This is a genomic window from Brevibacillus fluminis (genome assembly GCF_003710825.1).
Taxonomy (GTDB): Bacteria; Bacillota; Bacilli; order Brevibacillales; family Brevibacillaceae; genus Brevibacillus_D; species Brevibacillus_D fluminis.
Window position 1 is genome coordinate 1 of the sequence record NZ_RHHQ01000025.1, and the last position, 218,405, is coordinate 218,405.

Consider the following 218,405-nt stretch of genomic DNA (forward strand, 5'->3'; position numbering starts at 1 on the left):
ACTCTATTGGCTGGAGAAAGATATTTCGAATAGGGGATGAAACCTTCTCATACAACTGGTTGAGTTGGTTTACACAAAATTCTTGACAGACCCGCGCAAGCGATCACAACCACCTTGTAGGATGTGCCCTCTTTTCTTATCGTAGTAATGCTTTATTCTGCTATTTATTCCGCGTCGTAGTCCACATTGAACGGCTAAATATAGAGCTCTTCGAAGTCTTTTTGATCCTCGTTTTGTTATCCGGTTACTAGTAGCTGTAAACTTACCCGAACTGTAGACACCAGGATCAAGACCTACGTAGGCAACAAGCTGCTTAGCACTCGTAAATTGACGAGCATCTCCGATCCCCGCCGCAAGTTGGTCACCTATTCCTGGAATTTTCCTCAGTAGTTCCACTTCCGCTAATGTCGCCGAGACTTCCTCCAGATGTTTTTCCAATCTACTTAATTGGCTTTGAAACTCAAGTCAGAGGGATACCATCCCTGCCAGGGCTATGCGTTGCGATATGCTCCTTTTTTGGTTGGACCATTCAAGCAAAAACTTGTCTCAATTGATCGGTCTTCTCTTCGATCCATTATTTCGAATGAGATTTCCCGGCTTGTTCCTGAATGATCGTTTCTATCTCTTCTGTCTTGGCGCCCAGACAACACTTCAGTACTTTAAGCGCCGTAGTGGAAAAAAGGTTGCTAAATACCTTCTCAAACGCGGGAAAGACCTGATCCAGTAGGGCTCTCGTGTTTAACTTTGCCTGAACGTACATCGCGGTTACAAACTCATGTTTCCTTGTGATATGCTGCAGCTCGGTATACAACTCATCCCATGTACGATGTGGCGTAACATCACCACGAAATATTAAACTTGCCATATCAGAAGGCTTTGCAGAGCACATCCCTAATGCCAAAGTTTGCAAAACGATTAATAATCTATTATTTAAAGAAAAATCACGGGAGACTTTAGCTCAATACACAAATTAGATGAAGCTGCCGCGGCGATCGGCAGCTTCATTGCGTTAACGGGCAGCATTCAATAGCTCTTGTTTTTATGCTCGAGATAGTGGTAACATTTTACAAGAACATGTGTTTGTTTTTTGCGTTTTTAATCGGATAAGGGGGAATAGGCGTGGTTGAAATCATTGAAAAGGAGCAATTTTCGGTTGTTGGAAAATTAGGAAAGGGGGGTGCTAATGAAGCTCCCAAATGGATACCATCATTAAGAAAAGAAATAAACAGTAACTTTATTGAGATAAGCAATCTCGCCATCCATCATCACGTGCAAACGGCTCCCGTCTGTTTCGTTAAGGAGCCGATGTGTACATGATGCAATTGACGAACCGCCAGGCACGGCAATTTCTGCTATTGAAGCACGGGTTGCTGGGCGAATATCATTTTACCGGAAAGCAGGGAGTAATGGATTTTGTGCGGCAGGTCGGCTGTATTCAATACGATCCCATCGATGTCTGCGGAAAAAATGCTGAACTGGTGTTGCAGTCGCGAATCAAAGGATTTAGCAAGAACATGCTCGCCGAGTTGCTGTATCAAGATAGAATCCTTGTCGATTATCCTGACAAGAATCTGGCCATTATCCCCGTCGAGGACTGGCCTTATTTTGAGCGGTACAGGCAGGCCGCCCGACAACATGCCAAGCGCTATCCCGAAATGGAAGCGTTGATAGAACAAGTACGAGCTCACATCCAAAATTACGGTGCGCTAAGTTCGGATGATCTAAAATTGGATGGAAATTTCGTTTGGCGATCGGCCATCCACTGGAGCAGCGGAAACAATTCATCCCGGTCGGTGCTGGAGCAGATGTATTCGACAGGCGAGTTGATTATACATCACAAAAAAGGAACGCGTAAATATTACGATATCGCGGGGAAGTACATACAGCCAGATCTGCTGAATGCGCCGGAGCCGCTGGAGTGCGAACTGGAGCATCACAAGTGGCGGGTACTGCGTCGAATCGGCGCTGTTGGCCTTTTATGGAATCGCGCATCCGACGCCTGGCTGAACATATGGGGATTGAAAGCGGAGCAGCGCAACGAGGTTTTCCGCCAACTGTTGCACGAAGCTCGCATTGTTGCAATTGCCGTGGAACAAATGAAGGAGTTACTTTATTGCCGCGCGGAGGACTTGCCGCTTATTGAAGCCGTTCTGCAAAATCCAGAGCCGAAATGGCGCTGCGAGCTGATTGCCCCACTAGATAATTTCATATGGGACAGAAAACTGATCTACGAATTGTTTGGATTCGATTACACCTGGGAGATTTACACGCCTGCAATCAAACGGAAATTTGGCTATTATGTTTTGCCTCTACTATACGGAGAAAGCCTCATCGGACGAGCCGAGGTAATCGCGGAGCGAAAATCCGGGACGCTGGTTGTTAAAAACATCTGGTACGAGAACGACATAAAGCCAACAAAGCAATTGCGAACAGCCTTGAACAATTGTTTTCAAAATTTTGCATTATTCAACGGATGCGAGACGATTTCGACAGAGTCTATGAACTGATATTTCCAGTTCCCCGGTAACATTATTAAAGCTTTGCGGAAACGGCCAGATTTTCTTGGGGAGGCTTTAAAAAAGATAAGACAGAAGTACGAATCGCAAGGCTACATTCGATTGCCGCTGTACGTAAGTGTACTTTTCCTTCATCCGATGCGTCTTATCGAGAGTAAGCAAGCGTTCGTTGCGAAAATAATCAACGAATTGTTGGGGGAGACGAAAGATCATGTCTAAAATCATTGAAGGTTTCAGTCCTTTTCAAGGGGAACATTGCGAGACGACAGCAATGGGCAATTTACTTCAATTTGCGGGAGTCCGACTATCGGAGCCGATGTTATTCGGTCTTGGGCAAGGGTTGGGATTCATTTATTGGGATTCAAAGGGGATGGACTTTCCTTTTATTGGGGGAAGAGTGAAGCCGGATGAATTAGCTGCTTGCATAGCATCCCGGCTCAACTTAATCATCAAGGCGCAAGAAACCTCGTCCATTGAAAAAGCGTGGCAGAACGTACGGAGCTTCATCGAATGCGGAATTCCGGTGGGGCTTAAGTTGGATTCCTATTATTTGGATTATTTCACGAACAAAGTGCACTTTGCCGCCCACTATGCTGTAATATATGGCATGGATGACGAATACGCCTACATGGCGGATACTAGACAACAGGGAGGACTTGTGAAGACGAGTTTGGCCCATTTGGCTATGGCTAGAAACGCAAAGGGGCCTATGAGCTCTAGGAATCGTTCCTTTACGATCGAGCCGATCGGCACCCATCCGCCGCTTATGCCCGCTGTACGATCATCCTTAACCAAGAATGCACATGACTATTTGAATCCACCCATTCGCAATATGGGGAATAAAGGCATTATGAAAATGAGCAATGAGATCCTGAAGTGGCCTTCTCGCAGCAAGAATTTTGAGCATGATCTATGCTTGACTGCGTTATTAATGGAAAGAGCGGGAACCGGTGGCGCATTGTTTCGAAATCTATATCGAGATTTTCTAAAAGAATGTGTGGATCTGTTTGGAGACCCAAAAGTAGAACAGGCATACTTGGGGTTTACTGAAATCGCTCCAATGTGGGTTAACGTTTCTTCTTTGATCGACCTTGCAGGAAGAACGGGAAACCAGCAGGAGTTAAACCAGGTTTCCAAGCTTTTGCTCGAGATTGCGGATAAAGAACGCGTAGCCATGGAATTTTTGTGTAATGAATAGGCTGAGTTCCTATTTTTAACAATCTGGTATGAAAGCAAGCGGAAACCTATATAAGAATTCCTCTGGATTTCTTGGAAATGCTCCATTTTCCAATTAACCCTCATAAGCTGCGCAATGCTTGAAGGGACGATGACGATCGTGGTAGAATTTGTCATGCGATCGTCTTTTTTGTGAATAAGGTTGATGGTTCAATCGTGTTTCGTAACGATAACGAATTGTATTGGAGTTGAGATAAGACGATGAAAACGGAGATCATGAATAGATTCATCTCTTACGCAAAAGTTGATACACAGTCCGATGAAGGCAGCGAAACCTGCCCCTCAACACCAGGGCAGCTCGTGCTGGCCAAAATGCTCGTAAACGAGCTTACAGCCATAGGGATGCAGGAAGTTACGATGGATTCGAACGGTTATGTAATGGCATCCCTTCCTGCCAATACAGACAAAGAGATTCCAACAATTGGTTTTCTTGCCCATATGGATACGGCCACCGATTTTACCGGGGCTGGCGTGAAGCCACAAATCGTAGAAAATTATAACGGACAAGACATTATCTTGAATGAAGCACAGAATGTTGTCCTTTCACCGACCGATTTTCCAGAGTTGGCTGGCTACAAAGGCCACACGTTACTAACGACAGACGGTACCACATTACTTGGCGCTGACGATAAAGCTGGTATTGCCGAAATTATGACTGCTATGGCTTATCTGATTCAACATCCAGAACTGAAGCACGGGAAAGTAAGAGTGGCATTCACCCCGGATGAAGAAATCGGAAGAGGTCCGCATAAGTTTGATGTATCCGCTTTCGGCGCAGTATATGCTTATACGATGGACGGCGGTCCTCTTGGCCAGCTCGAGTATGAGAGCTTTAACGCTGCAACAGCTATCATTACTTGCAAAGGGAAGAACGTTCATCCCGGATCGGCCAAAGGTAAAATGGTCAACTCAGTAAAAATAGCCATGGAGCTGCAGGGAAGGCTGCCAGCTGATGAAACACCTGAGAAGACGGAAGGCTATGAAGGCTTCTATCATTTGTCTTCCATTCAGGGTGACGTCGAGCAAACACAGCTTCGTTATTTGATCCGGGATCACGATAAGAATCGGTTTCAGGAGAGAAAGTCCGAGCTGGCTCGCATCGTAAAAGAATTACAGAAAAAATACGGAGAGAAGCGAATTGAGCTCGAAATCAAAGACGAATACTTCAACATGAGGGAAAAGATTGAGCCTGTAATGGAAGTAGTCGACATCGCTAGACAAGCACTAGAAAACCTCGGAATCGTGCCGATTATTCAGCCGATTCGCGGTGGAACGGATGGCTCCCAGCTTTCCTACATGGGGTTGCCAACGCCGAATATATTTACGGGCGGGGAAAATTACCACGGACGGTTCGAGTATGTTTCCGTAGACAACATGGAGAAGGCAGTGAACACGATCATCGAAATCGTGAAGCTGTATGAACAAAGAAACTAAATTTGCTTGCTTATCCGCTTTTCAAGGAATAAAACAAACCCAGTCCGAATAAGACTGGGTATTTATTTTTGCGAAATAAACCCGCGCTTATGTGACCAGCTGTTTGTCAGCATCAATCAATTTGCGTAACGCAGGGATAATTCGTTCCTTTTCTTGATTGCTAACCCATTCCTCTTCAATAGCGCTATAAAGCCGTTTATACTCTTCATCGGTAATAACGTTTTTCTCCAACAACTGATCAAAACAAACCAGTTTGTCCTGCGTCCGCTTTACAATCTCCTCATAGGACAACCCGTTCCACATCATGCGCTGATTATAGATAACATGGCCAACCTCATGCGCTAGAATGTCAGAGAACGTATCGAGGCTGATGTCCTCTTTGTCCGCCAATATGTATATAATGTTTTTTCCGTTTCGATATTCAACAAAGCCATTCGTTTGCTTGGAATTCTCTACAAAATAAACTTCACAATCATAACGGGCTTCAACCCAGGACATCATTCTCGCAAACGCTTCGTCGATTCTCGATTGGTGTGAACTGTTCATCATTTCATCTCCTCTTCCTTCAAAAAGAGTGTACGGGCTGGTAGCGTGGAAAATGATAATCGCATTACTAACATCAGATATTGAGCGAATTCTTATGCGGGTGATAGAAAGGGAAGGGGAAGATTATAGTTTACATAACATATATTATGACAACTTTCAGGCCGTTCATTCAAAAGTTTTTTGCCGCTCGTTGAAATTGAATCACGGCAATAGTATAATTGAAACGGTTTCATTGTCATGGTAAATGGAGGGAAATTGTTGATGTTAACAACAATCGCTCGAATCGGGCAGCATGTAGGACAAGAAGTAAAACTGGGCTGCTGGCTGTACAACAAACGCAGCAGCGGTAAAATTCAATTCCTCCAGCTCCGCGATGGTTCTGGCTTCATTCAAGGTGTTGTCGTCAAAGCGGAAGTTAGTGAAGATGTGTGGGAAGCTGCGAAGCAGCTGACCCAAGAAAGCTCCCTGTACATAACCGGTGTGGTGCGCGAAGAAGAGCGCTCGCAAAGCGGCTATGAATTGACCGTTACTGGTGTTGAAATTATTCAATTGGTGGAAAATTACCCGATCTCGCTGAAAGAGCACGGTGTCGACTTTTTGATGGACCACCGCCATCTCTGGCTCCGTTCGCCACGTCAGCGCGCTGCAATGGCGATCCGTTCCGAGATCATTCGGGCCGTATACGAATTTTTCCAAGAAAACGGGTTTTACAAAGTCGATCCGCCGATTTTGACACCTACGTCTGCGGAAGGAACGACCAACTTGTTCCACACCAAATATTTTGAAGAAGACGCTTATCTTTCCCAAAGCGGTCAGCTGTATATGGAAGCTGCTGCGATGGCATTGGGCCGCGTTTATTCGTTTGGACCAACGTTCCGTGCGGAGAAATCGAAGACACGCCGCCACTTGATCGAGTTTTGGATGATCGAGCCGGAGATGGCGTTTGTGGATCACGAAGAAAACCTGCGTGTTCAGGAAAACTTCGTCAGCCATATCGTGCAATCCGTACTGAAAAATTGCCAACGCGAATTGAAAGCGCTGGAGCGCGACGTGACCAAGCTGCAGAACGTGCAAGGGCCGTTCCCACGCATCACGTATGATGATGCGATCAAGCTTTTGCAAGAAAAAGGCAGCGAAATCAAATGGGGCGACGATTTCGGAGCGCCGGATGAGACGATGATTGCCGAGCATTATGACAAGCCGGTATTCATTACACACTATCCAACCGAAATCAAGGCGTTCTACATGAAACCGCATCCAGATCGTCCTGAAGTCGTGCTGTGTGCCGATTTGATCGCACCGGAAGGCTACGGCGAAATCATCGGCGGTTCGCAGCGGATTGATGATCCAGAACTGCTGGAAGCTCGCTTCAAAGAGCACGAGCTTTCCGAGGATGCATACAAATGGTACCTGGACCTGCGCAAATATGGCACAGTGCCTCACTCCGGCTTTGGCCTGGGCTTGGAGCGCACCGTCGCTTGGATTTGCGGATTGGATCACGTACGCGAAACCATTCCATTCCCACGTTTGCTGTATCGCCTCTATCCATAAGAAGAGCAACGACAAGCGCATTCCCGGTTTGCAAGGGGGATGCGTTTTTTTATCGGAAAAACCATGCCTTCTCAATCGACAGGGGACTGCCAACCCGGTTGGCGAAAACCTGCAAAATGTGGGCACATTAGCATCTAGGCGTGGACATGCACGATTGGTATAATGAAGGATGAGGTGAAAAAACGACATGGATCGACAAATATTACAGTTATTGCAGGAAGGGGCCACCACCATAACCAACCTGCTCTTGAAACGATACAAGCGCTTGTCTCTTTCTGACGAGGAAATGATGCTGATCATTCATCTGCTTTCCTTTCAACAGGAAGGAAATCGGTTTCCAACCCTTTCCCAGTTAGAGGAGCGGCTGTCGATGCCGGGTATTCGCCTTATTCAATCCTTACAAAAGTTGACCAAGGAAGATTGGATTGCGATCGATGAAATCGTTGACCCTGAAAATGGAAAACGATACGAGCAATATAATTTGCAGCCCTTGTATTACAAGCTGAATCGCTTGCTGTTGGAAGAGCAATCATTCGTGGTGCCGGTTTCTGAATCATTTCCGTCTCCGCGATTGGATACAGACGGAGGCGAACATCCAGAGAGCCTCTATTCACAGTTCGAGCAATCGTTCGGTCGGCCACTCTCTTCGATTGAGATCGAGACGATGCAATGCTGGGTGGAGCAGGACCGGTATTCGGAAGAGCTGATCATGACGGCCCTGCGTGAAGCTCAGTCGGTCGGGAAGCTGTACATCCGCTATATCGACCGGATTTTGCTGGAATGGACAAGGCAAAAAATCACGACTGTGGAGGAAGCACGCAACTACAGTTTGCGGTTTCGTCGTCCCTCCATGCAGCGATAATCATAGTAAAAAACCGTTATGCACATGCATAACGGTTTTTCTTACGTGCACATGTACCCATTAAAACCTCCCTACATACGATATAGAAGAATCTGAAGGCTGTAGGCCTGAGGTTTGTAAGGAGGGATTCGCATGGAAAAGAAAAGAAAACAGGAAAGCTCACAATGGACGATCCCCGGTGTCTTTTACGGCGAGGTGGAGGCAATGGATGCCGTCCAGCGCGTACCAGCCGTCGTACAGCAGCAGGAAGAGTGGACGGGACGTGCCGCTCATCCCGTCATGGAACCGGAAAAATCAGAGGAAATGACTGCGCTTGTGGAAGAGGTCGCGCTATTGAAAGGCACGCTGAAGCAGTTGGAGGATCGTTTGAAAGTGGTGCAGCTGGAGCATAAACGCGAGCGGGAGCGTCTCTACCAAATGGTGCTGTTGTTGAAGCAGGAATGGGAGCGAGCGCGAGATGAACATCGCTATCGTTAGCCCTGGCCCTTTTACCGTACCTCCGGTGAAAGGAAGCTCGGTCGAGCATGACATCGATGAAGTGACGAAAGCGATGCCCAGTCAGCACAACATTACCATTTACACACGCAAATGCTCCGCATATCCGAAATCCGAGCGTAAAAACAACATCTTTTACCGTCGGCTGCGATACGAAGGACAACAAGATTACATCAAGAGCGTCATCAAGCAATTAAAAAAAGAGGCGCCGCCCGACATCATCATGGTCGAGAACCGGCCACACTTTGTGCTAGCGCTGCGCAAAGTGTTTCACCGCACCCTGATCGTGCTGAATATGCATTCGCATGTGTATGCTACAACGCCGTTGATCAGTAAAGCGAAGATGAAAAAAGTTGTGAAGCAGATGGATGGCCTTATTACGAATAGCAACTTTTTACGACTGCGCTTGATAAAAGAGCACCGCATTCCCGAACATAAGGCGCATGCGGTGCATCTTGGCGTTGATATGGAACCGTATCTGAAGCAGGCGGATTCACCTGAACTAAATAAGCTGCGCAAAAAGCTCGGCATCACCGCCAATCACCGCGTTTTGTTTTTCGCGGGCAGGTTGATACCGGCAAAAGGCGTACACGTTTTGCTTGAATCGTTCCAAAAAATTGCCCGCGAGGACCCAAAAGCGATTCTTTTAATCGTGGGGGGAACCGGCTATGGCAGCAACCGCCTCAACGATTATGTGAAGAAGCTGCATGCGCTGGCGAAGCCGATCGCAAAGCAGGTGATCTTTCAAAATTTCGTACCGTCGCACGACATGCCGCTCTATTTCCAACTCGGACATGTCGTCGCGACACCGTCCACCTGGGAGGAGCCGTTCTGCCGCGTCAATCTGGAAGCGATGGCGGCGGGGAAGCCTGTCATCACGACGACAAATGGCGGCGTCAGCGAGGTGGTGAAGGAAGGGCATTCCGGGTTTCTGATTGCGCCGAGCGATTGGAAGCGAGATTTACCGTCGATCTGGGAACAGATGTGGAAATCGACGCTCCTACGCACACAAATGTCCAAACAGGCCCTCCACCGTGCTGCGGAATTCAGTTGGCAGGCGACCGCCTACGGATACCTGAATGTGTTCCACCAGGTCATGCAGCAGGAAAAACCGGCCATTGATAGGCAAAAGCATTTTCTTATCGGGTAATAGTCAAGCGTACAGTCTCTAACAGGATGAAAGCATATCTTGTAGATATCGCAGCAGTATTAGGAGTGATAGAACATGAAAGGGTTAATTTTATGTGCTGGTCGCGGCACTCGATTGTACCCCCTCTCCTATTCCCAACCCAAAACACTCCTCCCCGTAGCAAATCATCCTGTTTTATATTATTGCATCCAAAAGCTGGTTGAGAGCGGCATTCACGAGATCGGTATCGTGATACATCCCTCCCAATCGCAAATCAAAGAATTTGTTGGGGACGGCAGCCGCTTTTCTGCGAAACTGCACTTTTTCGAGCAGGCGCAGCCATTGGGAATCGCCCACGCGGTAAAGCAAGCACGGGACTTTTTACAAGACAGCCCGTTTTTCCTTTTGTTGGGTGATAATTTGCTCATGGACTCGTTAGCGCAGCTGCGCGCCACGTTTGAAGCGGCGCAGGCAGATTGCTCGATCCTTCTGCGTCAAGTGGACCGGCCGCAGGATTACGGAATTGCCGAACTGAAAGATGGGCAGATCATATCGATTACGGAGAAGCCCAAGCAGCCGAAGAGCAATTTGGCTGTAATCGGCGCTTATTTGTTTACACCCGACATATTCACGATCATCGATACCTTGCAGCCGTCCGCGCGTGGCGAATACGAAATCACCGACGCGATCCAAGGGCTGCTTCTACAAAATCGCAAAATCACCTATGCCATTACGCAAGGCGATTATTCCGACGTAGGGACGATTGAACGGTGGCTGTCCGCCAATCGCTGGATGCTAGATAAGCGCTTCGGTAAGGAAATCAGCGTGGGAGACACCAGCATCGTGGAAAACTGCGAGTTGATTGGGCCGGTTGTCATCGGAGAGGGATGTGTGATCCGGAATAGCAAAATCGGACCCTATGTGTCCATTCAGGACGGAGCGGAACTGATCAATTGCTATGAGATACGCGACAGCATTTTATTGGAGAAAACATCCATGGTCGACATTGATTGGGAGGTGCAGCGGAGCGTATTCGGACGCTCATCTCAAATGGTAGGCAAGCCACAGGAGCAAAACGGTATTTTCATCGTCAGCGACCGTTCGTACATTTTGTTTCCGCAAACCAAAAAGAGGTCGGAGCCATGAATACACCTTTGTTTACCGTTGTCATCCCTACCTACAATCGGGCCAATATGGTGAAAAAAGCGATCGATAGCGTGATGAACCAAACATACAAAGGCTGGAAGCTGCTGATCATCGACGATGTCTCGACGGACAAAACCAAAAAGGTCGTCTCACCATATTTAATGATCCCGCATGTTCACTATCATTGTATGGAGAAAAACGGCGGTATTTCGCGCGTCATGAATACTGCGTTGATGATGGTCGACACGCCGTATTTAGTACAGTTAGATTCCGATGATTGGCTGCCCCGTACGGCGTTGTCTGCCATCGCCCGCCGAATATACAGGGACAGCGGGAATACAGCCATGTTTTACGGCAATCTGCGGGTTTGGCGGATCGGCAAGCAGAAAAAAAGCAGTAAGCCAGGAGCGAAGACGTATTTCCATGTGCGACACAAAAGCTTCCCCAACAAGTATAGCTTTTTGAAATACAATCGTTGGATGGTGGCGCCGCGATGCTATCGGGTGGATGCTCTGCGGGAGGTTGGAGGGTGGGATACTTCTGACAAGTACCATGGGCGGATTATGGAGGATCGACGGATCATTTTGCGCTTGATCGAACGTTATCCGATCAAATGGATCGACCGTACCCTCTATAATCGGACGAAGCATATCGGGCAGCTGACGGACAGGAAGACCATCCGCAAACGAAATTATTTGCGACGTAAAACGTTCAACTTTTATCTCGAAAAGTGGGGCAATAAATACAAAGCAAAATTCGGCTATAACAATGGCTATTTGGTCATCCGCAAACTGAAGAGGAGGAGGAAGCGGTGATGAAAACTGCGCTTGTTACGGGATGCGCCGGGTTCATTGGGTCCCACCTAGTAGGGCGGCTGCTCACGCTGGGCTATCGGGTCATCGGCATTGACTGCTTTTATACGAACTATGATGCTGCTTTAAAGGAGCGGAACCTCAAGTCGCTACTGGCGCATCCAGCATTCACCTTCCTCCCTGTTTCTCTTCAGCAGGTGGATTGGCCGGCCATTCTCGTAGGTGTCGAGGAACTGTACCATCAAGCGGCGCTTCCCGGTGTTCGCAACAGCTGGGGCAACTCGTTTGCCTCCTATGCGGAACAAAACATCACGGCGACACAACAGCTTCTTGAAGCGTGCCTTGCACATGGTCAAGTAAAAAAAGTCGTTGTCGCTTCCTCTTCTTCTGTATACGGAACCATGCAGCAAGGATTGACGAACGAATCGGCGGATATCAACCCGACCTCTCCCTATGGCGTGACGAAAGCGGCGATGGAACAAATTTGCAAAGTGTATGTCAAAGCGCATCAACTGCCCATCGTGATGCTGCGCTACTTCACGGTCTACGGACCCCGGCAGCGCCCGGATATGGCCTTTCATCGGTTCATCCACAAGCTGGCAGCGGGCGAGCCCATCCAGCTCTACGGCGATGGACAACAAACGCGGGATTTTACGTATGTCAGTGACATCGTAGAGGCCAATATTTTGGCGGCGACACACGGCGGAGCGGGGGATATTTTCAATATTGGCGGCGATCAGGAAATTAGCTTGCTGGAAGTGGTTCGCATCATCGGGCAACTGCTTCGCGTGAAGCCGCAGCTGCAATTTTTGCCCGAGCAGCTCGGCGATTCGAGGCGTACTTGTGCAGATATTACGTTTGCCCGCCAGAAGCTAGGCTATCAGCCTGCCGTGCCGCTCAAGACGGGGTTGACCGAGCAGATTCGCCATGCCTTTTCACAAAGCACATTTTCGTAGAAGGGATTGAGCTCTATGGATCGTGTCTTGGTTTATCGCCGGAAGTATCTGCAGCGGAGCGAGACGTTCATCTACGAGCAGCTCATCGGTCACAAGCGCGTCCAGCCGGTCGTGCTGACGCGCTCCCGTCCGGTGAATGTCAGGCAATTCCCGTACTCGCCGATCCATGTGAAGAAGCGTCTTGGCGGCATGAAGCACTGGCTCAAGAAAAAGCACATCAAGCTGATCCACGCACGCTTCGGTACCGCGGGGGTCGAAATGATCGGAATCGCCCGAAAGTCCAAGGTGCCGCTGCTCACGTCATTCCACGGCTTCGACGCGACAAAACAGGTGAAGGCGAGCAAAGCATATCGTAGCAAACTGGGTTTCCTTTTCAAAAAGGGCAGCGCATTTACGGCTGTGAGCGACCATATGAAACGACGTCTGATCAAGCTGGGCTGCCCAGCGAAAAAAATCACCCTGGTCCGTTCCGGGATCGATTTGCAAAAATTCCCGTTCGCACCGCCACATTTGATTTATAACGACCAAATCCGTATCCTGTCAGTAGGACGCCTGACGGAGAAAAAAGGTATGGATACGTTGATTCGCGCGTTTGCCTATGTGCGGAAGAAATACCCGAATGCACGGCTCTTGATCGTCGGCGAGGGAGAGGAAAAAGCCAAGCTGAAGCGGATTATCCGGAAAGAGAAATTGAAAGGATTTGTGAAGCTAGCGGGAGCACTTCCACACGCGCAAGTCCAACAAGAGCTGAGACACTGCCACTTGTTCGTCATCGGCTGTAAGACGGCAAAAAATGGCGACCAGGAGGGCATTCCGAATGTGCTGATGGAGGCGATGGCCACGGGTCGGCCTGTCATTTCCACCCGTCACGCCGGAATTCCAGAGCTGATAAAGCATTCGCGAACCGGCTTTCTCGTGCCGGAGAAGTCACCCGCCAAGCTGGGTCGAATGATTACGCGTGTACTGGCGGAAAGGGAAACATGGCCAGCGATCGTCGCACAGGCGAGACTTAAAGTGGCGGAACAGCACGATATTACGAAACAACGACGCAAGCTGGAAGATTTGTACGTCAGTTTGATAGAGAAACATCGAGCTGGAGGGGGGAAACGATGAAAATTTCCGTTATCGGAACCGGCTATGTCGGCTTGACCACAGCCGTATCATTTGCATTAATGGGCCACGATGTGATCGGCATCGATATCGACCAGACCAAAGTGGCGCGCCTGCAAAAGGGTGAGGCCGGAATCTACGAACCAAATCTGGAGAAAGAATTGCAAAACATGCTGGCATTGGGCAAGGTTTCGTTCTCTTCTTCTTTGGAAGCGGGGATCCTTTCGTCCAGGGCTATTTTTGTATGCGTAGGAACACCGCCGCTACCGGATGGCTCTGCGGATTTGAGCGCCTTGAACCAGGTGCTGTCGTCCATCAAGGAGCGGGTGAAGGCTACCGCAGGTGCGTCCAATGTCACCCGCGTAGTCGTCATCAAAAGCACCGTGCCCGTCGGTACAAACGACCACATCGCGCGCCAGTTCGCTGACGTACCCGAGCTGCTCGTGGCATCGAATCCCGAATTTTTGCGGGAAGGGTCGGCACTTCATGATTCCCTACACCCGTCAAGGATTGTGCTCGGAACGGAAGAGCCGCAGGCGCTCGCGATTTTGGAAGAGCTGTATGCTTCGCTTGTTTGCGAGCGGGTGAGGACTACACGAGCCAATGCCGAGATGATCAAATACGGGTCGAATGCGTTTTTAGCTACCAAAATTTCGTTTATGAACGAACTGGCGCGCTTGAGTGCAGAGCTTGGAGCAGATATCACTGAGGTTGCGCGCGGCATGGGCTTGGACTCACGAATCGGGCCTTACTTTTTAGGAGCAGGATTAGGTTATGGCGGTTCGTGTTTTCCGAAAGATACGTCTGCATTGTCCGAGCTAGGTGCGCAGCATGGTGTCGATATGCCGTTGCTGAAGCAAGTGCAGCAGGTCAATGAGCTGCAGCCTGTCTGGTTTGTCGAGCAGTTGAAAAAGCTGCTGCCTACGCTCGCTGGGCTCAAAATCGCGTTACTGGGGCTTTCGTTCAAACCGCAAACCGACGATATGCGCGAAGCCGCTTCCTTGCGCCTGATTCCGCTTCTACTGCGGGAAGGGGCGGTTTTGAGTGCTTATGACCCGCTTTGCAACGAGAAGGTCCGAAAACTATATCCGGACTTGGATTTTGCCGACAATCCGTACCAAGCTCTTGCCGGCGCAGATGCTGGCGTGCTCGTGACGGAATGGGAGCAGTGCGTAAAGCTTGATTTTACCCGTGTGAAAAGCACCTTGCGGCAGCCGTTCCTGTTCGACGGGCGGAATGCCTGGGACAAACGGGCTGCCATAGACGCAGGGTTGACCTACATGGGTGTGGGGCGCTCATGACCGATGTGCACCTCATGGCGAGGAGCCGTCTCTTTCTTTTGTGAAAGGGACGGCTTTTTCGATTCCATTACGTTTTGTAGGGAACACTTCTATTTGAAGTGAAGCTATGTTTTAGGGTACCATGGAAGATATGGGAAATTGAAAGGAGTGATCGTTGTGAACAAGTCGAAAACATTGCCGAAGCGCCATGAAATTCCTGCAGAGCAGAAATGGAAGCTGGAGGACATTTACGCGTCGAACGACCTTTGGGAGCAAGATGCGGTCAAAGTGAAGGAAATGGCGGCGAAAATCAGCTCCTATCAAGGAACGCTCGGTGAAAACGGGGCCCGTTTGCTCGAAGCGCTCACGCTTCAAGATGAGCTAACCCGTACGATGGATCAGCTGTACGTCTATGCGCGGATGCGCCGTGACGAGGATAATGCGAATGCCACGTACCAAGCGCTCACAGACCGTGCGACTACCCTGTCTGTGCAAGTTTACAGTTCGCTTTCTTACATAGAGCCGGAAATTTTGGCAATCCCGGACGATCGCCTGCGCGCATTCCTGCAGGAAGAGACGGGGTTAGCGCATTACCGGCAGCATATTGATGAGATCGTGCGGTTTAAGCCGCATACCTTGTCGGCAGCGGAGGAAGCGCTGCTGGCGGAGATGGGCGAGCTTTCCGGAGCGCCTTCCAAAATTTTCGGAATGCTGAACAATGCTGATTTGCGCTTCCCGATGATCAAGGATGAGCAGGGCGAAGAGGTCGAGCTGACGAAAGGGCGTTATACGCAATTTATGGAAAGCAAAGACCGCGAAGTGCGCAAAGAAGCGTTTGATGCGCTGTACGCGACCTATGGCAAGCACCGCAATACGATTGCTGCCACACTCACCTCTGCCGTCAAGCGGGACGTCATTTACGCAAAAGTGCGCAAGTATGAGTCCGCGCTGAAAGCATCGCTTTTCTCGGACAACATCGATCAGTCCGTTTACGATAATCTGATCGCGACCGTCCATGAGAATTTGCCGTTGATGCATCGCTATGTAGAGCTGCGCAAGCGTATGCTCGGCCTCGAGGAGCTACATATGTATGATCTGTATGTGCCGATCGTCCCAGAAGTTAAGATGGACATTCCGTACGACCAAGCTGTCGAGACCATCCAAGTCGCTTTGAAGCCACTTGGTGAGGATTACGGCAAAGTCTTGCGCGAAGGCTTCACATCCGGCTGGATTGATGTGCATGAGAATGAGGGCAAGACGAGCGGCGCGTATTCATGGGGCTCCTATACGACGCATCCGTACGTCCTGATGAATTATCAGGATAACGTCAATAACATGTTCACGCTGGCCCATGAAATGGGGCATGCCCTTCACAGCTACTATTCCAACAGCAATCAGCCGTACACGTATGCAGGCTACCGGATTTTTGTTGCTGAGGTGGCATCGACGCTGAACGAAGCGCTTCTGATGCAGCATCTGCTGGCGACGACAACCGATAAGGCAGAGCGCATGTATTTGCTCAATTATTACATGGAGCAATTCCGCGGTACGCTGTTCCGGCAAACCATGTTTGCGGAATTCGAGAAGATGATCCATGCCAAAACAGAGGCGGAGGAAGCGTTGACCGCCGATAGCCTTTCTGCCATGTACCGTGAGCTTAACGAGCAATATCACGGTCAGCAAATGGTGGTCGACAGCCAGATCGACTTGGAGTGGGCGCGCATTCCTCACTTCTACAACAATTTTTATGTGTATAAATATGCGACAGGCTTCTCGGCGGCGATTTCACTCGCCAAGCAAATTTTGAGCGAAGGAGCGCCTGCGGTTGATCGCTACCTCACCTTCCTCAAGAGCGGAGGCTCCGATTATCCTCTTGAGCTGCTGAAAAAAGCGGGCGTGGATATGACATCACCAGAACCGATCAAAGAAGCGCTGACGGTGTTCAAAGAGCTGCTGGATGAGATGGAAGCGTTGAGCAAGGACATGTAAGAGAAAAAGGGCTGGGTGCTCCTGTATCAAAGGGGCGCCTTTGTTTTTGTCACAGGAATGACCCGCGCGGATGGGAATACCACTCGCAGCGGGAACAGAAAGGATGATTCAGATGATACTAGTCAGCTCCTGTTTAGCTGGGGTGGAATGCCGGTACAACGGCTCACACAGCCTGCAAGAAAAAATAGAGGCGCTCGTCGCTGCCAAACAAGCGGTGATGGCCTGTCCCGAATTGCTCGGAGGCTTTTCTACACCGCGGGAGCCAGCCGAGATCCAGGGAGGAAACGGAGAAGACGTCTTGGATGGTAAAGCGCGTATCCTTGAGCGATCAGGCAGAGATGTAACCGAGCTGTACCTCGAAGGAGCATACAAAACATTGGAAATGGCGCGGCAAATCGGTGCCAGCAGTGTGGTGCTAAAAGAAAACAGCCCATCGTGCGGCAGCAGCTTCATTTATGACGGGCAATTTGCCAATCGGAGAAAAAGCGGTGAGGGCGTAACCGCTGCTCTTCTGCGTCGCGAAGGCTTTCGTGTGCTAAACGAGCAAGAGCTTGCGTTGCTGTCAAAGACGATCATGCCATAAGCTCTTCCAAAAATGAGTAACAGCTAGCCAGGCAGCAAATACTAAGAGGACTATTTGCGGCAAATAAGGAGCGGTTGGGATGCAAACTTCCGCGAACAAGCAACAGTCTCTCCTTCTTTTTACGTTGTCTGGCTTAATTGCAATCAGCTTGCTGACGATATTCATTGCAACGCGCGAGCTTCCTGGATATCCGTTTTTAAAACGGCAAGCAGCGTGGGTTGTAGTAGGCGCGGGCATGCTTTTCTTTTTGCAGCGGCAAAATTACCGGATTTTTGTTAAAAACGCAGCCTGGCTCTATGGGTTCGGGCTCCTCTTTTTGCTGTCCGTCTTTGTCCTCGGTCGAAAAGTGAATGGAGCCATCAGCTGGATTGACCTCGGCTTTTTTCGCATGCAGCCGTCGGAAATCACCCGGTTGACCACGTTGCTTTTGCTCGCCAAAGTCTATGAAACGTGCAAGGGTGAATGCAGACAGGCACGACAAGTGCTGCTCTGTTTGACAGTTCTGGCTGTACCAACCTTTTTCGTCTTGCTTCAGCCCGATTTGGGCATGGCCATCATCTATTTTTCGATGTGCGGCTGTTTTGTGTTGCTGACGAGATTTTCTGGGGATCTAATCAGGCTGTTGCTATTTTTCGGCTGTGTTGTGGGCATCCTCTTTACAGCTATCGTGCAGGTGGTGCCGGAATTGCCTGATCAGCTTCTGCGACCACATCAGCTCGAACGATTGACGTCATTTTTGCATCCCGAAACCGATCCGCTCGGAACCGGCTATCAATACATTCAGGCCCGGTCTGTTGTGGGGAGCGGACAATTGGGGGGTACAGGCTTGCTGTATGTCGTGACGTCGAACGGGGGGAAGCTGCCGGAGCAGCATACCGATTTCATCTTTGCGGTGATTGCGCAGCAATGGGGCTTTATTGGCGCGAGCGTGCTTCTGCTGCTCTATTTTTTGCTGTTTTACATCATGGTGCAATGGGCGATGGGAACGCCCGATCCGTTCGCGTCGTTTTTTATTAGCGGGATGGTGATCATGTGGTTTTTCCAAATATTCGTCAACATCGGGATGAACATTGGCTTATCGCCGATTACCGGGTTGACGCTACCGTTCATCAGCTATGGCGGCAGTTCGTTCATCACGAACATGATGGCCCTTGGCTTGGTGCTCAGTATGAAAACACCACCGCTGCTGTGGGAGTTCGAATAAAAAAAAAGGCCGGTTCGATACAGGAAAGCCTGATCGGACCGGCTTTTTTTCTGTGATTCAAAAGTCAAAAGCCTGTCCAAGGCTCATGAAGGCAGAAGATGCGTACGGCTAACTGGAGCTGGAACTGCGTCTCTGCATCGGTCAAGTCGAATTCGCCCAATGATATGGCGCGGTCCAGCCGATAGCGCAACGTTTTCGGGTGGATGTTTAGCTCCTCGGCTGTATTTTTTAAGTGAAAGCCCAAGCGAGCGTACGTAAGCAGCGACTGAATCAGCACATCCCCGTTTTTGACCGTGGACAATGGTCCGAACAGCTTGTGCAAAAAAGTGGCGCGTGCATTTGCGTCGCCCTGAAGCACCCGTGGCACCAGTAGATCCTGGAACCGGTGAAAATGACCGAACGTCATATTCGGCAAAATCGAGCAAACTTCCTTGTAGCCTTGTTGGATGTCCGCAAAGCCCTGTTGTGGCAAACTGACGGCGAAAGAGAGGTCCGGTCCTTTCATCGCTTGCCAAAAATGCTGGGGATTGACCTCGCTTGGGATCAGCAGGAAGATTTGATTTTGCATGAAGGACAGCACGGTTGGCATTTTCAAATCCTGCAGCCTTCGCTTTGTTTTTTCGATAAGACGATCCCGCTTCACGATACCTTCGTGGGAGAGCGGAATGGGCGAATCGAACACAAGCATGCCGACCGCATACATCCCTTCCGGATCAAAGCCGAGTAAACGGGCGCGCCTGTGTACTTGATCGGTCAAGATGAATTGACCTTCCAAGAGCGAATCGAGAAACGAGTGCCCGAGCTGTGCCTCAAGCGATGCGAGCTCGCGCTGGTGGGAGATGTGCATAGCCATCAAAATGGCGGCGTATTGCGCGGCATGCTGGTCGAGATCGCTAAGTGGTTCCTGACCTTCCAATATCCACAAAAACCCGACGATCTCCCATTTGATCGAAATCGGGCAAACAATCCGGGCGGGCAAATGGGCTTGCGGGTCAGCCGGAAGCCGTTTTAAACGCAGTGTCGAGTGTGAGGCGAGCAAGCTGTCCTTCTCTTGAAACAGCTTTTCAAGATCAAAGCGGTCAGTTTCGCCTGATCCCTGTTGAGTATGTGACGCTAGAATGGAACCGTCAGCATGCTGAATATAAATGCTGCGCTTCAACAGCACGCCCAGTTTGCGGGCGATATCCTGGAGGCTTTTGGCATCCAATGCAAGCTGGCTCAGCTCCTGATGGATCAATTCCGCTTGCTCTTGTATTTTGTAATGGAACGTGAGCAGCATGTTCAAAATTTCTTCGGTAATCGTGGCAAAAGGGACCTCCCACGGAATCTCAATGAGCGGAAACTGAAGCTCTTCGGCCATGGCGATGGCGGCATCCGGCATCTGCTCGAAATAGTGCGGCACTGCCAATCCTAATCCGGCCAGGCCGCGCACGGACAGATCGCGAATCAATGCTTGCTGTGCCGCGGGTTCATGGGGCCAAGAATACCCCGTCGTCAGCAGTAGTTCACCGGATCGCACCCAAGGCAATGGATCAGGCAAGTCCACGATGTGCACCCAGCGGACAAGCCGCTGAAGCCCTTTCGAACCTGCGACGACCTTGGCGTGTTTCAGTGAAGGAAGCTGCAGGGCATCAAAAACTTTCATCGGAAATATCCTCCCTGTCAAGATGTATACCTTTCATGGTTGTTGGAAGGAAGAGAATGGAAGCATGTGTACCGATCGGATAAGTAGGAGCTTTTGTATTTTAATGGATTGAAGTGTCCGGTGTAAATAAAAAATTCTATTGACTATAAAATTCGATCAGTTGCCGGTGTTTATGCAAAGATCGGTATCTTTTTTCTATCTCTCACAGATAATGAGGGGGACAAACATTCCTCTTTCAGAGTAGATGACTTTAGTTGTATTGAACTTTATGATTGTTAAGAATTCTTTTTTAACATACCTTAAAAATGTGGGGGAATAGAAGGAGGAAGAATGCCAATGGCGACAGAGACAAAATTGCATAAACAACTCAAAACACGGCATTTGACAATGATTTCGATCGGTGGGGTAATCGGAGCGGGCTTGTTCGTCGGAAGCGGTGCTGTCATCAATGCGACAGGTCCGGGAGCAGCCGTTTCCTATGCCATCGCAGGCTTGCTGGTTGTACTGGTTATGCGCATGCTCGGCGAAATGGCAGTGGTGAATCCTGACTCAGGTTCATTCGCTACCTATGCCCATCAGGCAATGGGTCCGCTCGCCAGCTACACGATCGGGTGGCTGTACTGGTTTTACTGGGCCATCGTAATCGCCATCGAAGCGACGGCAGGCGGTGCAATCGTTCACGGTTGGATCCCGGGGCTGCCGGTATGGGCAATCAGCTTGATCTTGACGTTCTTACTGACACTGACCAACATTTTTTCCGTCAAATCGTTCGGTGAATTCGAATATTGGTTTTCACTGATTAAGGTAGTCGCCATCTCGCTGTTCATGCTGTTGGGCGCTGCCATCATCTTTGGCTTCATTCCGAGCATTCCATCGCCAGGACTGGAAAACCTGATTGGCAAAGGCGGCTTCATGCCAAACGGCTTCTCCGCCGTGTTCGTCGGAATCGTGGTATGTATCTTCTCCTTTTTCGGAGCGGAAATCGCGGCCATTGCAGCAGGCGAGACCGAGAATCCAAAGAAAAATGTAGTTATCGCGATTAAAAGCGTCGTTTGGCGCATCCTGCTGTTTTACATTGGGTCGGTGACGATTCTGGTCACATTGCTCCCATGGAATGCGACGGATTTGCTCAAAAGCCCGTATGTCACCATGCTCGACATGCTGAAAATTCCGGCTGCTGCCCAAATTATGAACATGGTTGTGTTGACTTCTGTTCTTTCCTGCCTGAATTCGGCGCTGTACACGAATTCACGGATGCTGTACTCCTTGGCCCAAAAAGGAAATGCGCCACGCGCCCTGCTCAAGGTGAGCAAAAACGGTGTGCCTGTCCGGGCGGTATTGCTGAGCACCGCGTTCGCTTATTTTTGCGCGATCTTCAATTTCGTGTCTCCGGATAAAATCTTTCTGTTTCTCGTAAACGCTTCCGGTGCGATTGCGCTGCTAGTTTACTTGGCGATTGCCGTCTCGCATATCATCCTTCGCAAGCGTTTGCAAAAATCGGCTCAACAAGAGATGACACTGAAAATGTGGGGCTTCCCGTATTTGACGTATGTGACCATTGCGGCGATGTTCGTGATCCTGATCGCGATGCTGTTCATCGATTCCATGCGTTCGCAGATTTTACTGACGCTTTTAATCACTGCGGTGACCATTGGGGTATACTTTATCACCAAGAAAAAACGAACCGAGCCGGCAGACGAATCCGGACATCAAGAAGAACGCATAAGCTAATTGCCTTGTTGCATGCAGGTCGAGTGGAGAGAGAATTCTCCTCCCGATCTGCTTTTTTGTTTTGCGTACACTTCATGGCATTTTTCTCCAAAATTTACTGTAATCATTTTCCTTCTTCTCCGTCTTAGGTAGGAGAGGCATTCAGTCAAGCGGCCGTTCACGTTGATGTGAAAAACTGGCAAACTTGTAACTGCAGCACTCGGAATCGATGTGGAGGAATGATGATGAAGAAGAAAGCACTTATTGGGTTATCCGCTTTGCTATTGCTGAGCGCGGGGTGTGGGCCAGCTCCGGCGGCACCGGAAGCGGCAGCGGGACCAGCAGGAAAAGTCGTGGAGCTGGCGGCGGCAACGAAGCCAACCGCTCCGCTGTTCTTATCGGCTACCGGGATTGTGGAAGCCAAACGCGACGTAATCCTCTCGTTCGGGGCGTCGGGAAAAATTGCCAAAATCAATGTTGCAAAAGGTTCGCAAGTGGCACAGGGAAGCGTGCTCGCCTCGCTGGATACGGGGTATTACCAAAAAGCGGTGGAGGCGGCAGCCGGGCAAGTGAAGGAAGCGTCGGCACGCAAAACGCGAAAATTGCAGGGAGCTACACCAGAAGAAATCGCTGCCGCAAAATTGTCGGTGGAACGATCCAAAGTCCGTTTGGAAAAAGCGATCACAGATGTTGCGCAAGGCGAGCGATTGGTACAAGGCGGCGCGATGGCGCAAAGTGAGTTGGATAATTTGAAGATCGAGAAAACGAAAGCGGAGCTAGACGCCAAAGACTCGCAAATTTCACTGGAGAAGCTGATGAAGGGCGCGGAGGCGGATGAGATCGCAAGCGTAAATGCATCGATCACGCAGGCCGCTAGCCAAGTCGCGCAGGCTACAAAGACGCTGCAAGACACGAAGCTGGTGGCTCCATTCGGCGGTACCGTCGTTACGGTGAGCCAAGAGGCAGGCGAGCTGTCGAATCCAGGGCAGGATGTCATCCACCTAGTGGACTTGTCGGAGATGAAGGTAGCGCTTGATGTTGCCAACGACACGATAGACCAGTACAAAGTCGGAACGAAAGTATCGGTCGTAAACCAGAACGGTGAAAAAACAGCAGGTACGGTATCGTTCGTTGCACCAGTCATCGATCAGAAAACGGGCAAGTATCAAGTGGAGATCACGTTCGCCAATCCGAAAGAATCATGGCGAGGCGGGATGCTGGCAACCATTGAAGTGCCCCGCAGCGTTAAGGGCGTCATCGTGCCGTTGGAAAGCGTCGGAATCACCCAGGCGGAGCGTTACGTGATGACAGCTGAAAACGGTGTTGCCACGCGACACGTTGTCACGGTCGGGCAAATCGTCGGCGACAAGATCGAGGTGCTCTCCGGTTTGAAAGAAAATGAACAGGTGATTACAAGCGGCATTACGTACATTGTGGAAGGCGAGAAGGTTGTCGCGAGAGGAGCCAAGTAATGGAGAAGCTGATTCATTTTTTACTTAAGCGAAAATTAATCGTCTACTTATGTACATTCCTGCTCGTTCTCGGCGGAGTCGGCGCACTGCTGTCCTTTACCGTTGCATTCGTGCCGAAAACCAATCTTCCGTATATCTCAGTCAACCTGTCAGGCGGGGCGCTTCCGCCGGAGGAAATGGAAGAAAAAATTACGAAAAAAATTGAGAAAGAGCTGAAGTCGGTCAGCGAAATCATCGATTACACATCGACCTCCAGCAGCGGTTCGGTCCGCATCAGCATCAAAGCGAAGCAGGGCGAGGGAGCTGAGGTCAAGCAAAAAGTCGACAGCATCGTCAACCGTCTGCGCAACGATTTTCCAAAAGAAGTGACCAATGTACTCGTCCAGCAAGACAGCTATGGGGATGAGATGTTGGGCGAGTTAGCGATCGTCGGCGCTTCTCCGCAAGTCATGCTGAATCTAGCTGAAACAAGCATCAAAGACCGGTTGGAGGCGGCAGACGGCGTCAAAACGGTCGAGGTGGACAAAGGCGGCTTCAAAAACGAAGTCTCGATCCGCCTAGAACCGGAACGCTTGATGGCGTATGGCATGACCCCGCAAAGCGTGATGGATCAGCTCCGTCAGGCCAACTGGAAGCAATCGATCGGTACACTCGAAAACAACGGCTATCATACGGTTATTGAAATCGATCATTCGGTTGCCTCCATACCCGAAATTGAACAGATGGCAATCCAGACCCCGCACGGAACGGTCGAGCTCAAACAGCTGGCGACCGTAGAAGACTTGCGCGGAAAATCTGTCGATTCATTGTCGCTCTACCACGGTCAGCCTTATGTGCACATCATAGTGAACCGCAGCAGTGAAAGCGACCTGATCACGACACAACGAAATGTTGATACCGTGATCAATGAAATAAACAAGGAAGCGAACGGCTCGTATAAAATCATTACCTTGTTTGAAGCCGCCTCCTTTGTCGAGACCTCCATCCATAACCTGAGTCGCGAAGTGATGGTGGGCGGTTTGCTGGCGATTGTGATTTTGTACCTGTTCATGCGCAATTTGCGCGTTACCCTGGTCATTGCGGCAACACTGCCGCTCTCCGCACTGATGACCTTCATCGCCATGAAAATTTTCGGCTACAACATCGATGCCGTTTCGCTGATTTCTTTAAGCTTGTCGGTCGGCTTGATCGTCGATGCCGCAATCGTCGTTCTCGAGAGCATCTACCATTTCCGCGAAAAGGGTGAGGAGCTGACCCGAGCGATTATTCTGGGAACAAAAGAAGTGTTGACGCCAGTTCTTTCCTCGCAATTGACGATGGTTGTCGTATTTTTGCCGCTTGTGCTCGCCGACTTTGGCGAGGAATTCCGTCCGATCTTTACGACGATCGCCTTTACGGTAACAGCCGCGATTACTGCTTCCACCATCGCCGCAATCTTCTTCGTGCCGATTTTGGCGGAAAGCTTTTTGGGCAGAGACAAAAACGTTAGTGTCAAAACGAATGAGAAGAGCGTCAGTGCCCGCATGCTTCGACTTTTCCAACGTTTTCTCGGTGCCGCGCTGCGCCATCGGATCAAGACGCTGGTCATCGCCATGGCGTTGTTTGTCGGCTGCTTCTTTTTGACGCCGTTCATCAAGCAAGGCAACTTTATGGATGTCAATGAAAACTTCATTTTTGCCCAGCTCGTGCTGCCAAAAGGGACCAGCATCGAAGCGGCGCGCAATACCGCCAACGAGGCGGAGCAAAATGTGCTGAAAATGAACGATGTCCGTGATGTGTTCGTGGATGTGAACAAGAAAAACATCACGCTGGTGCTTTCCTTGAAATCCAAAGCCGAGCGTGCGCACAGCAAAGATGAGCTTAGTCTGGAATTAAACAATCGTTTAAAAGCAATCAAGGATGTCGACCGCATCGAGACGAATTTTGGCGGGGCGGGCGGGGCAGCTGCCATCCAGCTGCAAGTCGTGGGCAAGGAGCTTGAGCCGGCTGCAAAAGTTACGGCTGACGTGGAAAAAATGTTGGTTTCGATCCCAGGCGTCGTGAACACGCGCAACGACTTTTCCGATGGCTACGAGAAACTAACGCTCGTGCCAAAACAAGATATGATGGAGCGTATGCAGGTGGATGAGCGCGACCTCTTGTCGCAGCTTAGCGGCTTCATCGGTGAACAAACGATCACGACAATTACGATGGATGGCATTGACATCGATGTGAACGCCACCTATCCAGAGGAATGGATGAAGCATCCGGATCAATTGAAGCAAGTGACGATTACGACGAAGACCGGTGCACAAGTCCCGCTGTTTGATTTGGTTGACTGGCGTTACGCCAAATCGCCTTCCTCGCTCAAACATGTAAAAGGGGATCGCGTTATCACCGTTTCCGCGGAAATGGTAGGCACAGATCTCGGTACCGTGGGCAGGGCAATTAATGAAAAACTGCCGACCTTGACGGTGCCTGCAGGCTACAAAGTGGAGCTGGCAGGCGATCTGAAGCAGCAAAGCCAGAACATGACTAGCGGGCTGATCGTATTCGCAGGTGCGATTGCGTTGATTTATGTCATCATGGTCGGACAATTTGGCCGCCTGTCGCATCCGTTCATCATCATGCTGACACTGCCTATGGCATTTATCGGCGTCGTGGTCGGACTGGTTTTGACCCAGCGCGTATTCAGCCTAATGGCGATCGTCGGGGTCACCATGCTGATCGGGATCGTCGTTTCCAATGCGATCTTGCTGATCGATCGGATCAATACGCTCCGCGAGCGCGGCATGGATTTGCAGGAAGCGATTTTGGAAGGCGTGAAAGACCGCGTCCGTCCGGTACTCATGACCAAATTGACGGCGATTCTCGGCATGCTGCCGATGGCGCTGGCGTTCTCAGAAGGCTCAGATTTCCATGCGCCGCTTGCGACCGTCGTCATTTTCGGACTGGTGTTCCACACAATCATTACCTTGATTTTGGTGCCTGTGCTGTATTCACTCTTTGAAGGAACATTCGCACGCATTCGTGCCCGCCGCGCTGCACGGCTGGAGAAACGCAAAGCGCGCGCCACGATTCCGATGATCGAATCATAATGTGAGAGGCAAAAGAGGCTTGCTGTGAGCAGGCCTCTTTGCTTTAGGCTGCGCGGTTGAGTTCGATTGCTTGTTTCTCCTTGGCTCATGGGTCTTTTTCTACTAAAATAAAGGAAAACCCTGTAAAGGGAGGAGCAAAAGGAGGTTTCCCCATGGATTTGCAGCTTACCGGAAAAACGGCGATTGTCCTGGCTTCCACAAAAGGGTTGGGCAAAGCGACGGCCAAGACATTGGCGGTGGAAGGAGCTAACGTTGCCATCTGCGGACGTGACGAGATTGCGCTCGCCGTGACAAGCCAGGAGATTGAGCAGGCCACTGGCCGCGCTCCACTTTCGATGAAAGTAGATGTGCGCAAACCTGAAGAGATAGATCAGCTTGTTCAAGCGACTGTCGAACGGTTCGGGACGGTTGATATTTTGATCGCCAATGCGGGCGGCCCTCCAGCTGGCTCATTCGACCAAATGGCCGATGAACACTGGCAGCTCGCATTTGAGCAAAATTTGCTCAGCTATGTACGCGCCATCCGTGCCGTGCTGCCGCACATGCGCAAACAGCAATTCGGCCGCATCGTAAATTTCACCTCATCTTCGATTAAGGAGCCGATCCCCAGCCTGATTTTGTCAAATACGTTCCGTACCGGCATTGTGGGGCTAGCCAAAACGCTCGCTTCCGAGCTTGGGGGCGATGGCATCTTGATCAATACGGTCGGCCCTGGACGGATTGCGACAGACCGCGTCGCTTCGCTCGACGAACTGGCGGCGGAGCGGCTGCAAACCGACAGAGAGGCGATTCGTAAGCAGATGGAAGAAAAAATCCCGCTCGGCCGCTACGGTGAACCAGAAGAGTTCGCACGAGTCGTGACTTTCCTTGCATCCCCCGCCAACAGCTATGTGACCGGTCAGTCGCTGCTGATCGACGGTGGCATGGTCAAATCGATTTAACGCAAGCATCATCATACATACACGTTTCGATAGGAAGGAGCCAACTCGCATGAGTAAAGAAAGTTCGTTTGACATCGTCTCCAAGATCGAGCTGTCAGAGGTGACGAATGCGATCAACATCGCGTTAAAGGAAATCGAGAACCGCTTTGACTTCAAAGGAAGCAAAAGCAACATCTCGCTGGAGAAAGAAGAGATCGTCGTGCAATCGGATGACGAGTATAAACTGGGTCAAGTGAAGGATGTTCTGCTTAGCAAGCTGATCAAACGCGAGGTATCGGTAAAAAACCTTGAATACGGCAAAATTGAGCCTGCATCCGGTGGCACCGTGCGTCAACGAGTGAAGCTGATTCAGGGGATCGATAAAGATAATGCGAAGCTAATCAACACGATCATCAAAGATTCGGGTGTCAAGGTAAAAGCGCAGATCCAGGACGACCAAATCCGTGTGACAGGCAAAAACAGAGACGACTTGCAGCTGATCATTGCTGCGATCCGCAAGGCCGATTTACCAATTGAGGTGCAATTCATCAATTATCGCTAGGACAAATTGTGATTCTATCTTTCTCCCTTTCCGCGTATGCATGTACTAAATGGCTTTGGAAAGGGAGAAGGAAGAATGAAAGTATTCATTATCAATGCCAGACAACTGATGATCGGTGCTGCCGTTCTCTTCGCCGTACTTATTGCGGGAATCGTACTTTTGCTAAGAGAGCCTCTTGATTCTTCAAGTTCTTCACTAAGTGAACCGACCAGTACGACATCGACGAGCGAGGCGGCTGAGCAGCCAATGGGGTTTGATTTGCCGAAGCTTGCTATGGATGTCACCATGCAAGACAGCGACAAGGCAGACGTCAAGCTCATTACCGAAAACTTTGAGTTTGTCGGTGACGGGAAAGACGAACTGAACGGCATCGTTCACGGAAAAGGCCACGCCCACATTTATTTGGATGGGAAGATGATCGCCCAGGTGTTCGATTCCGAATTCATTTTATCCAAGCTGCCAAAAGGGGAGCATGACCTGCGCGTTGAGCTTGCCTACGGTAACCACACGCCTTACCATGTAGAAGCGTCACAGAAGCTGGTGGTTAAATAAACGATTGGCGTGAAGCGTTCCGTCTGCGGCGGGCGCTTTGTTTTTGCGGTTACAAAGAAAACAGCAAAAAAAATAGCAGGGGAGAGATCCCCTGCTAGGTTTGGTCATGCTAATACAGATAAGAATTTATAAAATTTTTATCCAGTATAAGTGCAACCGCGGCTTAAGCCAAAAGCTTGGCGGAGCCAGGTTTTCTAATATCGATGGCTCGCTTCAAATGCAGCGATTTTATCTTCCTGCTGCAAGGTGATCCCGATGTCATCGAGACCGTTGAGCAGGCAGTAACGGCGATATTCATCGACTTCAAAGTCGTAGGACAAGCCGTGGTTGTCAGTGATGGTTTTCGCTTGCAGATCGATGGTCAGCTCATACTTCGCATGTTGATTGGCACGGTTGAACAGCTCATCTACTTGCTCTTCGGACAGCTTGATTGGCAGCATACCGTTTTTAAAGCAGTTGTTGTAGAAGATGTCGGCAAAGGACGGCGCGATGACTGCGCGGAAGCCGAAATCGTTCAATGCCCATGGCGCATGCTCACGGGAGGAGCCGCAGCCAAAGTTATTGCGTCCGAGCAAAATGGTGGAGTTGCGGTATTCCGCCGTGTTCAGGACGAAATCTTTGATTTCTTCGCCTTCAGGCGTGAAGCGCCATTCGTAGAACAAATATTGACCGAATCCGGTGCGCTCGATGCGCTTCAGAAATTGTTTCGGGATGATTGCGTCCGTATCCACGTTTACGCGATCGAGTGGTGCGGCGATGCCTGTGAGGGTTACAAAAGCTTCCATTGGTACTATCTCCTTTCACGTATCCGTGGATTATGCAGTCACTGTTTCTTTCAACCATTCACGCACATCGACGAAATGTCCGGCGATTGCAGCGGCAGCGGCCATTTCCGGCCCAACCAGATGTGTGCGGCCATCGCGACCTTGGCGTCCTTCGAAGTTGCGGTTGGAAGTGGAGGCGCAACGGTCACCTGGTTCCAAAATGTCTGGGTTCATCGCCAGGCACATCGAGCAGCCGGACTCGCGCCATTCAAAACCTGCTTCGATAAAGATTTTGTCGAGACCTTCTTGCTCAGCGCGCTCTTTTACAGCTTGGGAGCCAGGGACGACGATCGCGTTGACGGAAGGGGAGACTTTGCGTCCTTTTGCTACGGCAGCAGCACGGCGCAAGTCTTCGATCCGTCCATTTGTACAGGAGCCGATGAACACACGGTTGATCGCAATGTCGGTCATTTTCGTGCCCGGTGTAAGACCCATGTATTTCAGTGCGTCTTGCGCAGCTTTACGCTCAGCGACAGTAGTGAAATCTTCTGGATTTGGCACAGTGTTGTTGACGTTCGTTCCCATGCCTGGGCTGGTGCCCCAAGTTACTTGCGGTTCGATGGAAGCGGCTTCGATGACAACGCGGGTATCATACTGTGCGCCTGGATCGGTTACAAGTGTTTTCCAATCTTCTACAGCTGCGTCGAAAGCTTCGCCTTGTGGCGCGTTACGGCGGCCTTTCAAATAGTTGAAGGTCGTTTCATCCGGTGCGATCAGACCAGCGCGTGCGCCTGCCTCGATGGACATGTTGCAAACGGTCATGCGCTCTTCCATTGTGAGCTTTTTGATCGCGTCGCCTGTATACTCGATTACATAGCCGGTTGCGAAATCGGTTCCCCATTTGGCGATGATCGCGAGGATCAAGTCTTTTGCGGTTACACCTGGGAGCAGGTCGCCATCGACATGAACTTCCAGTGTTTTCGGTTTGGATTGCTGCAAGCACTGCGTTGCCAGTACGTGTTCAACCTCACTGGTACCAATCCCGAAGGCGAGTGCGCCGAATGCGCCGTGTGTGGACGTATGGCTATCACCGCAAACGATCGTTTTGCCTGGATGAGTCAGGCCGAGCTCTGGTCCGATAACGTGAACGATCCCTTGATCCGGGCTGTTCAAGTCAGCCAGCGGCACGTCGAATTCTTTACAGTTGGCAGTCAGTGTCTCCATTTGCTGACGGGAGATTGGGTCTTTTACGTTGAAGCGATCAGCGGTCGGGACGTTGTGGTCCATCGTCGCGAATGTCAGATCAGGTCTGCGCACTTTGCGGCCGGCGAGACGAAGACCTTCGAATGCTTGAGGAGATGTTACTTCATGCACGAGGTGCAGGTCGATATAGAGAAGCGAAGGTTTGCCTTGTTCTTCATGGATAGCGTGGCGATCCCAAATTTTTTCAAATAATGTGCGAGGTTTCGACATCGATGGTTCCTCCTAACAATTGACATGAACGTTTGAAAAGTTTGACTTTTCCGTCGTTCACTTGTGATAGATCAAATTTTACTTGAGTATGGAAGATAGATCAAAGATATAATAGTTATAAGCCGTATAGGTATTGGCTATAAAGGAGTACGTCTATGGAATTACGACAAATTCGCTATGTTTTGGCGGTGGCGGAAGAGCAGAGCTTTTCCCGCGCTGCTGCCAACCTTCATTTGGCTCAGCCTTCACTAAGCCAGCAGATTGCTAAGCTGGAAAAGGAGTGGGGCGTGCAACTGTTCCACCGCCTCCCCCACCATGTCGAGCTGACGGATGCAGGAGAGCGCTTTGTGCAAGTGGCGCGGCCGCTCTTGGATCAGGCGGAAGGATTGGAGCGGGAGATGCGCGGCTATGCTAGCGGTGAGATCGGCAAGCTGTTTGTGGGTAGTCTGCCGATCACAGGTGCGTACGTGCTGCCACAGGTCATCTCGGAATTCGCCAGCCGCTATCCAGGCGTCGAGCTGCACTTGGTGGAGGAGACATCCAGCATGCTCGAGCATCTGCTCGCCGTGGGTAAACTGGATGTCAGCTTGTTGACGATGCCGATCGAGGCACCGACGATCGTACATGAGACGGCCATCATCGAAGAGATTTATCTCGCCGTGCCGCCGGCGCATCCGTTGGCGGGAAAAAAAGAAATCGATCTGGCTGAGTTGGAAAGCCAGCCGTTTGTTCTATTAAAGGAAGGGCAGGGATTCCGCCAAATTTCCTTGCGGCTTTGCGAGAAAGCGGGCTTCAAGCCGCGCATTGTATTCGAGAGCTCAAACATCCAGACAGTGCAGTCGCTGGTGGCCGCAGGGATGGGCTTTTCCTTTGCGCCAGCGATGATTACCGAATCGTCTTGGACGAACAATGCGCCTGTCTATGCGCGGCTCACAACGAGGCCGACGCGGACGCTTGTCGTTGCTTACCGCAAGGACAGGCAGCTGTCGCGCCCGACAGAAGCCTTCATCCAGCTTTTAAAGGAAAAAGCGTACGACAATGAAATGCAAGTATGATAAACTGAGGAAAATTGGCAGTTCGCCGAAACGAGCGAAACGAAAGGGTGGGAATGATGGTAGAAATCAAAGCAGAAGACGCGTTCCAGCAGGCAATCGCCCAGGACAAGGTGGTTGTGGTGAAATTTTTTACGACATGGTGCCCGGATTGCCACCGTATCGATCCGTTCATGCCGGATGTCGAGGAAGCGTACAAAGAAAAGCTGACGTTTGTTGAGGTCAATCGCGATACGCTGCCTGAGCTCTCGCAATCGCTCGAGATCATGGGAATCCCAAGTTTCGTTGCCTTTCAAAACGGCAAGGAGCTGATCCGCTTCGTTAGCAAGCTGGCCAAAAGCCGCGAGGAGATCGAGCAGTTCCTCGACCGCGCCATACAAGTGAGCGAAGCGCTGAAGCAAGCATAATCATAGAAAGCGGAAGGGAACCTGGCATCTGGCTGTCGGGTTCCTTTTGCGTGTGATTCGAATACGTTTTTCGATTGAAGTGACGGGAGGGAGCTTGAGCGATGATTGCATTGCACAAAAAAGGAGAATGGCTGGAAGGTACGCTGGATAAGCGGTATGCGGGCATTCCATTGGGACAGCTCTTGCGGGAGCAGTGGAAATGGCCAAAGAAAACCGTCCATCTGTTATTTCAACATAAAGAGCTGTTATTAGATGGAAAGCCCGTCTCACAGCTTGCGGTGGGAGCGGCAGGCCAAAAGCTGGCTGCTCGCTTGCTTGCGCCGGAAGAGCTTGGCATCGAACCGGTGCATGGCGATCTGGCAGTGCTCTACGAAGATGACCATCTGTTGATCGTCAACAAACCCGCATTTTTGCTGGTGCATCCGACAGAGCCCGGGCACCGACTGACACTTGATCATTTGGTGGCTGGCTATTTTACCGCGAACGGGATCGAAAGCAAGGTGCGCCACATTCATCGGCTCGACCAAGACACGTCTGGTGCTGTGTTGTATGCGAAGCACGCGCTGGCGGGTGCGTATCTGGATGAAGCACTGCGCGTACGCAAGGTGAAACGGACCTATCTCGCTTATGTCCACGGCAAGCTGAAACAAAAGTCAGGCACGATCGACAAGCCGCTCGGCAAAGACAGGCACAACCCGGCGCGCAGGCGCGTGACACCGGGCGGCGAGACGGCCATCACGCATTATCGTCTGGTCGAACAGTATACGGCAGCGGCCAAACTTACCTGCCAGCTGGATACAGGGCGAACGCACCAAATTCGCGTGCACCTAAGCGACCTCGGTCATCCGCTGATCGGTGACACACTTTATGGCGGCAAAGCAGCTGGCTTGGACCGACAAGCGCTGCACGCGGCCTCGCTGTCTCTCATCCATCCGTTCGGAGGAGCTACGGTACAAGCCGATGCGCCGTTGCCGGAAGAGCTGATTGAGCTGGAAAAAGTTCTGCAAAACTCGCGCGCCTAACGCACGATGCCGTGGGGCGCGTGAATAGACTGCCATGGAATGAAAAATCGTTTCGAAAGAGTGGGTACAGCGATGAGAAAACCCCGAATCGGCATTCTGACATGGCGGCAAGGCGTGCGGTTTGCAGAGCCCGCTTATTTCAGGCGCCTGCTGGCAGCTGGTGAGCAATTGGGCGCGACTGTCTATTTATTTTCGCCGCAGGATGTCTCTTTTGCGAGCAAGGAAGTAAAAGGCTACACCCGCACCGCAAAAGGCTGGGAGGCACGGCAGTTTGGCTGGCCAGACGTGGTGATCGACCGGTTTCGCTATACGCCAACGCAGGCGTTCAAAGACTATGTGGCTTTTCGAAAAAAGCAGTCGTTTCTGTACGCCAACAACCGGCTCGCAAACAAATGGAAGGTGCATCAGGTCTTATGGCGCGATCCTGCGATGCACCGTTGGCTTCCGGAGACGGTCAACTATTCCCGTGCTGGACTGAAGGAGATGATCGGCCGTCATCCGCAGCTCTACATCAAGCCGAGCAACGGTACAGGCGGTCGCGGCATTCTCTGCATGAAGCGGACGAAGCAAGGGTACCGTCTGCTTGGCCGGGATAGCAAACGAACAAAGGTCGAGAGCGTTCAACCGAATTGGCAGCTAGCTGCCGGAAAGGTGTCGAGCTGGGTGAACAACGGTTTGTTTGTGATCCAGCAAGGATTGAATCTCGATCTCATCCCAGGCCGTTCTATCGACATGAGGCTTTTGATTCAAAAAAATGAGCATGGTGAATGGAGCATTACCGGTCAAGGCATGCGTATTGGCGGGGCGAAGAGTGCGACAGCCAATCTGCATGGTGGCGGTAAAGCGATGCGGGTCAGACCGTTTCTGGAAGGTCATTTTTCGGCAGGACAGACGGATTACATCATGCAGGAATGCGCGCATCTGGCCAAACAGACGGCGAACACAATCGAGCAGCATTTCGGTCGAATGATGGAGCTTGGGCTTGATATCGGTATTGATGTGAAGGGTAACGTATGGCTGATCGAGGTGAATCCGAAGCCAGGGCGGGAAATTTTCCGTGAGCTGGGCGCGATGGATACTTACAAGCAAGCGATCCAGCGTCCGTTGCAGTATGCGCTGCACTTGGCTGCGACACGCGAGAAAGAGAAGATGCGAGCAATTTAGCATCAAATCTAGTGAAAAGGCATTTGCTTCTCAGAAATTAAACAGCCGTGAGCGCCAGTTAGAAAAAGGCGAGCGGCTGTTTTTTACTTTGTGGACGTGCTATCATTTTCCAATAACGTTAATTTCGTGAAACTGATAAGCAAAAGATAGCCAAATGCTACGCCGCAGATTTTGGATAGCGATGATTGATGGGAATGTTTCAATAAATCAAAAAAAGGAACGGTGCTACGATGATTCTACGAAATATCGAGGAAAAAGACTTTTATGAGATCATCCCTGTCATCAATGATTGGTGGGGCGGCAGACAAATGGCGGACATGCTGCCCAAGCTGTTTTTCATTCATTTTCAATCGACGAGCTTTCTGATGGAAGAAAACGGTTCCGCCGTCGGGTTTCTTATCGGGTTTCGCTCTCAGTCAATAGTAGGAGAGGCGTACATTCATTTTGTCGGCGTGCATCCGGAGTATCGGACAAGCGGGATCGCGCGGCGCTTGTACGAGACGTTTTTCGCAGCGGTGAAGGAAAAAGGCTGTCATACCGTTCGTTGTGTCACATCGCCTGTCAACCGTACCTCGATTCAGTTTCATCGTAAAATGGGATTCGAGATCGAGCAGGGCGCGAAGGAAATCGACGGGATCGCGGTGACCCCCAATTATGACGGGAACGGAAATGATCGCGTCCTGTTTGTGAAACGGTTGTGACGTTTGTGTCAGAATGTTCACAACGGAGCAACTCCCATTGTTATAAAATGGAAGAGTATAACAGCGTCAAAGGGGGCGTCGCTTATGGATTGGCAAGAAAAGCTGAAAAAACGGGTCGTGTACCAGATTCCTGGCATGGAGCAAGCCGACGTGATTAAGGATGTTTTGTACAAAACAGCAGGAGACGATAAACTGACGCTGGATGTGTATTACCCGGCTGATCGCCAAAAGGATGTTCCGCTGCCCGCTGTCATCTTAATTCATGGCGATGCCCCGTGGGAGATGCTAAAGACGATCAAAGATGGCGGACAATTCGTCTCTTGGGGACAGCTAGCCGCGGCAAATGGGTTGATCGGCATTACGTTCACACATCGTGCTTCGGAACGTTTTCAAGATTTGGCCGGACCGAAGGAGGATATTGTGGACCTGTTTACCTTTGTGCAAGAGCAAGCGGAAGCGTTTTCGATTGACGCTCGACGAATGGTGATCGTAGCTTTCTCCGCCGGTGGCCCAACTGCCTTTTCTGCAGTCTTGCAACAAAAGCCCGAATGGCTGAGAGGAATCGTGTCCTACTATGCTTTGATGGACATCGAAGGCTTGCGCGAACACGTGCCGGACGCGCCGGAAGAGTGGTATTCTCGCTTCCGAGCCGCAACCTATCTTGCGAGCGAGCCGAATAAGATTCCGCCAATACTGATCGTGAAAGCGATGCTCGACAGCCCTTTCTTCAACGAATCGATCGACCGTTTCGTCAAACACGCCGAAGAGGCAGCGGTTCCGCATCAATTGCTTATCCATCCGAATGGCCAGCATGCCTTCGATGTGCGGGATGATGATGAAACATCGCGTTCGATCATCCAAGAAACGCTTGGGTTCATCAAACAGCGCTTACAAAGTGAATAAACGAATTAGCCGCCAAGGGAAGGCGGCTTTTTTCATTCGATAAAAAGTAGATTGTTTCTTAGCAATGAACATGCTACAATCACTTTGTTCAAACATCCTACGTTTGGAGGTTTACGGAATGGAATTTGAAAAACCGGTGCGCTCCTCATTGGCAAAGCAGGTTGTGACCCAATTGGAGCAGCTGATCGAATCGGGAAAATGGGCCGTAGGGATGAAAATTCCTGCAGAGCCGGAACTGGTTGAGCAGTTGGGTGTGAGCCGCAATACGGTTCGCGAAGCGTTGCATGCCCTGATTCATAACGGTTTGTTGGAAGCAAGGCAGGGGGATGGGACGTACGTGCGGGCATCGACCCATTTTGAAGCGGCGCTGCTGCGTCGACTCCGTGGCTCTGAGATCGGCGATATTTTGGAAGTGCGCTATAGTTTGGAGCGCGATATAGCCAGGCTTGCCGCCGTTCGTCGCACAGACGAAGATTTGACTCTGATCCGCGATGCCCTTTCGCTGCGCAATGAACGGGTGGGTGATAACGAAGCTTTTGTGGAGGCTGATTTCGCTTTTCACATCGCGCTGGCGACGGCAACGCATAACCCGCTCTTGCTCGATTTGTACAAGTACATGTCCGAACATGTGCAGAAGACGATTGCCCACGTCGGGTCCCTTGAGCTCGCGAATGTCAAGGATCAAAAAGCGATCCATGCCGACTTGCTCGTGGCGATCGAACAGCAAGACCCTATCGCAGCTGAAAAAGCGGCATGCAGCTTCATCGAAGCGCTGCAGGAGGGATGGGCTGCCATGAACGAGCAGAGAGAGGAGTGAAACCATGCAAAATCAAACCATTACCGTCGCACAAGTGAAGCCGTTGAATCGGGCTATGCTATTGGCCGCGATCCTGCTGGTTGCCTGCAACTTGCGGCCGACCATCACCTCGGTAGGACCGCTGGTGGGACTCATTCGGACGGACACCAGCATCAGCAACGGCCTGGTAGGCTTCATCACGACGCTGCCGCTGCTCTCCTTTGCCTTCCTATCCCCTTTAGCACCCAAACTTGCACATCGGTTCGGCAACGAATGGACGATTTTTTCCGGCCTGATCGTACTCATTGCCGGAACGTTACTCCGTTCAACCGGGGAAATCATCTCGCTGTTTGTCGGCACTGCGCTGATCGGGAGCGGAATCGCAATCTTCAATGTACTTTTGCCAAGCATCGTAAAGCAGACGTTTTCTGATCGTGTCGGGCTCATGACGGGTCTTTACTCCATGGCGATGTCTGTCTTCGCCGCGCTCGCCTCCGGACTCAGCATTCCGCTGGCAGTCGGTCTGCAGCTCGGTTGGGAAAGCGCACTCGGCTATTGGGCGCTGCCCGCGGTAGTAGCGACTGTTTTCTGGCTGCCGCAGCTGCGAAGACGCTCGTCAGGCCGACAAACTATGGCGGTTCAAGGCCAAGAACGTTCACTATGGAAATCGGGCCTTGCCTGGCAGGTCACGTTTTTCATGGGATTGCAATCGTTTCTGTTTTATTGCACGGTGGCATGGCTTCCAGCGATCTTGCAAGCACACGGCATGAGTGTGTCGATGGCAGGGTGGATGCTCTCACTCTTGCAGTTTGCCGCTTTGCCCGTCAATTTCGCGATTCCAGTCATTGCTGATCGGCTGTCAAATCAAAAGGTGCTGGTCGTCATCGTCGGACTCTTTTATTTGTTCGGGATCGCTGGACTGTTGATTGGTAGCGGTGAGACTATGCTGATCGTCTCCATCGTTTTGCTCGGGTTGGGGCAAGGGGCGAGCATCAGCCTTGCATTGGTGCTAATCGGTCTACGTGCGGCCAATGCCAGTCAGGCGGCCAAGCTCTCCGGCATGTCGCAGTCGGTTGGGTACTTGCTCGCGGCGCTCGGGCCGACACTGGTCGGATTCCTGTTTGACCAGACCCATGAATGGAGCACGCCGCTTACGATGCTGCTCGTCGTAAGCGTTGCTCTGATCGCCGCTGGCTTGGGGGCAGGGCGCAATCGACATGTATAACAAGCTAGAGCTTGCTTGCAACGGTCGAAGTTTGATCGGAACCATCGGGAAACGCCAATCCTGATGGTTTTTTTTGTAGGTTCCGTTCAGGAAGAAAACCGGCGGAAGCAAGTCGGTTTAAAAGGATGACCCCAAGTGAGGAAGCGATGGCGATCTTGATGACATCAGGAATGAGAAACGGAATGATGCCGAATGCGATGGCTTTCGACCAAGGTAGATTCAGCATGAATTTGAGCTGGATTGTTCCAAGCGCGTAAATGATCACTAACCCGAGCAGGTTGGCAAGGAACGCTTTCCAGACGGCAATCCGGCCTTTCTCTACAATCAGTCCGATCACGAAGACGGCTGGCAGAAAGGCGAGTAGATAGCCCCCTGTTTTTCCGAAAATCGTCTGAAGGCCGCTCTGAAATCCGGCAAACACGGGAACGCCAATCGCTCCTAAAATGAGATAAACAAGGACCGATACGCTTCCCCAACGACTGCCGAGCAAAAGGCCAGTTAAGCAAATCGCAAATACTTGCAACGTGAAAGGTACCGGCCCGACCGTAAAGGATAGCTGGGCACAAACGGCGATAATAGCAGCAAAGAGAGCGGCAAGATTGATCATTTTGATGCGATTTTTAGACATGTTACCCTCCTTTTGTTAACTGATTTATTAAAACGGTTGACACATATTGATAGAATGGTAGAATAACCATGAATTGTCAACTTAATTTTACGAATGGTTAACAAATAGGGGGCGACGTTGTGGATCGAATGGTACGTGTGCGTGATTGGAGTGGCTTGGCAAAAGAAGTGTTGGGTGGGCGGCCGATTTCACGGGAGGAAGCTCTGGCGATCCTTCACTCATCCGACGAAGAACTGCTTGAGGTCTTACAGGCGGCTTTTTTGATTCGTAGCACCTATTATGGGAAAAAAGTAAAACTGAACATGATCATCAACGCAAAATCAGGGTTATGTCCAGAGGATTGCGGCTATTGCTCGCAGTCCATTGACTCGAAAGCACCGGTCAGCAAGTATCCGTTGCTTAGCAAGGAGACGATTCTAAAAGGCGCTTCGGAAGCGATTCGACGCAAGGCCGGTACATACTGTATTGTCGCTTCCGGCAGAAGGCCAACGGATAACGAGATCGACCAGGTGGTCGGGGCAGTTGAGGAGATCCGAGCGACCACCGATTTGAAAATTTGCTGCTGCCTCGGTTTTCTGGATGAGAAGCACGCAACAAAGCTTGCAGTCGCTGGCGTACATCGCTATAACCATAACTTGAATACAAGCCGGGAGCAGTACCCGAAGATTACTTCCACACATACCTATGAGGATCGCGAGGATACCGTCATGCAGGTGAAGCAAGCGGGGATTTCGCCTTGTTCCGGGGCGATTTTTGGCATGGGTGAAAGCGACCTAGAAGCGGTAGATATCGCATTTTCGCTGAAAGAGCTGGATGTCGATTCGATCCCGTGCAACTTTTTGCATGCAATCGAGGGGACGTTGTTGGCGGGGCGCAAGGAACTGAATCCGCGTCAGTGCTTGCGACTTTTGGCTATGATGCGGTTCGTCAATCCAACTAAGGAGATTCGGATCTCAGGAGGGCGCGAGGTGAATTTGCGTTCGTTGCAGCCACTGGGTCTGTACGCGGCGAATTCGATTTTTGTAGGCGATTATTTGACAACGGAGGGGCAGGAGCCGACGGAAGACTGGGGTATGATAGAGGATTTGGGCTTCGAGATCGAGAATTGTGCTTTGTAACATTACGGATGGATGTTCAAGTGAGCAATCTGAAAGAAACCAATGCATGGTTAATATGCTAAGATTATGAAGAGGAACGTAAGGGAAGCTACATAGTGATAAAGGTTTCAACAATTCAAAGATAACTTCATTGTGGAGGGATGGACATGAGCCAAAACAATGCAACAAACAAAAGCGTAGCGCAAGTAGGTGAACGCGAAATTGTGATCACCCGCGTATTTAATGCACCACGTGAGCTTGTGTTTGATGCTTGGACGAAAGAGGAGCACCTGTCGAAGTGGTGGGGCCCTCAAGGTTTTACGACGACGTTTCAGAAGTTTGAGATGAAACCTGGTGGTACATGGCAGTTTATCATGCACGGTCCTGATGGCGTAGATTATCCCAACACCAACGTCTTTGTTGAGATTGTGAAACCCGAACGAATCGTCATCAAACATGCTGTGTTTCCCCATTTTATGGCGACAGCAACCTTAGAAGATCTGGATGGAAAGACCAAGCTCACGTATCGCACGGTTTTTGAAGAGAATGACGCTGTATTCGATAAGGTGAAAACTTATGCCGTCCCGGGTGCCGAACAGACCATGGATCGTCTGGAGGAGCATTTGGCAAGTATGGCTTAAAAGGAAGAAGTATATTTATTTTATTAAAGGTTAGATTGGCCCGGGGCAGAAGCCTCGGGTTTTTTGCCGTTCTCCCAAAAAGCCGCGGCGGAGCCCGTTTTTTCCACTCAAATACCTAGTACACAATAATTTCTCGAACGAAATGTTAATTAAGAAAACTTTTTACTTGCCAAACCATATTCCGAAGGAGTAAGATACCAAATGTGAAAATAATATTTCGTGCACGAAATATATAACGGGGGATTTATATTGTGAGTAAACCGGCGACCATACGTAACTCGATACGTAAGCTGACCAAACTCTACAATATCGCCGTATCCAAGGAATTATCTGAGCTCGGCTTCACAATGCCGCAGATGATGGTCATCAAGGAGATCATACAGGAGCGTAAAACGATCGGTCAGATCAGCAAAGCGCTGGACTTGTCGTACAGTACGGTTTCCGGGATCATTGACCGTTTGGAGAGGGGTGGTTTTGTAGCAAGGGTAAAAGACCAGCAAGACAGACGGGTCATTTGGATCGAACGCACGTGCAAGCTCGAGGAGAACTCCGATCGACTGAACGTTTATCAGGAGACCTTTTACGCAGAAATGCTGAGTGGTGTCACGGAAGAAGAAATTGACTCGTTTATTCGAACTCTTCAAATCTTAATTAATCATATGGAGAAGAAAGCAGAGGAGAAATCATGAAGAAAAAGGGAAGCCTATACGTCATTTTGATTTTGATGGTGCTGGTCTGCGGCGGTGTCGGTGGCTATTACTGGTACCAAGGCGCTAACTATATCTCGACGGAAGACGCGCGACTGACCGGAGATATTTATCGCGTCATGCCGAAAATGTCCGGAAAACTGATGCAATTGAATGTACAGGAAGGCGACTCGGTTATCGCTGACCAGCCTGTCGGTCAAGTCGACAGCTCCAATCTCGCTACCAACTTGCTCGATAACGCGGTTCTGCGCGCTCCGATCACGGGAAAAGTGATCAAAACGCAGGCAAAAGTCGGTGAAGTCGTGGCGGCAGGACAACCGATCGCCATGGTTGTCGATAAAAATTCGCTGTATTTGTCCGCTAATATTGAAGAGACGAATCTGAGCCGGCTTCATGTAGGGGAAGTTGTTGATTTTACCGTAGATGCGTTCCCTGGCAACCACTTTACAGGGAAATTATCTGAGATCGGTGAGGCGACGAACTCCACGTTTTCCCTGCTGCCTGCAACAAGCACAAGCGGAAACTTCACAAAGGTAACACAACGCATTCCGATCAAAATTGCCATTGACAGTACAAATGGCATCGAGCTGTCGCCCGGTATGAGTGCCGTTATCAAAATTCATGTGAAGGGAAACTAAGGTGAAACCATTATGAAAAAGATCACAATGAAAAAACATCAAAATATAGCGATGTATGCAGCGGTTCTTTCGCTTTCGGTTTTGTTCGCCGGGTGTAGCGCTGATAACGGTACTGTAGGTCAGGCCGTTGGCAATCCTGTCGTTCAAGTCATCAAAGCAGGCAATCTGACCGGCAACCAGCTGATGATCAGCGGGAAAGTAACGCCGAACCAAGAAGTGCAAGTCGTGTCCAAAGTCGCCGGCCGCGTTTCAACGGTCAGTGTCGACGAAGGAAGCATCGTCAAAGCGGGCGATGCATTAGTGAAGCTGGAAGCGGACGACTACAACCAGCAGGTGATCCAGGCGAGAGCGGCGCTGGCAAGCGCGCGTGCAAAGCTGGCTGACACCAAGGCAGGTACTCGTTCCGAGGAAATTCAACGTCAAAAGAGCGGTCTCGAAAGCTCGAAAGCCGCGTATGACAATGCGCAAAAAACACTTGAACGCACGAAATCGCTGTTTACGAGCGGTGCGGTGTCCCAAACGGATTTGGAAAAAGCGCAATTGGCGCTGGAGCAAGCCAAATCGGGTTACGAGCAGCTGCAAGCCCAGCTGCAGCTTTCCGAGAACGGTCCGACAGGCAATACAATCCAAGCGTTGCAGGCGGAAGTGGATCGCTTGAATTCGTCTGTCCAGCTGGCTGAAATTTCAGTGAACAATACAACGGTGAAATCGCCGATCGCAGGGATTGTTGCCAAACGTTCGATCGATCCGGGCGAACTGGCAACACCGGGTGCACCGTTGTTCACTGTAGTTGACATGAAAACCGTGCAAGTGCAGTTCTCCGTCAACCAAGATCAGATCAACCTGATTCAACCAGGCGCGACCGTTGAGATGAAAACCAATTCGATTCCGGACAAAACGTTCAAAGGGACGGTTATTTTCATCAGCCCGATCTCTGACGCGGGCACTAATACGTTCCCTGTAAAAGTCAAGGTAGACAATGCGCAAGGACTGCTCCGCTCCGGCATGATCATGGATGCGACCATCGGCACGTCCGCAAACGCAACGCGCATCGAGGTTCCAACTTCCTCGCTCGTGAAGGATTCCGATAAAACCTATCTCTATACCGTGACAGATGGCGTTGCTCATCGGGTTGAAGTGAAAACCGAAGACAAGGATGCCAACTGGTCGTATGTAACGAACGGATTGGATCAAGCCAGCCAAGTCATCGTCAACCCTGGCAGCCAACTGAAGGATGGAGACAAGGTTACAGTGAAGTAAGGGGGATCGTGCGATGGCAGAACAAAAGCAGTCAATGTGGCTCGTACTGATCGCAATTATCCTCGGTACGTTTGTAGCGGTTTTGAATAACAGCTTGATCAACGTTGCACTGCCGCAATTAGTCAACGTGTTTGGGTCCGATACCCAGACGATCCAATGGGTATTGACAGGATATATGCTGTCGTCCGCCGTCGTCATCCCGATGAGCGGGTTTCTCGGAGGACGGTTCGGCAACAAGTTTATGTTTGTCGGTTCCTTAATTGCTTTTATGATTGGTTCTTTGCTTTGCGGATTGGCGTGGAGCGACTCCAGCCTGATCTTTTTCCGGGTTTTGCAAGGATTGGGCGGCGGCTTGATCATGCCGATCGGGATGACGTTCATTTATGCGTCGGTTCCGCGTGAAAAAATCGGGATGGCGCTCGGATTGTGGGGGGTAGCCGCGATGGCCGCCCCTGCCATCGGTCCGACGCTCGGCGGTTATTTGATCGATATTTTCAGCTGGCGACTGCTGTTTTTAATTTGTGTGCCGGTCGCTTTGTTCGCGATCGTCATGTGTTCCTCGCTTTTGCGCGAGACGCCGAAAAATACGTCCCTGAAGCTCGACAAAGCGGGCGCGATCCTATCGGTCATCGCCTGCGGGTCACTGTTGTTTGCCTTGAGTAAAGGGCAGTCGGAGGGCTGGACATCGTTTTATATCGTCAGCTTTCTGCTCGTAGCCGTCTTCTCGCTGATTTTGTTCATCTGGGTGGAATTGCATGTGGAATCCCCACTGCTTGATTTGCGCCTGTTCAAAATCACGCCGTTCACCGTCAGCGTCATTACGGCGAGTATGGTCATGATGGGGATGATGGGCGGTACGTTCCTGATGCCGCTGTATTTGCAAAACATCCAAGGCTTGACGCCGATGCAGTCCGGTCTGTTGCTGATGCCGCAATCCATCGCTATGGCGCTGATGATGCCGATCAGCGGGCGGCTGTTTGATAAATTCGGCGTCATCCCGCTCGGTCTGGTCGGATTGACCGTAATGGGTGTGACGACGGTTGAACTGCACAATCTGGCGCAGGACACGCCGAACCATTGGCTCGATGTGGTGCTGACGATCCGCGGGATCGGTATCGGCTTGTGTATGATGCCACTCTCGACGGTAGGGATGAATAGCGTGCCGAAGCATATGGTCGGCCTCGCCTCGCCATTGTCCAACGTTATCCGGCAGGTGTTCGCTTCCTTCGGGATCGCGCTCTTGACCGCTGTCATGCAATCTCGCCAAACGAGTGTAGGCGCGAGCATCAATGATTCGGTTTCGGTCACCAACGATACGGCGTCTTCCTTCATCACGACCATGTCGGCTGTTTACCAGCAGTCGGGCGTTGATGCAGCTACCGCAAAAGCGGGTGCAATGACCATGTTGGGCGGGCTGATCCAGAAGGAAGCAGCGGTCCGCGCGATCGCTGACACATTCCTTGTTTCGGCTATACCTATCTTTATCTCCATCCCACTTTTAATCTTTTTTGTGAAACGAAAAAAACCGGCTGAAACTACGGAACAAGGGGCAACGCGTTAATGCCCCTTGCCGCTTTCGGGCGGTTTTCTTTTTTGAACAAACGAATTTTGCAAATCTTTTTATTACGGTTCGCCTACTATTTCGATGATATAATATAGCAAAATCCGACAACAAACGTCGTAGTGAGGAGGGGACGCAAGGATGAAGAATCAGATGTACTCATCATCCACAGCGAATCAGGCGATGCCGTTTTCGGAACAAGAAGATGCGAAACAAAAAAGACGGCAAGAACGCAACATGGCAAGAGGGTTGAAAAACAACAAACAGCAAGTGATTTTGCTCAGCGCGATTTGGATCATTCTCATGGGTGGAGGCTATTTACTCGCCAACCACTATATTGAAAATAGCCGTGCCTACATCGATGCGCGTCTGCAAGAATCACAGGCAGCCAACCTCAAGCAAATGGCCAAAATTGAGGAGCAGGTGGGCAAGCTCAGCACGGAGCTTTCCACGGTGCAGGCTGGACTGGGCTCCATCCAGGAAGGATTGCAGATGACAGGCGAAACGCTGGGTGGAACAGATAAAACCAAACAAGCGCTGACGACGCGAATCGACCAGCTCAACAAGCAGCTGACTGAGCTGCGCACCTCGCTGAAAAAACTGGAGGACGCTGCGCGTGCGTGGTAAATGGGCGATTCACCTGTGCCTTTTGTGCGCGCCTGTCATCGGTTTTTACACCGCGTTCGCACAAACTAATCCGGTACATAATATCGAGGCAACCTCCTTGCAGCTGCCGCTTGATAAGGTGACAGAAAAGCTCGGAGATTTCGCCAAGACGACGGAAGAGACGCAGGAAAGCGTAGACAAAACAACCGACGAGTTGGAGAAAATCCATTCGTTGGCCAGCAAGGAAAAGAAAGAGTACGATGAGCAGAACAAGCAGCTCGATAATCTGATTTCGACCAGCAAAGATCATCTTAAGCAGTCAGGCGACGTGCTTGATACCGTGCTGTCCGGGCTTTTGGGCAATCCGATTGGACAAACCTTCGGCAAGAACGCAACTGTGAAAGTATATTCTCTCGCTGAGTCCGGTTATAGCGGTTACATGGCAAAAGTGCGGCTGACGAATCCGAATGCGCTGAAAATGGTGCTTGCCAACGACAAGGTTGTCAGCAAAGGGGAAACGACCAGCCACGCGGCCAAGCGCAAAGGCGCACTGCTCGCTATCAATGCGGGCGGCTTCAACACAAACAAAAACGGTACATTAAGTCCGCTGGGCGTTACGGTCGTCGACGGTCAGATCAAAACGTTTTCGACCAACACAAAATTGAGCTTCGTCGGGTTCAACAACCAGGGTCATCTCGTAGGCGGCAAGCTGAAGTCGCAAAGCGAGGTTAAGCAAAAGGGCATCCTGCAAGGGGCGAGCTTCCTGCCGACTTTGCTGCAAGGCGGCAAAAAGCAACCGATCCCGCGCGATTGGGCCAATACCAAACACCCGCGCACCTTGATCGGCCACTTTACCAATGGCGACATTTTGATCATCGTCATCGACGGGCGCGGTGGCGGCGGAAGCAATGGTGTTACATTAGAGGAAGCGCAGAACAAGCTGCTCGAATTCCACGTACGCGATGCGTATAACTTGGACGGTGGTGGCTCCAGCGCATTTTACTACAAAGGCAAGATTTTGAACCATCCGTCAGATGGCCGGGAGCGTCCGGTCACAAGCAATATTGTCGTCATGCCTTAACTGACCACTGGAAATTTCCCGTTGCTTTTCAACGGAGAAGTGCTAAAATAGGGAAATTACCTTCAGGTACCAGAGGCAAGGAAAAAAGGGGACATTTGCGATGGATTATCAATTTGCGAAAAGTATCGTACATCTGGAATCATCGGTCGTTCGCGACATTCTGAAGCTGACGCAGGGCAACGAGATCATTTCGTTTGCAGGAGGACTCCCGGCGGAAGAGTATTTTCCGGTTGAGGCGGTGAAGGATGCGTATGACCGCGTGCTTGATAGCGGAACCAAGGCGCTGCAATACGGCCTGACTGAAGGATTTTTGCCGCTGCGCGAAAAAATGTGCGAGCGGATGCGTGTGAAGAAAAACATGCACGTCGAGCCGGACAACATGATTTTGACGACAGGCTCACAGCAGGCGCTCGACCTTTTGGCTCGCGTCTATCTTGATGAAGGCGACATCGTACTCGTGGAAGACCCCACTTATTTGGCGGCGCTTCAGTCGTTCCGCTCCCACGGGGTAACAGTGGTTGCGGTGGAAAGCGATTCGCTTGGAATGAATATCGACGATTTGCACGCAAAAATCAAGGCACACAAGCCAAAGCTCGTCTATGTCGTACCGACATTCTCCAATCCAGCTGGACGTGTGTGGAGCACGGAACGCAGATTGGGTCTTCTGGCTGCGTGTCGGGCAAACAACGTGCTGATCCTGGAAGATGATCCGTATGGTGAAATCAAGTTCGATCCAGAGGCTGATTATCCCACGATCCTGTCGCTCGATCAGCATCCGCATGATTCCGCAGTCGTTTACTTGGGCAGCTTCTCCAAGACGGTCGCACCTGGCTTGCGCACGGGTTGGGCGATGGGCGACAAGCGCGTCATCCAAGCGATGGCGAAGGTGAAGCAAGCCTCCGACCTGCAATCGAGCTCAATCGACCAGCAGGCGCTGTATCAGCTGTTCGTCCATTTCGCGTTGGACGAGCATCTCGCCGTAACCTGTGCCCAATACAAAAAGCGCATGGAAAACATGCACGACCTGTTCGTCGCGCAAAACCTGTCGGGCTTTACGATCAACAAGCCAGCGGGTGGCATGTTCTTCTGGGGCGAGCTGGCGGAAGGGATGGACGCTTCCGAGCTGTTGAAGATCGCGGTACAAGAAGGAGTCGCATTCGTTCCAGGCGCTCCATTCTGTGCAGGTGCACCGATGAAAAATACGCTGCGTCTTAACTTCACCCATAATAATGAAGAACGGACTAAGTTGGGTGTCGAGCGATTTGCTAATGCGTATCAGGCGTATATGACACAAGTTGTGAAGTAGATAAGAGTAAGAGAGAAGAGTCACAGACCCCACTTGCGGATCTGTGGCTCTTTTTCCTTTAATTGAAAAAAACAAGGCAAAAAAACGGACACTTAAAAAAATTCCTTTTTCTTTCTTGTCACACTCAACTCCCTTCCCCCGTCATACTGGTACAAAAATCGAAAGGGATGATTCAAATGGAAAAATACGATGTGGCCATTGTCGGTGGGGGAGTCGCTGGATTAACAGCTGCGATCTATGCAGCAAAAGCAGGCAAACAAACGATTGTAATTGAAAAACAGGATCGCTTAGGCGGTCGAGCTATTACGAATAAGAAAAAAGGAGCTTACTTCAACTTAGGGGGGCATGCCTTGTATCATGGAGATGCTCTTGCTACGTTCCGTGAATTAGGATTGCATATGCAAGGAAATCAACCTTCCATCGATGGCTATGGGATTTGGAAAGGAGAATTAAGTACTGTACCTACGGGAGTTAAATCCTTATTCACCACCCCACTCTTATCCTGGAAAGGTAAAATGGAGGTTGCCGTTTGGCTTGGGAAATTAGGAAAACTCGATACTCATCATTATGATCAAATTAGTCTGCGCGAATGGATTGAAGCAAATTTACATGATCCAATGGTTCGAAATTTATTTTACGCCCTGTTCCGTACGGCAAGTTATGTGGTGGCACCTGACTTACAAGCTGCCGGCCCAGTTTTAAAACAGCTTCAAAATTCCCTGCAAGGCGTGATGTATCTAGATCGTGGCTGGGGGGCATTGGTCGATGAATTAAGGAAAAAAGCATCCGAATACGGCGTGCACTTTTTAACCAATAACAAGGTCAAGTGTATCGAACATCAGAAAGGAATTGTACAGCATGTCCTGTGTGAAGACGGAACGAAAGTAAGGGCGAGAAATATCATCGTCACAACTTCGCCTGCGATCGCTTACCAGCTGGTCCCTCATGCAGAAGCAACCGCTCTTCATACTTGGAAGGAACAGGCGATTGAAGTCACAGCCGCTTGTTTAGATGTAGCTTTGCGCCGACTTCCAAAACCGAAACAACAATTTGTATATGGAATCGATCAAACTGTTTTTCTCTCCAATCAATCGCGGGCAGCTTACCTAAGCGAAGATGGTGCACAAGTCATATCCATGTTCAAGTATCAAGGAATGGAGACAAATCCAGAAAAAGATTTACAAGAACTGGAACAAACCTTGGATTTGGTTCAACCGGGTTGGCAGAGCGAATTAGTTGTCAAACAATACCTACCAAAGATCACGGTCTGCCATGATTTTATGCATATAAAACGTCAAGAGAATCCAGGGCCCGCTGTCCCGGAAATTAATGGGCTATACGTAGCAGGAGAGTGGGCATCACACGGCGAGCTACTGGCCGATGCTTCAACTGCAAGCGCCAAACGAGCTATAGAACATATACTCTTGCTTGAGGAAATGGAGAGAACCCCCAACTATGAGCATAGAGACATTGTATAATTTGTATAAAACTCCTCTTTTTTCGTTAGCGTATCGGATGCTCGGGAGTGTTATGGATGCAGAAGACATTGTTCAAGAAGCCTTTCTCGCATATGATCAGTTGCACGATTCCGCCGCAATTCACAATGAGAGAGCATTTTTATACAAGATCGTCACGAACCGGTGTCTAGACCTTCTCCGCTCGTCGGCAAGGAAACGAGAACTGTACGTTGGGCCTTGGCTGCCAGAGCCCCTGATCGAGAAAAATGCTCTGGGAGGAGATCCATCAGATGCGTATTTACAACACGAATCAATTTCCACGGCGTACCTTTTGCTTTTGCAACAACTAAACGCTGTAGAAAGAGCAGTATTCTTGCTCCGTGAGATCTTTCGTTATTCGTATGATGAAGTAGCTGAAATGATTGGAAAAAGCAGTACAAATTGCCGACAAATCTATCATCGAGCCAAAAAAAGCATTCATTTCGATCCTGATCAGCCTCCTTCGATCTCGATGGCAGAGGGGCAAATAAACGAGTTTGTGAATTCGCTACTACAAGGAAATAGGAACAAACTGCTTGAGCTAGTCAGTGAAAATGTCGTTTTCTATTCAGACGGCGGCGGCAAAGTAAGAGCTGCGCAAATTCCCATCTTTGGCTTTGATAAAGTCATCAATTTTCATCAAAATCTGCTTAGCATGTATGAAGGGAGATATTCTTATTCGTTCCTTACAGTAAACGGGTTGCCGGGGATTCGAATCAAAATAGATGAAAATATTCAATATATATACTCATTTACTTTTAAAAATAATCAAATCCAAACGATCTATGTCGTAGCAAATCCGGATAAACTACGACATGTATAATAAGCGATTTGCTCTTGTGTATCAGTCGTTAATGCCTCAAGTTGTGAAGCAGGTAATAGAGCAAGAGAGAAGAGCCACAAATCCGACTTGGCGGATCTGTGGTTCTTTTTCTGAGAAAGTGAGCCTTTTTTGCCTTGGTAGTTCCTGAGAAATGGGGTGAATGGGATAAATGGGTGAAAATACGCCAGATGTTCCCGTTTTTTGTGCCTCGTTGCATCCAAATATACGGTTACGCTTACCGTATTTTGCTTTTATTTGTATTGGCAGAATATTTGCTTATTAGTACAAGTAAAAGCAGAAACGCTCGTTCTTCGCTTGGGGCCGGCGTTTTGGACGAGGAGGTTGACCGCTTAGAGCCGATGCGAGTATGAAGACACAGAGTCATAATGCAAAATCATAAATTCGATTAAATGATGACGATGGGAGGAAATTATTTAATGAAGACAGAGGAAATTTGGAAATGGACGGCAGGGGAATTAGCGCAGGCAATTCGAACAAAGAAAGTATCCTCCCGTGAGGCGGTAGAAAGTTGCTTACAACGTATTGAAGCAGTGAATCCGAAAGTGAACGCGATAGTAGAAGTCTCTCGAGACGAAGCCATTGCAAGTGCGGAAGCGGCAGATCGGGCACTCAAATCGGGGGAACCTCTTGGTCCGCTACATGGAGTACCGGTTTCGATTAAAGTGAATACGGATCAAGCGGGTCTTGCGACTACGGAAGGGGCTCCCGCATTTCGTGATAATATTTCCGCGAACGATAGTCCGCAGGTTGCTAACTTACGAAAAGCTGGGGCAGTCTTGGTTGGTCGGAGCAATACTCCTGCATTTTCGTTTCGCTGGTTTACAAATAACCAACTGCATGGCAAGACCCTCAATCCTTGGGATGGCTCCCGAACACCTGGAGGTTCCAGTGGAGGTGCTGCCGTCGCTGTAGCAACTGGCATGGTGCCCATTGCCCACGGGAATGATTTAGCAGGTTCCATCCGTTATCCAGCCTATGCATGCGGCGTGGCAGGTCTACGTCCTACGGTGGGCCGGATACCCAGTTGGTCCAAAATGGGGTACTCGCTCTCCATCCAGACGATGGGTGTACAGGGACCGCTAGCTCGCACAGTAGGGGATCTTCGACTAGCCCTTGCAAGCATGAGTCAGTTTTCCCCGGATGATCCGACTTTTGTTCCGGTTCCTTTAATTGGTGAGCCGCTGAAGCGTCCGATCCGTGTAGGATTAGTAAAAGATGTTGGCATCGCCCCGCCAAGTACCGCAGTTAACCAAACATTGGATGAAGCAGCTGCCAGGTTAACCGCTGCTGGTTATATGGTGGAGGAGGTTGAAATGCCTCAATTCGCTGAGGCATATAAACTTTGGCATTTGCTGTGTATGGAAGATTTCCGAACTGCGATGCCGTTGGTTGAACAATTTGGGGATGAGGAAATTAAACAGTCGGCGAAAAACTTCTTTGCTATTGGAGAGGAGTGGTGGGGGGCAGCGCCACAGCTTTCTGATGTACTCCGTGGATACGCGCGTCGTGGTGCGCTCATTGTTCAACTGCAACAAATTATGGAGGATTATCCATTATTGCTGCTTCCTAGCTCAGCTGAGCAAGCATTCGAACAGGACGCGGACATTACGAGTGTGGAGAATATGCGTCGCGTAGTGGCAGCTCAGTGGTCGATGATGTCAGTCGCAGTGTTTGGTGTTCCGGCACTTTCGGTTCCCATGTCGGTTGTTGGTGGACTCCCTGTAGGAGTTCAGATTATCGGTAGGAAATTCCGGGAAGACACAGTATTTGATGCAGCTGAAATCATTGAAGCGCATGCAACCATTCGTACGCCGATCGACCCAAGATAAAACGGTCAAACCCGTTCGCCCGTTCAATCGTTGGTTTCCATCCTTATCACAACGAGAATCTTCGTTCAATAAGAGTTACTGATCCCATTTGGCGGATCTGTGGCTCTTTTTCTAGGATAAAGAATGTAGGAAGACTTGTTTTTTTGCAAAAGTTAGCTAATTATGGAAGGAAGGGGGATCATCTTGGAAATCGAATAATACGTAAAAATTCAAGAAGATGGGTGAGAGGATTATGGAGATTGTAGATAAAATTAAGCCGTTTTTGCTTGTTGAACATGATTCAGGCAGCATGTCGTTGATCTTGACTGTCGGTGCCTATAAACATGAAATTTTTGAAACACGCGCTGATGAAGGATTTGAAGGGAATGGTTATGACTGGGGGTCGCTGGCGGCTGTCTTTCTCACTGAGAAAATGCCTCAACTGATTGACCGCATTCATTTTGATCCAGAAGGGGATATGTTCTGCGCGTATTCTGATGATCGGGAGGCGCTGGAACTTTTTACGCTTGGCTTCAAGGATGCGTGTGAGGATGCCGCTACCATAGTGGATTTGTTCTCGCGCGCAGAGTTGGATTGAGTTCATGCAATTCGTTTATCGAGCGGCGAATAAAACAGCGGCATTCCCGTACCGTACTAAGCCGGTCGGGAGCCGCTGTTTCCATGATTTCGATCATTCACTCGTTTACTTCACAGACGATTCGGCCCGCGTATTTACAGACCCATTCGAACAAAAAACCTCGCTACCGGACCCTTTGTTTCATCTGCTCCACATTCAACCCATTGTATTCAGCAAACCCTGTCTTAGTCAGCGAAACTGTTTTCCCGTCAAACAACGGATATACCCCTTGCCATATGCCAGTGAGCGAATAATAGCTCGTCCCTTTGACCGGATGCAGAAAAAATACATAGTTTCCCTCCGCCAATGGTCCGGGATATTTTTCGTTCAAGGGATCTTTCGCGTCGGGAAGCGGCTCGATGCCGACCGAAACGAGTCGAATGAGCCTTGGCGATGCGCCTTTGATCACATCGTTGACCTGCAGTGTCTGGATATAGTTCACAATCTGGTGCGTACCGATTTTTTTCCCGGTGGGAAACGAATGAAAGCTGCTGTTTGCCCATGCCGACACAATCAGTGTGGACTTTTGCGCCAGCTGACGGGCATTTGCCGCCGGTGTTGTGTCCAATTCAAGCTTAGCGATATCCGGTCGCTGTGCCAAAGCTACCTGACACTGCAGCAAACTGATCAAAAGCAAACAGGCGAATCCAAAATAGCCTAGCACACGCATCCAAAAAGCCTCCTCACCATCCAATTTCATTCATACTCTACTGTGGATGTTCGGACGAGCAGTTATGCAGCGTGCGTCATTGGAAAGTTAAGGGCTATTCGTTTTTCAGTAGGATCGACATGAACGGAAGCGTCGTAAGCCCGTCTTCCTGCAAATGCTTGATTTCGTTCGAAAAATAGCTGATGTCGTGCTCATACGTCCGAGCGTACGACTGCATCATGCGGACAACCAAATCGGGTGTCAACCCTTGCTGCGAAGCGGAGAGTGCGATCAAATGATACTTAGCCGTTGTATAATGAAGTACCATAAGCATCCACTCGTTAAACGGTTCTTTTCCTTTTTCGATGCCAGCTATCGGGAACAGTTGAGAGAGCACATGATTGACCAAATAGTTTTCCATCATATATTCATGCTCTATCATGAATGGTCGATAATAGCTGTGATAGGCGGTAGTAAACCGATCGTGCGTTTCCCAGCCTTGGCGACACAAATCCACCAGTTCAAGATAGCGTTGATTTGATACGTAGCTTTGCACATGCGTTTCGATCGTCTGGCGGAAATAGGCGAACTGGACATCGGGTTCAATTGGCAATTCCGCAACCAACTCTGCCACCGCGTCTCTGTCGAGTATGTCGCGGTAATCCTTGATCCGCTTTTTGATACGGGACAGCTTTTCATAAGAAAAATCGGCGAAAAAGCTGCCGAGGACGAGCAGGCGGTCTTCGATGCTGATTGTGCGGTGCTGCAGAACGTCCAATACAAAGTGGCGGATATACTCAAAGGACGGCTCCAGGTCAGGGTCGTCGAGCAAGTTGTCGATAACGGGGTCAGCAGGCAGCAGCTCGCGTTCCTCAGTTATGCGGATGCCGTCGCGGTTCAGCAGGACGAGACGTGCTACCTCCGGGCAGGAACAGGCACCGGTCAGCTCATGTCGATCAAAAACCATGTTGTATTGGCGCGGATAGGTTGCACAGGTGCGGGACAGGTACGTCGGCCCCAGCTCCAGTTGAATGGAGCAAAGCTTTTCCGTATTGAGAAATGGACAAAATCCACCTTTTGGGAATTTGATCGTCGCATAATCGGAAAAAGAGGTTTTCATCTTATTGCGGCGGATGTGCATATGGAGCCGTCTTTTCAGCTTTTTGTCCGGAATCCGCTTGTATTTGACGAACGTTTTTTTATCGATGTCGACATACCAGCCTTGGCAGCACGTATCCTCGCACGTGTCACCGAGGCATTGAAAGTCTTTCATGTAGTTGGCACTGTTGTAAAAAGATTTGGTCATGGATAACTCCTTTATGAATGTAAGGCATGCCCCCCATTATAACAGCAAACAGGCAAAAAGCCGATGCTCCTTTTTTGGCTGGAGAACGGCTAGGCTGTAGTGATGTGCGTTACGGCTGTTGAGGTTGGAACGTCGTGTTCATCAATGCCCACTTGTTTTGGGCGCGGTCCCATTTCCAGATCGAGATGACGTAGCCCAACGTATCTGCATTAAAAGCACCGCTGACGCGTTGGAACCCTTGCAAATCGTAAATGCCGTCATTATTGATGTCGACAGGTCGCAGTTCGGCATAGTCATTCGTCATGATCGGTGTTGGCTTGACCAACCGGCCGTTTTGGTAGATGCCCAAGTTGTCGTACTGCTGTTTGCGGTTGGATACGTCGATCGTATACGCCTTGTTTTGTTCCGCTACGTTGATTTTTACTTTGTAGTTATCGAGAAATTGTCCGGAGAGCGTGAGGGGCGGCGGTGTTGGAAGCTCTTTTGGTTGGTTGGCCCGCGCCGAGTACAAATGGAAGGTGGAGACACCACTGCTGCCGCCTGTGGAGGCCGAGAGAAAAATCTCCGCTACTTTATCGCCGGTAAAGTCGTAGAACTGCATGCGTGGATTGTAACCGCCGTCTGTCGTAGTGAAAAAGGTATAGCCTTTGACAGGTGGATTGTACACCATAATGGTAAACGACGGGTTGTACACATCTTGCGGGTTTTTCTTGTTGCCGATCAAGGTAACGGTATCGGCTGTCTGATCACCGGTTACATCTGCCTGCTGCTCGGAAAGCACAAAACCGACGACAGGTGCAGGTCCGTGCGGCTGTGGATCAGCGTAAATAGTAGGAAGAAATGTTTGGCTGCAAAGAAGCAAGACAGTGGTGATGGCAACGATAAGCCGGTTTCGATTCATGACGGAGACCTCGCTTCCTAATCCTTGTTATTCTCCCCATATTTTGCGGGGAAAACAACGAATTATACGAGCAATGAGGGACGGTCCGTTCAATTCGAGCATGAGGTGTGGTAAAATCTTGGACAACAATGGTAATTAACACGGTCGCAGGTTCCGTTCACTTGTTGGGGAGCCTGTTTTTGAAAAAGGAGAAAACGACATGGTTCAAATCGAAAAATACGGGCATGGCGGAGATTTGCAGACAGCCGAGCAAGAATTCGGCAAGCAGGAGTGGCTTGATTTCTCCGCAAACATCAATCCGCTCGGCCCGCCGGAAACGGTTGTCGCCAAGCTGCATCAGGAGCTTGGACGAATGATCCACTATCCTGATCCCGGACATCGCCGCTTTCGCCACGCTTTGGCACAAAAGCTCGGCGTGCCGGCTGAATGGCTGTTGATCGGCAACGGAGCTGCTGAATGTATGGCGCTCGCCTTGCAGCATCTCGCCGTAAAGAAGGTTGGCGTGCTCTATCCATGCTTTTCCGAATATACGGAGCTGTCGGGCAAATATGGGGCAGACGTGAGCGGGATTTATGGTGCAGCTCCTTCGTACAAGCCGAAACGAGAAGAAGTGGAAGCGTTGATTCGCTCGTCGGAGCTTGTTTTCATCGGGACTCCGAATAATCCGACCGGCGTCATCTACAGCCAAGAGGAATTGCTCGCATTCGCGGAAGCCGCGCAAGCAGCGGGCACATGGCTGGTAGTGGACGAAGCGTTTCTCGATTTTGCCGAGCCGCACAGGCAGTTCACGCTATTGCCTGCGTTGGCGCGGTTTTCGCGCGTGCTCTTGATTCGCTCCATGACGAAAATGTATGCGATCCCCGGGCTCAGGCTCGGCTATACGCTCGCCCATCCCGACGTCATCGAAGGGATGCGGACAAAGCAGATCACCTGGAGCGTCAACCAACTGGCATTGATTGCGGGTGAGGCGTGCCTTGCAGAAGATGAATACGTGGTATGTACACGCGAGCTGATCAAACGGGAGCGCCAGCATATGTCGCAATTTATTGCCGACCGATTAGGGTGGGACGTAACGGCCGGTGAAGCGAACTTCTTGCTGATTCGGCTGCCGAAGGGTATGTCTGCGGAGTGGATGCAGGAAAAGCTGGGCAGGCGCGGCATTCTGATTCGCAGCTGCTCGATGTATCCGGGCCTGGCTCCCGAGCACATTCGCGTCGCTGTGCGCACGAGAGTGGAAAATGATCGTCTGCTCATGGGGTTTGCCGATGTGATTGAACAGGAGGAGCGATCGTCATGAGTGTGATTCTTATCACAGGCGGCGTGCGTTCCGGCAAAAGCCGCATCGGCGAGGAACGAGCGGCTGAATCAGACAAAGTGATCTACGTAGCGACCGGGATGGTCACGGATGCGGAGATGCGCGACCGGATTACACAGCATCAAATTCAACGTCCCTCGCATTGGCGGACGCTGGAAGCGCCGGAATCTTTGGTTGGCACGATCGGGCACTTTGAGGCGGAGGAAACGGTTTTGCTTGACAGCTTGACCACATGGGTCAGCAATCAGCTGGTGAAGGTTCCAGAGGAGCAAATGCGTGATCAGGGCGTGAACGATGCGATATTGAGCGAGCTCGGAGCGTGGTTGGAGCAGATGAAAGCGCGTCGGCAGCGAGTCATTGTGATCACAGATGAAGTAGGGTACGGAGGGATTGCGATGTCGAGGTTGGGGAGATGGTTTCAAGATGTGCTAGGTGAAGCCAACCAACTTGTCGCCTCAGCTGCTGATGAAGTCGTTGCTGTTATGTCCGGCATCCCTGTGAGGATTAAAGGATGAAGGCGTTTTTTCATGCAGTCGCATTTTTGACACGTTTGCCGGTACCGCGGCTTTCTACAGAGACGCGCGATTGGACAAACAGCGTAGCGTATTATCCGGTGGTGGGTGTGATTCTCGGATTTATTTTGTGGGGGATCACATGGCTTGCGTCCGCTTTGTTTCCGCCCGTGGTTGCCAGCATCCTCGTGCTGGGAAGCTGGGTCTATTTGACAGGCGGGTTGCATCTGGATGGCTGGATGGATGTGGCGGACGGGCTCGGCAGCAATCGTGACCGGGAGCGTATGCTTGCCATCATGAAAGACAGCCGAGTCGGCGCGATGGGTGTGATCGCCTGCGTGCTGCTTTTGCTGTTCAAAGGGGCGGCGATTTTGGAGCTGTCTCATTCCGCGGCATGGCTTGTCGCTGCGACTGCGGGCGCGCGCTTTGCATTGACGGGCGTCATCTGGTTTTTCCCGTACTTATCAGAACGCGGATTAGGGAGTGGACTGAGGGACGGACTATCTCCTTGGAAGCTGATCGCTGGTGGCATTGTCACGCTAGGCGTGATCGCTTGGTTGGTCGGGGTAGGCGGACTCCTCGCTTTTGGCGCAGCGCTTTTAGGGGCATGGCTGGTTGCGCGTTCTTTGGTGAGCAAGCTTGGCGGGATGACAGGCGACTGCTATGGCACGATCGTGGAAGGGACGGAAGCGATGTTGCTCGCATTTTTGTTGATTGTGGAGAGGATTGGCTTATGAGATGGATATGGGTGAGGCATGCAGAGACAGAAGCGAACCTAGCAGGGCGCTATGTCGGGCATACCGATGTGCCGCTCAGTGAAAAAGGGCGGGAGCAGGCGGCACATACGGCCAAGCGATTGGCGCTCGAATCGATCGGACAGCTGTACGCAAGCGATCTCACGCGCGCGATGGAGACGGCGCGAGCGATCGGTGATATCCACGGATTGGTGCCGGAACCAGTCCCTTCGTTGCGCGAGCTCGATTTCGGTGATTGGGATTTACATACATATAATGAAGTAATGCAAAAAGATCCGAAGCAGCTGTACCACTGGTATGACGATCCGTTTACGCTGTCGCCGCCGGCTGGCGAGACGCTGCGTAGCTTGGGCGAACGGTTCGATGCATGGCTGCTCGGACAACTGGAGTGTCAAGAGCAGAAGACGATCGTTTGCGTAACACATGGTGGACCGTTACGCTGGTTTCTCAGCAAATGGCTTGCAGGCGACGAATCAAGCTATTGGACAGTGCCAGGCATATCATGCAGCGATTTTGTCATCGCAAACTGGGATGGAAGGGAGTGGAGGCGGGAATGACGCAGCCATTCCGAAACGAGGATATCTATCGCTCGACTGCGCTTGATTGGATCACCGTCACCTACCAGCCCGATCATCTGCACTTTTGCTCCACCAAAAAGCTGGAGACAATCAGCAGTGCGGTCTGGGGAGGCGGTTTTGGCTATGCCGACGCGATCGTCAATTGGAAAGTTCCACTTACATATCGGGCAGCAGATCCGCAATCAATGATGCGCGATCAGCTCCTAACATGGGGGTATACACCCGAGCGTACGATCGGGCTCATGACTGCCGCTAAACTGACGCATGCCGCATTTAGCGAGGATGAGGGAGATGCCTTTCGCCTGCTAGCATGTACGACAGCGGGAACGGGCAATGCCGCGCGCGCGGGAAAAGTGGCCCGTACCTATCCAGCCTATCAATGCGGGACGATTAATACGGTGTTGATGATAGAGGGTTGTATGAGCCATGCAGCGATGGTCAACGCGCTGATGACAGCCGTAGAGGCAAAAGCTGCTGCCATGCAGGATGCGGAGGTTTACAGCGCAACAGGTGAGCTGGCAACGGGTACGACGAGCGATGCGATCGTGCTGGCCGTAAGTCAGCAAGGGTTCGCGGAAACCCACATGTTCGCAGGAACTGCAACGACCATAGGCGATGCGATCGCGCGCCATGTGTATCAGACCGTATTCGAAGCAGTTCGAACACAAAAGGAGGAGTAGGATGCATGCAACGATAACCCTTCTGCTTGCCTATATCGTAGACCGCATCGTGGGGGACCCGCGATTTTTGACTCATCCCGTCGTGATCATGGGACGGGTCATTTCGTGGCTGGAGAAGCAAATCCGCAGAGGCTGCCGTTCAGACCGTTCGCTCAAATGGGCGGGGCTGCTTTTTCCGCTTGTCCTGGTCGGTGGTTCATATATGGCCATTTGGGTGCTGATTTATGCGTTGTCACGGCTCTCACCGTGGCTCGCGTGGGCTGCGGAAATCTGGCTGATCTCGACTACCATCGCTTCCAAAGGGTTGGCTGACGCAGGCATGGACATTTTTCATCATCTAAAGAAGAGCGATTTGTCGTCTGCCCGTACAGCTTTATCGATGGTTGTTGGCAGGGACACGGACAAGCTGGATGAGCCGCAGATCGTACGGGGAGCCGTCGAAACCGTCGCGGAAAACATGGTGGACGCGATTATCTCGCCGCTTTTTTTCGCAGCGATCGGTGGAGCACCCTTGGCGATGGCCTATCGGGCGGCGAATACGCTCGACTCGATGGTTGGCTACAAAGATGAGCGTTATTTGAATCTCGGGTGGGCGTCAGCTCGCTTTGACGATTTGACCAACTACATACCCGCCAGGTTGTGCGCGCTTTTCATCGTAGTAGCGGCTTGGCTGCACGGACAAAGTGCGACAGGTGCCTGGAGGATGATGCGGCGTGACGCACGCAAACACCCGAGTCCAAACAGTGGATTTGCCGAAGCTGGTGTAGCCGGAGCGCTCGGCATTCAGCTCGGGGGGCTGAATACATATCGCGGGGTGGCATCCCACCGCGCGCTGCTCGGCGAGCCGACCCGTCCACTGGAGGCGGAAGATATTCCACGGACCGTCGCCATCATGCACACAGGCGCGTTGATTGGGGTTGGTTTGTTTGTCGCAGTTCTGCTGCTGATCTCCTATCGATAGCATAGTGAGAGTCCTAGGTTGATCGGACGAACCTGTGGCAACAAGTGGAAATCCGAGCGAAACGGTTGCTTTTTTCACGTGATCTAGCGATAATTAGGACGAAATCGAACGGACATCGAAAAAAAAATTTTGCAACCATTTGCCCCGGTATTTCGTAGAACGTATAAGTGCGTATCGAATCAGGTGACAATGCAGGAACGATAACGACAAATATAGGCAGGAGTGAACGCAGATGAAAGTATGGAAGGAAGTCTTCAGCTGGACAAAGTCAATCGTATTCGCCTTGTGTGTTGCCGTTTTGTTGAACGTATTCGTCGTTCAACCGACAAAGGTGCAGGGAAGCTCGATGTTCCCGACCTTGCAAAATGATCAGACGATCTTTATTTCCAAATTGCCTCACACATTTAAAGAAGCGCCCGATTATAACGACATCGTTATTCTCGATAGCCGTGTAGACCGCGAACGTACTCTGAAGGACGATTTTTTGGAAAGTCCACTGCTTCATTTGTTCGCAGCAGCGTCTGAAAATGATCAGGACGACCACAACATTTGGGTGAAACGCGTTATTGGGAAGCCGGGAGATGTATTGGAATTCAAAGATGGCGGGGTATACCGCAATGGGGAGAAATTGAACGAGCCTTACATCAAAGAACAGATGATGATTCCGCAGACCGAAACCATCACCGTTCCTGAAGGACATGTTTTCGTCATGGGTGACAACCGCAATAACAGTAAAGATAGCCGCTTCATCGGCGCAGTGCCGATCGATCATATCTTGGGTAAAAAGTTTTACTAAACCGCTTATTTTGCGTGCAGCTGTTCAAACTGGCTGTATAGATCGCGTACGGCAGCGACTAAAGCGTTGGCAGCTCGTCCACGGTAATGATTTTGGATGACCGTGACGATCTCTTCAATGCCATCACGCAAGCTGAATCCTTTCAGTAGGCTGCCGACGAAATCGCGACCGTGCTGAGTGGCCAACGTGCAGGAAGCCTCAACGATTACCGCGTATTTTCGGTCGATTTCGACTGTGATGGTCAAGGATTCATAAACGTTTTGCGCAGCCATCCCCTGTGGAAGTCGCGCATGGCCGGCTAGAAAATACGTTTTTGCAGTATTCATATGAAAAGCCCCCCTCTAATCTTGTATCGGAATGATGTTAAGTATAGTAGAATTTTCTGGATTCGGCAAAAGGAAAGGAACAGCTCCAACTACGGTTTTCCTCTTTTTTCGCCACCGTCCCAATCCCTACTCACGCATTCATAGGCGTGTGACCGGGATTGGGGTTTTTTCTTTTTCGGGGCTCTTGACCTCAAGTGTGCTTGAAGACGATTGGATGGCCTTTAAGGGGTTCAGTGAAATTGCTGAGTACTAGCCTCCAAACACACCATGTATTCCGGAAATACTTGGTCCAAAACTGCTTGAAACTGTAGTTTGATCTGAATGTATAGGTCAGTTACAGAATCATGCTGTCTCGCTGTAACTAAACCTCATAATACGAACGGTCAGATTAGCAAATATTGTGTTAAAGTGTGGTTATTGCACGAATAAATTCCTTATAGAAGATGAAGTGTTCTTGTGAAATTAAACCATCTCAATCTAACAGTCAGTGACGTTACAGCTACAATTGATTTCTTGGTGAAATATTTCGGATTGCAAAATGGGAACACACGCGGCAATACATTCGCTGTATTTTTTGACGACGGAGGGTTAGTGCTAACCTTGATGAAAGGTAAGCAAGTCAGCTATCCCAACACCTTTCATATCGGCTTCATTCAAGAAAGCGAGGATCGGGTGAACGAAATCAATCAACGCATGAAGGATGATGGGTTTGATGTGGAACCCCCACAACGATCTCACGCATGGACGTTCTATGTCCGAGCGCCTGGTGGATTTACTGTCGAGGTTCTGTGTTAATTGATTCCGCTAACGGCGATCGATAGTTCAAAAATCCAAACATAAAGGCAGCCTCCACAACCGGCTGCCTTTTCTACGCTAACTGGCAGATTAACTCAACAAACTGGCACGAAAGAACGGCTGAATATACTGGCTCATAAAATTTTTTTCGTTCGTTTCAGATGTCACAAATCAGAGCCTTACATCGTTTTATGTGCAAAACGTAAAAGGAGCTGAGAAACGATGAACGAGCTGACATGCATAATCATCGGAGGTGGCCATGCAGGACTTGCCGCGCTCAAAGCAATAAAGGAAACGACCCGGGGCATGGCGAACGGACGGCGGTTTCGGTTTGTACTGATCGACAAGCAGCCCAGTCATGTGCGCAAAGTGATGTTGTTCAGACCTGCCGCAGCAGGGGAAGAGATTATGGTTCCCTGGACGCATTATTGTTCAGATGGAGTCGAATTCGTGCAAGGTACGGTAACATCCGTGGATAGTGGGGAAAAACGAATTCGATATACGGATGCACAAGGAAATGATGCCCGAATTCGTTATGACCTTGTAGTCGTGGCGGTTGGTAGCATCGTTCGGCGACCGGATCCAGAGCAGGGCGGCATCGCCTTGACCGACCCGCAAGCCGCTGCAGACATCCAGATGAACTGGCGTGCCAATCTGCGGAAGGCTACTGGCGAGACGAACCCCGAGGAACGAAAGCGGCTGATGACAATCGCGGTTGCAGGAGCGGGAATCAGCGGAATCGAGACGGCCGCCGAGCTGGCGCTCGCGATGCGGAAGGAAGCTGAGGCGCTAGGGCTGAATTCGTCCGATACCTCCATCTATTTGCTAAATGCACAAGAACGGGTGTTCCCGGAAGGGCCTGAGAAAGTTGGACAGAAGTTGGAGCAGACGCTCAACGATTGTGGAGTGACGGTGCTTCACAATCGCAAGGCGATGCGAGACGAAGCAGGGGTGGTAACGTTGAACAATGGCGATTGTCTGGCGGCTTCCCTTTGTATATGGACGATTGGTCTAATACCGAATCCGGTCCTTCGGGGAATGGGCCTGCCGCTTACTCCTGATGGCCGGGTACTGGTGGATGAATGTTATCGCGTCCAAGGGGTGCCGGGCGTATACAGCATTGGCGACTGTGCGAAAATCGTCGATCCGACAACCGGCAAGGCGGATCAAATGACGTGCAAAGAAGCTGGGCCGCAAGCGTTACGACTGGGGAAAATCGTGATAGCCGATCTGGAGGGTCGTCCCGCGCCGGTTCACAAATCGGTGATGGAAGGTTTCGGCATCGGCTTGGGGGAAAATCGCGGGTTGCTGTGGGTACGCAAATGGGGACTTGATATGATCATAACCGGAAAGCTTGCGTGGAAAATCAAGAAGCTGGCATGGGATTGGGCAAGTATGCTTCGATAGAAACAACGAGACTAGGATTGTAATATTTATAATAGCCCGAAAAAGTCGAGGCGTCGAGTGGAGGAATTGTACGATCAATATAGAGCGCTGCTGTTCACGCTGGCTTATCAGTTGACAGGCTCTGCGGCAGACACGGTGTAGGACGTGTTTTTTAAGGCGTGCGACGTACATCCCGAACGTTTGGAGGAGCCGAAGGCGTATTTGTGCAAAATGGTAACGCCGATGCGATAAAATTGAAAATGGGTTAGCCGGTTCCTCGCATCCCTTGAACAAGGTAACGTCGATCAATTGGCCCGGATCTTGGCCGACGCGTTCAAGGTATATTTCTAGGTAATTTCACAAACCGGTAATTGAGTCCCAGAATGCACTTCAATTCATACTGTAAATCTCAGGGAAATCAAGCTGACGTTTCAAACACATATGAAGATCTGAGGGAGATAAAACCCTGGAAACATCTGTAATTAGAGGTTGATTAGGAATTAACCGCAGATCGAATAACTTGGCATACTCCTCATGCTGAGATAAAAACTGTTTTTTTATCCGGTGTGGTGTGTCAATATGCCAGCTATGCTAAAGGGCTACATCGACCGCGTTTTTTAGTAAGGTTTTGCGGATAACGGAGAGCAGCTCTATTACACCTTGGATCACGTGCATTTGATCGACGTGAAAAGAAAACAGCCTGGCGTATGTGGTACGCCAGGCTGTTTTCATGAACGAACAACGATCCGAACCGTTAAACTTTATCCATTCGCGGTTGCTGTTGCACTCGTGGCTGTGGCTTTCGCATGTTGCCGATCAAATAGCCGAGTAGCGCGCCGACGAGCGCAGGTGCAATCCAACCGATCCCTTCCGGATAAAGCGGCAAGCGGTTATAGAATGCGGTGATCACATCGAGAGGTACGCCAAGCTGGACGAATGCATCGACCAAGCTGACGATCGCGGTGCCGATGAGCGCGCCGACATAGACAGCGCGGTAGCCGCGGAAATACCGATGGAAAAACGAGAGAATGATGAGCACAATCGCCAGCGGATAAATGCCGATCAGAACCGGAACGGACAGCGCGATGATTTGGCTGAGACCGAGATTGGCAACAACCGTACTGAACAATGTCAAAATCCCGATCAGTTTCCGGTAAGAGAAGCTTGGAAACAAGCTGGCAAAATATTGCCCGCTAGCGGTGATCAACCCGACAGATGTCGTCAAACATGCTAGTGTGATGGCGAGGCCGAGCAGGACATTCCCGAAGGAGCCGAAAAGATGGTTGACCACCATCGTCAAGATTTGCCCACCGTTCTGGGCATCATGGGCGATCGATTGGCTGGTTGCACCCAGGTAGCCAAGCGCAACATAGACGAGCGCCAGGGCGGCGCCTGCAATGACACCAGCGGTGAGTGTAGTCTTGACGAGCTGGCGTCGGTCGGTAATACCACGTTCCTTCACCGCTTGTAACACGACAATGCCAAAAACAAGCGCGCCGATCGTGTCCATCGTAAGGTAGCCTTCAATAAAGCCTTTGATGAACGGAGCCTTTTGATAGGCAACGGAAGGCGCAGCGAAATCGCCGATCGGGGCAACAAGGCTGCGGATTGAAATGATCGCGATAATCAAAAGCAACAGCGGGGTCAGCAGGTTGCCGATCCGGTCCACCAACTTGGAAGGATTCAGGCATAGCCAATACGTCACGGAAAAATAAATGACGGTATACAGCAGCAACGAGAGGTTGCTGGCACCTTCCGCTTGTGACAAAAAGGGAGCCATGCCCATTTCAAAGGCAACGCTGCCGGTACGCGGGATACCAAAAAATGGCCCGATGGCCAAATAGATGACAACGGTGAATACCAACCCAAATATCGGGTGAACACGGGAGGCAATCGTCTGCAAATTCCCTCCGGAAAAAGCGATAGCTGCTACACCTAAGAGTGGCAGGCCGACACCCGTTACAATAAAACCAATAATTGCTGACGTATAGCTAGTGCCAGCGGCAAGGCCCATCGAAGGAGGAAAAATCATATTCCCTGCGCCGAAAAAAAGCGCAAAGAGCATGAGGCCGATCGAGAGGATTTCTTTGTTCGATAATGCTTTCATGTTGTGTGCTCCTAACAAAATGGAATGGCTGAAAAAAACGATAAAAAATAGTATAGATGATCATAGCGCAGAAGGGAAGGGTTCAAGAAGTTGAGCGAGTATTCACACTATGCCCATCTCTGTCCGGAAACATGCATGGAGCGTTGAAAATGACGTAACACATGCGTAATAATACAGTAGACAAGCGAAAAAGGGAGGAAAACGACTTGATTACAAAAATGGCAACAATCGCGGTTTATGTTTCCAATCAACAGGAGGCTCTCACATTTTGGACGGAAAAGGTAGGCTTTGAAGTCAAGCGCAACCAGCCGATGGGTCCGGACGCCAGCTGGATCGAGCTGGCTCCGCCGCAGGCGCAAACGTGTCTGGTCATTTATCCAAAATCCATGATGCCGGATGCTGAGGAACGAAAGCCTTCCATCGTGTTCGAGACAGCAAATATCCAGGAAACCTATGCCAAAATGAAAGAAAACGGCGTCGATTTTTTAGAGGAACTAAATCAAATGCCATGGGGGACCTATGCGCGATTTGTTGACCCGGATGGAAACGAGTTTTTGCTGAAAGAATAGAGTGAGTGAATCTTTGTTCTGCAACGCCATGAAAAAAGGCTGTCCTTTGGAGTAAAGGACAGCCTTTTTTCTATGCGATTATTTTACTGTGGCTTTTTCCAAATCGAGCACACCTTGATGAATCAGGTTGAACAAGTCCTCGATATCGGATTCTTCGATGCAAGAGAACGCCACGCGCAAGTCGGTTTCCCCGAGTGCAATCGTTCCGACGCCATATTGCTCAAGCAAATGATTCCGCAACGTTTCCGCGTCGACGGTCTTCAATTTCAGGCACATGAAGTAGCCGGAGTTGAATGGGTAGTAGTCCCAAACCGCGTCGAACTTGCCGCTGTCCAATACCGCTTTCGTGCGGTTCGCGCGGCCTTTCATGATCGCGAATTTTTCTTCTTTTTGCGCATGGAACTCTGGGGAGTTCAACGCATGCAGCACGAACGTTTGGGACGGATGTGGACCGCTGGAGATGGTTCCACGGATAATGCCCATCGTTTTTTGCTCCAGAGCGCTGAGCAGAGCATCGCTATTGCCGGAGTAGGTGATGAAGCCTACACGGAATCCCCAAACATATTCTTCTTTTGTCGCGCCGTCCACTTTGATCGGCAAAATGCGCGGATGCAGGTTGGAGAGCGCACCAAACAGTGATTCAGTCAGCGAGTTTTCAAAGAACAGGCCGAAATATGCATCATCGGTTACAGCGACCACATTGATACCCGCTTCCGCACCCGCCAGAATTGCAGCAACGATTTCCTTGCCTTCTGTCGCATTTGGCGTATAGCCGGTTGGGTTGTTCGGGAAGTTGAGGACAACAATCGCTTTGCCTTTTTCTTTTTGAGCCAGGATCGATTCGCGCAAACCAGCTGCGTTGAAGGTGCCTTGCTCGTTGTAAAGCGGGTAGTTTACGATTTCTGCGCCACGGCGAATCGTGAAAGTGAGCTCGTAGTTTTCCCAGTTTTTGTCCGGAATGATGACGCTGTCACCAGGGCCGGCAAACAGGTCAGCAACGATGCTCAAGCCGTGTGTCAAAGCGTTGGTTACGAGAGGGTTGCCAAATGTTTTTCCTTCAAGCGAAGGATTTTCTTCGATCATTTTTTTGCGCCATGCCGTGCGGAGCTCCGGTTTGCCGGCAGGCGGCGCATATTCATAAATATCTTTTGGCGCATACGCGGACAATGTATCTTGAATCACTTTGAGGTGCATCGGCTCGCGGTTTTCCAGTGCGATCCCGATCGTCGCGTTATATTTCTTGGCTTTTGCTTTCGCTTCAGCGGATTGACTCAAAATGCCTTCTTTTGGAAAGTAAATCTGTTTGCCAAGATCGGACAGCATGTCATAGACGTGCTGATTTTCAGCTTGAAGTGTTTCGTTTAGTTTTTGCGCTAATGGCTGCATAATGACCTTCCTTCCAACAATTCAATTCATCAAAGTGGTTTCTATCGTATTATACCTCTTTCCAAGGAAAGGGGCGAGTGTAAATGCGAATAATAATTCGCACGATTATAAAAATGTACGTAAATGGTGGTGAAAAGTTGATCGGTAAAATCAAATTTTTCGGGAAACGCCACTACAAAATATAGGCTGAATAGGAAGGGCGCACTGCTGAATACTAGATGCGAAGACAATACGGAGGGGTGAATCGTGATGGATAAAAAGGAAGTCAATGTAGAGATGCAGCAGGTGAGCGCGTATGCCACAAAGCACGAGATGTATCAGGAAGAAGTGGCGTTGTTAGAGGAGACCAAGGATACGCCGAAAGCGCCCATTGCTGATCCGCGAGAGGATTGATATTGCTGGATCACAAAAAGCCCGATGTGTCGGAATGCTCCGAAACACATCGGGCTTTTTGTGATCCAATTAAGGTGTGGCCAGAACGGGCCAAACATCTTTCGCCTCTTCTCCTAGATACCAAGCGGCAATGCCACCGAGCATGTTGGTCGTGGCCAGCTGTTTGCGATAAACCATTGCAGCACGGTCTTCCAACCAAATCTGATGCTTCTGTCCGTTTTCCGTGAATTCCACATAGTTTTGGGCAAGCGTGCTGTCCCAGCGTTTTTGCAGTTTTTTGCTCGCGATTAGCTGCTCCACTTGTGCCATCGTGCGCTCAGTCGCCGTCACTTTGCCTGTAGAAACATTCGTGACCCATTCTCGGTTGAAAAGCGGCACTCCGAGCAGTACTTTTTGCGAAGGAACGTCTTGAAGGAGCAGCCGAAGACCATCCTTTACCCAAGGGAGGGACGCGACGGAACCGGCAGAATCGCTCGTTTCCCAATGCTCCTCATAGCCCATCATGATAACGTAATCCGCCACTTTTCCCAATGCCGCACGGTCAAAGGAACCGGACCAATAAGGATCGGGGTTATCGCGCGTCACATCGACAGAGACTGTCATCTTATAAGGATGCAGTGCACTGGCAAGCTCTTTCACAAAAGATACGAATGCCTGCTTGTCTTCGGGCGCAATGTTTTCGAAATCAACATTGATCCCATCCGCCTGCAAGTCGACCAGCTTTTTGGTGACAAGTGTGACGAGCGTTTGTCTTTTTTTCGGGTCAGCAATCAGGCTTTTGGTCAACACGTCGTCAAAGTGGTTGCCAAGCAATACCCAAACTTTTTTGCCGGACGCATGGGCCCATTTGACGTAGCGGATGTCGCCAGTTCCATCAACCAGCGTGCTTTTGTTCAAAAAAAGCCAGCGCGGTGAAACGACGTTGATCCCGGGGGCAGCCGTGCTTTGCCGAATGTAATCATCTGTCGTGCCGAACGAATTCCAGCCGAGCACAATGCGCGGATAGGTTTTCGTTGTCACGTTTGTTTTCCCGATCCAAACCTGCTTGCCACCTAAAATCTGGATTTCATAAAAAGTAGGAACCGTTGAAACAATCGGATACTCTTCCCCATATGACAGGGTGCCCGCCATGTGCGACTGAACGGTTGCCGCTGTGAACGTGTACGCCTTCGGAACCATGATTTTTACGACCGTAATCGAAGGGGTGGCTGCTGAGCTATGTATAGGGAATGGAAGCAAGAAAACGAGAAGCAGCAATGTGATACGTATGACAAGTTTTTTCAAGGGTCAAAGAACCCCTTTCCCACGAAACTAAACGACGGGATTTATTGTAAGTGATGGAAAGGGGCTTGAATAGGTAAGGATTGTTGGAAAAAAAGGAGAAGTACGCTATTTTTCGCCGTTCTGTTTGCGCCACGCCGTAAGTCCACCATTCAAGGAAAGCGCAGTAAGCCCTTGTTCCCGCAGCAATGCGGCAGCTTTTTCTGCTTTGTTGCCCGAAGTGCAGACCGTTACGATCTGTGCTTCTGGAGGTAGATTCGCAATCAGTTCAGACAAACCGTTTTTTTCTTGCATCGCAGCATAGGGAAGATGCAAAAGCGGCACGCCATCTAGCTGCAGGCTTCCTGTGCGGAACTTTTCTGCATCGCGCACATCGAGGAGCACCAATGGTGCTTTATCCTTTGTTTTTTGTACCAGGTTGTCGACAGATAGCGGTTGATGTTCCATGTTCTTTCTCCTTGCATTTGTTTTTTCATGCCTGCGTCAATCATGAAGGCAGAGCACAAGCTCTGGAAGTAAGATACCATAGGTCCAGGTATCGGGCAACCGTACAAGGTTAACGCTTTATACCCGCACGTTTTCCATTCCTGGCATTGCAAAGTCGCACCAGTTTGGATTACAATGACGCTAATACATAAAATGATTATCATTCTCAGTTGAATAGGTGAGAGGAGCAAGGTGATTCTGAATGGAAGTCAATCAATTGGCCGAACATTTTTCGATCCATCTCCAAAAAAAAGAAAACGCGATCGTCTCGCTCTCTGGAAAAGAAGCACAACATACAGGTAACATGAACGCATTGCTCGAGGCGTATGCCCCGCTGATCAAGGCGCAGGAGCCAAAAGCGGCAGTCGCTTATTTTGGCAGCTGGCTCAGCAGTCTGGCATTATGCTTGCAATACGCCCTTTCCATGGAAAATAAAGCGCCAGACCTGTCACTTTCCAAACTTGCGATCCAGCTTTACCGTGAAGACGGGCAGGATTACTCATCATTTGCCTTTGTCGTCGAGAACTGGAAGGAAGTGGACGGGCCATCGGAGGAAGCAGAACGGGCAAGCTGGAGAAAGGAGACGCTGAGCCGGTTCTATGCCGAAACGATGAGACCGCTGTTGGAAGCAGCAGCGCAAGCAGGCGGGCACGATGTTGGTCAATTATGGGGACAACTACCGACCAAGTTCAACTATTATCTAGAGCATTTCAGTGATGCGGCGCCTTCCTGTGCGATCAGGCAAAGAATCTCCGCTGATTACGATTATTTGAAAAGCGAGCTTTCACCAGATGTGTTTGGTCGCAAAAAAAATCCGTTTGATGTGAAAATTCGCTACATCCCGGACTGGCGCGATGAAAGTAAGCAGGTCAGGCAAAAAAACGTTTGCTGCCTGTATTATTTGACGGAGGGCGCTCATTATTGCTACACATGCCCACGGATGAAGGAATCCGAACGTGCTGTCATAGCAGAGGAATTGAGGAGCAGCCAGGCAAACTGAGGAAGTGGAACGGACCTTCCAGCAGACTTTGGATCAATTACTGGCAGGAACCATGTCTGCATGATTCTCCTGCGCAACGCTAATAATTTGAGAGATCCATAAAACGTTGCGAAAGGATTGTTGCCTGCGTATGAGGTCTCTTTTTTACCGTTTTCAGCTCGTCTGCATCGCGCTCTTGCTTGGCTGCAGTCCGAATGCGCAGCAACCCGCAAATCAGCAATCGCATACACAAGAGCTGCACATCAGCCAAAGCGAGCCAGCGCGAAAACCCGGGATGATTGTGCTGGGCTGGAATGCGTTCGGTACAACGTCTACCTATATTGAACAGGGCAGCATCGCCTGGAATATGAATGTTGTTTCTCCCCGCTGGTTTACGCTGAACAAAGACAACTTGGTCGCAGGAGAGGTCGATCCGAGCTATGTCGAATGGGCACACAAAGCAGGAAAGCAAGTGTGGGCGTTTTTTGGCAACAAATTCGATGCCGATCTCACCGATGACATTATCAGTAACAAAAAAAATCAGATAGAGATCGCCAACAAGCTGAAAAATGCGCTAGTCGACAACCAGGTCGACGGGCTTAATATTGATTTTGAGAACATCAAAGAAAAAAACCGGGATGATTATGTCGGATTCGTAGCAACCATCAAGCGAGCGCTGGCACCGCACAACATCGTCGTGACCGTCGACGTGACACGGACCAATCCAGACCCAGTATGGTCGGGCAGCTTTGACCGCCGTGGATTGGGGAAGGTGGCAGATTACATCGTAATGATGGGCTATGACGAGGATTTGGGCGGGGGCGGAAAAGTTGGCTCTGTCGCTTCCTTGCCTTGGGTGGAAGAAGGCGTGCAGTTGCTGATTAAAGATGTTCCCGCCAAAAAGGTCATTCTCGCCACCCCGTTCTATACGCGTGAGTGGGTAACCGATCCAACCACTAACGGGACCAACAAGTTCGATCGAACCATGGTGGAGATGGAGCAGATCATCAAGGAAAAAGGCTTGCAAAAAAAATGGGACGACCGGGCCAAGCAAAACTATGTGGAATACATGGAAAAAGGGCTAAAGCATCAAATGTGGGTAGAAGACGAAGTGTCGATGAAACAGAGACTTGGACTGGTCGACAAGTATGGGCTAAAAGGTGTCGCCGTTTGGGCAGTCGGGCTGGAAAAACCATCGATCTGGTCGGTTTTCGGCCTACCGAATTAAGCGGAACCCACGAAAAAAACGCAGTCGCACAACAGCGATTGCGTTTTTTATTTGTACGTCTTCAAAGCAATATCGCAAGGGATGAGAAACGAATCGTTTCATTTGATGGTAACATGGATCACAAATGCTACGAAAAAGGAGTGATTTTACATGAACGACATGGGCGTAATAGAAAGATACAAACACGATTTGCAAACGTATTCGCTTGAACAGATGAGGTATATACCCGAGCCCGGAAGCTGGTCCCTCGGCCAAATGTACAGCCATGTGATCCTCGTGGGGATGGAGTATCTCGACAATGTGGAAGCTTGCTCACAAGCAAAGGAGGAACAACCATTAGGCAAAACCAAGGGTGGCGAGCAGTTGTTTGCGCGTGGAGGTTTTCCGCCGATCAAAATCAAGCTGCCGGACGTACCAGAAAACACGCCAAGCAATACGGAAAGTAAAGAAGACCTCGCTGCCGGCCTTGATCGAGTACAGCAAAGGTTGATGGAATGGTGCGAAAAAGTCGGCGAAGTGAATCCGCGTGCAAAAGTCGAACACGGCGGGTTTGGCTGGTTGAATGCGCGGGAATGGTTCGATTTGGTCGAGATGCATTTTCGTCATCATGGAAGGCAGAAGCAGGAATTGGAACAGAGATTAGGGTTGTGACCAAAAACGAGGCAAATGAAAGCAAAACCAGTCAGCACACGCACAATCAAGCGTGTTTTGGCTGGTTTTTTTATGGGTGTCAGATTTGGGGGAAAATTGACTATTGTTTAATTATTTTATACATTTGTTATCCTCACTAAAAAATATTACAATAAACGAGTAATTCAGGAGAAAAGCTAGGTAGAAGACGTGAATCGGTGCAAACCAACTTGTGTAACCGTTTGCGTAGCTGTCCGAATTACAGGCAAACAAAGGACCTGAGAGGAAGGGGTACTGGAGTGGAAAACAATGAATTGAAAAGGGGTCTGAAAGCGCGTCATATTCAAATGATCGCTTTGGGCGGCACAATCGGTGTTGGGTTGTTTATGGGGTCTGCGAGCACGATCAAATGGACAGGTCCATCAGTCATGCTTGCGTACGCAATCGTCGGGATTTTTATCTTTCTCATCATGCGCGCGATGGGGGAAATGTTGTACCTCGAACCGAGCACGGGTTCATTTGCCACTTTTGGCCATAAGTATATCCATCCTTTAGCAGGATATGTCACAGCCTGGAGCAACTGGTTCCAGTGGGTAGTCGTCGGTATGTCCGAAATTATCGCCGTCGGCTCTTACATGAAGTACTGGTTTCCGGATTTGCCAGCCTGGATACCCGGCATCATTGCGATGGTGATTCTCGGTGCAGCGAACTTATTTTCGGTAAAATCATTCGGTGAATTTGAATTTTGGTTTGCTATGGTAAAAATCGTCACGATCGTCTTAATGATCATCGCCGGACTTGGACTGATTTTCTTCGGAATTGGCAATGGGGGGCAAGCGATCGGAATCTCCAACCTGTGGGCGAATGGGGGCTTCTTTACAGGTGGCTGGAAAGGCTTTTTCTTTGCACTGTCACTCGTCATCGGGGCTTACCAGGGCGTTGAACTGATCGGTATTACGGCCGGTGAAGCGAAGGACCCGCGGAAAACGTTGACCAATGCGATTCAAAGCATCATTTGGCGCATTTTGATTTTCTACATCGGCGCTATTTTCGTCATTGTAACCGTTTACCCATGGAACCAGCTGCACGCGATCGGCAGCCCGTTTGTCGCTACCTTTGCGAAAATCGGGATTACCGCAGCTGCAGGGATCATTAACTTTGTGGTCATCACTGCTGCGATGTCCGGGTGTAACAGCGGTATTTACAGCGCGGGTCGCATGCTTTATACTTTGGGCGTGAATGGACAGGCGCCGAAAATCTTTACTAAGCTGTCGCACAACGGCGTGCCATTGCTTGGGACGATCGGCGTAATTGTGGGATTAGGTATCGGTGTAATTTTGAGTTATCTGGCGCCGGAAAATCTGTTTGTGTATGTATACAGTGCAAGCGTGCTGCCAGGGATGGTACCATGGTTTGTCATTTTGATCAGTCAGATCCGATTCCGCAAAGAAAAAGCAGCCGAAATGGCGAGTCATCCATTCAAAATGCCATTAACGCCTGTGACCAACTATGTCACGATCGCCTTTTTGCTGATGGTTCTGGTCGGGATGTGGATCAATGATGATACGCGTATTTCCTTGATTGCCGGAATCGTTTTCTTGGCTATTGTTGTGATCAGTTTTTATGCGTTAGGGGTTGGCAAGTCGAATCCCGATGGAGGAAAAACGGATCATTCGGCTCGCAAATAAGTCTGATTTAAAAGATAGGGACACGTCTCGACGATGTCCCTATCTTTTTTGCTGGAAAGCAAGTATTTTTTCCGTATTAGCCATTGCGTCTGTAATTTTTTCGCAACAAGGCGAACATTAACAAATCATCATACCCGCCGGCAGTGTATTCATATTCCGCCAATAACCCTTCCTTCACGAAGCCCAATTTGCGCAGCACGGCCAATGAGCCGTTGTTGCGCGGGTCGACAACCGCTTGAATCCGATTGAATTTACAGACGGTGAAGCCGTATTGAATCATTTTTGTAAGCGCCTCGGTCATGATGCCTGTGCCCCAAAATTGTCGGGAAAGCTCATAGCCGATCTCCACTCGATTATGCTCGGCACTCCAATTTTGAAACCCGCACGTACCAATGAGTTGACGGTTTCGATGCAAGGCGATCGCCCATCGAATTCCTGATCGGGTCCGATATTGCTTCTGATACCAGTCGATCTCGCGTTGAGCGCCCTCCTTGCTTGGTAAAGGCTCCATGCCATAGTATTTCGTAACCTCAGGGTCGGAAAGAATAGCATACAAGTCATCGGCGTCGCTTTGCATAACCTCGCGCAGCAAAAGCCGCGTTGTTTTCAAACGTGGAAAGCGCATAAGATCCCTCCAACGGGTCGTCGAATCATAGTCATTCACTATGTTTATACGAGGCCACTTCGGGATGTATTCGGCTAAAATAGGGGCGCACGCCCGAACACGTTCGCGAGGGCAGACGTTTCGATTCCTAAGGAGAGACACTGCTTCTGTGTTACGTCGTTTCGAAATGAAAAAAGCCCCGAATCGGGGCAAATTCATTGAAACTCGTGCTTGATTTCCACACGCTGCAGGAGCTGGTATGGCGTTACAGCAAACGCTTCATACGGAATGTAGCTGGGCTCCATTGCATCGAGTATTCTTGTTTGAAGATGCGGTCGCGTCACGAGCTCGCCGGTCGTTTTCTTGGTGAGCTTGGTAAACATCGCCTCCGTGATTTCACCGGTTTGGACCCGCAGATCGCCAGACAAATAATCACCGCGAAAAACGACGCTGATGGTGCCAGTGGTCATGTTCTGATAAATCCCCGTAATCCCATACAGCCGAATTCGAATGCCGGTTTCCTCCATGATTTCGCGCAGGATCGCATCCTCCAATGTTTCGCTTTCCTCCAGCTGTCCGCCTGGCAACTCGAATGTGTCGGGCCGGTGCGCACTGCGGACGAGCAGCACCTCACCCTGTTCATTCGTAATGTAGCCGCTCACGGCTATGGTATGCTGTGGAGCTTGATAGGAACCGCTTGCCGCCGTTGAAAGCAAAAAATCTTGTTTGGCTTCCACATACAAGTCAGGAAGCTCATGGCGTTTTTGCTGTGCCTCTTGGTGCAGAGCGGAGTTGCGGATTGCATGTTCAATCGCTTCATAATGCGCCTTATCCCTGTATTCCCAGATGGCCACAACCTCGTCCTGTGCCTCATTGACCCAGCGTCCTACCAGTTTGGCACCATGCATGACCTGATTGGGGTACAAATACGTATGAAAAAAATCATGGAATCGGCCAGCTAGCTCCGGCTTGATTTTGTACGTTTTTCTTCTAAAGATCAACGGATTTCCTCCTCTGTGGTGCATGCTCTGACCAATTATTTTCGTGACTTGATTGAAAATTCCCTTTTTTGAGATTGTCCTTCTTTTGGAGGCTGTTGCATACAATCAGATCAGCGAAACGAAGGGCAAACGGCTATTTCGGAAGGAGAAGGTTACACTAGTAAGGTAAAAAGGAGGGCAGCCAGATCATGAAACGTTCAACGATCGTCTGGATCGTCATCGCGGCGTTGGTGCTCATCGCGATTTTCTCGGCAATCAGCTCGTACAATGGTTTGATCACGCTGGACACAAACGTGGATAATAAATTTTCGCAGATTGATGTCAATTTGCAGCGTCGTGCGGACCTCATTCCGAATCTGGTCAATACGGTGAAAGGGTACGCTGCCCATGAAAAAGAAGTGATCACCGCGATCGCCAATGCGCGCAGCAATCTCGTCGGCGCCAGGACCCCTTCGGAAAAAGCGCAGGCGGACGCCCAACTTTCCGGTGCGTTGTCCCGACTCTTGGTAATTGTCGAAAACTACCCCAATTTGAAGGCGGACGCGCAGTTTGCCCGTCTGATGGACGAGTTGGCTGGAACGGAAAACCGGATATCAGTGGCGCGCAAAGATTACAATGATGCGGTTTCGGTCTATAACGTGAAAATACGCCGTTTTCCCACATCGATTTATGCATCGATGCTCGGATTTGAGAAAAAAGATTTCTTCAAGGCGGCGCCAGGAGCGGAAACGGCCCCTGAAGTGAAATTCTAATGATGAGCAGGCTCCGTTTATGCTTGGCTGCCGTAATTTTGTGGCTGGCGACATTCGTCCTAGCCAGCAACGCTATAGCACAGTCGTCTTCGCCCTATGGCGTCTATGTGGAAGACGGGGCCGGACTTTTGCAACCCCAAACCGCACAGCTCTTGTACCGCAATGCGATATGGATTCACCAGCAAACCGGCACAGCCCAGATCGGCGTAGTCATCGTGCCCACTATCGGTAATACATCGTTGGAAGAATTCGCGGTCACCAAATTCCGCGAGCTCGGATTGGGAAGCAAGGAACGCAATGACGGTGTGATGCTATTGTACACGGCGAAAGAAAATCATGTCCGCATCGAAGTGGGCTATGGTCTCGAAGGCCGAATTCCAGACGGATTGGCCGGTGCGATTTTGGATCAATATTTTGTGCCGAACATGCAGGCCGGTGACCTCAATCGAGCTTTCATACAGACCCAAGGCGCGCTAATTCAACAGGTTGCTGCAGAATACGGTGTCGACACATCGGAAAAAACCGGAAACGGCGAGCTTCCACAGCCGCCTGATACCCGGAACGGCCAAGAACCAACCAATTTTCTAGCCAATGTACCCGGATTTGCCAAAATTCTCATCGTGATAGGGATCATCCTGCTGATTTTCCTCGATTTCAAGTTTACCGGAGGAGCCCTGACATACGCTTTGCTCTCCATGGTACGGCGCGGCGGTTCCTCGGGTGGAGGAGGATTCGGTGGCGGTCGTGGTGGTGGCGGGTCATCTGGCGGTGGAGGAGCCAGCAGGTGATAAGTATAGCAACCCATTCAGCATGCGAAATAAATGCTAAGCCCTCCATAGTGTCGGGTTTGGCTTTTTTTCATGCTTTTTGCTTCGCTTCCAAGCATTTACATACTTTAGTAGGCGTTGTACCCTTGTTTTTTCTGAAATAGTAGCGGACAGATTAGCGGTAGGATTCGTCCGCACCAAAAAATAAGCGGTAAAAATAACAGCACTACTTGGGGAACTTGGATGACGACGAATGCGTACAACACTACAATTACGATCGCTTCCATACTAATCAGCAGCAAGGATCTCCGCGTGAAAACATCCTTATGAAATCCTATCTGCAGAACGCCTACAATTCCGAAGAGTATGAGCATCCACATCGCATTGAAGCTCAACGTTGTACAGAATAAATAAGAAATGATGATATAAGTGTTAATAAGTAGCGTCGTAATCGTCCCAGCGTAGACAATGATATTTGGTCTGGTGCCCCACCTGCCTCTAACCCATGGTGTTGGTCTATCTCAGGTGAGCACCCGTATGCAGAATACAGGCGGTAAAGTTGATTACACAGTGAATAACAATACGTTTCAAATCGCGCTATCATGGCCAAAAGGGGTAAGGGAGGTAAGTACAGGGTGAGTGAAAAGTATCGTATTGTGGTGCAGATGATCAAACGCTGATTCGCAGCAGCTTGGTCATCGTGTTGGAAAATCAACACAATTTCGAGATCGCAGGTCAAGCTGTCAATGGACATGAGGCGATTGAACTCGCCGCAGAGACTCAACCGAATCTGATTTTAATGGACATCCGAATGCCAGTGATGGACGGAATCGAAGCTACCCGGAGGATCCTTTCAGAGTTTCCTGACATCAAAATTGTCGTTTTGACAACCTTTGAAGAGGATGAATTGATCGAAAGCTGCATGTCTGCTGGAGCTGTCGGCTATTTACTCAAAGATTTGACATCAGAAGAATTGATAAGCTCTGTTCGCTTGATTCGTGCCGGTGGGTCGATCATGCCCACTTCATATGTGAAGAGCTGGGGCAGGAAAATTGGATCGGAACCGGTACAACACAGAAAAGGCAAAGCTGACGTCGATTTAACCGAACGGGAACGCGAGGTGTTGCACCCGTTAATGGAAGGCTGCAGCAATAAAGAAATGGCAGGAAGAATGTATGTAAGCGAGTCTACGATAAAGAACCACCTCTCCAGTATATTTGCTAAAATGGAGGTTCGGGATCGTACGTAAGCGGTGATTTTTGCCATCCTCAATGGTCTCGTTTAATTAATTTTCCTTGATGAAAGATAGCACAGTAAAAGCAGTGGCAGTCTAGGAGTTTTATGTCCCTAGTCCGTCACTGCTTTTTTTAAAAGTCAATCGAATACATTTGATCATGTTGGCGGGGCCCTAAAAAAGGGACCTGTTTTTTTCATGGATAGACCTCCATTCTTTGGGTAATTTCGAAAAAATGGAAACATTTTGAAAAATAGTATTGTAGAAGATGGAAGTAAACAGTACAATCATTTTCAGGAGTATGCACTTCATTTTTTAATAGAATCTGAAGTAAAAACTTCTAGTTCTTTTGCATGTAAGCGTTTTAATTCTGACTTTGAAGGAGGTAATAGACAAATGAGAGTAGCAATCGGTTTACTAGTTCATGAGACGAACACATTTTCCAGTGTACCTACAACAGTGGAGTCCTTTAAGCAACACGAGTGGGAGCATGGACAAGCAATTTTGGAAAAGAGTAGAAATGTGCGTAACTTTGCAGGAGGGATGATTGATAAGGCTGAAGAGTTGGGGATTGAATTGGTACCCACTTTCTCTGCATTTGCCAAACCATCAGGAATCATCACAAAGGAAACGTATGAAATCGTACTAAATGAGTTACTTGATGGTATCAAACAAGCAGGAGAGATCGATGCCGTTTGTCTAGGTCTGCATGGAGCAGGAGTAGTAGAGGGGATTGATGATCTGGAAGGAGAGATTTTACAAGCCGTTCGCACGGTTATCGGCTACTCCATTCCACTTACCGCAGCCCTTGACCTGCACGGAAATCTGACACAGAAAATGATAGCGGAAGCAGATGCCTTGTTTGGCGTTCATTTATATCCGCATGTGGACATGTATGAACGAGCTGCCGAAGCACTTGACGTTGCCCATCGTATGGTAAAAGGCGAGTGCAAACCGGTGATGCATCTTACAAAGCTGCCGTTGATTATCCCACCCTCGACGACCAATCTCTCACCTGCAAAAGACATTAATGAAGCGTGCTACAGGTGGGAAAAGGAGCCAGGAGTCATCGACTGCGCGTTCTTTCACGGTTTCTCCTATACCGATACACCGGATGTGGGCGTCTCCATTATCAGTGTCGTAGATGGCGACAAGGAACTGGCAAAGCGAGTGACAGAGGAAGTTGCGAGAATAGTGTGGGAAAAGCGGGATGAGTTTGCACCGCATGTCCTTACTTCTGCAGAAGGCATACAGGAGGCACTTGGGTCAGAGGGTTTGCCAATTATCATTAATGAAACCTCTGACAATCCTGGTGGTGGTACACCTGGAGATGGGACGCACTTACTTGGAGCGATGATCGAAGCAAAGCTGGAGAATGCCTGCTTTGGTTTTATCTACGATCCAGATGTTGCGCAAATCGCTCATGAAGCTGGCGTCGGTTCAACACTCGAGATAAAGCTGGGCGGTAAAACGGATACGTTGCACGGGGCATCACTATCTGTCACAGCCTATGTAAAAAGCTTGTCGGACGGAAAATTTATCGCTTCTACGCCAATGGGAAAAGGAAGCCAAGTCAATTATGGGAAGTCAGCAAGACTGCAGGTTGGCGGGATCGATATACTCGTTTGTTCTGTGCGATCGCAGGTGTTCGATGAACAGATTTTCCTGTTGCATGGAATTAACGTTTTGGAGTATAAGATTGTCGCGCTAAAATCCAGCCAACACTTTCGAGCTTCCTTTGAACCGATCGCAGCCCGGATCATTACGGTAGACTCACCTGGACTGACCTGCCTGCAATTTACCCACTTCGATTACAAACGACTTCAACGACCTATTTATCCGCTTGATCAGGAAACAAAATTTCCAAATTGACGATTCACCGGGTTTCTGAATTCAACCGTGAGAGATCAATTGAAGTAACTGGAAACCTTCTGTGCGGGGGAATTGATAGGCGATCAGCGCCTTCTTTCCCCCGATAGTGTGAAACAAATTAACAGACCTTCCTTTGTACGACCTTCAAATCTGACTTACTTCACTAGTACTTTATCTACAATCAGAAGTTTTATCATCGTTGCTTTTTTTATTCCTGCATTCTCGGGCATTTATCCATCATAGCTTCATAACAAAGATAGCTCGTCTTTTCAGCAAGGAACAGTTGCCATATCGCGGCAATATATTGCAAGACTGTTTTTTTCTTCATGCACCTCCGATAAGTAAAATAAAGGAAAAGAATGAGGATAAGCAAGGGAGGAGTGAAGGTTGTGCATGCAAGTGAGGAGATGAACGTGGAGAGCATCCCATGGCAGCGTCTGACAACCGCATATGGCAGAGGAAAAGAATTGCCACGTCTGATCAATGAAGAAGAGTATAGGGAGATCGCCAACCTGATAGAGCATCAGGGTACGCTTTGGCAGGTAACACCTTGGGCATTGCTGTTTTTGCTGAAAAAGCTCAAGCAAAAGGATGCCCAAATCGTGCAGCCGGAGGAAATCGTCTTGTACGGGGCGGTGGCAGACGCACTGGCAGACCATGGGTGCGAACAGGCTGCGCACGTAGAGGAGATGGCTGCACTGTTAGCCGAACGGTACCTGTGGCCAGTATCTGAGGAAGAAGATGAGGAACAGTGGGAAGAGGGGGAGCCTCGCGGGTACGAAGAGGTGGCGTTCTCCAGCTATTATTATCACAGTCATCAGCTGCTGAAGGCGGCGGTCCCTACATTTGAACGGATCAGCCGTGAAAATCGCGGGCTTGCGGACAAAATCTCCGCATTGCTGGATCGGATGGAGTTTTAAGAGAAGAGCGGCGGAAAGCAGAAGCCATCTTAGCCGAAATTGGTTCGAATATGGTACATAATCCACCGCCGCACGAATCCGAAGTATTACATCGAATTTTATCGAAATGAATCATGGAACAATTTCAAAAACAGTACCATTGTTAGAATCAGCCACTTTCGTAGAGCCATAAACCCCTAAATAAAGTCTGGATTGATTCAGATTCGTTCCCAAACTAACATAATAAGCTGATTGCGAACCAAAAGTATAATCGGTTTCAATAACGCTAAAATCACTACGTTTACAATCCGTTCTTACGCTGGTATAAGCTAAAACTCCTCTAGCCGGCTGTTGAGATTCTCTAGCCCGAGCTAGATCTGTAAACACAACGTTCCCCGTTAAATCGGGAATTGCACTTCCCATATAGGGCTGGACTCCCGTAAGTGCAGTTGCTTCAAACTTATCGGTTCGAGGATCTTTATGAAAATAGCTAGTGAGAGGCTGAAGACGCAGTACTGAAGTTTTTACTGCATCATCGTAATAGGCAATCGTTTGCTGAATCAAAGCCGGATTTGCAGAACAGGCAGTTATGACCGTTGTGGGAAAAGCGCCTTCCCACCCGCGCCAGCCAAAGTTAATAAATCCTTCTTGATCAGGTGCGGAGTTTATTAAAAATGCTTGAACAAGCTGCGTAACCGGTATTGGTTTATACTGAATGAAAGAAAAAATCGATTCTACGAGATCCTGCCCGACAATTCCTACGTATTTGATATACTGATTATTGAATCGTTGAAATGAAATGCCTGGTATGTTGCGAACTCCTTTGGCTATTACCGTAAGCGTCTCCTGAATCGGTACAGGTAGCTCATGAAAACGTGTAACGACGGGCGGATTAGAAATACGTGTATTCTTAGTGACATCAATTTCAATGATTTTTCCTGCGATTTCAATATCATCTTGGCTCAAATTAAATGGATCAAAGCCTGATCCGCCATCTCCGGTTGTCAAAACAAGTTTTCCGGTTTCAGGTGAAAAGTTTAAGCTATTGACACCATTATGATTTAGAAAAGGTCGTCTTATCGTAAGTAATGTCCGCCGTTTTTGAGGTTGACCATTCGATTGAAGTATCCATTCTTCAACCGTATCGATATGGTCAAAATGAACTTCTCTATTTGTCCACTTTAGTTGTAAGGTTCTTGAATCACACGGGTTAGGCTTAAAGGCTTCAAAAGCACCTGTAAGAGCACCTGGACCCTGTGATCCCGCTACAGAATAATGAAGATAAAAAAGACCGTTATAATAAAATTCGGGATGAAAGGCTAGCCCTACTAAACCACGTTCATCATATCCACCAGTAGAGGCACCTAGTTTTAAGATTCGTGGACGAATATCTAAAAACGTCCTTATCACCCCGTCCCCTACGAAAAAGATCTCTCCTACTTGGGTTGCAATAAATAATCTTTCAACTGAGTCACCCGGAAGTATCGTTGTCTTTAAAATAGTGGGTAAGTTTATCTTACTTACAATGGGCCGTAAACGAACCTTAACTTTTTTCAAATAACAGAACCCTCTTTCATCATTGTTTTCTTTTATAAAAAATATGGTTAGAACGGTTCTATTAGTACCAAATTAGAGTGACTGCTTGGGCCTTTAATTCCTTCCATATACTCCGAGGCATTAGCTGTAAAGCTAGTGCCTCTTTCCTTGTTTTCATCGATATGGATCGCTTACCAACGATTGCAAGCGCAGACCATCTTTCACGTGGGGCAGACTTACATTTTGGAAATGGATGGTAACGACTCGCCGAATGTCAACGTCTTACCAAGCAGGAGTATGCAAGTAGGTGGGTGTAGCCAAAAGATGGCCAAAATCGCTCTAACCCAGAAAGGATGGAAAAATGAAAAAACCATTTGTGTATGCTTGTGTGCTGCTCATGTTTTCACTAGCTGTGCTCGCTGCATGTGCAATCCAAAAAGATGAGACGAAATCGATCGCTTATGACAATCCGACGCACCATTTTACATTGTCGCTCCCGTTAAGCTGGGAGGGGAAATATGACATCGTTGAATCCGAAAGCAAGGTCAGTTTCGTAAGCAAAGCAAACATACAGGCGGGCGGCGAATTGTTTTCCATCAGCATTTGGACGAAAGAAAAATGGGCAACGGAAGGCGAAGAGCTGGCTGCAATCATCCATCTCGCCAAAATCGGTGAAGACCAGACGAAAGTCTTCACGTTCGCAACGCCGACGGATGTACAGTACTTACCAGATGACGAGCAGAAAAAGGCGGAATACGCGAATATGGCAAGCGAACTAGAAGGAATAAAGGCGACATTTGCCTTGCAAAAGGAATAGTGGGATCATTGAAGGCATCAAGGAAGTAAGAGGACGGGGGAAATCGATAAGTACGAACATTTATCTATGATCCTCTATCAATGTTCGGATTTGTATTGATAAAATACCTGAAAGTGAAAAAAATCTCGGGGCTAATACTTTCAGGTTTTCAAGACCACTCACTTAAACACGAACAAATGATCTCAATCTTGTTACAAGTGCAGAGTCGTTGGAATTGCAATACAGAGATAGGACCCGTTGAAAAAGACGGGTCCGCCGCTGCATCTATGTTTTGGTAACCAATTATCAGCAGAAAGGGGGTTTTGTTTGCTTGGATAGGCAAGAGAACGATAGCAACTCGGATCGGATGAAAATGAATTGCACTGGGTTCAGACTATCTATAAAATTGGGACATAGCGTGTCAAAATGTGGCAGTTTGCTGCTACGATCACAGCGGCAACATGCCAGGAGGAAACCACAACGAATGGGTAGCACACGGGTGAGTGAATGATGAAAAAATCAAAGTATACGCTGCTTTATGAATTGGGCATGTTTGTGTTGGCTGTCGTTTCGGTCGCGTCGATTTGGATGGAAGAGAGCACGCTTCACATCGTCGATTGGGTGATTTGGGCGATTTTTACTCTCGATGTCGGTTATCGTTTTTTTCGAGCGGATGACAAGTGGGCCTATATCAAAAACAACCCGCTCGATATCATTGCCATCATTCCGTTGGATGCGGTGTTCCGCTTCGCCAGACTGGCAAGGGTGATCCGAATCTTACGGATCATCAGTATGTCATCTCATTTTATTAAGCCGTTGTTCAACATTTTGCACACGAATGGGTTGAACAAAGTCGTTACGTTTACGTTTGCCCTTATTTTTCTTTCTGCTATCCCGATCTATTTGGTGGAGCCCAAAATCACGACGTACGAGGACGCTTTGTGGTGGAGTATCGTGACAACGACGACGGTCGGCTATGGCGACATGTCGCCCGTGACGTTTACCGGTCGAGCTGTCGCTGTTGTGCTGATGCTTGTCGGCATTGGATTGATCGGCATGCTGACAAGCTCCATCGCCACTTATTTTTTCCAGAAGGAGAAAAAGCATCATCCGTCTGCGGTCGAGTTCATTCAAAAAGAACTTCATCGCTATGAGGAGCTTTCGGCAGCAGATCTCGATACCATCATGGTGTTGCTCGCGAAATTGCGCGAGGAAAAGGAGAAGGAAAAAGAACCAGAGAAAGCTGTAAGAACTTCATAGCTGGCAAACGTGCTGTAGCGAAAGAAAAGGACCTGTTTCGGGTCCTTTTTTCAATCCATTATACAAATTTGTACATGAGTATATCATCGCTATATTCACCGTCATCTAATTTGAATTCGTTAATTTTCCGCCCTTCTTCCACGAAGCCCATGCTTTTGTATAAGGCGATCGCACGATGGTTGGTGGAGAACACACCCAGGCTAACCTTCTCGATATCCGGATGTCGCTCCGCCCAATTGAGCAGCTCCTGCAGCAGCAACCTGCCCAGCCCACGATTTCGGTGTTCTTTCCTTATCATTATCGATATGGAACCGGTATGCGCCAATCGTTTGCGTTTATGCGAAGTAAAGACGATCAAGCCGACCACGGTGTCATCGACGTCAGCAACAAACATGGCGTTTCGATCGTTTTCCATGATATTCTGCATCCATTTCTGATGCTCATCGTGCGTCTTCTGGTATTCCTCGGCAACCGCAATAAAAAACTCACCCTCACCAACAACCTCACGCTCCAGTGTCAGCACAGGCTCCGCATCATTCAAGCGAGCAGGGCGAATGGTCACTTTTGAATTCGCATTCGTAGACAAACGGTTCACCTCTCCTAATTCATACATTGATAAGAAAACGTTGATCGAGGACTTCTCAAGGTAAAGCGTCCGTGCTATTGTGAGTGTTTTCTTACATGTTAAAAAATACTGCGTTCATGCCGATATCCCCTTTTTGTCAGGTTCAATGTTACGCGGCCTGATTTGACAGGTTGTTGCGTAAAAATCCACCGTGCTTATCCTCACCAGCAAAGTTCACTCTGCATAAAATGTAAAAAGGTGGTGATGAGCAATGGGTTACTCATTGGCAGACTGGATGATCTATACGATTTGGGCGATTTTTGGACTCATGATTGTTGATTTTTTGATTGTCCTGTTTCAGAAGTTTTGGCGAGGCTCATTTAACCCGGGATTTGTTTTGGGCTATTTAAAAGATATCCTCTATTATATCTTGCCCCTGAATATGATCATTTCGATGAGCTCGATTGATCCCACCGGGTATGTTTTGATGATCTTCTACTTTATTGGAGGCATCGCCGTAATCGTCAAGTACGTGATGGACATTCTCAAACGATTTCAAACGTAATGGTGAAAAGCCTTCCGGTGCGGAAGGCTTTTTTGTACAGAGTGCAACCGCGGCTTAAACCAAAAGCTTGACGTAGCCAGGTTTTCTAATGGAGAAAAGATATGTGTCATTTAAATTCACGAACCGCTAAACGTTTCTTCAAATTCAAGATCTGGAAGTGTAACCTTGGCCCATTTCGTTACATAGATCAGGTAGGCAATTCCAATCGCTACCCAAATCAGCCCGATTATGAGGGCGCCAACCTCCAAATTATACCACAAGTATGCGTTAAAACTGATTCCAAGAAGCGGACTGATTACGTTTACCAGAATTGATTTGACAGTATGTGTATTTTTTTGTTTGAAGTAGTAGACGATCACGCAAAGATTGACAAACGTAAAAGCCGTAAATGCTCCAAAATTAATGAAAGAAGCAGCCGTCTCCAAATCGAGGAACAGCGCTAACATCGCTAAAATTCCGATAAAAACGATGTTGAAAATCGGTGTACCATATCGCGGATGGACATTTCCAAATAACTTCTTTGGCAACACGCCATCACGTCCCATTGCGTATAAAAGACGGGCAGCGCTGGCTTGCGTAGCTAATCCATTAGAAATACAAGCGGCAATGGCTCCTGCGAGGAAAACGGACTGGAAAAGCATTCCGCCAATATGTAAAGCGATTTCTGGAGAGGCGCCTTCAATGTTTTGTAACGTTTCCGTGCTCGGAAACAACGCTTGCATGAAATAAGACACCGTAATGAAGTATAGTCCCCCTACCAAAGCAATGAGGATGATCCCGCGCGGAACGTTTTTCTTCGGCTCGATGGTTTCTTCCGATAGCGTTGTTACGGCGTCAAAGCCAAGAAAAGATAACGCCAAAATAGACGCGCCTGTGAATGCTGTAGACCATGACATCTGTTCTGAATAAAAAGGGTTAAACGTAAACAAATTCGCTGTATCCGTATGAATGATAGCCCTGATGGTCAGCACAACAAAAATGGCTGCGACCAACAGTTGAAAAAGAACCATCACAGAATTGGCGGAAACGGATATCTTCATGCCCGCAATATTCATCACGGTAGTCAGGAGGAGAATGCCGACACACCAAATCCAGGGTGGAACGTCAGGAAATACGGAAGAACAATAAATGACCGTAAGCAGCGCATTTATCATGGGGAGAAACAAGTAGTCGAGAAAAGCTGTCCATCCTACGAGAAATCCAAGCTTCGAGTTCAGTGTCTGTTTCGTGTACGTATACGCTGAACCGGCAGAAGGAAATATCGTAACCATCTTGCTGTAACTAAATGCCGTAAACAAAATGGCAATAGTGGTGAGGATATAAGCAGCAGGGACATGTCCACTTGTTTCTTCGGAAACGATGCCAAATGTATCAAACACGGTAAAAGGCGCCATGTAAGCAAGTCCGAAAAAGACAAGGTGTCTCAATTTTAAGGATCGTTTCAGTTTTCCGTTCGTTGCTTCCAAAAAAATTCCCCCTATGAATTGAAAGCGATTTCTTTTCGTAACAAAAGACAGACCGGCCGGTTTGTTTATAGTAATACTTTTCGAAATATAAAGTCAATACTGTTTCTTTCGTTCAGAATCTCATCATGTTCTTTGCCAGATAAGTCTCCAGTCGAACGGCATCACTTACCATTCCCAATTGACACTAACAAAATAATATGATTTAATGCACTTGTTTTCTAAATATATGACAGAAATTAGAGGGTAACATGAAAAGAGATCAGATAACGAGGCAATTGATACTGAAAGCCGCCCTTGAATGCTTTAGTAAGAATGGATACGTAAACACTTCTCTGAACGATATTGTCAAAATCTCTGGCATCAGCAAAGGCGGAATTTACTGGCATTTTAAAAGCAAAGAAGAAATGTTTGTGCAAATGATAGAAGAAGAGTATGAACCATGGCTGAATACGATTCATTCTGCATTGTCAATATTATCTGACCCCCTCGAAAAATTGAAAAAATACGGAGAGCTGTTTTACTCCCAAATTGATCTCCCCGTTTTTAAATTAATGCCAGAGTCGTATTGGGGAGAAGTTGGTGAACAGTACCGAGACAGATTGAATCAATGCTATTCGAAAGACGATGAATTAATTTACGCTGTTTTTACAGAAGCGATTGCCAACAACCAACTCCGGATAACCGATGCAAAAGCGTTGACCTGGATTTATATTTCCATGCTGGAAGGGCTTTTTGCGGAGTTGTCCCTTCGATCGGAAAAAAAGGATGAATTGGTAGCTTATTTCGAAAAAGGGATCGATATCTTTTTAGAAGGCATAAAAAGAAAGTAAGGCGACGATTCGTCTGCTGGAAAAAACCGTTAGGGGTGCATGGAACTGCCCTTGACGGTTTCTTTTGTTCTCCCTTCATTTCTGCAAATTATCAAAAAATTATTGACATTATCGTAAGAAACATATTAATATGAACAAACCGGCCGGTCTGTCTTTCGATATTAAATGAATAAAACGCCAGAACTGTGAAGCACGCATTCGAAAACGTTACATATTGCGGCACTATTATCGTGGCGCCACAACGTAAATCATTATGCATTTATCATGTACAGGGAAAAGAGGAGAGATACCATGGCAAGAGTAATCAAAGATTCCACACCAAAAAAAGATGGTTTTCGAATTCCGGGAGAATTTGAACCGCACAAGGGGTCCTTCATCATTTGGCCCGAAAAAGGATTTGCCTTCCGAAATGGCGGTAAACCCGCACAAGAAGTATGTGTGATTGTTGCAAATGCGATTGCCGAGTATGAGGAAATGACGGTCATATGCTCAGCAGCGCAATATGAAAATGCAAGAGCACGTTTATCCGAAAAAGTGCGAGTCATTGAAATGTCAACAAACGAATCGTGGGCGCAAGACAAAGGTGCTTTTTACGTGATCAACGATAAAGGTGACATGAGAGGGGTCCATTTTGGGTTTAATGCGTACGGAGGAGTAGGTGAAGGGCTTTACTTTCCTTGGGACTTAGATAAGCAATTTGCCCAAAAACTTTTCGAACTTGAAAATATGGATTCTTATGACGCACGCCATTTTATTCTTGAGGGTGGTGCGACGCAAGTAGATGGAGAAGGCACCATCATTTTGACAGAGCAATGCAATCTCAATCCAAACAGAAATGGAGATATGTCAAAGGAAGAAGTCGAAAGAAATTGTAAAGACTATCTTGGTGTGGAAAAAGTAATCTGGATTAAAAGAGGCATGCTATATGATGAAACGGATGGTCACATTGACGATATTTGTTTTTTTGTCCGACCTGGAGTCATCGCTCTTTCTTGGGTCGATGATGTAAATCATCCGCAGTATCCTGTATTCAAAGAAGCGTATGAAACCTTAAGCAATGAAACAGATGCGAAAGGAAGAACGTTTGAGATTCACAAAATTCATATCCCCGAGGTCATTCATATCACGGAAGCAGAGAACAAAGGTTTTGATGTTGTTGCGGATGCAGCCCCTCGTGAAGCCGATCAGCCATTGGCGGTCACGTATATCAATGGATATTTCGTTAACGGCGGGTACCTTGTTCCTTTATTCAATGACCCCCGTGATCAAGAAGCCATTCAGAAATATCAAGAAATTATGCCGGATCGAAAAATTATCGGTCTCCCGACAAAAGAGTGGTCGCTCAGCGGCGGAAACATTCACTGCATGACATTGGCACAGCCTCGACCATGACTCCAAAAGAAAAAGCCTGATCGCACAAGGTTTTTAAGATTGATGTCCACATTTCCTTTTTCATCAAGGGATTGTGGGCATTTTTCATGCCATTTTAGGGAACACGTAGCCCTTCACCTTGCAAACCTTTTCTGACATGAACGGCTTGTCTTTTTGAATAAACTGGAAAGGAGTCACTGCCAGTTCTCCCTTGTCTACCCGAAACTTGTCATACATGTCCAAAGCACCACGGGAGTTGAAATTTCATATCATAATAATCTAAATATTCCGCAAAAAGGGAGTGGTGCCATGAGGAGCTATCAGTGGATCAAGTGGCGTAAGGTTATCCTCTGGCTCGTAATCCTGCTCACACTCGGCATCATATTAGTGACAGGTGGACCGACCTACTGGGCTATCGCATTAAGCATTGTCAGCCTCTTGTTTCAATTGCTTTTCGCTATTCTGTTTGTCATTATCCAGTTTGTCGCGCTCTTCTGGTTTTTGGCCCGCGGCCGAACGTATTGGATTTTGCCTGGGGAGACAGGTTCCACGTGGGAGGATTATCGGGGAAACCCGGAAATCGTCGAAAATGCCAAACGGATCGTCACCCTGCTGAAAGGCGTAAAAGGATTCAAGGAGATGGGGGGCGAAGCGATTCGCGGCTTGCTCCTCTGTGGTCCGCCGGGCACAGGGAAATCGTACTTGGCCCAGGTAATCGCCAATGAAGCACAAGTCCCATTTGCTTACGCGTCCGCACCGAGCTTTCAAAACATGTTTTTCGGCGTCGGCAACCTCAAGGTCATGGGATTGTATCGTAAAGCGAGAAAGCGGGCAAGTGAGTATGGCGCCTGCATTATTTTCATCGATGAGATCGATGCAATTGGGATGAAACGGCAAGGTGGAGGCGGTATGGGGGGCGGGATGCTTGGAATGGGCGGTGCCGGTTTGCTCAACGAGCTGCTGCTGCAGATGGATCCACCGAACATCGACAACACCAAAATCGCCAAGCTACTGCGGACATTGGGTCTGCGCCGCAAAAAAGCGGAGCGTCCCGCCGTTATGACGATCGCCGCGACGAACCTACCGGATGTGCTCGACTCCGCGCTTTTGCGCCCTGGACGTTTCGATCGTCAGCTTTGGGTGGATGCGCCTGACTATGACGGGCGGGTCGACGTATTCCAGTATTATCTCAAAAAAGTGAAGCACGACGAGTCGCTCACGCCGGAAAAAGCCGCACTCGATACCATTGGGTACAGTCCGGCGCAAATCAAGCACATCGTCAACGAATCGGTCGTCATCGCCCATCAACGGGGAGCACAGGTCGCGAATTACGAAGACTTTCGCTCCGCCATGGAGACGTATGAATGGGGTATCAAGCAACCGCTCAGATCGATGAGCGATGACGAGAAGCGCAACGTAGCGTACCATGAAGCTGGCCACGCTGTCGCGCAGTTTTTATTAAAGCCACATGAACGCGTCTGGAAGGTCACTATCATCCGGCGGGGCGGAGCACTCGGACTCGCCGCGACCAAGCCGACGCATGAACGATATAACCGCAGCGACAGTGAAATCTTGGCGGAAATCCAGGTGTGTCTGGCTGCCCGCGCGGTGGAAGAAATCTTTTTAGGGAAAAAGTTGAACGGCGTCACGTCCGACCTGCAGCATGCGACAGAACTGGCAGGAGTGTATCTCGGCATCGTTGGAATGGGAGATGAACTGTTCAGCTGGCTTGCCTCCGGGTCGCGCATCGACGGGCTTAAGGCGCTCCGTCCCAAAATCAACAAGTTGCTGGATGAACAGATGATTGAGGTGAAACAGTTGGTACAGCAATACGCCGATTTCGTCCACTCCATCGCGGAAGAACTGTTGAAGCGTGGCGATTTGACGGGCGAGGAGATTGAAGAACTGTATCAGCACTTGTATGGGAACGGGTTAGGAGAACAGTAAGTTTTCTTTATAGTGAGGGGAGCTGGGTCGTGATGATTCAGCTCTTTTTTGCATGTTCCGGAAAATTGACTCGGGCAAAGTTGGCACCAGGTAAAAAAGCGTAGACAATCATGTCTACGCCGGTGTTCACCCTAGAAGTGACGTTTCTTATTTGATAAAGCTTAAGGCAACCCCGATGAAATACGGAATCAGCCATACGCACCACACAAACAGACTGAATTTATGGAATTGCTTGATTTGCTTTTCTTGCTTTTTGAATAAAACGAAACAAGCCCATACCGTGTGGAAAAACATCAGAAGCAGAGCCACCAAACCGGTAATCCCGTGCAGGTTCAAGCCTGGTCCTTCCGCGAGCATTTTCATGAAGGTGGTCCCGACCGTATCAAAAAGCAACCCGAACGCAAAGTAAACGAGGTGTTTTGCTTTGAGCTGCCCCGAACGTTTTTCACTCCATACTCCAATTGAATACGCAATCAGCGCAAGATTGATGCAAATAACGGCTATAGCTAACATGTAATTCATCTCCCTTTTCATTTGCCTACGCTTAGCAGTTTAGAAAAGAAAGATGAACATGAGATGAACAACAGATGATAATCGTGTGACAAGAAACCTAGGTTATTTGGATTTTTATCGAAATAAACCGAAAAGAGAGAAGCGGTTTAGTCTCGCTCGAGTTTCTCTTCCAGGTTTGCCCGAACCACTGGCCATTCCGCAGCGAGGATGGAGTAATAAGCCGAATCGCGAATACCACCATCACTTGCGGGGACGTGCGCCCTGCGGATGCCCTCAAACTTGGCACCAAGCCGTTCGATCGCCGTGCGAGAGCGGTTGTTTCGCGCGTCAGTTTTCAGCGTAACCCGGATCGAGCCCCATTTCTCAAACGCATGGGTAAGAAGTAAAAGCTTGCACTCGGTGTTCACGCCGGTTCGTTGAGCAGAAGCCGCGTACCACGTGCTGCCAATTTCGGCTACGGTTGGCGGAGTCGCATCAGATGGGGTAGGACCAGTGGAAGCTCCTGTTGGCAAAGACGAAAACACATCAAGATCGAGAAAGCGTGTCGTGCCAACGATACGCCCCGTTTCGAGGTGTCGTACGACGAATGGCAGCTCTTGTCCTTGCGAATAGGCAACCAGAGCACCTTCAATATAACGTTTCGTATCATCCACTCCATCGGGCACCTTCGTTAAATGGTATGTCGATCGGTCCTCGGAAGCGGCGGCACAAAGATCATGTACATGGTCCATTGTCATGGGTTCCAAACAGACGAGATTTCCGCGAATGGTAATTGGCGTAAGCATTGGTATCACAACCTTGTCTATATTCTTTCGTTATGGACACATGGTACGAGAAAATCAGTCATTGTAAAATATACAATTTTTACACTTTTGTCGGGTACAGTTATGGACCAACTAGTTGTCCGCAACCTTAAAGCTCCATCTTCCGATGCCGAACGACTGGGACAAGCTTTTCCGCTCAACCGAGTTTATTGTATGATAGCAATATGAGGGAGAGGAGGGAATCTATGGTGAAGCAACTTATTGTCGGAGACGCCATGCATGAGTTCGCTGCTACACGTCGCATCCTGGAGTGCTTGCCCGAGGAGCATATGACGTGGAGGCCGCATGTGAAATCGATGGCATTGGGCGGGCTGGCAACGCACTTGATCAACCTATTGAACTGGCAAGTCGCGATTTTTCTTTCCCCGGAATTCGATCTTTCGACTGTGCCGCTTCGGCGGGAAGCTTTGGAAAGACGCGCAGACATTCTGGAGGAATTCGACGCGAATGTCGTCAAGCTTGAAAAGCTGTTAGCTGAATCCGACGAGAAAACGCTCGGCGAGGAATGGACGTTGCGGAACGGCGACCATATCATCCTGCGCCAACCGCGGGCGATTGCGCTTCGCACTTTCGGATTGAGCCACATGGTCCACCACCGGGCACAGCTCGGAGTTTATTTGTGGCTTCTCGATATTCCAGTGCCGGGCCTCTACGGTCCCTCGGCTGACGAGGAAGGCAAATAAACGAATACGCGCCGAAAAGTCGCAGGGCATCGGCATGACCGCCGGTACACTGCGACTGTTTTTTTGGGACGAACGCTTTTTTTGCAAAATAAAACGACGATTTCGTAGTCGTTCCTTATTGTCGTCCGTGTGTTACGTGATTGCGACTGTGTCGGTGCAGGAAAAGTGGGACAGATGCCAGCGCCCCGATTACAAACAAGCCAGCCGCCATTACGTAAATTCCGCTGAGCGGAAGCACAGCCTTCAGCGGGCCGACTAAACTCATGGTTACCACCATTCCGCCGATGAAGAGTGGGCTGATGATGCCGCTTACCCTTCCGACAAATGCTTCATCGGCCCTAGTCAGAATGATCGTCTGGCAGGCAACGTGGATGAATGGCACCATGAGACCTGACAGGAATTGGGTGGCAATCACCAGCCAAACGATTTCAGTCGTGCCCATCGCCGCTACAGCCAAGCTGTTGGCAGAGAATCCGACGAGCAGCATGGTCTGAGGGGTCATCTTACGTGAAAGTCCCATCACCAGCATCCCGCCGAGAATCATGCCAACGCCGTTGACCGCTGTGAACCATTGAAGCGATTGTGCCGACATGTTGAGATGTTCCGTAACCAGGAAAATCGCCATGGGATTCATTAGGCCAAGGGCCAGACCGGCAGCCAGAGAAAATCCGCCCATGAAGAGAAACAGTTTGTTCGCAATGACATATGTAAGACCTAGTTTCAAATCCTGTGTCAACTGTCTTCGATGAGCCGCCTTCTCCACTTTCTGGTCCGCAGGCAGGAACAAGAGCGCACAAGCGGACAGCAGGAAGCAGATGCCCATAATGCCAATGGCGGCTTGGATACCGAATCGGTAGTAAATCAACGTTCCGAGCATCGGGCCAAGGATCATGAAAATTGCCTGAATCGTCTGATACATGGACATGCTCATTTGCAACTGGGATTCTTGCACATGCTGCTTAAAGAGCTTCATTCCGGCAGGCTGGGAGAATTGAGATAAGATTGAGGACACCAGTGTTGCGAAGAAGATCACTTGCCATCCGCTAAACATCATCGCAGCTAGTACGCCAAATACCGAAATCGCGCTGAGCAGATCGCATATCACCATCGTACGCTTCGGCCGCCAGCGATCAGCAAAGGCTCCTCCGATGAAGGAGAAGATGAAAATGGGTGCGAATTCGGCGAGTGAGATCATGGAAATTGCAACGGGATCCTTGTTCGTTTGCTCCGTCACGAAGAGCAGGATGGCAAAGTTGCGGATCCAGATGCCGAGTTGCAGGAATACCGCCGAAAGCAGGATCGATTGGACGTAACGGTTGGCAAAAAACGATCGCAAGGAAGCTTCTTTAGCCTTATTGGCATGTGCCGAATGTGGGGAGTGAGCATGGCTCGAGTGATGCATGTTGGTTCATCACCTTTCTTTTTAAAATTATATTGGGGTGTGGAACCCGCACCACAGAGGGTATGGTAAGTGCCGACATGAGCGGGATGTCATCATCATACGATGGCGACAATCTGCCTATCGCGCAAGAAATCTCTCACCACCCGCAAACTTTTGCGTGCTCCCCGCAATAATTCCTTACTAGATAGGGAAATCAGGTCTATTACTTAGTTCGCACATTCTTCTTTTCCCATGTACGCTCTTGATCCCCGCGAAAATAATCCCCCTTAATGATCTCATCCGCCATACGCAGTGTAGTAGTACCGAGCATCCGTTTTTCCCGCTCTAAATCTTCCCCGATGTACGTTCCATCAGCAAGAAACGCATAGCTTCTTTTTGTCTTCAACAAATTTCGCCCCATTGCCGAATCCCGATATGCCTCCTCATCAATCCCCAATAAATACGCAAGCGAAGGCAAAATATCAACCTGCCCCCCGATGGTCGCGATTGTCGCGGGCTTCACACCGGATCCGTTAATGATCAAGGGAACCCGCTTGCCATTAGCGAACTCAGGATAATCACGGGTCTGCTCGTTCACGTATTTATGTACGCCTTCATGATCGCCATAAATCGCTACCATGCTATTGGCAAGGATGCCATCACGCTTAAGTCGATCAAGAAATTGACCGATCTGTTCGTCCGCGTAATGAATGCTTTGCAAATAACCGCCAAGCGTCGTCCGATCCAACGCTTTGTCCAGACGCAACCCCCGATATTTGGAGGGGAGGTCGTAAGGGGAATGACTAGACATTGTCACAAGAAAGGCGTAGAAAGGAGGGCGCGTGCCAGACAGGATGTGTGCGGCTTGCCGGAAAAAAGACGCATCGCTGAGTCCCATCCCGATCGACTCTTCGTTTTTGAGCATGCTGCTATCAATTGTTCGGTCGAAGCCGATCGCCTTTAGCGCTTGTGCCCAATTCCAGTACGACCCTTTGTCGCCATGCAGCGCGAGACTGGTATAACCATGCTGTCGCAGTAAATAGGGAAGAGATTTGTAAAAATTCCCTGGATAGCGAAAAAAAGTGCTTCCTTTGCGAAGGGGATATACAGACGTGTTTGTCATGAATTCGGCATCTGAGGTAGCCCCTTGATTGACTTGCTCATACAGGTTCGGGAAATACAATCCGTTGGCAATCAGTCGGTTAAGTGTCGGGGTGATTTCTTGCCCGGCGATGGTGCGCATTAGTACGAAGTTCTCCAAACTTTCCACTTGGATCACAATCAGATTTTGATTACGCGCAGCCGCTTTGTACGGGGTATCAGGTAGCGGTTCATGTTTGCGGCCGTACCATTCCCGAATTTCCTGTCGACGCTGTTGTGTTAGCTTGAGCGGCCTGCCTTCTTTTAGGAACAGCCAGCTATCCAGGACATGATACCCAATGGGTGAGAGATTATAGCAGGTGATCAGCGGATCGTACAATTGAAAAAGCGCCTTTTCGTCCTTTTTGCCAAGGAGCTTGTAACCGATCGGGACGTAAAGCAAAACAAGAAGAGTAGGAACGGCTATGAAACAAAACAGCCGCCACCGAACGGGCGTTGTGCGATACGCCCTCCATAGCCCCCAAGCCAAAAGTCCAAACGCTGCGAGGTCCACGACGAAGAGCACATCAATCCACCGGACCAAAAGGAGAACGCTTCCCCATAAATTGCTCAAGTTTCCCAATTGGCTGAGCTGATGGAATGAAGGGAGCGTCTGAAAGGCGCGGACATACCATAAATCGATCAGAAAAAACAGTGAAACCAATGCGTTAACACCAATGAGATACCAGAACCGCAGCGTTCGTTTGCACAAAAAGGCAAATGAGAGCAAAAACAGTACAAATGAGGTGTATATAGGCAATTGGGGTTTCACCGCGCGATAGGCCGTGAGCCAATGGAATGATGTATGTGTGGGATCAAAAATAAAGCCGTAAAGCATGATGCTTTTAAGCAAAAGAGAAACAGCTGTGAGAATAAAAAACAAGCCAACACCTCCTTGCTGTTGCCTTTGGCTAAGCTCGACTTTCATAGGTTCCCCTCACTTTCATGTCCCGATTCTCCTGAGGGAAAAGCGAGTGAAAGGTAAGATACGACTGCGTATTTCTTCCGTTATGAGGGCACAGTAATCGACGTAGCGAGGGCAATCAATAAGCAGAGTGAAAGAGAGGTGAGGGACATGGAAAAAGAAATCAGCACAGAAGCAAGCATTCTAGCTGAAAGAGCGGCACAAAACACTCGCAAGGAAGAAGCGGGTAGGAATGAAGCAGGGGTAGAAAGCTGGGGATGGTCCAATAACACAGAGGTTGTAAGAGACGACAGCAGTCATTCGTAACATGAAAAAGCCGCTCATCCGAGCGGTTTTTTTGTGCAACCGCGGCTCCTCCAAAAAGAATGGCGTAGCCAGGTTTTCTAATTATGAACTTGACGTACTCGGCTGTATACGAATTCGCGCCTGCGTGAACGGAAAGCAGTGTATCGGCATAACCGACGAGCCGATTGACTATCTCATCCACAACCGCGTAAACTATCGGATGCAGCTTCGGGTCGCAAAGATTGGGATCATCCAATATCACGGTCGTGTTGATGAACACATCGCTATTTCCATACAGATTATAATGAATCATCACTTTCCCACAAGCCCCTCCGGTTTGGGGATCTTGGTAGCCGGGTATAAATACGTACCATTCCTCGGCTGTCGCCGAACGGAAATTTTTCGTGAATGACAAACTGCTGATCAGTTCATCCGCTTGTTTTCTTAATTCAGGGCTCATTAGAATGTCTGCCAATGCCGTTCCTTCTTTTGCTCCCGTTTAGTATTGAAGGAGGAAGAAAATTTCATCCATCGTCTTGAAATGTTTCGCTCACCTGAAACGATAATAAAAGCAGACGCACGTAGTACGGGAGGAGAAGTCATGCCACCTTCAATTGAGTTTGGAGCCTTAATGCCTCACCCGCCCCTTTTGATTCCATCGATTGGCAAAGAAGAATTGTCACATGTGCATTATACGCAGGTTGCCATGCAGCAAACGTGTGCGGATATTGTCAAAGCCAGTCCCGATGTCGTGATTATCGTTTCGCCGCATGGCCCCATGTTTGAGGATGCCATCGTGATCATGGACGGTGACGACCTGCGTGGTGACTTGAAACCATTCGGTGTCGATGAGTCGTATCAGGCGCAAAACGACCGTCCCCTTGCGTCATCCATCGCAGAGCAAGGGAAGCAAGAAGGGGTCCCGCTTATCCTGTTGGAAGATCACCTGAAACGGAAATTCCAGATTCATCACGAATTGGATTATGGGACAATCGTTCCCTTGCATTACCTGCAACAGGCCGGGTATGCAGGAAAGATTGTGCTGCTAGCCCCGGGATTTCTCCCGCTTGAACGGGTATACCAGGCAGGGATGTGCGTACGAAAAGCTATTGAGCTGCTTGGGCGTAAAGTGGTGATCATCGCGAGCGGCGATAACTCGCATGCGCTCGTTGAACAGTCGCCAGCAGGCGCAACCGAGGAAGGTAAACGATTTGATGCCGCCCTCCAAAAAGCCCTTTCGCTTGAGGATTGGATGAGCCTATTTACGTTGGCACCTGACTTTTTGGAACGTGCTGCAGAAGACACACTCGGCTCGTTGTTTTTGCTTATCGGGGCTTTTGATACAGACGAGCTCAAAGGCTCCGTATTGTCATATGAAGCTCCCTTTGGAGTTGGTTATACGGTAGCAACCTTGAAGCCCCAGCATGGTTCAGCCCCCTCGCTACTCCCGAGCATGATTGCAAGCCGGGAGGAAACGATAGCCCGCTTACGAGCGCGCGAATCGGAACATGTTCGGCTTGCCCGGATGGCTGTCGAAACGTACGTGAGAGAGGAACGGTTGATCCAGCTTGCATCCGTTCCTACAGAATTCGAGCAGCAAGCCGGCTGTTTCGTGTCCATCAAGCAAAACGGCAAATTGCGCGGCTGCATTGGGACAATTCGCCCGACCGCAGACCATCTCGCCGACGAAATCGTCCGGAACGCCATTGCGGCTTGCTCAGAGGATGATCGGTTTTTTCCGGTCGAAGAGGACGAGTTGTCCCAGCTTACGTATAGTGTCGATGTACTGGAACCGGAGGAGGAAGTGAAAGACATAAGCGAGCTAGATCCGAGCGTCTATGGGGTGATTGTGTCGGATGGCCAAAGAAGCGGACTGCTTTTGCCGAATTTGGAAGGGATTCATACGGTCGAGGAGCAGCTGTATTATGCAAAAGAAAAGGCTGGCATTCATCCTGAGCAGGAACATGTACGGATGTTTCGATTTCGGGTACAACGTTATGTATAGGGTAGCGGCGACTTGGCAAAGATGTTCCCTGTCAAATCGCGACATCGGTAATCGACAAAATTAAACATTTGTTTAATCGAAAATGTGACAAATTCGATTCTTTTCATCGACACATTGTGTAAATTTGTCAGATGCCACACATAAAAAACGCCTCCTTTCCTCAAACTACCGGGAAGATTCCCCAATAAAGGAGGCAGATGAAATGGCAAATGAACAAGAACACAAACAGAAGGATACGGTGCAATCCGACTACATGCTGATGGATTGGGGCGGCACACAGCCGTCATTGGGGCTGCAAGAAATCACGCAGGAGCAAATCGGCGATGTGTACAACGAAGGCACGATTGACCAAGCACTAGAGGAATCGAAGGAAGAGCAATAACCACAAAACCCCCTCCTTTGATGAAGTGAGGGGGTTTTTATATATAAATTAAATATTCGTTACAAGAAACTTAAAGTAAAAACATCGCGACTATGGTCGTAATCACCAAACCTACGATGACCGGATACAGATTGCGGCGGGCAAGTTCAAATGGATCGACACCGCAAATGGCGGCCGCAGGAATGAGTGCCCACGGAATGATTGTGCCACCGCCGACCCAAATGGCGGCGATTTGGCCCAAAGCAGTGAGGGTGGCGATGCCGGTCCCAAGTGCGTGGGAGAATAGTTGCGCGATCGAGCCAGCCAAGGTGATGCCGGAAAAGCCGGACCCATCCAGACCGGTGATCACGCCTACAGCGGTGAGCGTGACGGCTGCTACTTCCTTTGAAAGCGGAATCGTATGTGCGAGCGCGATGCCCAGGTCGTTGACGATGCCTTGTGAGCCTTGTGGCAGCACTTCACCGAAAACTTTTACGAATCCGCTGTCCCCCATATAGAAAAACGCTGCAATGGGTATAACCGGCCCAAACACTTTGAAACCAAATTGGAAGCCTTGAATCAAAAATTCGGTCGTTTTCTCCAGACCGGCCCCTTTGTGTGCAAATAATGCGACGATCAGCAAAATCACGAGAGCAGTGCCTCCGACGAGTGCGGTTGCGTCACCGCCTTTCAAGTCAAACAGAAACATCGCAAGGACGTCGAGAAGAAACAAAATCGGCACAAGAATCGAAAGTGTACGGCGAATACTGGTCGGTAGTGCAACTCTTTTTTTGTCGTTGCCGCGCGGTTGCTCCACAGCTGCTTTTTGATCAACGACCAATTTGCCACTTTTTAAATCGCGCCACAAGAGCCAAAAAGCAGTCACAGTCGTTACGACGCCCATGACAATGACGAGTGGAACGCTTGCTTCGATGACGTCGGTCACCGGTATTCCGGCAGCCTTTGCCGTCAAGGTCGGAGCGCCTTGAATGATGAAATCGCCGGACAGCGCGATGCCGTGCCCGAACAAGTTCATCGACATCGCGACGCCGAGCGCGGGCAGGCCGACCCGTAGGGCAACAGGCAGCATGACAGCGCCGATGAGCGCTACAGCAGGAGATGGCCAGAAAAACCAAGAGATTACCATCATAACGATCCCGATTACCCAATAGGCGAGTGCGGGGTTGCGGATCAGAGCGGTCATCGGGCGGATCATCGATTCGTTGATGCCGGTTTCGGTCAGGACCTGACTCATCGCGACGATAATGCAGATGACCAGGATAGTAGGTAAAAGTTCAGTGATGGCGTATATAAAGCTGCCGAAAATCCCGCCGATCGATGTGGAAATGGAGCCGGTTGCCGTCAAGCCGAGAACAGCAATCCCGATGATGCTGACGAGGCTGGTGTCTCGTTTCATAATCATCATCGCGATAATCAGTAGAACGAACAGCACGTAAACCCAGTGGAGAAAATATAATTCAACACCCATCTCAATCCCTCCTTTGCATAGCGTGAAAATCTGGTTGTCACTAAGCAGGATATGCATGGGAGAACCCATGGGTGAAAGCCCGGCGACTGGCTTTTTGCCCCCGGATATGTCACTATAACAATATTCAGATGGTGGAGGAGAAGAACGAGATGAAGCCCAAAACGACACAGATGCAACGCAATATCGAAAGCGCCATTCACCAGTTGGAGCGCCGCTTCCTGGAACGGAGCGAATTGATCCGTCTCTTGTTCTTAGGCATTTTGAGCGGCGAAAACGCTTTACTGATCGGTCCGCCGGGCACGGCAAAGTCACAGCTTGCCCGCGCGATTTCGGATTTGTTCGGTTCTGCGCATTGGTTCGACTATTTGCTGACGCGATTTACCACTCCCGATGAGATTTTTGGTCCCGTCTCCTTGCAGCAATTGAAGCAGGATCAGTATGTGCGCAAAACGGCGGGCTACTTGCCAGCCGCGCAATTCGCATTTCTTGACGAGATTTTCAAAGCAAACAGCGCGATTCTCAATGCGCTTTTATCCATATTGAACGAGCGTGTCTATTTCAACGGGAGAGAAAAAGAGCAAGTGCCACTTCTGTTTCTTATCGCCGCATCCAATGAGCTGCCTGACGAAAACGAGCAGTTGGCCGCATTGTACGACCGCTTCCTGATCCGCTATGAAGTAAGCTATTTGAACACGGCTTCAAGCTACGAATCGATGTTTAACTTGCCGTCTGAACCGCTGCCAGCGCTGTTCTCACTCTATGACGTGAAAGATGTGCAAGCTGCTGCCAAGCAGGTGACCGTGCCTGAGACGCTGGTTTATTTCCTGTACCAGCTCAAACAAGACATGGAAGAGAGGGAATTCGTCCTCTCCGACCGCCGCTGGAGCAAGATTGGCCATGTGTGGCGGACATCGGCTACAATCAATGGTCGCGACATGGTGACCGTTTGGGATACGGTCTATACGCCGCATCTTTTGTGGGACGTACCGGAGGATTTGCCTGTGCTTCGCCAGGTGTTTGAAAAGCGTTTTACGGAGCTGCTGAAAACGGAAACGCAAAGCGAACTGCCGCTTCGCCATTATGAGCAGCTGGCGCAAAAATGGCTCGACAAGGAAAGCGACCTGCATGCGTTTCAGTTTAAAAAAGAGGTCGGCGCCAAAATGGGCAAAGAGCAAGCGGAGCAATTCCGCCTGATGCTGGAAACATGCCGCACCGAGGTTGAGGAAGCAGCGCGCAGCTTGAAAGCGAAGCTCATCAGTTGGCAGCAGACGGAAAGGGATTTGGTGGCCTTTATCCGTGAAAAAAATTATCTGATCTATCAGCCGGAAAAATATACGGTGAAATACGCCCATCTGCGGATTGAAGGGGAGCGTTTGCTACAAATTTTGCAAGGTTTGTACCGGACCATCTTCGATCGAGATATTGCTGGTGCCGAGTACGATTATACGCTGTAGTCAGGTGGGAGTCTTATGATGATTCGATCGACACGGGTGGACCGCTATGTGTTTGACGCCTACCTTTTTTCATCGCAGACTGCGCATGAATGGATGGCGGAAGCCAAGCTGCGGGCCCCCTGGTTTGATACCGAGCTGTTCGCCGATTTTTTCCTCTGCTTTTATTTGGCGGAGCCGGAAGTCGATGAGACAAAAGAAGCGCCGCCGTTTCACAAATGGATGTTGCGGACGTTGCGGAAGCAATATTTTTATTTGACGATCCACCCCCGGACGATCAATCAAGTGAGTGCCGCGTTCAAAACCGCATTGAAAGCTCTGATGTGGCTGATTGAGAGCTTTGCAGCGGAAGTAAAAAAGCGCGAGGGGGAGCAAAGTCCGTTCATGCAAGGGCTGTCGCAGAAAAAAGGCCAGCAGGGCGAAGAACCGGCGACATCGATGGTGGAACGGCTCACGCAAAAGCAGCTTGCTCAGCTTCAGCTAGTCGGCTATACGCTGCAGCAGGGCAAACGAGTCGTGGAAGAAAAACAAGAAGCGAGCGACAGCCGCCCATTGGTGGAGGCAGAGATACGTGGGCTCAAGGACCGGATCGAGAACCTGCAGCAGGAAATGGCTCGCGACTTTAACAAGCGCAACAAGCTGATGCAAAAGCTGAAAAAAACGGAAGAAGAGTTGTCGCAGCGGGAAAAACAGCGGGATCGGCTGGTGCGCCAGGAGAAGAAAACGATTGAGGCGTACGAAGAGGAGCTCGGGCAATGGTTGGAAAACTCGCTTAGACAAACACTTGGCACGGAAGAAGAGGAAAGCCGTTTTTTGCATGAGCTTCTGGAAGCAAGCCAGCGTTTTGCCAACCGCCGTTGGGGCAGCGATTTGGGCAAACTGCGCAGACAGACGCATGAGCAATATTTGCGATGGGTAGAAAAGCTCAAACGGCATCCCGACCTGCTTCGCTTTTTGGAAGAGGTGGGGCGCAATGTGCAGCATTTTCGCATCCGGCGCAAGGAAATCCGCGCCCGCGCTGTGCCTGAGGAATACGACAATCTGCGCCAGTCCGGAGACATCGCTCATTTGCTGCCAAGCGAAGCGGTGCTGCTTGCTGACCCGGATCTGGAAAACTACTTTTTGCTCAAATGGGTAGAGCAAAAGCTGCTGACATACGATACGCAAGGCTGGGTCGAGGAGCCGCCGAAAGGCCCGGTCATCTGCATGCTCGATACGTCCCACTCCATGCGCGGAGGCAAGCTGCGACTGGCACAAATTTTTGTGATGACGTTTGCGGCGATCAGTCTGATGGAGAAGCGCGATTTTGTTCTGCTTTTGTTCGGGACAAAAGGGGAGCTGCTTGAGCAGCCGCTGTATTATCGGAGACCGAACTGGCCGGCCTTTTACCAGATCAGCCAAATGGCGTTTGGCGGCGGAACGCATTTTGATGCCCCACTCAAACGAGGCATTGATATCGTGCAGGAGAACAAGCAGTTTCAAGGAGCCGATTTTGTCATGGTAACCGATGGAATCGGAACGGTGTCGCCCTATGTGCAGGCGATGCTTGCGGAGTTGGGCAAAACGAAGCAGGTCAAGCTGCACAGCCTGATTGTCGGCGCGGCGCGGCAGCATCTGGTCCAAACCTATGATATATTGGGCGTTTCCCACCGCGTCCGATTTGCAACGACATGGGAGACGGAAGCGGAAGAGAATACGGGCTTGCTTCTCGATGTGTTTGAAGCGGACAGGCGGCAGGTGAAGCCGTGAACCTGCTCGGCATCCTCTTCCTCATCATTTGGCTCGGCTTAATTGCCATCGGTCTACCAGGGTTAATGCGCATGACGCGGCTTTCGCTCCCTGTAGAGCGTCGGCTGACAGAAGCACCAGCGGGAGGCTGGCCGCGTGTTTCGATTATCGTAACGGCCTGCAATGAAGAGCGAACAATCGCCATGGGCTTGCGATCGCTTCTCGCCATCGATTACCCTCACTTGGAAATCATTGCGATCAATGACCGCTCGACAGATCAGACCGGCGCTGTGATGAAAGAGACGGCTCGGGATCATCCAACGCTTACCATCATGGAAATCACCGACCTGCCTCCCGGATGGCTGGGGAAAAATCATGCGTTGGCAAAAGGGGCGGCGAATGCGACCGGGGAATGGCTGTTGTTTACCGATGCGGATGTTGTGTTTCATCCACTCGCGCTAAAAACCGCGATTAACCATACGGTCTGTCAGCAGCTTGATCATTTGGCCGCAGCTCCACTGATGAAGGCGAAAGGCGTACTTTTGCAAGGGCTTGTCTTTTTATTTATGTTCAATTTGATGATCTTCTTTCGCCCGCAGTATGCCAAATCCCCCCATTCCCACGCCCATATGGGTGTTGGTGCGTTCAATCTGTTGAAAAAATCGGTCTATCAAGCCGTAGGCGGTCACAAGCCGATCCGTATGAGGCCCGACGACGATCTCAAGCTAGGTCGCATGATCAAGCACAAAGGATATCGCCAAGACTTTGCGTTTGCTGAAGAACTTCTAGAAGTGGAATGGTATCCGTCGATCCGTGAGATGATGCGTGGGTTGGAAAAAAACACGCTTGCCCCCTTTGAGTACCGTATCCCGATACTCATGACAGGCTTATTGCCGCTCGGCGCATTTTATTTGCTGCCTTTTATCGGGATTGTGGTGGCGGAAGGGTGGGGACGTGCGATTTACGCGGTCATGCTCATCGCATCGTTCCTTTACTTCTGTTTGCACGGACGGATGAGTTGGCGGATGGTAGGCTATTATGCTCTGTTTCCAATCACCGTGCCGCTTTTGCTGTACGCTTTGGCTCGGGCAGCGTGGCTGACGTGGCGGAGGGGAGGGATCATGTGGCGCGGCACCTTGTATCCAATTGAGTGGCTCAAACAAAAATAGCCCTGCAGACTTCGGTCTACAGGGCTTCTTTTTTGAATTAACCGACGCGACGGATTAAGGTCGGACCGAATTCGAGCTCTTCGCATTTGGCAATCGCAGTGTTTTCATCGTACTGCCAGCGCGCCTCATCGAGATTGAGCTCAACAGGCACATCGCGCAAAATGGTTGCCAGCTTTTGGCTGATAAAGACTTGCTCGCGGTGCTCTTCGAGCTTGGCGCGCATTTTTGGCGTAAGCGCTGTAAGATTTTCGTAAATACCCGCTAGACTGCCGTGCTCGCCGATCAGCTTGATCGCGGTTTTTTCGCCGATCCCCGGGCAGCCCGGGATGCAGTCGGACGCATCGCCCTGCAAGGCTTTGAAATCAACCACTTGATGCGGGTGGATCCCGCGCAGCTCATGCATGTTTTCTGGGGTGTAGTGCTCATGCTTGCCGCCGTTTTTGAGAATTTTGACGTGCACCTTGTCCGAGACGAGCTGCAAGCTGTCATAATCTCCGGAGGCGATGATCACCTCATGACCGGCGTCCGCGATCCGCGTGCTCAACGTCCCCAAAATATCGTCGCCTTCATAGCCAGGCAAGCCGATATTGGGCACCGCGAATGCAGCTGTCACATCTTTCACGAGATCAAACTGCGGAATCAGCTCAAGCGGTGGCTCCACACGGTTTGATTTGTAGCCATCATACCACTGGGTGCGCAGCAATGTCTCACGGGAAGCGACATCCCATGCAGCTACCACGTGCGTCGGTTTCACTAGATCCACGTAATCGAGCATCATTTTTGTAAAGCCATAGACGGCATTGGTATAAAGACCCGACGTGGTCTGTCGGATACTGCCGCCCCATGATGAGGCATAATAAGCACGGAACAGAAAGCTCATTCCATCTATCATTAAGAATCGATCAGCCATGAAACTCATTCACTCTCCTTTGTTCACAAAACAGTCTTGTCCATTATAACACATCGCATCCACTGACAGATTTTACAAGAAGAATTGGATGAATGGAACGGCGCATAAGAGGCATCATAGTAACACGAACCACCCACCACACACTCATATCGACTCCCGGTTCCGGTTGAGGAAAGCAAACTGCTGGACGGTGCAAGCCCGTCCCGGGAGAAAACGCTTAAGGAGGCATAACATAATGGCTAACAACAACAGTGGTAGCAACAATCTGTTAGTTCCTCAAGCAAACCAAGCTTTGGACCAACTGAAGTACGAGATCGCATCTGAGTTCGGCGTACAACTCGGTCCAGACACCACATCCCGTCAAAACGGATCTGTTGGTGGAGAGATCACCAAGCGTCTGGTAAGCTTTGCTGAGCAACAACTGTCTCGCTAACGGTCTCTACCGTTAACGGATAGGCAACCTCAATTGCATATCTGGATGCGAAAGGGTCCCACAGGGGACCCTTTCCTTCATGCTTATTTGGCTGCAGGACGCTTCAGTTGAATGGTGAAGCCAAGCCCGCCATAAGGAGCGCGATACGCTTCGATTTTCCCATCATGAAGCTCGACAATCCGTTTGCAGATGGTCAATCCGAGACCACTGCCGCGCCGCTCGTTCGAACGAGCTTTGTCGACACAATAAAATTTATCAAAGATCCGTGCCAAATCTTCCGGAGGGACGCCTTTGCCGTTGTCTTCCAGATGAATCGTGACGTAATCGCGGTTGGTATAGCAGGTGCAACTGACAACGATCGGACGGTCATTATGCTCCAGTGCGTTCCCCAGCAGGTTGGAAAACACACGGCGCATCAGATTTTCATTCAGCGGAAGTATAAAGTCATCCTTCACCTCGCAAGTGATCCGCAGCGTTGAGTTGACAAAGTGAAAGTCTTCCTTGTATTCCTCCAAAATCGATTCCAGAAAACGTTTGAGGTGCACCTTTTCCCGGTTGAAGACGAGATTGTCCTCATGCTTCAAATATTCGGTGTAATCGGAAACGATCTTTTCGATCACTTTCGCTTTCTTATAAACGATGTGGTAATATTCCGCTTTCTTTTCCTCTGATTTCACTTTTCCATCGATCAGTCGCTCCATGTATCCGCAAATCGAGGTGAGCGGAGTACGCAAATCGTGGGAAACGGCGGACAGCATTTGCGTTTTGATCCGGTTCGTATCTTCCAGCCGGTAGTTCATCTCTTTGACCTGCTGGTAAATTTCGTCCCATTCGTCTTTGCGCTTGTTTACCGGTATCGAATTCCATTCCTTGATTTTCCCGTACTTGAGATTGCGGTTTAAGAAAAGCAGGGGATTGAGCAAAAGCCGCCATACAAAAAATAAAAAGATTAAGAGCGCCGAACCGAGAATGACGCCGGACAAGAAAAGCATTTCGTTTTCTGTTTTCAGTGAACTGAGCTGCTCACGTGTGATAGGGGTGCCTTGCTGGATCAGGTTGTTGAGCTCCTGTGCGACACGGTGTAAGTAAAAATAGCGATAATAACCGAGTAAGACGGTAAAGCACGCGAACAACACGAGGAAAACGGTAAGAATCAGCTTTCCTTTTGCTTTTAGTTTCATGCTTGTACCTCGATGAATTTGTAGCCCATGCCCCAAACGGTCTTGATCAGCTCGTTTTCTTTGTCGATCTTGGCCCGCAAGTTTTTGATGTGCGCCGTTACGGTGTTGATGTCGCCGTAAAACGCTTCACCCCAAATGGCGTTGTAGATTTGCTCTCGGCTAAGAACACGGTTGCGGTTCTCTGCCAAATAGACGAGGATTTGGAATTCCTTTGTCGACAGGTCAACCTTTTCCCCATTTTTGAACACTTCAAACGTATCTTTATTGATAGTCAAATTGGATATTGTCATGAGCCGGTTTCCAGCGATGTGGCGGTTTTCGCGCCGCAGGTGCGCTTTGATGCGCGCGATCAGTTCATTGACGCTAAATGGCTTGGGTATGTAATCATCAGCGCCGATTTCGAGTCCGATGATCCGATCGAGTTCCCGGTCCTTAGCGGTGAGAAACAGAATAGGGATCGACACGACATTGCGAATTTTACGGCAAACTTCCAGACCATCCATCCCCGGCATCATGATATCCAAAAGGATGAGCGACAGGGAAGGGTCAGTTGCTTTTTCCAGCGCTTCCAGTCCATTGTAAGCGGCAACGGTTTGAAAGCCTTCATCTTCCAAACTTTCGGCAATGAGGCCAACGATATCGTGATCATCGTCAGCGATCAGGATTTTGGTACCTACCATCGTGAATCCCCCAATCTTATTGCTTACATTATAGCTGTTCTCACTCGGTTTGTAATCCTACTATCGTTTCTACAGAAACCAAAAAAAGGAACCCTTGCGAGAGAGGGTTCCTTTTTGAGAATTACTCGCGATTGTCACTATCTTTTTCGTATACAGGAACAAGGAACCAAGGGTCCATCGGATTTACAGGGGCAATGCTTGGTGTTGGATCAGTTACGATGACGTTCGGTGATTTTGTTTCCGTTGTTTCGGTTGTCGTTGTATCTGTTGTAGTCGCTTGATTCTCGGTCGTCACTGGAGTTGTCGTTGTATGGTCAACAACTGGAATCGATGAGTCAGTAGCAGTGTTGTTTGTAACAGTTTCAGTCCCGACAACAAAAACGCTTAACGCTGGCGCCGCTTCTTTTTCTTTTTCAGCAGCGAAAGCTGGAGCTGCCATCAAAGAAGTACCAAGCGCTACGGAACAGAGCAGGGCGATTTTTTTATTCATGTGAATCTCTCCTATTCATATTGTTTCTACATCAACATTTATAAAGGAGAAAACTGTAAAGGCAATGAAGAAAAAATGAAAATTTATGAAGTGCAGGTAAAGAACGCCCGTTTTTTCCGCCTTTCTTTGTAGAGGTGTGCGAACGCACAAGCACATTCGCGGACTAGTAATATGGTATAGTGTGATCGCGAACAGGGGGGGTGTGAGTCAATGTCATGCGGAGGCAATGATCAATTCATCTTGGTGCTTGTACTGTTCATCCTGCTTGTAATCGTGCTGGCAGCGATTTGCTGATCATCTTTTGAAAGGAGATTCACCGTATGCGCAGAAGTGACTTGAGACGATTGTTGCGCCTCACTCCGGAATTCAAGTCTTGGCTGTTAAAAGACAGCATGAGGGCGATCGAGGTACGGACGGACCCGGGAAAAACGAAAGATCTTTATAAAAAATGGAAGCAGGAAAGCAGAATCAAGGCATTAAACCTGGCGAACATAACGGAACAATCCAAACGCGCGAGCAGCATGCTAAATGATGTTCAGGCGATCATGGAAATGATGGTAGCGGAGCAAAAGGGGAAAAAGCCGGATTAAGGGGGCAGGATACTGCCTCCTGCTCAGGCGTAATAAGCGTTCCTCAAGTCGTGCTGCGGCAGTGGCGCGATAAAGGCTCCGTCAATCGACCTGGCGGAGCCGATTTTGTGATCGACGTTTTATTCTCCAACGTACATATGATTTGTTACAATAGGGGTGAGGTGGTAATAACATGAAAATGCGCAATGCGATGTTTGCTTTTTGTACAAGCCTGGCTTTGGCGGCGGGAAGCCTTAGCAGCACCAATGCGGCACAGCTTCCTGCGATCGCTCCGACTGCGACTGCAACCGCACCTGCGATACACATCCAGCCGTCGACAATCGGGCCGGGGGATGTGTTGCTCGTGACAGGTAAGCAGGCTGGTTCAGTCGTCGTGATGAACAAAACGTATTCACTGCAAAAATCAGGTGATCAATTCGTTCGCTTTATCCCGATTCCCATCGATGCTAAGCCGGCGACTTATAGCATCGTGACGGCTGACAAAAAGGCGAAAGCTGTTTTCACGATTCAAAAAAAGGCGTTTGCCCAAGACAGCATCACCGTGAGTAAGCAAATGGAAGGGATGCAGCAAAATACGAAGCGCATCGAAGCTGATCAGAAGCGAATTAACAAAGCACGCTCCCAATCAGCTGCCGTGCCGTATTTTACCGACAAGTTCCAAATGCCCGTCCAAGGCAGGCTTAGTACGCCGTACGGCTATCAACGTGTTGTGAACGGCAAAATTTCAAGCCGTCACTTGGCCATCGACATCGCCAATAAGGAAGGAACGCCGGTTGCGGCCAGCCAGAACGGAAAAGTAGTGCTCGCGGAATACCTGTATTTGACCGGCTATACCGTCATGATCGATCATGGCCTCAATGTTTTCTCCTCCTATGGCCACATGTCCAAGCTCGACGTGAAAGCGGGGCAGATCGTCAAAAAAGGGCAGGTGATCGGCAAAGTGGGAACGACCGGATTTTCTACAGGGCCGCACCTCCATTACGCGATGCTCATCGGCAACACATTTATCAATCCGAACCCATTTTTCCAAGCGAATCCGTTTGACTGGAAATAACTGTGTAAGCGTTTTCTTCTCCGTCTGGCAGGAAAATCATACCTCCGTGTTGAACTGGGAACAAAGATTTCTATATAATACAAGAGTTCGTGTGCTTAACGGAGGTTTTTTGCAATGAGTAAAAACACAGTTCCCAAAAAGGTCCTTAACCAATTGATTACCTTCATGGCGCCGTACGAACAAGCGGTGGACGAACTGAAATTGAAGCTCAAGGGCATCAAGTACGGATTTCAGAAGAGCGGGCGCTATTCGCCGATTGAATTTGTGGTGGGGCGCGTCAAAAAATTGGACAGCCTATTGAAGAAGGCAGTAGAAAAAGAAATTGATTTTACCCAGGATACGTGGGCAGAACGGCTCGATAAAGAAATTACGGATATTGCCGGCCTGCGGGTTGTCTGCCGTTACATCGATGATGTGTTGGAGGTTAAGCAGCTGCTCCTGGAGCGTGAGGACATTACCGTTCATGACATCAAGGATTACCTGTCCAGTCCAAAGGATTCAGGTTATCGCAGCATCCATATGATTTGCTCGTATACCGTCTATCATGGTAGTGTAAAACGAACGCTGTTTTGTGAGATTCAGATTCGCACGCTCGGAATGAATTTTTGGGCGACCAATGAGCATGAGCTGCGCTACAAGTATGCGGGAAACATTCCGCAGGATGTCTTGCAGCAGTTGAATGAAGCGTCGACCATCACGAATCAGCTCGATGTGCTGATGAATAGCCTTAGGCAGGAAATTTTGACGCCGGCTCCGCTCGATAATTCCCTTGAGGAGCGCCTGGAGGAGATCTTTTCGCTTTATGTCAAACAAGATTTCGAATCGGCAGGCGTGCTATACCGGGAGCATGTCAGCGGGTTTGAAAGTGCGTTTCAGGACAACCCAAAATTTAAAATGATATCAGACCTGCTTGGAAAACGTTTTGGAGGATAAAAACAACGAATGAAGAAACTGCGACGATACTTGCTTCTAGGTGCATTCTTGACCCTGTGCCTCCCGCAGCTGCATATCCAAGCTGCAGAGGATGTCCATCTAAACGACGAGATGATCAACGGGAGATCAGCGATCCTGATCGACGGTACGACCGGAACGGTTCTATACGCGAAAAATCCGGACGACCGCCATTTCCCCGCCAGCATCACCAAAATCGCCACAGGCATCTATGCCATCGAAAACGGGAATCCGAGTGATATTGTTACGGTTTCGAAAAAAGCCCGCGAGGTAGAAGGAACGCGTGTCTATCTGGCAGAGGGAGAAAAAGTTCCCTTGGAAAAACTGGAGTATGGATTGTTGATGAACTCCGGAAATGATGCTGCGATTGCGATCGCGGAGCATATGGAGGGCAGCACAGAGAATTTCGGCGAAAAGTTGACCGCATATATAAAAGAAAAAACAGGTGTGCAACATACGAATTTTACCAATCCCCATGGTCTGCATGATGACAATCACTACACGACGGCAGCTGACATGGCCAAGATTGCACAATATGCGATGAAAAACCCCACCTTCCGAAAGATCGTCGGTACGAAACGATTGAAATGGGATGGGGCCGAATGGAAAACGGTCATCGTCAACCACAACAAAATGCTCACGAACTATGAAGGCGCCACGGGGATCAAAAACGGATTCACCGACCAGGCGCACAGCACACTGGTAGCATCGGCGAAACGAGGTAATACGGAACTGATTGCAGTTACGATGATGGCGGATACCAGCGCGGCCACCTACAAGGATGTCACCACGATGCTTGACTACGGCTTTGCCCATTATGAAACAAAGCAGGTCAGCGCAAAAGGCGATGCCTTTGCTAACAAAGATTTGTACCTCACCGTTCCGATCGGCGCCACCATTCATCGTCAAATGAAAGGGACAAGCATGCTCGAGGTGCAGGTTTCCACCGGAGAAGAGTACTACTTCTCACGTGAACCGAGCCAACAGGAGCTGTTGGTAGCCCAAGCGGAACGACAAAAAGAAAAAGAACAAGCCGCCCAGCTGACGGCGAAGGCGGCCAATACATTACCACATATTTTACTGTTTTTCGCGTGGCTGTTTTTGAACGTTTTCATGCTCGCCTATACGGTGCGACGCACGATGCGGAAGCGAAAAGCAGCTTATCAGCAAACTATGCGCAGGCGTGCCGATTGGTAGGCCTGCTTTTTTCTATCTCGGGCGAAGAATTGTAGATTCACATGCCTGCAAGTACAACCGCAGCGAAAAAGACAACCTGCAAAATGGTGCGTAATCCTAAAGGAGTTACCGGCTTGCCCCCGAGGGTGAGCTTTTTTTGTGCAGCGTACACATTGGCGGGGAAAAGCATAAGCAGCAAAATCGCAAGCCCAGTGGACGCGTAGCGAGAAGTGCCTGGGAAGATAATGGCCAGCGCACCGAGGATTTCAAGCCAGCCAGTAAAAGTGACCAGCATTTCAGCTTGAGGAAAAATAGGCGGGACCATGCGGACTAGGTCTGGACGACGTTTGCCCCAATGAGCTGATGAAGTAAGTAAAAACATGACCGCTACGGCTAAACGCAACGCACCTTGCCAATCAGCCACATACGCCCAGCCGAAGAAGCCAAGTAAGCGAAAAACGAGAAACGAAATGATGAGCGCGAGAAAAGGAGCCATTTGCATACCTCCTGCTTAAGATCAGTCCTTTCATTATACAAACCGTCAGTCGGTTCGTAAACGATGAAAGGTTTTGAATGAACGAAACGATTTAAATGACTGAATTTGAATGAAAATCTGAATGAGTTTGAAAGTTTATGATTGTTTACGATTGATTAATGAGCTATAATCATAACCACAATCGGTTTGCAAAGGAGGGTACTATGCTAACCCCTGAACGGCATCAACTAATCTTGAGCTTGCTTAAGGAAAAGGAAACGGTTCATCTGAATGAATTGGTGGAGCTGACAGGCGCATCCGACTCGACGGTCCGTCGCGATTTGAGTGAGTTGGAGGAGCAGCGGCTGCTAAAGCGTATCCATGGTGGCGCTTCACTGATCCGAAATAAACTGGAAGAACCGTCCGTACTCGAAAAGGCGGTCAAGCATGAGAGGGAAAAAGTAGCGATTGCGCACTATGCCGCAAGTCTGGTCGGGGAACGCGACTCCATTTATATTGATGCGGGCACGACGACGTTTCACATGCTTCCGCATCTTCCCGCAGCCAGCATCGTGGTCGTGACGAACGGGCCGGAACTGGCGCTGCAGCTAATCAAACGCAACATTAAAACGATTCTGCTCGGTGGTGAATTGAAAGCGGCAACATTATCGTTGGTCGGACGCGAAGCGATCAAAACGATCAGTCAGTTCCGATTCGACAAATGCTTTCTCGGTATGAACGGAGTTGACACCGTCCATGGACTGACGACGCCGGACCCGGATGAAGCGTATGTGAAGCAGCTTGCCCTAGAGCTTTCCGACGAACGGTACGTTTTAGCGGATGCGGATAAATTCGGCCGCGTCACGTTTGCCAAGGTGGCGGATTTGCGTGGGATCACGCTCATTACCGACGATGGTATCGGCGAGGAAACGGAACGCGAATTCAACCGAGTAACTCAACTAAAAGTGGTGAAAGTATGATTTACACAGTAACCTTGAATCCTTCGATAGACTACCATGTGTGGGTTTCGTCCTTTGTGGAAGGAACGATTCACGAAGCGCAGAAAGAACGGACGGATGCAGGGGGAAAAGGCATCAACGTTTCCAAAGTACTCAAGGCGCTTGGAGCAGACAGCACGGCATTAGGCTTTGTCGGTGGTTTTTCCGGTGCCTTTATCCAGCAGCAGGTGGAGCGGACGGGCATTGCCCATCGGTTCATCTCCATCGAGCAAAACTCACGGATCAACATCAAGATGAAGGCCAAAACCGAAACCGATATCAGCGGCGTCTCTCCAGAGATTCCAACTGCTGCCCTACAACTTCTGATCGAGCAGCTCGATAAGCTTACGGCTGCGGATTATCTGGTGCTGGCAGGCAGCGTACCCCACAGTGTTCCTGCTGACATTTACCAGCAGATCATGAAGCGCCTGCGAGACAAAGGCGTTCGTGTGATGCTCGATGCCAAAGGAGATGCGCTGCGAAGCGGCCTAGCCGAACAGCCATTTTTGATCAAACCGAATCATCATGAATTGGGAGAGCTGTATGGCGTGACGATTGCAAACGCAGAGGAAGCGTGCGTGTACGGTCAACAAGCGCTCTCGTTGGGCGCTCGTCACGTAATCGTCTCCATGGCGGCAAAAGGAGCAGTATATGTCAGTAAAGACGCAGCATACGCCGCGTCGATTCCGCAGCAAAAACCGGTCAATTCGATCGGTGCGGGAGACTCAATGGTCGCCGGCTTTTTGTACGCACATACACAAGGAATGGATGAACAGGAAGCGTTCCGGTTTGCCGTTGCGGCGGGGAGTGCGACCGCTTTATCCGAAGGGTTTTGCACCCGTGAAAAAATCGCTGCTTATTTGCCAGAGATAACAATCACTCGTTTGAAGTGAGAGGGGGACAACATCTATGCAACAAAAGATTCGCATCGTTGATCTGCTAAAAGAAGACACGATCCTGCTTGACCTTTCCAGTACGACCAAAGACGACGCGCTCGACGAATTGATCGACAAGCTCGATGCGGCAGGGCGCCTTACCGATAAAGCGGAAATGAAAAAAGCGATTTTGGCGCGGGAAGCACAAGGCTCCACAGGGATTGGTGAAGGGATCGCCATCCCCCATGCCAAAACAGCCGCAGTCAAGGTGCCATCCATCGCCTATGGCTTTTCCAAGCAAGGGATCGATTTCGAATCGCTTGACAATCAAAAAGCACATCTGTTCTTCATGATCGCTGCCACAGAGGACGCGAATCAGGCGCACCTGGAAACACTTGCTCTGCTCGCACAGATGCTCATGGACGAATCATTCCGACAAGCGCTGCAAAAAGCGCAGAGCGCTGATGAGATTCTTACGCTCGTAACCTCCAAGGAACGGGAAATCAATGGTGAGAATGAAAGCGTTCCCGAGCAAGCGGAACCAAGTGTGCCACCTGTCACAAAAACGGTGAAAGTGGTTGCGGTCACGGCTTGCCCGACCGGCATTGCACATACGTACATGGCCGCAGACTCGTTGAAAAAGAAAGCCGCTGAACTGGGCATTACCATCAAGGTCGAGACCAACGGCTCGGGCGGTGTCAAAAACAAACTGACCAAGGCGGAGATTGATGAGGCTACGGCGGTGATCGTGGCGGCTGACAAACAAGTGGAAATGGAGCGTTTTGCCGGAAAAGTGGTGATCGAGACACGTGTGGCAGAAGGGATTCGCAACCCGCAGGAGCTTCTGGAGCGCGCAGCAAAACAAGATGGTCCGGTTTATAGATCTGGAGCCAAAGGGACCAGCGGCTCTGCTGGTTATCAAGAGCAGATTCAAGCAGCGAAAGCGGAAAAGAAAGGCAAACAGTCCGGCTTTTACAAGCATTTGATGAACGGCGTGTCCAACATGCTTCCGTTTGTTGTAGGTGGCGGGATCATCATCGCGCTCAGCTTCATGTTCGGCATCAAGGCAAGCGACCCGAACGATCCGAGCTTTCATCCGTTGGCAAAAGTTTTGATGGACATTGGTGGAGGAGCTGCATTCAAGCTGATGATCCCGGTGCTCGCCGGCTTTATCGCGAAAAGCATTGCCGATCGCCCTGGTTTCGCACCTGGTATGGTCGGTGGCTTGCTGGCAGCAAACTCAGGCGCAGGCTTTCTCGGTGGTATTATCGCCGGTTTCCTCGCAGGGTATATCGTGGTTGGACTGAAAAAGCTATTCGCCAACTTGCCGGAAACGCTTGAAGGTATCAAGCCGATGCTGATTTACCCGCTGCTCGGCACATTGATCACTGGTTTTATTATGGTGTACGTCATTTCTGATCCGGTTGCGGCAATCAATGCAGGACTCAGCAGCTGGCTGAAAAACATGGGACAAGGCAATATGGTGCTGTTGGGCGTGGTCTTGGGCGCGATGATGGCGTTTGATATGGGCGGACCGCTCAACAAAGCAGCGTTTACGTTCGGGATCGCGATGATCGCCGATGGCAACTATTTGCCGCATGCCGCGATTATGGCGGCTGGTATGACACCTCCACTCGGTCTAGCACTAGCAACGACGTTATTCAAGAAAAAATTTACCGAAGAAGAACGCCAAGCGGGCAAAACCGCTTATGTGCTCGGCGCATCGTTCATAACCGAAGGTGCCATTCCATTCGCGGCGGCCGATCCAACGCGTGTGATTCCTTCCATCATGGTAGGCTCGGCTGTAACCGGCGGGTTGTCCGCACTGTTCGGGTGCACGCTTCCGGCTCCGCACGGCGGGTTATTCGTCCTGCCAGTGGTCGGTAATGTCGGGATGTATATCGTCTCCATCCTCGTCGGTACCGTTATCACCGCGTTGATGGTAAACCTGTTGAAAAAGAATATTGCGAATTAAAACATACAATTGGAGTGAACATCTAACATGGTAAGTCAAACATTCACCATTCAAAACCCAACCGGTCTGCACGCTCGTCCGGCTTCCTTGTTCGTGCAAGCGGCAACGTCTTTCAAAAGCGAGACATTCGTCATCAAAGGAGAGAAGCGGATGAATGGCAAAAGCATCATGGGCTTGATGACGCTCGGCGCTGCCAAGGGCGACGCCATTTCGCTGGAAGTAACCGGTGAGGATGAGGAGCAAGCATTGGCCGAACTCGGCAAAATTCTGGAAATGGTTCACGAATAACGGCGGTGGGGAGCGATCAGCATGGTGCAAACAGGGATCGCGGCAGCGCCTGGTATAGTTATCGGCAAAGCTGTCGTTAGACAAGAGAAACAACTAGTGGTAGAACGAAAGAAAATTGATTCAGGCGAAACCGCTCGGGAAACGGACCGATTTCGACATGCCGTTGGGCTAGCGGCAAGCGAGCTTGTGGGAATCAAAGAAAAGGTAAGGCAAGAGCTTTCCGAGGAAGAGGCGCGTATTTTCGAAGCGCACCTCCTCGTTTTGCAAGACCCGGAATTCGTTGGTGCAATCGAATTCTTGATCAATCAGGAGCTGCTTAACGCGGAGGCGGCGCTGACCGATGTGCGCGATCAATACGTGCAGCTTTTTGCCAGCATGGATAATGAATACATGCGGGAGCGGGCAAGCGATTTGCAAGATGTCAGTAATCGATTGTTGAAAAAGCTGTTGGGTGTAAAAGACGATTCAGCAATGGAAGACGGTGAGCCTGTCGTCCTGGTCGTCCATGATCTGACGCCTTCCGATACGGCACAGCTGGACCCGGCGCGCATCAAAGCGTTTGTGACGAATGTGGGCGGACGCACCTCCCATTCGGCGATCATGGCGCGTTCACTAGAAATTCCAGCGGTGGTTGGTCTGTCTGACATTACGGAACGAGTCACCTCGGGAACGCTGGTTATCGTTGATGGGCTCGAAGGGACGGTACACATCGATCCTGATGAAGCGGTGATTGCTACTTACGAAGCCAAAAAACAAGCCTATGAACAGCAAAAAGCCCTCTGGGCAAAGCTTGTACATGAAAAAACGGTGACTCGTGACGGCTATCATGTTGAGTTGGTTGCCAATATCGGCAGCCCGCATGATGCATCGCAGGCGATGGAAAACGGAGCGGAAGGAATCGGATTATTTCGTACAGAGTTTTTGTACATGGGCAAAGACCGATTCCCGACAGAGGAGGAGCAGTTCGCTGCCTATAAAGCGATTGCGCAGACGATGGGCAGCGAGCGCCCTGTCATTATCCGTACGCTGGATATCGGCGGTGACAAGGAGCTTCCATATCTGCCTCTGCCCAAGGAGCAGAACCCGTTCCTCGGCTACCGCGCCATCCGCATGTGTCTGGATCGGGCAGATTTGTTCAAGACGCAGCTGCGTGCGATTTTGCGGGCAAGTGAGTATGGCGATATCAAGATCATGTACCCGATGATCGCCACGATCGGCGAACTGCGAAAAGCAAACGAGTTCCTGGCAGAATGCAAAGAAGAACTGCAACGTGAAGGGATTTCGTATCGCCAGGAGCTGGAAGTTGGAATCATGATTGAAGTGCCTGCTGCCGTCATGATTGCCGACCAACTGGCACGGGAAGTCGATTTCTTCAGCATCGGAACAAATGATCTCATCCAGTATACAATGGCAGCTGATCGGATGAATGAGCATGTCTCGCATTTGTATGATCCATTCCATCCTGCTGTTTTGCGCATGATCCATCATGTGATCAAAGCGGCCGCTCAAGAGGGCAAATGGGTGGGCATGTGCGGTGAAATGGCAGGCGAACCTCACGCGATTCCCATTCTGCTCGGACTCGGCCTTCAGGAGTTCAGCATGAGTGCGACCTCTATTCTACAAGCGCGCCATCTGCTGGCACAATTGGATGCAGGGCAATTGCGTGAGCTAGCAATGCATGTGCTGACATTGGAGAGCGGGGCTGAGATCAAAGCGTATGTGAAGGAGCATGTTTTGGACGTGCTGCAACGATAAAGAAGAGAGACTATCAGGTAAGGGGCAAAAGAGAGCGCTAGTACAGGCTCTCTTTTTTCTTGTCACTTTACATAAGCATTACTTGTACCAAAATTAGGAATCACTTACGATTGGGGAAGAAATACATCGCTTATCTGACTGTCATTTACAAATTCAAAGGGGTTGTTTGGATGGAGGGCAGGTTTTTGCAAGAGTGGATTGTAGAAGCGGATATCAGAAAGCTGCAAAGTGCGATGGAGTCAGGTGCGATTACGGCAGAAGAACTTGTTCAGGCATATCTTGAGCGAATTCGGCGTTATGACGCGAAAGTGAATGCTGTGCTCGAAATCAACCCCGACGCCATTGCCATCGCAAGAGAGTTGGATCAAGAGCGGGCGGTAAAGGGACGCAGAGGGCTGTTGCACGGCATCCCGATTCTCTTGAAGGACAACATCGATACGCATGATCACATGCACACGAGCGCAGGCTCCATTGCGCTGAGCGGCTCCATCGCGAAAAAGGATTCGTTTGTCGCGTCAAAGCTGCGTCAGGCAGGCGCCGTATTGTTGGGTAAAACGAACATGACGGAATGGGCGAATTACATGTCAAGCACCATGCTGACCGGTTACAGTTCGAGAGGCGGACAAGTGGTCAACCCATACGGAACATCCGAAATGTTTGTCGGTGGCTCCAGTTCAGGGTCAGGCGCCGCGGTTGCCGCGAATTTTTGTGCGGCCGCAATCGGTACCGAAACCTCGGGATCGATCATCAGCCCTGCTAGCCAAAATTTCGCGGTTGGCATTAAACCAACCATTGGCCTGATCAGCCGCTCAGGCATCATTCCCATCGCTCACAGTCAAGATACCGCCGGACCAATCGCACGTACGGTTTCTGACGCAGCTATTCTGCTGGGAGCACTTACAGGGGCGGATGAGGACGATGAGGTGACTCTTGCCGGAAGCTTGCATGCGCTCACGGACTACACGCCGTATTTAGATGCGGAGTATTTGCCACACGCACGCATCGGAATTCCTCGCTATTATTATCGTGATCTGGACGAAGAGCGCCTGGCGATTTTAGAAGAGGCGATCGCTCTGCTCAAAAGCAAAGGGGTAACGATCATCGATCCCGTCTCGCTTCCGTGCGAACAGACCGAGTGGGATTGGAACGTGCTGCGGTATGAGTTCAAGCATGACCTCAATCGTTACCTGGCCAATGTGGCGGACACGGTTCCGGTGCATTCGCTTAAGGAAGTCATCGCATTTAATGAGCAGCATGCCGAGAGCGCTCTGAAATACGGCCAAGATATCCTAATCGCCTCGGAGCAAACGAGCGGTACCTTGACTGAAGAGGCGTATTTGGCCAGTAAGCAAAAAAATCGCGATATGGCCGCGACGAATGGAATTGATTATACGCTCGATGCCCATCAGCTGGATGCGCTTTTGTTCCTTGGGTTCGAGTGGGGATCCGACCTAGCTGCACGAGCTGGTTACCCTTCGTTGACGGTTCCAGCAGGGTATGCAAAGCGCGGCACTTGGACGAAAGAATATGCAACAAAAGGGCCACAAGGGATTACGTTGGTGGGAAGGGCGTTTAGCGAACCGACATTGATTAAGATCGCATACGGGTATGAACAGGCGACCCATCATCGGTTTCCGCCGAAATTGGACGGAGCGGAACGGTGATTGCCGGAAGGACTCAGTTCGTATGAAAAAGTCGTAGAGTAGCTCTGTTTAACAAACAACTCAAATAAATTGCTATCCGTTCAATTTCCTGTTATTCTAATAAAGAATTATTTTTGTTCGGAGTGAAGGATAGCATAGGTAAAACTTTTCGTCTTGATGATCCTGAGAGCAAGGATAGTAATAATTGTGTGGTTAGCACACTAGGAGGCAATAACAATGGAACAAGGTACAGTAAAATGGTTTAACGCAGAAAAAGGTTTTGGATTTATCGAACGCGAAGGCGGAGAAGATGTATTCGTTCATTTCTCAGCTATTCAAGGCGAAGGCTTCAAATCTCTTGACGAAGGTCAAAGAGTGACTTTTGACGTAGAAAAAGGTCAACGTGGACCACAAGCTACTAACGTTCGCAAAGCTTAAAAATCCGAACAAAAAAACAGACTCTTTTTTAAGGGTCTGTTTTTTTTTGTTCGGAAAAACAAATGTAAAACCCTACCCAAGCAAATGAGTAGGGAAGTGGTACAGGTACAGTAAATGGTAGAGTCAGTATAACATAGTACACTTGGAATCCCCAAAATTTTATAATTTAAAAAACAACGAATAGATCGATGTCAACTCGAATCTGAGTCCAGTTTTTAAGACCCGACGGAAGGATCGGACGAGGCACGTTTGCTCTTTAGCCATGCTTGCACATGTACACCGGTTTTCTCGATCCGCATCAAGCGATTTTTCGCAGATTGCACTTCACGAGAGAGTGCGCGCTCCAGCTCCGTTTGACGCAATCTGCCAGAAGTGGTGATCCAATCGCCGGCGAGATAGCCTTGCTCCTGGAGCTCTCCATGCAACTTGTACAAGTAGGAGAGATTCACCGGTTTCCCGAATTCAGCGCCGAAATCTTTGTAGGCATGCGGCGAGCGGCCGACTTCTGCAGCACGCAGCAGAAGCCAATCGTAATAATCGCCAACTCCTACGACCGTCGTGACGTGTTCGTCTGCGGAAGGAGGAGGAGCAGAGGCAGCCTGTAGATTGCTTTCGAGATCGGCCAGAAAAAGCTGCAACGCTTTCAGCTTTTCCGGAGTGGTTTTCATTACAGACATTTGCCCTGAGTAAAAGAACACTTGGCCTTTTGCCGATAAAGAGTAATGGAGGGTAGGCCGCTCAGTAGTCGACCAAGCCTGATTCATGAACAAGATTTCTTTTTGCGCGAGATTCTTCATGATGCGGTAGACATACGTCTGATTGTCGCTCATCGGAAAAGCATCCATCTCTTTGGCAATTTCATAAATGTCCTTGGCCATCCATTTTTGCCCCAGTGTGAAAGCGTGCGCCATAATATACGCAATCATTTCGTTCAACGACAGCAAATTAGCAAACGGTCTGGTATGCGCATGCTTGCTCATATCCTCATCCCCCCCATGTTCTATATCTACAATCGGAAGCTCAAAATCTCCGCAAAAACATTTCCTGCCCCAACGACCGTCTCTTTATCATCTCCTTGCATCGAAATTTCTGAATACTTCCAATTAGAGGGAATTGTACGCCCGTGCATGTCCAAATGTCAAGTGATTTGTACTATAAAAGTCCTGAATGGTAGGAGAGGGCACATGAAAAAGAAATGTAAGCTTAATCGGATCGGAACGATTCAACAGCGATGAGTCAATAGACGGAAAATAGGTGAAATGCTTTGACTTTTACGAAATGATGGAGGAATATGTTTTGAAGGGAACGTTGGATATTTAAAATCACCAATTAGCACACTTGTTCCTTTTAACAAATGAACAGAGCAATGGAGGCAGCCGCAATGAAATATGAAATCATCCTTTTCGATGTAGACGATACATTGTTTGACTTTCGTATGTCCGAAAAAACGGCTTTACAGCACACATTTATGGAATTTAACTTGCCAACCGGATTGACAGATTATGAAACCAGCTACAAAGAGATCAGCGCAGGGCTATGGCGGAGTTTGGAACAGGGGAGCATTACTTTGGCTGAATTGGGAGTAGAAAGATTCAATCAGTTGTTCCTAGCAAATGGGCTTGGGCTCGATGCGACCGAATTCAACCGCGTTTATTTACGTTATTTGAGCAAGGGAACACACTTGATGCCAGGTGCTTTGGATTTGTGTCGGAAGCTGACAGGTCATCGGCTGGCCATCATCACGAATGGTTTCGCGGAAGTGCAAAAAGCAAGGATCGCAGGGTCATTGCTGAGCGACGCGTTTGAACATATTGTCACATCAGAAGAGGCAGGCTGTCAGAAACCTGGGGCAGGCATTTTCGAATACGTGTTTTCCAAGCTACAGATCACCGAGAAAAAGAACGTGATGATCGTGGGTGACTCGTTGACATCGGATATCCAGGGGGGAAACAACTTCGGTATTGATACGTGCTGGTTCAATCCTCATCAAAAGAGTAATGGTACAGAAATCAAGCCAACGTATGAAATCCATGCGTACGAGCAGCTGATGGACATTGTAGCGGGATAAGTGGATGGGAACGTAGGGGGAAAGCGGGTAGAGATCTTGTGATTGCAGGATAGTGAATAGGAAGATGAATCACATGCAAATGAGAGTGCCGGGTCTGGGGCACTCTTTTTATATGCATTTATTTCTTTTTGGATTGTGTCGCCAGATACTTGGCCAGGTTATTCAGTGTGTCGTGATGTCTGCGTTTGTGAGAGGAAGTAGCCGGTGATTTAGAAGGGATCGGTTTCAATTTTGTCATCTTTTACCTCCGGATTTTTATATACAGTGAATTTCTTAATTTTATAATAAACATAAATATGCTTGTTGTAAATATATATTTTTGAATTTTTTTAATTTTATTTAAAAAGCTAAATAGAAGGCTTATTTGATGGGGTATGTATTTGCGAAAGCCAGGATAGCTGCCGGCGTTGAAATTGAGATGGAAGATGGAGAAAACGAGTATGACGATCGTTTTATGTGTATCGAGACAAGATCGCAAATATCCGTAGAAATATGGAATGTCGTCGACAACATGTTAAAACGCGATGAAAACCGGCCAAATTGGCGCGTTCGGATTGATTAATCAATTAATACTGGAGCATTGGCGCCTTCGTGTGATACCTGGCGTTATGTTTGTAGATTCGACAATAGCTGCAAACGATGTGGAATTCGATTGTTTATCAATCGATGATGTTCATTTCTGTTCGTTTCTTTTAATCGTACGCATATGGGGTTACCGCAACACAATTCATGCAGCTAATCCAGCTGTCAGATCGCTGCAGTATCATTTATGATGGCCGCTAACGCATTATTCCGACTGCCGATTCGGTGGCGCAATCACATATTCGCATCAATCATCAACGGCCGAGCATTTTTTTAGCAAGATAAGGGCAGGGTAGGTTTACCTCTGCTTAACAGGTCGATTTTTCTGTTGTGTCCGATAATATATATTATGTAAACAAATAAAACTGAAAAGCTTGTGGTTCAATGTATGCAAATGCTTGGAGCTGCATATCAGCTGCCGATCGTTACATAACGTGATGTGCGGATAAAACACATCATTTTTGCTTGTAACGCTGACGCTGACAGAAAGAAATTGCAATAATTGTTATAGCAGCCATCAGTTGAACGATTAGCGGATATTTGCATCAAATCTAATGTAACAATACCGTTAATGAATACATGTAATCGTAAAAACAAGTCTTTAAGCAGTTAATCCGTATAATGCGCACATTCTAATAAAGAATCCTTGAAAATGAATCAATTCGCAATTAGGTCGCATTTATTAAAAATCGATTAAACAATCCGTATGTGCTGAGCAAAATAAAAAACCACGATCTTCCACCTAACAGACTGGCATCAGGTGAAAATCGTGATTTTTCGTTTCTTTCAATTCAGTTCATGAAATGGATATTTTATGTACTAAAATTGATTATTGTTAAATTAATTGAATGAAATTTAATTCGTTATTCAATTTGATTTATCTATGATGGAAAAATTTGATTTAATTATTCCAACCTCTGTCGGCCTCTTTTTTCATCTGTCCTCTCTCAAGCCTACTTGGAAGTATATGTGTCTTTATGTCTATCCTACTCTCTTCTGTTGCCTCTCGTGACAGGTAATTTTGCTCGCTTTGGCGAGCTTTTGCTGCCTACTCACCCCTAGGCGTACCTGCCGCCGCAGTAGGTTCCTGGAACTTTATAGATACTGCCGGTTCAGCGTTGGAAAAAAGCCGCTGATGAAGCAACCCCGGAGAAAAGTATTGGTTATGGTCTACAAATAAAAAGAAGCCGTTTTTCCCTTAGCGTCGGAAAAACGGCTTTTTTGGTGGTACCTAGACATACCCTGCCTGAGCAGATACGAAATGGTGTGATTTTGTCCACGCTTACAAAGACATGGGTTGGTATCTCCACTTTTCCAACCTGAAACGAGTTTATTGTAATGTAAGCCAATCAGGAATGGAGATCTTCGGGCTGCTTGTGATCGCTGTTTGTACACAATCGTTCATGCCCCCAAAATAAATCTCTCGATCGACCAATCCTGGGCCGTAATGCGCGAATTTTCCCGAATTCGTCATGATTGTTTTGCAATCATGGGGAACAGTGGTAGAAATCATGCAAAGGCAAATGTCCATCAGGAAGGTCGCGCCAAACGCTTCAATTTTTTTTGCAACTCCCGCTGCTTTTGCTTTTTCATACACATAGCGACTTGTCGTAATGAAAAATCTCACATCGGGATGGCACTGTTTGCCCTCCACCAGTTGCGCCAATTCCACACATTCTTCAAATGAAAAATGAGGGCTGCCCATCAAGATGAGATCAACTTTTTGTTCCGAAGCGGTGGATAGTGTCCGCCAAACATCCGCGATCTCGTCTCGAGAAATTTTCCAATGGTTCAATGGCGGGTAACCACCAAATGCTTCTTCCACCGTTGAAGCTTCCGGTGTGATCCCGATCATATGAAACATGCCCACTGCCCCAGCGGTGGCAACTGCGGCACCAAATGCTTTTAATTGATCGGCTGATGGTTTCTCCTTTATTCCGCGGATTACAGGAACACCACTCCCGACACGACTTCCGACCAGATAACCCACTACTGGATAAAAGGTGGAATCGATCTTCTCGTATTCCGGCATATCAATCAGTACGGTGCCAAGACGGGCTTTGTCAAGGTGAAACCCTGCTAACGGAGCTCTTCCGGTAAGAGCCGCACAAATGTCCATAAAATCTCCATAACGATTTGTACGCGCACCGATCACGCTATTCGCATAGACAACCGCGTTTGATTCAGCCCAGGCGATATGCTCCCCAAAAACAGGGGCCTCTGGCAATTGATAAGGCGAACACGTAAAAGTCGGTTTCGCACCCATGCGCTCATAAGCAGTCGCCAGCCGATCTGCAAGGTGTGCGAATGCTGGGTCCACACCTTGTGTTCTCCAACCTTTCCGGTCAATTGAGATGGCGTTCATACTTGTTGGCACATGCACCTGGCCCCCAGCGTCTGCCAGCGTCTCGGCAAATTGCAAACTTGCTTCTCCTGTATAGATACACCCATCGATGTGTGCCCGCGTAACATCAATGAGCTGTTTTGCCCCTTGAACCTTCGCCATTCGCAACAGGATTCTCATTGCCATTTGTGGGGCAGTGCCTTCTGCTCCAGCAAGCAGTTCCTTATCTCGCTGTGAAAGTTCAATTTCCCCCATAGATGAAACCTCCGTATCCAACATAATACTCAATAACGAAGCACGACAATCCCGTCATCTTCTATGCAGGCGGTTGATGCAAGCAATGCCTGCTCGAATGAACCTTCATCTAGTACGATAATGGGCAATTTCACGGAGAAAATCTCCTCAGCGACGATACCGCCTAGCGCTACGATTTCATCCGCTTCCGCTAACAAAATTGCTGAAGGAGCATGCCCCGAAACAATCGCATCCAATAGAACGCCGCTTCCGCTGCAAGATCCGCGTCCCTTTGGCAAAACAAGGATGTGATTTGCAAGCGAAACACCGCAAAGAGGATGATGACGATCCACAACCACTCCGGTAGCCGGATTGAATCCACCCCAGAAGCTTAACGGTACATTTGTTCCGATAATCGTTCCTTCTGCCTTTCCTTCTGTGAGGATACGTCCTTTCGTCTCAATCATTGTCATGATTTCCACTTCCTATTGCCGAGGATCACCGTTCTCTTAACAGATTATTTTATCCCATCAGCAACTCCACATCTTCTCGGATCAGCCAGCGTACACAACTCACCAGTATCTTTGTCGAGATAGCATATCTGGAACGACCCCATGTGATAATCCCATATGCCAGATACTTTCATTTGCAATCCCAATGCCATGAGCTCTTTTTGCACTTCTTCCGGAATCCTGTCTTCGATGACGATTGATCCACCTTCTTGAAGACCGAGCATTCGTGGGGCTTCTACCGCCTCATAAGGCTCCATTCCAAAGAACAGGTAGTTGCATAGTACCTGAGCTACTGATACGTGAACATTGCCTGGTGTACCAAGCTGCATGACTGGCTTTCCGTCCTTTAACACCATTGTGTTGCCGATGACGCATCTAATTCTGGCTCCTTTAGTCTGGTAGTACTGCATGTGGCTTGATTGTACATTAGGCACGGCGTGTGAGCCCACCATTGGAATTCCTTTTACTACCTGTCCAGGTATCCCGCCAGATTGCAACGTGTTCATCATCTGTACCCAGTTTCCTTCGCTGTCGACAATACTTAGTTCACAACTTCCCGTAGGTTGATCTTGATGACTGTTTTGTCTAGGAGTTGGCATTTTCCCTGCACCTGAGAATCGATCCAAGAATGATACGCCACCACCAAATCCTGTAGTAAATCTGGTGTGATTCGTCAAATCTACTTTGGGTTTCATCCCTTCTATAAGCCTTGCAAGACTTTCGTGAAAGTGTCCGTCTAAAAATGTGTTCACTTCAAAGCTTAGAACCTCTGGATCACTGCTATATCCACATATGGTTTGTGCTAATTTTAGCGTATGGGCCATGTAGAAGATGTGGTCCGCCGAATACGGTTTTACTTTTTTGATACCCAGTTTTTCCAGAATTCCCAGTACTAACGCTAAAAAAATCCCTTGCTGCTGTGGCGGTGCTAACGAGACGATTTCATACTCACCGATTTTAAATCTGAGCGGCTCTATCCATCTGGCCGGTGTTTCTGTCATATGCTCTTTTGTGATCATCCAGCCCATGTCATTTGCCTTCTCAATAAAGGCCTCTGCCCATCCACCTGTTATCATATAATCAGGGCCTTCTTCCGCTACTTTTCCTAACGTTTCAGCCATTTCTTTTGAACCGAATTTCTCTCCTACATGAGGAAAGCGGCCATTGGGCATATAAAACGCTCTACCCTCCGGAAAGAAGGTAACAAAATCTTCTTCGAAAACATTCAGTTCAAATTCAAAGCATGAGACATGATGCCCGTTTTCCGCCCACCAAATCGCCTCTTCACAAAGCTCTGCCCATGGTTTCGTCGCAAACTTTTCATATAGTGCTTTTAAGCCAGGCATAAAACCAGGAATAACCGATCGCGGTGGGATCGTCGCATATACACCCATTCCTTGAGGTACAGGCATATGTGCCGGCAGATCTGATGGAAACGTCCCCATAGAATCAAGTTGATAATATTTGTCTTCTTTTGCGTTATAGCAGAGAAAGGTAACCGTACCAGTATGATTCGTCATATAAGGTTCGACCGCTGCCTGAACCATACATCCGGCAATTGCGGCATCAACAGCATTGCCTCCTTCCGCCATCACTTTTAACATCGTGTGAGTGACGACCGCATTATCCGAGCTTGCTGATGCTTTCACTCCTTTAATGACCGCCTTTTCACCTGGAAGCCATTTGGGGTCTGATAAATTAATTTCACGTGGGTTCATCATTATTCTCATATCCTCTCGTCTTTAGATGGTGTAACACACAACATGTATGATTTAAATCATTGACTTACTCTTTGTCCGCCCACTTCCAATCGACTTTTCCCAATCCATCGATTAATACCCCTTTTACTTTGGGGTTATGCACAAAGGAATACGTGTAGTAAAAGACTGGCGCGACTGGCATTTCATTCATAAGAATTTGTTCTGCTTGAGTCAAGAGTTGCTTCCTTTTTGCCGGATCAGGTTCTACCCCCGACTGATTCAAGAGTTCGATATATTCTGGATTTTCCCATTGTGGAGCATTGTTAGGCGCATTTTTTTCTTTGAACAATTCCAAGAAGTTGATCGGATCGTTGAAAGCTCCTGACCACCCCAAACGCCCAACCAGAAATTTCCCTTGTGCCATATTCTGCAGGTATACTTTTAACTCTTGATTTTCCAATTTCACTTCCACACCAAGATTTTTTCTCCACTGATCTTGGACGGCCTCAGCCACCTTCTTCTGAATTTCCGCGGTATTGAAGGAAAGTGTTATCGGTGGCAAGGATGAAATCCCCAGTTCTTTCATCCCCTCGGCCAAGAGTGTTTTTGCTGTTTCTGTATCATTATCTGCAAAGTAACCGTCTGCTTTTAGCGCCATGGTTGGCGGTAATACTCCCAATGCCGGTTGTTGACCTCCTTGCAATACGTTGTCGACAATCGTTTGCCGATTGATTGCATACGCAAATGCTTTACGGATCTTTGCATTGGTAAATGGGGCTTTCTCCACATTAAAGGCAAACCAATAGGTTGCAGCAAACGGCTGACTCGTTAGCTTGCCTGACTCCTTCAGTGCAGGCATGGCATCAGTTGGCAAGAAGCTCATGGGAGAGCCGGCCCAATCAATATCGCCATTTTCATACATCGACAGCTCGGAGGTTTCATCCTCAACCATGGAAAAATTGATTTTATCTAGTTTTACAGTGCTTTTATCCCAATAATTCTCGTTCTTCGCCAAAATCATTTTGTTTTTATGTTCCCATCCTTCTATCTTGAACGGTCCGTTTCCGATGAGCGTTTTTGCTTCGGCAGCCCAGTTCTGATCGCTTTCGACGGTCTTTTTGTGAACGGGGAGGTATACCGTGTGAGCAGTCAGTTCAATAAAGAACGGGGTCGGGTTTTCCAGTGTGACTTGCAGTGTGCGATCGTCAATCGCTTTTACACCGATTTCATCCAGGCTGGCCTGACCCTTGTTCGCCTTTTCTGCATTTTTGATGTAGTACATGAGGAATGCCGCTTGAGCAGCAGTCTTGGGATCAAGTACACGCTTCCATGCAAATTCAAAATCGTGAGCAGTTAAAGGATCGCCATTACTCCACTTGGTGTCGCGAAGTGTAAACGTATAGGTTTTCAAATCTGGAGAAATATCGATTTTTTCAGCCACTGATTCATGTGGCTTGCCATCTTCTCCTGTGCGGGTCAAACCATCAAAAAGAGCTTTTGCAATGGCCATAGCAGTCGTATCGAATGCTAAACCAGGGTCAGCCGTGGGAGGCTCGGCATGCAAATTCCAATTTAAAACCTTAGGTTCTGTTGAATTTTTATTTTCAGTATTTGCTGTCGGTGTCGCTTCTTCCTTTTGATTCCCACATCCAGTTAGTGACGCGCCAAGTACGAGAGTTAAGCAGACCAATACAAATAGACTCTTTCTCATACACGATCCCTCCGATAGGAAACATTATTTGTTTCTCTCATTCTTCCAATCCCTCGAAATGGACAGCTATCTCACCCAGAATGGGGACGCTTATTCTGTTTCTCAGGTCAAAGCAAACTTCTGTGACAGTTGCATCAATAACAATTTCTCCGTGTTCATTTAGAATTTCTTGATAAAAGCTGAAACTTTTCTTTCCCCTCCGCAGTGGTTTCGTCTTGATTGATAACCTCTCGCCTTGTATTGCTTCTTTGCGATAATTGATGCCTGCATGAACGACTACAGTGCTTATCCCTCTCTCTGCTTGCTGTTTGTAAGTGAGCCCGGCTTCTCTGTACCACTCTTCTCTGCCACACTCCAAATACTGCACATACACAGCATTGTTTACATGTCCAAGGAAATCCAGATCAGTGACTCTCACCTTTACTTCCGTTGTTACTTGCATGCCCACATCGCCCTTTCATCGTCCAATCAGGTTAAATTGACGTCGCTTTGAAGTACGGTATTCCATATGCAAACAAGAAGATCACAAGGGTGAGAATACCAGCCCCGATCATCACCTTTCCATAGAGCAGCGTCCGCTTAATCTCTTTTGGATCCAGTTCCTCTTTAGGCATGATTAACAATGTTTCTCTGTACTCTTTCTCTTTGTCCGTAACTTTTGTCAATGATGAAACAACCAAAATCGTCATGATACTAGCCAGCAAGCCGATGAAGAATGGACTCAGCAACATAGGAAACGTAAATGCTGACATCTTTTCAATCAACTTGGCTCCAACATTCCCGACAAAGCCTGCCAGCATTCCCCAGAAGGCTCCTGCTGAAGTGAGCCGTTTGCTCCAAACGCTCATCAGTGCAACGGGTCCCCAGGCCGCAGCAATCGCTGTACCCGCAAAATAGGTAATCCACAGAACAGCAGGGGGCTGGTAGTAAGCAAGGCCTAACGCCACGAGACTAGAGACAAGCATAACCCCTCTGCTTATTCTCAACATTGTTTTTTCATTTTTCTTTATTTCGATGATATCTTTTGTTGCACTGAATCCGATCAGCGATAAGAATGTGGAAGCGGAAGATAAGCCGGCAGCCATTATGCCTACCAGAAGCAAAACACTTAAAGATGAAGGGAGCAAATGATACACTGCCCAAATGAATGCTTTTTCACTTGGCTGAATGCCAGGATTGACGAGATTAATCGAACCTGCCATAAAGAAGACCAACGTTTGATAAAGAATCGTGATCATTGTTGCAACGGCACCAGCCCGTAACACAACGTGCTCACTTTTTGCCATTAGATATCGACTTGCCTGCCAAGGACTTACAGCGATTGCGATCCCCCAGGAGATCCCAAATGTTATTGCCCAGATAACAGAATCGGTAGCATTGATCTTCCATGGTCCCAGCAAACCGTGATAAGAAACAATTCCAGGCTTCCCTTCAAATGTAGCCAATTTCTCGATAACAGCTGCAAAGCCTCCACCGGTATTGTGGAAAATAAACGGGGCTGCAATAACAATACCCAGCAGTATGATGATGAACATGATTGTCTCGGTAAGTATGATCCCTCTGGAACCTGAATATAAAGTAAATGCGGTGTACACGAACCAGGTCAGAATTAAACATTCCTTGTACTCTAGACCCGTAAGCTCAGACATCAGCAAGTTCGTCCCTTGGGTTGCAGCCAAGAGATAAGCCGTTACAGCAAATATCGTAATAACACCTGCTAATGATTGAATTTTTCGCGATTGAAACCGCTTACCGAAGTATTCAGGAACTGTAAGCGCCTTGCTTCTTCTTACATAACGCCCGAAATATAACGTACCCGCTGAATAGCCTGCAATCATGATTGTAGCCAAAATGACCAGAAGCATCACATAGCCGTCGTAACTAAAAGCAGTATCTCCATAAAATAACTCTGTACTTGCAAAGGAAGAAATCAGGGTCCCTACGATCAGCATTGTCGGTGCATTCCGGCCACTAACATAGTAATCTTCCAAATTGTGAACTTTTCTTCCAGCGAAATTTCCAATGATAATATAGAGAATAAAGCTCAGAAATACCACGATGCTGTATGCGTTCATTTTCAAACCCCCTCACCTTTTGGTGGCTAATCAACCTCCCTGTTGAAACTCATCTCCTGTTCGTTTTTGTTCCCCTTCCAAATATTTCTGAAAGTCTTTTTTGGCTTGATAATAAAAGTTCAGGCCGAGAATAATTGTCCATCCACCAATGAGAAAAGACAAAATAATGGCAGCCATTTATGCAGCTCCTTTCAATAACACTTTTTCGAAAGCCACTCAGCTTCTTTATATACTGGATTTGGATACTGATAAAAACCCTTCCCGGTTTTCACTCCAAGGTGTCCTTTTGCAACCATTTGTTCCAGTTCCATCGGAGGCTTATCTGATTCATCACCAGTCTCGAAGTAGTAATTTAGTTCAATATCTCTTACAACATCAAGCCCAACTTGATCCATCAACGCAAAAGGGCCAAATGTTGTATGAAATTCCAGCATCCAGGCTCGATCAATCATTTCAGGGCTGCTATACCCATTCGCCCACAGGAACAAGCACTCTTTTTTGACTGCCCGCCAGACACGGTTAAAGGAAAAGCCTTGAATCTCTTTATGCGTCTCAAAAATAATACACTGCAATGAATTCAAAAATTGCTTGGCAATGAATTTGGTGTTTTCAGACGTTTCACTATTATACATAAATTCAACAGGATCGAGTTTAGGTGGGCCCATATCATCAGGCGCTCCCAAATTGATATTAAACATGCGATCCTTTCGGCTGACATCGGCTCCAATTTTCGAACTGCACATTGATGAACTATTCGTTGCCAACAACGTTCTCTGAGGGGCCAATACGTCTATTTCCTGCCAAATCTTTTGTTTTAATGCGAGATTTTCCGGAACAGCTTCAATCACAATATCTGCATCGCCCACGCATTCAGCCAGAGTGCTGCACACGTGAATTTTTTGATACTTTTCCTCTGCCTGCTCTCTTGTCAACAAACCTTTATTTACATAGGTCGTAAAAACATTCTGAATATTGTTGATTGCTTTTTTCAGACTATCATTTGATACATCGTAGACATATGTAACTTTATGAGCCGATGCACAGCGAAAAGCTATCAGCCACCCTTGGGCTCCCAGCCCGACTACTCCCACTTTCTCTACTAAACCCTCGTGCATAATTTTCTCCCCTCTATACATGTAGTTACACTCTTCATCTCGCTTTTACACCGTCTTGCAACCTTTCACCATTTTTGCCGCGAACTTTTCATTCATACAGACAACTAACGCTTAGTACGTTTTAGGAATAGCAGAGATACCTAACATTTCCCTTGCTTGGGCAGGCGTAGCTATTTCACGATTAAACTCTTTGGCAATGCGGACGATTTTTTCAACAGCCTCTGCGTTACTTTTCAGCTTTTGGCCACGTTTTACATAGATGTTATCCTCCATCCCTACCCTTACATGCCCACCCATCATTATACTTAAGGTAGTCAAGGCCCATTGATATTTCCCGATTCCAATCGTGCTAAACACGGTATCATGAGGTAACTCACTTATCAGATTAAGCAGGTTTTGAGGCGTAGGATAAATCCCCGTTTGCGTTCCCATGACAAATTGAACAAAGTAAGGAGGTTTGACCAGTCCTTTCGTAATCAATGCTTTGACAGCCCAATAATGCCCTGGTTGATACACTTCCATCTCTGGTTTAATCGATTTTTCTGCCATACGAGAGGCAAAATTTTCAATAACTCCATAAGTAAAAGGAATAACACCATCGATTTCTAATGACTCACGAGCATGTTGCAGAGGCGACTTTCTTTCAATAAACTTTACTCTTTCCATAAACGGCCCCATATTTAAAGTAGCGATTTCCGGATTAGCCTCCAGGACGTTTAATCTGCCGTCCATAGTAGACTGAAACCCCAAGCCGGTAGAATTGTTGATGATAATCTCTTTACATTTGCTCCGGACAGCGCCATTAACCTCCAGTATCTCTTCCGGGTTTTCGGCATTTTTCCAAATACAATTTCGGTCTCTTGCGTGAATATGGACAATACTGGCCCCAGCATTATAAGCCTCATACGCTGATTGGGCGATTTCTGCCGGAGTTTCGGGAAGAGCTTCATTCACTTCCTTCCCTTGAATGCCACCATTTACAGCGCAAGTAACAACTAACGGGGGTAATTTGCCAATTCGTTCCATCCAATCATAACTATTGGCGAAATTCCAAATGTAATTGTTATCCATTTTTCTCACTCCTTCTTGTTTGGCTATCTGCTGTTCTTCACCAGTTTTTTCAGTCAGTTAGTAATGGACAGGTTTCACTAACCGCGAATGAACTGTCACTTTGCAAAAGTAGCAATTCATGTGCCAACGTTTATTTACGGATAAATCGCAACTGTTCGTTACTCTTTCTTTTGAATGCGTTCAAATTTATGAACACTTCATATCAATTCGCGTTAAGAAATCGGCACACTGTTCAAATATCGTTACACTTCCTGTTACCTGAAGAATAGAGATTCATGAAGGGGTTTGACCTCCTTGTGTAAAGTAAAAAATGGCGCAATAAAAAGAAGAAAACTGACGCCTTCGAGTTAAGACGCCAGCTTTTTGCAGCTATATCAGATACTGTTTGAGGTAAGGCTGATTATATAATTCCTAGCTTCTTCATTCTGTTGTATAACGTCGTTCGAGAAATGCCTAGGCGTTTGGCAGTGGATAATCGATTACCATTTTCATTCAGTAACATTTGACATATAACTTTTTGTTCGTATTTTTCTAATTCATCTTGCAGTGTAGAAAGTGTATCCGTAAAGGTACTGTTGTCAGTAACTACCGATGGGTCTGAGTCGTCAGTAAGATTAACATGCTCGTTGTTGCTAATCATTTCGTCTGTCGAAAAAACGACTAGTCTTTCAATACTATTTCTAAGCTCTCGAATGTTTCCGGGCCAATCATAATGTAAAAAGTCTTGGATTAATTTTTGGGAAATGCCTTGAATCGGCTTATTATACCGTATCGAAAATTCGTATAAAAAATGGTGGACTAATTCGATAACATCATTTTTACGTTCACGTAAAGGCGGCAATTTAATAGTGATAACATTTAGACGATAATAAAGGTCTTCTCTAAATTTTCCTTGTTTAACGAGGTCGATTAATTCTCGATTGGTTGCTGCAATTACACGAAAATCAGCCTCTATTTGCTTTGTGCCTCCAACTGGATAGAATCTCTTATCTTGTAAAACTCGTAATAATTTGACTTGCAAATCCAAGGGCATATCTCCGATCTCGTCTAGAAATAGCGTTCCCCCTTGAGCTAGTTCAAGCTTCCCCTTTTTCCCGGTGTTGATGGCCCCGGAAAATGCCCCTTTTTCATATCCAAATAACTCACTTTCAAATAATGAAGGAGGGATCGCTCCGCAATTAATTGGGATATACGGAGCACCAGATAATTCTCTGGAATCGTGGATTGCTTTGGCAAATAACTCTTTTCCTACTCCGCTTTCTCCAAGAATAAGAATGGTTGCGTTCGTAGCAGCAGCTTTCTTACTCATTTCGATTGTTCTTGCTATTTCTTGACTACTCCCTTTAATCCCATGAAAAGGGTCGTTGTCCGGCTTTAATTTAGTTACTTCCTGCTCCAAATGCTGGACCTTACGGAACGAGTTAAATAATTCCTGATTTAATCGAATCTGGCTGGTAATGTCAGTGTCAACGGACACAACTCCAATGATCTTCTGATTCAAGCGAATCGGATTGTTATTTACTATAACGAATAGATCAGAGCGTGGGTGATGTTGATGTCTATAAAATGGCTTACCGGTCTTTAGTGTTTTTAGCATCTCTAGATTTTTTGCTTCAAAGTAATCCGTAATTTTTTTTCCGATAATTTCTTGATGTCCTATGGAGAATATTTTCTCAGCCTCTTTGGTCCAAATTTCAACAGTCTCTTGCTCGTCGATCACACAGACTGATGTGTCAATCGTATCTAAAATCGTATCAAAATAGGTTTCCAGATATTGATAGGAGTCGTACAATTCCTTCAATACATTCGAGAAATGTAAATAACCGATAGGATCTCCTGATTCATTCAGAAGCACTAGTAATCCATATTGGCTTAGCAATGCAATCAATTTCGATATCTCTTCGTTCTTACAAACGGTTACTGTTTTTTTAAAGGGAAGGGAATGAACGGATAAATTCGTAGAAGGATGAGGCGGGGGTGAATCGATATAAAAGAACTCGCCTACATTATTTTTAACGAAAATGACTAAGTCAACGGTCCCGTTTTCTGCAAGAAGCTTATCTGTTAGAGGGGATTCAAAAACTTTAAAGTTAGTTTTGATTAATTTTTCAATGCTCGAAAATTTGTGCTTCACAAAAATTCCCCCTTCTGCTCGTAACTAGTTGCTCCTGAATAAGTCAATTCTACAAATGGTTTCGGGGAGTGAGTTGTTTGGGTCAGTATTCCGAAGCCGCCATAGCTCCTGTACTTGCTACGGTTCAAACCGTACTTGCGCTTGATAAGACTAATTTTTGATTCTCCGGCTGCACGGTAACTGGGAAGTGACATGACTTTTCGGCTTTTACGAATCAACTGGGTCGTAACGTTCACATCATCCAGCAGGATCGTTACATCTGTCGAATGATGGATATCGGATTCTATGACGTTTTATCGGTGCGAAACTTGTTATCTGGAGAATAACAATTCCATTTTGAGGGTAAGAATTCCTTTTTTCTTTTGCCCCAAAACCCCGACTTCACGAGTTCTTGGAATTCATCTGAAAAACAACTCTTGCTCGGAACATGTTCCCATAATACAACAAACCCAGTACCATCAAGGCACTGGATGACATTTTACAGATACTGTATTCGTTTTGCAGGGCCCTCGATTGGATGTGAATCATTTATTTGTTCTCATAAGGTACTAAGACGTAGTTCATAAAAATATTGCACGATTGGATGCTTTAACTTCATTTTCTCTGCCATGTTTAAAATTCGCTTTTTTCCAACGCGTCTGTCCACCAAAGCTAGAATATTCAATAATATATCATTGCTCTCCATACTTTCCTCTATAGAAATGGATAAAAATTTAGTAGCTACATCGCTAAAATTTGATTTACTTAATGTTACCTGTGCTAACAAAAGCTCCTTTGCATATTCTGATATTTTTCTACTTCTAGCAATTACTTTTAGTCGATCTTCCGGAACCATTCCCTTGGTATCTTTTCTGACAGCTTCAATTTCTTCATTGCTGATAGGAATTTGGATATCTGGATCATTCTTAATTTCCAGCTCCGTCTGATACCATTTGATTAAGGTAGTCTTATCACTCATATTGAGTACATTCTTTTTATCTACCGCAATATAACAAAGTCCTGCTTTATCTGGCAAATAACGATAGCCGGTAGCACGGTATTCAACCCTTCCATTTAACGCAGGACAGAGAAAACTCTCCAGATGTTGCTTCAATTTGCTCCAGGACATTCCATCCTCCTATGTTCTATATTATTAATACCTATTGCTTCAAACTCTATTGCTTGAACTGCTGTGGAGCTTTTGACCATCTGGGCCCTGCATCCATTCGAAAAGCCGTCAGCCAGGATCGATCAAGCCCCATTCACTAGGGGAAAGAGTAAACTCTTTCATCATCGGTACAGCGGCAAATCCTATGATAGATTTGTCTGCGAAGTAAATTACGAGTCCAATATACACTAGGATAGTATAAACCAGCGCATAAAGCACCTCCTACATTCATATTAAAAACAAATGAATCCGCTTTCCTTACACCGAAATCAACTGAGTAAGTCATAAGCGTAGTCGTCCGGTTGATTATTCGCTTCACATACGCTGGATTTGATTTGCGACAACACATTATAGCCCGAGATTTTTGGCTATGATGCTTTTCATAATTTCTGTAGTTCCTGCAAAGATTGTATCGACACGAACATTTTGATAGTGACGCGAAATAGGATACTCTTCCATATAACCATAGCCACCATGGAGCTGCAGTGAGTCGTACGCAACGCGATTAGCCATTTCAGATACCCACCATTTAGCCATTGATACTTTATTTACAATATCTTTACCTGCAACATGCTCGCTTACCAGCTCATGGACAAAGCAACGTGCTATTTCGATTTCAGTAGCCATTTCGGCCAGTTTGAAGCTGTTATGTTGAAACTTTCCGATGGGTTGACCAAATGCTTTCCGCGTCTTAGCATACTCGAGACCCTCTTCAAACATTTTTTCTGCTGCGGTAAGCGACCCTAATGCAGCAATCAATCTTTCCTGCTGCAGTTTTTCCATCATATAATAGAATCCTTTCCCCTCTTCGCCTAATAGATTACGCTGAGGGACACGGCAATCTTCGAATACAAGTTCACCCGTTCCTTCGGCATGACGCCCCATCTTCTCCATCTTCTTGGCTTTTATAAAACCAGGGGTACCTTCTTCTATAACAATTATACTTAAGTTGTGATGCATCCTTGGGCTGTTTCCAGTCTTGCAGACCACAATCGCTAAGTCACAGTCCCATCCGTTTGTGATAAATACCTTTTGACCGTTGATGAGCTGTTATGTAATGAATTATAAAAAAGACGCCCACGGCGTCTCTACGATTCAAAAGCAATGTCTATTCATTGTACTTAAAAAATCAAGTATGCTCTGAAGTAAAGTTTTTAATAATAGAATTCAGTCGACAACGCATTGCTATTCATTTCTCATAATTCCTACTATTGCAATACCTACCTAGTAAGGAGTGTTTCTCTTGAAAAAAACATAAGCAACCGCCCCGCAAGCTTTCTCCTACATAGGTGATAATCCCGTCTAATGGAGGTTCACCCCACAATTGTTTCGTAATGCCCAACGCCAGAACCATAGATGGCTTGAATGGTAATTTCTTTCATTCCGATACAATGTACACTCCCATACGTTCCATCCGGCATTTATTGCAGGGGATCTTGTTCTTGCATCTCATCTGCTTGGATAAAGAGATTCTTTTCTGGATTCGTTGAAGGGATGGTATACTGTACAGCAGCGTTTAATCGGCTGCCGATTAATTGAATTGCTTGTTTTAGATCTTCAATATCTTTTTTTGTAGCGGCAGCGTATTCAGGGTCCATGTCTAAGCCGAGTCTACCACTTGCTTCAAGTGTGGCAAACCGTATTTGGGATATATCAATGATCTTTTCAGCACGTATGCGCATTTTAAGCTCATCCACTGTCATTCGAGCGCGCTTTAAATTTTGGTGATTAATTTCCCCATTCTTTATAAGAACGATAGGCTCTCCCATCACCCACCGTTTCAACCTAGGAAAAAAGATCTCCAAATAAGTCATGCTTAACATGAGCAAAATCAGAATGGCTCCAACATAGATACAGATCCACAAATTTTTTGATTTAAGTGGCTCAACTAATACGGAAGCAAGCCCGATCATAATGACCACCTCATCCACCCTCATGGATGAAATTGAATTTTTTCCACTGATTCTAAACAAAACGTTTGCCGCCAAAAACAAGATGACAGCCTGCAACCAATAGGGCAAGATTATCCCTCCTTTTTCAAACCATTTTCGATTATTATTGCGTTCTCGTTACAATTTTATCCAGAGATCATTGAGCCCGTTTTCCATGCCAACGAAAACAAGCCTTCAAGAACAGGCTGGTGAAAGCGATAGTGATGGTTCCATCCGTGTGGTCAGCGAGCATTCCAGTATTCCCAGACTCTCTCCAGAACTAGATAGCCAGACGAATTCTTTTGTAAAAGAGATTACATTCTTTGTTTTTCTAAAAACAAACTTCCCAAGAACGAAGCAGAAAAATCACGATTTCACCGAATGCTTGAGCACTCAGAAAGAAATCGTGATCCTTTTCTGTTAGAGATGTTATCTTATTTTTCTAGAACATAATAATGGACAGGCTCTGGGCCTTCATGCTTCATACAGTGGCTAACCTTCAAACCATGTGAAAAATAATAACGAAACACGGCGCTTCGCAAGTTCATCGACTGTGTTAAGCAAACGGAATGATAGGGATAATGCATGCATACTTAAATCACCTCATCGACAAGCTTCATCAGTTTTTGAGTAGGTTACGCATGTGCTGTTAATGGAAATAAGATCTCTTTTTCTCTCTCTATGAGATTGGGACGAACAAACAAGATATCATCCGACTCTGTTCGTGGCTCAGATTGGATGTTTTCATAATCACGCTCAGGCATAAAGGAAAAATGAATCATCTTTGTCTCGTCAGAAATCAAATGATGGACGATTCCCTCTAAATTAGCCTGTATGTTCACATCGAGCTTGCGCAAAGTGGATTTTGGAGTCACTTGCTTTTTTAAATCGGAAGCTTTTACTTTAAAACTGCTTTCCTGAACCCGCTCAAAACCAAACTTCGGATAAAAATTAAGCACCTTATCATTCGCAAACAAATAGGTAAAATCATACTCGTTTCCATATTTATTCAGGATATAGTTGATAAGCTTAGCCGCCAACCCTTGATGACGATATGCTGGATGCGTCATCACCGTTCCCAATTGAAGTGCCTGATACTCCTTACCATTGACTATCACAACCATTTTATTGACAGAAGCATTCGCAATGACTTGATAACAGGCACGATAGTACCTCCGTTTCTCGCCATTTTTAAAGAGATTTTAGCGGAGGGTTTTTGCTTCGTACGACCCATTCATCTGCTTGTTCTTGCGCAGATAATGCCCCCAACATTCCGCCAGTATTTTCCGGGCGGCAAAAACAGCTACTGAGGATTGATCCAATGAAGGAGACACTTCCACAACGTCAAAACCGATGATGGGGAGTTCGAACAATCCATAAAGCAAATCAAGGAGCTCCCTGCTATTTAAGCCACCAAATTGTGGTGTCCCCGTGCCTGGTGCATAAGCAGGATCAAGTGAATCGATATCGATCGTAACGTAGATTCTCTCGAACCGGCTCATTGTCTCCTTGATCTTCTTAACCGTTTCAGCTACACCGCAGTTGCGTACTTCCTTGGCTTTTACAATGTTCATTTTGTTCGAATTGATAAACGTTAGCTCCTCCGACTCAACCGAACGAATACCCACAAAGAAAATGCTCTCGGTATCAAGGACGTTTTTCAATTCCAATGCGCGTCTCTCGACAGATCCGTGAGATAAAAGATCGCCCCCCATTTCATGGCACAGATCAAAATGCGCATCGATATGGATAATTCCAAATGGCTTGTCTAACGCTTTATCTACCCCGCGTAAGACCGGAATGGTTGTGGAGTGATCGCCGCCGATCATCGTGAATAATTTGCCCGCCTTTACACTCTCATACACGGTTTCCTCGACCTTATGGAACTGCACATCCCGACTTTCTCCACCAATATCCCCCAAATCGAGAATGCGCAGCTCGGATAAATCCTCCCAGTGTTCCGTCGTTGGGGGAATGGTATAGGTGATTTCCCGAATCGCGCGTGGTGCATCTTTTGCCCCGGAGCGAAAGCTTACGCCACCATCAAAAGGAACACCGAAAACTACGATGTCGGCCTCTGCCATTTTTATGCCTGGTTGATTCAACCCAGCCCAAATGCTCTTTTCATTGATCATATCCTTAACAGATTTCATGTATAGTTCCTCCTTTTTTTCCTTCAATCCATAAGAAGCAATTCATGTGCCAAGGCAATCGATGAAGTGTTACCGCATCGTTTCGTAGTTTTTCAGCGTGTTCCCATCCTGAAAACAAAAAATCTTGCCACAATTGAGCAAGATTTTTTTGTTTTTGTACCCCCGTCACAATCGTCATTTGATTGTAAGATCACTCGTTAACAACAAGTCCAAACAATTTTGCAAATTGGTAGGTTTGTTCACGTGAAATCATGCAACCTTTCAAATCCTCCACCGCTACGCCTAATCAATCAAATTCACAATCACTTATTTTTCAAATAGTACGTCTGTAAATTCAACTCCAGTTAACGTTGTTTCTGTAAACGTTACATTTTTAAAAATGATTTTTTCAAACGTAACTTTAGAAGCCTTTTGATTGTCAATCAAACAGTCTTGAATCATTCCCATTTCAAATAAATCATTAGAATGGATATCAAGTAGTTTGAGTTCTGGTGGCTCACTTGGAATTTTTGGCGGTTCTATTTTTATGATTCTTTTATCCATATGTGTAATCCCCTTGAGCTGTTTCTACTTATCCTTATTCTGTTTTAATCGTAAAGCTACCAAACCCGCAAAGTTATGCACGATTGTAGCGGCTAACAAAGCTGTCGTTTGTGTTGGATCAAAAGAAGGCAGCACTTCAACTAGATCAAAACCTACAAAGTTGAAGCCGTTTAAAGAACGGACCATTTTTAATGTTTCATGACTGCTAAATCCACCGACCTCAGGCGTACCGGTTCCAGGTGCAAATGCTGGATCAACGAAATCGATGTCAAAGGTTAAAAAGCAAGGAGTATCACCAATCGTGCTTTTTGCTTGCGCGACAACATCTTGGAAGCCACGTGTAAACAGCTCGTCTTGCGTAACCACGTTGTACCCGAGTTCAAGACTAGACGTTACGTCCCAACCGCGCATGCCAATCTGAAACACTTTATCCGGCTGGACAAGACCTTCTTCATGTGCGCGAATAAAAGGAGAACCGTGCCAGTATTTCTCATTCATATACGTATCCCACGTATCTGTATGGGAATCAAAATGGAGTAAGGCTACAGGTCCGTATACTTTAGCGGCTGCACGCAGACTCGCTAAGGTGATCGAATGGTCGCCTCCCAATCCAATTGGGATGATTCCCTTGTTCATTAGATTAAGCATTGCATTTTCCATAACCTCATAGCTTTAATGGATATTTTGTGTAACGACAGGAAGGTCTCCGATATCGATGGCATTTGTATCTTCAAACGGTGAAACGTCAAGCAGTGCATGGTAAGAGGATAACGTCATCGACATTTGACGTATGGATTGTGGTCCAAATCTTGCCCCCACTCGGTAAGAAGCAGCTGTATCAAAAGGCATACCTAATATCGCTAGTTTCGTATGTTCACTTTTCGAGGGCAATCTCATAAACGTGCTTGACGTACAAAAATCGGGTTGAAAATCTTCAAATGGATTTGACATCGTAATTGCTCCTTTTTTTGAAATTTTTACGAATGTGATCGTAAACGGAATAAAATGTCTTAACTAGCAATTCATGTGCCAAGGCTAATCATGAAGTATTGCCACATGGTTGCGTGGTTTTTTAGGGCGTTCCCATCAAGAAAACAAAAAATTTTGCCACAAACGCGCAAGATTTTTTGTTTTTTATAAGCGGTATTTATCAATTTTATATTGAAGCGCCTGCCTGGTGATACCGAGTTTTTTTGCTGCATCTGAGATATTTCTGGAATGACTCAATGTATTGAGAATGATATCTTTTTCATATTCATCCACCTGCTTGAACAATGATTTCGCATGTGTCAGATCCTGGTTGAAGTCTCGTGTTTGCTGGTTGTTCGTAAATAAGAGATGTTCGGGAATGTCCTTTAACGTAACCATTTCCCCTGCGGACACATTAAAGGCATATTCAATCGCATTCCTGAGTTCCCTGATGTTTCCTGGCCAATGATAATCGGAAAATATATTTTTCGTCATGTCATTAAAGCCTTTCAGCGTCTTGTTCATCTGTGTATTGTACTTTTGAAGAAACCAGTCCGCCAATAGAAGGATATCCTCTTTTCGCTCTCGCAATGGCAATAGGTTTAACTGGATTACGCCAACGCGATAATAAAGGTCACTGCGTATAACACCGTCTCGAATCGCTTGAAATGGATCTTCATTCATCGCTGAAAGGATACGGACGTTAATGGCGATTTCTCGTTCACCGCCGATTCGCCTGATTTTTTTCTCCTCAATCGCTTTTAGCAGTTTTGCCTGAACCCCAATATCCATCGAGTTCAACTCATCTAAAAATAAGGTTCCATTGTGCGCCAGTTCAAATAATCCCTTTCGATCCTCTGCACCGGTGAAGCTTCCTTTCACCGTTCCGAATAGTGTGCTTTCAAGCAGTGTGGTCGGAATTGCGGAACAGTTTTGTGAAATGAAAACTTCACCTGCCCGAAGACTGTGGCTATGGATTGCTTGTGCAACGAGTTCTTTGCCTGTACCTGTTTCACCGCATATCATGATAGGAGAATCTCCAGGCGAGATCCTCCTGATTTTCTCTTTCAGTTCAAGCATGCGAGGATTGACCGTGATGAAGTCATCTAGCGTATAGAAGGAATCGGCTGCTTGTTTTTTGCTATAGGAAGTTCGATAGAGTGGCTTCCCGTCTTTGGAGGCCAGAATAGACGCCTCAATGGTACCGATCACTTCATGATTGAATTCGATAGGAAAAGTAGAGTTGATAAAAAACGAAGACTTCCCATTCAGATCGGTTAGCTCCTGCCTTTCACCAATGATCGGTTTGCCACTTCTCATGACGCGGTGATGACTGCTTGTCTCTTTCGTTATGGAAGGGTAGATATCAAAAATGTGTTTGCCGGTGAAGCCTTCATTTTCAAAGCTGTTCGTCTCAGGGCAATAGATAATCGAATATTCGACGATTCCCTCTTTATTCGTGATTAGCAGCGCATCTATGTGGTCATACAAATCTGAGATGGATTGTAGGTATTTTGTTAACATGAGGCTACCTCCTTCTGGCTACAGTCATTTTCACGAAAATCTCTGTGCCTTGTCAACATAGCAAGAAGCATACCAAGCCACCAAAGTTACCCCTCATGAAAAAGCAAAAATCGCTTGGAAATCCAAGCGATTCTCGTTTTTTCAGATGACTCTGTGGATCAATATCGATACAGGTGACACGCAACCTGCCTGCCATCTACTTCACGTAACGGCGGCGCTTCTGTCCGGCAAATCTCCATGCAGGCATGGCAGCAACGGATGAAATTTGCAGCCCTGCGGCGGGTTGGATGGAGAGGGCAAATCACCGCGCAATATGCGCAAGATTTTTTGTATGAATCACAATCGGTTTCTGGTCGCTCCCTACTTACAAATGATCAAAATCAATCTCTTCCAACGGCACAATCTTGGTCTTTTTCACAAATTTATAGCCGAAATAGCAAATCAAAAATACGAAACCACCAGAATAGGTGACGATAAATTTGCCCCAATCAATCGTACCGCTTACAAAATCTTGATAGTTAAAGCCCAACACGATGATGGAGCAGAGAACAAAAGCAAAGATGGGACCAAACGGGAACCATTTTGCACGGTATTTCAGATCGTTCAAATTGCGACCTTGTTTGACATACGCTTTTCGAAAACGATAATGGCTTGCCGCGATCACCAGCCATGCAATAAACCCTAGCAAAGAGCTGCCATCCAATAGCCAATAATAAATGGTTCCCTCACCAACCAAAGAGCTTAAAAAACAGAGTGCTCCCACGATGGAAGTCACGACAAGAGCGTTAGTTGGTACTCCTCGGGAATTTACTTTGCCTAAAAATTTTGGCGCCTTCTCGCTTTTGGATAAGGAGTACAGCATCCGTGTCGAGACGTACATGCTTGAAATCCCGGCTGAAAGAATGGAGGTGAGAATGACCGCGTTCATTACCCCCGCAGCTACTGTCATCCCAGCATTTTTGAACAACAACGTAAATGGACTCATCGCGATCGCTTCTAGATCCGAATTCAGCAAGTTGGGATCATTATAGGGAATCATTAAACCGATTACGAAAATAACCCCAATAAAGAACAGCGTAATTCGCCAGAAAACATTACGGGTAGCTTGAGGAACACTTTTTTCCGGATTCTTGCTCTCGGCTGCCGCAATCGCAACAAATTCAGTGCCCATAAACGAAAATCCAGCAATAAAGAATACCCCTACATTGCTGGCAATCCACCTACAAAAGGTGCTTCACCAACCGTGAAGTTTTTAAACCCAACGAATTCACCTCCCATGACGCCAAAAACCGTTAAAAAACCTACTACAATGAAAATGACCACAGTGACAACTTTAATCATGGAAAACCAATATTCAGATTCCCCATAAGCCTTGGTAGATAAAAAGTTTATTCCGAAAATCACGGCTAAAAACAAGCTGCTCCAGATGATTCCGGGTATATCAGGAAACCAGTATTTCATGATAATCGCACTGGCAGAAAGCTCAAGTGCCAATGTAATCGCATAGCCAAGCCAATACACCCATCCTTGGGCAAACCCTAATGCAGGATCGATAAATTTGCTCGGATAAACGTCAAATGCGCCGGAAACCGCTTTAAAGGCAGCCATTTCTCCCAAGCTCGTCATGAGAAAGTACACCATAATCCCTAGTACCACATAAGTAAGCAACGCCCCACCGGGACCGGCTTCACTGATAGTAGCGCCACTTGCCAGAAACAAGCCGGTTCCAATCGTTCCCCCGATGGCAATCATGTTAACATGGCGAGTCTCTAATTCTTTTTTCAATTCACCAGAGTGAGTTGTCTGTGTCTTGTTCTCCATTTTTGCTCCCCCGCCTTTTGCTTCCATTACGTTAATCACAGGTGCGAAAAGGTTATCTTAATCTTTTGTTATGACTGCAAACCCATCGAAATCATATCGGCGCAACCCGCTTTCATCCACTTGATAAGAAGCTTTCTGATCGAGAATGGCTTGGAGTGCTTTCATTGCTTCTTCCACTAACCTTGGTTCATTCACTGGTTCGTTATGCGAACAATAAAGGTAATCAATATGCGGAACCACGTCATTTGCAATATTCCGCAAGCTATTCAAGTAGATTTCCAAATTAGACTTTCCGTAAAACGGCTCATCAAAATGGGCATAAAGAGCACCTGGATAAAATGTGTCCCCGGTAAATAGAATTCGGTTTTCTTCATCATGCAGCATAATGCTGTCGGAAGAATGACCAGGCGTATGGATAACCTTCAGCTTTCGATTTCCAAGGTCTACGATGTCACCATCATGCAACAAATCAAATTCGCACGGAGGCATCATATACGTTTCGGCAAGAAAGTCTTTGGGGGGCACTTTTGCAAACATCAGGTTTGTTGCATGCTCCTTTAGTTCCTCCACGGTATACCCTTTTGTAAGCGTGTTAATGGCATTGGAATCTTCAAAGATCGAGATTTTCGAAAACTTGTAATTCTCCCCGATGTGATCGAAATGAGAGTGACTGTTCACGACCTCGATCTCCTTGTCTGTCAACGAATGGACCAGCTCATAGATGTTCCCGATGCCCATTCCCGTATCAAGAAGAATGGCTTTCTTCTCGCCAATGATTAAATAGGAAATGACCTCCTGGAAATGTCCAGGCTCATAAATGGCATAAACATCCTTTGGCAATTGATAGACCTCGAACCATTCATTCGTGGTTTCAATCCGCTCTAACTTTTCATAGCTCTTTCTTGGGAGAGCAGAAGCCCAATTTGATCCAACAACAGCGTCTTTCATTTTATCCATGGATGACATTCCTCCCGTTTCTATATGTTTGGTAAATCTGATTCATACTTATGGCATCTTTCCCAGACGACAACCTTTCTTCAATTCGATCCCCCCTCTCTAGATGCATTTCAATGATACGCAACAAGAAATTAGCAATAACCATGCCGAACTACAGAGTCAACGGTATAATGTTTAGAGTAGCTAAAAATACAAAAAAACTTGCGGAATTTATGCAAGTTTTTTTGCCTGTCTCCTATTTGATTTTATTTATAAACGATCAAAATCAATCTCTTCTAACGGCACGACCTTCGTCTTTTTGACAAATTTATAGCCAACGTAGCAACCTAAAAATACGAGTGCCCCTGAATATGTCACGAAAAATTTGCCCCATTCGATTGTTCCTTTTAGAACATCTTGAAAGTTAAAGATCAGTATAATGATGGAACAGAGAACAAAGGCAAAAATAGGACCAAATGGGTACCATTTTGCGCGGTATGTGAGTTCGTTCAGATTGCGACCTTGCAGGACAAAAGCTTTACGAAAACGATAATGGCTTGCGGCAATGACCAGCCAAGCGATATAGCCTAATAGTGAACTGCCATCCAATAGCCAATAATAGATGGTACCATCACCAACCAAAGAGCTTAAAAAACAGAGTGCCCCTACGATGGTCGTTGCGATTAGGGCATTAGCCGGTACGCCTCGCGAATTTACTTTTCCTAAAAATTTTGGCGCTTTATCGCTTTTTCCCAAGGAATAAAGCATACGCGTCGCGGCGTACATGCTAGAAATTCCGGCTGAAAGAATGGATGTGAGGATGACCGCGTTCATTACCCCCGCAGCTACTGTCATACCTGCATTTTTGAACAACAAAGTAAATGGGCTCATTGCGATCGTTTCTAGATCGGAATTTAGTAAGTTGGGATCGTTATAGGGAATCAGTAAACCGATGACAAAGATAACCCCTATAAAGAACAGCGTAATTCGCCAGAAAACATTACGGGTAGCTTGAGGAACACTTTTTTCCGGGTTTTTGCTCTCAGCTGCTGCTATCGCTACAAATTCCGTCCCCATATAGGAAAATCCAGCAATAAAAAATACCCCCACCATTGCGGGCAACCCGCCTACAAAGGGTGCTTCACCAACCGTGAAGTTTTTAAACCCAACGAATTCACCACCAATGACGCCAAAAACCGTTAAAATACCCACTACAATGAAAATGACCACAGTCGCAACTTTAATCATGGAAAACCAATATTCTGATTCTCCATATGCGCGGGTAGATAAAACGTTTATGCAGAAAATCACGGCTAAAAACAAGCAGCTCCAGACGACTCCGGGTATATCAGGAAACCAGTATTTCATAATGATCGCACTGGCTGAAATCTCAAGTGCCAAGGTAATCGCATAGCCAAGCCAATACACCCATCCCATTGCAAACCCCAACGCAGGGTCAATAAATTTGCTAGGAAAATAGTCAAATGCACCTGAAACCGCTTTAAAGGCCGACATTTCCCCCAAGCTCGTCATGAGAAAGTACACCATTATACCTAGCACAACGTATGCTAGCAGCGCTCCACCCGGACCCGCTTCACTGACGGTTGCGCCACTTGCCAAAAACAAGCCTGTTCCAATCGTACCCCCAATGGCAATCATATTAATATGACGAGTCTCTAATTCTTTTTTTAATTCACCGGAGTAAGTTGTTTTTGTCTCGATTTCCATTTTGTCCCCCTGCACTTTGATTAAATATTCAGGTAATTAAAGGTGCCCATCTATCAGACATTCTTCAAAGTTGTTCCTCCTCTCTGCAAATCTCTAAACGATGAATCCTTAAAGCAAGAAAGATGCCGACCAGCAAAATCAACCCTGAATGGGGTCAAATGTGCGAATAAAACAAAAAAACTTGCGAATGTCACGCAAGTTTTTTTGTTTCAGCTACCATCTATTTCAGTCTATATTTATCGATCTTGTACTGAAGGGATTGCCTGGTTATCTGCAGCATGTTCGCAGCTTCCGTTATATTCTTGGAAGCAGCCAATGCTTCTAAAATGATTTCTTTTTCGTATTCCTCGACTTTTTGGGTAAGCGATTGGTTCTCATGCGTATCCTTCGTAAAATACTTTTGCTTTTCCTTGTTCGTATATAAAACATGTTCCGGAATATCATGAAGGGCAATCGTATTGCCAGTTGCTACGATCATCGCATGCTCCAATGCATTTTTTAGCTCTCTCACATTTCCTGGCCAAGCATAATTATTGAAGGTATTTTTGACAATTTCACTTACTCCCTCAATTCTCTTACCCATCTTTTGATTATATTTCTGTATGAACTGATTTGTCAGCAGTACGATATCTTCATGTCTTTCTCGCAATGGAGGCAGATTTATCTGAATTACACCTAGACGATAATAAAGATCTTTGCGTATTGCTCCTTCTTCCATCGCTTTATTAGGGTTTTCATTCATGGCTGAGACGATTCGTACATCAATTTCTTTTTCTTTCTCATCGCCAATCCGCCTAATTTTCTTTTCTTCAATCGCTTTCAGTATTTTTGCTTGGATGGAGATATCCATTGAATTGATTTCATCGAGGAACAGCGTTCCTTTATCGGCTAGTTCAAAAAGGCCTTTTCGGTTTTCTGCCCCTGTAAAGCTTCCTTTTACGGTTCCAAAAAGTGTACTTTCAAGGAGAGCGTTGGGTATCGCCGAACAATTTTGCGAAATAAACGGCCCAGCACTTCTCAGGCTGTGGCTATGGACGGCTTGCGCGACCAATTCTTTTCCTGTCCCTGTTTCTCCATAGATCAGGACAGGTGAGTTTTCCACAGCAATTTTTCTGATTTTTTCTTTCATTTCCATCATTGCCGGATCTGCAGTTACGATGTCATCCAGATGATAAAAATTACTGCCAGACTGTTTATGTGTAGATTCTTTCTGTACTCTTACTATGGGTTCTCCATTTATAGACAGGATGACGCTTCCTTCAATTGTTCCAATAATCTCATTCTGGATCTCAATCGGAAACGTCGAATTCAAAAACTCAAAGGTATCACCCGTAATATCCGTTAAAAGTTGTCGTTCATTAATGATCGGATTACCGCTGTTCATGACCCGAAAATGGCTGCTTGTTTTCTCGTTTAGCGTTGGGAAAACATCTAATATATATTTTCCCGTAAAGCCTTCATTTTCTATGTATTTCGTTTCTATGTTAAACATAGCAGAAAATTCAATAATCCCGTCGCGATTGACGATAATCAAGCCATCTAGCTGCTCATACAGCTTGGAGAATTGTTCAAGGTACTTCGTTATCATCTCTTCACTGCCTCTCCTTGTGCAAACTTCGACACTGTCTATTATTCCTAGTATAACCGCAAAAGCTGCTAAGAAAAGTTCTGGTTAAAAAACAGCTGGTCTTTCCGATCATAAAAAAAGATGGTGCTGCTACCAGCGCCATCATGGAAATAGACCGATTTCGATTCGAGTGCGGTCTAAAAGGAAGTCGTGCAAATTGGTTTTTGTGCTGTATGAAACAACTGATCTAGCTCTTCTTCAAATTGACTATTCGACACTTTTACAAGACGATAGTCAAGCAGCTTGCGAAAAGGAACAGCACCCATGATAAGGGAGGAAAAATTGGCAATGTCCAATTCGATGGTCACATCCGGTGTACCATCCTCCAACACGGATGCCCTTCCCTCCTGAAAATGAACGATTGTGCTTCCCTGGTTTTCTGGGAGCAATTTGTCCTGAACCTGAATCTCGAGTGTAAGTGTTTTTCCACCAAAATTGCGATTCGGGAGAACAGCAAATAATTTGGCAACATGAATGACTCGATACATGGCGCCCACACCTGTTGTATGCATTTGAATGTTGGAGTCCGGAAGCAAGCTATCGTATCCGTTGCTCGGATCAGCCAGCAGATGGTGAAAATCGTCATCCTGCGTGTTTATGATTACCCGTTGAACTTGATCAGCCTGACTGGAAAGGAACGTGCACAATTCGGAGAATGCTTCAGGCGTTTCATAGATGAATTCCTTGATCATCAAATCACAGGCGGAAAAGTTATCTTCAGGGCAGAGTCTTTTGAACGTGAAAACCAGATATCCTTCAATCTTTCCGTCTTTTTTGTAAGCAACCGTGTGATATTCCGAATTGCTACACAACAATCTCGCTTCCATATCGGTTTTTGCAATCATGCCATGCGTTCGCTCCATGTATCGTCGATAACAAGCCAACATCAATTCGTGGTTATCTTCCGTGACGCGTATGATGTGTTTTTTGCTCCCTGTATTTTGGAATTGACCAGGAGTAACACGATATTGATTGATCTTCGTGCCGACGCCAAAACCTAATTGTTTGTAAAAATCAACGCGAAACGGATTCAACAACGTGATGCTTACTCCGCGCTCCCGATAATAACGCAAGAAATAGGAAAGCAAGTCGCGGCCCACTTTTTCTTTTTTGCGCATCATATCAACGGCAACCAGTCCGACTCCTCCTACCGGCAATAAGTGGGAGAAAACATTCATGGTGTAGTGATGAAGCCTCATGCTCCCCAGGAGCGTTTCATCTTCAAACAAGCCGTAAAACGCAGTGCTCGTGTCTTGATGTTGTGCCGAAACAAAGCGTTCACGCAAATTACCGCCGGTTTCCGGCAGATCAAAGCGAGTTCCAGGGAAAGCGCCTTTAATGAGAGGGACGTATTGTTCAAAATCTTCATCGGTTAATGTACGGATTACCCGCATGGTTACAAACACCGCCTTTATTTTCGTTACTTTCCATACGAACGGTTGTATGGATTATTTTACAATCTATCATTTTGGATTTCAAGATCATGAATGCGCTTCGATCTCTTCATATAGTTCGCTACTGCCAGGCTTCCTCTTAAACAACTTCGTGCAAAATGCAAGATAGATTATCCCTACTATAACCCAGCAGATCCCTAGCATAAAGGAGTCAAATTCTAAATGAAACCAAAGAACAGCAACGAATGTGGCTCCAATAACCGGCAGTATAACATGAAACAAAAAATCTCGAGGCGTTTTATATCGTTTCAGTTTGATGGTATAGTGCGCAATCACCGATAGGTTCACAAAAGTGAAAGCGATCAAGGCACCAAAATTAACAAACGCAGAAGCTGTTTCCAAAGTAAAAAACATCGCTGTCAGGCAAACCACGCCAACGAACACAACATTAAAAACCGGTGTCCTCCAACGTGGATGCAAATGCCCGAATAGTTTTATGGGCAATACATTATCTCGCCCCATCACATACAAAAGTCTAGAAACACTTGCATGTGAAGCAAGCCCTGACGCAAAAGATCCTGCAAAAGATGCCGATAGAAAAAATAATTGAAATAGTTTTCCACCTACATAGAGAGAAATCTCAGGCGCAGTGGCACCGGGATCTTTAAATTGTGATAGATCTGGAAATAGCGCTTGAGTGAAGTAGCTGCCTGCGATAAATACTACCCCACCGGCAAATGCGGTTATAAAAATCGCCCGCGGAATGTCTTTTGATGGATGAAGGGCTTCCTCGGTGTAATTCGTTACGGCATCGAACCCTAAAAAGGAAAAACATAAAACAGTTGCCGCTGCAGTGACACCCGATAAATGAAAATCGGAATGATAAAACGGTTGTATCGTGAGTAACGTTCCAGAGCCCATTCCATGATCAAGTTCCCTAACAGCCAAAAAAATAAAGCAGACGATTACAACGATTTGATACACAACTAAGATGGTATTCACATTCGCTGTAACATTGACGCTCCATATGTTGATCGCTGTCGCAATCACGACATATCCCACGATCCATACCCAATGGGGCACGTCTGGAAATATAGCCGTACAGTAAATTTGTATGAGCAAGGCGCTGATCATCGGAATAAGCAAATAATCAAGCAAGGAGGACCAGCCGACAAGAAAAGCAAGATGTGACCCCATTGTCTTCTGCGTATATGTATAAGATGACCCTGCGCTTGGAAACACCTGAACCATTTTTCCATAGCTAATCGCAGTAAATAACATCGCAACCAAAGCAACGATATAGGAAAGTGGAACAAGCCCATCTGATAACCCAGACGCGATCCCGAACGTATCAAATACAATCATCGGCGTCATCCATCCCATACCCAGCATTACAATCTGCCACAGCCCCAACGATCGTTTTAATCCTAGGCTTTCCTTCATGTTTTTCCCCCCTTGAATCGTAGAAAACTTGGAATTGTTACTCTTTTAGGTGGCTCCGATATAAAAAAAGCTGAATATAGCGAGATTTGCCTGATCTGCTTCATTCAGCTTTTTTCATATGGTGCTGCGTTACGCGTTCTCTTTTATCTAGCGCAGATCTAACGCAATGGTTTTTAAATCTGACATTTCACGAATGGAGTATTTTCCGCCGATTCTTCCCACTCCACTGGCTTTTCCAGCAACTCCTCCAAACGGAACATGTGACTCCCAGTAATTACTGCTATCGTTGATGTTTACGATTCCAGTCTTTATGTTTTCTGCGAAATACATCGCATCTTTTACATTACTGGTGAAAACAGAGGAAACCAGCCCCCACTCATTACGAGCAGCAATTTCCAGTGCTTCTGCGTGTGTGGAAAATGACATTACAGGCGCGACCGGACCAAAGGTTTCTTCCTTGTTGTACAAGCAATCCTCCGTTACTCCGACAATAACAGTTGGCTCAAAGAACAGATCGCTAGACTGATTTGATGCGCGTTTTCCACCGATGAGAATTTTTGCTCCTTTCTCCAGGCAGTCTTTCGCATGCAGCTCATTTTTCATCGTAACGGGTTCATTATTCAACGGCCCCATTCTCGTACGAGGATCAAATGGATCCCCAAGGATCAACTCCTTTGCATGATTGACCAGCTTGGCAACCAGTTCATCATGGACATCACGGTGAGCCAAAATTCGTTCCGTCGCAGAACAAACCTGACCGGCATTATAAAAGCAACCGCTTGCAATCATGCGTGCTGCGTGATCCAAATCGGCATCTTTCAGCACGATCGTGGGCCCATTTCCGCCCAATTCCAGCAGCATCGGCTTACCTACACCTCGAACCGCAATTTGGTGACCGGTTGCCGTGCTGCCCGTAAACCCGATGGCATCCGTACCTGGATTCGCCACAATTTCGTCCCCAACCACGGATCCTTTTCCCGTTACGAGATTAAGAACGCCGTCGGGGACGCCAGCTTCCTCTAAGCATTCTGCCAGTCGGATCGCACATAAGGAGGTTGTCGGTGCCGGAACCCAGACGATGGCATTTCCTGCGGCCAAGCCAGGAGCCAGATACTCAGCCGCGACCATGAAAGGAAAGTTCCATGGAGTGATGACGGCGTATACTCCCTTTGGTTGGTGAATCGTCAAAACCCTTTTATTTGGATCTTGTACGGGAATTACAGAAGTCTCCATCCACTTGATTTGTTCTGCTGCATCTGCGAATGCTATAGCCGTGCCATCAATTTCATCGAGCGCTTCGGAATAATACGGCTTTCCCTGTTCCATTGTTAAAACGCGTGCCAATTCCTCTCGCCTGCGTGTGATAACCTGCCCAATGGATACAAGCAATTTGGAGCGGTCCCATATCGACATTCGTGATATTTGTTCAAACCCTTGTCGTGCGGCTCGAATTGCCAATTGAGCATCTTCCCGGCCCCCCTCCGGAATACTGGCAATCTGTTGCCCTGTCGCCGGATTGACACTGATCATATATGTGCCGGATACGGAATCTACCCATTTTCCGCCGATAAACATTTTTTCCGTTTTCATCATTGGCACCTCCTACAGATTGACCTGGACTGGAAGTCCTTCCTTGCTAGACTGTTCTAAAGCGATCATGATTTTCAATGCGTCGAGTCCTGCTTGTCCTCCTGTATAGGGCTGCTCATCACTCAAGATGCATTTGATAAAGTGGTCAGCCTCAATGTGATAGCCGTTATCGAGGGTAAGCTCGGGATAGTCGCAAGACGTATTCGTCGCCACGTTAAGTTGTTGTCCTCCCAGGTTCACATGAGCGCTACCCTTGGTTCCGTTCACGTAGCACTCCATCTCCAGCAAATTCTTGTTTCCTTCCGGTTCATTCCATGTTACCTGCAGAGCTGCTGTCGCCCCGTTTTTCCACTTGATGATGTTCCAGTAATAGTCGGCTACACCAAATTTATCGAAGAATTCGAATTTACCACTTGTGGAATACACGTTGTCTACTTCGCGTCCAAAAATCGATAGCAGAAAATCAATGTCATGAACTCCCAAATACTCATTCACACTGCAGCGCCCGTTGATCCGGTAGCCTTCTGATTTTCTTACTGCTCGTCTTGAATAGGCATTGATTGGAAGCCCTAAATCGCCTTTTTGGAATTGCTGCTGAATATGCACATATTCCGGGATATAGCGCAATGTCATCCCCAGCATCAATTTCACGTTCGCAGTAGTCGCCGCCTGTATGATAGCCTCCGCATCTTCAATAATAGTGGCAATCGGTTTCTCCAATAAAATAGGAACGCCTGCAGCAGCAGCAAGTACGGCTGGGTCACGGTGAAATTGATCTGGAGTTGCGATGACAACCCCATCCAAAGGACACATTTGATGCATTTCCGCCTGACTGGTGTACACTTCTGTGATTCCGTAGGTAGCTTGTATCTCTCTTGCTCTGCTTTCATTCATGTCGCATATGGCGACCACTTCACAAAGTGGATGCTTTTGAAATGCCTGTATATGCACCTCGCCAATCAATCCAGTCCCAACAATACCAATGCGTACTTTCTTCATGATTCACTTCTCTCCTTATCGATGAAATTGTTCATTCATTCTGATGTGGCTTGCCATTCCTGTCCCGAGTCTTTGCCGGAATCAGAAAAATCAGGCAGTGGCTGACGGAACCTTTTTGTTAAAAAGATAAGATATATCAAGCCGCAGGCAAGCCATAAGCCACCCAACAGCAATGAATGAAAATCCAGTTTGATCAAGAATAATCCGGTAAAAAAAGCACCGATGAGTGGAAGAATCAGGTATAAGATGATATCCTTGCCCGATCTCTTTTTTTGCTTGATGAAATAGTGTGAGATGACGGAAAGATTGACCATCGTAAAGGCAAACAATGCGCCAAAGTTGATAAATGAAGTGACGGTCAAGACATCGAGTACTAAAGCCCCCATTGCCACTACGGCAACCAACAGCAAATTGAAAACGGGAGTATGATATTTTGGAGATAGATAACCGAAAAACTTATAAGGCAGCACATGTTCCCTCCCCATCACGTACAAAACCCTGGCTGCACTTGAACTGGATGCCACTGCAGAAGCCAATCCCGCTGTCGCCCAAATCGCAACAAAGATCGAGACGAAAATGTTTCCGCCAATATAGGCAAAGATTTGCATGGACGCTGATTCAGGATCAATAAACGAATCAATATCGGTATAAACCAATTGGGCAAAATACGAGATGGCGATAAACAGTAAGCTTGCGATAAGCGTGATGAGGAACATCGCTTTCGGCAGTGTTTTTCTTGGATTTTTGGTCTCCTCTGCCAATGTGGTTACTGCGTCAAATCCCAAATAGGTAAAGGAGAGAAGCGGCACAATGGAAAGCAAGGATGCCATTTTTACGTTCGGGTCAAAAAATGGTATGGTGGAAACCAACGTGCCCATTCCTTTTCCATCTAGTAATCCTTTCACGGATAAGGCGATAAAACTTATGCAAAAAATGATCTGCAGCGTCAGCAGTAACGCATTAAAATTCGCAGCGATTTTTATCCCTAGCACATTGACGACGGTGATGACCGTTACGAAAAAAATGATAACTACGTAAAAAGGAATTGCGGGAAAATAGGAGGTAATAAAGATTCCAAAGAATAACGCGCTAATTAACGGACAAAACATGTAGTCCAATATGATCGTCCACCCCACGATGAAGCCAACGTTGGAATGAATGGACTTTTGCGCAAACGAGTAAGCTGCTCCAGCAGTTGGAAACGCTTTCACTAACATGCCATAACTATAAGCAGTAAATAACATGACCACAGACGCGATCACATAAGCAGTAGCAATCATCCCTTTTGAAGACTGAATTGCAACCCCATAAATCGAAAAGATGGAGATTGGAGCCAAGAAAGCCAATCCGAAAAATATCACCTGTCCTAAACTGAGTGAACCTTGTAAAGAAGTACCTTTCCCCTGTCCCCCGTTCATGCATTACCTACCTCCTTCACATGACTATGATGCAATCAATGCCGAATCGTTCATTTTTCTATCCATACGAACGGCTGTATGGATGATGATACAACGATATTTTTTTAATTGCAAGAAAATAATATCGTTTCCATACCGAATCATTCTCATATTGACTTTTGTCTAAAACTTTTGTAAAAGGGTTACAAGATGATAAACTTTTCGGGGGTCGTCATGACAGCGAACTTAATCATAGAAGCAGCTTTAAAATTATTTACCCAACACGGTTATGAAGGTGCATCATTGGCAGATATCGCCAATGAAGTGGGCATCCATAAGTCCTCCATTTATACGCACTTTAAGAAAAAAGAAGATATTTTCCTAGCGGTATTTGAGTATGCAATGGCAGACTATCGTGAGCATCTAAAACAATTGCTCACCACGATCCAGCATGACTCCATCGAAGACAGCCTTTATAAAATCTTGCGCGACGTTGGTCAGTACTACAATCACAGCGCTGATAAAGTCGTCTTTCAAAAAAGGTTTCTCCTCTTTCCGCCGATTTTTTTACAAGATGATTTAAAAAGCAGGTTCGCTTCTTTCGATGAATCGCTTGTTCAAATGCTGTTTTCGATTTTTAAAGAAAGAACGCCAGAAACGGAATTCAATCACGAAGTAGTAAAAGGCTGGTTGAATGCCTATTCCTGTGTGTTAGATGGCCTTTTTTCGCATATGGTTTATTACGGAAATGTAGGGTTTGATGAAAAGGTCACGAGCATTTGGACCCTTTACTGGGGAGGCATTCAACACTCTACGCTTCACGCAAAATAAAACTAGTTTCCACGATTTTTGGACAGAGGAATAAGCATTGATAAATCAGATCTTGCATTTGATTTATCAATGCTTTTTTGAATGATGAATAACGTCTAGTCCGAAATCGTTAATAACACAAGTTTTGGAGAGGGATATGTTGTGCAGAGCAGTAATCTTGATAAAGCTTTAGCCTTGTAAATACATCATCCTGTCCAATGATTTGATCGTTTTCATCCAGATATTGATTGCATCCGACGATGATGAACAGCGTAATCATGTCCTCTTCTCCGTTGACGACAAGGGTATGAACGTCGCCAGGCGGTTCATACGCGACGGTCCCTGCTTTTGCGACCCATGTCCTTTCCAGGTATCGCCATTCCCCTTGTATGGTATAGGCAAACACTGACCCTGTATGTCTGTGGCGGCTAATTGCTGCCGAAGAGCTGATTTTGGTCATGATCGTCCATGTGCCAGTCGCTAAATCAAAGCGCAAGGGCTTAAACCAATGCCCCGTCTTAACCGGGACCCATGGAATTTCTTCCACATCAATTGCTCGGTCTGGCAATCCTACTTTTTCCGTAAAGATGTTTATCGCAGACAAATCAAACATGTTTCATCCTCCTTGTCATTTTCATACAATGGAAACTCCAGAATATAGCGATTTTTTTACTTGGCTGTCGCGAAACATCAAGCCCTCGCTTTGTCGCTTTCCTCCTTGGCGGGTAAAGCCCTCTGTTTCTTATATAAAAAGAAATACGAGGCAACAACAAGGACGACGATTAGCGACGTTAACAGAAACTGAGAACGCATACCGTCAATAAATGCTTGTGCAATAAAAATAGCAAATAATATCGCGATCGTGATATACGTCAAATAAGGAAACAACCACATTTTTACCTTCAGCAAATGAGGATTTTCTTTTTCACGATTTCTTCTCGTTTTCAGATGCGAGAAAGCGATGAAGATATACATAACGATTGTGATTCCACCAGAGCTATTTGCCAAAAATGCAAACATTTTATCAGGGGACACAAATTTTAATACGGTACAAACGATGGCAAAGAATACGCAAGCCCAGATGGCCCCGACTGGTACTCCTCTCTTGTTTACCCGCAAAAACATGCGGGGTGCGTCCCCTTTTTGCGCTAACGAATACAACATGCGCGAGCCCGTATAAATACCCGAATTTAAAACAGAAAGCAAGGATGTTAAGACGACGATATTCATAATCTGAGCAGCTGCAGGCATACCAGCCAGATTAAAAACACTCGCGTACGGTGTTTTTAGTAGGTTTGAGTCATTCCAAGGCAGAATGGTAACCAGTATGGCTACTGAACCGACAAAGAATAGAAGCAGACGCCATACGACACTGTTTATGGCTTTCACCACATTTTTTTCTGGATTCTCGGATTCTCCTGCGGCAATGGCTGCAACCTCACTTCCCGAGATCAAGAATGCAACAAACACAACACCAAGCAAGACAGGGAGAAATCCATTCGGGAAGAAGCCGCCAATTTGGGTGAGGTTGGCAGTGCCCGGCGATTCGATCCCCGGTACAATCCCTACTATCATCGCTGTGCCTAAGCAAATAAAGATAATGATCGTGGCAACTTTTATGCAAGCCAACCAATACTCGAACTCCCCGAATATTTTGACGGAATAGATGTTGCTTATGGTCATCAAAATGGTCAATAGAAAACTTCCAATCCATATAGGAATGGATGGGAGCCAATCATGAATGATGGCACCAGCTAACGTGGCTTCGAATGCGATAATAATGATCCAGTTAAACCAGTACAACCAACCAATCGTATAACCTGCCCACGGACCGAATGCTTGTTCAGCGTAGGTGGAAAAAGAACCGCTGTCCGTATTCACAGCAGCCATTTCTCCAAGCATGCGCATAACGAGGACGACGATGATTCCCCCAATCAAATAAGACAAAACGGCGCCTGGACCCGCTGATTGAATGAGTCCACCGGTCCCCACGAATAATCCGGCACCGATTACCCCACCGATTGAAATCATCGTAATATGCCTGGTTTTTAAGACTTTGCGCAACTCGTTTTTTTGCGTCCCCATGAATTCACCCTCCCTACCAGCAATTATTTAACAGTAACATTATCTATATCACACGAGAAATTTTTTGCATGACTTCTGAAAAGCCGCTGATCGTTTCGTCGATATGCGAATCTGCCATTGCCGTTGATAAGTACCATGTTCCACGGGGAGAAGCAAATATCCCGTAATTCATCAATTCGAGATGAACGAGGGTACCCAATTCTTTCGATGTTGCGTGGGCTGTCGTATAATCGATAGGCGGTAGTTTGGTAAAATGCACATTCAGCATAGAGCCCACACGTGTTATTGCGGCAGGAATGTTATATTTTTGAATTACATGACTCAACCCTTTTTCCAAACGAGATGAAAGCGCCTCCAATCGATCAATCGCTTCTTTATCCAGGAGTTGCATGGAAGCGATTCCGGCAGTCATCGTGATATTATTTCCACTAAACGTACCACCATGTGAAACATGGCCGGGTTGATTTGGATCAAATACAGACATGATGTCAGCACGGCCACCAAATGCACCTACCGGAAAGCCCCCACCGATTATTTTCGCCATTGCGGTCAGATCGGCTTCCACATGATACAAGCCTTGCGCTCCTCCAGGATGCAATCGCAGTGTCTGCACTTCATCAAAGATCAGAAGCACGCCATATTTGTCCGCCAGTCGTCGTAATTCAGCAAGATATCCTGGAAGAGGTGGGATGATACCCGCTACCCCCATTACGGGCTCCACGATAATGGCCGCGATTTCTTGAGCTTTTTCAAGCAATATGTTTTCAATTGCATGAGTATCGTTGAATGGTGCAATATAAATATCCCGTGCTAAGTTATGGGAGATTCCAGACGAGGTAGGAATCGGTTCCAACGTGTTTTTTCGTTCACCGGTTACCAGGGGTGGACTGATAGAAAACTCCACTGCGTCATGCAACCCATGATAGCCACCTTCCATTTTGATGAAACCTGATTTTCCTGTAAAAGCACGGGCAGCACGGATCGCAAACATCGTGGCTTCTGTTCCTGAATTGCAAAAGCGAATTTGCTCGACCGAGGCGACTCTTTTACAAAGGAGTTGAGCCAATTCCATTTGCTCAGGGATTGATGCGGAAACCGCACTTGCGGATTCTACGGCTCGCTGCACCAGACGGACGATTGTAGGGTGAGCATGACCATGAATCAAGGAACCGTAATTATTGATGAAATCTAGGTAGCGATTGCCGTCAGCATCGTGTAGTTCGGGTCCTTCTGCGCGAATAATGGTTACCGGATATGGACGATGAAAAGTGGTGAACCTCGTCACTCCTCCTGGCATGAACTGTTGTGCAGCCTTGTGCCTGACTTCCGAGTTTTTGGTCCGATTAAGATATCTTTGGTTCGCTTCTGAGTAAGCAGTCTGTAAAGTCATGGTAAGCACTCCTTCTGTTTAAATTGAGGTCATTACGTGAGTCAGATCGATGTCATTGGCTCATCCCCCTTCACATGAATCGTCAATTTGCAATCGACATGCCAATCTAAAAAACACAGAAAAATAAGCGTTCATAACAAAATAGAAGCGAAATTCCGATGTTACATAGCATCGATTCGAAATAATTACAGCATTGATGTTATTTCGCATCATTCGTATTTTTGGATACGTTCGTTAAAACAAAAAAGCAAAGGATGTATTTTTCTACATCATTTGCTTTTTGGCGAATTGTTTTTTTTATAAACGATTTCCCGTTTAATTTGGTGCTTTTGCATTTTCCTGACTAAAGCCGATTGATCAATGGATAAAGCTATAGCTGCTTTTCGGATACTAGAAAACTGATCAAGTGTCTCCATGATGATATTTCGTTCGAACTCTTCTATTTGCTCCTTCAATGGTTGAAAAACGTGATCCTTATCTTTATCTTTCGTGTCAGAAACTTTTTCACGTTGCCAGGCACCGGTATCAAAATTCGTTTTTCCATTGCCAGTTCCGGTTCCTCCTTCATCCATCTCATTTTCGATATCAGTAATCAATATTTCATTCTTATTTATCATCAAACTGATTCGTTCCACTTTATTTTTCAGTTCTCTAACATTTCCTGGCCAATCATATTGCAAGAACGTTTCCAGCACCTCCTGAGAGAATGTTCTGCTTATTCCATATCTTTCTTGGATTTCTTTCAAGAAAAAATAAACTAGCGGAATAATATCTGCTTTTCTCTCGCGGAGAGGAGGGATGAAAATGGGAATAATATGCAAGCGATAATATAGATCTTCTCTAAATTTCCCTTCGTTGACCATCTCAAACAAATCGCGATTGGTCGCAGCGATCACCCGAACATTTACCTTAATCGGTTTATTACCACCAATTCGTGTGACTTGGTATTCTTGAAGCACGCGAAGGAGTTTCGCTTGAAGCAGTAAAGGCATCTCCGCAATCTCATCAAGGAAAATCGTTCCGTCAGAAGCGATTTCAAACAAACCTGCCTTCCCCTTTGGGTTTGCACCTGTAAACGCTCCTGGTTCATAGCCAAACAGCTCTGATTCTAATAATTTTTCTGGAATCGCACCGCAGTTAATGACGATAAGCCGCTGGTCTTTGCGATTGCTGTGCTGGTGAATGAGATTGGCAATCCCTTCTTTTCCTACGCCTGATTCACCCTGAATCAAGACTAACGAATCAACTTTCGCAACGCGAAGCGCACGTTCTACAACCTGCAGCATCTTTGGATCGTGGGCTTGGATGGAATTTTGGGTACCTGTCTTAACTTTCAGTTCCTGTAATTCTTTCTTTATTTTTTTATTTTGTTCTTCCAACTCTGCGATCTCTCTCTCTAAGCGATTCAATTTATTTAGATCTCGCGTATTGTTTAAAACCAGTCTAATAGTTCCTTCCTTATCTCTTATCGGAGTGGCGGAAACCAAAACTTTTTTTCCGTTTTCATACTTTTGGATGATACTTACCGATTCTCCTGTTTCTAAAACATGCAAAGTCGCTGACTTATTAAAAACACCTTCATTTACTAGATCTCGAACATTTTTGCCAATGCAATTCTTCTCCAAGATTTCTTGATCCGCCTGATTTTGAAAAAGGAACACGCCGTTATCGTCACAAATCGTAACTCCATCAAAGGAAGAGTCAAGAATTTGTTTTATCTCATCCTTGAAAAGAAAGATGTGGGATAGGTCGCCATTCCAAAAGTGCTGTACATTTGTAGACTGAATGAAGAAGAGAAATGCATCCAGAATGGTAATTACCTCAATTTCGCATTTGAGATGCAGCACACAAAAATGCCGCGCACCTTGTTTAGAAACGTGAAGAAGGTCATTTCGATCTTTTTCCGTACAGTATTGTTCTGCTTTCTTGTTTACGAATTGAATATTGTGTTCTTGATCGGTAATAACGATTCCAATCGAATTGATTTGTTGAATATCATGAATGATTTTTCTATCACTTTGCATTACGATACCTCCCTCTACAGGTTCGGGTATGCTACCATTTCGTTATTATATAAGTCTTTTATGGTATTGAGGTAGAGCCACATAAAAAAATCACGGTCTTCCCCTAGTGCGAAGAGCATCAGGTGAAAATCGTGATTTTTTCTTGTTATAGGGTTGTGAACCTTCGTTTCTACGATCCGTCTTACTGATCAACCCAGGCGTCGTTAAATAGCAGGCGATCTTGACTTACCTTAATTCCCTTCACGCGCTTATTTACCACAAAAAACTGCTTATCGATGTAGATCGGAATGATGTACGCTTGCTCAATCATATATCGCTGCACTTCCGAGTAAACCTGTTTTCTCGCCTCCGGATCAACCGTTCGGCGGCCAAGCGCAGCCAATTCATCCAGTTTCTCGTCTTTGATCGACGAGAAATTGAAGCCGCCGATTTGGCTCGAATGGAAGAACATATAGAAAATATCCGGATCGATATGGTCATATGCCATCACAGTGAGATCGAATTCCCCTTTGATCGCTGTATCGAGCATGGCCCCGGGTTCCATACTGTTGATCTTGACTTTGATCCCGAGTTCGTCAAGCATCGATTGCACGAGCTGCGATTCTTTGGCTTGTCTTTCTCTGGAGAGCAAGGTTAGGCTGAGTGTTTTTCCGTTCTTTTCTCGTATTCCTTCTGCATTCGTCTTCCAGCCCGCATCATCCAGCAGCTTTTTCGCTTGCTCCTGGTCGAACTTATAATCCAGCTCTTCAACCGCTTTGTCGTAGCCAAAGAAAGTTGGCGGAAGCAAGCTGTGGGCGACTTCTCCCTCCCCCTGCAGAGCAGCCTGGATGATCGCTTGCTTGTTGATCGCCATGTTCAAAGCTTTGCGTACCTGGACATCCCGAAGTGCTTCCGTCTTCATGTTCATCTCCAGAAACAGACCGATCCCGCTCCTCATTTTCTCCAGAACCACAAATTTGTCGCTATTCCGATATTTTTTCGCGTCTTTTGCTTGAACGTTTAATGCGACATCGATCGTACCGCTGTCCAATGCTGCCATCGTCGTTTGATAATCGATAATGAATTTGGCAACAAGCTTATCCGGTCGAACCGGGCCTTGATTTTCATAATACGGCTCAGGCCATTTGAATTTGTCATTACGTGCAAAAGTAATGGATTGACCAGGCTGCCAGCTTTCCAATTTCCATGGTCCTACCCCCAGTGGATGCCTTCCATAGTCGGGACCCGCTTTCTCGATTGCTTGCAAAGAAAGTGGCTGTAACCAGCCCGGTACGGAAAGGTTGAGAAGCAATGGGGCAAACGGTTCCTTCAATTCCAAAATGAGTGTCTGATCATCGGGCGCTTTTACTTCCTTCAGCGATTCCAGCATTGCCTGCGTAGCTTTTGCCTGGGTTTTCGGATCGAGAATACGATCGAACGTCTCCTTGAACGTTTTGGCGTTCAGTGGCGTCCCGTCGCTAAACGTAACGCCTGAGCGTATGGTGAATGTCCACACTTTTCCATCCGGAGAAATTTTGTAGCTATCAGCCAAATAAGGCTTGATTTCGCGCGTGTCAGGGTCCACATAGACAAGCGTTCCGCCCATAAGACCCGCAAGCTCGTCTGTCACACTCGCCCCGTTTGACTTGTGAACGTCCAGCGTATCCGGCTCTTGCTTGTAGGCGATCGTGATCGTGCCGCCCTGCTTTGGCGGACCGGATTTTTCGGGCCCTGGAATTGCAGAGTTCACCTCGGTGCCGCCTCCGCTGCACCCGCTGATGACAAGCATCATCCCCATAACCGTGCATAAAGACCCACGAAAAAATTTGGTTCCCAACCTACTTTTGTGCATGATTATCCCCCTTACTGTGAATCCTCTTCTCTAATTATGTAGCCTTTTGGTGGCTCTGCGCCCAGCAAATATGTAACGAAATAGTCCCATTTCCTTCGGATAAAATAGCGATCGGTGTAAAAGCGATGATCTTTGTTCGGCATGATCAGCAGATCGAAATCTTTGTTCGCTTTGATGAGAGCATCGACCAATCTCAAGGTGTGAGCCGGATGCACGTTATCATCGAGATCGCCGTGAGCGAGCAGCAAATGACCGCGCAGATTATGGGCGAGAGTGGCATTGTCCTGCTCCCGATACAATTCTGCGTCATAAGCTCCATGATATCGTTCACCCCAGGCGTGCACATACAGGCGCTGATCATGGTTACCGCAACCTGCTACGGCAACTTTATAGACATCCGGATACGTGAGCATTGCCCTTACAGAACCGTACCCACCGCCCGATGCGCCCCAAATACCGACCCGATCCAAGTCTAGAAAAAGATAGTGCTCGGCCAGTTGCTTTATTCCAGCTACATGGTCAATCAAGCCAGCCGCACCCTGGAGGTTACCGTAGGAAACGTCGTGGAACGCTTTGGAGCGAAAAGGAGTCCCCATCCCGTCTAGGATGACGGTTGCGAAACCCAACTGGGAAAAGGGCTGAGCGTCGCCAAGCAGGTCCAAGATCCCCGCATACGCCTCTGCGCAAAAAAACTTCGGCGTATTGATCCGCTGGACGCCTCCGTAAAAATAGTCGATCACCGGGTATTTCCGCGCTGGATCAAAATCGGCCGGCCGGACCAAGACACCATACAGATCGGTCATGCCATCGTGTGCCTTGACGGTGATTCTCTGCGGCATCTGATACCCTTGGGCCAAAAGGAGCTCAATATCTGCCTTTTCCAGCTCGCGGATGAGTCGACCGTCTGCTGCTCGCAGAATAGACACAGGCGGTAAGTCTACCCGCGAGAAAACATCGACGAAATACTCGAGGCCAGGCGAAAAGGTGACCATGTGCATGGCATCTTCTGGTGTGAGTAAAGTCAAATCAGAACCGTCTAAGCGAACGCGGTAGAGATGCAGGTAATAAGGGTCACGCCCTTCCTCGCGCCCTCCAGCGGTAAAATAGAGCCAGCCTCTTTCCACGTCGATCGCTTCAATGTTGCGGACTGCCCATGGCCCTTGTGTCAAGCGGTGTCTCAGTTCACCTGACCGTGCGTCATACAGATAAAGATGGGCCCAACCATCTCGCTCCGATTGCCAGATGAACGACCTACCATCCCCTATCAGACGAATGTTTGGCTCATACACAACGGAGTGGTCAGCCACTTCACTTAGATGGCCAATATCGATGTTCAAGAAAGTTTCAGAATGTTCTTTCAAAAGAGTGTGATGTGAACCCGTTTGCGGGTCTGTAATGACGAATTCAGCTGTTTTGCAATCGCGCGACAGGCGCACATAGTAGGCTTTCTCACTATCGCTCGACCAACCGGCGAGTCGAATGCCCTTTCTCAGCGATGTAAAGAGAAAAGGAACGGGCTGGGGCTGCGAATCCAGTGGCACAATGGTTCCTTTTTCGATATCGATACAGAGCAGTTCCATCTGTGCGATGTGCTCATCACCCGGAAACGGATAGCGGTAGGAATGCAGGACAGGACGCACATCTTCTCCTGATGGTACAGACTGGACCAGATGAAGGTCGCGGACGAATCGTTGATCTAGCCGATAGGTTATCAGTTTTTTTGAGTCTGGAGACCAGAGCGCGGTCGGCGGATGCTTGATACCATGCAATCGCTCGGTAACCGCCGTTGTTCTGGACTCGGGCTGGGTTGCGTAATCGTAATAAGCTTGTCCATCGTATGTAAGCTGGACAATTTCACCCGTCTCAAGGGAACGCACGTACAGATTGTATTCTGTCAGAAATGCAGCCCAACGACCATCTGGAGAAGGAAGCTCGTCCTTTCTTACTGACTGGTGGGACTCTGCGGTTTTTGCATCTTCTATTGCAAGAGGTGCACATGTGTAATCGTCCAGCTGGCAAATCCACGGCTGCTTTTCAACGTGAAAGACAATCGCTTGCTCATCGTGTTCGAACGCAAATTGCTCGAACGGCAATTTGTCGGGATCACACACTTTCCCCAACCCAAGTGAAAGGGTTTCCGCCAATTTTTGATGATCAAATGCCAACCGACTCGTGCTTTGTCGTGGATCGACGAGGATGAACTGCTTGCCGCGGCCGCTTGCCATCCGCAGCTCTCTTTTATACCAAAAACGCTCTGTTTGCCCTAGCCAGTGAGCCTTGATCAGACTATTAAAGACGTAATTTCCCGTATTCGTTGCCATAAGCTTCTCTGCCCGTTGATACTGCTCTCGGCTTATTGCTTGTTTCATGGCTACACCTCCCCCTACGTTCTTGCAAATACAGAGACCCCTTCCAGAAAAACTTCCCGTACCTGCGATAACGCTGTACAATCAGCCAAAGGATCGCCCTTCACCACCAGCAAGTCTGCGAGATTGCCAGTTTTAACTGTACCGAATGTATCGCCTTGGTCGAGGACTTCAGCGGCGTTTTGTGTAGCTGCCTGTATCGCTTTAAGAGGGTGCATGCCTAATTCGACCATCAACCGGATTTCTTCTGCAACTGGTGTAATTGGATAGCCATCCAGCACAATATCTGTGCCCGTAGCGATCGTAACCCTTGTTTCCATCAATTTGGCGAAATTTTCGCGGTACGCTTTTTGCGATTCAAGAAAAAACTCAGCCTGCTTCATGAATTGTTCATTCACAAGCCCTTTGACGGCTGCTTGTTCTTCTGCGGCTTTTTTGAAATGATCGGCGATTTGAAAGAACGTGACCATCGTCGGCACCCATACTTGTCCTTTTTCCGCCATTTGTCTTGCTTGCTCCACCGTCAGGAATGTTGCGTGCTCGATGGTATCGAATCCTGCATCGATCGCCATCTGGATTGCAGGCTGCAGCGAGGCGTGTACACAACATTTTCGACCTAGCCGATGAGCTTCGTCCACGGCGGCATCCAGTTCTTCCTGCGTGAACTCCGGAGTCGGTGTCCGATCGCTGGTCATCAGCTTGATCCAGTCGGCGCCCGCTCTCACCTGTTCACGTACGGCAGTTCGCACCTCCCATGGCCCATTTGCCTCCCGCAAGCCTCCTTTCAGCGGCCAGCCATGCCCGCCTGTCATGATAATCCCCTGGTTCACCTCAAAAAGCCGGGGTGAGACGATCATGTTCTTTTTTATCGCACGCTTCAATGTGCCGCAAAGACCATCCGGCGCCGCAACATCCCTTATAGTGGTCACACCAAGTGAAAGCGCCTCTCGCAAATTGCTTGACGCCAAGAGAGCGATCATTCCGTCTGTGTATTGTGCGGCATCCGGTTTGCTCCACCAGTAACCGATATGTACATGCAAATCGATCAAGCCTGGTAAAATGGTACATCCGTTGTAGCGAGTCACATCTGCTTGCGAATATTTCCTTCGTGCTTCCTCTTGCGTATCCACTGCCACAATGCGGCCAGATTCGTCAATCGCGACCGCAGCCTCTTGCATAACCTGTTCGCCATCTCCGATAATCACGCGATCCGCAAATAAAAGTTTCATCGGTCGATCTCCCTTTTTATTTCGAGATTGCCTGTTTCTTCTTGATTTGGACTTCTTCCAACTGCGCGATCTTCCACATGATTCCTTGATAGAGCAGCTTTTTGGCTTTTAACGCGCATTCCATGTCAGGATTCAGGATCGCTCGCAATTCCCAGAATCGCAGGACACGATCGGTTCCCGATATTCTAGCCACTTTCATAAAGTAGCGAAGTAGATCGGGTGTGACGGGAACCTGCAGCATTTGCGCAAACTTCGATGCATAATACTCAACAATTTCTTGTACGGCAGTACTTTCCGGGGGGTGTTGTGCCTTTACTGCGTCGATCACCCGACTATAGATTTCGACTGTCTTTTTGTCCCACAAATCCTGATTTACGGAATACTGCTGGACCGCATTCACGCAATCCTCCATACTCTGGCGAAACTCTGTGTGAAACTGAGAGTCTTTCAACAGCTCTTCCATTTCGTTCCATGCGGAAGATTGCAGTGCAGTTATCTTTTTGTTTTTTGGGAAAATTCCATCGATGCTTTGAATCAAGGGCTCCTTCCAATCGTAAGGAAACTGATCGATGATCATCGACTCTTTGATTTTTTTAAAAATAAATTTCTTTCGATCTTCCGTATTCGCACTGATAGATGCTACAAGATCGTGGATATGATGCAGTGAATCTTCGCCAATACCGTTCTCCTTGGCCCTTTGCAAAATCGTGATCATATTGCTGAGCGTGCGCTGTTGTGTGCTCAAAGCCTCGATTTGCCAATCAAGCGCCTTGGAAACGGAGATTTCTCCTGAGATAATCTTGCGAATTTCATCAATGCCAAAGTTCAGGTAGCGAAGAGTCAGAATTAGCTCAAGCCGCCATACTTCCGCTGTTGTATAGAGCCGATGTCTTCCTTCGGTATGCATGGTCGGTTTGAGCAGGCCAATTTCATCATAGTAACGAACGGTTTTGACCGTTGTTCCCGTGCTTTTTGCCACTTCCCCGATCGAAAACCTTCCCTCTATCGATTTAGCATGTGAATCCAACAACATCAGCCCCCCTTGTCCAGATTATAAAACCTCCAGTAAGAGGAGATTCAATTGATTGTTTTCGACAATTTGTTACTTCAAAAGCATAGGGAGTTTGTGTTAGCCGCTACCTGCACATGATTATTCGATAAAGACATCCTGGCTGCTGTAGATCTGTTCCATACGCTCCTGACGCGCTTGCATCGTCTCCCGGTTCCTCACCAGAAGCCCCATGCTGAGCAGATGCAAAATGCTGTGGGCGCCCGCCATGGAGCTGTTTCCCGTATTGATGTCTACATTTACTTCTGATAAAAACGTGATGTCGCTGATGCGGCCGACCGGCGACAGAACGCGATCGGTTATGGCGATCAGCTTGCTGCCCAGCATTTTGGCTGCCTCCGCAATTTTGTACGACTCTTTGGAGTAACGCGGAAAAGAGATGACGATGACGGCTGATTTTTCATTCATGCTAAACAGCTTCTCGTAGGAATTGCCTCCTGTCGGACACAAATGCACATTTTCCCGCATCATACCGAGCATGAAGGAAATCCAGTTCGCCGCAGCGTGAGATCCGCGATGACCGATGACGAGAATGTGGTCCGCCTGCGCCAAAACATCGACGGCCTTCCACATTTCCGCTTCATTCAACTGGGCCAAATTATGCTGCATGATCGCGATTTCGTTTTCCATCGTCCGTCTGAACAGATTCTCCTCGCCCGATTCAATCGGGTTTTGCAGACGATTGATAGGTTGTGCGGACGCGTTCCCGAGTACGATTTGCTGCTGAATTTTCCCTTGCATCTCGGTAAAGCCGCTAAAGCCGAGCGCATAGGACAAACGAATCACGGTTGTTTCACTTACCTCCGCTTCGCGCGCGATCTGGACGACCGTGTTGAATGCGGCTTGATCCAGATGCTGCAGCAGATGAGCGGCTACTTTTCTCTGGGCGGCGGATAGCCCGTTAAATTTTTCTTTTACCAGATTTTCGAATGATGACTGTTCCTGCATATATGTCCCCCGTCGATTCATGAATTCCGGTTGCTTGCGATTGGTGTTGCCCGCCATCGGTTTCAGCTTCCTATCCAGTATGCTTTTACTATTGGGTTTGCGCTCCGGTCGTGTCAAGCTGCTTTTTTTCAAGTCTCTTTCATCGTTTCCTGGAATCGTGCCGATTATCGGATGAGCCGCCTGGAACATGGAACATACCGCATAGTCTGTCAAGGCTAAAATGAACATCTAGCTGTGAAAAAAGAAACGGGAGCAGCTGTGGGCTGATCCCGTTTCCCGACTCAGCGCACATGACTTATCCGCTTGGTCGGCACTAGCCGGTTTGCTTGGACGCAAGCACAGGAAGCTTCACATGGCTTGGATGCTGTGCATCATGATAAACCTGTTGCACTGCGATGATAAACGTTGTATCGGTTGCCGGATCATTGCCTGTATTATGGTTGGGGAAGGCCAGGTTTTTTGCTCCCGAGGTGACCGATACACGGATACGGTGGCCCTTTTTGAACAGATTGGCTATTTTGCTCATTTTGATTTCGTAGCGTTCAATCTTGTCAGGATCGAGCAATTCAGGACGCTCTGTGGAATGGCGGTAGCGGGCGCGAATCAGCCCGTCCGAGAGGCGGATGGAATTCCCCTCTTCATCCACATCGGTGAGCCGGACTAGCCAATCTGTATCCCGCGCCGAGCTGGATGCGTAGAGTACCGCATACACATCCCCGGCGATCGCAAGCTCCTCCTCGAGCGGTGGGGACGTATAGACCAAAACATCTTCGCGCAGCTCCACATCGCGGTAATTCTCCGGCACGCTGCACTCGTTTTCCGACATGTCGATGAGAAAGGGAGCAGCATCCTGCGGGTCAAACCGGTAGCTGTCAGGCTCCTGATCATCTTGCGCTCGTGTCGAAAGTGTACCATCGCCGTTGCTTGTTTTGGCGTGCCCGGCGCTGTGCAAATAGTAAGGTGTATACACAACCTCTTGCGGGGGCCAATTCTCGCTTGTTTTCCATTCATCCTCGCCCACCATGTAATATTGGACGCGCTCCCCTTCTTCAACACCGTTGCCGATTCCCTTCAAAAACCGGTCAAACCAGCGCTGCTGCAAAACATCCAGATCATAGCGGATGGCATTGTTGCCAAATTGTACGTTGTGAATCGAACGGGTCGTATTCGCATGATGGTACCATGGGCCAAGGATCATCTTCAGGTTTTCACGCCCATGCCTTTCGCACATTTCCCACGCTTCCGTCGTTCCTGCTCCGTTGTCATCGTACCAGCCGGAGACAAGCAGCGCGGGTACGTTCACCTTATCCCCGTACTGTGCCCAATCTGCTCTCGCCCAGAATTCATCGTTGTCCGGATGGCTCATCCACTCATTCCAGAAATGGACGTCTTTGCCCAATGCTTTTGCCGGAATATCGGTTAGCGGACGGATCGCAAGCACCTCGTCCCAGTCGTCGCGGACTGCTCCGGCCAAATTTTTCTTGCGATCTGCCATGGCGAAAGCCCAGGCCAAAGTGCCGGATAGAATGGTCCCGCCTTTTCGCGGCAGATCGCCAAACGGGGTCCCGGCGGTCACGTAGCTGACAATCGCTTTCAAATGAGGGTTACCCGATGCGGCTGCCGCCCATTGAACGTAACCGCCGTACGAGCCACCGATCATCCCCACTTTGCCATCGGACCATGATTGGGCGGCGATCCAGTTCAGTGTGTCGTCGCCATCCTCCATTTCATTGGCGCAAGGTAACCATTCGCCCTCGGAATCTTCACGCCCGCGCGTATCCTGCGAAACAAGGGCATAGCCTTTTCTCACAAATCGCAGCCAGTGAGAGCCGCCGAAATGTTCCGCTATTCTGCCATACGGCGTACGAATCAGAATAGTCGGAACACGGCTTCCCTCTGGCAGTCCGCTCGGCAGCCAGACTTCTGTCGCTAGCTTGATTCCGTCACGCATGACCACATCATGTCTGCCTAATTGGGTGACGCCATACGCTGCTTTGGAAAGGAGCGGATCATTCCAGTCCGACATTGGCGTGAACGCTTCATATCCAGGCTGAACCAGTATCGTACTCTCTCCGCGTCCACTGAGCAAAAAAGCGATGATCTGCCGATCCATTACAACCAGATCGATCGGCATCTTCTCGTCGCGCAGCGCCCATACCCAAGCTGATTTCCGCTCGCCGTCGACATGTCCCGCTACTTGGAAATACCGCTGATAATGTCCGCCCCAGCTCGTCACAACAACATCGGCTGCTTCCCAATCCGTCTCATTCCACTCTTGCAGCCGCTCAGCGATCAACTGCAACGGTAGTCCATACTCGTGATTGTCGGCTGGTAGCGCTTCAAGTTGGGTCCACCCGTCACACTCCAGTGTTCTTCTCCGGTGAAGCCATCCTTCGTCCGACGCATACAAATCGGCGAGATGAATGCCCGATTCATAAAGCTTGTATTTTTGTCTATTCGGTTTTATCGATTCCATCGCTCTTCCCGTCTCCTCTCTGTGTTCGCACAAACCAACCTTTTAAGCCTGCTGCGCTTCTAGAAGGGCTGCAGGTTCGGCAGCTTCCATATGAAGCGAGCTAATTTGCTACCAGGCTGTCTCTCAATTATGCAAACAGGGTTGCCGGGTGAAAGCTGGCTTCACGCACTTGGAATTTTTTTACCTTCTCTTCATTGACTGAATAGCCAATCCCAAGCCCTGTCGGTACAGCGAGCATACCTGGGGCAGCCAGCTTCACCTCAGGCTCGACAATTTCTTCAAGCCAGTAACGATCCGATGCGGACGTATCGCCCGGTATCGTAAAATTGTCAAGCGAGGTAAGCGCGATGTTGTGGGCGCGCCCTACTCCCATTTCGAGCATACCGCCGCACCAGACCGGAATGCCGTGCTTTTGGCAGAGATCATGCATTTTTTTCGCTTCGGTCAGTCCCCCAACGCGACCCACCTTGATGTTAATGATTTTGCAGCTGCCCAGCTCAATCGCCTTCTCGACGTCCACGATGGTGTGGATACTCTCGTCGAGGCAGATCGGGGTTTTCAGTTCACGCTGCAGCTTCGCATGGTCGATGATATCGTCATGCGCGAGCGGTTGTTCGATCATGATGAGATCGTACTGATCCAGCTCCTTCAGCAGAGGAAGATCGCTTAGCGAGTAAGCGGAATTGGCATCCGCCATCAGTGGCACATCTGCGCCAAAGCGCTCGCGAATCGCCTTGATTACCTCGAGATCAAAGCCCGGCTTGATTTTGACTTTGATTTTTTTATACCCTTCTGCCAAGAAGCGCTCGACGTTTTGCAGTACATGGTCTACAGACGGCTCGATCCCGATGCTGACCCCTACGTCGATCGTTTTCTTTTGGCCGCCCAGCGCATGCGCAAGCGACATGCCCTGCTGCTTCGCGTACAAATCCCAGACCGCCATCTCGAGCGCTGCCTTTGCCATATGGTTGCGGCGCAGCGGCGCAAACAGCTCGGATACGTTGTCAGGGTGCGTAATCTTGCTCGCAAAAAGCTGAGGAATGAGAAACGTCTCCAGCATATACCAGATCGTTTCGGTCGTTTCCTCGTTATAGACCGGAATCGTCATCGCCACGCTCTCCGCGTAGCCGACTTCCCCGCCGCCATGGACACTGACCAGAATAAAATCCTTATCTACCATCCGCCGAAAGCTGGTTTCGAACGGCGCTTTTAAAGGAACTTGCAACTGCTGCAGTTTCACTTGTTCAATTTTCATCTGAATAATATCCCTTCTCCAACTTTTCAGTCAGCTTCAAGTTGTGTTCTACATTACTTTGACTATGAACCATTTTCACACTTACTCTTCAACCCAGCTATCTTGCAAGATGGGATAGCCGAATGGATGAAGCCTCACATCGTGGACACGCTGGTTGATGATGGTGAATTTTTTCTCGGTAAAGATCGGAATCCAGTACGCCTGGTCCACTACCCGTTTCTGCAGATCGATGTAAATCTGCCTGCGCTGGTCGGTGTTAACGGTGACACGGCCCTTTTCCAACAATGTATCAATCTGCTTGTCGTCAATATTGGAAAAGTTAGAGCCGCCATTGCGTTGGCTGGAGTGCATGTATTGAAACAGCGTATCTGGATCGGTAGCACCGAATCCCATCACCGTCATGTCAAAATTCCCTGACATTGCCGTCTGGATCATGGCCGCTGGCTCCAGCGTATCGATTACCACCTCGACGCCGATCTCTTTGAGCATCCCTTGAACCAGTTGGGCTGGATGTGAAAAGCGTTCTATGCTGAGCAGGTGAATTTTGAGCGGGGCGCCATCACGCTCGCGCACGCCTTTCCCGTTCAGCTTCCAGCCCGCCTCGTCAAGCAGCTTGCCCGCTTCCTCAGGATTAAATGAATAGGCGTACTCCTTGATCGCCGGATCATAGCCAAACATGGCCTCGCCTATCGGTCCGTACGCAGGGACGCCTTCCCCCTGAAGCGAGGCTTGCACGATGGCTTCTTTATTCACGGCCAGATTGAACGCCTTGCGCACACGGATATCCTGGAAGATCTCGTTTTTTAGATTCATCTCGATAAACAGGCCAATCCCGCTTTTCAATTGCTCAAGTACGGTGAATTTTTCACTATTTTTATACTTTTTCGCGTCCTTGGCCGGAACGTTTGTCGCGATATCAAGAGAGCCGCTGTCCAATGCAGCGAGCATGGTTTGGCTATTTTTAATGAAGCGGATCACGAATTTGTCCGGTCTGACCGGTCCCTGATTCTGTGCAGATGCGTCGGCCCAGTGAAAATCAGGGTTACGGATCAGCGTAACGGATTCGCTTGGCCTCCAGCTTTCGAATTTCCAAGCGCCGACACCAACCGGATTCCGCCCGTATTGCTTGCCCGCCGTCTCGATCGCCTTACGTGACAGCGGCTGTGACCAGCCAGTGACGGTGAGATCGGAGAGAAGTGGCGCTGAGGGTTCTTTTAAATGAAGCACGAGTGTCTGATCATCTGGCACCGTGATCGACTCGATTGCGGAGAGCGCCGCTCCCGCGCCTTGCTGGACGAATTCTGTCGACCGCGCCCGTTCGAACGTCTCTTTGTAGCTTTGGGCGGTTAGAGGGGTCCCGTCATGAAACACGACGCCAGAACGCAAGGTAAAGGTCCATGTTTTCCCGTCCTCTGAGACAGAATATGACGTGGCAAGGGACGGGATGATCTGTTTGGTTTTTTCATCAACAGCAAGCAAGGCTCCCCCCATATAGCCACCGACATATTCCGCCGCGAGCATCGAGCTCGCATGCATATCCAATGTATCCGGCTCCTCGGTCATCGCAAGGGTAATCGTCCCGCCCGTTTTCGGAGCGGATGCGGTTTGCCCCGGTTGGGGCTTGGTAACAGCAGCCTGACTGCATCCTGCCGTCAGACCGAGTGTAGCAACAAGCAACGCACGAATCAGACGCATCGTTTACACCTCTCTCCTCTCGGATTAGCCCTGCGGCAGCCGTACCGTGACGAAATCAACCATTGCCTGCAACCGTGCCTTGCGCAGGGACGGCTTGCCGATTTGGAGCAGCCCGTGGCTTGAATCCGGCATTCGCAGCAATTCCACCTCGCTGCCTTGTCGCTTCAGATGGGTATAAAACTGCTCCGCTTGCTCCATCGGGCAGCGCAGGTCTTGCTCCGCATGCATGAGCAAAAGTGGTGTTTTCACCTTGTCGACATAGGCGAGCGGCGAGTGTTTCCAGAGCGTCTCAAGATCCGTCTTACCCAAGAACTCGCGATTGACAAAGGTCGGGGAAATATCGCTTGTGCCGTACATGGAAATCCAGTTGGAGATGCAGCCTTCCGAAATCGCTGCAAAGAACCGATCGGTTTTGGTCAAAAGCCAGTTCACCATGAAGCCGCCATAGCTAATGCCATTGACCGCTACGCGGCTTTCGTCAAGAAAATCGTAGCGACGCAGCGCCTCTGCCAAGCCATTCAAAAGATCCAGATGGTCCTTCCCGCCGTAATCGCCATGCACTGCCTCGGAAAATTCCTTGCCAAATCCTGAGCTGCCGCGCGGATTGAGGTACAGAACCGCAAAGCCTTGGGCAGCAAACAACTGCATCTGGTGAAAATAGGCAAAGCTGAACATGGAGTGCGGGCCACCGTGAATATCGAGCAAAACCGGATATTTTTTCCCCGGCGTGAACTGGGCCGGTTTCAGCAAAAAGCCCTGGATCTGCCAATCGTCGACAGACGTATAGGTGAACTCCTCCGGCAAGGAGACAATCAGCTCTTGCATCAGCGCGTCGTTGCAATCATCCAACCTCAGCTCCTCGCCCGTTCGGTCGATGAACGCAATTTGGCCAGGATGGTACGATGTAGAGCAGGCAATGGTAAGCGAGTCCTGCCCATCATAAGAGAAATGAAAGATCGTCCTCTGACCGCCCGCTACAACCTCAGGAGATGCACCATTTTGTTCCCGGGAGAATCGGACAATCTCGTTCTTCCCTTCCCGCGTGCAAAGCGCATAGATCCAAGCACCGTCACGCGACCATTGCGGACTTAGCGGATAGCGAAGATGGTACATATCGGTAAAAGAATAATCGCCCAGCGAATACGGATACTCGCCTGAAAGCAGGATCACATTGCCGCCGTCACAATCCATCACATACAACTGGCAGTGCTCGGTGTTTCCCGAAAAGGCGATTTGGCTGCCATCCGGAGAGTAGACCGGAACACGCGCATCACGATTGGTGTAGAGCGTTTCCACTTCACCGCCTGCTGACGGAACACGCAAAATCTGTCCGCCAAAAATAGGCGGCTCATCACGATTCGCGGTAAAGGCGATGTATGATCCATTCGGAGAAATGGTCGGATCGCAGATGTCGTACGGTTCGCTTGTCAACTGCTTCCACTCGCCCGTCTCCACATGGATCGCGACCAGCTGCCGCGTCAAGTCCTGATGCAGCCCGGCACCATCCAGCTTGTAATAAGGCTGATCATATCGCTTCGGACTAGCGATCCACGCCTTGTTCTCCCGCGCGATCTGGTCATCGAGCTCTTTTGCTGTTTTGTCCGCAGCCAATACCTCGATGCTTCTCGTCTTGGTATGCACGGGGACAAGCCCATAGAGGTACTTCCCATCCGGCGACCAGAGGAGCGAGCTAATCCCATGCCGAAACCGTGTGAGCTGCACAGCCTCGCCGCCGTCAAGCGGGAGCAGCCAAGCCTGCATACCGTTTTCGCGATTGGACAAAAAAGCGATGGCTCTGCTGTTGGGCGACCAGGCCGGCGCGAGATTGCGGCTCCCCGCAGTCGTCAGGACGCGACTCTTTGTGCCGCGAATGTCTGTTAGATGCAATTGTGTGTCATAATCATCTTCACGCTCACGAACCACTGTTTTTTCATAGACAACCAGTTTGCCATCAGGTGAAATCGTCGGATTGCTCGGCCATTGGAACTTGACAATGTCTTCTGCTGTAACCAGCCTTTGATTCACATTCATCACGCCCGCCTCCAATTTGATCATTTTCACACACCATCTGTTGCCGTCCTGTTGTCAAACGTTACGGTTCCTGCTTACTCATAGAGATGACACGTAACAATCCTGCCCTCGACCTCTTGAGGGCGCGGTGCCTGCGTCTTGCAAATGTCCATGCAAGCATGACAGCGCGGATGAAACTTGCAACCAGTCGGTGGATTGGACGGCGATGGAAGGTCACCTTTCAAAATGATCCGCTCACGGCGATCATCGGGATCCTGCACCGGCACGGCCGACAAGAGCGCTTGCGAATATGGGTGCAGCGCTCGCTGGAATAACGCTTCCTTCGTTGCCAGCTCAACGATCTCACCGAGATACATGACGGCCACCCTGTCAGCAATGTGCTCGACGACACCGAGATCGTGTGAGATGAAAATATAGGTAAGCGCGAACTGTTCTTGCAAATCCTGCATCAGATTGAGGATCTGCGACTGAATGGAGACATCGAGAGCCGAAACCGGTTCATCTGCGATGATCAGCTTGGGACGCAGCATCAGTGCGCGCGCAATGCCAATGCGCTGCCGTTGGCCGCCGGAAAACTCATGCGGATAACGGAGCAGATAGCGTTTGCTGAGGCCCACAATCTCGATGGTCTCCTCGATCAAACGCTCCCGCTCTTCATGTGGCACACGATGGGCAATCAGCGGCTCCATGAGGATTTGCTTGATCGTCAGTTTCGGATTCAGCGTATCGAACGGGTTTTGGAAAACCATCTGCATGTTCCGTCTGGCCGCCTTCATTTCCTTTTTACCAAAGCGATGCAGCGGTTCTCCCTGAAACTCGATTTCCCCGCCTGAAGGCTCCACAAGCCTGAGAATGCAGCGGCCAAGGGTCGATTTGCCACAGCCGGATTCGCCGACGATCCCCAGCGTTTCTCCCATGTGGATCGTCAGATCGATGCCGTTGACGGCATGCACATAGGTCGCTTCTTTGAACAGTCCTTTTTTCACAGGAAAGCGTTTTTGCAGTCCTTTTACTTCCAAAAGCACCGGATTCATAGGATCACCGCCGATGGTTCCGCCTTTTCCTCATACAGCCAGCAGCGGCAGGAGGATTGTTGATCCAGCTCAAGCAGCGGGGGACGCTGTATTGAACAGATCGGCATTGCCTTGTCACAGCGCGGGGCAAAACGGCAGCCCACCGGATATTCATCGGGGGACGGCACGCTCCCCGCGATGCTGAAAAGCCGTCTTGCGCCTTTTGACTTGTGCGGCGTGGAATTGATCAGGCCGATTGTATAAGGATGCTTGGGACTGCGGAGCAAGGTGCGGACATCAGCGTGCTCGATCACCTGTCCGGCATACATCACCATCACCCTGTCACATGTTTCGGCGACAACGCCCAGATCGTGCGTGATCATGATCATGGCCATCCCCAGCTCCTTGCGAATGTTTGTGATCAGATCCAGAATTTGCGCCTGAATCGTCACATCCAGCGCGGTTGTCGGCTCGTCTGCGATCAAGAGCGCGGGGTTGCACGCGATCGCCATGGCGATCATCACCCGCTGGCGCATCCCGCCGGACAGTCGATGGGGATACTCGGCAAAAATTTCATTCGCGCGTGGTATCCCGACGAGTGTGAGAAGCTCAATCACCCGCTCCCGCGCTTGTTGCTTGTTGAATCCCTCATGCTTCTCCAACACTTCGCTCATCTGCTTTCCGATTGTGAGCACCGGGTTTAGGGAGGTCATCGGTTCCTGAAAAATCATCGCCATCTCCTTGCCCCGGATGCGCTGCATTTCCTTTTGGGGAAGGGCGAGAAGGTCACGGCCGTTCAGCCGGACGCTTCCCTGCCGGATTTTGCCGTTTGCCCCCAACAGCTGCATGATGGAGAGCGAAGCTACGCTTTTGCCGCAGCCCGATTCGCCGACGATTCCCAGCGCCTCCCCTTTTTTCACATGAAGGCTCAGCTCGTCGACGACCGTGAAAGCCGCGCCTTTTTTGGTAAACTGTGTTGTCAACCCTGTGACATCCAGCACATTTGTCATCAGAAGCTCCCTCCTTTCATTCACGCCGTTTACTTTCCTTGTGATTTGGGATCAAATATGTCGCGCAGGGCATCACCCAAAATATTTACCGTAAACACGATGATCGTAATCGCAAGCCCCGGGAAGGTCGCCAGCCACCATGCGTCCGACAGGTAATCCTTGCCTTCGTTGAGCATGGTGCCCCATTCCGGTGTTGGCGGCTGGGCTCCCAATCCGATAAAGCCCAAGGCGGATGTATCCAAAATGGCGCCGCCGACGAACAGGGTGGTGTAGACGATCAGAACGTTGAAAATATTCGGAATGACCTGATTTGTCATAATCCACCAGTTAGAGCTGCCGATCGATCTGCTGGCCTCGACATAGCCGGACGACTTGATCGTCAGGGCTGCACTCCTGATGAGAATCGCAAAAGCGGGTATCGAGGAGATCCCGATCGCAATCATCGCATTCGTCTGGCTCGGCCCGAGCACCGCCACGATAGCGAGCGCCAGGATGATGCCCGGCAAAGCGAGCAGCACCTCCATGATCCGCATCAGAATGTTGTCAACGATTCCGCCCACATACGCGCTGACGACACCGATCAAGGTCCCCAGCACAAACGTGATGCCGACGGCCATGACCGCTACCATTAAGGTCACCCGCGTGCCATACAGCATGCGGGAGAGCAAATCCCTGCCGATCGCATCCGTCCCGAGCAGATGGTCTTTAGACGGTCCCTCCAAAAAGGCATCGTAATAGGTTTTGGTTGGATCGTATGGGGCGATCCACGGCCCGATGATGCCCAGAATGACGATCGCAAACAGAATCATCAGACTGTATCGGGCCGTTCGCTTTTGCCATAGTTTTCGGAGCAGCTGAAAGCGCGGCGCTTGCCACTCCTGTTGCTGCAACGCTTGAATCTGTGCATTACGGCTGAGCCCGCTCACGCTACATGCCCCCTTTCGATGTACTGTAGTCGATGCGCGGGTCCAAAACGGCATACAGCAGATCGACACAGATGTTGACAATCACATAGATCACGCCCATGAACAGGACGATCCCCTGAATCATCGGAAAGTCCCTTGAGCTAATCGCCTCGATCGCGAGCGTGCCGATCCCCGGCCAGTTAAAAACCTGCTCCACGATGACCGCGCCGCCGAGCAATGCAGCGATCTGCAAGCCAACCACGGCAACTACGGGAATCATTACATTGCGAAAGGCGTGGCGAAACAGCACGATTCCCTCGCTCATCCCTTTGGCCCGTGCCGTACGGATATAATCGTTGGACAGCACCTCGACCATGCCGGAGCGAGTCAGGCGGCTGATCGTCGTGGACAGCAGCACCCCAAGGGTAAGGGCTGGCATGACAAGATCGATAAAGCCTGTGCCGCCCGCGACCGGAAACCACCCCAGCTTCACAGCGAACACCATAATCACAAGGAGGCCCAGCCAAAAACTCGGCAGCGACATACCCAGCGTCGCCATGCTCATGATGGCATAATCAAGGAAGGTATCTTTGTATTTAGCCGCCAAAATGCCCATGATGACCCCTGCTACGATTGCGACGACGATGCCGGATACCGCCATTTTCACCGTCGCCGGAAACCGCTGGGCGATTTCCATACTGACAGGTCGGCTTGTTTTCAGCGATGTACCCAGGTCGCCTTTTAGTACACCAGTCGCATAATTGACATATTGAACCACGAGAGGCTTGTTTAGCCCCATCTGCTCCCGCAATTGCTCAACCCGCTCTTTCGTCGCCTTTTCACCCAGCATAATCCGCACCGGATCGCCGGGAATCAAGTGAATCAAGGCGAACGAGAAGAGGGAAACACCGACCAGAACGATGAGTCCGGACATCAATCGCTTCAAGAGGTATTGCTTCATTATTGGCTCACCCAGCTATCGTTTAATTGCAAACGGTCGATACTGTATTTCACGCCTTTTACTCGCTTGTTCACAACCGTAAATTGTTTGTCCACGTAGATTGGCACAAGATACGCTTGATCGATCATCCGTTTTTGCGCTTCTGCGTAAATCTTTTTGCGCTCTTCGGGATCAATTGTGGTGCGTCCGTACACGACCAGTTGATCAAGGGTCTCGTCTTTGATGGACGCATAATTGAAGCTGCCGATTTGACTGGAGTGGAAAAACAGGTACAAAATGTCAGGATCAAAGTAAGAATAACCGCCTACTGCCACATCGAAATCGCCTTTCAGCTCTGCTTCCATCATTGCGCCCGGCTCCATCGTGGTGATCTTCACCTTGATGCCGAGCTCACCAAGCATCGCCTGCACAAGCTGCGATTCTTTTGACTTTGCTTCTACCGATAGCATCGTGAACTGCATTTCTTTGCCGTTTTTTTCCCTCACTCCCGATGCATTCGGCACATAGCCTGCTGCATCGAGCAGCTTTTTCGCTTCGTCTAAATTGTACTTGTAGCCATAAGATTCGACGGCTTTGTCATAACCTATAATGGTTGGCGGTAGCGGACCATAAGCGGGTACGCCTTCTCCCTGCAGCGCCGACTGAATGATCGCCTCCTTGTTGATCGCCATGTTGAGTGCTCTGCGAACTTGCAGGTCATGTAGCATTTCATTTTTCTGATTCATGGACAAATACATGCCCATGCCGGACTTCATCTGGTCCAGCACTTCGAAATTGTCGTCGTTTTTATACTTTTTCGCATCCTTGGCGGGTACGAGCGTCGCTACATCGATGGAGCCGCTATCAAGAGCAGCCATCATCGTCTGTCGGTTTTTGATGAACTTGGCAACCAGCTTGTCCGGATAGACAGCCCCTTTGTTCGTATAGAATTCTTCTGGCCATTTGAACTGATCGTTGCGTGTAAACGTGATCGATTCGCCCGGCTGCCAGCTTTCGAACTTCCACGGACCAAGGCCTACTGGATTACGACCGTAATTAGCGCCGCCCTTTTCAATCGCTTGCATGGACAATGGCTGCAGCCAACCATTGACCGTCAAGTTGCCCAGTAAAGGCGCGAACGGCTCTTTCAATTCCAGAATCAGCGTTTTGTCATCCGGTGCCTTCACATCTTTGATGGTATCGACCAAAGCGATCGTGCTCTTAGCTTCTGTTTTCGGATCCAGAATACGGTCGAGCGTCGCCTTGTAAGCGCCTGCCGTAAACGGTGTCCCATCCTGAAACGTAATTCCGGAACGAATGGTAAAAGTCCACGTTTTTCCGTCTTTGGAAATGGTGTAGCTCTCTGCCAAATACGGTTTAACATCATGAGAAACCGGGTCCATATAAAGAAGCGAGCCGCCCATAAACTGGGCAATCTCATCCACAACGCTCGCCCCTGTTGACTTGTGCACGTCAAACGTATCCGGCTCTCGGTCGAATGCCACGGTGATAGTGCCACCCGTGCTTGGCTGGCCGCTTCCCTGTTTTTCGGCGGAATCTCCCTTGTTTTGCTGAGGCGCATCACCGCCACTTGAGCATGCACTCACCATCAGCGTTGTAGCCAAAGCGAGTGCGCCTGCTTTGAGAAATCGTGTTCGATGATTCTTTTTCAATCCAAAACCCTCCTTCTTTATCCGTAAAACATGGTAGCACTTGTAAGAACCCAAGCTAGAATGCATTTCTCTCTTTTTTTGTGAAAGAACCTCCCCCTGAACATGTAAGCCCTTACAATTACATTGAATAAATTTATGAAGAACTAAATACTTCATATATTACAAACGAAGAATTATTCGCTCCGACTTCTTTATACCATAAATACAGAAGCAAAGGAATACTCTTTTGCAAATTTTCTGAATGTCTGAAAAGTAGGGAAAAGTAGTCCGCTGTTCACGATGCAGACAGGAAACTTTTCAATGCCACATTTGTAAGTACGCAAACCTCAAAGCGATTGCTTGTACCCCATTCACTAGCGTGCGGTAGACAAGAAACCACAGCCTCTCCGTTCGGGATTGATACCGAGGAATGCTGTGGTTTTTTCATTGCGGCTCAATGGAACATCCGTAAAGCTGGCATCGCCATCCGTAATCGTTGTCGGATCTGGAAGCCGGGTTCCAGTAGAAAGAAATGGACAGGATCCTCCGAATGAATGGAAGATCCTGCCCGACATGTAAGTTAGTTATGATAATCAAAGAAGAAATGTTAGCTATTGTTCATGGTCAAAGCAACTATTGTTCCTGGCAATTTATCTAAAATAGTAAGAAGGCTTTACTTCTTTCCTTCCAAAGTAAGTAGCGTCTGATAGCACTCCGGCCGCCTGTCACGGAACAAAACAAAATGTCTCCTTGTTTTTTCGATTTCATCCAAATCGAATTCTGCTGTCAAAATGGTTTCCTCCCGATCCCCTGCTTCTTGGATCAGTTCCCCTCTGCAGCCGGTAATAAACGATCGGCCGAAAAATTCGATTTTGGTCCATTGTCCTTCTTCCAAGCCGATACGATTGGACGCGATGACCGGGACCATATTAGCCGCGGCATGTCCTCTCATCGTTAACTGCCAATGATCGGAACAATCGTCGGTCAAGCCATTGGTATGTCTGCCGATGGCGGTCGGGTAAAAAATCATCTCGGCACCTTGCAGCGCCATGGATCGCGCGGTTTCTGGGAACCATTGATCCCAGCAAATCCCGATGCCGATCTTTCCGAACTTTGTCTGCCATACTTTAAACCCTGTATTTCCCGGACTAAAATAAAATTTTTCGAAGTAGCCGGGATCATCAGGTATATGCGTTTTTCGATAGACACCCAGTTGGGTGCCATCCGCATCAATCATCATGATGGAATTAAAAAAGACGTTGTTTGATTTTTCGAAAAAGCTGATCGGCAGCACGACGCCTAGCTCTTTTGCTAGCTCTGACATCCTGCTCAGGGTCGGATGGTCTTTCGCTTCGTGTGCCTGTTCAAAGTTCCGATTATCATACGATTGGCAAAAGTAAAGATTTTCAAAGAGCTCTTGCAGCAGGATGACATTTGCTCCTTTTCCTGCAGCTTCTCTGACCAACTTTTCGGCCTTCAAGATGTTTTCTTCCTGATTCGCACTGCATGACATTTGTGTGGCTGCAACCGTGACTTTCCTCATGCTACGATTTCCTCCCTGGTCTTATTGCTTTACTTCTGTCCATACACGATCGTAATACTGCAAGGCCTCCTCGACATCGGTGAGATACGTGCCGCGTTTTATTTCTGCTGGTGGGATGACTTCCATCGCTTGTCTGACATTGTCCGGAAGCAATTTCATCGCTTCGACATTGGCGCTTGGGTATGGCTGCTCCAACGTGATATCCCTGCTAATTTCCGGGCGATTAAGAAAATCGATAAATTTTTCTGCATTCCCGATATGTTCTGCTCCCTTCGGAATGACAAAGTTATCTTGCCAAAGTGTCAGAACTTCTTTCGGGATCACTGCTTTTATCGCCGGATTTTCCAGCCTTGCCATCGGCACTTTTCCGTTGTAAACGATGCCGGCTTTCACTTCACCGCTGGCAAGCAGGCGATCTGCATCGCTTGCCTCGTACGATTTTATGTTGGGAGCCAGTTTTTTCAGCAGCTCCCCCGCTTCCTTAATTTCTTTTTCGCTCGTGCTGTTCGGTGAGTAACCAAGGATCCCGAGCATGATGCCAAGCATGACATGCGGGTCGTCAACAGCGACCAAACTGTTCTGAAACATCGGATCAAACAAATCTTTGTAACCCGTGATTGGCTTATCGACCAACTTCTCGTTGACGGCGATGATTTCTCCACCCCAATAAGCAGGGACAAAATAATCGCCATTCGGATCAAAAGGAAAGCCGGAGAAGTCTTTTCCGATATACTTCATATTGGGGATGTTCGCTTTGTTGATTTTTTCCAGTTTATCTGTCTTCATTAACGTTTCAACAAAGTCTGCACCTGCAATTGCAATGTCAAAACCATGATTGCCCACGCTTAATTTTGCCATTAGCTCGGCGTTGGACGTAATCGTTGAATAGTTGATTTTAATTCCCGTCTCTTCCTTAAACTTGTCGACGACCTTAGGGGGCAAGTAGTTGGCCCACCCCATAATGTTGACAATCTTCTCCTCCGACTTCCCTTCACCCGTACTCGAATTCCCACATGCCGCAAACAGTAATGTTGACAGCAAAACGGTCAAAGCAAGAATACTCGATGCTTTTCGGGATGCAGCCATATTATTTACCTCCCGTTCAATTCGAGGAAAACGTTAGACAATGAGTAAATCCCACGGAGTCGTGCCCAGTATTTTGGCTTCATCTTTGGTAAAAATCAACGTATCGTTAATCCCGAAACCGGTTTCAAAATTGACAACGGCACCAGGTGCGAATTGAACACCTTCGTGATCGGTCGACGTATCGTATACGAATTCGCCTACCCAGTCCGGTGGATAAGAGATACCAACCTCGTACCCGCCAAACCAGAGTGGTGGTTCCATCCCTTCCTCTTTGTAAAACGCGCTCATTTGGCTCATAAAGTCATTTACATACATATTGGGCTTGATGATCTCTTTTACCTTCATCATCGATTTTTTGCTCTGTGCATAGGTTGCGGCAAATTTCGGATCCGGCTCCCCGATCGAGAAGCATCTGGAGAGGTTGGAATGATAGCGGTAATATACACCTGACAGATCAACTTCAATCGGGTCGCCCGGCATGATCAGCCGTCTAGAGGCGTTGGGGTGTCTACACCATACTCTTTCTGGCCCGGCATGAACCAAACCAACAATGGCCATGTTTTCTCCGCCAGCTTTGTGCATCGCATAGGTGTACTCCGCGACGATATCCAGCTCCGTAATACCCGGTTTCATCACACTTAGTGCTGCTTGCATACCGATATCCGCTATTTTCGACGCGGTTTCGATATAGCGTAGTTCCATGGGAGACTTGATAAAACGCACATCTCGGACAATTTTTGTTCCATCTACCACTTCACAATTTGCTGCTTCCAACGTTGCCTGCAACTTTTCGCTAATCAGACGAACCGGGCGATAACTACCCATCTCAATCGCTGTTCTACCGCCAGTCCAGCCCTCATTTTTCAAATCTCGTACGATCATGTCGATAAAACTCATCCCGTCGGCCACGGCTTCGAAGTGTTTCCCCAGATATTTACCGTGCGGACTGTCATGGTAAATACGCGAATCCGTCGAGACGGTCGACCACATGGTAATCCCCAATTCATCAACGACATCAAACAGGATGAACTTGTCGTGATCAACGTGAATCGCAATTCCTGATGCAGCGGATTCGGACCAAGCTATAGGTGGGTTACCCCGGTACCACGCTGCGCTGTACCCGCTTACATAGTACAAATTTTCTGGATTCGTGATGTAAAGCAAGTCGATATTTTGTTCCGCCATTGCCTTTCGGATTTTGTTTAATCGATTTTTGTACTCTAAAATGGGGAAGGCCAGCTCCATTTCAGATGTAGCGACATCCAGTTCATCTTGTATCAATATGTTTGCCTTAGTCATCGTAATCACCTCAAACGATAGAGTGTCTTCTCATCAACTACCATTCCGATCATGAATCCGAACATCGCAAACGATTCGTCTCTCTCCTCCCAGCATTGTTTTCACCTTCGGCATGATAATCGTTACAACGGCCGTAGATGTGTTGATTGTTGGTGTAGAAGGTGAACAACCATATTTATCCTATTTTTCTCATAAAACAATTGTTAAGTCAACAGAATATTCTGTGTTCATCACGAAATCTTTTCGACGACATTGGGAACATATCGTAAGCATGACAATCGTTTTTGTTTCCATTCATCTCCATTGCACAAATTTAAACGAACAAAAAACGCCGACCGTTTTCTGTCGACGTTTGGAAACTACTTCTGGTTTTTTTGATACAGCTACTTCCTCTCTCCTACTCCAACAGCCATTGTTCATACCGCACTTGTACTTGGTCGAAGTTTTTGATCCAGTACGAATCGTCCGCCATAATTTGCTGTTTCTGCAGCTCGGGAGTTACGCCGAGGCGCTCTTTGTCTTTCTCCGACAATAGGTCGATCGCCTTTTGATTCGCAGGTGCGTAGCGCGCGGTTTTCCCAAATTCGGCTTGAACCTCAGGAGAAGTGGCGAAAGCGATGAATTTCATGGCCAATTCTTTGTTTTTGGTGCCTTTCGGAATGACCCAGCCTTCATAGCTGCGGATCGCGTTTTCGTACGTAAAATCAACTGGCGTTCCTTTTTGCTTCTGCAACGTGATCGTGCCGTCGTAGGCGGTTGAAATGGTTGCTGTTCCGTTGACTAACAGATCCGGTACTTGTGCCCCGTTCGTCCACCATGTTTTAAAATTTTTCTTGATTTCGTTCATTTTCTTAAATGCACGATCAATGTCCAATGGATACAGCTTGTCAGCAGGTACGCCGTCTGCAAGTAAAGCCATTTCCATGATCGGCGCCGGGAATTTATAGGCGGAACGCCCCCCAGGGTATTTGTTCACATCCCAGAAATCGGACCACGTCTTCGGTGCATGTGCCGCATCGATCTTGGTCGTATTCCAGCTGATCACCGTCGCAAACGATTCGGAAGCGATAAAATGTTCGCCCGCTGTTTTGTCTGTGTACCCGTCTTTTTTGACGATATTGTAATCCAGCGGTTCGAACAGCCCTTGGCTGCCAGCCAATGTGCCGAAGAACGAATCGACGTTCACGACATCCCACGTGACGTTTCCACCGTCGACCATCGCTTTCAATTTCCCGTAATCCGGTGGTGTTTCGATCTCAATCTTCACGTTGTATTTTTGTTCAAATGGCTCGATGATTGTTTTTTTGCGCATCTCGATCAATTCCGAATCCCAGTCGACGATAGTCAGCTTCTGTACCGCTGCTGCTGAACCTTGACCGGAATTGGCTGTCGTTTCGTCTTTGCTGCAAGCGAATAACGAACTGCTTAACACGGTAATCAATGCAATGCTGCCGATCTTCTTCAACACGATAACTCCCCCTTAATTTTATCTAGGCAAAAGATGCTACTCTTTCTGGACACTCATTTTTGCAGTTCGGGACGAGATCCATCCTTGGATGAAGAATAGCGCCACGGTCATTACGATCAACACGGTCGACACAACGGCTATGCTTGGATCGATGCTTGTTCGCAAGCTTTCCCAGTATTTGACCGGCAATGTTTTTGTATTGGCCCCCGCCATAAAAAGCGAAATGATCGGCTCATCAAACACGATCGAAAAGGCAAACAACGCTCCTGAGATCATTCCGGGTTTTATCAACGGAAGCGTAACCTTGAAAAAGGCACCAACGGGCGTGGAGCCCAGTCCCATGGCAGCCAATTCCAAATTGCGATCGACACCCTTCAAGCTGGAGGCAACCGTCGTAAATACGACCGGAATCGCAATGACAGCGTTAGACAAAATCATCCCCGTATATGTATCCGTGAGCTTGAACGGAGCGAAAAAACGATACAAGCCGATCGCCACCACAACCGCCGGAACGACCATCGGCGAAAGAATCAAGGGAACAAATAGCTTCTTGCCCCAAAATTGCAGCCGAACAAAAGCCAGTGCGGCCATGGTGCCTAAAATCACCGATACAATCGCCGTCGTGCCCCCGATGAACAGACTCCGCGAAAATACCTCGATCCAGACTGGACTATTCATCACCTTTTCATACCAATCCAGCGAGTAGCCAGGCGGCGGTAATTGGAAGTATGATACCGATGTAAACGATAACGGAATCACCAGTAGGATCGGAGTCAAAAACAGGATCAGAATGATGACCGAAAGAAGTCTAAGCCACATTTACATCACTCCCTTTATGGCGGAATGATTTCGAAACAAAAGAACAGGCACAAGGATCAGAATGAGCGTCGATGCCAAAAGAATGATGGAAAGCGCAGCTGCCAAATGCCAGTTCAATGTCACATTGATAAAATTCGCAATCAGGTTGGAAATCATCATATCCTTCGGGCCGCCCAGGATGACTGATGTAATGAAAAAGCCGAGACTGAATACAAAACAAATCAGCACACCTGCCACTACGCCTGGGATCGACAGCGGGAACAAAACGTCCCGAAACACTTTCCAAGGACGTGCTCCCATACCCTCTGCCGCCTGAAGCAATCGCTGGTCGATTCCTTGCATGACCGAATAAATGCATAGCACCATGTACGGAAACAAGTAATGAACCATCCCGACAACGTTTCCGGTCATAGAATAAAGGAGGTGCAACGGTTCATCGATCAATCCAAGAGCCATCAGGATGGAATTAATCGGCCCTGTGTCTTGCAGCATTATCACCCACGTAAACGTCCGGATGAGGACGCTGATCCAGAATGGAATCATAATAAAAGCCAGCATCACTCGTTTCCCTTTCTCCGATTTCATCCGGTAAAGCGTGTAGGCAATCGGATAGCCGAAAAGCAAGCTGGCAATTGTTGCAATCAAGGAAACGTTAAACGTGTACAGCACGACCTTCATATAAACCGGAGTGGTGAACACCTGAAGGATATACTGCAAGGTATAGGACTCTCCGTCATGCACTCCCAATTTCATTATTTTGAGAATTGGGAAAAATGTAAGTAGCAACATGTACAATGCCGGGATCATCACGAGAAGCCAATGCAAGCCCGGTAAGGTTGAAAAGGTAATTTTTCTTCGCAACGGCATTGTCGTCATGTGTACGTCAGCGTTATTCATGATCTTGCGCCCCTTAGGATATTTTGGCTGCGCCTCTGATGTCGGCAGTATCGTTTTGTACCGTTACCTCATCGGGTACAAGCGATGCCTCATGAGCATTCCAGCCGATCCGGATTTCGTCACCGACGGCAATCTCTCTTGAGGAAGCGTACGGCAGCTTGATGGTCAGCCTTTCCCGCGTTTTGGTCGTTCCTTCGATTCGAAACGACTCCCCGACATACGTTTTTTCCAGCACGGTCAATTCGTGCATGTTCGTAAATACGGCACCATCCCGGACGACATGAATATTTTCGGGCCGAATCGCAATCAATGCTGCTGTCTGCACAGCTACGTCCGACTGCTCTACCCTTACTTTGGCAACCTGCCCATCATTCAGCTTGACCACGGCCATACCCGCTTCCAAATGAATGAGCTCGCATTGCAGCAGATTGATCTCCCCGATAAAAGCGGAAACGAATTTGCTCTTGGGGAAGTTGTACAATCGTTCCGGCGTATCGATTTGCTCGATGCGACCTTTGTTCATGACGCAGATTCGATCTGACATGGTCAGTGCCTCTTCTTGATCATGTGTCACATTCACCGTGGTAATTCCGAGGCTTTGCTGGATATGCTTAATTTCATACTGCATCTGATGACGCAGGTTTTTATCCAGCGCCCCAAGCGGTTCGTCAAGCAACAGAAGCGGAGGATTGAACACAATTGCCCTGGCGAGCGCAACGCGCTGCTGCTGGCCGCCGCTGAGCTGATTCGGATACCGAGAAGCAAATTCCTCGAGTCTGACGGTCTGAAGTGCCCTAATGACATGCTCTTTGATGTTCGCCTTCATAACGTTACGCAAGCGCAGCGGATAGGCGATATTATCGAACACCGTCATGTGCGGAAACAGGGCGTAATTTTGGAAAACCATGCCGATATTGCGGTCATACGCTTTCTTTTTCGTAATATCTTGACCATCCAAAAAGATCGCGCCGTCGTTCAGCTCTTCAAACCCCGCAATCAGCTTCAACAACGTCGTCTTTCCAGAACCGCTCGGCCCCAAAATGGTGACAAATTCTCCTTTTTTGATCGATAGATTGACGTTGTCTACCGCTTTGTATTTTTTATAAAATTTCTGTGCGCTTTTTATGTCCAAATGGGCTGTCATCAACACACTCTCCCGTTTCAAATGCATGCAAACTATTTTTCGTAGACCACTTTGCCATCCATGAGAGTCAACTCAACCTTCGCATCTTTTAATTGCTCCGTAGGGATGTTGAACAAATCACGGTCAAGAACGATCAGATCAGCCAGCTTGCCCGCTTCCAGCGTCCCCAATTCGTCCTCCCGAAAAACGCCGTAAGCGGCAGTTGCCGTATACGCTTTCAATGCTTCTGCAAGTGTGATCGCTTCTTTCCCGTTAAACAACTCGCCGTCGTTTCCGATTCTCGTTACCGTACGATAGATTTCCATCATCGGATTTAACGTAACAATCGGATAGTCAGTGTTGAGCACGACTTTTGCACCTGCATCCAGCAGTGATCGGACGGCAAATGTGTACTGTTGTCGTTCACCGATACACGAAAAATAGTGGCTCTTGTTAATCAGGCCCATGTGGTCCGGCTGCATGGAAGCAATCACGTCCAGTTTTTGAAAACGTGCAAGATCATCGGGATGCACGACTTCGATATGCTCGATCGTATGTCTGGCATCGCGTGTTCCGTTGACTCGCTGCGCTTCCTCAAACAAATCGAGCGCATGGCGGACGGCGCCGTCTCCTACCGCATGGAAGCGAATGCGGAATCCTTCCTTATCGGCAGCAAGAACGTAATCCCTCATTTCCACGTGTGGATTCGGGCCAGATGATCCGGGCATATCTGTGTACGGTTCCACAAGCAAGGCGGTATGTGTTGTTACTACCCCATCCAAAAATTCTTTCAGACCGGAAAATCGCAACGTCCCGGAAGTGTACGTGTCCCGATGGTGCCTCGCACGCTCGATATTGTCGTCTAGCCCTATTAAAAAGTGGATCCGGGTGGTCAACCTGCCTTCTTTCTCGAACTCCTCGTAAAGCGGAAGCTCATTGAATTCCAGGTCGGTCACTTTGAAAATATCGGTGATCGAGGTTACACCAAACGATGCAGCATGGCCGAGAAACGTCTCGAACACTTGACTCTTTCTGTCTACAGGCAGCTTCATCGCCTGTTTGGAAGCGATACTGACCGCCGACTCATAAAGTATTCCTGTCGGCTCACCGTGCTCATCTCTCACAATCTCTCCATGCGGTGGGTCCGGTGTATTCCGGTCAATGCCGAGTATCTCCAGCGCCTTTGTATTCACCCAACCTGTATGGCCTGACGCATGGAACAAAAAGACTGGACGATCCGGCATGACCGCATCCAATGTCCGGCGATGCGGCAGTTTCGGTTCATCCCAGTACGGATGATACCAATTGTAGCCTTGCACCCACTCGTCATCCGGCCTTGATGTGGCAAACGCCGCGACCATCTCTGCTACTTCAATCTCGGAACGTGCCCCAAGGAGGCTTACATGATCCTCCATTAGACAAGCGGGTACCACATGAAGATGCATATCATTAAACCCGGGCATCACAAGTTTGTCTTCATACCGAAAAATCTTTGTGTCTGGCCCAATTCGATCTTCCCATTCTTGCTCGGTGCCAATGCCAACAATTCTGTTTCCCTTGATGGCAACGGCAGCAGGTCTCGGGGCATTTTCAAGCCCTGTAAATACTGTGTTGCTCGAAATGATCATATCGAGCTGATTCGTATGCTGCATTTTCTGTGCCCCCTTTATCAAAATTTAAATTAGGTAAAAGCAATATTCATACCAATGGCAGCAGGATATGCCCAAATGATTCCAGTCGTTACAGCGTTCGGAAAAGCACTCGGTTTATGCGAGAATGATCGGGTTGTCTTTCGATAATTGCCGATCTGGAATGCCATCCTGCATCGATGGCATTTTGCATCAGAGGTCTTGATGTGAAACCTGTAGACCCCTTGCCGATGGTCCGGATTCGGGGTCCGACTTTGCCAAACGATTACTGTTTTTTCGTCTCGCTGTAGGTCAGAAAAAGCTCGACGTTTTTCTTTTTCAAGTATGAAATGTATGTTTCGGGATCAACGCACAACTCTGGCGGTTTTACACCTTTTTCTGTAATTTCACCTTTTAACAGCATCTGGGCAACAATGGAAGCAGGAATTGCAGTAGCATACTGGGTCGGACTTGCGCCCCATTCTTCGTGATAGCCGGTCAACAGCTCCAAGCGAACGCGTGCATCGTTGCCATTTTTCTTTCCAACCACTTCAACTAACAGCGAATCTTTGCCCCATACGGGCTTTTCCCTTTTGGAAAGTACCTTACTAAGCAAGGAAACCAGCTGTCTGCGAGGGACCGTCCCGTCCTCCAATTCCGCAGTGTCCACTAGCCCAAGTTCTTGGAGCATTCTGATTTTTTCGATGGTTGCTGGGTCCCAGGTATCTTTGTACGTGATTTCTTTCACGCCCGGGAAGCTGGTAGGCAAAGTAGCCAGTTCGGAATGAATGATGGAATACGTTTTTTGGATGCCCAAATCGTTATGAAAATGCGTAAATTCTTCATCGGCCAACGGCGGAATTTCGACCAGAACACCGTTTTTGACCGCGATGGCGTTTTTAACCGCTTCATCGATGACCGTATCCGCCGCGAAGGCAAATGTCGCTCCAGAGGTTGTCGATCCGTAGCGGATATGAATTTCTTTCGCCGAATCAAGCATGTTAACGCCATAGCGGCAAAAAACGTTGGAAGAGCCCGGGTCGGACCCCATACCTGTAATCGCAAGAATATTCGCATCCTTCATTTGGGCATCCAGCTTCAATTGTTCATTCGTGACTTTGAACAGCCCACCCAAATCAAGCACGTCGACGCCGACGGCAGACGCCGCATTCATCGCATCCAGATTGAAAATGTAGTTTGTTGCATTAACACAGACTCTTCCTTGCCGCAAAACCTCTTTTGTCGCTTCCAAATCTCTGATATTCAGCGTCGTGGTCGTGATTTTTTTGCCGATCCATGTCTTCAGTTCATTCAGTTTGGCCTGATCCAGGTCAGCTGCAACGACATCGATTCCGCTTTCTACCAAATCTTTCACAATCACTTTGCCGATGGTGCCTGTCGCACCTAATACAATGACTCTGTCCAAGAGAATCCCTCCGCTATCGTTTGTATCCCCACACCGTTAGTAGCGCTTACACGATTCCCGGCATGAATACACTCTCTTGAATAGCAACTATTATGCCAATCAGAATTCGCGAAAAATCGCTGACTTACCGTTCGGTTTCTCTTTTTTGATGCCATCTTCGATCGAGGTATGTGATGGTGATCCGCATCAAACGATCGATAAGACAACAGCGTATGACAAAGACGTGCAAGAGGCCTTTCTCCATTGGGTTCAGGGCTACTCATACACGTCTATGACCGACTTTCTATTCACGTTGCCCTACGGTTATTTGCTTGCTTTGCTCTCCCTTTGGTCCAAGACGCGTCTTGCTTTCAATTCAAAACGGGGCAGCGATCCGTTTTCGACCAGCTCTACCTCGATCCGCAAACCGATTCTCTCGCGTAAACGAATCTTTAATTCACCTGTCACATCATCCAAAGCTTCAATCTGTACCTTCACCTGGTTCATCTCATCCACGGTATAATACACAATTCTGAATTCATGGATCTGCGCGAACTCACGTACGATCGCCTCGATTGATTGCGGGAAAATATTTACACCGCGCACGATGACCATGTCATCTGCACGACCGATGATCCCTCCTTCAAAGAAACGGTAAGGATTACCGCAAGCGCAGGGCTGATCATTCCTTTGAACCATATCACCCGTCCGATATCGAATCAGCGGGAAACCAAAGCGGCCAAGATTCGTTAATACCAGTTCACCGCGCTCTCCTTCTGCTACCGGTTCCAATGTCTGGGGATCGATTACCTCTGCTAAAAATTGTGATTCATTGATATGAATTCCGTTTTGTTGTAAGCATGAATAGGCGTATGCACCTATTTCCGTCATTCCAACATGATCATAAAGCTTGGCGTTCCATAAGTTTTCTATCAAACTGCGTACGGAGGGGATCGATCCTCCGGGTTCGCCGGCTGTGATAATCGTGTGAATGTGGGAGTTGCGTATGTCAAAACCGTTCTGCTCGGCTACCTCCGCGAGATGAAGGGCATAGCTTGGCGTACATAGTAAAACATTCGCCTTATTTTCTAAAATGCTGTACAGTCTTTCGGAAGACGATTGGGCTCCGCCCGGAATCACCAACGTGCCCGCTTTTTTCGCTGCTTCATAGGCAGCCCAGAATCCGATGAATGGGCCGAACCCAAAAGCCAGAAACAACCGATCGTGACTCGTGACGCCAGCCGATTTAAATACCTCCAACCAGCAATCCTGCCACCAGTCCCAGCTTTCCTTGGTATCTAAAACTTTCAGGGGTCTACCGGATGTTCCTGAGGTCTGGTGATACCGAATATAGCTGGATTCCGGGTACGAATGATTGCGTCCAAACGGTGCGTTGCGGATTTGATCGTCTGCCAGTTCTTTTTTTACCGTGAAAGGGATGCTAGCGATGTCAGCCAACGATCGAATTGGTAACGATACATCGTGTAGCTTTTCCTTGTAAAACTCATTGCATTGCGATGCAAAAACCAAAAGCTGATTTAATTTTTGCAACTGATAGGCTTGCAGGTCGACTTCATTTTCGTGGATCCGATAGCTTGATTCGCGTGCCAAGTACGACTTCCTCCTCCATTCGATATCTACTTTTTCGGTAATAAAGGCACAAACTGATCACGGATTTCCTGGTGACCGTTATTGTTCGTATAGTTTTCTTCTCGTTGCACATCAAATTTTTCCATGATCGGCAAGTCACTGACGGAGAATAAATAGGAATCCTCCAGCGCGACATGCTCGTGTAAGGCCCAGTTCGGTACCACAAAGTAATCGCCTTTAGACCAATCGAAACGGACACCGTTGATGACGGTATATCCAGATCCCTGGAACACTTGATAAATCGTTGAACTGGTATGACGGTGCGCTTTGCCATGGAAGCCTTGCGGAAGCTTTTGCATCCAGGAAGCCATGTTTGGATTCGCTGTTTTACCGTTGGATGGATTGATATATTCAACTGCATAGCCATCGAATCGATCCGGTTCGAATTGACTTACCCCCTCGATCGCAGCAAAGGTTTGCGACCATTTGTAAGCTCCAAGTGGCGCCACCTTCGGATAGCGGTCCGCAATCGGGCGTACCATACCGCCGGCATACCGCTGTGCCGAGTAGTTATCTGGAACGGATGGCTGCTCGATTCGATCCGGATAAGACTCAAAAAACGTTCCGCCGATCGCATAAATCGTTGGAATATCAAGAGCGTCCATCCAAATCATCGGTTCGTCACCCGGATGCGAGTGACCATGCCATAAGCCCCCTGGAGTGATCAAATAGTCCCCTTCCTCCATAAAGATACGTTCGCCTTGCACAATCGTATAAGCTCCCGAACCGTTTGTAATAAAACGCAGAGCGCTTTGGGTGTGGCGGTGGGACGGTGCCGTTTCCCCCGGTAAAATAAGTTGCACTGCTGCATATAGGGTTTGCGTAGTCGAGGCCCATCCCCAAGGCTCACGGTGTTTCAAGCCTGGATTTTGCAAGTAGATCGCTCTTCTTTCCCCACCGCGTTCTGGAGTGAAAATCTCACGAGCTTCCATCAGCTTCTGATGAAGGGTTTCCGCTTTCCATAAATAAGGGACCGCTTGAGGAGTAGGCTGTTTATGCATTAAGTCAGGAATGGCGTGCCAGAGTGGGCCAAGGTTGTAACGCTCGATGTCCTTTGTAAAATCTTGGACATCAGAGCTCTGTAAATAATCAGATTTTTCGGCCATAGTATCATTCGCCTTTCTTATTGATTTGGATTTATGGCATTCGCACTGGCAACGGTGCGATTGATTTGACCAAGATGACTTTGCAAATGCTCGACGACTAAATGATTCAATACAAACGACATCGTCTTCGTTCCCCATCGGGGGTTTCTGCTTGGCGCTTCAATGGCGAGCGCTTCGTCAGTCAAGGCTCCCATGATGGCGTGAACCACGTTTTTGGTTCCTTCTATTCCTTGCAGAATATCCGCTTTCGTTCGCTGTTTTGCTTTCGCAACGGCAGTAAGCCGGCCCTCATGAAGATGGTTGCGTCCCCATTCCGATTGCGGTGATTGGAGAACGCTTTGGATTTCGAGGAGCCAGTACGGGATGATTTCTTCGACATGGCACAAAATCTCCATGACGGACCAAACATCATCAGTCGCTTTCCAGTGCAGCTCTGTCTCGGTCAAAGGCTGTACCACCTGTACAATGTCATCAATCAGTTGAAAAATATCGTTACGCGCTTGTTGCGTTTGGCTCATTTTCCTACTCCTGTTCGATTTTTTTTACCCGATTTTCCAATGCACCGATTCGTTCAATCTCGATTCGTACAACATCATCATGCGTAAGGAACTCTTGTGGATTGCGTGCGACTCCAACACCACCCGGTGTACCTGTCAAAACAATATCTCCAGGCTCCAGCGTCATCAGACCGGAAAGAAACTCCACCAAATACGGTACGGTAAACACTAAATTGGCCGTGTTCGAGCGTTGTCGTTCTTTTCCGTTTACGGTTAGAACGACCTCCAATCCAGTAGGATCGCCAATTTCATCTGCTGACACGAGCCATGGCCCCATAGGTGCGCTACCTTCCACCGTTTTCCCTTGCAGCCACTGAATCGTTCTTCGTTGGATATCGCGATATGTCACATCATTGGCAATCGTATAGCCCGCGACATATTCCAACGCTTTTTCTTGTGTCACATTTCGTGCACGCTTGCCGATGACGAAGGCGAATTCTGCCTCATAGTCCAATTGTTCAGAGATTGGGAAGAATGGAATATTGTCTTCGGGTCCGATAATCGTGTTGGAAAACTTCGCAAATACGACTGGGAAAGGAGGGAGATCACGCCCCATTTCCAAAATGTGCTCCCGATAATTATGGCCCACGCAAATGATTTTGGACGGATTTTGCACAGGTGCCTCCAACCGTACTTCCGAAATCGGAAACACGACTTTACGGGAGAGCGCTTTTCTGTTATGAATTGCGAAATCGACTGCTTCGCGAGCCATTTCGATGCTTTGATCCCCACCCTGGAGAAATTCCACCATGTTGGCAGGCACAAAAGCTTCGGCAATTTGCTTCGCTCGAATATGCCCTTGGACATTCAGCAATTCGATCGTTGCGTTGTGCAGATCGATCACCTGATCGTCAATGAGTGCACCGATTCGCTTGCTTCCTTCATAGCTGTACGTTACAAAACGCATGTTTTCTCTCTCCTTTGAGGACTAGATCAAATAGAATTGATTCCCTACCATTCCAATCGGCCAATGGCCCGCTTCATAGACTTTCAAAAGCGGCAGAAAAGGATTGGGTTCCGAATCTTTTTTATCGCTGAGGGCTTCCCAAAGACATGCATTGCTAAACAGATACAATACAGAGACGACAGCCACTTTAACTACGCGCTCGCCATATTCATGAAGTGCCGGAAATGCGCCATCATACGCTTTGTGAAACAACATTTCAGGGACAAGGTCCAGCATTTCGTCCAGAACTGATTGTCTCCTCGTTGCAATTGCTTTTTCGCTCAGTTTTTTCGGGATATCTTGTATTCGTGACCATACATGGCTATCACTCAAGTTCATGTTCTCGATAAACGACGGGATCTGCTCTCTAGTCATCCAGACGATTTCGAACTCTTCGAGATTGAGATGATGGGTACATTCCTTCAATGCTTTTTCTGCGTCCAACCGACCGCTCTCATTCCCGAGAACGGAAAACCATGGAACCTCGGATAATCGAGTCATGAGTTGATGGACTTGTTGATGATTCGGGCCATAGACGGTTTCAGTCATCATTTATTGGCCACCCCCCTAATACTTCGTGGAAAGCTGAGGGGGTCCTGATTTCGGTCCATAAGGCCCTTCATCCAGCCATCTTCCAAGGCGAGGGATAATCGGCGATAAAGAAGCTGCGATTTCCCGCTTCATGTTCATGTACGGAGAGCTTCCCTGAATATGTTCAAGCGCGGTGCTGGACGCATCCCGATTATATAGAGAGGCCATTCTACGCTCTTCTGCACCTGCCCGGATGAACTCGCTCGCAGCGACCGTATCTTTCGCCTGACTGGCAACGTGAATTGCCCTAGCCGCGACGATTGCGTCCGGTACCCCTGAGTTCATTCCCCGCGCCCCAAACGGTGCAAACAGGTGGGCCGCTTCGCCAGCGAGCAAGACTCGTTTATGCGCATCTGTAAAAGATTTCGCAACGACTTGGTAGAACTGATAGGTCGATACCCATGTAATTCGGTCCGCGTACTTGGCATCCATCACGCGAGGCAGCCAGTTTTTCACGCCTTCAATCCCGCCGTACTCTTCTGGATCATCCCCTTCTAGCAGCTGCAAGTCCACTCGCCAATGACCGGCAAAAGGAACGAACATCACATTTCTTCCTCCCATATCCGGATGTTGATAATGGAAAATGCGCTCAACCGGCAACGGATTTTCTTCGTCTTCCTTGACATCAACGACAAGGAAAAAGTCATTGGTATGCGGGCCTTCCATCTCAATTCCAACCGCTTTGCGAACGGCAGAACGGGCACCATCAGCTGCAATCACATAATCGGCTGTCCAAACCACCCCCGATTCGCTGGTCAATGTCGCTCCGCTCTCATTCGTTATCACGTCTTGAATCGGCGCATTCCAAACGAATTCGACACCCGCCTCCAAACAAGCCTGATACAACAAGCGTTCGATGACATCCTGCGGTAAGCTGGAGAACGGCGGAATTTCACCCGGTTTCGGCGTGTCATACTTTTTCATATAGACTTCTTTTCCTTGAAACAGCGTCCGCTTTATGGGCCATACCAAACCGTGCTTCGCAAAAGCGAACCCTAAACCAGGTGAGATGTCTTCCAAATGGGTGAGTGTCGCTTTGTGTATATAGATCGCTCTACTTCCTGGACGCGGGCGCCCCTCGCGCTCAGCTTCCAGAATCGTGGCAGGTAGTCCGAATCGACGTAACGCGAGAGCCGCCGTCAACCCGACCGGTCCCGCCCCAACGACGATGACCTTTCGATGATTTTGCATGTTCATCCCCTCCTGTACTGTCAACACTGCTCATCCGAGTGTTGCATAGACAATATTTAACTGATTCGATTGTTATAGTACAATGGATATATTCTGAATATAAGCTCAATTTTCTTCTATGTGGAACAATGAAAGAATTTAGGAGTGAATATATGGCAAAGCGTGATTACCTTTTGCATTCGGTTAAAAATGCGATGAAGATTTTACGGCTATTCTCGTTAGAGCGTACCGAGCTGGGGGTAACGGAAATCGCTGTTCAATTAGGATTGAGCAAAACGACGACTCACCGCTTGGTGTCCACGATGGCGAAGGAAGGTTTTTTAGAGAAAACCTCTGCGTCTAATCGCTACACGCCTGGTTTATCTCTGCTCGCGCTAAGCGGGGTCATGACCACAAACACCGAAATCCAGAGAGAATCTGTTCCGATTTTAGACAAGTTGACAAACCAGCTTGGGGAAGCGTCCCATATATCTGTTTTAGAAGGAAATGACATCGTGTATCTGCATAAGGTTGAATCCAAACATCCGGTACGCTTGCTTTCACACATCGGGAAACGAAATCCGGCTTACTGTACCAGCTCTGGAAAAGTCCTACTCGCTTTTCAGCATGATGATGTAATCACCACCGCATTAGAAACAGATTTCCATCCGCACGGCCCCAATACGATAGTAGACAAGCAGCTTTTTCGGCAAACTCTCGAACAAATCAAAAGCAAGGGATATGACATTGCAGTAGATGAATTGCATGAAGGAGCGGTGAGTCTGGCCGTCCCCGTCCGTGATTACACAGGTGACGTTGTTGCTGCCATCAGTATCGTTGGACCGAAACAGAGGATTCAAGAAGAGCAATTGCCCTATTTACTAGATTGTCTGCAACATGCCGGCAGAAGGCTTTCGGAACAGATGGGGTATTTCAAATCGAACGCGTGAACGGAGAGTAAACATGATCGAAAAAATGAAGGAAGCGAATCGATACTCTTCGCTGGAAAACGCCTTGCGTCTGTTAAATGTTTTTTCGATGGACGAACCTGAGTTAGGGATCTCGGAAATGGCGGATAAATTAGGGATTGCGAATAGTACGGTATACCGCATCGTCAGTAGCATGATGAGTGAAGGATTTATTGCGAAGGATCGGCAAACCAATCTGTATCGTTTAGGGACGTCCGTGCTTGCGCTGGGGCACTACGTTCAATCGAATTTACCTCTCTGCAAAGCAGCGCAATCGGGATTAACATCCCTCGTCCAGCAAACGAACGAAACCGCCCATATTGGAATTTTGAAAGGCGACGATATCATCTATATAAGCAAGGTGGAATGTTCCCACCCCGTTCGTCTGTTATCACATGTTGGCAAGCGCAATCCCTGTCATTGCACAAGCTCTGGACAAGTGCTGATGGCGTATCAATCGCCCCAGAAGGTTGAAGAGTATTTGCAAAAGTCATTTACGGCTTATTCCAGTAAAACCATTACAGACCCAGAAGCTCTCCGACGTTTATTTCATAAAATTAAGCAACAAGGGTACGCCTTAAGTGTGGAAGAGCTCCACACAGGTGTAACGTCGATCGCTGCCCCTATTACGGATTCTAAAGGAAAGATTGTTGCTGCGGTGACCATTGCCGGTCCGATTCAGCGGATGAATCATAATACGATTCCTGGACTGATCAAAATGGTGGTACAGACTGGGAAGGAAATATCAAAACGGTTGGAACGGGGGGAATAACAAAAACCTCGCTAGCGTTCCTTCGAACACCATGCGAGGTTTTTCCGTTTGATTAGGGACTCAGTTCTTTACTTTCTTTTTCCGCTCCAACACCCGGCGCACCCCATCCACAATATGCCCCGGCGTCAACCCATATTTTTGCAGCAGCGCGTCATTGGAGCCGGACTCTCCGTTCCTGTCTCGGACACCAATACGTTCTAAAGGGACAGGGGCATATTCACCGAGCACTTCCGCGACTGCTCCTCCCAATCCCCCGTAAATCGTATGCTCTTCTATGGTCACGATCGCGTTCGTCTTTTCTGCGGCAGCAACGATGGCTTCCACATCGATCGGCTTGATCGAAGGGATGTGCAGGATACCAGCGGATAGTCCTTCCTTTTCCAGCATCTCCGCTGCCTCGATGGCACGATGTGTTTGTGTCCCTGTGGAGATCAGTGTAACATCGTTGCCATTGCGCACTTGGATGCCTTTTCCGAGTTCAAATCGATAACTGGCTGAGTCAAAAATAACAGGGAGCGGGTCACGTGCCAATCGGATGTAGATAGGACCGTCATACTCGTAGGCAAATTCCATCATCCGTTCCAGCTCTACTGCATCTGCTGGTGCCAACACGATCATGTTAGCGAGACTCCGCATGATGGCGATATCCTCCAAAGACTGATGGCTCTTGCCCGTGCAGCCGTTGAGTAACCCGCTATACGCTCCGACCATTTTGACATTTAGCTTTGGCTGAGCGATGGAGACGGCGATTTGGTCGAGTGCCCGCTTTACGACAAAGGCAGCAAACGAGCAGACCCAAGGCTGAAATCCGACTGTAGCCAATCCTGCAGCGACCCCCAGCATGTTTTGCTCTGCGATCCCCATCTGCAAGAACTTTTCCGGTTTATTTTCCGCTATCTTATCTAGCTTGGTCGAGTTCGCCAAATCTCCGTCCAGAGCCAAGACACGCTCATCCTTGCGTGACAGGGCGAGCAGCTTTTCCCCGAAAACATCGCGCATCGATTTGTGTTGTGCAAGCTTTACTTCAGCCATCTCTACACCACTCCTTCCTCTAATTCTCCCATCGCGAGGGCTAACTCCTGATCGGTGGGAACCCGAGAGTGCCACAAATAGTCCCCTTCCATGAAGCTCACACCTTTTCCTTTTTTCGTATGGGCGATGATGATCGTCGGTTTTCCTTGCGTTTGCTTTGCGTCCTGGCATGCCTGCACAATTTGCCGCATATCATGACCATCGATCTCGATGACATGAAAGCCGAATGCTTGCCATCTCGCCGCTGGATGCTGAACAGGGATTTGCCTCACTCTTCCGTTGCTTCCTGCCCACCCATATTGTTGAAGCTGGTTGTAGTCCATGATGATCGTCAAGTTATCTAGTTCGTATTTGGAAGCGATATCGGCGGCTTCCCACACTTGCCCCTCTTGCGACTCCCCATCGCCGATCATGCAAAACGTATGGAATGACGCTTGCTTCATCTTAGCTCCCAGCGCAATTCCCACCGCGGAAGAAATCCCTTGGCCAAGCGATCCTGTAGACATATCCAGGCCTGGAAGGACGGTCATATCCGGATGTGCTTGGAGCCGGGAGTTGATTTCGTCGAAGGTGTGCAATTCATCTTTAGAAAAGTACCCTCTCTCGGCAAGGACACAATAAAGTGCGATAGCGGAATGGCCTTTGGACAAGACAAAGCGGTCCCGCCCCTCCCAAGAGGGATCTTGCGGCCGGATGCTCATTACCTCAAAGTACAGGGCAGTCAATACATCCGCCGCTGACAAAGGTCCACCAATATGGCCTGCACGAGCGTGATACACCGTTTTTATGACATTCCTGCGTATTTCTTTCGCGATTTGGCGCAGTTCGGCATCTCGCGTTTCAGGTAACATTTGTTTCACTGGTTTCATTCACTCCTTTTAGAAAGTCTTTCTATGCCTCTTATTCTCGCTCTAGCTGCTGATCACGTCTGCACTGTTGCTCTATCGTTTTCACATAAGATAAGCCTCTCTCAGCTGATTGGTAGGCATCACCATAGGGAGGGTATTCGAGTGAGATCGTTCCGCGATAGCCAGCTTGAATGAGGGCCTGCGTGATCTGTGTAAAGTCAATGCACGCTTCCCCTGGTATCCTTCTGTGACGATCGACGTAATGAACATAGCCAATGTGTTCGCCGCAATAGACGATGCTTTCCAGCATATCCGTCTCTTCCTGATCCATATGGAACGTATCAATGTGGACTTTTAGATTAGGATGATCCAGCCGCTTTACAAGATCGGTCGTTTCCTTCACACCGTTCAAATAATTGACTTCTTCTTTATTGATTGCTTCTAACACCAGCATGACGTTTTTGCTTTCGGCATGACAGGCAACCTGTCGCAAACTATCCATAAGCAGACTCTCGTATTTTTCGTACTCGTTGAAGTCGGGAATATTGCCGCGCATGTACCCGATGATGACAACGCAATTCAGCTGACTTGCTGCGTCTATAATCTCAATCAGTCTGTTGATCGCGCATTGTCTTCGTGTCGGCTCCTCATCAATTAACGAAAGCTGATCCATCGTATTGGCCATTCCCGTCGCGAGAGCTGCGATACGAAAGTTATGTCTATCGCAATATTCCTTCAATTTTGCTGCATCGATATCTTCTGCTGCACGCACGTGCCATTCTAACGAATCAAATCCGATCTGTACGGCTTGGTCGATGCTGTCGTATATATCTCCCCGAAAAAGTACGGGAGCCGATGGGGAGAGCTCTGACGTGCCACCAGTGACTGCGTACGCAAACAAGCTATTTTTATGGTGCGTCTCGATGTGTTCAGTAGTCATTCTGACAATCTCCCCTTTCTTTTTCTCAAATCCTTAGCGGCGCTGCGACGTCGGCCTGACCACGATTTCATTAATGGCGACAGAAGCAGGCTGTTCGACTGCGAACCGGATGACACGGGCGATATCTTCCGCCTGTAACGCTTGCTGCTCGCTCGCTTGACGCCCAAGAAGCTCAATCGCCTCCTGGTCCGTAATTCCTGCGGAAATTTCCGTCTCGACTGCTCCAGGTGAGATGAGCGTCGTTCGGATTTGTTGATCAGGGCGGAGCTCCCTGCGCAAGCCTTCCGTAATAACCCGTACCGAAAACTTCGTCGCACTGTAGACCACCCGTACCGGCGTGATTTCATGCCCCGCCACTGAAGACAAATTGATAATGTGCCCTTCATTTCGCTCTTCCATATGGGGCAGCACCGCGGCGATTCCATTCAGAACGCCTTTTATATTCACGTCGATCATCTGATCCCACTCTTGTACCCGCCGCTTTTGGAGATAGGAAAAAGGACTGATTCCCGCGTTGTTAATGAGAATATCGATTTTGCCGAAACACTCGATCGTCCTTTGCGCAAGTACCTCCATGTCGGATAATGACGTCACATCGGCTACCTGGCAGCATGCCTCCCCGCCAAGCGATTCAATCTCTTTTTGTAGTTCCAGCATTCGCTCAACGCGGCGTGCCGACATCATCACTTTCACGCCTGCTGTTGCCAATTCTTTGGCAGTGGCCGCACCGATACCGCTGCTTGCACCTGTAATGATTGCCACTTTTTGCTTCATACTTTTGCTCCTTTCCTATCGACTCCCATTAGCCAAGGTAAGCTTCCACGACTTTGTTATCCTGCAAAAGCGTTCGAGAACTTCCAGAGATTTTGATTTCTCCTGTCTCCATCACGTACGCACGCTCTGAAGCTTCCAGCGCGAGATGTGCATTCTGCTCCACCAGTAGAATTGTGATGCCGTTTTTGCGAATTTTTTCGATGACATCGAACACCGTGTCTACCATAACCGGGGCCAATCCAAGTGAAGGCTCGTCGAGAATGATCAGCTTCGGTTTGGACAAGATCGCACGGCTCAGCGCCAGCATTTGCTGCTCGCCGCCAGACAACGTCCCTGCCATTTGCTCGGCACGTGCCTGTAAAATCGGAAATAGGGTGAACACTTCCTCATAATCGTGCTTCAGCTGGCGCTTGTCTTTGCGTTGGTAGGCACCGACCATCAGATTTTCCATGACCGACAAGTTCGTAAAAATTCGTCTGCCTTCTGGTACGTGGGCAATTCCGCGGCTCACGATCTTATCGGGTGCCAGTCTCGTCAAATCCTCTCCTTCATACGTGATCGACCCTTCCTTTGGCCGGACAAGACCGGAAATCGCTTTGAGTAGACTCGATTTCCCCGCGCCGTTCGCGCCAATCAGCGTGACGACTTCACCTTGCCTGACTTCCATCGAGATGCCTTTGAGCGCGTGAACATTTCCGTAATACACGTGCAGATCAGCTACTTTGAGCATTTTCATACCTTCTTCCCAAGTAAGCTTGAACGACTTGCGGATTGTTCGTCACTTTTTCATAACGCCCCTGGTCGAGCAATTTACCAAAATGCAGGACGGCAATCTCGTCGCAGATGCCTTTCACCAGCTTCATGTCGTGCTCAATCAAAAAAATGGTGTGCCCTTCTATTTGCAGCTGCCGGATCAGCTCCATCAGCTCATCGGTTTCAACCGGATTCAAGCCCGCTGCGGGTTCATCCAAAAAAATCAATTCCGCTCCTGTCGCCAATGCACGCATGATCTCGATTTTGCGCTGCAACCCTTGGGGCAGTTCCGAGGCGATTTCATCGCGGAGATGATCCATCTGATATTTTTGCAACAAAAAATCGACTCTTTGCTGCGCTTCCTGCTCCTGCTGCCGGTAGCGCTTCAGGCGGAAGAAAGCCTCGGCAAATTTGTACGTGACGCGATGATGAGTTGCCAGCAGGATATTGTCAAAAACGGATTGCCCCTGCAATAGACGGATGTTTTGAAATGTTCTGGATATACCGAGTGGTGCGATCTCATGAGCCTGCAGGGATGTGATCTCGTTGCCTTTATAAAACACCTCGCCACTGGTCGGGCGATAGATCCCTGTCAATAAATTGAACATGGTCGTTTTTCCTGCGCCGTTCGGTCCAATTAGCCCGAATATCTGCCCTGCTTTGATCGAAATCGAGACGTTATCTACCGCTGTCACCCCGCCGAAGCGGATCGTCAGTTCTCGGGTCTCTAGTAGTATGGATTGATTCATGGCGTCACACCTCCTTTTGTGCGGGTACCTTCCTACCTTTGGCTGTAGGCATCGCGAACCACCCTCTGCTTTTGCCCAATAGACCGCTGATTCCCTTCGGTGCGAAAATCACAATGATGACGATAAGTAGACCGTAGATAACCATCTGATACTGCGTGAACTCCCGCAGATATTCTGACAACATGGTGATGAACATGCCCCCGATAACCGAGCCAGCGATGCTGCCGACACCACCGATCAACAGCATGAGCAAAATGTTGACCGACATGGAAGATTGAAACGTTTCCGGACTTAAAAACAGGATAAAGTGTCCATAACATACCCCGGCCAGACCTGCGATTGCTGCGCTCCAAACAAACGCCCACACCTTGTAATAGGTAACGTTGACCCCCATCGACCTCGCCGTGATCTCGTCCGTCTGAATAGCAAGCAACGCGCGCCCCATCTTGGAAGCCTTGATCCTCGTTGACAAGTAGATGACAAGGAGGACAAGGCCTAGCAGCAAAAAGTAGTAGTCTATTTTGGCGCTGAAATCCATACCGAAGATTGGCTCAGGACGAGGAATACCGCCCAATCCCATCGGTCCTCGCGTCAAATCCACCCAGTTGTTGAAGATCAGATGGACGATCTCGCCAAACCCCAAAGAAGCGATCGCAAAATAGTGGCCTTTCAGCCGAAGAACTGGATAGCCGATCAAAAATCCAAATACAGCCGCCATCAAAATAGCCATCAGCATTGAGAGCCAAACGGGTATGCCTGACAAAGATAGGATGGCGGAACCGTAAGCGCCGATTCCGAAAAATGCAGCATGCCCGAGCGAGACCTGGCCCGCAAAACCGGTAATGATGTTCAAACTGAGCACGAGAATGATATTGATCGCAGCCATCACCATGATGTGAAGGAAGTAGTCGTTGTTCCAGACAAAGGGGAACACGACGAACGCGGCAAGGAGCAGCAGGAGCGCTTTCTTTTTCATCTACACCTTCTCCTGTACGTGTTTGCCGAATAAGCCCGCCGGTTTAAACAGCAACACCAAGATCATGATGACAAACGCAAACACATCCTTGTATTCAGAGGATAGGTATCCAGCGGCATACGTCTCTACTAGTCCGAGGATAAACCCGCCGGCGATGGCACCCGTCACATTGCCGATGCCGCCCAACAGTACAACAACGAATGCTTTCAAAGTAGCCGACACGCCCATCGTCGGATATACGCTGAATATGGGAGCCATCAATGTCCCTGCCAATGCTGCTAGCGCTGCCCCTACGGAAAAGGTGATGAACAGAACCGTGTTGGCTTTGATTCCCATCAGCTTTGCTGTCTCCATGTCAAAAGCGCAGGCCCGCATGGCCACCCCGATCTTCGTCTTTTGAATACCGTAATAGATGAGCGCAATCATGACGACGGCGACCACGACGACGAATAGCCGCTGCCCGTTGATGAAGACACCCCCGAGATTCAATTGAATGTCGGCAAAAGGAGATTGCATGTTGCGCGGGTCTGGACCCCAGATAAGCTGTACGCCATTTTGCAAAAGAATGGATACGCCAAGCGAACTGACCATGAGGTTGATCCGTGCGGAATGGCGCAGCGGATGGAACGCGAGCCGTTCCATGATGATGCCCAGGAGCGCTACGACCACCATCGAGATCGGTATCACTGCCAAATACGGCAGATCAAAGCTCTGGACAACTGACACCGACACAAACGCCCCGGCCATAAAAAGCTCCCCGTGAGCAAAGTTGGCCATATCCAGCATGCCAAGCACCAGTGTGAGTCCAAGTGCGATTAGAACATAGGTGCTTCCCATGACGAGACCATTGATCGTTTGCTGCAGAAACTCGATCATTTCGTGTGACTCTCCCTTCTGCTATTTCATATCTTTGTCGGAACCCATCACCACATACTTGCCGTTCTCGAGCTTTTCAAAAATCAGCATCTGGTAGGATTGGTTGTTTTCATTGAACGTTACGGGGCCGGTTACTCCCTGAAAATCTTTTAGCTGCTTCATCGCTTCCCGAATCTTTTCACGATCACCGCTTCCTGCCAGGCGGATCGCCTCAGCGAAAATCTGCATCGAGCCATAACCGTTGGCTACCTGCATGTCGGGATTTTTCCCATACTTTTGCTTATAGGTCTCAACCATCTTTTTTGAATTGGGGAAATAGTTGTAGTCTCCCGGCTCAAACGTACCGATGCTGATGATACCTTCTGCTGATTTGCCAGCCAACTCGATGAATTTATCATTAGCCAGTGACGCGAAGCCAAACAGCTGGGTGTTCATTCCCAAATCGCGTATCTGCTTGATGAGCTGTGCCCCTTCAGTGATATTTCCCGATATGAGGATCGCGCTCGGATTCAAGTTTTTGATTTTGGTCAGCTGCGGATAAAAATCTTTATCACCTTGCTTGTAAAATTCAAGAGACAATACGTTGCCGAGTCCCTCGTTCTCCATCGTTTTCTTGAACGCTTCGGCACCTGTCCGTCCAAAATCGGAGTTTTCCGCGATGATCGCGACGTCTTTCAGGTTCAGTTTTCCTGTGACGTACCTGGCCAAAGCTGGTCCTTGTTGTCCGTTGTACAGGGTGTAACGGAACATGTACGGATGCCCCGGTTCGGTAATGCTGTCAGCTCCCGAGGCAGGTGTCATATGAACGACCTTTTCGCGCTCGGTAACATCACGCATCGCTAGCGTATTGGATGAACTGTGGGCACCGATGATCGCCGAAACGTGGTCTTGAGTAATCAGCTTTTGCGCGGCATTTACGGCCTCGGCCGGAGTGCCTTTGTCATCTTCGTAAATGACCTCGATTTTCTTCCCGTTGATTCCTCCCTGTGCCGCAATCTCATCCAGAACCAGATCGATCCCCTGTTTGATCGTCGTACCGTAATACGCGGTAACTCCGGTCAGCGGGAGAACCGCTCCGATTTTAATCACATCTCCGTTTGCCGCATCTGAGCTTCCCGTGGAGCCAGCACCTGATGTTGCATGTCCGCTACATGCCGACAATACCATTCCCATCGATAGCAGCAGACCTGCTACCTTGCTCCCCATTTTTTTGTTCATATCGTTTCCCTCCTATTAAGGTTTGTTCATGATCACACTAGGTAAGCGCTTACCCCAAATGCCCAAGAGAAGCTGTCGCTCTTCTTCCATTTCGACAGCTTTTTGATGCAATCGTTACCCGATTTTATTGGAGAAACTTGCGAAGCACATTATGGGTAATTTTCTCGACGAATGGATTGACGCCTTTGATCCCGTATGCCCACTCCGTGCCACCGCTGTTGAATACCTTACCCAACCCTCTACAAAACGAAACCATCGTCGCATTTCCGTGGCGCAGCCGATTGCGATTTTCCGGCGTGTCCTCGCCGAGCACTTCACGCGCTGCCAGTGCGAGGTCACTCTCCCCAAGCAACAGATTCGTATAGCCACGATCCAACCGTTCGCCGAGGCTAGCAGGAGCCATCGCCAGAATATCCATATCGATCGGAGAGCCATCCTCTCCAGTCGGATAAGGCAGACCATCGCGGAACGTAAATGCACAGCCATCGTTTTCGTACCCGACGATTCCTTCCTCACTGCCCAATACATCCCCATATTCCAGCCCGGTTCCATCAAATGCCCAATGGTCTGGTCGATATATCGTATAGCCACCTGCTCCGCGCGGGACTGTCATGCCTGTTCGCGCATAGCCGCCGCGCGTCATCGAGACGCCTGTCAAACGATTCTCTGGACGGTTGATCGTCCGTGATGACCATAGCGTCGTCGCATATTTTTCCTCCGCTGTACCCATGACCGGGTCCTGCTGTGGTGCATCATACTTGTAGCAAACCATCGTCTTACCGTCGTCCTCATAACGCACCTGCCAAAACACGCTGTTGCCCGAGAACATCGCCAAACTGCCGCCGCGATCGATCCAATCCTCCAAGACATCTCTTTCCTGCCACGACCAGTACTCATCGTGACCGACGCTTAGATATAGCTGGTATGGCTCCAACAATTTCGGATCACGATCGAGATCATACTGGATCGCGTAGTCGACGTTGTAGCCGTTCTCCTCCAACCATTTGACGAAGATTTCTTCCCAACGTCCTGCAAATCCGCTCGCAACTGTCCAATAATCAACTTGCGCCTCAACGGAAAACGGGCGATATGGTCTGCCCTGCTGCTCCATCATTCCAGGCTTTTGTCCCGGAGCGAAAGCTGTGCGCGGAGCCCCTGGGAGCTTGCTTAGCAGACCAGGTTCAAACGGGCGCAAAATCGATGCACGATTCGCTTTTTGCGCATGAAAGTCGAATACCGCCTTGCTTGAGTACAAACTGCCGCCGCCCCAGCTGTTGTAGGCTAAGTACGTGTTAGTGCTCAAGACGAACAGCATCTTGGCGTCACGCCCCGGGTTCGCCGAGCGCAAGACGAAAAAGTGCTCGGATTCCCCCCATCGGCCCTCTACTCCATCCGCGCGAACAGTGATCTGGTAATAGCCCGAACGCCAGTCTACCGGTATGTCCATCGTGAAAGCTACAGGCCAGTCACAGCCGGTTTCATTCGCCTTTTCCGGGATCGAGTGCCATTCTCCCGATGATTCTCGTCTCTCCCAAACGACCTCACGTTTTGCCCCGAGCCTCGCAATTTCGATGGAATAATTCGATTGCTTGCATGAAATGTGGAAGGCCACAGTCTCGCCGGGTGCGTAGCTGAGATTGTCCGTGTAGCACCAGATCGCACCTCTTCGTTCGCTGTCGGCAGCAGGATTATGCTTGGATTCACTCACATCTTTCACCTCATTAGTGATCATGATCAATCGAGCGTTTAGTAGCCGAGCGATGTCTCAACTGCGTCAATCGCATCGGAGAAAATATCGATCATCTTTCCGATCTCTTCTTTTGTAATAATGAGCGGTGGCGCCATGACAATCGAATTTTTCCCCCCGTACGTAATCGGGCGAACGATCAAACCGCGGCGATAGCACTCCTCGATGACTTTGGGCGCTACATTCAGCGAAGGCTCAAAGCCTTTTGCGCTCTCCCTGTCTGCCAGCAGGTCGAAGCCACCAAGCAATCCCAAAGACCTACCGTTTGCGGCAATCATTTGTTTTTCTTCCAAATAAGCGAAGCCTTTTGCCAGTTCCCGTTCCATATTCTTCGCATTTTCCATCAGCTGCTCGTTCTCGACGATTTCGATGTTTTTCAAGGCAATCGCACATGCAGTTGGATGACCGCTGTACGTAAATCCGTGGAAAAGAGTTCCTTCCGAACGTTCAGCGAGTTCGTCTCGAATATACTCTCTCATGACGACGGCCCCCAGCTGTATGTACCCGCTCGTGATTCCTTTGGCGACCGTCATCAGATCGGGCACGACATTCCAGTTATCTACACCGAACCATTTTCCGGTTCGTCCGAAACCGCAAATGATTTCATCCATGATCATCATGATGCCGAACTCATCACATAGCTGACGAACAGCCTGCAAGTACCCATCTGGCGGAATGTTGACTCCCCCTGCTCCTTGGACCGTCTCCAAAATGACGGCAGCGACTGTTTCCGGCCCTTCCCGCTCAATGATACCGCGAAAGCTCCGAGGGTAATCCGGGTCCGTCGTGTCCCCACGTTCACAGTTGGTCAGGAACGGTTTGGCGTGAAGAAAGTCAGGGGCGTTGGAAGTTGATACGTCGTGGAATTGCGTGATCCCCGTCGCGCTGGTAGCCCCAATGGTAATCCCATGAAAGCCGAGGTCCATTCCAATGATCTTCTTACGTTCAGGCTGATTTTTTAATTTCCAGTAGTGCCTGACCAGCTTGAAAGCCGTATCGTTTGACTCGGAACCACCCGAGGTAAAAAAACTCACGTTGAGATCCCCCGGCGTCAGCGATGCGATTTTTTGCGCCAGGCGAATGACCGGCTCATGGGACAGATTGGCAAAGGATGAGCTGTACGCCAGCTTCTCCATTTGAGCCATTGCTGCTTCTCCCATTTCTTTGCGTCCGTGCCCGATGTTCACATTCCACAAGGAAGCCATCCCGTCAATGAAGCGCTTACCGTTCACATCAGTCAAATAAATGCCTTTTCCCTCTTTGATGATAAGCGTCGGTCCATTTTTTTGATGCTGCTGGATTGAAGAAGTCGGATGCAAATAGTGCTGCTTATCCAAACGAATCAATTCATCAATGTCCACACCGTTTTGCGTGACATGCTGCGTCATGTAAAGCCCCCCTGTTTTCCTGTTCAGTGATCGCTCATACGGTTCGTTTTCAAATCAAGGTAACCGCTTACCCTAATGAGAACATTCTATCCCAAATTTTCTGTCATTTCAACAATAAAAAAGAAATAATCGAAAAGTAAATCCGCCACTTAATTAAACATCTGGCTTCTGTACAATCATATATACAGATAATTGACCAATATCAATGGAGCACAGTAGGTAACTTAAGGTTAAGCGCTTTATCCTTCAAACCAAATGAAACACGCCATGGCATCCCTGCGTGTAGATGTAGTTGTTGATCCTATGCAGTTCTTGGATCAGAAAGAGTTAAGCCTCAGAAAAATAGGTTTTAGACTGATTACAATAAATGAAACAGCGGCGACCTCCCCTTCTCACAAGTAATGTTTTGCAAATCGAAATTACATGCATTTCTGCCCCCTTCATTTTTTATGGTAATATTTAGTGAAACAGTTGCCGCAAAACTCCCTGGCGATGGAGGTAGGTTTAGATGAACGGCAATACTGCAAAAGCAGTACTAATAATCTATATAATGCTTGCATTGATAGGAATCGCGAATTGGTTAATTGATTTAGGATAATCTTTGAAAACTATTTAACATCTAAAAGAACAAGTTGGATTAAGGATGTTAATTGCAGATTAAGAACAGCCTGATGATGATAAATAAGAGAGGTGTTCATTTAATGTATTACATACCATTTACTGACGAGTTAATCTCGGAGGCTGGGCAACTATTGTCCAAACGTCATTTACTAGATCGAGAAATCCTTCCGGTACTACCAATTGAATGTGAAAATGAAAATTATGCAACGACCGCTGTTAAAACGATATGGTCAAAACCAAACAGTGGCGGAATCGCAGCAATTGAAGATGGTAAACTAATCGGTTACCTAATTGGACAAAAAATCGAGAATCCTCTTCGGGATCGACATGTCTGGATTAATTTAGGAGGTCATGCAATTTCTTGCAAGAGCTCCGTTGAATTATATAGAGACCTTTATTCAGAGGCATCTCAACAATGGGTAGATGAGGGATATTTCAATCATTTTGCACTCATTCCTGCCAGTCAACCAGAAATTCTTCATTCTTGGTTTCGTTTAGGTTTTGGCTTTGAACAAACTCATGCATTACTCTCACTACTTGATCGGGAATTTCCCCTTCCCCTGAGCATTCCAGATGTTGAAATTCGCTTGGCATCGCCAGAAGATCGTAGTTTGGTAGAGGATATTGCAAATATTATAAGAACTCATCAAAATAAGGCACCCGTTTTTGGTTACTCTTTACGTGATGATCCTCAAGATTTACGGAAAGGTTATGCAGGACTCCTTGATGATCATGATGTCGATTTCTGGATCGCCCTAAAAGATGGAAGAATTGTTTCTTTTCAAGGATATTTCCCCTTAGATAAAAGTAAAGTAAATTTGAATGTGCCGGATCGTTGTGTTGAATTAGGAGTTGCTGGGACCCTAGATCAATGCCGGGGGCAGGGTCTTAATTATGCACTTACTCTACATGGACTTGCCCATGCAAAGGAAAAGGGATATGTCTATTGCATGACAGATTGGAGAGAAACGAATTTACAATCTTCACGTTATTGGCCTCGTCAAGGTTTCCTTCCTGTTTCTTACAGAGTTTCTCGCCTTATTGATAGCAGAATAACCTCGGTGAAAGAGTAGTTCCAAATCCCCCATCCTATTCGATATTTTTGTTTAGTCGACAAAGAAATAACAACACTACAAGCTGGCCCTCTTTCTCCTCGATTTAAATCTTTTGTTTTGGCTTTTGGGGACAGTTTCGGAGTTATGATTTCAGTTGAAATTGATTTCATCGAGTTTTTGAATGATGATGACCTTGCCTAACAATTTGAATTTTTTGTAACCGGAAACGTTAGAATCTTTTTAAAGCAGTTTTTCCTGAGGTGAATATCATGGTTAATTTAAATGAAGCTGTTTTTACAACAAAAGGCGTTGTTATAGATAAAAATCCAATTCTATATGTTTCACACGATGAAGATGATGGCGCCTGGCAATTCCATGATGGTTCAGATGTTGACATTGAGGGTTCGATGCTGGTTTCTTTCGGTGAAATTCTTGAATTGGACCATTCGGTATCCGACATTATTGATCTTCCCATCGGATGGATCGCCGAAAGAGAAGGTCCTGATGGTGTTTGGAGAAAATCGCCCATAGGTTAAGCCATTTAACATATATATTAATATTCACTTACAATATAATAAGAAGTAGATAAAGAAAGGGAATGGTCTACATGCTAAGATTAATTGAAAGCCGTAACGACGATGTTATAGCAGTAGAGATTAGCGAAAAGGTAACAAGGAAAGATTATCAAGAAATTGAAGGTGCTTTTCAAAAATTAGTTGATCGACATGGAAAAATAAAAGTGCTACTCACTTTAGGCGATTATACCGGTTTTTCTATGGATGTATTTTTAGCTAAACTCGATTTTATTAAAAAATTCTATCGATATTGTGATCGAATTGCGTTTGTAAGTAATCGTAATTGGTTAGCGAATATCGTTGATATCGAAAAGCATTTTATCAAAGCTAATGTCAAGCACTTCGAACCAGCTCAGCAAGACGAAGCTTGGTCATGGTTAGCAGAAAAATAATTAATCTTACTAGAAAACCGGATATATTACTAAAAAACTAGGAGCAGTTGCCGTAAACAAGCTGCTCCTTATTTCGTTTATATTATTATCGTTTGATTAAGCTGTTCTGCCCGTAATTGTAATGAACCTGCGATTGGGTCTGTCAAGAATTTTGTGTAAACCAACTCAACCAGTTGTATGAGAAGGTTTCATCCCCTATTCGAAAAATCTTTCTCCAGCCAATAGAGTCAAGGGCGTAAGGCAAAGCGAACCCTTGACTCTATTGGTACAGAGGAAGAGTATTTTTTTGGGGGGATGATGCCAATCATTTTTTA

General features: G+C 48.2%; 197 protein-coding genes and 8 pseudogenes. 100 read left to right on the top strand and 105 right to left on the bottom strand.

The genetic code is table 11. The features are described 5' to 3' along the window. Positions 1-69: 69 nt before the first annotated feature. Complete coding sequence (locus EDM56_RS27080; RefSeq protein WP_246009570.1) at positions 70-396, bottom strand: IS110 family transposase; 327 nt, start codon at positions 394-396, stop codon at positions 70-72. Between the two features lie 723 nt (positions 397-1,119). On the opposite strand from EDM56_RS27080, the gene EDM56_RS27090 reads away from it, so the two are divergent. From EDM56_RS27090 to pepT, 4 genes are all read left to right on the top strand, one after another. After that, positions 1,120-1,317, top strand: a complete 198-nt coding sequence (locus tag EDM56_RS27090; RefSeq protein WP_122921067.1) for a hypothetical protein — start codon at positions 1,120-1,122, stop codon at positions 1,315-1,317. Further along, the gene (locus EDM56_RS27095; protein WP_122921068.1) at positions 1,314-2,507 is read left to right on the top strand and encodes a winged helix-turn-helix domain-containing protein; all 1,194 of its coding nucleotides are present in this window, start codon (positions 1,314-1,316) and stop codon (positions 2,505-2,507) included. The genes EDM56_RS27090 and EDM56_RS27095 overlap by 4 nt, the downstream gene beginning before the upstream one ends. A gap of 220 nt (positions 2,508-2,727) precedes the next feature. After that, positions 2,728-3,714 carry a BtrH N-terminal domain-containing protein gene (locus EDM56_RS27100; RefSeq protein ID WP_122921069.1) on the top strand — a complete coding sequence of 329 codons (987 nt, stop codon included), beginning with the start codon at positions 2,728-2,730 and terminating at the stop codon, positions 3,712-3,714. A gap of 239 nt (positions 3,715-3,953) precedes the next feature. Further along, on the top strand, positions 3,954-5,186 hold the full coding sequence (pepT, locus tag EDM56_RS27105) for a peptidase T (RefSeq protein ID WP_122921070.1): 1,233 nt from the start codon (positions 3,954-3,956) through the stop codon (positions 5,184-5,186). Positions 5,187-5,273: 87 nt separating this feature from the next. Here the strand turns inward: pepT and EDM56_RS27110 are convergent, their stop codons facing one another. Next, the gene (locus EDM56_RS27110; protein WP_122921071.1) at positions 5,274-5,732 is read right to left on the bottom strand and encodes a hypothetical protein; all 459 of its coding nucleotides are present in this window, start codon (positions 5,730-5,732) and stop codon (positions 5,274-5,276) included. Between the two features lie 261 nt (positions 5,733-5,993). On the opposite strand from EDM56_RS27110, the gene asnS reads away from it, so the two are divergent. The 12 genes from asnS (at position 5,994) to EDM56_RS27170 (ending at position 18,849) form a co-directional block, all read left to right on the top strand. Further along, positions 5,994-7,283, top strand: a complete 1,290-nt coding sequence (asnS, locus tag EDM56_RS27115; protein WP_122921072.1) for an asparagine--tRNA ligase — start codon at positions 5,994-5,996, stop codon at positions 7,281-7,283. Between the two features lie 187 nt (positions 7,284-7,470). Then, a complete protein-coding gene (locus EDM56_RS27120; protein WP_122921073.1) occupies positions 7,471-8,145 on the top strand; it encodes a DnaD domain-containing protein in 675 nt (224 codons plus the stop codon). Between the two features lie 132 nt (positions 8,146-8,277). After that, positions 8,278-8,622, top strand: a complete 345-nt coding sequence (locus tag EDM56_RS27125) for a hypothetical protein (protein WP_122921074.1) — start codon at positions 8,278-8,280, stop codon at positions 8,620-8,622. Further along, entirely contained in the window at positions 8,603-9,790 is a 1,188-nt protein-coding gene (locus EDM56_RS27130) for a glycosyltransferase family 4 protein (RefSeq protein ID WP_122921075.1), read from the top strand. The genes EDM56_RS27125 and EDM56_RS27130 overlap by 20 nt, the downstream gene beginning before the upstream one ends. Before the next feature lie 75 nt (positions 9,791-9,865). After that, positions 9,866-10,915: a glucose-1-phosphate thymidylyltransferase gene (locus EDM56_RS27135; RefSeq protein WP_122921076.1), complete on the top strand. Its 1,050-nt coding sequence runs from the start codon at positions 9,866-9,868 to the stop codon at positions 10,913-10,915. Further along, on the top strand, positions 10,912-11,730 hold the full coding sequence (locus tag EDM56_RS27140; protein ID WP_122921077.1) for a glycosyltransferase family 2 protein: 819 nt from the start codon (positions 10,912-10,914) through the stop codon (positions 11,728-11,730). Before EDM56_RS27135 ends, EDM56_RS27140 begins: the two co-directional genes overlap by 4 nt. Then, positions 11,730-12,683 carry an NAD-dependent epimerase/dehydratase family protein gene (locus tag EDM56_RS27145; protein ID WP_122921078.1) on the top strand — a complete coding sequence of 318 codons (954 nt, stop codon included), beginning with the start codon at positions 11,730-11,732 and terminating at the stop codon, positions 12,681-12,683. The genes EDM56_RS27140 and EDM56_RS27145 overlap by 1 nt, the downstream gene beginning before the upstream one ends. Before the next feature lie 15 nt (positions 12,684-12,698). Beyond that, complete coding sequence (locus EDM56_RS27150) at positions 12,699-13,796, top strand: glycosyltransferase (RefSeq protein ID WP_122921079.1); 1,098 nt, start codon at positions 12,699-12,701, stop codon at positions 13,794-13,796. Beyond that, positions 13,793-15,094, top strand: a complete 1,302-nt coding sequence (locus tag EDM56_RS27155) for a UDP-glucose dehydrogenase family protein (RefSeq protein ID WP_122921080.1) — start codon at positions 13,793-13,795, stop codon at positions 15,092-15,094. The genes EDM56_RS27150 and EDM56_RS27155 overlap by 4 nt, the downstream gene beginning before the upstream one ends. A gap of 156 nt (positions 15,095-15,250) precedes the next feature. Next, positions 15,251-17,062, top strand: coding sequence for an oligoendopeptidase F (pepF, locus tag EDM56_RS27160; protein WP_122921081.1), 1,812 nt, complete (start codon positions 15,251-15,253; stop codon positions 17,060-17,062). Between the two features lie 112 nt (positions 17,063-17,174). Next, positions 17,175-17,645, top strand: coding sequence for a 2-thiouracil desulfurase family protein (locus tag EDM56_RS27165; RefSeq protein ID WP_122921082.1), 471 nt, complete (start codon positions 17,175-17,177; stop codon positions 17,643-17,645). A gap of 79 nt (positions 17,646-17,724) precedes the next feature. Continuing rightward, positions 17,725-18,849 carry an FtsW/RodA/SpoVE family cell cycle protein gene (locus tag EDM56_RS27170; protein WP_122921083.1) on the top strand — a complete coding sequence of 375 codons (1,125 nt, stop codon included), beginning with the start codon at positions 17,725-17,727 and terminating at the stop codon, positions 18,847-18,849. A 64-nt stretch (positions 18,850-18,913) separates the two neighbouring features. Here EDM56_RS27170 and EDM56_RS27175 read toward each other — a convergent pair whose 3' ends face one another. Continuing rightward, the gene (locus EDM56_RS27175) at positions 18,914-20,494 is read right to left on the bottom strand and encodes a PucR family transcriptional regulator (RefSeq protein ID WP_122921084.1); all 1,581 of its coding nucleotides are present in this window, start codon (positions 20,492-20,494) and stop codon (positions 18,914-18,916) included. A 336-nt stretch (positions 20,495-20,830) separates the two neighbouring features. Between EDM56_RS27175 and EDM56_RS27180 the strand changes: the two genes are divergently transcribed. From EDM56_RS27180 to EDM56_RS27205, 6 genes are all read left to right on the top strand, one after another. Continuing rightward, complete coding sequence (locus EDM56_RS27180; RefSeq protein WP_122921085.1) at positions 20,831-22,225, top strand: amino acid permease; 1,395 nt, start codon at positions 20,831-20,833, stop codon at positions 22,223-22,225. A gap of 224 nt (positions 22,226-22,449) precedes the next feature. Then, positions 22,450-23,676, top strand: a complete 1,227-nt coding sequence (locus EDM56_RS27185; protein ID WP_122921086.1) for an efflux RND transporter periplasmic adaptor subunit — start codon at positions 22,450-22,452, stop codon at positions 23,674-23,676. Then, positions 23,676-26,753 carry an efflux RND transporter permease subunit gene (locus EDM56_RS27190; protein WP_122921087.1) on the top strand — a complete coding sequence of 1,026 codons (3,078 nt, stop codon included), beginning with the start codon at positions 23,676-23,678 and terminating at the stop codon, positions 26,751-26,753. Before EDM56_RS27185 ends, EDM56_RS27190 begins: the two co-directional genes overlap by 1 nt. A 152-nt stretch (positions 26,754-26,905) precedes the next feature. After that, the gene (locus EDM56_RS27195) at positions 26,906-27,694 is read left to right on the top strand and encodes an SDR family oxidoreductase (RefSeq protein ID WP_122921088.1); all 789 of its coding nucleotides are present in this window, start codon (positions 26,906-26,908) and stop codon (positions 27,692-27,694) included. A gap of 49 nt (positions 27,695-27,743) precedes the next feature. Then, on the top strand, positions 27,744-28,235 hold the full coding sequence (locus EDM56_RS27200; RefSeq protein ID WP_122921089.1) for a YajQ family cyclic di-GMP-binding protein: 492 nt from the start codon (positions 27,744-27,746) through the stop codon (positions 28,233-28,235). Between the two features lie 75 nt (positions 28,236-28,310). Further along, positions 28,311-28,787, top strand: coding sequence for a hypothetical protein (locus EDM56_RS27205; RefSeq protein ID WP_122921090.1), 477 nt, complete (start codon positions 28,311-28,313; stop codon positions 28,785-28,787). A 194-nt stretch (positions 28,788-28,981) separates the two neighbouring features. Here the strand turns inward: EDM56_RS27205 and leuD are convergent, their stop codons facing one another. After that, entirely contained in the window at positions 28,982-29,572 is a 591-nt protein-coding gene (gene leuD, locus EDM56_RS27210) for a 3-isopropylmalate dehydratase small subunit (RefSeq protein ID WP_122921091.1), read from the bottom strand. Between the two features lie 30 nt (positions 29,573-29,602). After that, entirely contained in the window at positions 29,603-31,024 is a 1,422-nt protein-coding gene (gene leuC, locus EDM56_RS27215) for a 3-isopropylmalate dehydratase large subunit (protein ID WP_122921092.1), read from the bottom strand. A gap of 155 nt (positions 31,025-31,179) precedes the next feature. On the opposite strand from leuC, the gene EDM56_RS27220 reads away from it, so the two are divergent. The 8 genes from EDM56_RS27220 to EDM56_RS27255 all read left to right on the top strand — a co-directional run bounded on the left by EDM56_RS27220 (position 31,180) and on the right by EDM56_RS27255 (position 38,294). Beyond that, positions 31,180-32,079, top strand: a complete 900-nt coding sequence (locus tag EDM56_RS27220; protein WP_122921093.1) for a LysR family transcriptional regulator — start codon at positions 31,180-31,182, stop codon at positions 32,077-32,079. 14 nt (positions 32,080-32,093) lie between these two features. Then, positions 32,094-32,483, top strand: a complete 390-nt coding sequence (locus EDM56_RS27225) for a thioredoxin family protein (protein WP_281274993.1) — start codon at positions 32,094-32,096, stop codon at positions 32,481-32,483. Positions 32,484-32,584: 101 nt separating this feature from the next. Beyond that, entirely contained in the window at positions 32,585-33,505 is a 921-nt protein-coding gene (locus EDM56_RS27230) for an RluA family pseudouridine synthase (RefSeq protein WP_122921095.1), read from the top strand. A gap of 72 nt (positions 33,506-33,577) precedes the next feature. Continuing rightward, the gene (locus EDM56_RS27235; protein WP_122921096.1) at positions 33,578-34,669 is read left to right on the top strand and encodes a YheC/YheD family endospore coat-associated protein; all 1,092 of its coding nucleotides are present in this window, start codon (positions 33,578-33,580) and stop codon (positions 34,667-34,669) included. A 230-nt stretch (positions 34,670-34,899) separates the two neighbouring features. After that, a complete protein-coding gene (locus EDM56_RS27240) occupies positions 34,900-35,370 on the top strand; it encodes a GNAT family N-acetyltransferase (RefSeq protein ID WP_122921097.1) in 471 nt (156 codons plus the stop codon). An 84-nt stretch (positions 35,371-35,454) separates the two neighbouring features. Continuing rightward, positions 35,455-36,273, top strand: coding sequence for an alpha/beta hydrolase (locus tag EDM56_RS27245; RefSeq protein WP_122921098.1), 819 nt, complete (start codon positions 35,455-35,457; stop codon positions 36,271-36,273). Between the two features lie 118 nt (positions 36,274-36,391). Beyond that, entirely contained in the window at positions 36,392-37,090 is a 699-nt protein-coding gene (locus EDM56_RS27250) for a FadR/GntR family transcriptional regulator (RefSeq protein WP_122921099.1), read from the top strand. A 4-nt stretch (positions 37,091-37,094) separates the two neighbouring features. After that, positions 37,095-38,294 (top strand): CynX/NimT family MFS transporter, encoded by a 1,200-nt coding sequence (locus tag EDM56_RS27255; RefSeq protein ID WP_122921100.1) that lies wholly within the window; start codon positions 37,095-37,097, stop codon positions 38,292-38,294. Positions 38,295-38,298: 4 nt separating this feature from the next. On the opposite strand, the gene EDM56_RS27260 is transcribed toward EDM56_RS27255, so the two are convergent. Next, positions 38,299-38,922, bottom strand: coding sequence for a biotin transporter BioY (locus EDM56_RS27260; RefSeq protein ID WP_122921101.1), 624 nt, complete (start codon positions 38,920-38,922; stop codon positions 38,299-38,301). 119 nt (positions 38,923-39,041) lie between these two features. Here EDM56_RS27260 and bioB point away from each other — a divergent pair, with 119 nt between their 5' ends. The 13 genes from bioB to EDM56_RS27325 all read left to right on the top strand — a co-directional run bounded on the left by bioB (position 39,042) and on the right by EDM56_RS27325 (position 52,565). Beyond that, positions 39,042-40,040 carry a biotin synthase BioB gene (bioB, locus tag EDM56_RS27265; RefSeq protein WP_425456369.1) on the top strand — a complete coding sequence of 333 codons (999 nt, stop codon included), beginning with the start codon at positions 39,042-39,044 and terminating at the stop codon, positions 40,038-40,040. Between the two features lie 146 nt (positions 40,041-40,186). After that, positions 40,187-40,660, top strand: a complete 474-nt coding sequence (locus tag EDM56_RS27270) for an SRPBCC family protein (RefSeq protein WP_122921102.1) — start codon at positions 40,187-40,189, stop codon at positions 40,658-40,660. 251 nt (positions 40,661-40,911) lie between these two features. Continuing rightward, positions 40,912-41,349, top strand: a complete 438-nt coding sequence (locus EDM56_RS27275; RefSeq protein ID WP_246009559.1) for a MarR family winged helix-turn-helix transcriptional regulator — start codon at positions 40,912-40,914, stop codon at positions 41,347-41,349. Next, the gene (locus EDM56_RS27280) at positions 41,346-42,005 is read left to right on the top strand and encodes an HlyD family secretion protein (RefSeq protein ID WP_122921103.1); all 660 of its coding nucleotides are present in this window, start codon (positions 41,346-41,348) and stop codon (positions 42,003-42,005) included. Before EDM56_RS27275 ends, EDM56_RS27280 begins: the two co-directional genes overlap by 4 nt. 12 nt (positions 42,006-42,017) lie before the next feature. Then, the gene (locus EDM56_RS27285; RefSeq protein WP_122921104.1) at positions 42,018-43,265 is read left to right on the top strand and encodes an efflux RND transporter periplasmic adaptor subunit; all 1,248 of its coding nucleotides are present in this window, start codon (positions 42,018-42,020) and stop codon (positions 43,263-43,265) included. A gap of 13 nt (positions 43,266-43,278) precedes the next feature. Beyond that, positions 43,279-44,826 carry a DHA2 family efflux MFS transporter permease subunit gene (locus tag EDM56_RS27290; protein WP_122921105.1) on the top strand — a complete coding sequence of 516 codons (1,548 nt, stop codon included), beginning with the start codon at positions 43,279-43,281 and terminating at the stop codon, positions 44,824-44,826. Between the two features lie 141 nt (positions 44,827-44,967). Continuing rightward, positions 44,968-45,453 carry a hypothetical protein gene (locus EDM56_RS27295; RefSeq protein WP_122921106.1) on the top strand — a complete coding sequence of 162 codons (486 nt, stop codon included), beginning with the start codon at positions 44,968-44,970 and terminating at the stop codon, positions 45,451-45,453. Further along, positions 45,443-46,513, top strand: a complete 1,071-nt coding sequence (locus EDM56_RS27300; RefSeq protein WP_122921107.1) for a phosphodiester glycosidase family protein — start codon at positions 45,443-45,445, stop codon at positions 46,511-46,513. The genes EDM56_RS27295 and EDM56_RS27300 overlap by 11 nt, the downstream gene beginning before the upstream one ends. A 100-nt stretch (positions 46,514-46,613) precedes the next feature. Next, complete coding sequence (locus tag EDM56_RS27305) at positions 46,614-47,819, top strand: aminotransferase-like domain-containing protein (protein WP_122921108.1); 1,206 nt, start codon at positions 46,614-46,616, stop codon at positions 47,817-47,819. A gap of 146 nt (positions 47,820-47,965) precedes the next feature. Beyond that, positions 47,966-49,297, top strand: coding sequence for a phytoene desaturase family protein (locus EDM56_RS27310; RefSeq protein WP_281274995.1), 1,332 nt, complete (start codon positions 47,966-47,968; stop codon positions 49,295-49,297). 37 nt (positions 49,298-49,334) lie between these two features. Further along, on the top strand, positions 49,335-50,138 hold the full coding sequence (gene sigJ, locus EDM56_RS27315) for an RNA polymerase sigma factor SigJ (RefSeq protein ID WP_342772417.1): 804 nt from the start codon (positions 49,335-49,337) through the stop codon (positions 50,136-50,138). Between the two features lie 437 nt (positions 50,139-50,575). Next, positions 50,576-51,988, top strand: coding sequence for an amidase family protein (locus tag EDM56_RS27320; protein ID WP_246009561.1), 1,413 nt, complete (start codon positions 50,576-50,578; stop codon positions 51,986-51,988). 232 nt (positions 51,989-52,220) lie between these two features. Then, the gene (locus tag EDM56_RS27325; protein ID WP_122921112.1) at positions 52,221-52,565 is read left to right on the top strand and encodes an immunity 51 family protein; all 345 of its coding nucleotides are present in this window, start codon (positions 52,221-52,223) and stop codon (positions 52,563-52,565) included. A 163-nt stretch (positions 52,566-52,728) separates the two neighbouring features. Here EDM56_RS27325 and EDM56_RS27330 read toward each other — a convergent pair whose 3' ends face one another. The 3 genes from EDM56_RS27330 to EDM56_RS27340 all read right to left on the bottom strand — a co-directional run bounded on the left by EDM56_RS27330 (position 52,729) and on the right by EDM56_RS27340 (position 55,460). After that, the gene (locus EDM56_RS27330) at positions 52,729-53,274 is read right to left on the bottom strand and encodes a hypothetical protein (RefSeq protein WP_122921113.1); all 546 of its coding nucleotides are present in this window, start codon (positions 53,272-53,274) and stop codon (positions 52,729-52,731) included. A 94-nt stretch (positions 53,275-53,368) separates the two neighbouring features. Further along, positions 53,369-54,559: a flagellin lysine-N-methylase gene (gene fliB, locus EDM56_RS27335; RefSeq protein WP_122921114.1), complete on the bottom strand. Its 1,191-nt coding sequence runs from the start codon at positions 54,557-54,559 to the stop codon at positions 53,369-53,371. 109 nt (positions 54,560-54,668) lie between these two features. Next, entirely contained in the window at positions 54,669-55,460 is a 792-nt protein-coding gene (locus EDM56_RS27340) for a hypothetical protein (RefSeq protein WP_122921115.1), read from the bottom strand. A gap of 199 nt (positions 55,461-55,659) precedes the next feature. Between EDM56_RS27340 and cobD the strand changes: the two genes are divergently transcribed. The 7 genes from cobD (at position 55,660) to lepB (ending at position 61,057) form a co-directional block, all read left to right on the top strand. Then, positions 55,660-56,757: a threonine-phosphate decarboxylase CobD gene (gene cobD, locus EDM56_RS27345; protein ID WP_122921116.1), complete on the top strand. Its 1,098-nt coding sequence runs from the start codon at positions 55,660-55,662 to the stop codon at positions 56,755-56,757. Then, complete coding sequence (gene cobU, locus EDM56_RS27350; RefSeq protein WP_122921117.1) at positions 56,754-57,290, top strand: bifunctional adenosylcobinamide kinase/adenosylcobinamide-phosphate guanylyltransferase; 537 nt, start codon at positions 56,754-56,756, stop codon at positions 57,288-57,290. The genes cobD and cobU overlap by 4 nt, the downstream gene beginning before the upstream one ends. Further along, positions 57,287-58,024 carry an adenosylcobinamide-GDP ribazoletransferase gene (gene cobS, locus EDM56_RS27355; RefSeq protein ID WP_122921118.1) on the top strand — a complete coding sequence of 246 codons (738 nt, stop codon included), beginning with the start codon at positions 57,287-57,289 and terminating at the stop codon, positions 58,022-58,024. The genes cobU and cobS overlap by 4 nt, the downstream gene beginning before the upstream one ends. Next, positions 58,021-58,599 carry a histidine phosphatase family protein gene (locus EDM56_RS31610; protein ID WP_183192608.1) on the top strand — a complete coding sequence of 193 codons (579 nt, stop codon included), beginning with the start codon at positions 58,021-58,023 and terminating at the stop codon, positions 58,597-58,599. The genes cobS and EDM56_RS31610 overlap by 4 nt, the downstream gene beginning before the upstream one ends. Then, complete coding sequence (locus tag EDM56_RS27370; RefSeq protein ID WP_122921121.1) at positions 58,596-59,300, top strand: adenosylcobinamide amidohydrolase; 705 nt, start codon at positions 58,596-58,598, stop codon at positions 59,298-59,300. The genes EDM56_RS31610 and EDM56_RS27370 overlap by 4 nt, the downstream gene beginning before the upstream one ends. A 1-nt stretch (position 59,301) precedes the next feature. After that, entirely contained in the window at positions 59,302-60,261 is a 960-nt protein-coding gene (gene cbiB / locus EDM56_RS27375) for an adenosylcobinamide-phosphate synthase CbiB (protein WP_122921122.1), read from the top strand. 232 nt (positions 60,262-60,493) lie between these two features. Further along, positions 60,494-61,057 (top strand): signal peptidase I, encoded by a 564-nt coding sequence (lepB, locus tag EDM56_RS27380; protein ID WP_122921123.1) that lies wholly within the window; start codon positions 60,494-60,496, stop codon positions 61,055-61,057. Positions 61,058-61,062: 5 nt separating this feature from the next. Here the strand turns inward: lepB and EDM56_RS27385 are convergent, their stop codons facing one another. Next, a complete protein-coding gene (locus tag EDM56_RS27385) occupies positions 61,063-61,383 on the bottom strand; it encodes a DUF3870 domain-containing protein (RefSeq protein WP_122921124.1) in 321 nt (106 codons plus the stop codon). Between the two features lie 186 nt (positions 61,384-61,569). Continuing rightward, positions 61,570-61,736: pseudogene (locus EDM56_RS32290) on the bottom strand (IS110 family transposase); the annotation flags it as partial. Between the two features lie 103 nt (positions 61,737-61,839). Here EDM56_RS32290 and EDM56_RS27390 point away from each other — a divergent pair. The 4 genes and pseudogenes from EDM56_RS27390 (at position 61,840) to EDM56_RS27405 (ending at position 64,185) form a co-directional block, all read left to right on the top strand. Beyond that, the gene (locus EDM56_RS27390; protein ID WP_122921125.1) at positions 61,840-62,178 is read left to right on the top strand and encodes a VOC family protein; all 339 of its coding nucleotides are present in this window, start codon (positions 61,840-61,842) and stop codon (positions 62,176-62,178) included. A gap of 222 nt (positions 62,179-62,400) precedes the next feature. Continuing rightward, positions 62,401-63,585 carry an NAD(P)/FAD-dependent oxidoreductase gene (locus tag EDM56_RS27395; protein WP_122921126.1) on the top strand — a complete coding sequence of 395 codons (1,185 nt, stop codon included), beginning with the start codon at positions 62,401-62,403 and terminating at the stop codon, positions 63,583-63,585. Between the two features lie 57 nt (positions 63,586-63,642). Beyond that, positions 63,643-63,804: pseudogene (locus EDM56_RS31980) on the top strand (RNA polymerase subunit sigma-24); the annotation flags it as partial. Between the two features lie 309 nt (positions 63,805-64,113). Then, entirely contained in the window at positions 64,114-64,185 is a 72-nt protein-coding gene (locus EDM56_RS27405) for an NAD(P)H-dependent oxidoreductase (RefSeq protein ID WP_425456371.1), read from the top strand. A gap of 133 nt (positions 64,186-64,318) precedes the next feature. Here EDM56_RS27405 and brnQ read toward each other — a convergent pair whose 3' ends face one another. After that, complete coding sequence (gene brnQ / locus EDM56_RS27410; RefSeq protein WP_122921127.1) at positions 64,319-65,671, bottom strand: branched-chain amino acid transport system II carrier protein; 1,353 nt, start codon at positions 65,669-65,671, stop codon at positions 64,319-64,321. Between the two features lie 206 nt (positions 65,672-65,877). On the opposite strand from brnQ, the gene EDM56_RS27415 reads away from it, so the two are divergent. Beyond that, a complete protein-coding gene (locus tag EDM56_RS27415) occupies positions 65,878-66,240 on the top strand; it encodes a VOC family protein (protein WP_122921128.1) in 363 nt (120 codons plus the stop codon). Between the two features lie 78 nt (positions 66,241-66,318). Here EDM56_RS27415 and EDM56_RS27420 read toward each other — a convergent pair whose 3' ends face one another. After that, positions 66,319-67,626 (bottom strand): aminotransferase class I/II-fold pyridoxal phosphate-dependent enzyme, encoded by a 1,308-nt coding sequence (locus EDM56_RS27420; protein ID WP_122921129.1) that lies wholly within the window; start codon positions 67,624-67,626, stop codon positions 66,319-66,321. A gap of 249 nt (positions 67,627-67,875) precedes the next feature. Here EDM56_RS27420 and EDM56_RS31615 point away from each other — a divergent pair, with 249 nt between their 5' ends. Beyond that, positions 67,876-68,019, top strand: a complete 144-nt coding sequence (locus EDM56_RS31615) for a hypothetical protein (RefSeq protein ID WP_183192609.1) — start codon at positions 67,876-67,878, stop codon at positions 68,017-68,019. A 69-nt stretch (positions 68,020-68,088) separates the two neighbouring features. Here EDM56_RS31615 and EDM56_RS27425 read toward each other — a convergent pair whose 3' ends face one another. Continuing rightward, positions 68,089-69,303: a glycosyl hydrolase family 18 protein gene (locus EDM56_RS27425; RefSeq protein ID WP_122921130.1), complete on the bottom strand. Its 1,215-nt coding sequence runs from the start codon at positions 69,301-69,303 to the stop codon at positions 68,089-68,091. A 105-nt stretch (positions 69,304-69,408) separates the two neighbouring features. Then, positions 69,409-69,747, bottom strand: coding sequence for a rhodanese-like domain-containing protein (locus tag EDM56_RS27430; RefSeq protein ID WP_122921131.1), 339 nt, complete (start codon positions 69,745-69,747; stop codon positions 69,409-69,411). Positions 69,748-69,988: 241 nt separating this feature from the next. On the opposite strand from EDM56_RS27430, the gene EDM56_RS27435 reads away from it, so the two are divergent. The 4 genes from EDM56_RS27435 (at position 69,989) to EDM56_RS27450 (ending at position 74,311) form a co-directional block, all read left to right on the top strand. Then, on the top strand, positions 69,989-70,786 hold the full coding sequence (locus tag EDM56_RS27435) for a (2Fe-2S)-binding protein (protein WP_122921132.1): 798 nt from the start codon (positions 69,989-69,991) through the stop codon (positions 70,784-70,786). Positions 70,787-70,916: 130 nt separating this feature from the next. After that, complete coding sequence (locus EDM56_RS27440) at positions 70,917-71,993, top strand: glycosyl hydrolase family 18 protein (RefSeq protein ID WP_122921133.1); 1,077 nt, start codon at positions 70,917-70,919, stop codon at positions 71,991-71,993. Positions 71,994-72,143: 150 nt separating this feature from the next. Beyond that, positions 72,144-72,644, top strand: coding sequence for a DinB family protein (locus tag EDM56_RS27445; RefSeq protein WP_122921134.1), 501 nt, complete (start codon positions 72,144-72,146; stop codon positions 72,642-72,644). A 278-nt stretch (positions 72,645-72,922) separates the two neighbouring features. Next, complete coding sequence (locus tag EDM56_RS27450; RefSeq protein WP_122921135.1) at positions 72,923-74,311, top strand: amino acid permease; 1,389 nt, start codon at positions 72,923-72,925, stop codon at positions 74,309-74,311. 76 nt (positions 74,312-74,387) lie between these two features. On the opposite strand, the gene EDM56_RS27455 is transcribed toward EDM56_RS27450, so the two are convergent. Beyond that, on the bottom strand, positions 74,388-74,936 hold the full coding sequence (locus EDM56_RS27455; protein WP_183192610.1) for a GNAT family N-acetyltransferase: 549 nt from the start codon (positions 74,934-74,936) through the stop codon (positions 74,388-74,390). Between the two features lie 194 nt (positions 74,937-75,130). Beyond that, entirely contained in the window at positions 75,131-75,916 is a 786-nt protein-coding gene (locus EDM56_RS27460) for an NUDIX domain-containing protein (RefSeq protein WP_183192611.1), read from the bottom strand. Between the two features lie 188 nt (positions 75,917-76,104). Between EDM56_RS27460 and EDM56_RS27465 the strand changes: the two genes are divergently transcribed. The 6 genes and pseudogenes from EDM56_RS27465 (at position 76,105) to EDM56_RS27490 (ending at position 81,461) form a co-directional block, all read left to right on the top strand. Then, a complete protein-coding gene (locus tag EDM56_RS27465; protein ID WP_122921138.1) occupies positions 76,105-76,668 on the top strand; it encodes a LemA family protein in 564 nt (187 codons plus the stop codon). Positions 76,669-76,691: 23 nt separating this feature from the next. Further along, positions 76,692-77,456: a TPM domain-containing protein gene (locus EDM56_RS27470; RefSeq protein ID WP_183192612.1), complete on the top strand. Its 765-nt coding sequence runs from the start codon at positions 76,692-76,694 to the stop codon at positions 77,454-77,456. A 652-nt stretch (positions 77,457-78,108) separates the two neighbouring features. Continuing rightward, a pseudogene (locus tag EDM56_RS32140) lies at positions 78,109-78,411 on the top strand (response regulator); the annotation flags it as partial. Positions 78,412-78,450: 39 nt separating this feature from the next. After that, positions 78,451-78,684, top strand: a complete 234-nt coding sequence (locus tag EDM56_RS32145; RefSeq protein ID WP_281274996.1) for a response regulator transcription factor — start codon at positions 78,451-78,453, stop codon at positions 78,682-78,684. Positions 78,685-79,065: 381 nt separating this feature from the next. Next, positions 79,066-80,541: a M81 family metallopeptidase gene (locus EDM56_RS27485; RefSeq protein ID WP_122921142.1), complete on the top strand. Its 1,476-nt coding sequence runs from the start codon at positions 79,066-79,068 to the stop codon at positions 80,539-80,541. 389 nt (positions 80,542-80,930) lie between these two features. Continuing rightward, positions 80,931-81,461 (top strand): hypothetical protein, encoded by a 531-nt coding sequence (locus tag EDM56_RS27490; protein ID WP_246009562.1) that lies wholly within the window; start codon positions 80,931-80,933, stop codon positions 81,459-81,461. A gap of 111 nt (positions 81,462-81,572) precedes the next feature. On the opposite strand, the gene EDM56_RS27495 is transcribed toward EDM56_RS27490, so the two are convergent. Further along, complete coding sequence (locus EDM56_RS27495) at positions 81,573-82,997, bottom strand: PQQ-dependent sugar dehydrogenase (protein WP_122921143.1); 1,425 nt, start codon at positions 82,995-82,997, stop codon at positions 81,573-81,575. A 340-nt stretch (positions 82,998-83,337) separates the two neighbouring features. Here EDM56_RS27495 and EDM56_RS27500 point away from each other — a divergent pair, with 340 nt between their 5' ends. Continuing rightward, a complete protein-coding gene (locus EDM56_RS27500; RefSeq protein WP_122921144.1) occupies positions 83,338-83,793 on the top strand; it encodes a methyltransferase in 456 nt (151 codons plus the stop codon). A gap of 489 nt (positions 83,794-84,282) precedes the next feature. Further along, complete coding sequence (locus EDM56_RS27505) at positions 84,283-85,032, top strand: potassium channel family protein (protein ID WP_246009563.1); 750 nt, start codon at positions 84,283-84,285, stop codon at positions 85,030-85,032. Positions 85,033-85,090: 58 nt separating this feature from the next. Here the strand turns inward: EDM56_RS27505 and EDM56_RS27510 are convergent, their stop codons facing one another. Then, positions 85,091-85,618: a GNAT family N-acetyltransferase gene (locus EDM56_RS27510; RefSeq protein WP_246009564.1), complete on the bottom strand. Its 528-nt coding sequence runs from the start codon at positions 85,616-85,618 to the stop codon at positions 85,091-85,093. A gap of 250 nt (positions 85,619-85,868) precedes the next feature. Here EDM56_RS27510 and EDM56_RS27515 point away from each other — a divergent pair, with 250 nt between their 5' ends. Then, positions 85,869-86,162 carry a hypothetical protein gene (locus tag EDM56_RS27515; RefSeq protein ID WP_122921147.1) on the top strand — a complete coding sequence of 98 codons (294 nt, stop codon included), beginning with the start codon at positions 85,869-85,871 and terminating at the stop codon, positions 86,160-86,162. Between the two features lie 116 nt (positions 86,163-86,278). On the opposite strand, the gene EDM56_RS27520 is transcribed toward EDM56_RS27515, so the two are convergent. Beyond that, a complete protein-coding gene (locus tag EDM56_RS27520) occupies positions 86,279-87,628 on the bottom strand; it encodes an APC family permease (RefSeq protein ID WP_122921148.1) in 1,350 nt (449 codons plus the stop codon). 248 nt (positions 87,629-87,876) lie between these two features. Between EDM56_RS27520 and EDM56_RS27525 the strand changes: the two genes are divergently transcribed. The 3 genes from EDM56_RS27525 (at position 87,877) to EDM56_RS27535 (ending at position 91,776) form a co-directional block, all read left to right on the top strand. Beyond that, positions 87,877-88,458, top strand: coding sequence for a TetR/AcrR family transcriptional regulator (locus tag EDM56_RS27525; RefSeq protein ID WP_122921149.1), 582 nt, complete (start codon positions 87,877-87,879; stop codon positions 88,456-88,458). Between the two features lie 291 nt (positions 88,459-88,749). Next, positions 88,750-89,850 (top strand): agmatine deiminase, encoded by a 1,101-nt coding sequence (gene aguA / locus EDM56_RS27530; protein ID WP_122921150.1) that lies wholly within the window; start codon positions 88,750-88,752, stop codon positions 89,848-89,850. A gap of 288 nt (positions 89,851-90,138) precedes the next feature. Next, positions 90,139-91,776: an AAA family ATPase gene (locus EDM56_RS27535; RefSeq protein WP_122921151.1), complete on the top strand. Its 1,638-nt coding sequence runs from the start codon at positions 90,139-90,141 to the stop codon at positions 91,774-91,776. A gap of 147 nt (positions 91,777-91,923) precedes the next feature. Here the strand turns inward: EDM56_RS27535 and EDM56_RS27540 are convergent, their stop codons facing one another. Together EDM56_RS27540 and EDM56_RS27545 are read right to left on the bottom strand one after the other, a co-directional pair. Further along, a complete protein-coding gene (locus tag EDM56_RS27540) occupies positions 91,924-92,289 on the bottom strand; it encodes an HsmA family protein (RefSeq protein WP_122921152.1) in 366 nt (121 codons plus the stop codon). Positions 92,290-92,435: 146 nt separating this feature from the next. Continuing rightward, a complete protein-coding gene (locus EDM56_RS27545; protein WP_122921153.1) occupies positions 92,436-93,074 on the bottom strand; it encodes a GNAT family N-acetyltransferase in 639 nt (212 codons plus the stop codon). 224 nt (positions 93,075-93,298) lie between these two features. On the opposite strand from EDM56_RS27545, the gene EDM56_RS27550 reads away from it, so the two are divergent. Beyond that, a complete protein-coding gene (locus tag EDM56_RS27550) occupies positions 93,299-93,796 on the top strand; it encodes a DinB family protein (protein ID WP_122921154.1) in 498 nt (165 codons plus the stop codon). Between the two features lie 115 nt (positions 93,797-93,911). Here the strand turns inward: EDM56_RS27550 and EDM56_RS27555 are convergent, their stop codons facing one another. The 3 genes and pseudogenes from EDM56_RS27555 to EDM56_RS27565 all read right to left on the bottom strand — a co-directional run. Continuing rightward, the gene (locus EDM56_RS27555; RefSeq protein ID WP_122921155.1) at positions 93,912-95,198 is read right to left on the bottom strand and encodes an MFS transporter; all 1,287 of its coding nucleotides are present in this window, start codon (positions 95,196-95,198) and stop codon (positions 93,912-93,914) included. Positions 95,199-95,400: 202 nt separating this feature from the next. Continuing rightward, complete coding sequence (locus tag EDM56_RS27560) at positions 95,401-97,200, bottom strand: LTA synthase family protein (RefSeq protein WP_183192613.1); 1,800 nt, start codon at positions 97,198-97,200, stop codon at positions 95,401-95,403. Between the two features lie 439 nt (positions 97,201-97,639). Next, a pseudogene (locus tag EDM56_RS27565) lies at positions 97,640-97,987 on the bottom strand (hypothetical protein); the annotation flags it as partial. 141 nt (positions 97,988-98,128) lie between these two features. On the opposite strand from EDM56_RS27565, the gene amrA reads away from it, so the two are divergent. After that, entirely contained in the window at positions 98,129-99,532 is a 1,404-nt protein-coding gene (gene amrA, locus EDM56_RS27570; protein ID WP_183192614.1) for an AmmeMemoRadiSam system protein A, read from the top strand. Positions 99,533-99,734: 202 nt separating this feature from the next. Then, the gene (locus tag EDM56_RS27575; RefSeq protein ID WP_122921158.1) at positions 99,735-99,914 is read left to right on the top strand and encodes a DUF4025 domain-containing protein; all 180 of its coding nucleotides are present in this window, start codon (positions 99,735-99,737) and stop codon (positions 99,912-99,914) included. A gap of 70 nt (positions 99,915-99,984) precedes the next feature. Here EDM56_RS27575 and EDM56_RS27580 read toward each other — a convergent pair whose 3' ends face one another. Further along, positions 99,985-101,382, bottom strand: a complete 1,398-nt coding sequence (locus EDM56_RS27580; RefSeq protein WP_122921159.1) for a hypothetical protein — start codon at positions 101,380-101,382, stop codon at positions 99,985-99,987. 149 nt (positions 101,383-101,531) lie between these two features. Here EDM56_RS27580 and EDM56_RS27585 point away from each other — a divergent pair, with 149 nt between their 5' ends. From EDM56_RS27585 to EDM56_RS27595, 3 genes are read left to right on the top strand one after another with little or no spacing between them, the layout of a single operon-like run. Continuing rightward, positions 101,532-102,836 (top strand): AAA family ATPase, encoded by a 1,305-nt coding sequence (locus EDM56_RS27585; protein WP_122921160.1) that lies wholly within the window; start codon positions 101,532-101,534, stop codon positions 102,834-102,836. 15 nt (positions 102,837-102,851) lie between these two features. After that, positions 102,852-104,582 (top strand): hypothetical protein, encoded by a 1,731-nt coding sequence (locus EDM56_RS27590; protein ID WP_122921161.1) that lies wholly within the window; start codon positions 102,852-102,854, stop codon positions 104,580-104,582. Further along, entirely contained in the window at positions 104,579-105,730 is a 1,152-nt protein-coding gene (locus tag EDM56_RS27595; protein ID WP_122921162.1) for a glycosyltransferase family 2 protein, read from the top strand. Before EDM56_RS27590 ends, EDM56_RS27595 begins: the two co-directional genes overlap by 4 nt. Before the next feature lie 37 nt (positions 105,731-105,767). Here the strand turns inward: EDM56_RS27595 and EDM56_RS27600 are convergent, their stop codons facing one another. Continuing rightward, the gene (locus EDM56_RS27600; RefSeq protein WP_122921163.1) at positions 105,768-106,640 is read right to left on the bottom strand and encodes a 5'-3' exonuclease; all 873 of its coding nucleotides are present in this window, start codon (positions 106,638-106,640) and stop codon (positions 105,768-105,770) included. A 235-nt stretch (positions 106,641-106,875) separates the two neighbouring features. On the opposite strand from EDM56_RS27600, the gene EDM56_RS27605 reads away from it, so the two are divergent. Next, positions 106,876-107,073 carry an alpha/beta-type small acid-soluble spore protein gene (locus EDM56_RS27605; protein WP_122921164.1) on the top strand — a complete coding sequence of 66 codons (198 nt, stop codon included), beginning with the start codon at positions 106,876-106,878 and terminating at the stop codon, positions 107,071-107,073. Between the two features lie 83 nt (positions 107,074-107,156). Here EDM56_RS27605 and EDM56_RS27610 read toward each other — a convergent pair whose 3' ends face one another. The 3 genes from EDM56_RS27610 to EDM56_RS27620 form a co-directional block, all read right to left on the bottom strand. Further along, complete coding sequence (locus EDM56_RS27610) at positions 107,157-108,254, bottom strand: sensor histidine kinase (RefSeq protein WP_122921165.1); 1,098 nt, start codon at positions 108,252-108,254, stop codon at positions 107,157-107,159. Next, a complete protein-coding gene (locus tag EDM56_RS27615) occupies positions 108,251-108,934 on the bottom strand; it encodes a response regulator transcription factor (RefSeq protein WP_122921166.1) in 684 nt (227 codons plus the stop codon). The genes EDM56_RS27610 and EDM56_RS27615 overlap by 4 nt, the downstream gene beginning before the upstream one ends. 121 nt (positions 108,935-109,055) lie before the next feature. After that, complete coding sequence (locus tag EDM56_RS27620) at positions 109,056-109,424, bottom strand: hypothetical protein (RefSeq protein ID WP_122921167.1); 369 nt, start codon at positions 109,422-109,424, stop codon at positions 109,056-109,058. Positions 109,425-109,634: 210 nt separating this feature from the next. Here EDM56_RS27620 and EDM56_RS27625 point away from each other — a divergent pair, with 210 nt between their 5' ends. The 5 genes from EDM56_RS27625 to EDM56_RS27645 all read left to right on the top strand — a co-directional run bounded on the left by EDM56_RS27625 (position 109,635) and on the right by EDM56_RS27645 (position 113,216). Next, positions 109,635-109,718: a YjcZ family sporulation protein gene (locus EDM56_RS27625; RefSeq protein WP_122921168.1), complete on the top strand. Its 84-nt coding sequence runs from the start codon at positions 109,635-109,637 to the stop codon at positions 109,716-109,718. A gap of 26 nt (positions 109,719-109,744) precedes the next feature. Beyond that, positions 109,745-110,014: a hypothetical protein gene (locus EDM56_RS27630; RefSeq protein WP_122921169.1), complete on the top strand. Its 270-nt coding sequence runs from the start codon at positions 109,745-109,747 to the stop codon at positions 110,012-110,014. A 172-nt stretch (positions 110,015-110,186) separates the two neighbouring features. Beyond that, the gene (locus EDM56_RS27635) at positions 110,187-111,068 is read left to right on the top strand and encodes a M23 family metallopeptidase (RefSeq protein ID WP_246009565.1); all 882 of its coding nucleotides are present in this window, start codon (positions 110,187-110,189) and stop codon (positions 111,066-111,068) included. 114 nt (positions 111,069-111,182) lie between these two features. Continuing rightward, positions 111,183-112,001: a GTP pyrophosphokinase gene (locus tag EDM56_RS27640; RefSeq protein WP_122921170.1), complete on the top strand. Its 819-nt coding sequence runs from the start codon at positions 111,183-111,185 to the stop codon at positions 111,999-112,001. A gap of 9 nt (positions 112,002-112,010) precedes the next feature. Next, a complete protein-coding gene (locus EDM56_RS27645; RefSeq protein ID WP_122921171.1) occupies positions 112,011-113,216 on the top strand; it encodes a D-alanyl-D-alanine carboxypeptidase family protein in 1,206 nt (401 codons plus the stop codon). A 37-nt stretch (positions 113,217-113,253) separates the two neighbouring features. Here EDM56_RS27645 and EDM56_RS27650 read toward each other — a convergent pair whose 3' ends face one another. Further along, the gene (locus EDM56_RS27650; RefSeq protein WP_122921172.1) at positions 113,254-113,691 is read right to left on the bottom strand and encodes a DoxX family protein; all 438 of its coding nucleotides are present in this window, start codon (positions 113,689-113,691) and stop codon (positions 113,254-113,256) included. Positions 113,692-113,894: 203 nt separating this feature from the next. Here EDM56_RS27650 and EDM56_RS27655 point away from each other — a divergent pair, with 203 nt between their 5' ends. The 7 genes from EDM56_RS27655 to EDM56_RS27685 all read left to right on the top strand — a co-directional run bounded on the left by EDM56_RS27655 (position 113,895) and on the right by EDM56_RS27685 (position 121,642). Then, positions 113,895-114,650, top strand: a complete 756-nt coding sequence (locus tag EDM56_RS27655) for a DeoR/GlpR family DNA-binding transcription regulator (RefSeq protein ID WP_122921173.1) — start codon at positions 113,895-113,897, stop codon at positions 114,648-114,650. Beyond that, complete coding sequence (gene pfkB, locus EDM56_RS27660) at positions 114,647-115,561, top strand: 1-phosphofructokinase (protein ID WP_122921174.1); 915 nt, start codon at positions 114,647-114,649, stop codon at positions 115,559-115,561. The genes EDM56_RS27655 and pfkB overlap by 4 nt, the downstream gene beginning before the upstream one ends. 16 nt (positions 115,562-115,577) lie before the next feature. Further along, on the top strand, positions 115,578-117,518 hold the full coding sequence (locus EDM56_RS27665; RefSeq protein ID WP_122921175.1) for a PTS fructose transporter subunit IIABC: 1,941 nt from the start codon (positions 115,578-115,580) through the stop codon (positions 117,516-117,518). 27 nt (positions 117,519-117,545) lie between these two features. Next, complete coding sequence (locus EDM56_RS27670) at positions 117,546-117,806, top strand: HPr family phosphocarrier protein (protein ID WP_122921176.1); 261 nt, start codon at positions 117,546-117,548, stop codon at positions 117,804-117,806. A gap of 21 nt (positions 117,807-117,827) precedes the next feature. Continuing rightward, on the top strand, positions 117,828-119,561 hold the full coding sequence (ptsP, locus tag EDM56_RS27675) for a phosphoenolpyruvate--protein phosphotransferase (RefSeq protein WP_122921177.1): 1,734 nt from the start codon (positions 117,828-117,830) through the stop codon (positions 119,559-119,561). Positions 119,562-119,731: 170 nt separating this feature from the next. Further along, a complete protein-coding gene (locus EDM56_RS27680) occupies positions 119,732-121,225 on the top strand; it encodes an amidase family protein (protein ID WP_122921255.1) in 1,494 nt (497 codons plus the stop codon). 216 nt (positions 121,226-121,441) lie between these two features. Further along, entirely contained in the window at positions 121,442-121,642 is a 201-nt protein-coding gene (locus tag EDM56_RS27685) for a cold-shock protein (protein ID WP_122921178.1), read from the top strand. Between the two features lie 215 nt (positions 121,643-121,857). On the opposite strand, the gene EDM56_RS27690 is transcribed toward EDM56_RS27685, so the two are convergent. Beyond that, a complete protein-coding gene (locus EDM56_RS27690) occupies positions 121,858-122,622 on the bottom strand; it encodes a hypothetical protein (RefSeq protein WP_122921179.1) in 765 nt (254 codons plus the stop codon). A gap of 401 nt (positions 122,623-123,023) precedes the next feature. Here EDM56_RS27690 and EDM56_RS27695 point away from each other — a divergent pair, with 401 nt between their 5' ends. Beyond that, on the top strand, positions 123,024-123,710 hold the full coding sequence (locus EDM56_RS27695) for a YjjG family noncanonical pyrimidine nucleotidase (protein WP_122921180.1): 687 nt from the start codon (positions 123,024-123,026) through the stop codon (positions 123,708-123,710). Positions 123,711-124,077: 367 nt separating this feature from the next. Continuing rightward, positions 124,078-124,272 (top strand): hypothetical protein, encoded by a 195-nt coding sequence (locus EDM56_RS27700; RefSeq protein WP_122921181.1) that lies wholly within the window; start codon positions 124,078-124,080, stop codon positions 124,270-124,272. 1,350 nt (positions 124,273-125,622) lie between these two features. Here the strand turns inward: EDM56_RS27700 and EDM56_RS27705 are convergent. The 14 genes and pseudogenes from EDM56_RS27705 to EDM56_RS27765 form a co-directional block, all read right to left on the bottom strand. Beyond that, positions 125,623-126,891 (bottom strand): aconitase X, encoded by a 1,269-nt coding sequence (locus EDM56_RS27705; RefSeq protein ID WP_183192615.1) that lies wholly within the window; start codon positions 126,889-126,891, stop codon positions 125,623-125,625. Between the two features lie 29 nt (positions 126,892-126,920). Next, positions 126,921-127,343 (bottom strand): aconitase X swivel domain-containing protein, encoded by a 423-nt coding sequence (locus EDM56_RS27710; protein WP_122921183.1) that lies wholly within the window; start codon positions 127,341-127,343, stop codon positions 126,921-126,923. Positions 127,344-127,387: 44 nt separating this feature from the next. Further along, positions 127,388-129,103, bottom strand: a complete 1,716-nt coding sequence (locus EDM56_RS27715) for a gamma-glutamyltransferase (protein ID WP_183192616.1) — start codon at positions 129,101-129,103, stop codon at positions 127,388-127,390. A 64-nt stretch (positions 129,104-129,167) separates the two neighbouring features. After that, positions 129,168-130,793 (bottom strand): peptide ABC transporter substrate-binding protein, encoded by a 1,626-nt coding sequence (locus tag EDM56_RS27720; RefSeq protein WP_122921185.1) that lies wholly within the window; start codon positions 130,791-130,793, stop codon positions 129,168-129,170. Between the two features lie 37 nt (positions 130,794-130,830). Continuing rightward, positions 130,831-131,235 carry an acyl-CoA thioesterase gene (locus EDM56_RS27725; protein WP_122921186.1) on the bottom strand — a complete coding sequence of 135 codons (405 nt, stop codon included), beginning with the start codon at positions 131,233-131,235 and terminating at the stop codon, positions 130,831-130,833. Between the two features lie 31 nt (positions 131,236-131,266). Beyond that, positions 131,267-132,868 carry a sodium:solute symporter family protein gene (locus EDM56_RS27730; protein ID WP_122921187.1) on the bottom strand — a complete coding sequence of 534 codons (1,602 nt, stop codon included), beginning with the start codon at positions 132,866-132,868 and terminating at the stop codon, positions 131,267-131,269. A gap of 30 nt (positions 132,869-132,898) precedes the next feature. Then, a complete protein-coding gene (locus tag EDM56_RS31620) occupies positions 132,899-133,045 on the bottom strand; it encodes a hypothetical protein (RefSeq protein WP_183192617.1) in 147 nt (48 codons plus the stop codon). 14 nt (positions 133,046-133,059) lie between these two features. Then, positions 133,060-133,983 carry a 3-hydroxyacyl-CoA dehydrogenase family protein gene (locus EDM56_RS27735; RefSeq protein ID WP_183192618.1) on the bottom strand — a complete coding sequence of 308 codons (924 nt, stop codon included), beginning with the start codon at positions 133,981-133,983 and terminating at the stop codon, positions 133,060-133,062. Positions 133,984-134,094: 111 nt separating this feature from the next. Then, the gene (locus EDM56_RS27740) at positions 134,095-135,054 is read right to left on the bottom strand and encodes a beta-keto acid cleavage family enzyme (RefSeq protein ID WP_122921189.1); all 960 of its coding nucleotides are present in this window, start codon (positions 135,052-135,054) and stop codon (positions 134,095-134,097) included. A 400-nt stretch (positions 135,055-135,454) separates the two neighbouring features. Beyond that, complete coding sequence (locus EDM56_RS27745) at positions 135,455-137,188, bottom strand: sigma-54 interaction domain-containing protein (RefSeq protein ID WP_122921190.1); 1,734 nt, start codon at positions 137,186-137,188, stop codon at positions 135,455-135,457. Next, a pseudogene (locus EDM56_RS32295) lies at positions 137,185-137,376 on the bottom strand (hypothetical protein); the annotation flags it as partial. The gene EDM56_RS27745 and the pseudogene EDM56_RS32295, both read right to left, overlap by 4 nt. Before the next feature lie 350 nt (positions 137,377-137,726). Then, positions 137,727-138,296, bottom strand: a complete 570-nt coding sequence (locus EDM56_RS27755) for an SF0329 family protein (RefSeq protein ID WP_122921192.1) — start codon at positions 138,294-138,296, stop codon at positions 137,727-137,729. 387 nt (positions 138,297-138,683) lie between these two features. Beyond that, positions 138,684-139,379, bottom strand: a complete 696-nt coding sequence (locus tag EDM56_RS27760) for an acyl-CoA dehydrogenase family protein (protein ID WP_281274997.1) — start codon at positions 139,377-139,379, stop codon at positions 138,684-138,686. 377 nt (positions 139,380-139,756) lie between these two features. After that, positions 139,757-140,356: a DUF421 domain-containing protein gene (locus tag EDM56_RS27765; protein ID WP_122921193.1), complete on the bottom strand. Its 600-nt coding sequence runs from the start codon at positions 140,354-140,356 to the stop codon at positions 139,757-139,759. An 85-nt stretch (positions 140,357-140,441) separates the two neighbouring features. On the opposite strand from EDM56_RS27765, the gene EDM56_RS31245 reads away from it, so the two are divergent. Beyond that, positions 140,442-140,690 (top strand): hypothetical protein, encoded by a 249-nt coding sequence (locus EDM56_RS31245; RefSeq protein ID WP_148040431.1) that lies wholly within the window; start codon positions 140,442-140,444, stop codon positions 140,688-140,690. A 211-nt stretch (positions 140,691-140,901) separates the two neighbouring features. Here EDM56_RS31245 and EDM56_RS27770 read toward each other — a convergent pair whose 3' ends face one another. The 15 genes and pseudogenes from EDM56_RS27770 to EDM56_RS27840 form a co-directional block, all read right to left on the bottom strand. Further along, complete coding sequence (locus EDM56_RS27770; RefSeq protein ID WP_281274998.1) at positions 140,902-141,414, bottom strand: GNAT family N-acetyltransferase; 513 nt, start codon at positions 141,412-141,414, stop codon at positions 140,902-140,904. 54 nt (positions 141,415-141,468) lie between these two features. Further along, positions 141,469-142,419: an agmatinase gene (gene speB, locus EDM56_RS27775; protein WP_122921195.1), complete on the bottom strand. Its 951-nt coding sequence runs from the start codon at positions 142,417-142,419 to the stop codon at positions 141,469-141,471. A gap of 306 nt (positions 142,420-142,725) precedes the next feature. Then, positions 142,726-142,962 carry a hypothetical protein gene (locus tag EDM56_RS27780; protein WP_122921196.1) on the bottom strand — a complete coding sequence of 79 codons (237 nt, stop codon included), beginning with the start codon at positions 142,960-142,962 and terminating at the stop codon, positions 142,726-142,728. A gap of 24 nt (positions 142,963-142,986) precedes the next feature. Further along, positions 142,987-143,913: pseudogene (gene speB, locus EDM56_RS27785) on the bottom strand (agmatinase). 183 nt (positions 143,914-144,096) lie between these two features. Then, positions 144,097-145,455, bottom strand: a complete 1,359-nt coding sequence (locus EDM56_RS27790; protein ID WP_122921197.1) for a sigma-54 interaction domain-containing protein — start codon at positions 145,453-145,455, stop codon at positions 144,097-144,099. 158 nt (positions 145,456-145,613) lie between these two features. Then, positions 145,614-145,770, bottom strand: a pseudogene (locus EDM56_RS31985) (oligopeptide/dipeptide ABC transporter ATP-binding protein); the annotation flags it as partial. 49 nt (positions 145,771-145,819) lie between these two features. Then, positions 145,820-147,276, bottom strand: a pseudogene (locus tag EDM56_RS27800) (amino acid permease). A 57-nt stretch (positions 147,277-147,333) separates the two neighbouring features. Beyond that, the gene (locus EDM56_RS27805) at positions 147,334-148,233 is read right to left on the bottom strand and encodes an MBL fold metallo-hydrolase (RefSeq protein ID WP_183192619.1); all 900 of its coding nucleotides are present in this window, start codon (positions 148,231-148,233) and stop codon (positions 147,334-147,336) included. Between the two features lie 249 nt (positions 148,234-148,482). Continuing rightward, positions 148,483-149,940 carry an amino acid permease gene (locus EDM56_RS27810; RefSeq protein ID WP_122921199.1) on the bottom strand — a complete coding sequence of 486 codons (1,458 nt, stop codon included), beginning with the start codon at positions 149,938-149,940 and terminating at the stop codon, positions 148,483-148,485. A gap of 220 nt (positions 149,941-150,160) precedes the next feature. Next, a complete protein-coding gene (locus EDM56_RS27815; RefSeq protein WP_122921200.1) occupies positions 150,161-151,528 on the bottom strand; it encodes a sigma-54 interaction domain-containing protein in 1,368 nt (455 codons plus the stop codon). Between the two features lie 176 nt (positions 151,529-151,704). Further along, positions 151,705-152,961, bottom strand: coding sequence for a GNAT family N-acetyltransferase (locus EDM56_RS27820; protein WP_122921201.1), 1,257 nt, complete (start codon positions 152,959-152,961; stop codon positions 151,705-151,707). Positions 152,962-153,048: 87 nt separating this feature from the next. Next, positions 153,049-154,404, bottom strand: a complete 1,356-nt coding sequence (locus EDM56_RS27825; RefSeq protein WP_122921202.1) for an APC family permease — start codon at positions 154,402-154,404, stop codon at positions 153,049-153,051. Positions 154,405-154,551: 147 nt separating this feature from the next. Continuing rightward, on the bottom strand, positions 154,552-155,994 hold the full coding sequence (locus tag EDM56_RS27830) for an aldehyde dehydrogenase family protein (protein WP_221176008.1): 1,443 nt from the start codon (positions 155,992-155,994) through the stop codon (positions 154,552-154,554). 12 nt (positions 155,995-156,006) lie between these two features. Next, positions 156,007-156,993 carry a Gfo/Idh/MocA family protein gene (locus EDM56_RS27835; protein WP_122921203.1) on the bottom strand — a complete coding sequence of 329 codons (987 nt, stop codon included), beginning with the start codon at positions 156,991-156,993 and terminating at the stop codon, positions 156,007-156,009. 35 nt (positions 156,994-157,028) lie between these two features. Beyond that, positions 157,029-158,411, bottom strand: coding sequence for an APC family permease (locus EDM56_RS27840; protein ID WP_122921204.1), 1,383 nt, complete (start codon positions 158,409-158,411; stop codon positions 157,029-157,031). Between the two features lie 213 nt (positions 158,412-158,624). Between EDM56_RS27840 and EDM56_RS27845 the strand changes: the two genes are divergently transcribed. Next, entirely contained in the window at positions 158,625-159,221 is a 597-nt protein-coding gene (locus EDM56_RS27845) for a TetR/AcrR family transcriptional regulator (RefSeq protein WP_183192620.1), read from the top strand. 109 nt (positions 159,222-159,330) lie between these two features. On the opposite strand, the gene EDM56_RS27850 is transcribed toward EDM56_RS27845, so the two are convergent. The 33 genes from EDM56_RS27850 to EDM56_RS28010 all read right to left on the bottom strand — a co-directional run bounded on the left by EDM56_RS27850 (position 159,331) and on the right by EDM56_RS28010 (position 202,434). Then, positions 159,331-159,813 (bottom strand): 2,4'-dihydroxyacetophenone dioxygenase family protein, encoded by a 483-nt coding sequence (locus tag EDM56_RS27850; protein WP_122921206.1) that lies wholly within the window; start codon positions 159,811-159,813, stop codon positions 159,331-159,333. Between the two features lie 77 nt (positions 159,814-159,890). Continuing rightward, positions 159,891-161,285 (bottom strand): amino acid permease, encoded by a 1,395-nt coding sequence (locus EDM56_RS27855; RefSeq protein WP_122921207.1) that lies wholly within the window; start codon positions 161,283-161,285, stop codon positions 159,891-159,893. A gap of 43 nt (positions 161,286-161,328) precedes the next feature. Continuing rightward, positions 161,329-162,675, bottom strand: coding sequence for an aspartate aminotransferase family protein (locus EDM56_RS27860; RefSeq protein ID WP_122921208.1), 1,347 nt, complete (start codon positions 162,673-162,675; stop codon positions 161,329-161,331). Between the two features lie 269 nt (positions 162,676-162,944). Then, positions 162,945-164,699, bottom strand: coding sequence for a sigma-54 interaction domain-containing protein (locus tag EDM56_RS27865; protein WP_122921209.1), 1,755 nt, complete (start codon positions 164,697-164,699; stop codon positions 162,945-162,947). A gap of 181 nt (positions 164,700-164,880) precedes the next feature. Further along, positions 164,881-166,530 carry an ABC transporter substrate-binding protein gene (locus tag EDM56_RS27870; protein WP_122921210.1) on the bottom strand — a complete coding sequence of 550 codons (1,650 nt, stop codon included), beginning with the start codon at positions 166,528-166,530 and terminating at the stop codon, positions 164,881-164,883. Between the two features lie 11 nt (positions 166,531-166,541). Then, on the bottom strand, positions 166,542-168,899 hold the full coding sequence (locus EDM56_RS27875; RefSeq protein WP_122921211.1) for a S9 family peptidase: 2,358 nt from the start codon (positions 168,897-168,899) through the stop codon (positions 166,542-166,544). Positions 168,900-168,913: 14 nt separating this feature from the next. Continuing rightward, positions 168,914-170,125 carry a metal-dependent hydrolase family protein gene (locus EDM56_RS27880; RefSeq protein WP_122921212.1) on the bottom strand — a complete coding sequence of 404 codons (1,212 nt, stop codon included), beginning with the start codon at positions 170,123-170,125 and terminating at the stop codon, positions 168,914-168,916. A 16-nt stretch (positions 170,126-170,141) separates the two neighbouring features. After that, positions 170,142-171,152 carry a MerR family transcriptional regulator gene (locus tag EDM56_RS27885; protein WP_183192621.1) on the bottom strand — a complete coding sequence of 337 codons (1,011 nt, stop codon included), beginning with the start codon at positions 171,150-171,152 and terminating at the stop codon, positions 170,142-170,144. Positions 171,153-171,275: 123 nt separating this feature from the next. After that, entirely contained in the window at positions 171,276-172,331 is a 1,056-nt protein-coding gene (locus EDM56_RS27890) for a MurR/RpiR family transcriptional regulator (protein ID WP_246009567.1), read from the bottom strand. Between the two features lie 124 nt (positions 172,332-172,455). Continuing rightward, positions 172,456-174,618 carry a CocE/NonD family hydrolase gene (locus EDM56_RS27895; RefSeq protein ID WP_122921214.1) on the bottom strand — a complete coding sequence of 721 codons (2,163 nt, stop codon included), beginning with the start codon at positions 174,616-174,618 and terminating at the stop codon, positions 172,456-172,458. Positions 174,619-174,745: 127 nt separating this feature from the next. Continuing rightward, entirely contained in the window at positions 174,746-175,873 is a 1,128-nt protein-coding gene (gene menC, locus EDM56_RS27900; protein WP_122921215.1) for an o-succinylbenzoate synthase, read from the bottom strand. An 81-nt stretch (positions 175,874-175,954) separates the two neighbouring features. Continuing rightward, on the bottom strand, positions 175,955-177,568 hold the full coding sequence (locus EDM56_RS27905; protein ID WP_122921216.1) for an ABC transporter substrate-binding protein: 1,614 nt from the start codon (positions 177,566-177,568) through the stop codon (positions 175,955-175,957). A 24-nt stretch (positions 177,569-177,592) separates the two neighbouring features. Then, positions 177,593-179,599, bottom strand: coding sequence for a S9 family peptidase (locus EDM56_RS27910; protein ID WP_122921258.1), 2,007 nt, complete (start codon positions 179,597-179,599; stop codon positions 177,593-177,595). A gap of 74 nt (positions 179,600-179,673) precedes the next feature. Next, entirely contained in the window at positions 179,674-180,633 is a 960-nt protein-coding gene (locus EDM56_RS27915) for an ABC transporter ATP-binding protein (protein ID WP_122921217.1), read from the bottom strand. Beyond that, the gene (locus EDM56_RS27920) at positions 180,630-181,622 is read right to left on the bottom strand and encodes an ABC transporter ATP-binding protein (RefSeq protein ID WP_122921218.1); all 993 of its coding nucleotides are present in this window, start codon (positions 181,620-181,622) and stop codon (positions 180,630-180,632) included. The genes EDM56_RS27915 and EDM56_RS27920 overlap by 4 nt, the downstream gene beginning before the upstream one ends. A gap of 29 nt (positions 181,623-181,651) precedes the next feature. Then, on the bottom strand, positions 181,652-182,476 hold the full coding sequence (locus EDM56_RS27925; protein ID WP_425456372.1) for an ABC transporter permease: 825 nt from the start codon (positions 182,474-182,476) through the stop codon (positions 181,652-181,654). Between the two features lie 73 nt (positions 182,477-182,549). Further along, complete coding sequence (gene nikB / locus EDM56_RS27930; protein ID WP_122921220.1) at positions 182,550-183,488, bottom strand: nickel ABC transporter permease; 939 nt, start codon at positions 183,486-183,488, stop codon at positions 182,550-182,552. Further along, positions 183,488-185,140: an ABC transporter substrate-binding protein gene (locus EDM56_RS27935; protein WP_183192622.1), complete on the bottom strand. Its 1,653-nt coding sequence runs from the start codon at positions 185,138-185,140 to the stop codon at positions 183,488-183,490. Before EDM56_RS27935 ends, nikB begins: the two co-directional genes overlap by 1 nt. Positions 185,141-185,792: 652 nt before the next feature. Beyond that, complete coding sequence (gene aguB, locus EDM56_RS27940) at positions 185,793-186,662, bottom strand: N-carbamoylputrescine amidase (protein WP_122921222.1); 870 nt, start codon at positions 186,660-186,662, stop codon at positions 185,793-185,795. 21 nt (positions 186,663-186,683) lie between these two features. Then, positions 186,684-187,748: an ABC transporter substrate-binding protein gene (locus EDM56_RS27945; protein WP_122921223.1), complete on the bottom strand. Its 1,065-nt coding sequence runs from the start codon at positions 187,746-187,748 to the stop codon at positions 186,684-186,686. A 33-nt stretch (positions 187,749-187,781) separates the two neighbouring features. Further along, positions 187,782-189,047, bottom strand: a complete 1,266-nt coding sequence (locus EDM56_RS27950; RefSeq protein WP_122921224.1) for a M24 family metallopeptidase — start codon at positions 189,045-189,047, stop codon at positions 187,782-187,784. A gap of 397 nt (positions 189,048-189,444) precedes the next feature. Further along, entirely contained in the window at positions 189,445-190,515 is a 1,071-nt protein-coding gene (locus EDM56_RS27955) for an ABC transporter substrate-binding protein (RefSeq protein WP_122921225.1), read from the bottom strand. 36 nt (positions 190,516-190,551) lie between these two features. Beyond that, complete coding sequence (locus tag EDM56_RS27960) at positions 190,552-191,334, bottom strand: ABC transporter permease (RefSeq protein WP_122921226.1); 783 nt, start codon at positions 191,332-191,334, stop codon at positions 190,552-190,554. Next, a complete protein-coding gene (locus tag EDM56_RS27965) occupies positions 191,335-192,231 on the bottom strand; it encodes an ABC transporter permease (protein WP_122921227.1) in 897 nt (298 codons plus the stop codon). It abuts the gene before it with no gap. Between the two features lie 13 nt (positions 192,232-192,244). Continuing rightward, entirely contained in the window at positions 192,245-193,375 is a 1,131-nt protein-coding gene (locus tag EDM56_RS27970) for an ABC transporter ATP-binding protein (protein WP_122921228.1), read from the bottom strand. 32 nt (positions 193,376-193,407) lie between these two features. Further along, positions 193,408-195,006, bottom strand: a complete 1,599-nt coding sequence (locus tag EDM56_RS27975; protein WP_122921229.1) for an amidohydrolase — start codon at positions 195,004-195,006, stop codon at positions 193,408-193,410. A gap of 262 nt (positions 195,007-195,268) precedes the next feature. After that, positions 195,269-196,408, bottom strand: a complete 1,140-nt coding sequence (locus EDM56_RS27980; protein WP_122921230.1) for a saccharopine dehydrogenase family protein — start codon at positions 196,406-196,408, stop codon at positions 195,269-195,271. A gap of 303 nt (positions 196,409-196,711) precedes the next feature. Further along, positions 196,712-197,998, bottom strand: coding sequence for a phenylacetate--CoA ligase family protein (locus tag EDM56_RS27985; protein WP_246009568.1), 1,287 nt, complete (start codon positions 197,996-197,998; stop codon positions 196,712-196,714). A gap of 26 nt (positions 197,999-198,024) precedes the next feature. Beyond that, a complete protein-coding gene (locus tag EDM56_RS27990; RefSeq protein ID WP_122921231.1) occupies positions 198,025-199,143 on the bottom strand; it encodes a cupin domain-containing protein in 1,119 nt (372 codons plus the stop codon). 17 nt (positions 199,144-199,160) lie between these two features. Further along, positions 199,161-199,661 (bottom strand): DinB family protein, encoded by a 501-nt coding sequence (locus tag EDM56_RS27995; protein WP_122921232.1) that lies wholly within the window; start codon positions 199,659-199,661, stop codon positions 199,161-199,163. Between the two features lie 4 nt (positions 199,662-199,665). Continuing rightward, positions 199,666-200,607 (bottom strand): fumarylacetoacetate hydrolase family protein, encoded by a 942-nt coding sequence (locus EDM56_RS28000; protein WP_122921233.1) that lies wholly within the window; start codon positions 200,605-200,607, stop codon positions 199,666-199,668. Between the two features lie 21 nt (positions 200,608-200,628). Next, positions 200,629-201,198: a hypothetical protein gene (locus EDM56_RS28005; protein WP_122921234.1), complete on the bottom strand. Its 570-nt coding sequence runs from the start codon at positions 201,196-201,198 to the stop codon at positions 200,629-200,631. 15 nt (positions 201,199-201,213) lie between these two features. Beyond that, on the bottom strand, positions 201,214-202,434 hold the full coding sequence (locus EDM56_RS28010) for an FAD-dependent monooxygenase (RefSeq protein ID WP_122921235.1): 1,221 nt from the start codon (positions 202,432-202,434) through the stop codon (positions 201,214-201,216). A gap of 146 nt (positions 202,435-202,580) precedes the next feature. Between EDM56_RS28010 and EDM56_RS28015 the strand changes: the two genes are divergently transcribed. Next, a complete protein-coding gene (locus EDM56_RS28015; protein WP_122921236.1) occupies positions 202,581-203,357 on the top strand; it encodes an IclR family transcriptional regulator in 777 nt (258 codons plus the stop codon). A gap of 13 nt (positions 203,358-203,370) precedes the next feature. Next, on the top strand, positions 203,371-204,147 hold the full coding sequence (locus EDM56_RS28020) for an IclR family transcriptional regulator (RefSeq protein ID WP_122921237.1): 777 nt from the start codon (positions 203,371-203,373) through the stop codon (positions 204,145-204,147). A 60-nt stretch (positions 204,148-204,207) separates the two neighbouring features. Here EDM56_RS28020 and EDM56_RS28025 read toward each other — a convergent pair whose 3' ends face one another. The 11 genes from EDM56_RS28025 to EDM56_RS28075 form a co-directional block, all read right to left on the bottom strand. Beyond that, positions 204,208-205,179 (bottom strand): transketolase family protein, encoded by a 972-nt coding sequence (locus EDM56_RS28025; RefSeq protein WP_122921238.1) that lies wholly within the window; start codon positions 205,177-205,179, stop codon positions 204,208-204,210. A 2-nt stretch (positions 205,180-205,181) separates the two neighbouring features. Continuing rightward, a complete protein-coding gene (locus EDM56_RS28030) occupies positions 205,182-206,030 on the bottom strand; it encodes a transketolase (RefSeq protein ID WP_122921260.1) in 849 nt (282 codons plus the stop codon). Positions 206,031-206,079: 49 nt separating this feature from the next. Continuing rightward, on the bottom strand, positions 206,080-206,967 hold the full coding sequence (locus tag EDM56_RS28035) for a sugar phosphate isomerase/epimerase family protein (RefSeq protein ID WP_122921239.1): 888 nt from the start codon (positions 206,965-206,967) through the stop codon (positions 206,080-206,082). 33 nt (positions 206,968-207,000) lie between these two features. Beyond that, positions 207,001-207,741, bottom strand: a complete 741-nt coding sequence (locus tag EDM56_RS28040; protein WP_122921240.1) for an SDR family oxidoreductase — start codon at positions 207,739-207,741, stop codon at positions 207,001-207,003. 28 nt (positions 207,742-207,769) lie between these two features. Continuing rightward, entirely contained in the window at positions 207,770-208,471 is a 702-nt protein-coding gene (locus EDM56_RS28045) for an ABC transporter ATP-binding protein (RefSeq protein ID WP_122921241.1), read from the bottom strand. Continuing rightward, positions 208,455-209,243 (bottom strand): ABC transporter ATP-binding protein, encoded by a 789-nt coding sequence (locus EDM56_RS28050; RefSeq protein WP_122921242.1) that lies wholly within the window; start codon positions 209,241-209,243, stop codon positions 208,455-208,457. The genes EDM56_RS28045 and EDM56_RS28050 overlap by 17 nt, the downstream gene beginning before the upstream one ends. A gap of 4 nt (positions 209,244-209,247) precedes the next feature. Then, positions 209,248-210,219 carry a branched-chain amino acid ABC transporter permease gene (locus EDM56_RS28055; RefSeq protein WP_122921243.1) on the bottom strand — a complete coding sequence of 324 codons (972 nt, stop codon included), beginning with the start codon at positions 210,217-210,219 and terminating at the stop codon, positions 209,248-209,250. Next, complete coding sequence (locus EDM56_RS28060) at positions 210,220-211,095, bottom strand: branched-chain amino acid ABC transporter permease (RefSeq protein WP_122921244.1); 876 nt, start codon at positions 211,093-211,095, stop codon at positions 210,220-210,222. It abuts the gene before it with no gap. Positions 211,096-211,116: 21 nt separating this feature from the next. Continuing rightward, complete coding sequence (locus EDM56_RS28065) at positions 211,117-212,313, bottom strand: ABC transporter substrate-binding protein (RefSeq protein ID WP_122921245.1); 1,197 nt, start codon at positions 212,311-212,313, stop codon at positions 211,117-211,119. A 124-nt stretch (positions 212,314-212,437) separates the two neighbouring features. Further along, positions 212,438-214,021 (bottom strand): N,N-dimethylformamidase beta subunit family domain-containing protein, encoded by a 1,584-nt coding sequence (locus tag EDM56_RS28070; protein ID WP_122921246.1) that lies wholly within the window; start codon positions 214,019-214,021, stop codon positions 212,438-212,440. Positions 214,022-214,059: 38 nt separating this feature from the next. Continuing rightward, positions 214,060-215,448 (bottom strand): aminotransferase family protein, encoded by a 1,389-nt coding sequence (locus EDM56_RS28075; protein ID WP_122921247.1) that lies wholly within the window; start codon positions 215,446-215,448, stop codon positions 214,060-214,062. 650 nt (positions 215,449-216,098) lie between these two features. Between EDM56_RS28075 and EDM56_RS28080 the strand changes: the two genes are divergently transcribed. The 3 genes from EDM56_RS28080 to EDM56_RS28090 all read left to right on the top strand — a co-directional run bounded on the left by EDM56_RS28080 (position 216,099) and on the right by EDM56_RS28090 (position 218,091). After that, entirely contained in the window at positions 216,099-217,142 is a 1,044-nt protein-coding gene (locus EDM56_RS28080) for a GNAT family N-acetyltransferase (RefSeq protein ID WP_246009569.1), read from the top strand. 251 nt (positions 217,143-217,393) lie between these two features. Continuing rightward, positions 217,394-217,660: a hypothetical protein gene (locus tag EDM56_RS28085; protein WP_122921249.1), complete on the top strand. Its 267-nt coding sequence runs from the start codon at positions 217,394-217,396 to the stop codon at positions 217,658-217,660. A gap of 71 nt (positions 217,661-217,731) precedes the next feature. Continuing rightward, positions 217,732-218,091 (top strand): SpoIIAA family protein, encoded by a 360-nt coding sequence (locus EDM56_RS28090; protein WP_183192623.1) that lies wholly within the window; start codon positions 217,732-217,734, stop codon positions 218,089-218,091. Positions 218,092-218,405 lie beyond the last annotated feature (314 nt).

Bases quoted from the DNA above. Each gene is read 5' to 3' on its own strand.
- EDM56_RS27810 (WP_122921199.1), bottom strand. From the start codon at position 149,940: ATGGAAATCGAGACAAAAACAACTTACTCCGGTGAATTAAAAAAAGAA.
- EDM56_RS27960 (WP_122921226.1), bottom strand. From the start codon at position 191,334: ATGTGGCTTAGACTTCTTTCGGTCATCATTCTGATCCTGTTTTTGACT.
- EDM56_RS27280 (WP_122921103.1), top strand. From the start codon at position 41,346: ATGAAGAAAAAGGGAAGCCTATACGTCATTTTGATTTTGATGGTGCTG.
- EDM56_RS27840 (WP_122921204.1), bottom strand. From the start codon at position 158,411: ATGAACGGGGGACAGGGGAAAGGTACTTCTTTACAAGGTTCACTCAGT.
- EDM56_RS27605 (WP_122921164.1), top strand. From the start codon at position 106,876: ATGGCTAACAACAACAGTGGTAGCAACAATCTGTTAGTTCCTCAAGCA.
- EDM56_RS27855 (WP_122921207.1), bottom strand. From the start codon at position 161,285: ATGGGGACGCAAAAAAACGAGTTGCGCAAAGTCTTAAAAACCAGGCAT.
- EDM56_RS28030 (WP_122921260.1), bottom strand. From the start codon at position 206,030: ATGTTACCTGAAACGCGAGATGCCGAACTGCGCCAAATCGCGAAAGAA.
- EDM56_RS27100 (WP_122921069.1), top strand. From the start codon at position 2,728: ATGTCTAAAATCATTGAAGGTTTCAGTCCTTTTCAAGGGGAACATTGC.
- aguA (WP_122921150.1), top strand. From the start codon at position 88,750: ATGGCAAGAGTAATCAAAGATTCCACACCAAAAAAAGATGGTTTTCGA.
- EDM56_RS27920 (WP_122921218.1), bottom strand. From the start codon at position 181,622: ATGACAAATGTGCTGGATGTCACAGGGTTGACAACACAGTTTACCAAA.
- EDM56_RS27235 (WP_122921096.1), top strand. From the start codon at position 33,578: ATGAGAAAACCCCGAATCGGCATTCTGACATGGCGGCAAGGCGTGCGG.
- EDM56_RS27305 (WP_122921108.1), top strand. From the start codon at position 46,614: ATGGATTATCAATTTGCGAAAAGTATCGTACATCTGGAATCATCGGTC.
- EDM56_RS27670 (WP_122921176.1), top strand. From the start codon at position 117,546: ATGGTAAGTCAAACATTCACCATTCAAAACCCAACCGGTCTGCACGCT.
- EDM56_RS27455 (WP_183192610.1), bottom strand. From the start codon at position 74,936: ATGCGCTTTCCACGTTTGAAAACAACGCGGCTTTTGCTGCGCGAGGTT.
- EDM56_RS27965 (WP_122921227.1), bottom strand. From the start codon at position 192,231: ATGAATAACGCTGACGTACACATGACGACAATGCCGTTGCGAAGAAAA.
- EDM56_RS27620 (WP_122921167.1), bottom strand. From the start codon at position 109,424: ATGAATAAAAAAATCGCCCTGCTCTGTTCCGTAGCGCTTGGTACTTCT.
- EDM56_RS28075 (WP_122921247.1), bottom strand. From the start codon at position 215,448: ATGACGCAGCATGTCACGCAAAACGGTGTGGACATTGATGAATTGATT.
- EDM56_RS27325 (WP_122921112.1), top strand. From the start codon at position 52,221: ATGGAGATTGTAGATAAAATTAAGCCGTTTTTGCTTGTTGAACATGAT.
- EDM56_RS27155 (WP_122921080.1), top strand. From the start codon at position 13,793: ATGAAAATTTCCGTTATCGGAACCGGCTATGTCGGCTTGACCACAGCC.
- EDM56_RS27815 (WP_122921200.1), bottom strand. From the start codon at position 151,528: ATGATAACGAAGTACCTTGAACAATTCTCCAAGCTGTATGAGCAGCTA.
- EDM56_RS31245 (WP_148040431.1), top strand. From the start codon at position 140,442: ATGCCAACGAAAACAAGCCTTCAAGAACAGGCTGGTGAAAGCGATAGT.
- EDM56_RS27435 (WP_122921132.1), top strand. From the start codon at position 69,989: ATGGAAGTCAATCAATTGGCCGAACATTTTTCGATCCATCTCCAAAAA.
- EDM56_RS27585 (WP_122921160.1), top strand. From the start codon at position 101,532: ATGAAGCCCAAAACGACACAGATGCAACGCAATATCGAAAGCGCCATT.
- EDM56_RS27140 (WP_122921077.1), top strand. From the start codon at position 10,912: ATGAATACACCTTTGTTTACCGTTGTCATCCCTACCTACAATCGGGCC.
- EDM56_RS27110 (WP_122921071.1), bottom strand. From the start codon at position 5,732: ATGAACAGTTCACACCAATCGAGAATCGACGAAGCGTTTGCGAGAATG.
- EDM56_RS27485 (WP_122921142.1), top strand. From the start codon at position 79,066: ATGAGAGTAGCAATCGGTTTACTAGTTCATGAGACGAACACATTTTCC.
- menC (WP_122921215.1), bottom strand. From the start codon at position 175,873: ATGAAAATTGAACAAGTGAAACTGCAGCAGTTGCAAGTTCCTTTAAAA.
- EDM56_RS27445 (WP_122921134.1), top strand. From the start codon at position 72,144: ATGAACGACATGGGCGTAATAGAAAGATACAAACACGATTTGCAAACG.
- EDM56_RS28040 (WP_122921240.1), bottom strand. From the start codon at position 207,741: ATGAAGCAAAAAGTGGCAATCATTACAGGTGCAAGCAGCGGTATCGGT.
- EDM56_RS27120 (WP_122921073.1), top strand. From the start codon at position 7,471: ATGGATCGACAAATATTACAGTTATTGCAGGAAGGGGCCACCACCATA.
- EDM56_RS28045 (WP_122921241.1), bottom strand. From the start codon at position 208,471: ATGCTCAAAGTAGCTGATCTGCACGTGTATTACGGAAATGTTCACGCG.
- EDM56_RS27200 (WP_122921089.1), top strand. From the start codon at position 27,744: ATGAGTAAAGAAAGTTCGTTTGACATCGTCTCCAAGATCGAGCTGTCA.
- EDM56_RS27590 (WP_122921161.1), top strand. From the start codon at position 102,852: ATGATGATTCGATCGACACGGGTGGACCGCTATGTGTTTGACGCCTAC.
- EDM56_RS28010 (WP_122921235.1), bottom strand. From the start codon at position 202,434: ATGAACATGCAAAATCATCGAAAGGTCATCGTCGTTGGGGCGGGACCG.
- EDM56_RS27205 (WP_122921090.1), top strand. From the start codon at position 28,311: ATGAAAGTATTCATTATCAATGCCAGACAACTGATGATCGGTGCTGCC.
- EDM56_RS27870 (WP_122921210.1), bottom strand. From the start codon at position 166,530: ATGCACAAAAGTAGGTTGGGAACCAAATTTTTTCGTGGGTCTTTATGC.
- EDM56_RS27575 (WP_122921158.1), top strand. From the start codon at position 99,735: ATGGCAAATGAACAAGAACACAAACAGAAGGATACGGTGCAATCCGAC.
- EDM56_RS27615 (WP_122921166.1), bottom strand. From the start codon at position 108,934: ATGGTAGGTACCAAAATCCTGATCGCTGACGATGATCACGATATCGTT.
- EDM56_RS27715 (WP_183192616.1), bottom strand. From the start codon at position 129,103: ATGATGAACCCACGTGAAATTAATTTATCAGACCCCAAATGGCTTCCA.
- EDM56_RS27285 (WP_122921104.1), top strand. From the start codon at position 42,018: ATGAAAAAGATCACAATGAAAAAACATCAAAATATAGCGATGTATGCA.
- EDM56_RS27525 (WP_122921149.1), top strand. From the start codon at position 87,877: ATGAAAAGAGATCAGATAACGAGGCAATTGATACTGAAAGCCGCCCTT.
- EDM56_RS27185 (WP_122921086.1), top strand. From the start codon at position 22,450: ATGAAGAAGAAAGCACTTATTGGGTTATCCGCTTTGCTATTGCTGAGC.
- asnS (WP_122921072.1), top strand. From the start codon at position 5,994: ATGTTAACAACAATCGCTCGAATCGGGCAGCATGTAGGACAAGAAGTA.
- EDM56_RS27260 (WP_122921101.1), bottom strand. From the start codon at position 38,922: ATGTCTAAAAATCGCATCAAAATGATCAATCTTGCCGCTCTCTTTGCT.
- EDM56_RS27895 (WP_122921214.1), bottom strand. From the start codon at position 174,618: ATGGAATCGATAAAACCGAATAGACAAAAATACAAGCTTTATGAATCG.
- EDM56_RS27820 (WP_122921201.1), bottom strand. From the start codon at position 152,961: ATGCGGGTAATCCGTACATTAACCGATGAAGATTTTGAACAATACGTC.
- EDM56_RS27290 (WP_122921105.1), top strand. From the start codon at position 43,279: ATGGCAGAACAAAAGCAGTCAATGTGGCTCGTACTGATCGCAATTATC.
- EDM56_RS27910 (WP_122921258.1), bottom strand. From the start codon at position 179,599: ATGAATGTGAATCAAAGGCTGGTTACAGCAGAAGACATTGTCAAGTTC.
- speB (WP_122921195.1), bottom strand. From the start codon at position 142,419: ATGAAATCTGTTAAGGATATGATCAATGAAAAGAGCATTTGGGCTGGG.
- EDM56_RS31610 (WP_183192608.1), top strand. From the start codon at position 58,021: ATGAGATGGATATGGGTGAGGCATGCAGAGACAGAAGCGAACCTAGCA.
- EDM56_RS28060 (WP_122921244.1), bottom strand. From the start codon at position 211,095: ATGATCGAGTTTCTGCAGCAAACGATCAATGGTCTCGTCATGGGAAGC.
- EDM56_RS28065 (WP_122921245.1), bottom strand. From the start codon at position 212,313: ATGAACAAAAAAATGGGGAGCAAGGTAGCAGGTCTGCTGCTATCGATG.
- EDM56_RS27640 (WP_122921170.1), top strand. From the start codon at position 111,183: ATGAGTAAAAACACAGTTCCCAAAAAGGTCCTTAACCAATTGATTACC.
- fliB (WP_122921114.1), bottom strand. From the start codon at position 54,559: ATGACCAAATCTTTTTACAACAGTGCCAACTACATGAAAGACTTTCAA.
- EDM56_RS27655 (WP_122921173.1), top strand. From the start codon at position 113,895: ATGCTAACCCCTGAACGGCATCAACTAATCTTGAGCTTGCTTAAGGAA.
- EDM56_RS27705 (WP_183192615.1), bottom strand. From the start codon at position 126,891: ATGGGGGAAATTGAACTTTCACAGCGAGATAAGGAACTGCTTGCTGGA.
- leuD (WP_122921091.1), bottom strand. From the start codon at position 29,572: ATGGAAGCTTTTGTAACCCTCACAGGCATCGCCGCACCACTCGATCGC.
- EDM56_RS27545 (WP_122921153.1), bottom strand. From the start codon at position 93,074: ATGCTTACGCCAATTACCATTCGCGGAAATCTCGTCTGTTTGGAACCC.
- EDM56_RS27540 (WP_122921152.1), bottom strand. From the start codon at position 92,289: ATGTTAGCTATAGCCGTTATTTGCATCAATCTTGCGCTGATTGCGTAT.
- EDM56_RS27975 (WP_122921229.1), bottom strand. From the start codon at position 195,006: ATGCAGCATACGAATCAGCTCGATATGATCATTTCGAGCAACACAGTA.
- ptsP (WP_122921177.1), top strand. From the start codon at position 117,828: ATGGTGCAAACAGGGATCGCGGCAGCGCCTGGTATAGTTATCGGCAAA.
- EDM56_RS27145 (WP_122921078.1), top strand. From the start codon at position 11,730: ATGAAAACTGCGCTTGTTACGGGATGCGCCGGGTTCATTGGGTCCCAC.
- EDM56_RS27195 (WP_122921088.1), top strand. From the start codon at position 26,906: ATGGATTTGCAGCTTACCGGAAAAACGGCGATTGTCCTGGCTTCCACA.
- EDM56_RS27230 (WP_122921095.1), top strand. From the start codon at position 32,585: ATGATTGCATTGCACAAAAAAGGAGAATGGCTGGAAGGTACGCTGGAT.
- EDM56_RS27990 (WP_122921231.1), bottom strand. From the start codon at position 199,143: ATGGCCGAAAAATCTGATTATTTACAGAGCTCTGATGTCCAAGATTTT.
- EDM56_RS27175 (WP_122921084.1), bottom strand. From the start codon at position 20,494: ATGAAAGTTTTTGATGCCCTGCAGCTTCCTTCACTGAAACACGCCAAG.
- amrA (WP_183192614.1), top strand. From the start codon at position 98,129: ATGCCACCTTCAATTGAGTTTGGAGCCTTAATGCCTCACCCGCCCCTT.
- EDM56_RS27740 (WP_122921189.1), bottom strand. From the start codon at position 135,054: ATGGATAACAATTACATTTGGAATTTCGCCAATAGTTATGATTGGATG.
- EDM56_RS27695 (WP_122921180.1), top strand. From the start codon at position 123,024: ATGAAATATGAAATCATCCTTTTCGATGTAGACGATACATTGTTTGAC.
- EDM56_RS27880 (WP_122921212.1), bottom strand. From the start codon at position 170,125: ATGAAACTTTTATTTGCGGATCGCGTGATTATCGGAGATGGCGAACAG.
- EDM56_RS27370 (WP_122921121.1), top strand. From the start codon at position 58,596: ATGACGCAGCCATTCCGAAACGAGGATATCTATCGCTCGACTGCGCTT.
- leuC (WP_122921092.1), bottom strand. From the start codon at position 31,024: ATGTCGAAACCTCGCACATTATTTGAAAAAATTTGGGATCGCCACGCT.
- cobS (WP_122921118.1), top strand. From the start codon at position 57,287: ATGAAGGCGTTTTTTCATGCAGTCGCATTTTTGACACGTTTGCCGGTA.
- EDM56_RS28090 (WP_183192623.1), top strand. From the start codon at position 217,732: ATGCTAAGATTAATTGAAAGCCGTAACGACGATGTTATAGCAGTAGAG.
- EDM56_RS27805 (WP_183192619.1), bottom strand. From the start codon at position 148,233: ATGGATAAAATGAAAGACGCTGTTGTTGGATCAAATTGGGCTTCTGCT.
- EDM56_RS27950 (WP_122921224.1), bottom strand. From the start codon at position 189,047: ATGACTAAGGCAAACATATTGATACAAGATGAACTGGATGTCGCTACA.
- EDM56_RS27255 (WP_122921100.1), top strand. From the start codon at position 37,095: ATGCAAAATCAAACCATTACCGTCGCACAAGTGAAGCCGTTGAATCGG.
- EDM56_RS27320 (WP_246009561.1), top strand. From the start codon at position 50,576: ATGAAGACAGAGGAAATTTGGAAATGGACGGCAGGGGAATTAGCGCAG.
- EDM56_RS27865 (WP_122921209.1), bottom strand. From the start codon at position 164,699: ATGCAAAGTGATAGAAAAATCATTCATGATATTCAACAAATCAATTCG.
- EDM56_RS27505 (WP_246009563.1), top strand. From the start codon at position 84,283: ATGAAAAAATCAAAGTATACGCTGCTTTATGAATTGGGCATGTTTGTG.
- EDM56_RS28085 (WP_122921249.1), top strand. From the start codon at position 217,394: ATGGTTAATTTAAATGAAGCTGTTTTTACAACAAAAGGCGTTGTTATA.
- EDM56_RS27730 (WP_122921187.1), bottom strand. From the start codon at position 132,868: ATGAACGCATACAGCATCGTGGTATTTCTGAGCTTTATTCTCTATATT.
- EDM56_RS27830 (WP_221176008.1), bottom strand. From the start codon at position 155,994: ATGAAAACGGAAAAAATGTTTATCGGCGGAAAATGGGTAGATTCCGTA.
- EDM56_RS27630 (WP_122921169.1), top strand. From the start codon at position 109,745: ATGCGCAGAAGTGACTTGAGACGATTGTTGCGCCTCACTCCGGAATTC.
- EDM56_RS27330 (WP_122921113.1), bottom strand. From the start codon at position 53,274: ATGCGTGTGCTAGGCTATTTTGGATTCGCCTGTTTGCTTTTGATCAGT.
- EDM56_RS27245 (WP_122921098.1), top strand. From the start codon at position 35,455: ATGGATTGGCAAGAAAAGCTGAAAAAACGGGTCGTGTACCAGATTCCT.
- EDM56_RS28020 (WP_122921237.1), top strand. From the start codon at position 203,371: ATGATCGAAAAAATGAAGGAAGCGAATCGATACTCTTCGCTGGAAAAC.
- EDM56_RS27465 (WP_122921138.1), top strand. From the start codon at position 76,105: ATGAAACGTTCAACGATCGTCTGGATCGTCATCGCGGCGTTGGTGCTC.
- EDM56_RS27165 (WP_122921082.1), top strand. From the start codon at position 17,175: ATGATACTAGTCAGCTCCTGTTTAGCTGGGGTGGAATGCCGGTACAAC.
- EDM56_RS27735 (WP_183192618.1), bottom strand. From the start codon at position 133,983: ATGCACGAGGGTTTAGTAGAGAAAGTGGGAGTAGTCGGGCTGGGAGCC.
- EDM56_RS27860 (WP_122921208.1), bottom strand. From the start codon at position 162,675: ATGACTTTACAGACTGCTTACTCAGAAGCGAACCAAAGATATCTTAAT.
- aguB (WP_122921222.1), bottom strand. From the start codon at position 186,662: ATGAGGAAAGTCACGGTTGCAGCCACACAAATGTCATGCAGTGCGAAT.
- EDM56_RS27680 (WP_122921255.1), top strand. From the start codon at position 119,732: ATGGAGGGCAGGTTTTTGCAAGAGTGGATTGTAGAAGCGGATATCAGA.
- EDM56_RS31620 (WP_183192617.1), bottom strand. From the start codon at position 133,045: ATGGCTGCCATTATTTTGTCTTTTCTCATTGGTGGATGGACAATTATT.
- EDM56_RS27835 (WP_122921203.1), bottom strand. From the start codon at position 156,993: ATGAAGAAAGTACGCATTGGTATTGTTGGGACTGGATTGATTGGCGAG.
- EDM56_RS27385 (WP_122921124.1), bottom strand. From the start codon at position 61,383: ATGAATACTGCAAAAACGTATTTTCTAGCCGGCCATGCGCGACTTCCA.
- cobD (WP_122921116.1), top strand. From the start codon at position 55,660: ATGGTTCAAATCGAAAAATACGGGCATGGCGGAGATTTGCAGACAGCC.
- nikB (WP_122921220.1), bottom strand. From the start codon at position 183,488: ATGAAGCAATACCTCTTGAAGCGATTGATGTCCGGACTCATCGTTCTG.
- EDM56_RS27710 (WP_122921183.1), bottom strand. From the start codon at position 127,343: ATGACAATGATTGAGACGAAAGGACGTATCCTCACAGAAGGAAAGGCA.
- EDM56_RS27600 (WP_122921163.1), bottom strand. From the start codon at position 106,640: ATGGCTGATCGATTCTTAATGATAGATGGAATGAGCTTTCTGTTCCGT.
- EDM56_RS27515 (WP_122921147.1), top strand. From the start codon at position 85,869: ATGGGTTACTCATTGGCAGACTGGATGATCTATACGATTTGGGCGATT.
- EDM56_RS27905 (WP_122921216.1), bottom strand. From the start codon at position 177,568: ATGCGTCTGATTCGTGCGTTGCTTGTTGCTACACTCGGTCTGACGGCA.
- EDM56_RS27150 (WP_122921079.1), top strand. From the start codon at position 12,699: ATGGATCGTGTCTTGGTTTATCGCCGGAAGTATCTGCAGCGGAGCGAG.
- EDM56_RS27440 (WP_122921133.1), top strand. From the start codon at position 70,917: ATGAGGTCTCTTTTTTACCGTTTTCAGCTCGTCTGCATCGCGCTCTTG.
- EDM56_RS27685 (WP_122921178.1), top strand. From the start codon at position 121,442: ATGGAACAAGGTACAGTAAAATGGTTTAACGCAGAAAAAGGTTTTGGA.
- cobU (WP_122921117.1), top strand. From the start codon at position 56,754: ATGAGTGTGATTCTTATCACAGGCGGCGTGCGTTCCGGCAAAAGCCGC.
- EDM56_RS28055 (WP_122921243.1), bottom strand. From the start codon at position 210,219: ATGAAAAAGAAAGCGCTCCTGCTGCTCCTTGCCGCGTTCGTCGTGTTC.
- EDM56_RS28005 (WP_122921234.1), bottom strand. From the start codon at position 201,198: ATGATGACTGAAACCGTCTATGGCCCGAATCATCAACAAGTCCATCAA.
- EDM56_RS31615 (WP_183192609.1), top strand. From the start codon at position 67,876: ATGGATAAAAAGGAAGTCAATGTAGAGATGCAGCAGGTGAGCGCGTAT.
- EDM56_RS27190 (WP_122921087.1), top strand. From the start codon at position 23,676: ATGGAGAAGCTGATTCATTTTTTACTTAAGCGAAAATTAATCGTCTAC.
- EDM56_RS27875 (WP_122921211.1), bottom strand. From the start codon at position 168,899: ATGAAACAAGCAATAAGCCGAGAGCAGTATCAACGGGCAGAGAAGCTT.
- EDM56_RS27645 (WP_122921171.1), top strand. From the start codon at position 112,011: ATGAAGAAACTGCGACGATACTTGCTTCTAGGTGCATTCTTGACCCTG.
- EDM56_RS27635 (WP_246009565.1), top strand. From the start codon at position 110,187: ATGAAAATGCGCAATGCGATGTTTGCTTTTTGTACAAGCCTGGCTTTG.
- EDM56_RS27240 (WP_122921097.1), top strand. From the start codon at position 34,900: ATGATTCTACGAAATATCGAGGAAAAAGACTTTTATGAGATCATCCCT.
- EDM56_RS27995 (WP_122921232.1), bottom strand. From the start codon at position 199,661: ATGAGCCAAACGCAACAAGCGCGTAACGATATTTTTCAACTGATTGAT.
- EDM56_RS27535 (WP_122921151.1), top strand. From the start codon at position 90,139: ATGAGGAGCTATCAGTGGATCAAGTGGCGTAAGGTTATCCTCTGGCTC.
- EDM56_RS27420 (WP_122921129.1), bottom strand. From the start codon at position 67,626: ATGCAGCCATTAGCGCAAAAACTAAACGAAACACTTCAAGCTGAAAAT.
- EDM56_RS27790 (WP_122921197.1), bottom strand. From the start codon at position 145,455: ATGTTAACAAAATACCTACAATCCATCTCAGATTTGTATGACCACATA.
- EDM56_RS27625 (WP_122921168.1), top strand. From the start codon at position 109,635: ATGTCATGCGGAGGCAATGATCAATTCATCTTGGTGCTTGTACTGTTC.
- EDM56_RS27295 (WP_122921106.1), top strand. From the start codon at position 44,968: ATGAAGAATCAGATGTACTCATCATCCACAGCGAATCAGGCGATGCCG.
- brnQ (WP_122921127.1), bottom strand. From the start codon at position 65,671: ATGAAAGCATTATCGAACAAAGAAATCCTCTCGATCGGCCTCATGCTC.
- EDM56_RS27430 (WP_122921131.1), bottom strand. From the start codon at position 69,747: ATGGAACATCAACCGCTATCTGTCGACAACCTGGTACAAAAAACAAAG.
- EDM56_RS27690 (WP_122921179.1), bottom strand. From the start codon at position 122,622: ATGAGCAAGCATGCGCATACCAGACCGTTTGCTAATTTGCTGTCGTTG.
- EDM56_RS27135 (WP_122921076.1), top strand. From the start codon at position 9,866: ATGAAAGGGTTAATTTTATGTGCTGGTCGCGGCACTCGATTGTACCCC.
- EDM56_RS27650 (WP_122921172.1), bottom strand. From the start codon at position 113,691: ATGGCTCCTTTTCTCGCGCTCATCATTTCGTTTCTCGTTTTTCGCTTA.
- lepB (WP_122921123.1), top strand. From the start codon at position 60,494: ATGAAAGTATGGAAGGAAGTCTTCAGCTGGACAAAGTCAATCGTATTC.
- EDM56_RS27610 (WP_122921165.1), bottom strand. From the start codon at position 108,254: ATGAAACTAAAAGCAAAAGGAAAGCTGATTCTTACCGTTTTCCTCGTG.
- EDM56_RS27220 (WP_122921093.1), top strand. From the start codon at position 31,180: ATGGAATTACGACAAATTCGCTATGTTTTGGCGGTGGCGGAAGAGCAG.
- EDM56_RS27180 (WP_122921085.1), top strand. From the start codon at position 20,831: ATGGCGACAGAGACAAAATTGCATAAACAACTCAAAACACGGCATTTG.
- EDM56_RS27945 (WP_122921223.1), bottom strand. From the start codon at position 187,748: ATGGCTGCATCCCGAAAAGCATCGAGTATTCTTGCTTTGACCGTTTTG.
- EDM56_RS27550 (WP_122921154.1), top strand. From the start codon at position 93,299: ATGGTGAAGCAACTTATTGTCGGAGACGCCATGCATGAGTTCGCTGCT.
- EDM56_RS28025 (WP_122921238.1), bottom strand. From the start codon at position 205,179: ATGGCTGAAGTAAAGCTTGCACAACACAAATCGATGCGCGATGTTTTC.
- EDM56_RS27555 (WP_122921155.1), bottom strand. From the start codon at position 95,198: ATGCATCACTCGAGCCATGCTCACTCCCCACATTCGGCACATGCCAAT.
- EDM56_RS27095 (WP_122921068.1), top strand. From the start codon at position 1,314: ATGATGCAATTGACGAACCGCCAGGCACGGCAATTTCTGCTATTGAAG.
- cbiB (WP_122921122.1), top strand. From the start codon at position 59,302: ATGCATGCAACGATAACCCTTCTGCTTGCCTATATCGTAGACCGCATC.
- EDM56_RS27130 (WP_122921075.1), top strand. From the start codon at position 8,603: ATGAACATCGCTATCGTTAGCCCTGGCCCTTTTACCGTACCTCCGGTG.
- EDM56_RS27755 (WP_122921192.1), bottom strand. From the start codon at position 138,296: ATGTCCTGGAGCAAATTGAAGCAACATCTGGAGAGTTTTCTCTGTCCT.
- EDM56_RS27665 (WP_122921175.1), top strand. From the start codon at position 115,578: ATGCAACAAAAGATTCGCATCGTTGATCTGCTAAAAGAAGACACGATC.
- EDM56_RS28000 (WP_122921233.1), bottom strand. From the start codon at position 200,607: ATGCGTTTTGTAACGTACAGCTATGAAGGAAGCAAGCGAATCGGTGCA.
- EDM56_RS27890 (WP_246009567.1), bottom strand. From the start codon at position 172,331: ATGTTCCAGGCGGCTCATCCGATAATCGGCACGATTCCAGGAAACGAT.
- EDM56_RS28035 (WP_122921239.1), bottom strand. From the start codon at position 206,967: ATGACTACTGAACACATCGAGACGCACCATAAAAATAGCTTGTTTGCG.
- EDM56_RS28015 (WP_122921236.1), top strand. From the start codon at position 202,581: ATGGCAAAGCGTGATTACCTTTTGCATTCGGTTAAAAATGCGATGAAG.
- EDM56_RS27500 (WP_122921144.1), top strand. From the start codon at position 83,338: ATGAAAAAACCATTTGTGTATGCTTGTGTGCTGCTCATGTTTTCACTA.
- EDM56_RS27250 (WP_122921099.1), top strand. From the start codon at position 36,392: ATGGAATTTGAAAAACCGGTGCGCTCCTCATTGGCAAAGCAGGTTGTG.
- EDM56_RS27395 (WP_122921126.1), top strand. From the start codon at position 62,401: ATGAACGAGCTGACATGCATAATCATCGGAGGTGGCCATGCAGGACTT.
- EDM56_RS27125 (WP_122921074.1), top strand. From the start codon at position 8,278: ATGGAAAAGAAAAGAAAACAGGAAAGCTCACAATGGACGATCCCCGGT.
- EDM56_RS27780 (WP_122921196.1), bottom strand. From the start codon at position 142,962: ATGGATAAAAGAATCATAAAAATAGAACCGCCAAAAATTCCAAGTGAG.
- EDM56_RS27340 (WP_122921115.1), bottom strand. From the start codon at position 55,460: ATGAATCGAAACCGGCTTATCGTTGCCATCACCACTGTCTTGCTTCTT.
- EDM56_RS27850 (WP_122921206.1), bottom strand. From the start codon at position 159,813: ATGTTTGATTTGTCTGCGATAAACATCTTTACGGAAAAAGTAGGATTG.
- EDM56_RS27170 (WP_122921083.1), top strand. From the start codon at position 17,725: ATGCAAACTTCCGCGAACAAGCAACAGTCTCTCCTTCTTTTTACGTTG.
- EDM56_RS27270 (WP_122921102.1), top strand. From the start codon at position 40,187: ATGAGCCAAAACAATGCAACAAACAAAAGCGTAGCGCAAGTAGGTGAA.
- pepT (WP_122921070.1), top strand. From the start codon at position 3,954: ATGAAAACGGAGATCATGAATAGATTCATCTCTTACGCAAAAGTTGAT.
- EDM56_RS27580 (WP_122921159.1), bottom strand. From the start codon at position 101,382: ATGGGTGTTGAATTATATTTTCTCCACTGGGTTTACGTGCTGTTCGTT.
- EDM56_RS27825 (WP_122921202.1), bottom strand. From the start codon at position 154,404: ATGAAGGAAAGCCTAGGATTAAAACGATCGTTGGGGCTGTGGCAGATT.
- EDM56_RS27720 (WP_122921185.1), bottom strand. From the start codon at position 130,793: ATGAGAAAGAGTCTATTTGTATTGGTCTGCTTAACTCTCGTACTTGGC.
- sigJ (WP_342772417.1), top strand. From the start codon at position 49,335: ATGCTCGGGAGTGTTATGGATGCAGAAGACATTGTTCAAGAAGCCTTT.
- EDM56_RS28050 (WP_122921242.1), bottom strand. From the start codon at position 209,243: ATGAATCAATCCATACTACTAGAGACCCGAGAACTGACGATCCGCTTC.
- pfkB (WP_122921174.1), top strand. From the start codon at position 114,647: ATGATTTACACAGTAACCTTGAATCCTTCGATAGACTACCATGTGTGG.
- EDM56_RS27845 (WP_183192620.1), top strand. From the start codon at position 158,625: ATGACAGCGAACTTAATCATAGAAGCAGCTTTAAAATTATTTACCCAA.
- EDM56_RS32145 (WP_281274996.1), top strand. From the start codon at position 78,451: ATGCCCACTTCATATGTGAAGAGCTGGGGCAGGAAAATTGGATCGGAA.
- EDM56_RS27700 (WP_122921181.1), top strand. From the start codon at position 124,078: ATGGGGTATGTATTTGCGAAAGCCAGGATAGCTGCCGGCGTTGAAATT.
- EDM56_RS27915 (WP_122921217.1), bottom strand. From the start codon at position 180,633: ATGAATCCGGTGCTTTTGGAAGTAAAAGGACTGCAAAAACGCTTTCCT.
- EDM56_RS27725 (WP_122921186.1), bottom strand. From the start codon at position 131,235: ATGCAAGTAACAACGGAAGTAAAGGTGAGAGTCACTGATCTGGATTTC.
- EDM56_RS27970 (WP_122921228.1), bottom strand. From the start codon at position 193,375: ATGACAGCCCATTTGGACATAAAAAGCGCACAGAAATTTTATAAAAAA.